Consider the following 230686-nt stretch of genomic DNA (forward strand, 5'->3'; position numbering starts at 1 on the left):
AGATGAAAAACGTAAAGTTTTTTCTAATGAGTTGGCTATGCATACATGTGTGCTTGTTCTTCCCCTTGCAAAGTCAGGCTGAGGAACAAATTGAGTCAGATCAAAAAATAAATGAAGTGAATGTACAAGAAGAAAATAAGGAATCTCAAGAATCGTCAGAACAAGTGGAAACGAAACAAGATGAAGAGAAACAAAAAGAAGAGAAACAAAAAGAGGAGAAACAAAAAGAAGCAGAACAACAAGAAGTAGTAAATAAACAATTGAGTGAAAGAAAGATAGAAACAGAACAGGGAATTATTACAGTAAATAAGCCGGAGCTTAAAGTTGGCGAAGAGGTGCGAATTGCTGTAGAACCAAATGGGAAAAACATTCAAAGTATGGAAGGTATATTGCAGTTACAAAAAAATGGGGAGCAATATGCGCAAGAAAGAATGTTATCTTTTGAGTATGATGAAGAAACGAAGAGCTGGGTTGCTAACTATAAAGCAGGGGATTTTGATTTGCAAGGTGATTGGAATCTTCAGCTCGTTCAAAGTTACAAAGAGAATGAGAAAGAAGAGCTCATAAAAAATGAAGTGAAAGTCCCGCTCATTCGTATTAAAAATGAAACGCCAACTATAGATAAAGAATTGCCAAAGTTACAGAAAGTTACTATTGATGAAGTAAAAGAGAACTTAGTTGAACGAAAACAGGGAGATTCTATACATATACGAGTAAAAGCGTCAGATATAGAATCGGTTGTAAAAGAAGTGCGCGTTACATTAAAAGGGAAAGAAAATAAAGAGCTTTCCTTTTTATTAGACTACAACAAGCATGATATGGATTGGCAAAAAGTATTTGAAATAACAGAAGCATTGCCGGTTGGGCCATACGAATTACTTGTAGAGATAATAGATGCAGCAGGTAATAAACTTGTTGAGGAAAGTGAATATACCATTTCTGTTTTGGTGCCAAAAAACGAAGATGATAAAAAGATAGAAGAGAAAGAAAAAGAAGAAAAATTAGATAATAAACTAGAAAATGAATTAGAAGATAAGAAAGAAAATGAGAAACAAGAAGATTCGAAAGTCAAAAACCCGCTTCCAGAAGAAAATTTGCCAGTTGTTCAAATTCCGACGCAAGATGAGATAGTAAATAAGTTTATAAAAGAACCGTTGAAAGAGAAAGAGGAATTTACTTACGTTATAAAAGAGCCGTTCGAAGACAACAAGGAAGTACATAAGGGGAAGGACCAAAAAGAGAAAAATAACAAACAAGTTGCCTCTAAAAAGAAAGAACAAAAAGAAGAACCGAAAGACAAGAAAGAAGAAAAAGGTGAACAGGGAGTGCAAGCTTCTGATGTGTTTACTATCATGTCAGGTTTATTCGTACTGTTTTTAGTTTTAAAGAGTAATAAAGAATGGGGCTAATTATTTCATAGTAGTGGAGGCGCTTAAATGGAGATTAAACGTACGACAATTGAAGATAAGGCGTTACAACCATTAAAACAGCCTGCAGCTATTTCGGAGCATGAAATCCAGAAAGAACGAAAGCGTAGCAATTTAGTGTTTACTGGACAGTCTAAAATTATTTCGAAAAATAATGAAATAGGTATTTTACTTGCAAGTTTAAGTGATGGAAAGATTATGAAGGAAATGCTTTCTAAAGAGATGGATACAGTGTTACAACTTTTTAAAAAGTTACACATGTTATCTGGAGAAGGTAAGCAAACAGAAAAAATATTTGAACAAGTAATTAGAAGCCTACAAGGGCTTGTTAAGCAGGCGCATATAAAAGAACTTCCTTTGTTAGATGGAACATATGATTTCGCTGAAGTACAACTATCATTTGGTAGAAAAGTACATATTCCGTTACTAGATGTGAGTGCACTTATCTCTAGAGTGGAAAGTGATTCTTCAGAAGGAAATATAAATTTGATGGTAACGGTTATTACTGCTTATATAACGAAACTGTCTAACGAAACAATTTTAATTAGCGTTACAGACCGTATTGCTAAAAATCGGGATGTAAGTGTATGGAGAGCGCTTGCGGAAATGAACATGACACAATTGTCACAGGCGTTGAAACATACGGTGCAAGAACATAAATGGTCTATGACGTTTCTTTTTCTCTTTATATGGATTGTCGGTATTATTTTAATTCGAGTTATGTAAAAAGGTCGTCACTCCATTGTGACGACCTCTTTTATATTTTTTCGTAGAAGAATGTATCAAATCGCTGAAGATTGTAACGTTCGGGTGTTAAAATTTGTTCCGTACTACCAACAAATAGTACACCGCCTTTTCGTAAAGAACGACTAAATTTTTCATAAAGTTTTACTCTTGCTTCTTCTGTAAAATAAATCATTACGTTACGACAAATAATCAAATCATAATTTGTATCGAACGACTGCATTAAAAGGTCGTGCTGTTTGAACGTAACGTTTTGTTTAATGTTTTGATGCAATGAATATATATCATTCTCTTTTGTGAAATGACGTTCTTTCAAATCATTAGGTAATTCCTTCAGAGAACGTTCTGTATATTGACCGCGTTTTGCGGTTTCTAAAATATGAAAATCAAGATCTGTTGCTTGAATTTCAAAACGAAATGGAGCTAGATGCTTTGATAAAATTAAAGAGAGTGTGTACGGTTCTTCACCAGCAGCGCAAGCGGCACTCCATACCTTTAATTTTCCGCTATTTTGTTCGAGTAATTTTGGTAGTGCTTTCGACTCTAAAGTTTGCCAGCGTTCTTTATTTCTAAAAAACTCTGAAACGTTAATTGTAATATAGTCAATAAAATTTAAAAATAAATTTTGATCAGCGCGTAATTTGTTTAAAAAATTAGTGTAGTTTTCGAAGCCTTTTCTCGAAATGAAAGCATCGATTCTACGGCGCATTCTATCTTGTTTATAAGAAGCGATATCCATATTGAATTGTTGTTTAAAACTCGCGATAAAATGATCATAATCTTGTTCAATTATCATATTTACAATGGGCACAATAATGATATTGTGCCTCCCCCTTTACATCATACGAATTTTTTGTTCAAAGCTTTTTTTCATTTGCTTTTCATGTAATCCTGGTAAATCATAAATGACAGCATCAATACCTGCTTCTTTTGCAACATCGACAGGGATAACAGATGTATGTTTGTCCCCATTATAAAAACAGAGAACTAAATCAGTGTCTTCAATAATTTGTTTAACAAAAAACATATAATCTGATCGGTAAATGGAGTCAGAAGGATGATCAAAAGCAACATATTCGGCTCCGTGTTTTTTTAAGTAATCAACGACTTCTTGAAATTCATCTGTTATTGCTTGCAATGGTTGCAGCGTGTAAAGGCATAAATTTTGAGCGAGTCTTTCATTCTCAACGAAAAAACGAAGAACCTCATTTTCAATAGATTTATAACATAATATGTAAATTTTATGTTTGTGAGCATAGTCAGTTAGAAATTTTTTAATTTCTTCTTGATCTAATGCTGTTAATTGATTTGAACCACAAAGGAAAATATTCATAGAATTGTGCCACCTCATGCTAAATTGTAACATATCTTTTATAAAAAATAACTGCAAAATATTACTGTTCAGAGTATAATTATAAATAACTGGATTTTACGATTAAGTTTAGGAAGAAATAAAAAAATAAATAGGTGATATATATGCTACGTTCTATCTCGCATAATCCAATTTTATCGCATATACCGCCTGCTACTCAAATGCCGAAAGAAGCAAATGTCAGGACAGGACTTGCATTTTCGGATAATTTGCATGCAGATCCGAAAAAAGATAAATTACTAGAACAAATGGAAGCGTTTGTCGATAATATTGGAGAAATTAAAGAGAAAATTGAAATGGAATTAACGCTTGATAATGTAATGGAATACAAAAATACAGTAAAATCATTTTTGAATTTTTACGTTGATAATGTATTGCAGTATAAAGATGTCATGTCTCGTCACCCACGTTACGGATATTCACAGAAAATGACGATTGTGAAACAGGCAGAAATGGGATTGAATGAATTAGAAGATGTGATGAATTTAATTAATACGAAAACAGGACATTTAGAAATGTTAAATCAAATTGGAGAAATCCATGGTTTAATTGTGAATTTAGTCTTGTAAAAGGAAGGAAGCTATATGTACATACAATTATATGAAAAACTCGTTATTATTCAAAAAGCGTATGAAAATATTCAAGCGCTTGGAGAGCAAATATATGAGAATTTAAAAAATAAAAATGTAAATGCAGTTCAAAAGTTGCAAGTAGAGCAATTGCAGTACATTGATGGTTTAAAAGGGTTATCAAGCTCATTTGAAGAAATGGTTGTTCAGTTCTGTAAAGAACAAGGAGTTGAATCGTTTCGTGTAAGTGCGTTATTTTCGTATTTTTCTCAAGAAGAAATTGAAAAAATGGAAGAATTACAAAAAAACGTAACTGAATTAGAAGAGAATGTAAAAATGATTCTTTTGAAAAATCAATATTACTTAAACGTACTATTAAAAACTACAGAAAGTATTGTGGATTCTGTTTCTGAATATAACTTAGAGCGAAACAATAATTCGCAAATCTTTATGAACGAACTATTGTAAAGGAGAAGTGAAGCTTTATGAGATTATCTGATTATAATACACCGCTATCGGGCATGTTAGCGGCTCAAATGGGGTTACAAACAACGAAACAAAACTTGTCTAACATTCATACACCGGGTTATGTGCGTCAAATGGTGAATTACGGATCTGTTGGAGCAAGCAATGGTCATACGCCAGAACAGAGAATTGGTTACGGTGTACAAACGCTAGGTGTTGACCGTATTACTGATGAGGTAAAGACGAAGCAGTTTAATGATCAATTATCTCAGCTCTCTTACTATAACTACATGAATTCGACTTTATCACGTGTAGAGTCTATGGTTGGAACGACAGGAAAGAATTCATTATCTAGTTTAATGGACGGTTTCTTTAATGCCTTTCGTGAAGTGGCGAAAAATCCAGAACAACCAAACTACTACGATACATTAATTTCTGAAACTGGGAAGTTCACAAGTCAAGTCAATCGTCTTGCGAAAAACATAGATACAGTGGAAGCACAGACGGCAGAAGATATTGAAGCGCATGTTAATGAATTTAATCGTCTTGCTGCTAGTTTAGCAGAAGCGAATCATAAAATTGGACAAGCAGGTACACAAGTGCCAAATCAACTTTTAGACGAACGAGATCGCATCGTTACAGAGATGTCTAAGTATGCAAATATAGAAGTATCTTATGAATCTATGAATCCTAATATCGCGAGTGTTAGAATGAATGGTATTTTAACAGTAAATGGACAAGATACATATCCACTTCAATTAAATAAAGAAAAAGACCCAATGTCAGTTGAGATTTACGGTTCAGAAATCAATGTAACTAGCGGTGCGATAAAATCAGCGATTGACACGAAAGCGAAGATAGTTGATTATAAAAAAAATCTTGAAGACTTAATGAGTTCGATGAAAAATCAAGTGAATACAGTGATGGGAAAAGATTTCTTCGTTGGAGATCATGCGAAAGATATGAAGTTAAATCCAGAATTCCAAAAAGATATTTCGAAAATGAAAATATCTGCTGAAACAGCAAATAAACTAGCAGCAGTTACAGAGGACGATTATAAAGAAGGTCTTTCTTATAAACAAGCATTAGATCAATTTATAGTTCGTGTTGCATCTGATAAAAGTGCAGTAAATGGTTATCAAAAAATTCATGGCGACTTACTAGAAGGTATTCAACAAGAAAAAATGAGCGTTGAAGGTGTAAATATGGAAGAGGAAATGGTAAATTTAATGGCCTTCCAAAAATATTTCGTCGCAAACTCTAAAGCTATTACTACAATGAATGAAGTGTTTGATAGTCTATTTTCGATTATTCGATAAGTGATAATAATTGATTGGAAATATATAAGGAGGAGATAGAAATGAGAGTATCTACATTTCAAAATGCAAACTGGGCAAAGAATCAGTTAATGGATTTGAATGTGCAACAACAATACCATAGAAACCAAGTAACTTCAGGGAAGAAAAATCTTCTTATGAGTGAAGATCCACTAGCAGCGAGTAAATCATTTGCGATTCAACATTCATTGGCGAATATTGAACAAATGCAGAAAGATTTAGCTGACTCAAAAAATGTATTAACACAAACTGAAAATACTTTACAAGGTATTTTTAAATCTTTAACGAGAGCAGATCAATTAACGGTACAGGCATTAAATGAGCCAAATGGTGAAAAAGAATTGAAAGCCATTGGTGCAGAGATTGATCAAATTTTAAAACAAGTTGTATATTTAGCGAATACGAAAGAGCAAGGTCGTTATATTTTCGGTGGTGATAGTGCAGAAAAGTCACCATTTACAGAAGATGGTACGTACCAGGGCGGAAAAAATGATGTGAACTGGCAATTAAATGATGGTTATGAATTAAAGGCATTTCGTAACGGAGAAGCATTATTATCACCGGTTATAAAAACGTTAAAACAGATGAGCGAAGCGATGCAAAAAGGTGACCAAAAAGCGTTACAACCGTTATTAGGAGAAAATAAGAAAAACTTAGATGGCATCATTAACCGTACAACTGAAGTTGGTTCAACAATGAACACAATGGAGACGTTTAAAACAATTTTAAGTGAGCAAAATTTAGCGCTTCAAGAAAACCGTAAAGAAATTGAGGATGTCGATTTAGCGGTCGCGATTTCTGACTTGGCATATATAAATGCAACGTATGAAGCGACGCTTAAAGCGGTTAGTACGATGAGTAAAACAAGTATTTTAGACTACATGTAATCTATAAGGAGTGAGAAAAATGGCAGGAACAACGATGACAGGTATTGGTGGTAGACAACAAATTTGGAACCTCGGAAATAATATAATCGATACTTCTAATCTAGTAGAATTAGAGATGCAAGCGTTAGATATGAGGAAAACACCGTATGCTACTGAAAAGCAAAAACTTACGCAAGATAAACAAGTATATGCAAGTTTAAAGACACAATTTAATCCTTTTACTCAAGTGTTTAAAGATTTAGCAGCTTTTAAAGGGAATGAGAAAAAAGTAACGACAACACAAGAAGGCTACATTAATGTGAAAGCTGATGGTGGGGCGATTGCAGGAACTTTTAATATGACGATTACACAGCTTGCACAGCGTCATCAAATAGCTTCAAATGACATTAAAGATATAAATGCGAAGCTTCCTAAGGATGAAACATTAAAACTAGGCGGTAAAGAATTAAAAGTAACAACTGATATGACATATAAAGATTTAATTAATAAGATTAATGATGGAGATTATGGCGTATCAGCTTATACACTTGGAAATAAAATTTTCATGACCTCGAAAAAAGAAGGAACAGATGGAGTAATTAAGTTTGAGGGGAACACATCTACACTATTTCAAGATATTGGTTTAGCTAATGCGGATGGCCTAGCGCTTAATACAATCAATGAAGCACAAAATGCTAAATATAGTATTAATGGTATTACAGATGAAAGTTTTACTAATACAATTGAGGCTCTTCCGGGCGTGAAAATTGAATTGTTAAAAGTAACTGAGCCGAAAGTAGAAGGGACACCAGATACCGGTACAACCACAGATCCAAAAACAAAAGGTGTAGAATTAAAATTTACGGTAAGTGATTCCAATGTAACAGACACAGCCAATATTATTAAAAAGATGGTAGCAGAGTATAATAAAGCAGTTTCTACAGTTGACCTTTTTGCTGGGAAAGATGGAGTTTTCCAAGGGCAGGTAATTATGCAAAGCGTACGTCAAGCGATGAACAATGTTGCAACATTTTCTCAAGATGGTAATTATTTATTCACATTTGGTATTCAATTAAAGCAAGATGGAACGATGGAAGTTAATGATGAAAAATTAACACAAGCACTAAAAGAAAAACCCGATGCAGCGAAGCAATTTTTCTTTAGTTCTAACGGTTTAGGAAAAATGATGGAAGAACCACTTGATAAAATATTCGGTGATAAAGGTGTAGTTGGAGAACGTGTAAAAAACATTGATTCGCGTGTAAGTGATTTAGATAAAAAGATTAAAGATATTGAAACGCAAAACTTGCAAAAGCAAGATGAAATTGTGAAGAAGTATCAAAAGCTAGAGAGTACATTAGCAGCGCTTGATAGCCAACTAAAAACAATTAAAGCAATGACAAAACAAAAAAGTGATGATTAATGAAAGTTGAGGAAGTGATCGTATGCAAGCATGGCAACGTTATATGCAAAATGATATTATGACGAGTAATCCGATTAAAAATACAATTTTTATTTATGAAAGATGTATTGTAGAGTTTCGTAATTTAGAAGAACTTTTACATACTTTTAAACTTCAAGAAGGGGACGCACTTCTTGAAAAATTAGAACGTATTTTTGAAGAACTAAAGCTTCAATTAAATCCTGAGATTACGAAAGATTTATATGATAGTCTCTATGGTTTATATGATTGGATTAGCATTCAAATTCAAACGATGAAAGTAACGCGTGAAGCGAAAGATATTGATGCAATTGTGAAAGTGTTACAAGATTTAATAGACGGTTACCGCGGAGCACTTGAAAATGAACAATGATATTTATCGGACGTTTGTCAGCTGTTTTAATGAAATCGGTGAATTGCAAGTGTCAGACAGAGAGTTTGCTGAGAAGAGTGAGATGTTAAATCGCTGGATGATGACATTGGATGAAGAAACGCGTGCACAAGTTGCAGCAGAAGTAAGCCCGTTCATTATTAAGGCAGCACAGCATATTCGGGATAAGCAAAAGATTTTGGAAGAAATGATTATGACAAATGATGGGCGAATGAAGGCTAATTCATTTTACGGTAAATATTAATAATAACGTCTGGAAACAGGTTCCCCTTTTAAAAGGGGGTCTATTCCTTCGTTTACATAAAGAACCCGCTGATTGAGGTTTCATTTTATGACTGTGATGAAATAATAATTGTAATCTAAATAATAGAAAAATGGACTTTAGTTTATATATTGAAATGTTCTATAGATTACTGTGTGTATACAGTTTTTTGCATTCTTTTTTATATTTTTATATTTTTCTAAAGACAACAATGAAAAAATGGAATAAAATATGTAAGGGTACATAATAGTAAATATTTTAATAAATGCATATAAGAAAATAAATAATGAAGTGAAACTTCTATCAGTGGATCATTAAGTTAGAAAAGGAAGGGTGTGGAATATGCCAGATTTAGTGAGTGATGTAAGCCATTATATGAATTATTTAGTGACGAAACGAAATACGGTTTCTAGTAATATTGCAAATGCGAATACACCTGGCTATAAAGCACAAGATGTAACATTTGCTGAGCAGATGAATAAAAGTAGTGCGTTATATAAAAACAATGCGGCTGATTTAAAGAGTAATCCAGATTTATATCAAACGAATGAAATGCACTTGCCGACAGTAAATACGAAAAATACATATGCAAAGATTCAAACAAAATCAATGCAAACAAATAAAGACGGAAATAGTGTGGATGTAACGACAGAAATGCTAGATTTAATGAAAGCAAATCAGTTATACGGTATTTCAATTAACGCAATTAATACACAATATGCAATTAACCAAGCGGCACGCGGACGTTAAAAGTAGAAGGAGAGACAACGGATGTTTCAGGCAATTAATGCAAGTGGCTCAGGACTAACGACAGCGAGAAAGTGGATGGAAGTTACTTCTAACAATATTGTAAATGCAAATACGACGGCGGCTCCGGGGGCAGATTTATATGAGCGTCGTAGTGTGGTGCTAGAATCAAACAATAGTTTTGCAAGTATGCTAGATGGGGCTCCTACTAACGGAGTAAAAATAAAAAGTATTGAAGCAGACAAAACGGAAAATTTAGTGTATGATCCGACGCATCCGCACGCAAATGAAGAAGGATATGTACGTTATCCCAATATTGATGTAACTGCTGAAATGACGAATGTAATGGTTGCTCAAAAAATGTATGAAGCGAATACGAGTGTATTAAATGCGAATAAAAAAATGCTTGATAAAGATTTAGAAATCGGCCGAGGATAAGGGGGAAGATAGTAATATGAAAATTCAACCAATGTTACATACACAACCATTTGGAGCAATTCAGTCAATTGGTGCACCGAAAACTTCTCAAACATCTGTAGTTGAGGGGGAAAAGTTTATTGATTTATTGGAAGATATGAATCAAACGCAAAACAATGCACAAACAGCAGTATATGATTTATTAACTAAAGGGGTAGGAGAAACACATGACGTTTTAATTCAGCAAAAGAAAGCTGAATCTCAAATGAAAACGGCTGCTCTCGTACGTGATAATCTTATTGAAAATTATAAGTCACTAATTAATATGCAAATTTAGGAAAGTGGACGGGTGTGTTTAAATGGAAAAGATGAAAAATGTTATCCAATCGTTAAAAACGTGGCATAAGTTAGTAATCGGTGCTGCGCTTTTAGCGATTGTAACAGGAGCACTTTTATACTTCACCTTGCCAGATAAATATGTTGTTGTATATCAAAATTTAAATGATGCAGATAAACAAGAGATTACAGCAGAATTATCGAAGTTAGGTGTCGATTACCAATTAGCGGCCGATGGTTCAATTCGTGTGCAAAAGAATGATGCTCCATGGGTTCGAAAAGAAATGAATGGGATGGGCTTACCGTTTAATTCGAAAAGCGGTGAAGAAATTTTATTAGAAAGCTCTCTCGGTTCAAGTGAACAAGATAAAAAAATGAAGCAAATTGTCGGTACGAAGAAGCAATTGGAACAAGATATTGTAAGAAACTTTGCGACAGTTGAAACGGCAAATGTTCAAATTACATTGCCTGAAAAAGAGACAATTTTTGATGAAGAAAAAGCGAAAGGAACAGCGGCGATTACGGTTGGAGTGAAACGTGGACAATTGTTAACAGCTGATCAAGTTGCAGGTATACAGCAAATGATTAGTGCAGCGGTTCCTGGTGTGAAAGCAGAAGAAGTAAGTGTTATTGATAGTAAAAAAGGTGTTATTTCAAAAGGAGCAGATGAAGCACATTCTAGTAGTTCCTCTTCTTATGAGCAAGAAGTAGAGATGCAGCACCAACTTGAAGGTAAATTAAAGCAAGATATTGATGCAACGTTAATGACGATGTTTAAACCGAATGAATATAAAGTGAATACGAAAGTATCTGTAAACTACGATGAAGTTACACGTCAGTCAGAGAAATATGGTGATAAAGGTGTACTTCGTAGTAAACAAGAGCAAGAGGAAAGCTCTACTGCGCAAGAAGGGGCAGATACGAAGCAAGGTGCTGGTATTACAGCGAACGGTGAAGTGCCAAACTACGGTACGAACAATAATCAAAATGGTAAAGTTGTCTATGATAATAAAAATGGCAACAAAATCGAAAACTATGAAATAGATAAAACAGTTGAAACAATTAAGAAACACCCAGAATTAACGAAAACCAATGTTGTTGTATGGGTAGATAATGATACGTTAGTAAAACGAAGAATTGATATGACAACTTTCAAAGAAGCAATCGGAACAGCGGCAGGACTTCAAGCTGATCCGAACGGTAACTTTATAAATGGTCAAGTTAACGTTGTAACTGTTCAGTTCGATCAGCCGAAAGCTGAAAAAGAGAAAGAGCCAGAAAAAAGTGGTATGAACTGGTGGTTATTCGGTGGAATTACAGCTGGCTTATTAGCAATCGGTGGTCTAGTATGGTTCTTATTAGCAAGACGTAAGAGAAAGAAAGAAGAAGAGGAATATGAAGAATACTTAGCAGAAGAGGAAGTGGCTGCAAGTAATGAAAGTATCTTGGAAATTCCTGAAGAAAAAATAGTGCCAGAGCCAAAACCTGAACCAGAAGAACCGAAAGAACCAACGTTAGATGAACAAGTGCAGGATGCTACGAAAGAACATGTAGAAGGTACTGCAAAAGTAATTAAAAAATGGTTAAACGGACAGTAAGGGAGGAACAACGATGTTAGATGAAATCTCCTCCAAAGAAAAAGCTGCCATCCTCATTCGTACATTAGACGAAGGGGTGGCAGCAAAAGTCATTGAATATATGACAGCTGAGGAAAAAGAAGTATTACTTCGTGAAATTGCGAAGTTTCGTGTATATAAACCAGAAACGTTAGAGAATGTACTAGGAGAGTTCTTATATGAATTAAATGTAAAAGAATTGAACTTAGTCACTCCAGATAAAGAGTATATTCGTCGCATATTTAAAAACATGCCAGAAGACGAACTGGAAAAATTATTGGAAGACCTTTGGTATAACAAAGATAATCCATTTGAATTCTTAAATTCACTTACAGATTTAGAGCCACTTCTTACAGTGCTTAATGATGAGTCACCACAAACAATTGCAATTATCGCTTCTTATATTAAACCGCAACTTGCGTCTCAATTAATTGAGAGATTGCCAGATCATAAGCGAGTAGAAACGGTAATGGGTATTGCGAAGTTAGAACAAGTTGATGGTGAATTAATTAATCAAATTGGTGAATTGTTAAAAACGAAATTAAATAATATGGCATTTAGTGCAATTAATAAAACTGATGGCTTGAAAACAATCGTAAACATTTTAAATAATGTTTCACGAGGTGTTGAAAAAACAGTCTTTCAAAAGCTGGATGAAGTCGATTATGAGTTATCTGAGAAAATTAAAGAAAATATGTTTGTCTTTGAAGACTTACTTGGTCTTGAAGATCTTGCGCTTCGCCGTGTATTAGAAGAAATTACAGATAACGGCGTTCTTGCGAAAGCACTTAAAATTGCAAAAGAAGAAATTAAAGAGAAATTATTTACATGTATGTCTTCAAACCGTAAAGAGATGATTCTAGAAGAATTAGATGGCTTAGGACCGCTTAAGATGACGGATGCTGAAAAAGCGCAGCAAACGATCACTGGTACAGTGAAAAAGCTAGAGAAAGAAGGAAGAATTATCGTTCAAAGAGGTGAAGAGGATGTCCTTATTTAAAAACAGAATTCCGAAGAATTCTGTTTCTTTTTCTGAAGAAACGTATGAATTACAATTTCCAAAACCAGCTTCAGTCCAAATAGAAGAGGAAGAATTACAAGCTGATCATGCAGAGCTTCGTGCCCAACAAGAATCATTACATATGGAAATGAATCAGCTAAGGCAAGAGCAGCAAATGCTAGAACGAGAGCGTCAGCAGTTATTACAAGATAAAGAACAATTTCAAATGCATATTCATGAACAAATGGAACAGATGGAAGCAGCGCGTGTGCAGTTTCAAAAAGAACAACAAGAAATAGCGTATGAATGGACAGAGTTATTATGGGATCAATCATTTCATTTAGCAGAAAAAATCGTGAATCAAGCGGTAGATTCACGATTGCTTGATGTGTTACCTATTTTAACTGGCATCGTGCAAACATTGCCAACTTCGTTTGAAAAATTAATCATTACAGTACATCCAGAAACGTTTGAACGTATTCAAGAAGAGAAGGAGAATACGAAAGAATATTGGTTACTACAATTAGTAGAATGGAAATATGATTTCTCCCTGCAGTTTGGTGAATTTGTTCTGGAAGAAGAGAAAGAGTTCTTTGAATTTAAATTTGCACCTATATTTGCGAAACTTCGTCAGAAATGGGAAGAAGAGAAGTTATTTGAGGAGCAAAATGTATGAGCCGCCTGTTAATGAATGAGAACGAAAAATGGAATAAGTTCATTGAAACACCGCTGTATACAAAAGTAGGCAAAGTTCATAGTGTACAAGAACAGTTTTTCGTAGCAAAAGGGCCGAAAGCGAAGATTGGTGATGTTTGCTTCGTTGGAGAACATAACGTCTTATGTGAAGTGATTGCCATTGAAAAAGAAAATAATATGCTACTTCCATTTGAACAGACAGAAAAAGTATGTTATGGAGATTCAGTGACATTAGTTTCAGAAGATGTTGTTGTACCACGTGGTAATCACTTGCTCGGAAAAGTGTTAAGTGCAAATGGTGAAGTGTTAAATGAGGAAGCTGAAAACATTCCATTACAGAAAATCAAACTAGATGCACCGCCTATACATGCATTTGAACGTGAAGAGATTACCGATGTATTTGAAACAGGAATAAAATCAATTGATTCTATGCTAACAATTGGTATCGGTCAAAAGATTGGTATTTTTGCTGGGTCAGGTGTTGGTAAATCAACTTTACTTGGAATGATAGCAAAAAATGCAAAAGCTGATATAAATGTTATTAGTTTAGTAGGAGAACGTGGCCGGGAAGTAAAAGACTTTATTCGAAAAGAGTTAGGCGAGGAAGGTATGCGAAAAAGCGTCGTTGTTGTAGCGACTTCAGATGAAAGTCATCTTATGCAACTTCGTGCAGCGAAACTCGCAACGTCTATTGCTGAATACTTCCGTGATCAAGGTAATAACGTATTACTTATGATGGACTCTGTTACTCGTTTTGCCGATGCACGAAGAAGTGTTGATATTGCTGTTAAAGAGTTACCGATTGGTGGTAAAACACTGTTAATGGAAAGTTATATGAAGAAGTTGTTAGAGCGGTCCGGGAAAACACAAAAGGGATCTATAACAGGTATTTATACGGTACTTGTTGATGGGGATGATTTAAATGGCCCTGTACCAGATTTAGCACGTGGTATTTTAGATGGACATATCGTATTAAAGCGTGAGCTTGCAACGCTTAGTCATTATCCTGCAATTTCAGTATTAGATTCAGTAAGTAGGATTATGGAAGAAATTGTTTCACCACATCATTGGCAACTTGCAAATGAAATGAGAAAGATTTTATCAATTTATAAAGAAAATGAATTGTATTTTAAGTTAGGAACGATTCAAGAAAATGAAGAAAATGCTTATATTTTTGAATGTAAAAATAAAGTAGAAGGCATAAATACATTTTTAAAGCAAGGCCGATCGGATAGTTTCCAATTTGATGATATCGTTGAAGCGATACAGCATATAGTATAAGGCCTCTGCCCAAGAGGTCTTATTTTTTTGTTTTTTAATATTTCACAGATTTTTTTGGAAAAAAACTATATAATAGAAAAAGAGAACGTTATAATAGGAAGGGGCTATGAAAACAGGTGGATAAACAGCAGTACGACACAATAAAATTGCAAATAAATCAAGAAAAAGAACATATTTTAAAAGAAGTGTATGAATTAACAGCTGAAAAAAGAAAAATAGAACAAAAAAAAGAATATGATTTATATGTTGTGAAATCGCGTAGTAAAGTCGTACAAACTGGGCAACGTATTATGGCTGGCATGCTTTCTTCACATACGTTTTCACCTGAAAGAATAGAAGAATGGAATCGAAAAATTAAAAAAACGGAAGGTTTTATTCAAAAAAATGAAAGCCTTTTAGAGCAAGTAAAAGAAAAAGAACGTGTCATTGATGAGATGTATCAAGAAGATTGCAAAAAGCTTGCGAAAGCACAAGAAAAGCTGGAAGAAAAAATGCTTCTGGATTTGAAAATGTGTATGAATGGATGAGGTGAATGTAGTGATACAGTCTGTATTACCGGTGCAACAAAGTTTACCTCCGCAAAAAGAAAAAGGGCTAGAAGTACAATCGAAAAATGAAGATTCTTCATTTGATCGTACGATGAGAATGGAAAATAAAAAGCAGCCGAAAACGGAGAAAACGAAACGAGAAGAAGCACCAAAAGAAGAGAAAAAAGAATATAACCTTTCTAAACCATCGGTAACGAAAGAAGAACCAATTGTAAAGAAAGAAGAAAAAAAAGAGACAGAACAGTTGTTATTAGCTGTATCTGAGCAAATGGTTGCAATTGAGCAATTACATGTGCAGCCGGAATTGTTATATCAATACATACAAAAAATACAAGAGCTATATAAAGAATATGGCAATATTAAACTTAATGAATTACCTGCAGCTGAATTACAACAATTACAAGAACTTCTTTCAAATATGAATATCAAAAATGCTATATGTTTAGAAGATACAATGCAAATGGTATTAGACAAAATGAAGATGCCAGAGCAAACGATGCAAGCATTGAAGGTTGTAGAAACAGAAACTTGTAATATTGCAAAGGAACAAGAAGAGTCTAAAGAGGTAGATCTTCCGAAACTTGAGAGCGATGATGCAAAGGTAGAGTTGCCAGAAGTTGATGCATTAAACGATTCGAGCTCTGCAGGTGCAGAATTATTAAATAAAACGACGAGTACCGAACAAATAGGGAAATCAAATAGTGGTGCTGAGAAAGTTTCATTACCTGACTTAGGAAAGAAAATGGAAGCGCAAGTAGAAGCGCTGCAAAAATTTGTAGTGAAACAAGAACGTGTTTTATTCCAGTTAAATCCAGAAAAACTTGGTACATTAACAGTGTTTATGAAAAAACACGGAGATCAAATTGACGTTCACGTAGAAATGGAAAAACACGATGCGAAAAAACGTGTTGAAATCATTTTTGATGAATTGAGATTAAAGTTAAAAGAAAAAGAAATCAATATTCAAATTAGCTATTCAGATAAAGATGAAAATCGCAAAGAACAGCGAGAACAAGAGCAAAGGCAAAAACAGAAATTAGCAAATACAAATCATGAAAAACAACAATCAACAGAATTTGCGGGATTATTGGAGGAATAAAGCGTGCCAACAGTTGGATTAAATACAACGAGTACAAATCATATTCCGTTACAAGCAGGAGCGCAAAAAAGTAATGTACCTATTAATGGAGTACAGTCGCCAGTGCAACAAAGTAATGGAGTTTCAGCAGGAGCGCAAAAGACTCCTGGGGTAATGGGGAAAGATGATTTCTTAAAATTGTTTTTATCAAGTTTCCAACATCAAGATCCATTTAATGCGATGGATATGAATCAAATGATGAATCAGACAGCGCAGTTATCTCTTATGGAACAAGTACAGAATATGACGAAAGCAGTAGATAAGCTGCAATCAACGATGTATTCAACAGCACTTGATGGTGGAATGAAGTTTTTAGGGAAATACGTAAGAGGTGTTGACGGTGACGGAAACAAAGTAACCGGTCAAGTAGAAACGGTTCGTCTTGCGGAAAATAACGATGTACAGCTCGTTATTAATAATAAAGTTGTCTCTCTTCGTTTCGTTGAGAGAGTGTCTGATAAACCGATTGGGGAAACGAATCCAGAAGACGCAAAGAAAGACGATCAAAAAGTAACTGAAGAAGTAAAAACTACAAATTCATAAGGAGTGTCCATACGTTATGATTAAAGCGTTATATACAAGTATTACAGGGATGAATGCAACACAAAATGCATTAAGTGTAACTTCAAATAATATTGCCAATGCACAAACAGTAGGTTATAAAAAACAAAAAGCAATGTTTGATGATTTACTATATAACAATTCGATTGGTGCAAAAGGTGACGGTAAATACGCAGGAACGAATCCGAAAAGTATTGGTAACGGTGTGAAAATGAGTGGTACGGTTACGGATTATAGTGATGGTACAATTACGTTAACAGGTGGCAAAACACAAGCAGCAATGGAAGGTAATGGTTTCTTCGTTGTAGGTGATTCAAAAGGCGGAAATATGGAATTTACTCGTAAAGGTACGTTTGGGATATCTTCAGATTACTATATTACGAATACTGAAGGTCAATACGTGTTTGCATACCCTGCAAATGAGGCAACTGGTGAAGTTGATTTATCTGGAATTCCAGGACCGTTGCAAATTCCAATGGGAACAGCAATTGGTGGTATTCGAACATCGAAAGGGACAATTAAAGGGAATATTCCAACTGGTGAAAAACAAATTACACAAGATTTACCTGTATATGATAATGCGGGGAATACATGGACAATGCGTGTAGAGTTTAAACAAACGAGTGAACATAACTATACATATAAAGTACAAATGCGCAATGACTCGAAAAAAGAAACAGAGTTTAAAGATGTTCCAGGTGCAGGTGGTAATATGACATTTGATGCTGTTGGAAATCCAAATCCGAAAGAGCAAGGAGCCAATATTCCATTTGATGGCGGCTCTATTAAATTAGACTTAAGTCATTTAACAAACCATCCAACAGATAAAACATTATCAGTAACAGACGTAGATGGTAGAGCAGCAGCGACGGTTAAAGATTGCTTCATTGCTGACGGTGGATACGTAATGGTAAAATATTCTGATGGAAGTATGAAATCTGCAGGTCAATTAGCTGTTGCAATGTTCCCGAACGAAGGCGGACTAATGAAAACAGGTAATGGTAACTATACAGCAACGAATACAACAGGTATTTTAGCTCTTGGTACATCTGGTCAAAACGGTGCAGGTAAAGTACGCGGTGGTGCACAAGAAGGTGCTAACGTAGATTTATCTGTAGAATTCGTTGACTTAATGTTATACCAACGCGGATTCCAAGGAAATGCGAAAGTAATTAAAGTTTCAGATGAAGTATTAAATGAAGTTGTAAACTTAATTCGATAATATATCGCATGGAAAAAATGTAATGGAGTAGAAAGGGTTTTTTATTCGTATGACAAGACAAGAGCGAATTTTACAATTGCCTTTTTTCGAAAATAAACGTGAACTTGCCGAGCAAGTATTAAAAATAGAACGAGAAGAGCATGTATATTTACCAGATCAATTTGAAATTAAGCAAGTGCCTCCGTATTCATTTGGTGAAAAACAAGCAATCATTGGCCGTATCCATGAGTTTTATTTCATAAGTGTTGGTAGCGATAGCGTTTGGAAGTATCAACTGTTTAAGGATGAGATGAAGTGTCGTGAGTTTTTTGTTATGTTGCCAAATATTACGGATCAGCAAATAGCGTTTTGGTTTAATAACATAGAGTTATTGAAAGGTTCTTAAAAGCACTTTTTAGGTTTTGAGAGAGGACCTGGCGATGTTTTGGAGCGGTTAGTGCCTAATAGAGTCCCGACCGATGTGTAAGACCAGAGATATGTAGCGTTACTAGAGTAGTATGGTAGTGTAAGAAGTGGTAATATAAAATAGTTTTAAGTTAATTTAAGGTAGTTTTAGTATACAATTAGACTGAATTTCTATAAAAGGAGAGGTGAGGAGGATGGCGCAAAATAAGTATCGCGTTACATTCATTTCGCCGAGTGAGGTTGAGCAGCGGACTGTAATGGCGGCGAATAGTTTGCCAGATTTAATTCGTAAAGTAGAGAGTATTATTGCAGATCCAAACGGTTATTTTGTGAATGATAAAAAAAATAATTGTTATTTTAAAGTGATTAAAGAAAATGTTACGTTTATTCAATATGAGTTACTATTTTCGGATAAGGAAATTCATATTGAAAAATTAAAACATATAGCACCGGTAGTATTAAAACGATTATTCGAAGAAATAAATGACCCGGAATTATATGCACTTGCGCTACTTGATGTTGATATAGCAACGAAAGAATATGTGCTAGCAGAAATGAATTCTGAGCTGAGAATAAGAGTAGAGACGGAGCTTTCGAAAAAATGGGAAGCAATGCCGACGGAAATTGTAGGAGCACAAGAAGTGTTATTAGAGGCACTTGCTTCGTTTATACAAGATTAATTGTTTTTTAATAAAATGAATCGTTCGACTATCTATATTTTTTATATAGGTAGTTGACTTTTTCGCTTTTATAAAGCTTAATAATTAGATATACGGAATTAATGGAAGGGGAGCGACACCTTTATGTCACAAGCACAAAGTATTTTATTAGAAAGCGGAACAAATGAATTAGAGATTGTTACGTACACTGTTGGTGAAAACCTATTTAGTATTAATGTAATGAAAGTACGTGAAATCATTAATCCATTCCCTGTTACAACTGTGCCAGAATCTCATCATGCAGTTGAAGGTGTTGTTCAAGTACGTGGTGAAATTTTACCTGTTATTAACTTGGCAATGGCTCTTAATTTAAAGTCAACAAAGCCACTTGATCAAACGAAATTTATCATCTCAGAATTAAACCAAATGAAAGTTATTTTCCGCGTTGATGAAGTGCATCGTATTCAACGTATTTCGTGGGAACAAATTGATGAACCAGCTTCATTATCTATGGGACTAGAAGAAACGACATCTGGTATTGTAAAACTAGATGGAAAAATCATCTTACTATTAGATTATGAAAAAATTGTATGTGAAATTAGCGGCACTGGTTATGACAATAAATCAATTGCAGGATTAGAACAAAAAACAGATCGAGCTGAAAAAGTAATTTACATTGCAGAAGATTCAGCGATGCTTCGCCAAATATTAGAAGAAACATTATCATCAGCTGGATATACGAAAATGAACTTCTTCAGCAATGGTGCAGAAGCGTTAGCACAAATTGAAAAATTAGCGAAAGAGCAAGGCGAAAAAATGTTTGAACATATTCACTTGCTAATTACGGATATTGAAATGCCAAAAATGGATGGACATCATTTAACGAAAGTGGTTAAGGATAGTGAAGTAATGAATCGTTTACCAGTCATTATTTTCTCTTCATTAATTACAAATGAATTATTCCATAAAGGTGAAGCTGTAGGAGCAAATGCTCAAGTAAGTAAGCCAGATATTCAAGAGCTAATTGGTTTAGTTGATAAGTTAGTACTTTAAAAGTTTCTATTTAGCCGGAATAGAAGCTCTAGCCAAGTGTTGAGCGATCAGCGCTTAATAGAGCCCTATGCGATGTTGAGAACAGAGATATGGAGTGGTTATAGGTAAGTAGAAGAGCTGGTGTATAACATTTTTCTATTTAGTAGGAATAGAGGAACTACTTATGTAAGAAAGTTTTCAGTGCTTAATAGAGTCTCATGCGATGTGAGTTCAGAGGTATGAAGTAGTTTTAGGTAAGAAGAAGTGAGACTTCGATTGAGGATTTGAAGACTGGGTTTATAACTCTATTCTGTTAGAGAGAGGAAGGAATTAGCCATGTGTAGCATTGGCTAGTTCCTTTTTAGTATTCTATACTTTAAGCTGGCAGAAAAATAAAAGGTTTCTGAGGTGTTTGTCGCTGAATGTAAGTAAAATCTTCATTTGAAGATTTTTGATTTGAAAATATAAGAGAACGTATTTTTTGGATTATTTTAGTAATATTTTCGTGGTAACGCAAATTTTTTCGGTGAAAAAACATTTAAAATACCATATAATATAATTAAATGTAATTAATATGCAATTTTACATATTAATTAAAAAATATTTTCCAAATTTTTATACTTTCTATACATTTTTGTATGTTTATTATTTGACAGATAATTTCGAACTGTTATAATATGGATATGTAAAAATTGCTATTTTCTTAAAAGACATGGGAGTCAGATGAGAATTGTGAAAGGATGAGGGGGAGTGGCACAGATTATGTATCACCACACAGCAATTAATGTATTAGGTCTTTTACAAAACATGTCAAATAATAAAATGAACGATATGCAACTAGAGGCGGAATTAAAAAAAATAGAAAAAGAATTCCAAGTAAAGTATGAAGAATTAGTTGATTTACATAATAGAATGGTATTATTCCAAATAGATATAGAAAAAAATGGCGGGATGCGAGCATATGAAAAATCAACAATTACATGGCTGAAGTCTGAACTAGAGCTACTGTATGAAGTGTATCAATTTTGTCAACGTCACGGTTTAAACATTTTAAATATTTCAAAATACGTAAGTAAAAATGAACTAAATCTTTTTCCTAAAACGGAAAGTCAATTGCAAAATACGTATTATAAATTGAAAAAACGTGAAATACCGTTTGAAAATATTGAAAAACAAAAACCGGGACGAAAGCGAAAATATATACCAGTAAAAGAGACAATCGTTGCAAGAAAACAAGAAAACGAGTACGAATTAAAAGAAGAAATCCAGCATAAAGAGGATGAAAAAAATCTTGTAACAGTTATATCTGGTATCGTTGATAACTTTGAAACAATTAATCAATGTAGTGAAAGGAAAGAAGACGAACTACATCAGTTTATGGAAGGTATTTATAAGCTTTCTAGCATGGCGGCAGGGCGTTCTAGAGAAGCAAAGAATACACGTAGCTTAGAAGGTGAATTGCAGTCGTTACAACTAGAAAATGAAAGGCTAAAACGAGAGAAAGAAGAGCTTGTACAAGATATTAAAGGTATGACGCAGCTTTTAATTCATTTCATTACAAGTTCTGATATCGATCAAATTCGTAAATTACCAACTTTCGTACAAGATTGTAAAATGGAATTACATAAACTCGGGCTATATAATGCACAAGACGGAAAAATGAAAATAATGGTTGACCGTAGCGGACAAGTTATGACGGTAACACAGTAATAAAATTTGGGTACAAAATAAAAGGGAGATACATAGTTTATATGTATTTCCCTTTTATTTTGTATGGAATCGTTCCAAAGAAGGAAGATGAATTTTTATGATTGTAGTAGTTTAGAGACTATTTGTGGAATTTGGTTCGCTTGTGAAACCATACTAGTTGCAACTTCAGTCAATAATTTGAACTTTAAAAAATCACTCATCTCCTGCGCCATGTCTGTATCTTCAATTAGAGATGCAGCATCTGTTAACGCCATACTTTGGCTATTTAAATTTTCAATATTAAACTGTAAACGATTTATCATAGAGCCAAGGTCGGCACGATGAAGTGACACACTTTGCAAAGCCTCTTCGATTTTACGAATTGTCGTTCTTGCTTCTTGTTCCGTTGAAATCTTGATGTCATGTTGTGTAGGGGAAGGGGGAATAGATTTTGATATATGTACCGTATGACCGATATCGTCTAATGTAACACGGCGGTTTTGACCGTCAAATACAGATAAATCATTAAACTCAGTCGTCTCGCCAATATAGCCAATTTGTTCTGTTAAAGACTGAAACTCTTTATTCAGCGAATGACGGTTTTTATTTGAATTTGTACCGTTCGCAGATTGAACGGCTAAATCACGCATACGCTGTAAAATATTTGTCACAGTTTGAAGGGCAGCTTCCGCCGTGCGAAGCATCGATATCGCATCTTCATTATTACGAATCGCCACACGCATACCACTTGCTCTCGCATGCATCCGAGTAACAATTGCGATATTTGCGGGATTATCCGAAGCGTTGTTCAACTTCTTACCAGTCGCCAAATGCTCCATTGCAACATTCATATGCTTCTCATTCTCATACAACGACTGCCTAGCATTCATACTCAAAACATTCGTACCAATACGCATAATAGACACTCCTTATAGATTCATATAATCAATATTCAAAAGCTAATAAACGGCTATGAAGAGAAAAAGAGACTTATTCTCACTTTATCTTTTTGTTTTCATACACCGAACGAGAATAAAATAGGCCCTGACCGCTACTAAATATGGCTAGAGCTTCTCTTTAAGTTAAAAAATCTTTCAATCTATCTATATAGAAAAAATAAACCTCTCCGCAAGCAGAGAGGTTTATTCAGGAAACTAACTCAAATGGCTTATTGTAATAATTTAGAAACCATTTGTGGAGTTTGGTTTGCTTGAGAAAGCATGCTGATTCCAGCTTCGTTCAAGATTTTGAACTTAGTCATTTCAGACATTTCTTTCGCCATGTCAGCGTCTTCGATTTGAGAAGCAGCTGAAGCCATAGAAGAAGATTGGCTCTTCAGGTTGTTTACGTTAAAGTCTAGACGGTTTAATGTAGCACCTAGAGTTGCACGGTTAGAAGCAATATTTTTTAATGCTGTATCGATAGATGCGATTGCACCAGAAGCATTAGCTTTAAGATCTGTAGTCTCAAGTTTTGTTAATGTAGCAAATTCTTTACCAAGTGCTTGTGCAGCAGCTTGTGCACCAGCATCATTTGCTTTATTGTAGTCTTCAAGTTTCGTTTCAATTTTCTTTACATCGTCTGCAGACATGAATGGTTTAACCTTATCGAATTCTTTCATAGCAGCAGTTACATCTGCATCAAATGCGGCCTTATCAGCACCTGTTTTTGCTCCAAGATCAGCAAATGCTTTTGTAGTTGCATCATATACTGTTTTTTCTACTTTATCAGTTCCAATAGATAAAGTATCAAGTCCTAATTCTTTAGTAGAAACATTAGATAAGTTGATGTTGATTTGCTTACTTGTATCAGCATTATCTAATGTTTGAACTGCGATAGTTTTATTTGAACCATCTAATAATTTTTTATCATTGAACTCAGTGTTTGTAGAAATATAATCGATTTGTTCTTTTAATGCATCAAACTCTTTGTTTAATGCAGCTTGGTTTTCGTTAGTATTTGTACCATTTGCAGATTGGTTTGCAAGGTCACGCATACGAAGTAAGATGTTAGATACTGAGTTCATTGCTGAATCAGCAGTACGGATTAATGAAATACCGTCTTGCGTGTTATTAGCTGCTACTCCTAATCCACTTTCACGAGCACGCATACGAGTTGCGATTGCAAGACCTGCTGCATCGTCAGAAGCGTTGTTGATACGTTTACCGCTTGATAAACGGTCCATAGCGTTGCTCATTTTAGCTTGGTTTTGGCGCATGTACTCTTGAGTACGCATGCTGTTAATGTTTGTATTAATTCTCATGTTAAGAAACCCCCATTTTTTTATATTGACTTTTCTGCAAATTGAAAAACGATAATATGCGAAAAAATCAATTTCGAGATTTATTGTAATCCCTGTCATAGCGGGTGTCAACTAAAAATTCGAATTAATAAATATAAAAAAATAACAGTTTAACAATATATTCATTTTTTTATTACATAATTATTAAAAGGATTATTGCAAACTTTAAAAAAAAACTCTAATATTAGATTATCTTTGTTTTCCGAAAAGGTGATATTATGATAGTTGGAAATATAGTAAAAGAAGTGCTTGCATATAAGAAAGGGCAAATTCAGCAAAAGCTAAGTAGTCCACAAGCATTTGTTAGTAGTCGTTTTCAAGAGAAGTTGCAGAGTGAGCCTGCGAAGGAGACGAAAGAAACTACGCAGCCGGCAAAAGTAGAGGATATGAGTCAGCCGGTACAATCTACGAAAATAGAAACGGTTGTTAATAAGCCGGAACAATCTATTAATAAAGTAGATGAAGCGAGTAAGCCCGAAGAAAAGGGTGAAACGAAGAAAGCAGATGAAGTGCAAGTTGCGCAAAAAGAGTTTGAACGACGTTTCCCAGAAACGAAAAATGAGGCTGCTGATACGTGGGGATTAACGAAGAAGTATAATATTCAAAAAATACGTTCTTCCAATGAAGGGAAGTATGAGGATATTATTGATCGTGTAAGTCGTACATATGGAATTCCAAAAACGTTAATTCAAAAAATGATTGAAGTAGAGTCTAATTTTAATCCAAAAACGGTGTCACATGCCGGTGCGATGGGTCTTATGCAGCTTATGCCAGCGAATGTGAAGGAGATGGGTGTGAAGAATCCCTTTTCACCAGCTGAAAGTATTGAAGGTGGCGTGAAAGAGTTAAGCGGTTATTTAAAGAAAAATAACGGCGACTTAGTATTGGCGCTTGCTTCTTATAATGCTGGTCCTGGTAATGTGAGAAAGTACGGAGGCGTACCGCCATTTAAAGAAACGCAAGGATATATTAAAAAAATATTAAATATCGACGTTTCAAAATAAGAAGTTTCATATATAGAGAGAACATGAAATTTTCGTGAACATGATATGGGAGTTGGCTAGATTTGAAATTACAAGATGATATTCCGTTAACAATTTATTTTGAAATCGGAAATACGAAAAAGAAAATTGAAGATCTGCTTCATATTACGAAAGGTACATTGTATCGTCTTGAAAATTCAACGAAAAATACGGTGCGTCTTATGCTTGAGAATGAAGAGATTGGAACCGGAAAGATTTTGACGAAGAATGGAAAGATGTACGTTGAAATCGTTGAATTGAAAAGGTAGGGAAGGGGATTGTCATGAGTGGCGAAAAATTAAGCCAAGAGCAAATTGATGCCCTGCTGAAGGCGGTAAATGAAGGCGAGGAAATGCCAGCTTTCGCACAAGAAGCAGGAAAGCAAGAGAAATTTCAAGAGTATGATTTTAATAGACCAGAGAAGTTCGGTGTTGAGCATTTACGTAGTTTGCAAGCGATTGCTTCTACGTTTGGGAAACAGACGTCACAGACGTTATCAGCGCGTATGCGTATTCCAATTGAACTAGAGCCTTCAACGGTTGAGCAAGTTCCATTTACGAGTGAGTATGTGGAGAAAATGCCGAAAGATTATTATTTATATTGTGTAATTGATCTCGGTTTACCAGAGCTTGGAGAAATTGTTATTGAGATTGATTTAGCATTCGTTATTTATATTCATGAATGTTGGCTTGGCGGAGATAGTAAGCGTAACTTTACGATGCGCAGACCGTTAACAGCATTTGAGTTTTTAACGCTTGATAATATATTCTTGCTTCTTTGTAAAAATTTAGAGCAATCATTTGAAAGTGTTGTTGCGATTGAACCGAAATTTGTAACGACAGAAACAGATCCGAATGCACTAAAGATTACGACAGCGAGCGATATCATTTCATTACTTAACGTAAATATGAAAACAGATTTTTGGAATACGACGGTGCGTATCGGGATTCCATTCTTATCTGTTGAAGAAATTATGGATAAGTTAACGTCTGAAAATATTGTCGAACATTCTTCAGACAAGCGTAAAAAGTATACGTCTGAAGTGGAAGTGAAAGTAAATCAAGTGTACAAACCTGTTCACGTTGCAATTGGCGAGCAGAAAATGACAATGAGTGAGATTGAACAAATTGAAGAAGGCGATATCATTCCGCTTCATACGAAAGTTTCGGATGAATTACTTGGTTATGTAGATGGAAAGCATAAATTTAATTGTTTTATTGGAAAAGATGGAACGCGTAAGGCGCTCCTATTTAAAAGTTTTGTAGAGTAGGAGGATCCATATGAAGCATGAAGTATCTCCCGTGTCATTAATGGGATTAGAAGATTTTGCAGGAAAGCGAAATGAAGCAGGCAAAGCACATATTGATACTGTTTCAGATATTTCGATTGAACTTGGTGTAAAGCTTGGAAAGTCATCTATTACACTTGGTGATGTAAAGCAGTTAAAAGTTGGTGATGTTCTTGAAGTAGAGAAAAACTTAGGACATAAAGTAGATGTGTATTTAAGTAATATGAAAGTCGGCATCGGTGAAGCAATCGTAATGGACGAGAAATTCGGTATTATCATTTCTGAAATTGAAGCTGACAAGAAACAAGCGGCGCTTATGAAAGCGCAAAGTCAAATGCAAGATAAAGAGTAGAGGAGGAGTCATATGTCGTATATGACGACCTTATTTCAAGTCGTTTTACTGTTTGGTGCGCTCGGTTACGGTGCATATTATATGACGAAAAAGACGCGCAAACAGCAGTTTTTTAAGCAGGGTGAAAATGGCCATATACAAGTAAAAGACGGCGTTTATTTAAATCATCAAACGAGTGCCTTTTTATTTGAAGTGGACGGCAAGCAAGTGTTCACTGTTATTAGTAATAACGGTGTACAGTCTGTGCAATTAACCGGAACAGGAAATCAGTTTCAACAAGCACTAGAAGACGCGGTGAAGAGTGAAACGAAAAAAGTAGAGGATCCATCATGAGAATAAAGAAACAGTTATCATTATTAGCCGTTATTTTCGTATTTTCTATCGTTTTTTCAATTATTTTTGTAAATCCAGCGTATGCAGCACCGAACGGTTTTATTAATTTCGAAAATGGAAAAGAGTTTACGAGTAATTCAAGTGTACAACTATTTGCGCTCGTTACCCTTTTATCATTATCTTCTTCTATCGTTCTATTATTTACACATTTTACTTATTTTATGATCGTTCTAGGGATTACACGTCAAGGACTTGGGGTAATGAATTTACCACCAAACCAAGTGCTTGTTGGACTTGCATTATTTTTATCACTCTTTACGATGCAGCCTGTACTTGGGCAACTGAAGAGTGATGTGTGGGATCCGATGACGAAAGAGAAAATAACAGTAAGTCAAGCTGCGGAAACGACAGCTCCTATTATGAAAGAATATATGTCAAAGCATACGTATAAGCATGATTTAAAAATGATGTTGAAAGTACGCGGAGAAGAGTTGCCGAAAGATTTAAAGGATCTTTCACTATTTACGCTCGTACCATCCTTTACGTTAACGCAAATTCAAAAAGGTTTACTAACAGGGATGTTCATTTATTTAGCGTTTGTATTTATAGATTTGATTATTAGTACACTTTTAATGTACCTCGGGATGATGATGGTACCGCCGATGATTTTAAGTTTACCGTTTAAAATACTCGTTTTCGTATATTTAGGTGGATATACAAAAATCGTCGACATTATGTTTAAAACGGTCGCCTGAAGCGTTTGATGCTATGTGATAGGAGTCATATAAATGAATACGTCACCAATTATAGATATTTTTCAAACCTTTTTTTATAAAGGGGTTATGATTTTAATGCCGGTTGCCGGCGTAAGTATGATTGTCGTTATTATCATCGCTGTCATTATGGCGATGATGCAAATTCAAGAGCAAACGCTGACGTTTTTACCGAAAATGGCGAGTATTGTCCTCGTTATTATCATTTTAGGTCCGTGGATGTTCCAAGAGTTAACGACGCTTATTTTAGATTTATTTGATAAAATCCCATCGCTATTGCGTTCGTACTAAGATAGGTGAACTGAAATGAATATGGAATTATGGGCGGCAACGTTTTTTGCGTTTTGCCGCATTACTTCATTTTTATATTTTTTACCGTTTTTCTCAGGACGATCCATTCCAGCAATGGCGAAGGTTACAGTTGGACTTGCTCTTTCAATTACAGTGGCTGATCAAGTGGATGTCTCTCACATCAAGACAGTTTGGGACGTTGCAGCTTATGCAGGAACGCAAATTGTAATTGGATTATCACTTTCAAAAATTGTAGAAATGCTGTGGAACATTCCAAAAATGGCCGGGCATATTTTAGACTTTGATATCGGTTTATCACAAGCAAGTTTGTTTGATGTAAATGCGGGCTCACAGTCTACTTTACTATCAACCATTTTTGATATATTTTTTCTCATTATTTTTATTTCACTTGGCGGCATTAATTATTTCGTTGCCACGATTTTAAAGTCGTTTCAATATACAGAGGCGATTTCAAAATTGCTGACGACTAGTTTTTTAGATAGTCTACTCGCAACGCTATTATTTGCGATCACATCAGCGGTTGAAATTGCTCTTCCGCTTATGGGAAGTTTATTCATCATTAACTTTGTTCTAATTTTAATTGCAAAAAACGCTCCGCAATTAAACGTTTTTATGAATGCATACGTAATTAAAATTACGTGCGGTATTTTGTTTATTGCGATGAGTGTACCAATGCTCGGTTATGTGTTTAAAAATATGACGAATGTATTACTTGAAGAGTATACGAAACTATTTAACTTTTTCTTAACGAAGTAGGGGGACGCGCATGGCAAAGGATAATAAAACAGAAAAGGCCACCCCGCAGAAGCGTAAAAAATCGCGTGAAGAAGGGAATATTGCCCGGAGTAAAGATTTAAATAATTTATTTTCCATTCTCGTATTAGCAGTTGTCGTTTATTTCTTCGGAGATTGGCTAGGGTATGAGATTGCAAATTCCGTAGCGGTGCTGTTTGATCAAATTGGAAAAAATACAGATTCAACCGAGTATTTTTATTTAATGGGGATTTTATTACTGAAAGTATCGGCTCCGATATTAATACTCGTATACGCTTTTCATTTATTTAATTATATGATTCAAGTCGGCTTCCTATTTTCTTCTAAAGTCATTAAACCGAAAGCGTCACGTATTAATCCGAAAAACTATTTTACGAGACTGTTTAGTCGTAAAAGTTTAGTAGATATTTTGAAATCACTATTTTATATGGGATTAATCGGTTACGTCGCTTACGTTCTCTTTAAAAAGAATTTAGAGAAAATTGTCAGTATGATTGGATTTAACTGGACTGCATCACTTACTGAAATTATTAGGGAAATTAAATTTATTTTCTTAGCAATTTTAATTATTTTAATCGTTCTTTCTATTATTGATTTCATTTATCAAAAATGGGAGTACGAGCAAGATATTAAGATGAAAAAAGAAGAAGTGAAACAAGAGCATAAAGATAATGAAGGGGACCCGCAAGTTAAAGGAAAACGAAAAAACTTTATGCATGCAATCTTGCAAGGAACAATTGCGAAGAAGATGGATGGCGCAACATTTATTGTAAACAACCCGACTCATATTTCGGTCGTACTTCGTTATAATAAACACGTTGATGCAGCACCAATTGTCGTTGCAAAAGGGGAAGATGAGCTCGCGTTATATATACGAACGCTTGCCCGTGAACAAGAAATACCAATGGTGGAAAACCGTCCGCTTGCTCGTTCTTTATATTATCAAGTCGAGGAAGATGAGACGATTCCAGAAGATTTATATGTAGCTGTAATTGAAGTTATGCGCTATTTAATTCAGACGAATGAACTTGAAGTATAATAGCGCGTTTGGAGGAGATCTCTTTGTTTAAGATAGATTCTGCAAGAACCTATTTTTCTATCTTTTTAGCAGCGTCATTCGTAGTGGCGCTCTTAATTCCACTTCCACCATTTATACTTGATATTATTATCGTTTTTCTACTAAGTATGTCAGTGCTTATTTATATGCGAGCGACAAGTATTAACGAGTGGGATGAATTAAAGTCATTTCCAACGATGCTGTTATTAATCGGGATTTTCCGCGTATCGATTAACGTTTCGACGACGCGAGCGATTTTGACAGATGGAAATGCTGGTCATGTTATTGAAGAGTTCGGTCAGTTCGTAATTGGCGGAAACTTATTAATTGGTATCGTTATTTTTACAGTATTAATCATATTTCAGTTTATCGTTGCAAACGGTGCGTCTCGTACAGCTGAAGTAGCAGCTCGTTTTACACTTGATTCTTTACCAGGGAAACAAATGTCTATCGATGCTGATTTAAACCAGCGTATTATTTCAGAAAAAGATGCACAAGCAAAACGAAAAAAATTAAATATGGAAACAGAGTTTTACGGGGCGATGGATGGTGCCGGAAAGTTCATTAAAGGGGACGTTATTTTCGGGATTGTCATTTTATTCGTAAATATTATTTTCGGTTTAATTGTCGGAATGATGCAGCAAGGGATGAGCTTTGCAGATGCGGCTCTTCATTATACACAGTTAACTGTCGGTGACGGAATCGTAAACCAAATTGGATCGCTAATGCTTGCAATTTCAACAGGTATTATCGTAACGCGTGTATTTGACGGCTCACCGGATACAGTAACAGAAGGTATCTTTAAAGAGTTATTAGCGCATGAAGTCGTTGTATATGCGCTCGGTGGTTTATTTATCGCAATGGGTATTTTTACTCCGCTACCGTTTCTACCATTCGCACTCGTTGGCGGAACAATTATCTTCTTAGGTATTCGTAATAAAAATCGAATAAAGAAAGAAAAAGAAGACGAGCTTCAAAAAGAAATAGAAATGATTCAAGGCGAAGATGAGCAACTGCAACAAGTGGAAGATTCATTCGGAGTATTTACGGATAAATATCCAATTATAGTAGAACTCGGTTTAGATTTAGCAGCACTTGTAAAGCAGAAAATTAACGGGGAAACAGCTCGTGATAAAGTTGTTCTTATGAGGAAGTCGATTATTACTGACCTCGGTATTAATGTTCCTGGAATTAACTTTAAAGATAATACGAGTTTTAGACCACGCGGACGTTACATTATTCGAATTAAAGGTGCGAAGGCGGCTGAGGGTGTTTTAAAATCAGGTTATTTATTAGCATTGAAAACACCAAACGTAATGGCTGATTTAGATGCAGAGCCAGCGAAAGATCCAATTTTCGGTGAAGATGGATATTGGATTTTAGAGCATATGGTGCAAGATGCACAAATGAAAGGCTATCAAGTGTTAGAGCCACTTAGCATATTAATTACACATTTAGATGTTGTCGTTAGACGTAATCTTCACGAATTAATTCAGCGTCAACATGTAAAAGACTTAATTAACTCGCTTGAAAATGATAATGGCGTTCTATTAGAAGAGATTAAGAAGAAAGAAATTGATTTATCACTCGTTCAAAATGTTATTAAACAACTTCTAAAAGAAGGTATTTCTATTCGTGATTTACCAACAATTATTGAAGGTATTATTGACGGCAAAGAAATTTATCAAAACCACGTTGACGGTGTGACATCATTTGTTCGTGAATGTATTTCAAAAGTTATTTGTGAAAATGCGAAAAATCCGGACGGAAAAATATATGCAGCGCTCTTCTCTGATTCAATTGAGTTAGATGCGGATGTTGTGAATAATTCATATCAAGGTTACTTATTAAACTGGGATTTAGATTTAGAAACACGTGTCGTTGAGCAAGTGCAACGCGTCTTTAAACAAGCACGTTTAATGGGAAGAGAACCAGTGTTATTAACACGTAGAAAAGATTTTAGATTTGCGATTGTAAGACTGCTAGAACGTTATCAAGTGGAAGCACAAGTACTTTGTATTAGCGAATTAGCACCAGAAATTGTTGTGGATCAAATTGCCTATATTGAATAGTAGGGGGGTGAAGTAATGGAAAGTACAGAAAAGAAAGAAGCGTTAATGCGAATAAAAGCAGCTTCGAAAAATGAATTGTATCGAAAGTTATTTGACCAATATGGTACAGATTATTATTACGTTGTCGATGAAAGTGTAAAACGAAATATACCGTTTTTTTGGAAAAAGGATTATGAAATGTTAGTTGCTTTTCCAGAAGAAAAACAGGAAGAAGTGAATGAAGGTACAGCTCAATTTCATGAACAGTTAATGGATGTTGTGAATGACCCTTCAGAACAAATTGTGAAGGCAAATGGAATTCAATCAGTACTGCACAATTTAGAAAACGTAACGACTCCTATGTCATACGCGGCGATGCAAACAGGAAATAGTGAAGAATGGGCAAGAAAAAAAGAGAAACTATTAAAGCTGTTTGAAAAAGGAATTGTCGTGGTGAAACAGACGAAAGAAACGGAAGTACAGAAAAAGAAAAAAGTTGTGAAACAAGTCCTTCCGGTAAAGAAAGAAGAAGTAGTTCCAAAGAAAGAAAATCAAGAATCTGTACCGTTTATTATTCAAAAAGTAATTCGGATGCTAGAGCAAAACGATGTGGAACAATATTTCATTTATGCATATGCTGAAAAGTTAAAAATAAAGTTTGAAAATGCAACGATGATTACAGAAGAAGAAGTTATTAGGTACATATTGGAAGATATGAAATCACATTTCAATACGGAAAATGTCTTTGAAAAAGAAGTACAAACAATTGCATTAATCGGTCCAACTGGCGTTGGTAAAACGACGACACTCGCGAAAATGGCATGGCAATTTCACGGTAAGAAAAAAACAGTTGGTTTTATAACGACAGATCATTCTCGCATAGGGACAGTGCAGCAATTGCAAGATAACGTAAAGACAATTGGATCGGAAGTAATTGCTGTGCGTGATGAAGCTGCAATGACAAGAGCGCTTACGTATTTTAAAGAAGAAGCACGCGTCGATTATATTTTAATTGATACAGCTGGAAAAAATTATCGTACGTCAGAAACAGTAGAAGAAATGATTGAAACGATGGGACAAGTAGAACCAGATTATATTTGTTTAACGTTATCAGCTTCAATGAAAAGTAAAGATATGATTGAAATTATTACAAACTTTAAAGATATTCATATAGATGGTATTGTGTTTACGAAATTTGATGAAACAGCAAGTAGTGGCGAATTGTTGAAAATTCCAGCAGTATCATCAGCTCCTATTGTATTAATGACAGATGGCCAAGACATAAAGAAAAATATACATATCGCTACAGCTGAACATTTAGCAAAACAAATGTTACAAACATCGTAGAAAAGAGGTGAAGAATAAGGCGCTTGCCTTATTCAAACGAATATGAACGGTCTTTATATAGGTTCTATGGGCATGATGAATTACATGCAGCGCATTAATGTTCATTCGAATAACGTTGCAAATGCTCAAACGACAGGATTTAAAGCAGAAAATATGACGTCTAAAGTATTTGATGTACAAGACACATATCGCCGCGGAGATGGGGCGGTAACAAATATCGGTTCGGTCGATTACGCTGTAGTACCAGCTGCAACGCATGTGAATTTAGTACAAGGAAATATACAAATGACAAATAGCGCTACAGATTTCTTTTTAGATGACGGCGCGGCCGGCACAACATCATTTTTCGTTACTTCTAAAAATGATGAAACGTTTTTAACGAGAGATGGTAGTTTCACATTAAATAGTGATCGTTATTTACAAACATCTTCAGGTGCTTATGTGATGGATGTTAATAATGAGCGTATTCGTATTCCAGAAGGAGCAAAGGTTGCTGTACAAGCAGACGGTACATTATATGATGAAGTAACACAAAATAATATTGCTCGTTTGCAAACAAAAACAGTAGATGCAGAAACGAATGCACGTCTCGTGCAACGTGAAAACAAAAGCTTTACACTAGCAGAAGGAAACATTGCTAATTTACCGAACGGAACAGGAATAGTAAAAAATCATATGCTAGAAAATTCAAATGTAGATATGACGAAAGAGATGGCAGATCTTATGACAGATCAAAAGATGATTCAAGCATCACAGCGCGTTATGACTTCATTTGATAAAATTTATGAAAAAGAAGCGAATGAAATATTGAGATAGTGGACTCCTAATAAAGGAGTCTTTTATTAATTTTAAATTTCAGAATTATCATTTGACTTTAAGGAGCTTCTTTTTTATATTAGTAGGTATAACTATAACTACTAAAGAGGTGAGAGTATGACAACGGCATTATATTTAGAAGATGCATACAAAACGAGTTGCGAAACAGAAGTGATAAAAGTAGAAGGGAATAAAGTATTTGTAAAGGAAACAGTTTTTTATCCAACTGGTGGAGGGCAAGAATGTGATACGGGTGTCATTGTACAAGATGGGTCTGTATTTGAAGTTGAAAAAGTAAAGAAGGAGCAAGGAGAAATAGTTCACTATATAAAAGATGAAGCTCAAGTAAAATTAGGTCCAGTTAAATTAGAGATAAATTGGGAAAGACGTCATAATTTAATGCGTCATCACTCTTTACTGCATCTTATCGGAGCTGTTGTTTATGAAAAGTATGGAGCTCTATGCACCGGAAATCAAATTTATCCTGATAAAGCACGTATCGATTTTAATGAGTTACAAGAGTTATCGAGCGTGGAAGTAGAAGAAATTGTTGAGGAAGTGAATAAACTTATTAAGCAAAATAAAGAAATTTCCACTCGTTATATGAGCCGCGAAGAAGCAGAAAATGCTGTAGGAATGATTAAAACAGCAATAAATCTCCTGCCAACTACCATCCAAGAAATCCGCATTGTTACAATTGAAAATTTAGACGAACAAGCTTGTGGAGGCACACATGTGAAAAATACGAGTGAAATAGGAACACTTGTTATTGATAAAGTAAAAAGTAAAGGGAAGCAAAATCGTCGTTTTGAAGTAAGGGCGATTTAGATTGTGAGGGGTTACCGATGGATGAAATTATAAAGGAGTTACAAAAGTTAGGATTTTCCCAGTATGAATGTAAAGCGTATATTGGACTACTAAAACATTCCCCAGTAACAGGCTATGAAGTGAGTAAACAAACAGGAGTACCTCGTTCTATGATTTACGAGGTACTCGGTAAGTTAATGGATAAAGGAGCGGTGCACATTGTACCTTCTGAACCAGTGAAATATGTACCAGTACCAGCTACGGAATTAATGAATCGAATGCGAAAAGACTTTGAAAAGTCCTTTGAGTTTTTAGACCAGAAATTAAATCATTTAGAACAAGAAAGACAGATTGATGTAATTTCGCATATTCGTTCAAATGATCGTGTTTTGAAAGAAATATGCAATATAATTAGTAGAGCTAAGGAAGAGTTATGGATTTCTGTATGGGAAGATCAAGTGCATGAAATAGAGCCATACATTCATCAAAAGGAAGAGGAAGGCGTACATATATTTTCAATCTTATTTGGAGCTCCAGAAACAAAAATAGGAGCGACATTTCACCATAATTATATGACGCCCCACGTCGTTGAAAAGAGAATGGGTGGTCATTTAACTGTTATTGCTCGTGATGGAGAGGAAGTATTAATTGCGAACTTCTCAAATGATAGCACTTCATGGGCCGTTACAACGTATGACCCAGCGCTAGTTCTCGTTGCTACAGAGTATGTGCGGCACGATATTATGGTTGAAGAAATCACGAAGGAATTTGGGGCGGATAAGTTAGATACGTTATGGCGTGAAAATATAGATTTAGTTCATGTCGTAACAGGAAAACGAACTTTAGAAGGAATGGAGGATGATAAGGATGAGTAAGGCTCAGGCACATGTAGCTTTGCAGAGCGATGATACATTTCAGCAAGGAGTAAAAGATTGTTTACCAACTGTATTTGGTTACTTGAGCATCGGTATAGCAGCTGGTGTAATTGCAAAAACAGCTGGTTTCTCCATCATTGAAATTGCGTTTATGTCCACTTTAATTTATGCAGGTTCTGCCCAATTTATATTAGCTGGTATGTATGCAGCCGGTGCTCCTGCTTCCGCAATTATTTTTACTGTATTTTTTGTTAATTTGCGCCACCTTCTTATGAGTGCTGCACTTGCACCGTACTTTACGAAAATTCCTCTATTTAAAAACTTAATCATCGGTTCTCAAATTACAGATGAAACGTTCGGTGTTGCAGTGCAGCATGCAGCGCAAAAAGGATATTTAGGCGAAAGATGGATGATTGGGCTAAATGTAACGGCTTATTTAAACTGGATTCTTGCTACCATTATTGGTGGTCTGTTTGGTGAGTGGATACCAGATCCACATACATACGGGATGGATTATGCATTACCAGCGATGTTTATCGGATTATTTGTACTTCAGCTCATAAGTAGTAAACCAAAGCTAGCAATTCATTTAAGTGTTGCAATTGTAGCAATTATTATCGCATACGTTTTACACCTATTTATGCCAGATAGTATAGCGGTTATTATCGCAACATTACTAGCTGCGACGATTGGAGTGGTGATTGAAAAATGGAAATGAGATTAGATGTATTATTACTTTTATTAGCAGCAGGAGCTGTTACACTCGTGCCACGTATTTTACCTCTACTCGTATTTAGTAAACTACAAATTCCAGACTGGGGTTTAAAATGGTTAAATTACATACCAATTGCAATATTAGCAGCACTTTTAGCACAAGTATTATTTATGCATGAGACGGTGCAATGGGATTACCTGATCGCAGCAATTCCAACATTTCTTGTAGCCATATATACTCGTAGTTTATTAGGTACAGTATTAACAGGAGTGGTTGTGATTATTTTGTTACGTTTCTTTTTCTAAAAAGGATTACGCTCATATAATAGCGAAAGGTGTAATAACATGAAAATATAGGGGTGGTGTTATGATACTTTTAACGATAGGAGCAATTTTGTTAACGTTGTTTATTTTCTTTATTATCGGTTTCGTTACGTTTATGATGTTTGTTGATAAGGCGACACCTCAAATATATTATACACCTTGTGAATCAGTGACAGTGAAAACTAAAGGTAAACAGAGAAGGAAGAAAAGTTGAAAGTTGGCTTTTCTTCCTTCTTCTATTACATCCCCAAAAGAACTAACAACAATAACCCAAATAAAAAACTAATAAAGGAAAGAAGAACGATACATATGGAAAATACACGATTATTTCTCCATTCGCGCCAGAAAGTTATAAAACCTAAAATACAAAGGAAAAACCAAATGGGTAGGAATAGGAACTCACTAATTTTCTCGGGAAGTAACGCATAAAAAGTTGATAAATATAAAATCCAATTTGTAAAAAATAAAATGCAAACGATAATAGATTGTAAGTAGGGCCGTTTGGAAAACTCCCCCTTTTTTACGGTTACGAAAATAATAGTTAGCACTGAGAAAAAGGCAATGAATATGAAAATAAGTAAGAGTAATGTAAGTGTCATTTACATCTTCTTTATAAGAGTGTTTTTTACAAGAAATGAATCTATTAAATTGTATGCTTCTTTTGTAGAGTGCCCGTTATATTTTTCAGTGTACGGATTTAGAAATCCATGTTCACCGTGTAGTTGTTTTATTTCTAATAAAGGATTCTTTTGTTGCTGCAATGTGTGAATGAAAGAGGATACTGAAAAACTAGCTTCTTTTTCAGGGAATATAAGTAATGTAGAGCATGTAGGCTTTATGTGAACATAGTCGCGTATACGAGAACCGTAACATCCGATAATAAAATCTATTTTCGGATTGTTACTACATAGCCATGAGATGGTAGCTCCAACACTAAAGCCGATAAGTCCAATATGTGTGTAACGACTAGAAAGATGAGTAATGAATGTTTCAATTTGCTTTTTTCCATCTTCAAATCCAATATGATTCATAAAAAAATGATATGCTTTTTCTTCATCAATATAATGAAATGCAGGTTGCGATTGTAGCAGATTAGGACAGAATACATCTATATGAGATGAAGTAAAGTGCTGGGTAACGTGATGCATATGGTCGTTCACACCATATATTTCATGAACAATAACGAGAGCTAATTTTTCCTTCATAGTTATAAAGTACCTCTATGAAACTTAAATTCTTTCTCAACAAGACAAATACGCAGGTGGAAGTTTTCATACCATTGCTCACGACCTCTTTTTTTCGCTTCTTTATGTAAGGTGTTCTTTTTCCAATTTTCAATCGCATCAAGTGATTCCCAATAAGAAATTGTTATTCCGAGTCCAGAATTACCTCTTGCACTTTCTACACCTAAAAATCCAGGTTGTTGCTTTGCAAGTTTCTCCATTTCTTCGGCAACGGTATTATAGTCTGTTGTATCATTTGATAAATTAGAAGTGAATATAACTGCATAATAAGGCTTGTTTTTTTCTAAAGTAGATGCCATTATTTTTCCTCCTTAATGTATAGTACGAATAATTAATCCATAGTTTGTATTTTAGCAGGTCACAAAAAGAAAAGAAGTAGAAAATTCTTATTTTTTCAGCTCATGTAAAATAAAGGGTTGAAGAAATTTATAATAAGTAATCTGAAAGAAGAAAAATGCCACTTCAAAAGAGAAGTGGCATTTCTTATATTTCCTCTAAGCTATTAACTGGAACAGTTAATTCGCGTCCTGGGTTTTTTACTTCATATATGCGGGCGGTTTCATTGCTTTCATCGACGTGTTGAATCATAACAGGCATGCCTTGAAAGCTAACATTAGCTTGCTCTGCTGACACAGAAAGCTCTTTTGCACGTTGTATATTCATTTATATTCCTCCCATCATTATTATCTTTGCTAAAAAAGAGGAATAATATACCATTTAGAGACATTCTTAAAGTTTTTGTATTATTTGTAATGTTTCTTTAATAAATGAAGAAAAGATGGAATCAGGATAACCATCTATCGTTTGAACTGCTTCTTTTGCTTCTTTCAGAGCAGCTGGTTTATCTTGAAGTTTTATATGACACAGGGCACGATAAGACCCAGCTGTTAATACCCACGATTGATCAAGTGGATGACTCATATAATCTGGTATGGTAGCGTGTTTTAATATTGCCAAAGCTTCCTTATAACGTTTTAAGCCATACAAAGATTTTCCTTTTTCAAGATAATATAATCCATCGTCTTGAAAGATTGGTTCATCTTTTAGTTTTTCTCGGAATTGTTCTAGATGTTCTAATGCGATTGTATATTCATTAGTAATTGTGTTGTAGTAGTAAGCTTTTAAAATATCAATAATCGCAATGGATAGAATATCTTCTGTAAAAATGGCAAATTGCTCCGATTTTTTTATGTAATATAAATACTGTTCTTTATCAGCTGTAATGACTTTTTGGTAAGATAAAATGCGATAAAATTCATCTGTTTTATAATACACTTGATGTTTTTTTGAAAATGCAAGTGCATCTAAAATGACTTTTTCACATTTTTCATAATTGCCGTATGCGAGTAAAATAATGGCTTCTTTTAAGTATAATTGTATATGTGTAATGAGATCCATTTCTAAATTCTTCGCTTTATATTCATCACGAATTGTAGCAATCATCTGTAAACATTCTTTATATTTTTTACGTTTGAAGAGCATATAGTAAAACAGTAGTTTCGTTTCAGTGCTTTCTCGATATAAAGTATATTTTTCAAATATAGAAACAGCAGTTTCAACGTAATATTGAATATGATAATCGTTCATAATAGTTGCTCCTGTTAGGAACTGTTTATATAAGCGAGCTGTATTTAAAGTAGAAGGTAGCTCTGTTTGAACGATAGGTAGTAAAGTCTTGTATACTTCATCGCATTTATTTGCCTTTATTAGTTGCTCCATTTTTTGAATGAGTTCTACAATTTCTCCTTCATCTTCTTCTAATAAAAAGCTCGTTTCACATTCAAGTTTTTCCGCAATATATTGTAATGTTTTCATAGAAGGTGTAGCTTTTCCATTTTCAATTTGACTAAGCATACTTTTTGTCAGTTCCGAACCTGCCAGTGCTGTTTGCGTAAGCTTTTTTTCTTTTCGTAATGCTTTAATTTTTTCGCCGAGAGTTGCCATATTGTTGCTCCTTTATATTTAAAAAGTTTAATTGTATTTAACTTTTTGTTGTGAAAATTGGAAAGTTGATTATATAATAAGTTTAACACAATTTAACTTTTAAGGGGAGAGAGTCAAAAATGGAAGATATAAGTATAGGACAACATGATTCAAGAATGAAGATTGCAACGAGAAATATCATTTTAATGATGATTGGAAAAATGACGTCTTTATTAGGCGCAGGTATTTATACGTTCGCAATGGGGTTATATGTATTAAAGACTACTGGTTCAGGGATGGGGTTTGCAACTACGCTCGTTTGCGGATCACTTCCAAGAATGATCTGTGGCCCAATTGCTGGTGCTGTAGCAGACCGTGTGAATCGAAAATGGCTTGTCATTGGTACTGATTTATTAAGTAGTTTAACGATGCTTAGTATGTTTATTCTTGCTACTATATTTGGACCATCACTTCTTTTTATTTATATTTCAGCAGCATTATTATCAATTTGTGCAAGTTTTTATTCTGTTGCATTAACTTCGTCTATTCCGAGTTTAGTAGATGAAGGACGTATTCAAAAAGCGAGTGCTTTAAATCAAACGGCGGCTTCTTTATCAAATATTTTAGGACCGATTATTGGCGGAGTTGTATATGGTTTCTTTTCAATTAAATCGTTTTTCCTATTAAATAGTATTACGTTCTTTTTAGCGGTTATTTTGCAATTATTTATCGTATTTGATTTATATAAAAAAGAAGTGGCTGAGAGTACAGAGCATTTCTTGACGAGTATAAAAGAAGGTTTTTTATATGTAAAAAGACAACATGAAATATATGGTTTAATGAAAATAGCATTGTGGGTAAACTTTTTTGCGTGTGGTCTAACAGTTGCACTTCCTTACATTATCGTCCATACATTGCATTTATCTTCAAAGCAACTCGGTACTGTAGAAGGAATGTTAGCAGTCGGGATGCTAATGGGAGCGATTGCTTTATCAGTGCGTAAAGAAGTGAATACTCCGTTTCGTTCTATTTATACTGGACTGTTTTTGTTTGCAGGTTTAAGTTTATGTACAGTCTTTCCGTTGTTAGTTATCATTCCAAAAGTAGCAAGTTTTATTTACTATATTGCTTTTATGATGTTAACTGGTATAGCAATTATGATTGTAAACATTCCAATGCAAGTACATATGCAAAAAACGACAGATCCGAGCTACCTAGGGCGTGTGTTTGGCCTACTTGAAACAATTGCGACTGCAATCGCACCGCTTGGTATGATTGTATATGGACTACTATTAGATATGTTGCCAACTAGCATTGTTATGATGACAATAGGTGGAGGGTTATTGTTAGTTGTATTAGTTGGAGTAAAGCAACATATGGCGAAAAAACAAGTAGATGTGTCCGCTTAAAAATAAGAAAATAATAAAAATTTGACTTATCATTATAAAAATGACTAAATTAGTATTTTAGTTTTTGAAACTCTTTTTCATGTATGTTAAAGTAAAGTGAGCTTGCAAAGAAAAGGAGACAACAGCATGAAAAAATTAAGTTTTGTTATGCTTTTTCTATTAGTCGTAATGGCTGGATGTAGCAATTATGACACATATATTGAAACAGGTATGCAATCATTGAAAGATGAAAAGTATAGTGATGCAACAATGTGGTTCGAAAAAGCAAAAAAAGAGAAATCAGGAAACGAAGCGAAATCATATAAAGAAGTTGCTGAGAAAATGGATCACGGAGCAACAGCCTTAAAAGACGGTAAGTATTTAGAAGCGAAAGACATTGCAAATGAAGTGTTACAAAAGAAAAAAGATGATGAACTTGAAAAAGCTGTAACATCAAATGCAGAGAATATGCTTCAAAAAGCAAAAGATGTGGAAGAGAAAGTAAATGAAAGAGTGGCAAAGCGTAGAAAGGTAGAAGAAGAAGGAATCGATAAAATTATTAAAGCTGTCGATAGTATAGATGAAGTGAAAGAAAAAGAGAAGAAAGTATCAGAAGCATTAGATAAGGCTGAAGAGGCGCAAGCAAAAATTGAGGCAAAGAAAAATAAATAGATTTATAGTTTAAAAGGCTGTCGTGCATAACGACAGCCTTTTAATTTTTTGTTGCAAATGAAGTGATGCTCTGTAGTAAAAAAGAAATGATTTTAGAATTCCATCTGTCCTCATGATGAATCGTATAAATATTACGCTGAAATTCAAATTCAGGGATTGGTATATAGCATAGCTCATTTCGTTGTATTTCTTGCTCGATAGCAAGTTTAGAAATAAAGGCAATTCCATTACCATATTTTAAAATTTGTTTCATCGTTTCTAATGAGTCTAATTCAATTTCAGATTGGAATGTAATGTTATGCGCTAACGTCCATTGTGTAAGTAAATCTCTTGTTGTAGATGGGTTACGATGCAATAGTATGCGTTCCTTTTTTATATTTTGTAACGATACATTGTCTTTTTTTGAAAAATGATGTTCTTTGGAAAAGGCAAGAACAAGTGTATCGGGCATTATATTCGTTTGTTTTAAAAGTGGTTCATCAAATGGAGCAGCGGAAATTATCCCAAGATCGATTTCGTGATTTTGTAGCATCATTCGAATTTCAGGGGCTGTTTTCACTAGTAGCGTTATTTTTATATTGGGAAATTCACATTGAAATTGATGAACGACTGCTGGCAAAAGATAAGTCGCTGGTACATAACTAGCGCCGATTGTTATAGCACCTTTATGAAAATCTTTAAACTCTTGCGTGACACGTCTAGCTTCTTTCATAAGTGCATCTATTTTACAAGCATAATGGTGCAAAGCCTCACCAGCCTCTGTTAAGAAATACCTTCCAGAACGTAATTCAAATAAAGACACACCGAGTTCTTCTTCTAAGCTTTTTATATGAAATGTAATAGTTGGTTGTTTAACGCCAAGTTTTTCTGCAACGATTGTAAGCTTTTTGTATTTCTTAATAAGTACTACAATTTCTAATTTTAAGAGATTCATTATGAATTGCCGCCTTTTTTATTTTAAATATAGAAAAAATCTATAGAAATAAATAGTTTATTAGAAGTTTTTTAATTTAATCTTTACAGTACATTAACATTCAGTATAAATCTTCCATATAGAATGAAAGCAGGTTAAGAATGAGGGGAGAGAGGTGAAGCAATGGATATTACAATTAGTGGATTAGAAAAGACATTTGGAAAAATACAGGCGTTAAAGCCGTTGCAGATTGTAATGAAACAAGGGGAATTCACTACACTTTTAGGACCTTCGGGGTGTGGGAAAACGACTTTACTTAGAATGATAGCAGGGCTTGAGGAACCGGATAAGGGAGAAATATATTTTGGAGACCAGTGCATGTATTCTGCTGCAAAAAAGATAAAGACATCTCCTCATGAACGGAATATCGGTATGGTATTTCAAGATTTTGCTTTATGGCCGCACATGACTGTTTTTGAAAATGTTGCATTTGGTTTAAGAGCTACAAAGCAAACGAATCAATTGCGAGAAAAAGTAGAAGATGCGATAAAGCGAGTTCGCCTGCAAGATATGGAGAAAAGGTATCCACACGAACTTTCTGGTGGACAGCAACAACGTGTCGCATTCGCTAGAGCAATTGTAACAAAACCTCATTTTATTTTGTTTGATGAACCGCTAAGTGCACTCGATGCAATTTTGCGAGAAGAAATGAGAATAGAGCTTATGGATATCGTTCATTCCATTGGTTTAACTGCACTGTATGTCACTCACGATCAAACAGAAGCAATGTCAATGTCAGACCAAATTATTGTCATGAAACAAGGAGAAGTATTACAAAAAGGAACACCGGAAGATATTTATGTGAAACCGTCTCATGAATTTGTTGCCAAATTTGTTGGTAAGGCGAATTGGCTTGTAGAGGGTGAAAAAATGATTCGTCCAGAGCATGTGAGTTGGACAAAAAATGATGTGTGCGAAATGTATACAGGTGAAATTCAGCACGTTACATATGTAGGAGAACGTTATGAAGTGAAAGTAAATATGGGGACTTTAGGCATCTGGACAGCCTATCACAATAGTAAGCTAAGCATCGGGAAACCAGTATCGTTATATGTACCCAAAAAATGTATTCATCATATAGGGGGAGAATCGTATGAAGAAATTCAGTTCGCTTAAGTCTTTATTTGTATGTACTTTACTATTTTCTACTGTAGTAACAGGTTGTAGTTCAAAGACAGGTAATGCAGATGCAAAAAGTAAAAATACGAATGAAAAGAAAATTGTTGTATATAGTGCAGGACCAAAAGGGTTAGCAGAAAAAATTCAAAAAGACTTTGAAAAGAAAACTGGTATAAAGGTGGAAATGTTTCAAGGGACAACTGGTAAAATTTTAGCGAGAATGGAAGCTGAAAAGAAAAATCCAGTCGTTGATGTAGTCGTACTTGCATCATTACCAGCGATGGAAGGATTAAAGAAAGAGGGTCAAACGTTAGCTTATAAAGAAGCGAAACAAGCTGATAAGCTGCGTTCTGAATGGTCAGATGATAAAGGACATTATTTCGGGTATAGTGCTTCAGCATTAGGGATTGTGTACAATACAAAAAATGTGAAGACAGCGCCTGAAGATTGGAGCGATATAACGAAAGGAGAATGGAAAGGGAAAGTGAATCTTCCAGATCCAGCACTTTCAGGTTCAGCTTTAGACTTTGTAACAGGATACGTGAAAAAGAATGGACAAGATGGATGGAATTTATTTGAGCAGCTTAAGAAAAATGAAGTTACAGTAGCAGGAGCAAATCAGGAAGCGTTAGACCCAGTTGTAACAGGTGCGAAAGATATGGTCATTGCGGGTGTTGATTATATGACGTATAGCGCAAAAGCAAAGGGTGAACCTGTTGATATTGTATATCCAAAAAGCGGAACAGTTATTAGCCCACGTGCAGCTGGGATTATGAAGGATAGTAAAAATGTTGAAGGTGCAAAAGAGTTTATTGATTATTTATTATCCGATGATGTACAAAAACAAGTTTCTAAAGCGTATTTATTGCCTGGTAGAACAGATATAAAAGCTGAAAATAGACTAAATGTAGAAGAGATTCCAGTATTAAATATTGATTGGAAAACAGTTGAGAAAGAGCAAGATGAAATAGGAAAACAATTTAAGAAAGTATTTCAATAAGATGGTGATTCCATGGTAAATCGATTCGTATCAGTAAGACAAGTTGGAATGACGGTAGCATTATTACTTGTGGCGATGTTAATCGTCATTCCCCTTTTTCTTATTTTATTTTCTAGTGTATATGAAAATAGCAGTTGGAATTTTTTAAAGCCTTTTGAAGTGATACAGAGTGGTGGATTAGCTGAGATTTTTCTAAATTCGATGCTTCTAGGTGTACTCGTTGTAATAGGAGCTACAATATTTGCATTTCCATTGGCATTTATTATGAGCAAAACAGATGTAGGAAAGTATAGTAAGTTAGATATTGTTTTTATGATTCCATTTATGACACCGCCGTATATTGGATCGATGGGCTGGATTTTGTTCATGCAACCTAACGGCTATTTTGAACAATTTTTTCCTATGCTAAAGACAGTTTCATCATCGTTTTTTAGTTTAGGAGGTATGGTCTTAATTATGAGTCTGCATTTATTCCCATTTCTTTATTTCATGCTGAAAAACACGTTACTTCAGATTGGGAGTAGTAAAGAAGAAGCTGCAGCAGTTCATGGCGGAAGTTTTTTCTATCGTTTAAGAAAAATAATATTGCCGTTATTAGTATCAAGCTATGTAATGGGGGCTTTACTCATTTTCGTAAAGACGATTGCTGAATTTGGAACACCGGCTACATTCGGACGTAGAATAGGATTCCACGTGTTAACATCAGAAATCCATAAATTTATTTCGAGTTGGCCAATTGATTTTAGTAGTGCAACAGCATTATCTTCTTTATTACTTAGTGCTTGTATGCTTATTTGGTATATGCAAAATGTATTGAATCGAAAGTATTCATATGCAATAGTTAGTGGAAAAGGTGTGAAATCTAAAAGATATACTTTGTCTATATTTACGCGCGTTGTAGCATGGATGTATGTAATTGGTTTATTAATCGTATCAATTGGAATTCCATACTTTTCTATACTTATTGCTTCTTTGTCAAAATTAAGAGGCGGCGGTTTACATGTAAATAACTTTACAACAAGCCATTATGAGGCATTGTTTACAATGGGATCTCCGGGATTAGGGGCTTTATGGAATAGTTTTCTTTTTTCACTCGTAACAGCAATTATCGCGGTAATGATTGGAGTCTTTTTGGCACTTATGATTCGAAAGGGGAAAAAAACCTCTGAAAAATGGCTTGATATGTGCGGTATGTTACCGAATATGGTACCAGGAATCGTTATGGTTGTAGGTCTTATTCTATTTTGGAATTCACCATATATGCCTATGTCAATTTACAATACACCAGTTATGGTTATCGTAACGTATGTTGTGCTGTTTTTACCTTACACGGTGCAATATGTAAAATCATCACTCGGACAAATTGATGATTCTCTCATGCAGGCAGGAAGTGTTTTTTCTGGAAATTATATTTATATTTTTAGAAAAATAATATTGCCTCTTATTATCCCAGGCATTCTTGCTGGATGGGCGATGACATTTACAATTTCGATAAGAGAGTTAGTAGCATCACTTCTCGTATTACCTCCATCAGTAGAAACGTCAGCAACGTTTATTTTTGCTCAATTTGAACAGGGTGAAGTATCTATAGGCATGGCGATGGCCGTTGTTTCTGTTGGACTTACAACAATATGCTTATTACTGCTACAACATATGGAGCAAAAACGAAAAGGGGTAGTATGATGAGAGTGGAAGTATGGGGAGGAGCAGGAGAATACGGTCGCTCCTGCTATTTTGTAAAAAATAAAGAGACGAAAATATTATTTGATTGTGGTATTAATCGATCTTATGAGGATAGTTATCCAAAAATAGAGAGAGAAGCTGTTCCATTTTTAGATGCGGTATTTTTATCACATATTCATGAAGATCATACGATGGGTTTACCTTTATTAGCGAAGTATGGCTATAAGAAAAAAATTTGGACGACTCGTTATACAAAGGAGCAACTGCCGTTATATTATGAAAAATGGAGAAACTATAATGTGATGCAAGGGTGGAATTTACCTTATAGCGACCAACACATAAAAGATTTAAATTATGTATGTATTGATGAGATTAGCAATCCAAATGAATGGGTACAAATTACTCCTACATTGCGGTTTCAATGGGGATATAGTGGGCATGTATTAGGAGCTGTTTGGTTTTTAGTTGATATGTGTAATACATACGTATTTTATTCAGGCGACTATTCAGCAGAGTCTAATATACTACGAGCTAATTTACCTGAGAAATTGGGCCACAATATAAAAGTTGCAATTGTAGATGCCGCTTATCACACAGAGGATGTTTCGCAAAATGAAAGATTAGACAATCTATGTGCAGAAATTGAACGAGTTATGCAAAATAAAGGAATAGCATTATTACCGCTGCCACAACTTGGTAGGGCACAAGATATAGTATTGTATTTATATGAACGATATAAAGAATTTCCGCTTATAGTAGATAAAGAAATTTTGGCTGGATTTGAAGAGATGTTCGTATATAAAGATTGGATAAAAAATAATGAAGAACTTAAATGGGTTATGGAGAGTTTAAAAAGAAACATAATAGTGATGGATAATGATATTAGTATGCAAAATAGTTACGGAATAGTTGTAATGAGTGATGCGAATATGCAAACGAAACGAGCGCAGTTATATTATGAACAACTTCGGAATGAAAAACGGAATGCTGTTATTTTTACTGGACATATTGCGAAAGGGAGTTTTGCAGAAAAAGTTATGAAAGAGCATGTAAGGAATACATGTAGGGTGAATCGAGTTGCGTATAAAGTTCACCAAAGTATAAGAGACGTTAAAGAGATGTTAAATACATTATTACCAGAACATACGGTGCTAGTGCACGCTTTGAAAGAGGATACGGATCGATTACAACAAAAGCTAAGTACAGCAGGATATGAAAATGTATATTCACTTGCAATGGAACGTATAGAAGTCATTTGAAATGTAAAGGGGATAGGTATATGAAAAAAGTATTTGTATTCGTAAGCATTTTCTTTTGTTGTTTCCTTTATAACGTTAAGGAAGGGTTTGCAGCTAGTCCAATGAAACCTAGTTTTGAAGTGAAGTTATTATTGAAGCCAGAACAAGTATTAGGTGATAACAAAGAGATGAAGCAAGAGGTACTAGAACATTTCCAGGCTGGTACAAAATATGAAAGAATACAAGTGCAATTTTTAGATACTGCGAATAAAAGTTTAAGCGAGGAAGGTTGGTTTGCTAGAATTCGAAAGAAAGAATTTAGTAAAGATTTTGAACTAACATATAAAAAAAGATATCCTATTCCAAATGGTGTAATTCAAGATGCACTAGAAGTAGCTAAAAAAGAAGGATTCGATAGTAATACGGATAGTTATGAGGCGGAAATAGATTGGGGATTTGAGAAGAAAACATTAAGCATTTCAAATAAGAAAAGTTACAGTGCTAAAGGATATGGAATACTTGATTTACCAAATAAACAAGCTGCTCAAAACATGTTAATAGAAAAATTACCAGGGAAAATGAACAAATGGTTGTATACAAATTGGGGAGAAGAGATGTTAAAGAATTCCCGTATTTACGGTCCTGTATTAATGAAACGATATACAGGAGAGTTTGAAAACATAAAAGCAAATATTGAAATTTGGCCATTAAGTAATACAGGAAAATTAGAAGATGACTTCGTAATAGAAGTGTCATTTAAAACAAATGAAGAAAGTATTGCGACAAAACAAAGGGAATTATTAATGGCGAGTTTAGAGAAAAAAGGCTGGTTGTTACCGAAAGATAGTTTGAAGACAGAGCTTATTTTTCAGTAAATAGTAAAAAGGAATCCATATGCCATGGATTCCTTTTTATATATGAGTATTAAGCTAAATCAGCTGACACGAACATATCACTATTTTGAAGGTTTTTAGAGCGTAAACTATAAGCAACTACCTTCTTTTTATATTGTTTTACAACATCAACATGCTCTTCATGACTATAAATATAAAATGTAAAATCTTTTTTACCACGTTTTGCATGGATAATTAAAGGAGTGCCTTCATTATGGGGTGGTGCATAATAGCGATCTAAAAATAAACCTTCGTTAAAATCATGAATAATTTTTGATTTCTGTTCGCCTACTAAGTTATTTCCGTTCATTGTAACAGTCACATTCTCTTCTTCGAGTTGTGGATGTGTTTCAAAGCGACTAATAATGGATTCAATAACAGAGTTAGGAAGGCTAGAAACGATAATTTTAAATGCTCCAAATACAACTAACATTACAATAAACCAAGTCGTCATAGTATATCATCCCCTTTATTCTATTTAATAATATAACTCATATGGTAATAGTACATATGGTGAAGTTTTGTATAATTTGTGAAAAATATGCCATTTTCACGAACGAAATGTTAGAAAAATCAATTTTGTTACAAAAAGTTGAAATCGAAGTATTTTAAAAGAAAAAGGTTTATAATAAAAATATAACTAATAACCACATTACTAATTATAAGGAAGTGTAACTATGAGTACTGTAGCAATCGTATATGGTATTATTCTTTCCACAATTATTGTTTTGTTTTTTGTTGGGGTTTCACGTTATATTCATAAATGGAAAGAAGGCGTTGCGAAATTAAATCACATTGAAGAAGAACTTAGTGATTTAATGTTACATCATGGTAAGTAAACATTTATTTTTTAACTAAAAAATGTGAAGGATATCACAAAGCATGCTTTCCTAATGAAGGCATGTTTTTTTGTTGTTTAAGAAAAGAAGTGTTTTTGTATAAATAATCTAATTATTACTTAAAAAGGGAAATTTATTTAGTATAATATATAATATGTTTATTTTAGGGGGAGTATCATGAGGGGATTAAAAGTTGTTGGAATTATAGCTGGAATTACTATAGTAGGCTGTATAGCTTTCTTTTCAGTGAAGGAATATGTCAATTCCAAAGAAGACTCTAATTATGTGCTAAATTACATAAAAGAACATAAGGATGATAAAACAACTTCTTTAATTGTTAAAAGAAATGGTGAAACATTGACATCAATAAATGAAAAAGAAAAACTACCGCTAGCAAGTATGTCGAAAATCATTATAGCAATTGAATATGCTAAGCAAGTAGCTGAAGGGAAAATAAGAAAAGACGAGCAAATTTCATTGAAAGAATTAGAAAAATACTATGTGAAAAATACTGATGGTGGTGCACACCCTGCATGGCTAGATGATGTAAAAGTTAAAGAGTTAGTGAAGGGTGGTCAAACTTCTTTAGAAGAAGTAGTGAAAGGAATGATCCATTATAGTTCGAATGCGAATGCATCATATTTATTAGACAAGCTTGGAGCAGCGCGGATAAATGAAAGTTTGAAAGAGTTAGGCTTAAATAGTTACGATGAATTTTATCCAACGTATACAGGGGCATTATATATGAGGGGCTATGTTGAAAAAGAACTGCATATTCCTCAAAATAAAGCATTGGACAAGCTACGTAATATGTCTAATGATGAATATGTTAAGCATGTATGACAAATACATGAATGGATGAAAGACGAGAAAGAATGGACAAAACGCGAGATATCTTTAAAAGCCGATATGGACTTTCAGCGTATTTGGTCAGATCGGTTTATAGGTGCAAATGCGAAGGATTACATGAGTTTACTGGAAAAGATAAATAGCAGAAATTATTTTACACCACAAATGCAAGGTGAGATTGAGAATATATTTAAAGGAACCGTAGGAGAGGGTATGTTCGAATTTGCTGGACAGAAAGGTGGTTCTACTGCATTTGTATTAACAAATAGTTTCTATGGTACTGATAAAAAAGGGAATAAGATTGAGATTATCTTTATGATGAACAATTTGAGTGAAAAAGCATTTGAAAAGCTTCTAAGTAATATGGATTACTTTATTCGAGATATTGTCATAAGTGAGGAATTCAGAAATAAATTATAATGAAATAATTTTATTATGTAAACAAAGGGGCACTTATGAAAAGTGCTCTTTTGTAATACAGGATTTTCCAATCTTATTATTGAATATAAATTGAAAATAAGAAAGGAGGTTGAAAAATGACAACAATATATTTCGTTCGCCATGCCCATTCTACATATACAAAAGAAGAACGGGAACGACCTTTATCTGAAAAAGGGCACTGTGATGCAGAGAATGTAACACATTTATTAAAAGATAAACATATTGATGTTGTTATTTCTAGTCCGTACAAAAGAGCAATCCAAACTGTACAAGGAATTGCGAATACATATAAATTATCAATACAAACAGAAGAAGATTTGCGTGAAAGATTATTGAGCACAGAGCCAGTATCAAATTTTAATGATGCTATGCAGAATGTGTGGGAAGATTGGAGTTTTGCATACGAAGGCGGAGAATCGAATGATATCGCACAAAGGCGCGCTGTAATATGTATGCAAAATATATTAAAACAATATGAAGGTAAGAATATTGTAATAGGTACGCATGGAAATATTATGGTATTACTCATGAATTATTTTAATTCGAAATATGATTTTGAGTTTTGGAAAACACTTCATATGCCTGATGTGTATAAATTAAATTTTGATAAAAATCGTTTCATTTCTGCTGAAAGAATAGAGAAAACAGGTCATCGGTTAAATATTTTGTAAAAGTTTATCAAAAAAAGAGGAAAGAGAGAAGTTATTGTAGAAGTATGACTTTGTAACATAAAAAATATATGTTAAAGGAGGCTGTTTACATGTTTGAGAAAGAGAAAGAAGGGCTTATTGAAGTTCAAAACGTATATGAAATTGCACCAGAAGATGGAACAATCATTGGTATGGCAACGGAAGAAGAAATGGAAATTGCTGCTGAACTAGAGTTACAGTACTATGCCCATTCTCGTTTGTTAGAAGCAAATATTCAGTTAGACGGTTCCTCCTACAAAGAGTTACTTCAGGAGTTCCAGGAGTACGAAAGAAAATCAATGAGCTTTTGGCGAGCGATACATAAACGTTTAGCTGTGCCATGGGCGTGGGTACTACGTATTGATGTTGCGAATGGCCCTATATATGTAAGTAATGGAAGTTCATATTACGAAGAAATCGATGATGAAGAAGATTATGAATAGATAAGTAAGGAAGCAGCTTTAGTTGCTTCCTTTTTTTATTTGTAAGAAATGAATCGCCTCAATAATAATATCTGGTCGATCATTTTCTATACCGTGACTAGCATGTTCGGCAAGAATATATTGGCTGTTAGTTGAGAGGTGTAATTGTTCGTGAATTAGTTCTTGCCACATTGCTTCAAGTTGTGTTGCTTCCTCTTTTGGCATGCCACCATTAGTCAATTGAGTAATAGAATATTGAGGATCTCTACCGATAACGATTAATGGTATTTCTAATGTTTTACATAGCTCTTTTAGTGAGAGAGCACAGTTTTTCCACTCCGATAGTTCAGAAGCTGTCGCTTTATATAATGAAGGCGAGGTAGAGAATTCAATTTGCTGTTTTGATTGATCGGTGAGAATAGGTTTTAGTTCGTTATAAAGTGTGTCTACATCCATTTTTGAATACATATTATATTTTTGAAACCAAACATCATCAGAATCAGTTTGATCAGAAATTGGTAAATGAAGTTCATCTAAACGGTGTAAGTTCATCGAAGTAGAATCAACTAAAATAAGTGCTTGCAGCTTATCTTCATGTAACATCGCAAAATGTTGTGCACATAATCCTCCATAGGAATGACCGATTAGAATAAATGGTTCTTGAATAGCTAGTTTGTTTAGTAACATATGTAGCTCTTTTGTAACTTGCCTTATTGTACGCGGCTGATTGCCTAAATCACTTTTTCCGTAACCTGGGCGATGGTATGAAACAACTGTAAAGTGCTCTGAAAGCTTTTCTATAATAGGAAACCAATCATAAAATGAGCAAGTCATTCCGGTTTGAATGACTACAGTTTGTTTACCATCTCCTTTTATATGTACTTCTATATTTTGCCCCATTATTTCTACAAATTTATGAATGTTAATTCCTCCTAAGCTTGAAATAATTTTTGACAAGCAAAAACGATACACCAAACACCTATACCAAGTAGGACAGATGTACTAAGTGTAAATGAATTTTTTAAACCAATATAGACAATAAATAATAGTAGTGCTGATGCGGGGAATCCATATAATACCCCTAAAGCAAATTGACTCAATTCTTGTTTATTTCCGCCTTCGAATGAAATCCAAAATAAACTAAGTAAACTCACGAGAGGAAGGGCAGCAATAAAGCCACCTATCGTACTGTAATGTTTAGCGACTTCAGTGATAACGCCGATAATAAGTGCCGAAACGATTATTTTAACGAGGAAATGCATATTTTGCCTCCTTCGCTAATAAGGAAAATGCTTTTTCAATTAATTGTTGTTCTTCTTTTGATAACTGTGATTCTAATATTTTTATCTTTTCTTTATCTAGTAAAGTATGTTTTTCTAATACTTCAATTCCTTCAATTGTTAATGTAAGGTTTACCACTCTTTCATCTTTTTTATTTCTCTCTTTAACGATGAAACCCTTTTGAATAAGGCGTTTTATATGTTCAGATGCTGTGTTATGAGAAAGGCTAAGCTCAGTAGCGACTTTTCCAATTGTTATATCTTTCTCACGAGAAACGATTTGTAAAATACGAATTGCTTGGTGGGAAAGGTTGTCCTCGTATTCGTATCGTAAGTGATAATAAATGCTCTCCCAATGTTGATTAATGTTGTTCATAATAATAAATCTCCTTTTTATATCGTATAGTAAGATATATTCGTCATTTTAGAAATAAAACCCTTTTATTTGGATAAAAAATGTTGAAAAAGTTTATTTTTATTGAAATATAAGGTAATCTATGTGTAAAGGTATACATTTAGCAAGAGAGAGGATGATAGCTGTGAATACATTCAAATGGATTAGTCATGAACAGATGTATGTAGATGAAATACATGTTGAAAAATGTGGTCCTCTTTCAGTCGGCGTATATGGGGGAAATCAAGAGAGTGATGCATATGAACGAGGAGATGCGGTGCTGGCTTGGTGGGATCCTGAATTACAATTTGAATTTGTTATGATTTTTGATACACATCACAAAACAAAAAATATAGATTATATAATAGAAGCGATTTCGGAAAGAAAAGAAAAACTAAAAGAGTTATTCTCATATCCAATACATTTAGCTTTTCATCATACACATATGTACTTATTAGCGTTATTTACAGATGAGTTATTTATTAAAAGGTGTGATCAAGATGATGAGGAACTCGCTTGCTTAATTTGTTTACGAAAAGGCGAATTTTTATATTGGTTATCAGTTGGTGATTGTTTCGCGTATTTATTCCATTCTGAGAAAACGAAAAATGGAAAAGGACGATTAAATAAACGGAAAAATTACGAATATATTGGCAGGAAAAATATTTTTGCAGCAAATACACCTTGCTTTACGTCAGGTGTAAGAGGATTAGAAAAAGGAATGAATCACATTGTAATGGCAACGGACGGTATTTTAGAGTGTGATAAACGAAGGTTTGATGATGATCAATCTTTAGTAGAAATATTACATGACGGGAATAGCTTGCAGATTGAGCCAGTATTAACAAATGTACTGCAGTGGAAAGGTAGAGATTGTGCCACGATTATTGGGTGGTCTATTGATACTGATAATAAACAATGTGCTAATTAATATAAAAGGAGTTCAAGGCTTTTATCCTTGAACTCCTTTTTGTTAAGCAATATGAATATGATATGTTTTTAACCATTCATTTACTTGTAGCATATACTCCATGGCACTTCTTGCCTCAAAATTGTTAATCTCTTTATTACTTTGATCAGCAATTGAAAGTAAGATGGAATGGTTAATAAGTGAGAAAATAGGATTGTTTTTATTGCTACACATATCAAGTGTTAAATTACGGATTGTTTGTAAGTAGTGTGGATCTTGTGAAGTTGGATAAGCGCTTTTTCTTCTATTACGTACATCGTCAGGTAAAGCTGGTTGTAGTGCTCTACGTAAAATGCCTTTTTCAATATTATCAATACTTTTTATGTTGAAAGGAACATTCCATAAATATTCAACTAATCTATAATCGCAAAACGGTACACGAACTTCAAATCCAACAGCCATACTCATACGATCTTTACGGTCAAGTAAGAAAGGAAGGAATCTTGTTAAAAATAAATAAAACATTTGGCGTTGTTTCGCGGATTTTTTACTTTCCCCTTCAAGAGTAGGTACTTCAAGTATCGCTTCTTGGAATCGTGTATCAATATAGTTTTCTAGATTACATTGGTTACTTACTTCATTTAGTAGAAGAGGAGATGTATTATTCCAATTTGTTAGCCAAGGAAACTTATCTACATATAGTAATTCTTCTTGATGAAACCAAGGGTATCCACCGAATACTTCATCAGCCGATTCACCGGATAAAGCTACGGTCGCATCTTTTTTCATTTCGCAAAATAGTAAATATAGTGAAGTTTCCATTTCACCAGCACTCGGTAAATCTTTCGCATGAAGGGGAACGAATAAGTGATTTGCTAATTCTTCAGCATTCACAATAATATCATGATGCGCTGTCCCTACATGTTCAGAAACGCGTTTTACCCAAGGAGCGTCTAAACCAGTGCGAGCAAATGTCAGCTCGAAATCTTTTGCACTATTTACAAAGTCAACGGAATACGTATGAAGTGTTTTATTTTCCGCAGCAAATTCTTTACCCGCAAGTGCAGTAATACCGCTAGAGTCTAATCCGCCTGATAACATACAAACGAGAGGAACATCGGCAATTAATTGTCTTTTTACTGTATCTTGTAAAATAGATAAAATATGCGAAGATGTATCTTCTATAGAGTCTGTATGGAACTTACTTTCTAAATTCCAATACTTCGTAACTACTTTTTTATGACGTGTAAACGTTATAAAATGTCCAGCACGCACTTCTTGAATATGTTTAAAGACGCCACATCCAGGAGTTCGAAATAAGCCTAATCCAAATATTTCATTTATGCCATCCGCATCAATTTCAGCAGGAACAGATGGATGCGCTAATAACGCTTTTATTTCAGATCCGAAAATAATGCTGTCATTTCTTTCTGTGTAAAAGAGTGGTTTTACACCTAAATGATCACGCGCTAAAAATAATTGTTGCTTCTGATCATCCCATAAGGCGAAAGCGAAAATTCCGTTTAAATGTTGTACGCAGTCTTCTTTCCATTCTAGATAAGCATGTAGTAACACTTCTGTATCTGAATGGGTTTCAAATGCATGCCCACATTTTTGAAGCTGCTCTTTAAGTTCACGGAAATTATAAATTTCTCCATTATAAGTAAGAGCATACGTATAATCACCAGCACGGAATGTCTTCGGCTGTGTACCGCCTTCTGGATCAATTACAATTAAACGCCGGTGTGCAAAGGCCGCATGAGGTGAAAACCAAAATCCTTCAGCATCTGGACCACGATGCTGAATACTATTTGCCATCTTTTTTAAAATAACATGTTGATTTGAAAGGTCTTCCTTCCAATCTACCCAACCTGTAATTCCACACATACACATCTCATCTCCTAAATTAAAATAGTAGATTAACGAAATAAAATGTACACCAAGTTAAAAAATGACTATATAAATAGTGTACTACATGAATTAAATTACAGACTTGAGAAAATTTTCTTTGAACGCATAGTTATGTGAGACAATGGCTAAGGGAAAGTATTCCATTACATACAAAAAATAAAAAAGATGAGAGAAAAAATTTTTTCAGACGTTATATAGGATGTAAAAGCTTTTACAAAACAATAAGGGGAATCGCTACATGAAATCAAATGAGAAAAATTTTATAAAAAGATTACAGCGGCAAAAAGAAGACGCGTTAGAATTTGTTGTCGATACATACTTACCACTCATAAAGGGGATCACGCATAAAGTTCTACTCCCAATTCAAAATGATGGACTCATAGAGGAATGTATAAACGATATATTTCTTTCCATTTGGAATAACGCAAATAAATTTCATGGAGAGCCGAGTGATTTTAAAAAGTGGATTGCAGCGATTGCGAAGTTTAAAGCAATTGATTATTACCGGAAATCGACTAAAACAGTAGAAATCATTTCAGATGAGTTTTATATTAGTACAGAAAAATCAGCAGAAGACGAATTAATCGTTATGGAAGATAGGGAAGAATTATTGAAGCTCATTAATCAATTAGAACCGCTAGATCAAAAGGTGTTCATTATGAAATATTTACTTGGTATGAAGACAGAGGAAATAGGTGACAAGTTAGGATTAACCCGGGCAGCAATCGATAATCGAGTGTACCGGGGAAAAAAGAAACTACAACAAAATGCTACGAATATTAGTTTTGGAGGTAGTGCAATATGAAAGACATTTATGAACTATTAAATGATATTGATATAGATGAAAAAGAGCTTGAGGAAATTGAGGCTTCTGAAATTGAAAAAGAAAAAATAAAGCGTAATGTAAAACAATCGATACGTACGAAGAAAAAGATGAAAAGTTGGAAAAAAGGTGTCGCTGCTGCATCTATTTTAGTAGGATTATCAGTTGCAACTCTTGGTATCGGTTTTCCTACATATGCTGGAGGGTTGCCAATTGTAGGTGACATATTCCGATTTTTAGATAATGGTAGAACGGGGTTATATGAAAATTATAAAGAGTTTTCGACTGAATTGAATATGACGAGAGAGAGTAATGGGGTTAAGGTTACCATTAATGATGTAATTTCTGATGGCAGAACATTATCTATAACGTATTCACTGGAAAGTGAGCAGGACTTAGGGGAGGATCCTATCATATTAGGTGGATTGGATATAATGGACGCTCATGGTAGTTCAGGCAGTGGTAAAATGACTAAAGTTACTGAAAAAAAGTATGTAGGTATGGTAACAACGACGCATCATGATAGCAATAAAAAGGACAAAGTAAACTTTAGATGGAATATAGAGAGAATAGAGATGCCAGATAGGAAAAAATCAATACAAGGTAATTGGAATTTCGCGTTAACTGTAAAATCAGTGGATAGTAAAGAGAGAACAATTGGCGGGAGTTCGGAAAAAGAAGGTATAAAAGCAAATATGGAAAAGGTCGCAATATCGCCAGTTTCATTTATTCTTTATTACAATCAAGAGGTTTCTAAGGGCGCGAGGAAAGAATGGGATAGTGTAGATGTTGAATTGACGGTTAAGGATGATTTAGGGAATATTTATTCGGGTGAAGGAAATGGGGGAAGTGGCAACGATCCTTACAATATCCATTGGAGTGCCACCTTCCAAAAACTAAACGAAAATGCAACAAAGCTTATCGTTACACCTCGTGTACACTTGCGAGTTCATACACCTGAAAATCATGGTGGAGTGGAGTATGTGAATGGAAAAGAGAAGAAAATAGAAGTGCCGAAAAAAGAAGCGAAGAGTAAAGATATTGTATTAGATGATATTGTCATTGATTTAAAGAAATAAAAGAGAGACTGCCTAAAATCATTTAGGCAGTCTTTTTTCGTTAAGAACTAATGACGAGTAGTGCATGCGGATGCTGCGTTTTATATTCATCTTTCCACGGAATGTTTAGTTGTTCCCACGATTCGCCGCTATCATTGGATTGAAAGACGCCATTGTTATTTAACGTGTAGAACGTATGTGGTTCGGCTTCGTTTGTAGCAAACATCGAAATGACTGTACCGATTGCAGATGGTAGTCCTTGTTGTACTTGCTGGAACGGAGTATCTTTCGTTTTTCGATAAATATAAGATTCATAAGGGATACGATGATGAGCGAGATCAGCACTTGGCGCAGCAGAAACGAGAATCGTATCACAATCAGCTGGATCGATAGCCATGCTGTATAAATAATGATGTTCAAGTCCTGCACTACATGAGATCCAACTGTTTCCATTGTTATAACTCTCAAGATAAGCACGATCAGGTCCGCCCATAAATCCGTCACCACATGATGCATAAAGGCGATTTGGTGTTTTAGGGTGCATAAGTAATTGATGAGCATCGATAGGAGCACCGAATTTTTTATCAATCCATGTATGCCCTTTATCGTTACTTTGAATAACAGCACCAGCTTCGATTGAAACGTGTATTGTATTAGGGTTATTTGGGTCAACTGTAATCCAGCGTACGTGATGGGTAAAAGGTCTAGGCGGAAATGCCCACGTATAAGAAGATAATAATGATTTCATATTTTTAAGTTCAGTCCACGTTTCACCACCATTTTCAGAGCGAAATAAAGCGCTCGGTTCTGTGCCGACATAAACGACACCATATCCGTTAACTTGTTCATTTGAGCTTATTGTTATGGAAGTGATAGAGGAGTGCAAAATACCATCTTCTTTAGGGAAATCAAAGTAACGATAAGAATCTCCAATTGGTCTCCATGAATCCCCACTATCGTCACTTAACCATAGACCTCGTCCAAATGTTCCGCAATATACACGATTCTTTTGAAATGGATCAACAGCGATACAGGTAGGTTGCATATTTTGTAAGTGATAAGTCGTTTCATAGTTATCATTGTGTTCTTTCACTACAACAAGTTCACGTTCCATACAGAGAAATAAACGTTTCATTTAAGTAACCTCCTTAAAAATTCTTTCATTAGTAAACAATATGAAAATAAAAAAGAAGTAGTCTTGTTTTATTTGAGAAAAAGGGATTGTTTAAAAAATAGCGAAGTGTGTATACAGAGGAAGCGGGCGTTTACAATCAGTCAATTCGGGATAAAGATGGGGAGTTTGTTTCATACTAACATACAGATATTGTACTTAAAGGAGTATAAGTATGGGACATTCGCATGATCATGGTCATTCAAAAAATAAAAAGGCGTTACTAATTGCCTTCCTACTAACAACAAGTTTTATGATTGCAGAAGTTGTTGGTGGATTTGTAACAAATAGCTTAGCACTACTATCTGACGCGGGGCATATGCTAAGTGATGCAGTATCTTTAGCTTTAAGTTTACTTGCGTTTAAACTCGGAGAAAAAACAGCAACAACTGCGAAAACATACGGGTATAAGCGAGTCGAAATGTTAGCAGCATTATGTAACGGTGTCGTTCTTATTGTCATTTCGGTATACATTTTTATTGAAGCAATCCGTCGTTTTAAAGAACCAGTTGAGATTGCTAGTAATGGGATGCTCATTATTGCAGTCCTTGGTCTGCTTATTAATATTTTATCAGCTTGGATATTAATGAGAGGCGGAGATGTGAAAGGTAATTTGAATTTAAGAAGTGCTTTCCTGCACGTACTAGGCGATCTATTGGGTTCCGTCGGAGCGATTATTGCTGCGTTACTTATTAAATTTTTCGGATGGACTGCTGCAGATGCGATTGCTAGTATTCTTGTGTCTATTTTAGTCATTATTAGTGGATGGCGTGTAACACGTGATACGGTTCATATATTAATGGAAGGTGCACCACAGCACATAAATGTTGAAGAGGTAAAAAGTACGTTATTAAATATTCCGATTGTCAAAGAAGTTCATGATTTGCACATATGGTCTGTCACATCAGATTTTCAAGTATTAACATGTCATCTTATTATTAAAGGGAATGAAACGCAAAGTGTATTAAAAGAGGCTACGTATGTATTAAAGGAGAAATTTCATGTAGAACATGTCACCATTCAAGTAGAAATAGATGGTGAATTTAATCATGATGAGACAACTTGCAAAGTATGAAAGAAAAAGGATAAGAAAAAGTGTCATAACATTTTTCGCACGGCATACATATATATAATGTGGCCACAAGTACTTTGCAAGGTAAATATTTCATGAAATTACTTTACTTATAAAGAGTCATCTTTTATAATCAAAAGTGGTAATTGATAGAGATTATCATTTTCAATGATCGTAGAAAGGAGTTTTTTAAAAGATGAGTAGTCAACTCCGTTTTGCTGTTGAAAATCGTAAGAGGCATTTAATTGATGAGTTAATTGGAGCAGGTGTGTTTAAGATTCGCGACCGACAATTATACGAGCTGTCTTTAGAGGAATTGGAAAAAGAGTATGAAGATATGGAAGATTATGCGAATATTCAGGCGTAGCTATATAGATTAGTAAAAAGAGAGCTGGTTACGATTTTGTGTAACCAGCTCTCTTTTTATTTCGTAGAAATTATTTTTTGTATTTCTTTCATGGGACGGAGCCAGTTTTGGGTCATTATTTGTTCCATTTGTTTTTCGTCCTGCTTCTGTAATGCTTGAATGATAGAGTGATGTTCTTCAATAGATTGACTTGCTGGAACAAAGTTTTGGAAAAACAAATATTCAAGACGTAAAACGTGAAGTTGCATATTTTCTAAAAAGGGTTCAATATATTGGTTTTTAGCAATAGAAGAAATTGTATTGTGGAATTGTATATCTAATTCTAAAGCTTGTTTTGCGTTTTTTTTCTCTATAGAGTGCTGAAAATGATCATTTATTTCAGAAAGTAGTTGAATATCAGCGTCTGTAATGTTTTGAAGAGCTTGCTTTCCTATAATAGAGTGAAGACCAGCCATCGTTTCATAAATGATAGATACGTCGTCTAACTTAATAGGAGCAATTTTTGTTTTTTGCCCTGGTACCATTTCCACTAATCCAGAAAGCTCTAATATTTGAAGTGCTTCTCTTACAGGTGTTCTGCTTACTCCTAGTGCCTCAGCCAATTCCCCATCATTAATTTTTTCATTGGGCTTCAGTACACCTTCAATAATCCAATTTTGTAGTTGATTTAAAACGAGTGATTTTGCTGAAATTCTTCCTGGTTTTTTATAATTTTGAGGGACAGGCATAGTGAATTCAATCCTTTCATTGTATATTTTCCTTTTTTGCATGAACAAGCTTTAATTTTTGTTTCCCTTCATCCGGCTTTTGGCTTAAGATGAGCACCATTACAATGACACAAAAAGCGCCTAATAACTGAAAAGATTGAAATGGCACGTGCAATATAAGTACAGAAGAAATAATAGCTGCGAGTGGTTCTGTGCAACCAAATAATGTTGTTTCTTTCGGAGTCAGGTATCGTATGCTGTCTAAGTATAAATAAAAGGCAATAAGTGTCCCGAAAATGACGACAAATGTGATGAGCGGTAGGGTACTTAGTTTTACATATTTCATAGTTGATAATAAAATGAATTCGTTTGTAGAAATAAAGTGTACAATCGTTACACCAATACCCCCAATAATCATGCCCCATCCAACGATAACGGAGGAAGACCATTTTTCTAACAATTCCTTTGAATATAAACTATAAAAAGCGAGAGATAATCCAGATAAAATACCCCAAATAATAGCTGGTGTAGAAACAGCCAAGTTATGAACAGACCCGTTTGTTAGTAAGAGAAAAGTGCCTACTAATGAAAGGGTAATTGAAATGAAATCAATTTTTGATGGACGAACGTTCCATTTGAAAAGTAAGTATACAGTGATGAATATAGGAGCTAAATATTGTAATAATGTTGCCACGGCAGCATTTCCTTCTTTAATTGAAGCGAAATACGTATACTGTACAGCAAGCATACCGAATAGACCAAACAAAATCATTTTAATAGCATCAGATTTTTGTTTCCAAATGCCAAATATCTCTTTTTTTCTCGTTCCGAATGAGGAAATAATGAGCAAAATAATTCCAGATATAAGTAAACGGATCGTAACTAACCATTCGGTTGAAACATTGTCATATTGAAAAAGTTGTTGTGCAGCTGTACCAGACAAGCCCCATAAACAAGCACCGATTATGACCATTATAATTCCTTTTAATCGATTTGAATCCATATGATCTAAAATTCTCCTTTCTAAAAATACAAATTGAATACAATATGCAATATATCACAGAATGACTCGTTAATAAACTGAAATTTCTAATTTTATTTTTTTTATGTATAGTAAAATATTGTAGAGGAGGGGGAGGATATGTTAGCTGGATTTTTAGTTTGTTTATTTGTTGGGTTACTTATCATTTTTTTAGGGTATCAAATACATGTGAAAAAGAGGTTGTTTTTGTTAGCAGGATATCAAGAAGAAACGTTTGTTGGAGATAAAAATAAATTAGCGAAGCTTTCAGGAGCATTTTCTTATATAGTTGGAGTTGCTACTATAATATTACCGCTTGGCTTAGAAAAAATAGGGGGGGTAGTTGGTATCGTATATGCTATATTAATTGTTTTAGGTACAATTGTATTTATAATTAAAGCAAACCTATTAAATAAGAGTGCTATAAAGTAAAAAGGCTTCATTCTACTGAAGCCTTTTATTAATTATTATGAAGTATAAGTAAAAGCCGGGATAGGATCAATAAATGTATTCCAGTTTTGTTTCATTTCTTTCTCTGTTAATAGACAACTATCTAATGATTGTTCAATTAAAGAACGGTTCATATCAATTCCGATAAATACGAGTTCGGTTATTCGATCTCCATATTGTTTATCCCAGTTTTTCAATACTTCTGGTTCTTCTGTAATCATTTGATTTCTTTCAGTTTCAGGTAATGCCGCTATCCACTCACCGGCTCCTTGAATTGTAATAGAGGAACCTGCTTGAGATAGAAGCCCTATCATATTATTACGAGATGCCAGCCAGAAGAATCCTTTCGCTCTTACAACATCTAAAGGCCATTTTTCTAGCCAATTCATAAGGCGCTTGGGATGGAAAGGATATTTGCGACGGTAAACAAAGGAATTGATACCGTATTCTTCAGTTTCCGGTGTATGATGGTCACTATTTAATTCTTGTATCCAGCCGGCCGATTGACTGGCTTCTTCATAATTAAATAGATTTGTGTTTAAAATTTCTTGTAATGGTACTTTGCTAAACGAAGATTCAAGAACTTTTGCATTAGGATTTAATTTTTTTAGTAAATGATGAAGCTCTATCACATCTTCTTTTTCTAGCAAATCTATCTTATTAAGAATAATTACGTTTGCAAACTCAATTTGATCTATTAATAAATCAATAACTTCCCGGGTATCATTCTCATCGATTGCTTGTTTTCGGTCTAATAAACTTTCTCCATCTGCAAAATCATCCCAAAATCTATTTGCATCTACAACTGTAACCATCGTATCGAGGCGACAATTTTTCGTTAAATCAATGTTAAGAACTTCGTCTGTATAAGTAAACGTTTGAGCAACTGGAATAGGCTCACTTATACCAGAAGATTCAATAATAATATAGTCAATATCACCATTTTCCACAAGACGATTCACTTCTATCATTAAATCTTCTCGTAGTGTACAACAAATACAGCCATTTTGAATTTCTACTAGTTTTTCCTCCGTACGTGAAAAACCACCCTTTTTTATAAGAGATGCATCAATGTTTACTTCGCTCATATCATTAACGATAACAGCTACTTTTAAGTTATTCTTATTAGTCAAAATGTGATGTAGTAAGGTAGTTTTTCCAGATCCTAAAAAACCACTTAATACAGTGATAGGTACTTTTTTCATGAAATGATCTCTCCTTTAAATCGTAATGATTACGTTTTATATTAAACGATGGGAAAAGAAAAATCAATAATAAATCATAATGATTACGATTTAAGAATAGAAATAGACTATAAAATTTGTGCTGTAGTATGAAGCATTTGGACAAGCACATGTTTACATATAAATAAAATGGAGGCGAGAAGCTTGGTCTTTAATAGAGTTTCAAAAGAAGTAGTAGGCATAGCTCTTATCGCTATGTTTCTCTTTTTATTATTTTTTGTAGATTTTACAAGTCTAGTAAATTTGCATAAAAATATGCCGCAGGAATGGTTGAATGTGAATACGGTATTTTTAAGTATCATTTTTGAAGCAATACCTTTTATTTTATTAGGGGTCATTGTTTCTTCATGTATTCAAGTGTTTGTGACGGAAGATATGATTCAAAAAGTAATGCCGAAATCTCCAATTGTTGCAATGATTCCAGCAGTATTTGTGGGAGTTCTTTTTCCAATGTGTGAATGTGTCATTATACCAATTGTAAGAAGGCTCATTCAAAAGGGGTTACCACTTCATGTAGGCATTGTTATTTTAATGAGTGCATCCATTATGAATCCAGTTGTTCTTTTATCTACTGTATATGCGTTTCCAAAAAATGATTACGTTGTATATGCACGCTTTGGGATAACAATTCTAGTTGCTCTATTCATAGGTCTAATTGTGTATTATTGCTATCGCGAAAGAAATGTTTTAAAAGGCGTAGAGGTTTCAGTTCAAACAAGCAAAAAAAAGAGTTGGAAAGATGTTATGAATCACATTGTAGATGAGTTTTTTGATACTGGTAAGTATTTATTGATTGGTGCTTTTTTAGCAAGTGTATTTCAAACGTTTTTTGATCGGAATATACTGGATGCAGTAGCACATAACGAAGTAATTGCCCCCTTTATTATGATGGGATTTGGTTATGTTTTATCAATTTGCTCTGCAGCCGATGCTTTTATAGCGGCATCTTTTGGACATGTTTTCTCGGTAAAGGCACTTCTTGCATTTCTTGTGTTTGGGCCTATGCTTGATATGAAAAATACGTTAATGCTATTTGCGTATTTTCAAAAGAGATTTGTATTCTTTTTGATGGGAATTGTCATTGTATCTGTGTATACCATCCTGCAAATCATAATGTTATAGGAGGTGAGAAAGAATGGGGAACGAAGAGCAGAAGGCATATCATTGCTATATTCGTGGCATTATTTTAATTGGTTTAGCAATGCTCTTATTTAAACTACTTGTAACAGGGAATATTTATAATTTTATTGCTCCAAAAATGATCAAATTTACGTATATAGCTTTTGTAGTAATTTTAATTTTTGGTATTGTACAAGTTTGGGGAGATGGAAGAGAAAAACAGCATGATTGTAATTGTTGTAAACATCATACAACATCAAAATCAGGGATAAAAAGTTTCTTTGTATATGTTTTATTTGTTGTTCCGATAGTTAGTGCTTTTCTCTTTGGAAGTGTAACAATTGATGGAAGTTTAGCAGGAAAAAGGGGTATGAATCAAAGTGTACAGGCGAGAAGTCTGGAAAGGAACGAAAAAGAGGGGAAACAGGTTAAGTTTGATGGGCGAGAAGTATCAGTTGATCCAGAAGAAACATCAAATTTAGCAACGACTTATAAAACGGAAGAGCAAGTAGTAAAAAGTATGTTAGGACAGCGTAAACTACAAGTAAAGGATAAGGATTATGTTCAAACAATGAATGTAATTGGTCAAAATGTCAATTGGTTTAAAGGGAAAGAAATTACATTCTTAGGGTTTATATATAAGGATAAAGATGTGACGGGTAATAAAGCAGTAGTGGCTCGATATGGTATAACTTGTTGTATTGCGGATGCATCAGTCTGGGGGATGATTGTTACCGGGAAAAATGTTGAAAAAATTCCAGAAGAAACATGGGTGAAAATAACAGGATTATTAGATGAAACGACATATAAAGGAACAGTCTTTCCACTTGTAAAAGTAAACAAAATCGAGAAAATTAATAAGCCAACTGACCCATATGTATATGATGCTTTACCTCAATAGAAAAGAATAAATTCTTCATATTTTCATGAAATAGAATCATAATCATGGCAATAAAAAAATAAAGATAAGAGTAATTTGGTTTGTTAAAAATATGTGCAGAAGGAGTTATGCGATGAACTGGGTTACTCATAAACCATCATTTGAATTTGAAACATTTAGTCCTATTATTCGGTCACAATCTGCGTGGAGTGGACATTTAGATTTTGCATATGACTTAGTACGATTTGAAAAACCAGAAACTTTAGTTGAGTTAGGTACACATCTAGGTGCTTCTTTCTTCAGTTTTTGTCAAGGAGTAAAAGATGGAGGGTTATCGACTAAATGCTTTGCAGTAGATACTTGGGCTGGAGATGGGCATACAGGTCCATATGGAGAAGGGGTTTTTCAAATAGTAGAAAAAGTAGTGAGCGATAACTACCTTAATATAGGAAATTTAATTCGATCTACTTTTGATGATGCTGTAGACCGGTTTCAAGATGAAACGATAAATCTGTTGCATATTGATGGCTATCATACGTATGAAGCTGTTTCTCACGATTATAATACATGGCTACCGAAAGTCGCGAAAAACGGTATTGTATTATTTCATGATATTGAAGTTAGAAGTGGTGATTTCGGCGTGTATAAGTTTTGGGATGAGGTAAAAGCGAAGTGCCCTCATTTTCAATTTGCGCATTCATATGGACTGGGAGTGTTATTTCCGAAGGGTTGTAGTGATAAGTTTGAGGAAATACTTAAAAATAAAGAAGAAATACAAAATATGTATAAATAAAGATAGGGCATACATCATTTTAAGGATGTGTGCCCTGTTTTTATGTGGACAATAATGGTGTTAATTAAAAAGTGAAGATAGTTGTAAAAAGTTTTGTTGCAACAAATATTAAAAAAGTTAGTATGGGATTGTACCTTGTAAATAAAGTGAAGCTTTAATATGTTCATATCGATTCGGAATTTTACAGTAGTTAATTTCTTACCCAAGTGCTTTGCACTTACTGAATTTTAAGGCGGAGGTCTTATTGGCCGAAAATATCGGGATAAATAAAAATACAACATTTTTTATATTTTTCATTGCGAAAAACGTAATCTACTTTTACAATAGAAAGGGTTGTGAATATATTATACTGGAAAAATAAATCGAAATAATATGAAAATTTTGTTTTGTCTTCGCTAATTGTATATTACATACATGTAAGACGACATACGTCATGTTATCGACTTGTAAGGAGAGAAAAAAATGAAAAGTGTAAGATTACCATCGATGCTAGAAATCATAGTTCTTTTATTACTATTTCTTGCTGTTGTCTTTTCCTTCCAAACGATTTTTGATCTCCCAATTCAATTAGCGCTATTTATTTCATGGTTTTTAGTAATTGCGCTTGGATTAAGATTAGGATTTCGTTATCAAGAATTGCAAGATGCAATTACGAAAGGGATTTCTAACGGATTAGAAGCGATACTGATTTTAGTTGCAGTAGGTGCTTTAATTGGAACATGGATTGCTGGTGGGGTAGTACCAACATTAATCTATTATGGATTAGAATTTATTCACCCTAGCATATTCCTATTAGCAACATTAATTATTTGTTCTATAACTTCTATCGCAACAGGAACGTCTTGGGGAACAGTGGGAACAGCAGGTATTGCTATGATGGCGATTGGTGAAGGACTTGGTTTACCACTTCCGCTTGTTGCTGGTGCAGTTCTTTCAGGAGCTTATTTCGGCGACAAATTATCACCACTTTCTGATAGCACAGTTCTTGCAGCTTCTATGGCGAAAGTAGATGTTATTGCTCACGTTCGAGCTATGCTCGTATTAGATGTTCCGGCTTATATTATTACTAGTATTATGTTTACTGTAGCTGGTTGGATGTATGGCGGCGATAATGTAGATTTGAATCGAGTAGAATTTTTAAAAGAAGCTTTATTAAAGCAATTTGATATTAAAATATGGATGCTTGTTCCGGCGGTCATTGTTATCGTTCTATTAGCGATGAAGAAACCGTCTATGCCAACAATTGCAATGGGAGCTTTAATTGGTGCAATTTGGGCAACTCTTTTCCAAGGGATGAACTTTGGAGAGGCGATTGGAACAGCTTATAACGGATTCTCAATTCAATCTGGTGTTGAGTTTGTTGACAAGTTATTAAACCGTGGTGGAATTAACGGCATGCTTGGCTCAGTAGCCGTTATTATTTTCGGTTTAGGATTTGGTGGATTACTTGAAAAACTAGGTGTTTTAAAAGTAATCGTATCAAAATTTGAGAAGAAATTAAATTCTGCAGGTAATGTAACATTGTCTACATTAATCGTGGCATTCTTAGCTAATATATTTGGTTGTGCGATGTATGTATCACTAATTTTAACACCAAAAATTATGGAAGATAGCTATGATAAATTAAAAATAGACCGTCGTGTATTAGCGCGTAACTCAGAAGTAGGTGGAACGTTAACTTCAGGTATGGTTCCATGGTCTGATAATGGTATTTTTATGGCTGGTATTTTAGGTGTAGCAACGTTCTCATACGTTCCGTTTATGTGGTTAAGCTTCGTATCGTTAATTTTAGCAGTTATTTACGGATATACAGGCAAATTCATCTGGTATGTAGATGATGCAGATAAAGGAAAGCAAGCATCATAAAATAAAAATCACCTTCTACAATATGTAGAAGGTAATTTTTTTATTTTTTAATAGCATTTGCTAAAGTAATTTCATTCTCATATTTAGCAATTTTTTGTTGTATCTTTTTTAAGTTTTTTTCAGTGTCTTGCATGAGCTGTAAGACATTGGTCTCCTGTTGTTTCATTAATTCTAACCTTTGAAGGATGGTAGATTCTCCTTCCATAGACCAGTCGATAAATTGTTTTATTTTTTGAATTGGCATACTGGTGTTTTTTAAACACAAAATCATTTCTAAATATTTCAGTGCTTCTTCATCAAAAACTCGATCTCCTTTTTCGTTTCTTTGCAGAAAAGGAAACAGTCCTTGTTTATCGTAATAACGTATTTGAGAAATAGTTAAATGTTGCATTTTGGCGACTTGACCAATTGTATAATACATATCATTCATCCTTTTATTACCAAGGTATAATGCCATCTTTGTTAAGTATTTTACCATTATAGTTTGTTTCACTTAATGCATATTTAATAATAATTTTAGCACTTTCAGTGGTTGTATGGCCACCGGGGGAATTTCCATTAAGATCCGTAGTTGTAAAACCAGGAGTTACCCCAAATACTTCTGGACCGTTAGTGGCAAATTCATTACTAAAAGCTAATGTTAAAGCATTAATAGCTGTTTTGGAAGAATTATATCCTAGTGTATTAATTGGATGTGTTTCACCATTAGCAAACATTGTTAGTGAGGCCATGTCAGTTGTTACATTTAGTATTTTACTGTTGCTCGAATTCTTTAATAATGGTAAAAAGGCTTGCATCATTTGGAAAGTTCCAAAAAAATTAACTTCAAATCCTTGGCGTAAAGTTTCAATATTTAATTCACTAGGTAGTATATTGAAGTCTAGCGCTATGCCTGCGTTATTAATTAATAAATGTAAGTGGTCAGTCGTTTCGTAAATTTTCTTTGTTGCTTCTTGAATGGATTGTGAATTTGAAATATCTACTTGAATATAGGAAACGTTTGAAACATTTAAAGATTCTACGGCTTGTTGTCCAAGTTGTTCATTGCGAGCACCTAAAAATACGTGATAATCTTTTTCTGCTAATTGACGAACAAGTTCATATCCAATTCCTTTATTTGCACCTGTTATAAAAGCATATTTTTTCATATTGAATTCCTCCAGTAGTGTTATAGTAGGTTACAATGGAAAGGATACAGCCTAAACTTAAGTTTAGGTCAAGAGGAATTTTTTAAAATAAATATAGAATATCTATATATAAGAGTGAGAATTCTTATCATTTAAGAGAAAGTCTGTTATTATAAGAGATGTAGGTATTATATTTTCAAGGGGATGAAAACATGGAGTACAGAATTGAAAGAGATACATTAGGAGAAATAAAAGTTCCAGCTGATAAATTATGGGCAGCACAAACACAACGTAGTAAAGAAAACTTTCCAATTGGAACAGAGCAAATGCCGCTTGAAATTGTAAAAGCATTTGCAATTTTAAAGAAGAGTGCAGCACTTACCAATCAAAAATTAGGAAAGCTATCAGAAGAAAAAGCAGAAGCAATTGTTGCAGCAGCTGACGAAGTCATTGCAGGGAAATGGAATGAACATTTTCCGCTTGTCGTATGGCAAACAGGTAGTGGTACGCAGTCAAATATGAATGTGAATGAAGTAATTGCAAATCGTGGGAATCACATTTTGAAAGAGAAGGGATGTGAGGTACATATTCATCCGAATGATGATGTGAACATGTCACAAAGTTCAAATGATACATTTCCAACGGCGCTTCATGTAGCTTGTGTAATCGCAGTAGAAAATCACGTATTACCAGCAATTACGAAATTAAAAGAAACTTTAGCAGAAAAAGTAACTGCATTTGAACATATTATAAAAATTGGTCGTACACATTTACAAGATGCAACGCCGTTAACTTTAGGGCAAGAAATTAGCGGATGGCACCGTATGCTTGAAAAAACAGAGCGTATGATTGCAGAGAGTAATACATATATGAAAGAGTTAGCAATTGGTGGAACTGCGGTTGGAACAGGTATCAATGCTCATCCTAAATTTGGTGAGATGGTATCAGAGGAAATTAGTCAATTTACAGGTAAACAATTTGTTTCTGCACCAAATAAGTTCCATGCATTAACGAGCCATGATGAAGTTGTATATACTCACGGTGCATTAAAAGCATTAGCTGCGGATTTAATGAAAATCGCTAACGATGTACGTTGGCTTGCAAGTGGTCCACGTAGTGGTCTTGGAGAAATTATTATTCCAGCAAATGAACCGGGAAGCTCTATTATGCCAGGGAAAGTAAATCCAACGCAAAGTGAAGCATTAACGATGGTTGTAGCGCAAGTGATGGGGAATGATGCAACAATCGGATTTGCTGCGAGCCAAGGTAACTTTGAGTTAAATGTATTTAAACCTGTTATTGCTTATAACTTCTTACAATCAGCTCACTTATTAGCGGATGCAATTGTTTCGTTTAATGACAATTGTGCAGTTGGTATTGAAGCAGATGAAGAAGTAATTAATGAAAATGTGAATCGTTCACTAATGCTTGTAACAGCGCTAAACCCACATATCGGATATGAAAATGCAGCGAAAATTGCGAAGCATGCTCATAAAGAAGGGTTAACTTTAAAAGAAGCAGCATTGCAATCTGGGCTACTAACAGAAGAGCAATTTGATGAAATTGTAGATCCAAAGAAAATGATTGCTCCAAAAGAGTAATAGAGAAAGCCAAGGTTCTTAGTATAGAATCTTGGCTTTTTTGATGTTCATTTTTATGTTTCATCTACTTGCAATACTACAAGCTTCAAAATATATTATTTGTTAGCAGGCGTATTCATTACTTTCATCTGTGGGCAGTTCTCTTTTAAGAGTGAAATGAATTTTTCTTCTTCTAGTGGTACGAAAGTGGTCACTGAGGCAAATAAATTGTAATGGATTTCTAATTGTTGTCTAGTCCATTTTTTTGAATGAAGTTTTTTACCAGAGTATTTAACGTGACGAATATCTTCAAATGGAATTTCAGTATGAAAAATGAAACCGTGTTTTACAACAAGAGATGATTCCGTTATGTTGTAGTGAGAGAAATAGAATGAAGAAAGATTCACGATGTTTAATAGCATCATGAGGGTGAAAAAAATAGAATTTTCATTTTGGAAGAATAGCGAAATGAAAAAAATAATTATAAATAATGTAATGAAAATGACGTGGAATGGATTTTTTTTCGCTTTAAACTTCAAGTTAGTCACCTCAGTATACTTGTCCTTTAACTAAATTAAATCATAACATTGTGATAAAATTTCTTGATGGGATAAATTCAAAAGAAGTTTTGTAATAGTGGAGTGGCATAAAGTGACTTACAAGAATAGAAAGATAGCGTTAGTCATAATTAGTTGTATGATGATTATGAGTAGTTGTGCTAATAAATTTGTTGAAGATAGAAATCGAAAGCATACATTTGTACAAGCAAGTAAGGTTTTAGTAGAGACTGTAAATAGAATATATAAAGTGAAACGTTAATATCAGTGGGAGGCTTACTGCCCGGTAAATAGCGGGATAAAAAGTAAAAGGTGTTTTCTTATACGGAAACATCTTTTTTGTAGTTAAAATTGAATACTGAAGTTTTGGAATGAGTGAATACCGGTTTCATATTCACTAATCGCATATGTATTCTGTGCAATTTACTTAACGGTAAACCATAGGTCTTGAAGAATATTCATGTTCTATTTTACATCCTATAAAATGAATTTGTATAAACATATTCGCTTTTCGTTGTATTAAATCCTTTCGATAGATGTTTTTATAAAAGTTTATAAAATGGGCAAACGAAACGTTGAAATGTTTGTTTGTGTTGTGATAAGATGATGAAGTGATAATAAACGATATAGTGATTTGTTTGGTTTTTAAATAAACATTTTGAAGGAGTGTTTAGTATGAGCGATATTTCAGAGAAGTTTTGGGATGCGTCAATAGAGGAATTAAAGAAAGGGTATGTGTTTGATGAAGAAAAAGAGGGGTACATTTGCTTAGCTTGTGGTGAAACATTTATTAAAGGTGTTATTTATCAAGATAATCAAGTTTTGTATGAAGCAGAGAAGTTCGTCCAATTGCATATTCAAAATGAGCATACGTCTATGTTTGATTATTTGCTAAATATGGATAAGAAATTTACTGGATTAACGGATTTACAAAAGAAAATGGTTCAGTTTTTCTATACGGGACTGAATGATAAAGAAATTGTAAAAGAGTTGGATGGCGGGAGTACATCAACAATTCGTAATCATCGATTTACACTGCGAGAGAAAATGAAGCAAGCAAAAGTATTTTTAGCGCTAATGGAATTATCAGAAGAAAAATCAAAAGTACAAACGAAATTTGTGCCAATTCATAGAACAGCAACGATGGTGGATGATCGATACAATATTACGGAAGAAGAAAATAATGAAGTATTAAAAGCTCATTTTCCAGAAGGATTGGATGGACCTCTCTCTAAATTTCCGAAGAAACAAAAGCGTAAATTAATTATATTGCGCCATTTAGTGAAGAAGTTTGATAGTAATAAAAAGTATACTGAAAAAGAAGTAAATACAGTGATAGAAAATGTATACCCTGATTTTGTAACTTTAAGAAGATATTTAATCGAATATGGATTTTTAGATCGAACAGCCGATGGAAGTCAATATTGGGTGAAGTTATAATCATACGAAAAGAAAATGAATAGAAGCACAGTATTATAACAACTATACAAAGAGATAGAGATTGAAAATAGATTTTTAATAAAAGGAGAAATGACATTTGAAACCACCTGCAGATAACAATAAAGAAGGTGCGGAGTCACATAAGTTGGAAAGTGAGAGTAAACCGATTTGGAAATCGATGTCGATGTTTTTAGTACCGTTATTATTAAGTAATGTACTACAATCGGTTGGACAATTATTTGGTATGGTAGTAGTAGGAAGATGGCTTGGAGTTAATGATTTAGCGGCTATATCAGCATTCTTCCCATTATTTTTCTTGCTCGTTTCATTTATAATTGGTATCGGTTCAGGAAGCTCTATTTTAATTGGTCAGGCGTTTGGTGCTAAAAACGAAGATCGTTTAAAAGCTATCGTTGGTACGACGCTGACATTTACCTTTATTATTGGAGTTGTGTTGGCGATAATAGGCAGTATTTTTGCGATGGATATTATGCGTCTAATGGGAACGCCAGAAAATATCATTGAAATAAGTGTACATTATGCACGGATTTTATTTATATCAATGCCAGTATTATTTTTATATTTCGCATATACAACATTTATGAGAGGTACAGGAGATTCTAAAACGCCATTTTACTTTTTAATTGTAAGTACAGGGCTAAATATGATTTTATTACCAGTTCTTATTTTTGGATGGTTAGGGGCTCCGAAATTAGATGTGTATGGAGCAGCCTATGCCTCTGTTATATCTACAGTTATTACGTTTATTGTCATGCTTGTGTATTTAAAGAAGAAAAATCACCCATTACAACTAGATGGAACGGTTAGAAAATACCTTCGAATGGATGGGGAGTTATTAAAGCTATTACTAAGGCTCGGTATTCCAGCGAGTATTAATATGATATTAGTTTCATTATCTGAAATTGCCGTAATCGCATTTGTAAATCGTTACGGTTCGGATGCAACAGCTGCTTACGGCGTTGTGAATCAAGTTGCAAGTTATGTACAAATGCCAGCAGTTAGCCTTGGTATTACAGTTTCTATTTTTGCGGCACAATCGATTGGTGCGAATCAATTTGATAGATTGCAAAAAGTTGTGAAGGCCGGAATTATTATGAACTACGTCATCGGTGGTGTGTTAATATCTCTTATTTACTTATTCTCAAGAGACATTTTATCACTATTTTTAACGAGTCAAACTACAATTGAAATTGCTCATAGCTTAGTTATGATTACGTTATGGAGTTATTTAATTTTCGGTCATGCACAAATTATTAGTGCGACAATGCGAGCGAGCGGTACAGTACTTTGGCCAACTGTTATTGGAGTTGTTTCAATTTGGCTTGTAGAAGTACCCGTAGCATATTATCTTTCTTACCATACAAGTCTTGGAATAGAAGGCATTTGGATCGGGTATCCAGCAGCATTTATTGTCAGCTTACTATTGCAGTATGCATATTATAAGCTTTCATGGCAAAAGAAACGAATTACACGATTAGTTAGTTAAATAGAAAAATGTCCCTAAGTTATTAGACTTAGGGACATTTTTTCGTAAGTGCAGGTTTACAAATAGCTTTTTAAAGTTATATCAAAATGTTGTCTAATGAGTGTTTTATCACTCATATAAAACTCCCATGCTTTTTCCGATTCACCGATAATCTCAAAGGATTCCTCTGTAATATATAAAGCGCAATTATCCTCCAGTGCAATTCCTTCTATATTCCCTTGATGATTTTGTAAAAAGGAATGGAAGGCGTTCATTCTGTTTAATTGATTATAATGTGGACAGAATCTTTTATTAACAATTCCCCAACCGTTACTCTCTATATAACCAGAACCCTCATAATCTGATCGGATACTAGACGTGAACCAACACATAGCACCAGCGCTATAACCAGCAATAAGTGTTCCTTGTTGCAGAGCCAATAATAATTTTTCATCGAGTCTATGTTCTTTCCATTGCGTAAGCATGTGAATATAGTTCCCGCCACCTAGATAAATTAAATCGGCTGAATGAATCATCTCGTCTATTTCATACTTAGAAGGTGAATCTGTTGTAATGCGTAAAATTTGTACTTCACAATGTAATTGTTTTTCAAACGTGTCTAAAAATAATTTTATATAGCTTTCATCATCATGACTAGCCGTTGGAATAAACAATATTTTTGGGTACTGTTTATTTGTTAATTCTATAAGGCGTTCATTAATAGGCAAGTGATTTGAATCTTGTAAATCACCGCCACCAATGACAGCTAATTTCATAGTAAAGCACCACCTAATTATTTTTGTTATATAAAAATTCGATAGAAGAGAGTTACATTCCTTCCGTAATGTAATCAATAATTAGAAAATGTAGCTTAAGTATATCGGAATAGTAAAGAAACTACTGACTATATATAACAATGCATTAGAAACCGTACATTGATATATAATATTTCATACTAATGTTTCAAAATATGGAAAAAATATGTTTAAATAGATATAATGACGCATGGATTCATATTGAATTTATACTTATATTTTAAAAGGGTATCGGAAATAATAGCGATTTTTTAAAACAGTTTTTACTTTTAATAGGAAGTTGTATTACAATATGTTAAAATTATTTCAATATATTCATTTAATATGAAATACAAAGAAGGAGCGTGAAAAAAGTGGATTTTCGATTTGAATTTACAACGAAGCTGAAAGAATACTTAGACGATGAGAAGGATGAAAAAATAATAAAAGATGGACACAGAGATGTAATTTTTCACTATTTATATGCGTTAGAGACTGAAATTGGCGTTGTTAAAAATCCTAATTTTACTTTTTTTGCATCAGGAAGACGTTCACATATAGTGTTAGAAAACGTTGAATTTAAAACAGAAGTAAATGTAAAAAGTAATATAATTGAAATTACAAAAATAGTGGATAATGTAGCTATTCCGTTAGATACTATCGTAGCGAAAGATCGGGAATTATTTGCACTTGGACGTAATGAGAAGTTTAGTGTACAAATATTAGAGCAGTATCTTTTTGATACATTTGGAGAAAAATTAGGTTTAAAATGAATGGAATAGCCTATGTATTTATGGGTAGTTAATTTTCATATATATCATTTACGTTTGACCTTTCATTTAATTTATACTACAATTCGTAGTGTGAAAGGAGTTGTACAATGTTTACTCAAAACTATAAGTTAAATGAGCACGGGTTAAATCATTTCTTTGGACCGCTTGAAGCGAAAATTATGGAGATTGTTTGGTCTAGCGATGGTATTACTATTAAAGAAGTGCAGCAGAAATTAAGTGAAGAATCACCTGTGAATTTTAACACTGTTATGACAGTTATGAACAGGTTAGTAGAGAAATTACACTTAGAAAAACAGACTGTGAAAAGAAGTGGTATATATCGTGCTGTACAAACAAAAGAAGAATTCTTATCCAATCAAACGAAGAAAATGACACAGGAATTGATGGGGGAATTTGGAGATTTAGTTGTAAATCATATGTTAGATGAGTTAGAGCAGGCTGATCCGACTTTAATAAAAAAGTTAGAAGACAAATTGAGTCAGTTAAAAAGAGAGGATTAATGAAATGAAATGGCAAATGCGTAAAATCGTATTGTTAGCAGTAATTGTTAGTATCCTCTTTTTCAGTATGTTAGTGTATTACGTTACATATCCATTTCTGTTTCAAAATAAGATGTTCCTTCTTTCAAATTTTTGCTTGTTCCAGTTAGAAAAACATATGAAAGAATTATCGCTGATTCGTATTATAATCGCTGGATTATTATTACTTACTGTATTAATCGTGTGCAAAAGAATTTGGCGACAATTTTTCTATAGTAAAAAATTACAAAAAGTACTTATCCCTTTCGTCCGAAAAAGAAAACAAATATATATATTGCCGACTACGGAAGTTGCGGCATTTACAATTGGGCTATTTCGTCCGAAAGTTGTCATGTCGGAAGGGTTGCTTCAAACATTTTCAAATGAAGAAATTGATGCGATTATTTTCCATGAAGAATATCATCAAAAGAATTGGGATCCGCTAAAATTATTTTGTTTTACGCTATTAGCAGAAGGAATGATGTACATACCGATATTAAAAGGGTTGTTACAGCGATATCATACGTATCAGGAGCTAGCTGCTGATAAATATGCGATGCAAAAAATGGAATCTTCATTTGAGTTAGGTAGCGCGTTATTAAAATTAATTAAAATAAAGACAATGGAAAATCGATGTGTTACAGCTTCATTTGCAAAAACAGCAATAAATTTACGAATCGAGCAAGTGTTAAATGAAAAGGTTGTTAAGATTACTATTCCGTTACATACGAATTCGGTATATGTAACAGTAGGTTTATTCTGTATGTCGGTTGTACTTATTGTCGGAGAGTGCATATAGCCTCTTTTTTTAAGAATAAACACTACTCATTGTAGTGTTTTAGGGGGAATAAAATGAATGCAGCAGATTTAACAATTTGGCTTGTGGCTGGGGCGGGAGTATTGTCATTTATATCACCGTGCTCTTTACCGCTATATCCATCTTATTTATCTTATATTACAGGTGTATCTATTCAAGATTTAAAAGAAAATCGTGGGATTATGCAAAAATCAGCGATTATACATACAGTATTTTTTATGATCGGATTTTCGGTTATATTTTACGCGTTAGGTTTATCGGTAAGTTGGATTGGAATAACATTTTCATCTAACCAAAAATTGATTCAACAAATTGGTGGGATTTTTATTGTTTTAATGGGGCTATTTATGACGGGCTTGTTTCAGCCTAAGTGGCTTATGGCAGAGAAAAAGGTGCAGTATAGAAGTAAATCGACTGGATATATTCGCTCGATTTTAGTCGGTATGACATATGCAGCAGGTTGGACGCCATGTGTTGGACCGATATTTTCAGCTGTACTCATGCTTGGCGCGACGAATCCTGAAGGGGCGCTTCTTTATATTACAGCGTATACTCTTGGGTTTGCGGTTCCATTTTTCGTGATGGCATTCTTTATTGGGAAGGTAAAATGGATTGTTACATATGCCAATGTCATGATGAAAATTGGCGGTGGAATGATGATTGTAACAGGTATTTTATTGTATACAAATCAAATGACGAAAATTACAGCATTCTTTATTCGTCTATTCGGTGGATTTACAGGTTTTTAAAAATGAGGAGGAAGAAAAGTGAAGAAACTAATTGCTATTATACTAGTAGGTGCTCTCGCTTGGGCGGGGGTTAACTTTTATAATTCAAAGAAAGAAGAAAAGGAAAGAAAAGCAAAGCAAGCAGAGTTACAAGAGAAAGAAGTATTACCACAAGTAGGTTTTAAAGCACCTGGCATCACATTAAAAGGATTAGACGGAAAGTTGCAGTCGTTAAATGATGCCAAGGGAAAACCATATATTATTAATTTTTGGGCATCATGGTGTGGGCCGTGTGAAATGGAGGCACCTGACTTAGTTCATATGTATGATAAATATAAAAAGGATGTTGAAATTTTTGCGGTGAATGCAACTGTTAGTGACCCAGTACAAGAAGCAAGCGCATTTGCTAATCGCTATGGATTTGAGTTTCCGGTTCTACTAGATATGGACGGAGTAGCTGGACTAGATTATAAAGTATTCTCTTTACCGACGACATTTTTTGTTAATAAGGATGGAATTATAGTAGATCATGTACGAGGTGTATTGCCACCAGATCAATTAGAAAAGAAATTTAAGAAATTGATTGAGAGCTAAAAGGGGATTTCGTGATGATGGAGTGGATCGTGAGATTACAACCCGTATCTCTTATAATTGGAAGTCTATTTGGATTTATGTTGATGAAACGAAAGATGAGGCATCAAAATGTATCATATGAAAAAATGATGGATGCCGTAACAAATGCGTTTCTTATCATCGTATTTGTATGGAAGTTTGCACCAGCAATTTTAAATCCTGTATGGGCTTTTGGATCGCCAGTGCAAGCAATATTAGCTGTTGGAAGTATGCAACATATTGTAGTAGGATGCGTAATTGCTAGTGTATACATTGTTTGGAAAAGTAAAAAGGAAGAATTTTCGCTTCGTATTTTACTTGATGTACTGCCTTTTGGATTGTGTGTGAGCATTATCTTTTATTTTCTATTTCATCATGAAGTAGGTGCACAAACGACACTACCATGGGGAATGAAAATATATGAATCTAAACTATTATATCACCCTATTTTCGTATACGAGATCATCCTTGCTCTTTGTATAATGGGCTTGTTATGGATGAAAAATGAAAGGCTCGGAAATGGAAGGAATATAAGTATTTTTCTAATTGTTGAGGGGTTTGCTCATATTATTATTTCGCTTGTTAGTGAACAAAATTCGGTTCTGTTTGGTCTATCAGCACAGCAAATAATGAGCTTTTGTATTATTAGTTTAGGGATTTTGTTGGTGCCTAAAAAATAAAAAATAGCCATTAACGGATATTCCCCGTACATGGCTATTTTTTTATTACATATATTAAAAAATCGGCGGAGTAACAGAAAATAAGACTACCGCATTTTTCTCAAAATGATTCACCCATTTATGCTTTAAATAAGCAGGTATTTTTACACTGTCACCAGTTTCTAATACGTATTCTTCCTCATTTAAATATAATGTGATTTTCCCTTCTAAGACAAATGCTAATTCTTCTCCTTTATGTTCTAGCACATTTTCTGATGAAGCTGTATTAGGCGGGACGGTCATAATTGCTGTTGCTAAATTTCCAGTGAAATCAGGTGAAAGCATTTCATATGATAAATTATCGATAATCATTTTCTTTCGTTTATGGGAACGTACAATTAAATCGTCTGTATTTGTATCTTCAAGTAAAAAGCTAAATGTTGGCACATCAAGAGCTTTAGCAAGCACTTTTAATGTTTGAATAGAAGGGTTAGCGGACCCACGTTCAATTTGACTTAACATAGATGGTGTAATATTGGCCATCTTTGCTAGTTCTTTATTAGTTAAACCTTTTTCTTTTCTTTGTTTTTCAATTTTTTTACCAATATCTATATTTTCCATAATGAAAATCTCCTTAAGGATTATTAAATTATATTTAAATAAATTAAATTAAAATTAACTAAAGTGAACGATTTGTGTTAAACTATATTAAAATTAATTTAATTATAATTTATTATATGGTGAGCTACAAGGATATAAGGAGGAAACAAAATGAAAGAAATAGGGGCATTACAAGCAGAATACCCATTAGTGAATAAACTTATTGCAACAGAAGAAGTATTTTGGATAAACCCACACATAGAAAAGTATGAAAGGGCAATAGAAGATTCACCACTTAATGAAGAGAATGTAAAAGAGGCGGAAGAGAGATTAAAGCGTTTTGCACCATATATTGCGAAAGTTTTTCCTGAAACGAAAGGGACGAACGGCATAATCGAATCACCTTTAGTAAAAATACCTTCTATGAAAGAAGCTTTAGAGACAAATTACAAGCAACCTATTTCAGGAGAATTATTATTAAAATGTGATAGTCATCTTCCAATATCAGGATCAATTAAAGCTAGGGGTGGCATTTATGAAGTGCTAAAATATGCTGAACAATTAGCTTTGCAGCATGGTATGTTAACAGAAGAAGATGATTATTCCATTTTAGATAGTGATACATGTAGAGAGTTTTTTGCCAAATATTCAATTGCGGTCGGTTCAACAGGAAATTTAGGGCTAAGCATTGGGATTATGAGTGCGAAACTAGGTTTTAACGTAACGGTTCATATGTCAGCAGATGCGAAACAATGGAAAAAAGATTTATTAAGAAGTAAAGGTGTAAACGTTATTGAATATGAAGATGATTATAGTAAAGCAGTAGAAGAAGGAAGAAGACAAGCGGATGCGGATCCTAGCTGTTATTTTGTAGACGATGAAAACTCACATGATTTATTTTTAGGATACGCAGTAGCTGCATCACGATTACAAAAGCAATTAGAAGAGTTAGAGGTTGTAGTAGATAAAGATCATCCTTTATTTGTTTACCTTCCGTGCGGAGTAGGAGGAGGACCGGGTGGAGTAGCATTCGGTTTAAAGTTATTGTATAAGGATAATGTTCATTGTTTCTTTGCAGAGCCTACGCACTCTCCATGTATGTTACTCGGCTTAATGACAGGCCTTCATGACAAAATTGCCGTTCAAGATATCGGAATTGATAATGTAACGGATGCGGATGGACTTGCGGTAGGAAGGCCATCTGGATTTGTCGGGAAAACGATGGAACCATTTTTGAGTGGGAATTACACAGTAAGCGATGAAGAGTTATATAGATTGTTAAAAGAACTAGCTGATACGGAGAATATTTATTTAGAGCCTTCTGCACTAGCAGGTATGATAGGGCCAGTGAAAGTATGTAAAGAAGATGAGTATTTACAAAAGCAACAGTTAACAGAGAAGGTGAAAAAAGGTACTCATATTGTGTGGGGAACGGGTGGAAGTATGGTTCCAAAAGATGTAATGAATGAATATTATAGGAAAGGTTTGGAATTAACGGTATAAGAAAAATGAGGCTAGTTGTAGCCTCATTTTTTCATGTACATAAAAATCTTTGTTATTTTCACAATAGTTCTTTATAGTATATATAAAGGATAACTAATATTGAATAAATATAACAAAAAGCTTTATTTTACATAATAAGAGGATGTGTATACGATGTCATTACAGACTAAATATATAGCGGGTATTTCGCTTGGGGTTATGGGTATAGGCTTTGCGGCTTCTATCCCTTTTCAAGGAACGATAGCTGGAGAGATTATACAAGGGGGATTTGAAGCTGGGTTAGTTGGCGGGCTTGCAGATTGGTTCGCAGTTACAGCATTATTCCGTCACCCGATGGGAATTCCAATTCCGCATACAGCTTTGTTACCTAAAAACCGTAAACGAGTAACGAAAGGGCTCATCAATACGTTAGAAAATGAGTGGCTAACGAAAGAAAGTATTACGAATAAAGTAAAAGAAATGCAGCTAGCACAAATGGTGCTACAAATTGCAGAGAGAGAAATACAGTCTGATGCTGTGAAAAAAGGCATTGTAACGATTGCTGAGAAGGCGATTGTTTCAATCGATACAGAAAAATTAGCGGTTATTATTGAAAAAGAATTAAAGACGTATTTACATACAATTAATACAAGTAACATCTTACAAGTGCTTGTTGATCAATTAGTTGTGCAAGAATATGATGAGAAGACACTTGATTACATTTTAGTAAAAGTGAAAGATTGGACAGCGCAAGATGAAGCACGCTACCAGCTTGGAAGTTTAGGTATGAAGGCGATGGAAAATATAAAAGTAGATGGATTCTTACAGTTTACATTGAAATCGTTTATGAATATTGTAGATGAAGATAAAATTGGCGGCATTTTGCAGAAGTTTATTATTAGCAATATTAACAGCTTACAAGATGCAGATAATAGCACGAGACAACTTATATTAGCGAAAATTCGTCAAGAAATTATAAATGTAAAAGAAAATGAAGCGTTACTACAAGAATTAGAAAATTGGAAAGAAAAATGGATTGCCAATTGGAATGCTACTGACAAAATAAAAGAGATGCTAGAGCAAGTACAGCAAAGAACAGTTGCTTTTGTAAATAATGAAGAATTTGCTGATAAATATGTTATTCCATTTTTACAAAAACAAATGAATAAAATAAAAGAAGATGAACAGACAGTTCAAAAAATAGAAGATTGGTTACAAAAACAAGTTGTAAGTCTTGTTGAGAAGAACCATTCGAAAATTGGTAAGCTTGTACAAGAAAACCTTGATAAGTTAGATGATAAGACGTTAATCGAAATGATTGAAAATAACGTCGGTAAAGATTTACAGTGGATCCGAGTAAACGGGGCTGTTTGCGGATTTATGATTGGATTAGTGTTAGAAGGAATTAAAGCGATTATATGAGAAAAACCTTCCGCAATTGCGGAAGGTTTTTTATTTTTCGAGAACACTCATATTCAAATTATAAGCTTTCTCAATATTTAACTTGTACGTCCCATTTCCAGTTTTAATCGAATTTTTATACCAATGTTCTTGGTTGTTTAATTCTGGATGTTCTTCTGAAGAAGTATTTTCGTTTTTCGTTAAATCTTCTACTTGTTCCCAAGGTGTACTTCCATGTGTTTCTTTTTGATTCGTTACTGCTGTTAAAGATATATCACTTTCTTTTGCAAGATGGACAGACACTCTTGAGCTTTCCTGTACAAACCAATTATTTTGTAATTGACCTGGATAAAGAGATAGTTCGTTATTTGAAGCACGGATTTCCACATTTTTATTTTGCGGAAGAACAAGCGTTGGTTTCACCTGTGGTGCTGAATTAAATAACGTATGCTGAACAGGTAATGATTTTAAAGTGATATACATCGTTTCTCCAGCCGTTTGAACTGAAAGGAAATCATCTCGTTTTAAATTGAGTTTTTCATTTGCTTTCGTTGTCATTTCATAAGTTCCCAAAAGATGAATTTGATTTGTATTATTTCCCTCTATCGTTAGAGGTTGATGGCCTGCATCTACTACGATTTTTTTGATAGATTCAGGTATATCAAATTGTCCGTCTGGAATATTACTCGTTTGCCTCGTTGTGTTAATAGAGTGACGAACTTCTTCTAGTAATCCAGTTGATAATAAACAGTAAAAAGCAATTCCGACGCTTCCTAAAACACCGATAAAGAAAATACTAAAAATATCATATTTAATAAATGATTGTTCCTTCTTAGAAAATAGAAGGTATAGTAAAACTTCAGCTCCAAGTATGATAAGTAAAACTGGCCACCATGCAGTTAGTGTATCTAATACTTGAATTCCTTTTACGACTGAAAATAGTAAAAAGCACCCTAACGATATAATAGAAAGCCCCATTGAGAATGTTCCAACACGCCAAGTCCTCATTCGCTTGTCCCACCTTTGTTTTCTTTATTTCCAAGTAACAATTTAAAGCCGCCGCCAATTAAAAGGAGCGCAACGATAGATGTCTGGAAATAGCGATAATATAGTTCACTAAGATGAATATTAAATATAGTTACAAAATAATCATTCAAAATAGGAAGGACTGTTTGATTTAGTAAATAATAACCACCGAGTGTAATTAATCCGATACCGATCCATCTTTGATGATTTATAAAATAATCGATAATGGGTTCGTCTTGTACTCGTTCTTTTCCGTATTTTGCTGTTTGCTGTAACGCATCAAAAAAGCTATAGAACCAAATGATTGGTACTAAAAATAAAAACGCAGAAAGTCTTAATAAGTCGAGTAAATAAATAGATAGTAAAAAGGCTGCCATAAGCTGAAGACCACGGCGTTGTAAACCTAAATACATATGACCTGCTCCAGGGAACATCGCTAAAATAGAAGCAAATGTTTTACTTTTCTTTCCTTGCTCTCGATGTTCTTCAAAATCTTCGAAAATAGTACGGTCAATTAATTGCTCGTCGCGTTCTTTTTTCTGTAGTTGCTGAACAACGTCAAAGAAATTATAAATCCATAAAACAGGTAACGTAATAAGAAAGATAAGGAAACTTCCTTGAGATGTTAATAATGTTACAAATATAATCATGCTGCCTAAGCCAGCGCAAGCGACTAAAAACGTAAGACCGCGTTGCATAAGTCCTAATTGGAAATGGCCAAGTCCAGGGATGATGGATAGGAGAATGATATAAAATCGTTCGCTCTCTTTAGAGGAATTTATCAATTCTCCAGCTTCTTGTTTTTTCGTTTGTTTTATAATGGTGATAACTAAATCTAGTAAGTTAATTACCCATAGAACAGCTAGTAAAAATAGAGAAAGAAAAGCAATATCACGTTCTCTTACTACTATGGTACAAAATACTGCAAAGGAGAATAGAAATAAAGATCCTCCGCTATATAAAATAAACCGTCCTAGCTTTTTTAAGTATAAATGTCCAAGCCCAGGAATTAGCCCTAATACAAGTGCTAAAAAGGGGTTTTTATTCATGCTTTAAACCTCCGTCCTTTTTTGATGTATCTACCGATTTGTTTACAATTTGTTGTGAGATAGAAGACTCGTTATGTTTTGAAGATTTCTCGAAATTTGATGTCGCTGTAAAAATATATTGGAATAAACCACTTACCATAAAAATAATTGTAGCTGCAGTCGCAATTATGTAGTGAATAATTGTGCGTTTTAGTGAGTTTGTTTTTATATTTTCATTAGGTTGTAGCGTTTCAAAATTAATTTGCGTCATAACTTCGTTCGTAAATGAATCATCATTTATCATTGGAAGGTTTTCATGTTGTTCATCAATACTTTCCATATAAAGTGTTAAACAATGATCACATTCGTAAAGATGTTCTTCCATAGATTCACGTTTATTGTTTTCTATAAAATCTAATGTATAATTGCGCCAATCTTCTTTTGAATAATGCATCATAGAAACTCTTCCTCCTTCCAATGTTTTTTAATCCATTTTCGTGCCCGATACAGTTTCATTTCGACTGTTTTTACTTCGATGTTTTCCTGTAAAGCAATTTCTTGATAACTTTTTTCTTCTAAGTAATGTGCGAGAACGACGTCACGGTAATTTTCGGGAAGTTCTCTCAGTTTTTGAGCAATGAGTAATTTCTGCTCTTTCGTCAATAATAAAGCCTCAATATTATGAGAGGACTTTATATTTTCCTCAGCTTCTTTACATAAGGAGAGTTCTTCACTTTCTCTAGCTTTCTTCCTCTTATAATCAATAGCGTGATTGGTGGCAATACGCGCCATCCACGTTTTTAATCCGCGAAATTGATAATTTGGGAGAGAGGTGTGAATTTTTACGAATACTTCTTGTGTAACATCTTTCGCATCTTCTTCATGTCTTAAAATAGAAAAGATAACTTGAAAAATATAATGACGATATGTTTGTACAAGGATACGAAAAGCATGCTCGCTTCCTTGCTGTGCTTTTTCAATTAATTGTTTTTCCTCAATGGGTCTCTCCCTCCTTTTTGACGCATTCTATTATATAGACGTAAAGAATGATAAGTCACCCTACACATATTGTAAAAAAAGAATAATATATTTTTTGCAGGAGAGCTAGATGAAAAAAGGTGTGAAAAAATGGTAAAGAGAAGTATATAATGAGCAAGTAGGAAATGTTACACGGAGAAAGGATGTGAATGTTAGTAGGGGAAGGGCCATACTAACAAACATGAAAATTAAAATATTAATAGCGGATGATAACTCTTTTATTAGAGAGGGCATGAAAATTATTTTAAATACATACGAAGAGTTCGAAGTAGTAGATACTGTAAATGATGGGGAAGAAGCTGTAGCATATTGTAAAAAGCATGAAGTTGATATTGCTCTTTTAGATGTTCGCATGCCAAATATGAACGGGGTAGAGGCGACGAAGTTCATTTGTGAAGAGACGAAAACAAAACCGCTTATTTTAACGACGTTTGATGATGATGAATATATTTTGGATGCAGTAAAAAACGGAGCGAAAGGTTATTTGTTAAAAAATAACGATCCGGAGCGTATTCGTGATGCGATAAAAGGAGTATATAACGGTCAAACTGTTATGCAAGATGTTGTCCTCGATAAAATTAAGTCTAATTTAATGGAAAGTAAAGAGGAAGAATGTAAAATTGATAAGAGCCTTTTCACAGAAAGGGAGCTTAGTATTATCGCATTAATTGCAAAAGGTTTCTCGAATAAAGAAATTTCGAAACAGCTTTTTATATCTGAAGGAACAATTGCAAATTATATTACGTCAGTTTTAGGGAAAACTGGACTTGAACATCGCACACAAATTGCGATTTATTACTTAACAGGGAAAGTAGATTAGTGATATGGAATTTTGGCTAACTGTAAGTAAATTAATTGTCTTTTTATATATTGTGTTTAGTTATATTTACGCAAATGTAGTAAATTTACCTTGGGTTATATTTACTTTACTTATTTACCTCTCTGTAAACGTAATGATTTCTATATTTAAAAAAGATACGTATAAAAAATTATTAATCTGTATGTCAATTGGCATAATTATGTTATTTACATGGAGGGTTCATCCATTTTTTATTTTGTTTTTACCTTTGAACTTATACGAAATTACATTCCATTACATAGAAAAGAATTGGCCACGCTTTGTTGTTATGATGCTCCCAATTACGATTGCAGATGAAAGTATTCGAATGACTTATGGATTAATTGTTGCATTTTCTTTTCTCGTTTTAACTATAGCAGATCGATATATATCGCGTGTAGTAAAGCTTGAATCGCAAAATGATAAGATGCGAAAAGATATGCAACGACTTACGAAAAGCTTACATGAAAATAAAGAGTACATAAGACAATCTGAATACACATTTAAGCTAGAAGAGAGAAATCGGTTATCGCAAGAAATTCATGATAAAATTGGTCACTCGATGACGGGTGCACTTATTCAAATGGAAGCAGCAAAAAGGTTAATGGAAATAGATAAAGAAAAATCTGCGGAGTTATTACAAAATGCAATTCACATTTCAAAAGATGGAATTGAAAGTATTCGCATTACATTAAAAAATATGAAGCCTCCAACTGAGCAAATTGGCATTCATCGTATGAAATTATTCATAGAGGAATTTGCCGGTAAGAATGATGTGAATATTCCTTTTGTATACAAAGGGAACTTAGATATGATTTCTCCTATTCAGTGGAAAATTATCGGTGAGAATGTTACAGAAGCACTAACAAATGCAATGAAATATGCTGATGCGACAGTTATTTCTATAGATATTCATGTACTTAACAAGATGGTTAAGGTGCAAGTGAAGGATAACGGAAAAGGGGTAGCTCTTGTTAAAAAAGGTCTCGGTATTATGGGGATGGAGGAGCGAACGGCGTCTGTAAACGGAAAAATTATTGTAGATGGGACAAGTGGTTTTTCAGTAACGATGTTGTTGCCAATATAAAGAGAATGGTACGAGGATGAACCATCTCATATGAAAAAAGTGAATATTCTCATGTGAAAAGAATGAACTTCTGCACTGAGCAGGTTCATTCTTTTTGTTTATACTAAAAGCAGAGAAACCGAAATAGGGGTGAAAATGATGAATACATTAGAAATTAAAAATTTAACGAAAAAATTTGGTGATTTCATCGCAGTTGATAATATGTCTTTATCTATTAAAGAAGGAGAAATATTTGGCTTTTTAGGATCAAATGGTGCTGGTAAGAGTACAACGATAAATATGATTGCTGGTTTGTTAAGAAGTAATGAAGGTGAGATTAGCATACTAGGAAAAAATATAAAGAAACATAATCGATTTGCGAAAATGAATATCGGTATTGTTCCGCAAGATATTGCGATTTATGAAGAGTTAACTGCCTATGAAAATGTGAAATTCTTTGCTGGATTGTACGGGTTACGAGGAGCCGAATTAAAAGCTAGGGTAGAGGAAGCTCTTAAATTTGTAGGACTTAGTGATAAACAGAAAAGCTATCCGAAGAACTTTTCTGGTGGGATGAAGCGAAGACTGAATATCGCTTGTGCAATTGCTCATAGACCGAAGTTAATTATTATGGATGAGCCGACAGTTGGAATTGATCCACAGTCAAGAAACTACATTTTGCAGTCAGTACGTAAATTAAATGAAATGGGAAGTACAATTATTTATACGAGTCACTACATGGAAGAGGTAGAAGAGATTTGTACGAAAATAGCGATAGTAGATCACGGTAAAGTAATTGCAGAAGGTACGAAAGAACAGTTAAAAGCAATTATTACTGACACGAAAGATATTTGGATTGAAGTGAAATCGGTAGAGAATTTAGATGTAGAAAAATTAAAAGAGATAAACGGTGTGAAAGCAGTTCAAATTGAAGAAAACGTAATTAAAGTGAATTCTGATGCGGGATTAAATAATTTAAATAAAATCATTCAACACTGTATCAATCATGATATTGAAATTCGTTCATTAGAGGAGCAGGCTCCCAACTTAGAAACAGTATTTCTTACCTTAACCGGAAGAAACTTACGAGATAAATAAAAGGTAAATGAAGAAAAGGTAAAGGGAGGTTCATCAATTGAACATCTTCAATATTGCAATTATGCACATTAAAAGAGAATTTAGAGACGTAAGAACTTTAGTTTTTATGTTAGCATTTCCGATTGTACTTATGCTTGTGTTAGGAACAGCGTTAAGTAATGCATTTAATAGCGATAGTCATACTATTAAAGATATACAAGTGATATACAAAGATGAAGCAAATGGTACGTTTTCTCAATCATTTGAAGCATTTGCAAAAGAAGTAAGTAAATCTGGTATTTACTTTAAGAAAGTTTCTGAAGAGGTAGATGGAAAAGAAAAAGTAAAACAAAACAAATACGCTGCGTATGTAGAATTGAATAAGGACGGGGTAAAGTTTTACGGAAGTGATAGAAGTAGTATTGAAAGTAGCATAGTTGAAGGAATGATGACTACATTTGTTGATAAGTACAATGTAGTAGTTGAGATTGAGAAAGTAGACCCTAGTAAAATTAGCACAATAATTCCGAATGGAGAACGTAATGAGTATATTAAAGAAACGGCATTACAAGCGACTAAAAAACCAGGTTCTATGGATTACTATGCAATTGTAATGACAACGATGGTTGCTTTGTATGGTGCGATGGGAGCAAGTAATTTAATTAGAGGCGAACGAATACGTAAAACAGGAGATCGTCTCATTGCTGCACCTATAACGAAAGCGGAAATTTTTATCGGGAAAATATTGGGTAATATGGTGGCGAATGCACTGTGCATACTACTTGTCGTTTTATTTAGTAAATTTGTTTTTCAAGCTAACTGGGGCGATCATCTTGGAGTTGTCTTACTTATTTTACTAACAGAAGTCCTTTTAGCAACTAGCTTCGGCCTCGGCATCGGATATATTACAAAAACAGGTGAAGCATCTAGAGCAATTATTTTAGTTATCGTACAACTAGCTTCTATTTTTGGCGGGGCATACTTCGTAGTAGAAGAAAATTTCATTACGAATTTATCACCATTAACGTGGGCAAACACTGCCGTTATGAAAATTATTTATGCAAATGATGTAGGGGCGGCACTACCAGTCATCTCTTTAAATATCGGAATCTCAGCACTCTTTTTATTCATATCGATTATCGCATTACGCAGACGGGAGGGGCTATAGTATGAAAGATATTTTATGGCTTATGCAAAAAACATTATCAGTCCTTTTGAAAAATAAAAAAGGGTTACTCATTATTATTAGCTTGCCGATAATAGGAACGTTAATCTCCTTTTCAATATATGGAAATGCGGGGCAAGGGACGTTAAATATCGGAGTTATAAATAAAGAAAATGAGTCGATAGCAAATGATACGGTGAAATTTTTAGAAGAAATCAATCATGTAAAAGTAAGTAAAGTGAAAGAATCTGAAGTAGAAGATAAACTCACTTCAAAAAAACTTGATGGAGTGATTACGTTACAGTCTGGTTTTTCAGAAAGTGTCCGAGAAGGAAAACCAAGCAATATTGAAATTTCATCGATTAAAGGTGATCAAGTAACAGCGTTTATTAAGTCATATTTGTACAATTATATTGATAATGTAGCAGCGATAAGTAAAGTAGCAGGAACAGATCAAAGTGCATTTGATACGATGTACGCAGGATATCAAAAAAGTTCATTTAAAGTGAAGACTGAGACGTTAGAAGATACTTCGAAAAATAAAGATATGACGAACCAAACCATGGGTTATCTTATTATGTTTATGTTATTTTCAGCAGTGAACTTATCAGGCTATATTTTAAAAGAAAAAGAGAATAGAACGTACTTTAGATTATTATCCACGCCGATAGATGGAAAGAAATTTATATTATCTAACGTCGGGGTAAATATGATTATATTAACAGTACAAATTATGATTACAATCCTATTCTTAACGAATGTTTTTCATACGAATATCAATATGCCCTTCATCGTTATGGTTGGTGTACTGATGATATTTGCTTTAATAGCGATTGGAATGTCGTTAGTAATTGTTGCTTTTTCAAAAAACTCATCATCGGCAAATGCGATGCAAAACATGGTCATTGTACCAACATGCTTACTAGCGGGTTGTTATTTCCCATATGACATTATGCCAAGTGCAGTACAAAAAGTAGCTAATTTTCTTCCACAGCGCTGGTTGTTAGACACAGTATCGAAACTACAACAAGGAATACCATTCTCGGAGTTGTATTTAAACATTTTAATTTTATTCGCTTTCGCAATTGCATTCTTCTTAATTGCGATTTATAAGTTTGGAAGAAATAATGATGCGAGAAATTTTGTTTAATGTGAAAAGGATGTGACGTTAAGTCACATCCTTTTTTGTATGAAGCATGAAATCTAAATTTGAATGACAAAATAGAAAGGTGGAAAGAAAATGATCGGAAGGAAATCAAAATGATTAAAAAAATATTGCGAGTTACTTCTATTGCTATTTTCGTTTTTATTTTAATTTGGGTTCATATTGACGTTACACTCGGAAGAAAAATGGAAGCCGGGAAAAACATGCCGACAGAGTATGCGCCTCATTATAGTGACTTTCAATTATATGTAGAAGGGAAGTCTTTTTATAAACAATTATTTACTGATATAAGAGAAGCGAAAAGCTCCATTTACACGTATTTCTTCATTTTGTCGGATGATAAAAGTAGCCATACTTTTTTAAACTTATTAAAAGAGAAGGCAAAAGAAGGGGTAAACGTCTATTTATCCGTTGATCGCATTAATGATTTATCATTTGAAAGAAAGATGAAAAATGAATTGCAGGAAAATGGTGTGCATTTTACATATAGTAGAAAACCTGAATTACCATTCGGCTTTTATTCTCTTCATCATCGTAATCATCGCCGTATTACGACGATTGATGGGGAGATTGGCTATACAGGCGGATTTAATATAGGAGATGAGTACTTAGGGAAAGATAAGCGATTTGGATATTGGCGTGATTATCATGTACGACTTAAAGGAGAAGGAGCAAAAGATTTAGAACAGCAATTCGCTTTAGACTGGAAACGAGATACGAAAGAAGAGATAAAGAGAAGTACGAATAAAGCTAGTAAAGGGAATACATTACATACTATGACTAGTTACAATGGGCATTACGTTGCTGAAAAATATATAGAGCTCATAAAACAAGCTCAGCACTCTATTGTAATTGCAACACCGTATTTTATAGCGAAAAATAAAGAATCTATGAATGCTTTAATCGCGGCGCAAAAGCGTGGTGTTACAGTAAAAATACTTTGGTCATATAAACCGGATCTACCTCTTATAAAAGAAGCGGCGTATCCATACATACGTCAAGCTGTTAATAATGGGATTACTGTATATGGTTATAAAAAAGGAATGTTCCATGGTAAATTAATGCTTATTGATAATGAATTAACCGTTATTGGTACAACAAACTTTACTTCGCGTAGCTTCAATATAAATGATGAAATGAATTTTTATATTTATGGTGGTCCTATTGTAGGACAAGTTAATAAGGCGTTAACAGAGGATTTTCATGATTCGAAAGAAATGACGAAAGAGTTTTTTGAAAAGTTATCTTTTTGGGAGCGTTGTAAGGAGAAAGTGGCGGGATTGGTTGACTTCTATTTGTGATGATGAATTAGGAAAGGGTGCCTACAAAAGGCACCCTTTTTTGGTGGGAAATCATTATTTTTCATGCACCAGCATCGTAACATCATCATTAATCAACGTCCCCACATGTTCGCCTAAACATATTTTCTTCATGACACCAGGCTCATCAAAGTTAAAGACGTGTGCTGGTAAATTGTAGTCCCGGGCAAGCAGTAATGCCGCTTGATCCATGACTTGTATATTTTGTCTAACGACATCATTATAGTTTAGTTTGCTGTACATTTTTGCTGATTTATTATGCTTTGGATCACTTGTAAAGACGCCATCGACCCCTTGTTTTGCGACTAATATGGCATCACTATTCATCTCGATGGCTCTTTGTACACTTGGATAATCTGTCGTCACGAACGGTTGGCCGTTTCCGCCTCCAAAGATAACGATATAACCGTTATCTAAATGGTGGACTGCACGCAAGCGAATGTATGGTTCAGCTACTGCATTAAATGGAATGGAAGTCATAACGCGTACTTCTCTATTTGTTTTACTTGTTAAAACACCGCGAAGCATTAAGCTGTTAATGATTGTACCTAACGTACCGATATTATCAGCTTCTACTCGATCGATTCCCCATTCTTCAGCTAGATGCCCCCTAAAAATGTTACCGCCACCGATGACGATGGATACTTCTATACCTAAATCAACAATGGATAAAATTTCGTTTGCGATATGTTCTAATCGTTTGGAGTTAAAGCTATTTCCAGTTTGATCGGCAAGTGCACCGCCGCTTAATTTAATTAAAACACGTTTATATGGTCTCATAACAATTCCCCCTATATAGATCGCAATAAAAAAGGAACAAAGGCGAATGCCTTTGTTCCTTTTTAAGAAAATGAAAAAGAAAAGAAGAAGATAGAACGAATTGCTTTGTATAGTTTTTCATAACATCCACTCCTTTTCATTTTGATTTGTTGTAAGTATATATCTTTTTGATTATACGCAATAATCTGATTTCTTATCGAGTTTATTTTATCGTTTTTTAACAAAATGGTGTCAATGAAAAAAAGAAGAAAAATATTTGAATTTTTTGTGACGAACTTGTAGGTTTTTGTATGATTTTGTAGGTTCGCTTATAAGATGTGTGAGTAGCTTTTATAAATTCAAATTGAAAGCGTTCGCATGAAGGGGATGAACATAAATGAAAAAATTCGGATTGGCAACACAAATTTTTGTCGCGCTTGTTTTAGGGATTGTAGTAGGGGCAGTCTTTTATGGCAATAAAACGGCGATTTCTTATATCACACCAATTGGGGATATATTTATTCACTTAATTAAGATGATTGTAGTACCAATTGTTATTTCAGCATTAATTGTTGCAGTAGCTGGTGTAGGAGATATGAAAAAGCTTGGGAAACTAGGCGGTAAGACAATTCTTTATTTCGAAATTATTACGACGATTGCTATTTTAATGGGATTACTTGCAGCGAATATATTCCAACCAGGTACTGGCGTTGATATGAGTAATTTACAGCAAAGTGATATTTCTTCTTATAAACAAACTGCAGATGCAACAGAGAAGAAAGGTTTTGCTGAGACAATTGTTCACATTGTACCGAAAAACGTATTTGAATCGATTGCACAAGGTGACCTATTACCGATTATATTCTTCTCAGTATTGTTCGGCTTAGGAGTTGCGGCAATTGGGGAAAAAGGAAAGCCTGTTTTTAACTTTTTTGAAGGCGTACTCGAAGCCATGTTTTGGGTTACAAATCAAGTTATGAAATTTGCACCATTTGGTGTATTCGCATTAATTGCCGTTACGGTTGCAAAATTTGGTGTAGCGACATTACTTCCGCTAGGAAAACTAGTGCTAGCTGTATACGTAACTGTTATACTATTCGTTGTGATTGTATTAGGTATTAATGCACGAATGGTTGGAGTAAACATTTTTACATTAATGAAAATTTTAAAAGAAGAATTGATTCTTTCGTTTACGACAGCAAGTTCAGAAGCTGTTTTACCTAATATAATGAGAAAAATGGAAGAGTTCGGTTGTCCAAAGGCAGTTGCCTCTTTCGTAATTCCGACAGGTTATACATTTAACTTGACTGGATCGGCTATTTATCAAGCGTTAGCGGCATTGTTTGTTGCACAAATGTACGGTGTGCACATGTCACTAACGGAGCAAATAACGTTATTATTCGTTCTCATGTTAACATCCAAAGGTATGGCGGGAGTTCCAGGTGCATCGTTCGTTGTTGTATTAGCAACGTTAGGTTCGATGGGGTTACCACTAGAAGGTATCGCGTTAATTGCGGGAATTGACCGCATTTTAGATATGATTCGCTCATCTGTCAATGTATTAGGAAATGCATTAGCGGCCATTGTTATGTCGAAGTGGGAAGGCGAATTCGATAATGAGAAAGCAAAACAATATGTAGAAACAGTCAAAGAAACAAAAGCAGCATAAGAAATCGTTAAGGAGTGAATAATCATGGCAACATTAACTGAAGTTAAAAATGGTGTTCGAATTGAAAAAGATTTTTTAGGTGAAAAAGAAGTACCAAACCATGCATACTACGGCGTACAAACAATGCGTGCAGTTGAAAACTTCCCGATTACAGGATACAAAATCCATGAAGGCTTAATTAGAGCGTTCGCAATTGTAAAAAAAGCAGCAGCGCTTGCTAATACAGATGTAGGAAGATTGGAATTGAACAAGGGTGGTGCGATCGCAGAGGCTGCTCAAGAAATTCTTGATGGAAAATGGCATGATCATTTCATCGTAGATCCAATTCAGGGCGGAGCAGGTACTTCAATGAACATGAATGCAAATGAAGTCATTGCCAATCGTGCTCTTGAATTATTAGGAATGGAAAAGGGAGACTATCACTATATTAGTCCAAATAGTCATGTAAACATGGCGCAATCCACAAACGATGCATTCCCAACGGCGATTCATATCGCTACATTAAACGCATTAGAAGGTTTATTACAAACGATGGGCTATATGCACGATGTATTTGAATTAAAAGCAGAACAGTTCGATCATGTAATTAAAATGGGTCGTACACATTTACAAGACGCTGTGCCAATTCGTCTTGGGCAAGAATTTAAAGCATACTCTCGTGTGCTTGAACGTGATATGAAACGAATTCAGCAATCACGTCAACACTTATATGAAGTGAACATGGGAGCAACTGCAGTTGGTACAGGCTTAAATGCAGATCCAGAATATATTGAAGCGGTTGTAAAACATTTAGCTGCAATTAGTGAACTGCCACTTGTTGGTGCAGAAGACTTAGTAGATGCAACGCAAAATACAGATGCATACACAGAAGTATCTGCAGCACTGAAAGTATGTATGATGAATATGTCTAAAATTGCGAATGACCTTCGCTTAATGGCATCAGGTCCACGCGTTGGTTTAGCGGAAATTATGCTACCAGCTCGTCAACCAGGTTCATCTATTATGCCAGGGAAAGTAAATCCTGTTATGCCAGAAGTAATTAATCAAATTGCGTTCCAAGTCATTGGTAACGACCATACAATTTGCCTTGCTTCAGAAGCAGGACAATTAGAATTAAACGTTATGGAACCAGTACTTGTTTTCAACTTACTTCAATCAATTAGCATTATGAATAACGGTTTCCGTGCCTTTACAGATAATTGCTTAAAAGGAATTGAAGCGAATGAAGATCGCTTAAAAGAGTATGTTGAGAAGAGTGTAGGAATTATTACAGCCGTGAACCCTCATATCGGTTATGAAGCAGCAGCTCGCGTTGCGAAAGAAGCAATCGCGACAGGGCAATCCGTTCGAGAACTTTGTGTGAAAAATGGTGTACTGTCACAAGAAGACTTAGAATTAATTCTAGATCCATTCGAAATGACACACCCAGGGATTGCAGGAGCAACTCTTTTAAAGAAAAATTAAAAGAAGAGGGGGGACAAGCCCCTCTTTTTTGTTTACAATATAGAAATGCTATATATGAATAGAGGTAGGGATGTTATGAGCAAGTTTACAGTAGCTTCTAATGGTGCATTAGAAACAACATTAAGAGGAGCAGAAGTATTATCAACACCACTTTTAAATAAAGGGGTAGCTTTCACACAAAATGAAAGAGAAGAGTTAGGTTTAAAAGGGTTATTACCGCCAGCGGTTTTAACGTTAGAAGAACAGGCACGCCGAGCATACGAACAATTTAGTTCTCAGCCGGATGATTTATTAAAGAATGTATACTTAACTGCGTTACATGATCGAAATGAAGTATTATTTTATCGTATATTAACAGATCATTTACGTGAAATGTTACCGATTGTATATACACCAACTGTCGGTGTAGCAATTCAAAGATATAGTCATGAATATCGTAAACCACGTGGCGTTTATTTATCAATTAACGATTCATCAGGTATCGAAGAAGCATTTACCAATATCGGTGCAACAGCTGAGAACATTGATTTAGTCGTTGTAACAGATGGAGAAGGCATATTAGGAATTGGTGACTGGGGCGTTGGTGGTATTAACATCGCAATCGGAAAATTAGCTGTTTACACTGCTGCAGTTGGAATCGATCCTAGTCGCGTATTACCGGTAATTTTAGATGTAGGTACAAACCGTGAGGAACTATTAAACAATCCATTTTATATTGGAAATCGTCACCCTCGTATAACAGGTGAAGCTTACGATGAATTTATTGATACGTTTGTACAAGCGGTAAATAAACAATTCCCGAAAGCACTTTTACATTGGGAAGACTTTAGCTCTCGTAACGCACGAAAAATTTTAGATAAATACCGTCATGACGTTTGTACGTTTAATGATGATATTCAAGGTACAGGTGCAGTTTCACTTGCGGCAGTATTATCGGCAGTGAAAGCTTCTGGTGTACCGCTAAGTGAACACCGCGTTGTTGTATTTGGTGCTGGTACGGCTGGAATCGGTATCGCAGATCAAGTTAGAGATGCGATGGTCCGCGTAGGCGTATCTGAAGAAGAATCATATAAGCGTTTCTGGTGTATTGATCGTAACGGGTTAGTTACAGATAATATGGAAGATCTTCTTGATTTCCAAATTCCGTACGCAAGAAAAGAAGCAGAAGTAAGTGAGTGGAAGCAAAATGATGTGATCGGACTTGCTGAAGTTGTGAAACATGTAAAACCGACAATTTTAATTGGTACATCAACTGTTGCAGGTGCATTTAAAGAAGAGATTATTAAAGAAATGGCTTCTCACATAGAAAGACCAATCATTTTACCAATGTCGAATCCGACGCCACTTGCTGAAGCAAAACCAGCAGATTTAATCGAGTGGACAGAAGGAAGAGCGTTAGTTGCAACAGGAAGTCCATTTGAACCAGTTACATATAACGGTGTAACGTATGTGATTGGACAATCAAATAATGCACTTATTTTCCCAGGGCTTGGTCTTGGAACAATTGTAGTACGAGCAAGCGTCATGACGGATGGAATGTTCGCAGCGGCTGCTGAAGCAGTTGCAAGTATGGTAGATACAAGTCAGCCAGGAGCACCTATTTTACCAGAGGTCGAAGAATTACGTAATATCTCAGAAATGGTTGCAATTGAAGTAGCGAAAGTTGCAGTTGCAGAAGGTGTTGCAAGAGTGAACTTAAGTGATAACGATATCAAGATGGCAGTGCAAGAAGCAATGTGGAAGCCAGAGTATCGCCAAATAAAAGCGGTAGAAAAGGTTAGAATATAGAAAAAAAGCCCGTTTATAACAATAAGCGGGCTTTCACTTTTACTACTGAAAAAAAGTATAGGAAGTGTCACCTTTGAATTGGAATCAATTATGGAAGAAAGATATGTCCCTTTTAATTATATTAATGGTCGTTGTTCCGATTGCTGGGGAGCTGAACTTTCATCCCTTTAATGATACGTTTCGAGTTAGCTTCGGTACACCGCTATTCTTCTTTTTATTATTATTTTTAAGAAGAGTACCAGCAGGAGTTGCAGGTATTCTTGTTGGTATATCTGTAGTCTTATTCCGAGTATGTCTTGACTGGATCATGCAAGGTTCATTTCATATGACAGAATCATTTTATTTGCGTTATCCTGTGTTCTTCTATTATTTTATTTATGGCAGTTTTTTTTCGCTTTGTAGGGTAAATAAGTTCCATCAGAAACCAATCATTATTGGATGCCTTGGAATTTCAATTGAAATTGTTGCAAGTATGTCAGAACTTGCGTTTTATCACATGTTAGTACTAGGTACAACAATAACGATTTCTGAAGTGAATAAACTTATTATTATTGCTATTTTTCGTAGTTTCTTTGCACTTGGTTTTTTAAATATGATGAATTTATATGAAACGAAATTAAAAGAATCGCAAGTTCGAAAAGAAAATGAAAATATGTTAATGCATCTTTCTAATTTATATGTGGAATCTGTTCATTTGAAAAAGACGTTACAAAATGCGGAGTTAATTACACAAGAAGCATATCAACTATATCGAAATTTACAAGTAAGCACTGATTCAAGTAGTAAAACAGCATTGAAAATAGCGGGGGAAGTGCATGAAATAAAAAAGGATAATCAAAGGATATTTGCAGGATTATCTAAACTGTTATTAGATAAAAATGTGGCTGAATATGTAGAAGGACATGAGTTAGCAGAGATGATTGTTAGAATAAACGAGAAGTATGCTGAAATGCTAGAAAAGGATATACGTTTTTCTAAACATATAGAAGGTGAGCATGCTGCATACCACGTGTATACAGTGCTATCAATTTTTAATAACTTAGTTGCAAATGCAGTTGAAGCAATTGAAGATAAAGGTTTCGTTATTATTAAGCTATATAAAAGAAATCAGTATATATTTTTTGAAGTAATTGACGATGGGCCTGGTATTACACAAAAGTATAAGAAATTAGTATTTAAGCCAGGATTTACTTCCAAGTATGATCAAACGGGAACACCGTCAACTGGTATTGGGCTTTCTTACATAAATGAAATGGTAACAGAGCTAGGCGGAGAAGTGAAATTAGAAGACCGAGAAAATAAAAGAGGATGTAAGTTTATCGTTTGTTTACCAGAGGATAGTTTAAAGCAGGAAGGGGAATAGATTTGTTTTATTATATCGTAGACGATGATGAAGTTTTCCGTTCGATGCTTTCGCAAATTATTGAAGATGGAGATCTTGGAGAAGTAATTGGTGAGGCGGATGACGGAGCTTTTATTGAAGCGGATCAACTAAATTTTAAAAAAGTAGATATTTTATTTATTGATTTGTTGATGCCGATGAGGGACGGAATTGAAACAGTTCGTCACATTGCGTCAACTTTCACGGGGAAAATCATTATGATTTCTCAAGTGGAATCGAAGCAGCTTATAGGTGAGGCATATACACTTGGTGTAGAATATTATATTACAAAACCATTAAATAAAATCGAAGTTGTATCTGTTGTACGCAAAGTGATGGAGCGTATTAGATTGGAGCGTTCTATACACGATATTCAAAAATCATTGAATAACGTGTTTCAGTGGGAAAAACCGCAATTGCGTACTGAACCAGTGCAAGAAGGAAAAAAGATAGGGGATTTAGGGCGCTTTTTACTATCAGAACTCGGTATTGCGGGAGAGAATGGAAGTAAAGATTTACTTAGTATGCTGGAATATTTATATGGTCAAGAAAAGGCACAGACATTTGAGTTTGGCTTTCCTGCGTTAAAAGAAATTTTCCATCATATTACGATAAGAAAATTAGGGGATTTAGCTTTAGAGGCGGATATTGATAAAGAGAAAAAAGCGTCTGAACAAAGAGTACGTCGAGCTATTTATCAGTCGTTAAATCATTTGGCTTCTTTAGGATTAACAGACTTTTCAAATCCAAAATTTGAAAGCTATGCTCCAAAATTTTTCGATTTTACCGTAGTTAGAAAACGGATGACAGAAATGACGAAAGATGAACTCGCATCTTCTGGTCATACGCGAATTAATACAAAAAAGTTTATTCAAGTGTTGTATTTTGAGGCGAAGAGGTTGATGGAGATAGAGTGAAGAAGATGCTTATAAATAAGCATCTTCTTTTGTTAAATCAACATTTTATATTTTCTCGTGGAGCATGTAAAATGTTAAGTAAGAGAAAATGGTTTTATATTAAGGAAGTGTCAAAGCGATGAGTTTCACATTGAATAAATCGATTATTAAAGAAGTGTGCGGAGAGACCTCATATAAAAGAGGTGAAGCCTATTATAAATCAAATAAAGTGATAATAGATCATTACGATGAAAATAAAGAAATTTGTGAGGCGACAGTAAAAGGGAACGAGGATTTCCATGTTACAGTAGCAAAAGCCAAAAAGGGTGATGTTGTTGCAAAATGTAGTTGTCCTTCATTAGCGTCTTTTCAAACGTACTGTCAACATGTTGCAGCAGTATTAATACAAATAAACTATAATCAACAAACAGGTAGAATGAGCTCCACTAGTAGCAGAAATGATCAATTGACAAGTGGTATGTTTCAGCTGTTTGCAGACAAACCACTGAGGCCAAAAAGTAAACAACACCGTTTTGATACACGTGAAATATTAGATATTGAGTTTATATGTACACCAGTTGCTACGAGAAGTGGTGGGGCTCTTCTTGGAATTCAATTGAAACTTGCCAAAGTGTATTTCATAAATCATATTAGAGAATTTCTTTCTAAGGTGGAGAAAAGAGAGTCTTTTCATTGTTCAAATGAATTTACATATACACCAGATGTACATAGTTTTAAACAAGAAACGGATGCAATTATTCAGCAGCTCATTAAAATGTATCATAACGAAAAAATGTATGAAAATACGCTAGAAGTACATGCGAAACAAGATGAAAGTATGATATTTATACCACCAGCTTCATGGAAAGATATGCTCTTTTCACTTTCTAAAGCTGAATATGTACAGCTGAAACAAAATGAACAACTGTTTCAGGGATTACAAGTTTCAAAAGGGTTGTTGCCGTTACACTTTGAATTTACGAAGGGAAATAATGGCGGATTTACACTTCATATAGAGGGTTTAAATCGTGTACAAGTTATGGATATGTATAACAATGCACTTTATAGTGGGAAATTATATCACTTACACATTGAAGATTGTATGCGACTTATTGAATTACAAAAGATGATGAGTCGCTCAAATAGTAATCAGTTTTATATTCCAGAAAGTAAGATGGAACATTTCGTCGCGAAAGTTGTACCAGGATTAATGAAGCTCGGAACTGTACACATTGATGAAGTAATATCGGATCGTGTTGAAACACCTTCGCTAAAAGCGAAATTGTATTTAGACCGCGTGAAAAATCGCTTATTAGCAGGTCTTGAATTTCACTATGGGAACGTCATGATTAATCCGCTAGAAGAGGATGGACAGCCGTCTGTTTTTAATCGTGATGAGAAAAAGGAAAAAGAGATTTTAGACATTATGAGTGAAAGTGCTTTTGCAAAAACAGAAGGCGGTTACTTTATGCATAATGAAGAAGCTGAGTATAACTTTTTATATCACGTTGTGCCAACATTAAAAGGTTTAGTTGATATTTATGCGACAACAGCAATCAAATTGCGAATTAGTAAAGGGGATGCAGTTCCTCTTATTAGAGTGAGAAGAAAAGAAAGAATTGATTGGTTGTCATTTCGTTTTGATATAAAAGGAATACCAGAAGCAGAAATTAAAGGTGTATTAGCGGCCCTTGAAGAGAAACGTAAATATTATCGATTGGCGAATGGTTCGTTTTTATCGCTAGAGAGTAAAGAGTTTAATGAAATTAATCAGTTTATAAAAGAATCAGGTATTCGGAAAGAATTTTTACATGGAGAAGAGGTAAATGTTCCGCTTATTCGAAGTGTAAAATGGATGAACGGACTTCATGAAGGCAATGTTTTAAGTTTGGATGATTCTGTTCAAGAGTTAGTAGAAAACATTCAAAACCCGAAAAAATTAAAGTTTGCTGTGCCAAATACTTTAAATGCAGAAATGAGAAAGTATCAAGTATATGGGTTCGAATGGATGAAAACACTTGCTCATTACCGTTTTGGCGGTATTTTAGCAGATGATATGGGACTTGGAAAAACGTTGCAAAGCATTGCTTTTATAGATTCTGTTTTGACTGAGATTCGAGAAAAGAAACTGCCAATATTAGTCGTTTCACCATCATCTCTTGTTTATAATTGGTTTAGTGAATTGAAAAAATTCGCCCCGCATATTAGAGCAGTTATTGCAGATGGAATTCAAGCAGAGCGCCGGAAAATTTTGAAAGATATAACGGAATTTGATGTTGTAATTACGTCATATCCATTACTGAGAAGAGATATAAGATTGTATGCAAGACCATTTCATACACTATTCCTTGATGAAGCGCAGGCGTTTAAAAACCCTACAACGCAAACGGCAAGAGCTGTGAAAACAATTCAAGCTGAATACCGTTTTGGGCTAACGGGTACACCTGTAGAAAATTCATTAGAAGAGCTATGGTCTATCTTCCATGTCGTCTTCCCAGAATTATTACCAGGAAGAAAAGAGTTCGGTGATTTAAGGCGTGAAGATATAGCGAAGCGAGTGAAACCATTCGTATTAAGACGATTAAAAGGGGACGTATTAAATGAGTTGCCAGAGAAAATAGAGCACTTACAATCATCGGAGTTATTACCCGATCAAAAGAGTCTTTATGCTGCTTATTTAGCGAAGTTAAGGGAAGAAACGTTAAAGCATTTAGACAAAGATACGTTACGTAAAAATAAAATTAGAATTTTAGCTGGTTTAACGAGATTGCGACAAATTTGTTGCCATCCTGCTTTATTTGTTGATGATTACAAAGGAAGTTCAGCTAAATTTGAACAACTGTTAGAGATTTTAGAGGAATGTAGAAGTACAGGAAAGAGAATATTAATTTTTTCTCAATTTACGAAGATGCTTTCCATTATTGGTCGTGAGTTAAATCGCCAAGCAATTCCATACTTTTATTTAGACGGGAGTACACCAGCACAGGAACGTGTAGAGCTGTGCAATCGGTTTAACGAAGGAGAAGGGGATCTATTTCTCATTTCTTTAAAAGCTGGTGGTACCGGACTTAATTTAACTGGTGCAGATACAGTAATATTATACGATTTATGGTGGAATCCAGCTGTTGAACAACAAGCGGCTGATAGAGCGTATCGAATGGGGCAAAAAAATACAGTACAAGTTATAAAGCTAGTAGCCCACGGAACAATTGAGGAGAAAATGCATGAACTGCAAGAAAGTAAGAAAAATTTAATTGCTGAAGTGATTGAGCCAGGAGAAGAAAAATTAGCATCCATTACGGAGGAAGAAATAAGAGATATTTTAATGATTTAATATGAAAAAGCTATGCTTTCACATGTGAAAGCATAGCTTTTTGTTGTAATAATTATATTTTGTTTTGTGCAAAGTAAAGAAATCAAATGTTATTTAAATTAGTTCTTTGTACCTTTACTTTTGTAGGGTTTGGCAGCTGCCTTTTTCTTTGCACTTGATTGCCAACGGTTCCATCCTTTACTTCCTGTACCTTGTCCTACACCTTTTTTCGGTTTTGCTTTCGTTTTACTCATATGATCACTCCGTTATATAAAAAATCTTATTTAATAATAGCCAATGTTTTAGAAAAATATTCTGGATAAATGACTATGTTTGTTTTAAGTAAAAACAAACTGCTTGAATGCTATAGTATATCATGAAATTGCAAGTAAACTGAAAGGAATTATAAAGAAAATGAAAATAATAAGAAATACTGCGGATTCTATATTCCGAACGATCACATTAATTATTGTGTATACGTTAGTTTCGGTCAGTGAAACATTTTTTGGATTGACGAGGCAGAAAAAGTAAAGATGTTAAATTAACAACAATCAATAAAGCCGTAAAATAAAGAATTGAAAAATATTTTAAAACTTTTTGTTGACTTTCTTTATTTTTTGTATAGAATAATCATTAATAAAATGTTTCAGAGATGTGACAACAAAACGACTATGAAAGGACGAGTAGTAGTAGGACGTAGTTTAAGCGAGTCAGGGGTGGTGTGAGCCTGATACGAAGCCTATTATGAAGAACCTCCTGGAGTTGCTAACCGAAATCCTTTATAGGAAAGTAGACTTAGCCGGGAACTTCGCCGTTACAAGAAGAACAGTATCGAGATATTTCATCTCCGTATTGTATAAGTGAGCAACCTCTGTTGCTAATTTGGGTGGTACCGCGGAACCAAAGCCTTTCGTCCCAGTTTTTTGGGAAAGAAGGGCTTTTTTTGTTGGCTTCTTTTCACAACATCCAAACATTTTAGGAGGAAACCACCATGTATCAATCATTAATGACAGTAAGAGAGACTCAAATTGCAATTAAGGAAGTTAAAACATTTTTCGAGGACCAATTAGCAAAACGCCTTGAACTATTCCGCGTATCTGCACCATTATTCGTAACGAAAAAATCAGGATTAAACGATCACCTAAACGGTGTAGAACGTCCAATTGAATTTGATATGTTACATTCAGGAGAAGAATTAGAAATTGTTCATTCACTAGCGAAATGGAAACGATTTGCATTACATGAATACGGATATGAAGCTGGTGAAGGTTTATATACAAACATGAACGCGATTCGTCGTGATGAAGAACTTGATGCAACGCATTCCATTTATGTTGACCAATGGGATTGGGAAAAAATCGTTCAAAAAGAATGGCGTACTGTTGAATACTTACAAAAAACAGTACAAACAATTTATGGAATATTCAAAGATTTAGAAGATCACTTATTTGAAAAATATCCGTTCCTTGGAAAGTATTTACCGGAAGAAATTGTTTTCGTTACTTCTCAAGAATTAGAAGATAAATATCCAGAATTAACACCGAAAGATCGTGAACATGCAATTGCAAAAGAACACGGTGCAGTCTTCATTATCGGAATTGGTGATGCACTTCGTTCAGGTGAAAAGCATGACGGACGCGCAGCTGATTATGACGATTGGAAATTAAACGGTGACATTTTATTCTGGCACCCAGTACTACAATCTTCATTTGAGTTATCATCAATGGGAATTCGTGTTGATAGTAAATCACTTGATGAGCAGTTAACGAAAACTGGTGAAGACTTCAAACGTGAGTATGATTTCCATAAAGGTATACTAGAAGACGTACTACCATTAACAATCGGCGGTGGCATTGGACAATCAAGAATGTGCATGTACTTCTTACGTAAAGCACATATCGGTGAAGTTCAATCTTCTGTATGGCCTGACGATTTACGTGAAGCTTGCAAGAAAGAAAACATTCATCTGTTTTAATAGAAGTAAGAGAGGGTAGCTCAAAGAGTTATCCTCTCTTTTTATTGTGTAAACGAATGGTTTACAGTGAATTTTACTAATGGTTTCTTTCTTTTACATCTCTTTTTATGTAATAATTTGTTAAAGGAGGGGACGTTATGGACTTAGGAGAACAGTTAAAAAAACTACGAGAGTCAAAGGGATTTTCACAAGAGGATGTTGCTAAAAAGATTGGTGTAACGAGGCAAGCGGTATATAAATGGGAAAATGATAAAAGTTATCCTGATATTGATAATTTAATTTTACTGAGCGAAATGTATAATGTTACGCTAGATGAGTTGATAAAAGGGAATCAAGATTTCAAAAAGAAAATACATAGTGATGCAGAAGATGAGGATTTTGAGAAAGGAAATGAATTTGGTTTTTATATTGGATGTGGTTTGCTAATTTTAAGTGCTTTCGTTGATTATGAAGGAATGCAAGAAATCATATTAGGAATAGCACTATTCATGATAGTTTTTTACTCTGACGTGAAGAAAGTTATTTTGAATGAGTTCAGATCGTTTTTTAAAAGAAAAGATATATATGATAAGAGGTGAGAAGAATCAGTTATATTTCCTAGGAAAGAGTATAAGAAGTAATTGAATTGTTTCATAATGATTTTAGGATATTGATAGTGTGTTAAAAAGTTCAAACAAGCATAACCCCGTTCTAAAGCTAGGACGGGGTTCAAAATCTAAGTTTTATGAAGCGAGAATTTTTTCAAATATTTTTACTTTAGTAAAGACTTCTTATAAAACATTACTTATTTATTACCGAGTTCTTCTGCTAAACCGATTAAAATTCCTTCGACTCCACGAATGTAGCAGAGACGATACGAGTTCTCGTACTGAACTACTTCGCCAACGAGCTCTGCACCATGCTTAGTGAGTCTCGATACCATTTCGTCAATATCCTCGACAGTGAACATGACGCGTAGATAACCGAGGGCGTTTACAGGAGCTGTTCGGTGATCTGCTATAGTAGGAGGGGTGAGAAATCGCGAAAGTTCAATTCGGCTGTGGCCATCTGGAGTGACCATCATAGCAATCTCTACGCACTGAGAACCGAGTCCAGTTACGCGACCAGCCCATTCACCTTCGACATTTGCTCGACCTTCGAGATTCAAGCCAATCTCCTCAAAGAAAGAGATTGCGTTATCAAGGGATTCTACAACGATGCTGACATTGTCCATTCGTAGTAATTTGTTTTTTGCCATAGTCTTATCTCCTTATGTATAAAAGTTTATTATTTAATTATCCTCATAATTATACTACTAAGTAGTTACAAATTCCTTTCAGTCAAAAACACCTTGTCACAGTATAGGAAAATGTGACAAGGTGTTTTTTAATATATCATATAGCATCTTGTTAACGAATAGCTTTTTATTTAATAGGAAGGAAGTAGATTAATATGTTTTTTTTATAAGCGTTACTAAACATATCAAATTAGCTCATTTGCACGAAAGGCTCAATTTTCGCCATAAATGATTGATGCAGCGCCTCAACGCCTGTTACTAAATGAAGGCGGTCAATAACGACAGACACTTTAATTTCTGATGTACTTACCATTTTAATATGAATATCTTCTTCTTTTAAAGTAGTGAACATATTTGCAGCGACACCTGGGTTAGATACCATGCCAGATCCTACGATTGATACTTTTGCTAAGTGATTTTCATGTTCTACAGATTCGTAGTGAAGAGTTTCTTGATTTTGTTCCAATACTTCTAATGTTTCTCTTAAATCATTCGAGTGAATGGAGAAGGAGAGATGAACAGTTCCTTCATTTGTAATACTTTGAATGATGATATCTACATTAATATGTGCCGCTGCTAATGTAGAGAAAACAGTTGAAAGTGAACCTTGTTCTAATCCTTTCACTGTGATGCGTGTAATATTATCTTCAAATGCAATACCTTTAACGATTGATTGTTGTTCCATGTTACATTCTCCTTTTACAATTGTTCCGTTTTCTTGTTCCATACTTGAGCGAACTTCTAAAACTACGTTATGATTTTTAGCAAACTCAACAGCACGCGGGTGTAATACGCCAGCACCGAGGTTTGCAAGTTCTAACATTTCGTCATAAGAAATTTCATCTAATTTATAAGCATCTTTTACAACTCGTGGATCCGTCGTATATACGCCGGTCACATCTGTGTAAATATCACATTTTTTTGCGTTTAGTGCAGCAGCTAATGCGACAGCAGTTGTATCAGAACCGCCTCGTCCAAGCGTTGTAATTTCAAAATCTTCACTGACTCCTTGGAAACCAGCCACAATAACAATCGTACCTTCAGCAAGATAAGATTGAATACGATCTGTATGAATGTCAGTAATCCGTGCACTACTATGTACAGATTCTGTCGTAATACCAGCTTGCCACCCTGTTAATGAAATTGCATGATAGCCTTTTGCTTGCAGTGCCATTGTTAATAATGAAATAGTTACTTGTTCTCCTGTAGATAGAAGCATATCCATTTCACGTTTACTTGGATTTTCTGTGATAGCGTTAGCGAGTGCGACAAGTTCATCTGTGCTTTTTCCCATTGCTGAAACGACAGAGACAATGCTATGACCTCGTTCATATTCTTCAATAATTAAATTTGCTACATGTTGAATGCGTTCGACGCTTCCGACAGAAGTGCCACCGAATTTTTGAACAATTGTTTCCATTACAGATTCCTTCTTTCGTCTATTTTTAAGAATAGATTAGGAAATATATAAATCCCAATACTCCTGTAGTTACCAGAAAGACAAACAAAAAACACCATCTCAAATAAGTGAGGATGGTGCTGTTACAGGAAAAGGGAAACAGAAAACGGAGCTAATAAAAAAACCGCCAAAAAAGGAATATCATAAAAAATGATATCTCTTTTTTGTAGATAGCTCTTCATACGTACACGTCTGTACATATGACAGTTCTGTTTCTATTCGAAAACAGCCCCAATTGATAAATGCAGAGAAACTTATCAATTTCGGCAATACTTCCTTTCATCTAAGTTCATAGACATCTCTGTGTCTCCATTAGAATACTCATAAGTATCGCAACCTCTATCTCACGTTTTAGGCGAGAGTGTTTGATTTATGAAGTTGTTGGTAACATTTGTTTTATAATAATTTAAATTTTTCGGGGAATCAAGTGTTTTATATATATTTTAAAAATTCTTTCTTTTTTCTGAGGAAGTTTGTGAAAAATGTAGCAAAATAAATTCATTGCATGTACATTAAACTTATAGTGCATAGGAGGTGGGAGAATGAAAAGGAAACAGCCTATTTATGTTGCGACAAAAATGAACACGACGATGGGAAAATTATGGGAATATACGCAAGAACCAGCTATACATACAGAGTGGGATGCTCGCTTTACTGAAATTTCGTATTTAGAGAAAAAAGAAGGAGAACCACAGAAGTTTTTGTATAAAACAAAGATTGGATTTGGGTTTGAAATAGCTGGAGAAGGGGAATCAATAGGTGAAATAAGAAAAGATATTTTAATGCAGTTATGCAATTGGATGGAAACGAAAATGAAATTGTAGATTATTTTGGCGAACCACATTTACTCGTTTCTACACTGCATTTTCATATCGATGAGTTAGGGGCAATGCATATTTCTTCAAAGAAACAATGGTTTTATATGTTTGGAAGAAAAATGCCGTTACCAAAATTTTTGTATGGTGAAGCAAAAATTGTTGAAAGTTATGATGCAACACTACAGTGTTTTCGAATTCATGTACAAGTACGAAACCCGTTAATTGGCTCGCTTTTTTCATATAAGGGAACATTTGTGGAAAGGAAATAAACGATATGAAAAATATAATATTTGGGCTTGCTTGTTATGTTGTTTTTCTAATATATGAGTGGTCGAATATAAATCCTGTTGAAGCAATTATATTATTGTCTGTTTTATTATTTATACCAATGTCACTTTGTATTATTGATAAAAGAAAAAGAGATGGATCGTATTTATTATTTTATAAATTCGTATCGTTTTTATATCCAATCGCAGCAATTTGTGCAATGCTAGCTTTCGTCACAAATTACAATGTATTTGCGCTAGTTTGGTTTGTATATACAGGAATTGTTGCGTTATTTGGTGTAAGTAGATTGCTAGAAAGAGGATGGAAGCCGTTAGAAGAAATCGTCATAGATAGTGCGTTTATTTATTTGTTTTTAGGTGGTTTTTGGTTTTTTGCTTCAGTAGCAAAACTTTCAATTATGCATTTTAGCTCTGACATTGTTTTACTCACAGCAGCGCATTTTCATTATTCGGCGTTTCTATTGCCATTATCAGCTGGTTTAATAGGGAGAAAAAGAGAAAAGAGAAGTAAAGTATATGATGCTATTATGTTTATCATCATGATTTCACCTATGACAGTTGCAATAGGAATTACATACTCGAGAATATTTGAATTTTTTGCAGTGCTCCTATATTTATGTGCCATTTATGGATATGGATTTTACGTTTGGAGAGCAAAATTTAATGCTATCAGTGCAAAGATTCTTTTAATCGTTTCGTCTAGTACACTCATGGTTACAATTATGTTCTCACTTATATATTCATACGGAAATTTGAAGCATGTAATGACGATTACAATTGCTCAAATGGTTTGGATTCACGGTGTTGTCAACGGAATTGGAGTAGCGTTACCGGCATTTGTCGGCTGGATGATCGAAAAGAGTGTTCCGAATTATAAATACTATGGGAAACCAATGAGTAAATTAAGAGGAAGTGTGGCAATTGGTGAGGCTTTTTTATATAGCGGCAATTTAGTAGGCAGTAAGGAATACAACGGTTTAGTTGATCAAATAACTGATTTTCATAGTGAGTCATTTGACGTGACGAAGGTACCTTTAAGTATTATTCGTTTTTATGAAAATACAACAGAGTATGAGTTGCAATCAAATATTAAATGGGCTCGTTGGTTCCGCCTATTTGCATTTTGTTATGAGAAAATGAGCAAGCATGTAGGACAAATACATTTAGGGATGGGCGGCAATTGGGAAACGATGCATGGCTCTATCATTAGTGTAATAGATGAGAAAGATGGAAGAGAGAATGTAAGGGCTTGGATAAGGAAAAATGAAGCAGGTGAATCTATTTTTGTAGCTCTTTATTCAAAGCATACAAATAAGAATGAGACATATATGAATATCGCCTTACCTTTACCTTATTCGAATATGACTGGTATTTTGAAACTATATAATGATAATCATGATTTAATCATTACTAGTAAGTTAAGAGAAAATGGCCAGGGAGATGAGGGGATTTATTTACATACTCGGTTCTTAACAATCCGTTTACCGTTAGCAGAGACTTTCATCATTACAGAGGGTAAGGATAAAATGTTAACAGCTCATCATAGCATGTGGCTATTTGGACTTGAATTTTTACATATTCATTATAAGATTGAAAAAATTGCACAGAAGTAAGAAAGGCTTGGATGGGTTTCCAAGCTTTTTTATGTATGGGTAATTGTCATAGAAATTTGTTTATTTAGCTCATTATCCCAAACACGTTGAATTTCAAAAGTGCCTGTTTCAAAAAATAATGGGAATCTTTCTTTAAACCAAGTTTGCATAGGTAGCTTTAGTGCTGTATTGATTGGTATCCATAATAATTCACCCTCAGGAGGATTCAAAAGAAGTTCACCTTCAAATGAGTCTGTCCAATAGTTAAATACCATATATCGAACATTACCTTTCGGATTGACATATTCATCTAATCCTTTAAAAGTTAAATTGGAAACAAGTAATCCAGTTTCTTCTTTTACTTCTCTTATAGCGGCTTGAACGATACTTTCGGGGAAATCTACTTTGCCGCCAGGAGCGATGTAGCCAGGGAAACCTCGATGGCTGGGGCGTTTTATGAGTAAAATTTCATTGTTACGTTGGATCATACACATTGTATAGATCTGATGTTCGATGTTATGTGAATTTGGAGGCATAATGATGTATTCTCCTTTATATTTTTTTGATAATTTTACCATAACATAATTGTTTCTTATATAATTAGAAATGGAATGTTATAAATTTTCAGTTATATATTATAAATTCTATAGTCATTCGAAAAGAGGGGAGAGACATGCAAGGAGAAATACAAAAGGAGAAAAGTTTAGGTTATATTGGAAAATTATTATTACCAGTTAAAGTATCAACGCACTTTAAGTTTTTATGGATTGGACAATTACTCTCGGCCTTAGGTAGTTCGATAACTATGGTCATACTTCCAGTTGTTGTGTATTCATTAACTGGTTCAACAGTTGTAATGGGGATGACGATGGCAATGTACATGCTACCTAATATTCTTGCTTTACCGTTTGCGGGTTTAATTGTAGACCGAATTGATCGGGTTAGGTTAATGTTATTTACGGATATAATCCGCTGTATATTAATGCTATTACTTGCATCGCTTATATTTATGGATTTATTAACAATTACGATTTTATATATTCTCGTTGCCATATACGGACTTATGGAAGGGATATTCCAACCAGCATATTCTGCTGTAAGGGCGAAAGTATTCGTCCCTGAAATTCGTAATGCAGCTAACGCACTCACTCAAATGAGTAATCAAGGTATACGATTAATTGGGCCAGCACTTGGTGGGTTAATCGTATCGGTTGCATCTGCAGGGATAGGTTTCGGACTAGATGCAGCAACGTACTTATTATCATTTTTATGTTTATTATTTTTAAAAGAAATTAAGTTTAAAAAAGTAAAACCCATTGAAAAGAGTAAGCTTAATTACAAACAAGAGTTTATGGAAGGTGTTTTAGTTTTAAAAAGTCATCCGTGGCTGTGGATTACAATTTTAGTTTTTTCTTTTATAAATATTTGTTATGCCGGCATTATCGTCGTATTAATTCCATGGTTATTTAATGTTCATCATCATTTTGAAGCTTACGTATATGGACTTGGCATGGCCTTTTCTGGTGGTGGGGCTGTAATTGCCGCATTAATATTTGGTGGGAAAGAGCTGTGGCATAAGAGAGGATTACTGGCTTATGGAGGTGTTTTAATGAGTGGCATTGCTTTATTAATTATGCCATTCATTTCTTGGGCACCCGCTTTAATATTCCTAATGGCAATTGAAGGATTTGGCATGATGATATTTGGACTCATTTGGGAAACGAGTTTACAGGAGCTTGTACCAGAAGAAGCATTCGGAAGAGTGGCAAGCCTTGATATGTTGGGTTCTTTTGCTTTATTGCCATTAGGATACGTAGTTGTAGGCTGGTTAGCTACTGTCATAGGTGGCGAGATAACTATTATAACACTAGCTAGTTTAGTAATTTTAACAATTGGAATAGCATTGTCTGTACCGAGTATTCGTCGATTTAATTGATTATATGGGAGAAGAGGGCTAGACCTATATAGAAAATAACTTAGCATATAATCAACTAGTATTAATAAAACATCTTTGTAATGAAAAGCCTTCCATACACATTTGGCACAAAAAAATTAGTATGGAAGCAACAAAAATAGAAATCACAAAAGAAGTGACGGAAGCGATACAAGTAGGTTTCAAAAAAGAAGAATAAGCCCTAAAGAAATTAGGACTTATTCTTCATTAAATACAAATGTTTGTTTCATTTTTTTACCTTCATTTACCGGATGGCCGTTATAAGAGAAATTCTTTTCTTCCCAAGTGATCACAACTTTAAAATTATGACTATTAAAGTCTAATGGGAATACCATGTAGTCAAAGCTTGTATGACTTTTAGAAATGTTTTCATTAGGTGTAGAAGGTTTAAAGGTAGCTTTAGAGGTAGGATTGTTATCAAGTATTTCCACAGATACATTTGATACATCATGACCGATGTTTTTTACGAGTAAACTATACGTATCAAATACACCTTGTTTTGGCTGGATTGCTTGCTTGTTTGGATTATGGGATTTATCAATTTCGACATACCATTGTTTAGACTTTGACGCAATCGGCAGTGACTGAAATGTGTAAGCACTAGCTTGCATTGGTAGTGCTAAACATATAAGCGTAAAGAGAGTTAATATTTTTCGTTTCATTTTTTTTAGAGCTCCCATTCTTTAATGGATTTACTTGTTATTATCTTCTTTTTACGAGTTAATATACCATATAATGTAAAGTGGTTATTGTGAGTAGTGAATCAATATCTTATTCACTACTCTTATAGCTAACATAATTACGTATGAAGTAAGAAAGAATAAATTTGTTTTTTCTATACTTAGATTACTGCCCTTTTTAAAAGGGCTATTTTTACGTTTTAATAAAAAGAATATACTAAGAATTCCGTATAAATTATTTATTTTAATGTAGTTAAATGTGCTTGTATATGTGAAATTAGAGAGGGAAGCTGTGTAGAGATGTTTCTACACAGCTATTTAGGATATGAAAAAATTACCAAAAATATGTTAAAATAACATTGTCATACAACAAGGGGGATTTGTTTTATGGAAAATGGACATCTTGCTAAAGTAGACTTAACGAAAAAAATTGAATCAAAATCTAAGTACAATAAGAAATTAGAAAAATATCAAAGGCGCTTATTAGCATTACAACAAATTTTGAAAGAAGAAAAAATCGCGGTTATGCTTGTTATGGAAGGATGGGATGCGGCTGGTAAAGGTGGGGCAATTAAGCGGGTGACGGAACATCTTGACCCACGTGGGTTCCAAGTAGATCCAATTGGAGCGCCTGCACCTCATGAAAAACGTTACCATTATTTGCAACGTTTCTGGCGCAAAATTCCACAGTACGGGCAAATTACCATTTTTGATCGCTCATGGTACGGTCGTGTGTTAGTTGAGCGTGTTGAAGGTTTTGCTACAAAGGAAGAGTGGATGAGAGCATATGATGAGATTAATGATTTTGAAAAACTACTAACAGATGACCATTACATAATGGGGAAGTTCTTCTACCATATAAGTAAAGAGGAACAGTTAAAGAGATTTAAAGATAGAGAGAAAAATCCTTTGAAAAGATGGAAAATTACAGACGAAGATTGGCGTAATCGTGAAAAATGGGATGAATATGTTGAAGCGATGGAAGACATGTTTGAAAAAACAAGTAAGCCAAATGCGAAGTGGCATATTATTGAAAGTAACGATAAATTGTATGCTCGTGTGAAAACGTTAAAAATTATTATTTCATTCATTGAGGATTATTTCTTAGAACATGGTATAGAATTGCCTTCTTATTATTATGAAATGAAAGAGGATATTGAAGTTTTGCAAGATGTAGGTGTGAAAGAGTAAAAAAGAAAATGGCCCTGTGAATTGGTGAAACCAAATTATGGGGCTTTTTTATTTAGAAACATTTTACAATTAACAGAATAAGGTATATAATCAATAATCATATTAACATTGTTAATATGATTATTGATTATATAATGTGTGGGGGTTTTACTTTGAAGGGAAGAGATGTTGTTTTAGGTTTATTAATGGAAAAGGAATTGTCTGGTTACGATATTAAAATTGTGTTTGAAGACGTATTTACTCATTTTTTTGATGGAAGTTTTGGAATGATTTATCCAACGTTACGACAATTGGAGAATGAAGGGAAAATAAAAAAAGAGGTTGTCATGCAAGAGGGGAAACCGAATAAGAAAATGTACTTTATTACAGATGAAGGACGTAAAGAGTTTTATCAATACATGCAGACGCCTGTAGAGAAGGATGTTTTACGTTCGGATTTTTTAATGAGAATGTATTTTGGTAACTATAGTGATGATGTAACAATAAAAAAATGGATTAAAGATGAAATTGAAAGAAAAGAAGCGTACATTGCAGATCTTCGATTGAAATATGAAAAGTGGAGAGTAGGTATTACTTTCGTCGAAGAAATTTCACTAGATGTAGGTATTGCATCGTATAGTGCACAAGTGGAGACTTTGAAGAAAAAATTAGAAGAGTTAGAGGCGAAAGAAAACAATAAAACAGAAGAATGAAAAACGCGTTCACAATAAATAAAGGGGTATATAAAGATGGAGCAATCAAAGGGTATTAAGATTGTCTTTTTAATGTGTCTAGGTATCTTTCTTTGTATGATTGATACGACAATTATGAATATAGCTTTACCGGCAATACAATCGAGTGTAAATACTTCGTTAGAAAAGATGTCTTGGGTATTAAATGTTTATACAATGACGATTGCAGTACTTGCCATTCCGTTAGGGCGGATAGCTGATATCTTTGGAAAAGCAAAGATGTATATTCTGGGTCTGGTGATTTTTGGTGGTGGATCGGTACTTTGCGCTTTTGCTAATACAGGTGATTTTCTTATTTTTTCTCGTTTTATACAAAGTATTGGGGCAGCGATTTTATTTCCAACAAGTATGGTAATTGGTGTATCAGCTATGTCATTAGCTAAGAGGCATGTTGCGCTTGCGATTTTAGGAGTAACACAAGGATTGTCAGCTGCTATGGGACCAGTAATAGGTGGAATTATTACGCAAAATTTAGGATGGAGATGGGTGTTCTTCGTTAATGTTCCGGTTTGTATAATAGGAATCGTGTTATGTTGCATCATGCTACAAATAAAAAATGAAGAACGTATTATCTCAAAAATAGATTGGATAGGACTACTATTAAGTAGCACAGCAATTTTTTCATTTACTCTCATATTAGTAAAAGGTAATACATGGGGATGGCAAAGTAATATTGCTTTGTCTTGTTATGCAATTAGCACTATTTCTCTTATTCTATTTATTTTAGTAGAACGAAAGATTCATAACCCAATGGTGAATTTAAAGTTATTTCAAGATCGAATGTTTGTCGGAGCGTCGATCGTTGTTATATTGAGTAATTTATTTTTAATTGGAGTTACTGTATTGCTTCCAACGTTCTTGACGAAACTACAGGGTCGAACGGAAATTGAAGCGGCTTTTTTAGTGACACCTATTTCAGCAATGATATTTTTTGTCTCACCAGTTGCAGCAACTTTAATTAAAAAACTCGGAAAAGTAACTATTATTTTGTCAGGATTTCTTGTTATGGGGCTTTCCTACTATTGGTTGCAAATGATTGATGTTCATTCAACAAATATAGAAATTATTATTCCATGTATGATATTAGGTGTTGGATATGGTTTAGTAGTGGGGCCAATTACAGTTTTAAGTGCGTCTTCGTTTGAAGGAGAATTGTTAACTGCTTCTCAAAGTGTTGTATCAATGTTACGACAAGTTGGAATTGTATTGGCAGTCGCAATATTTGTCTCTAACTTAACTCACAATTTAACTGTAAATAAAGAAAAAGTATATCGTTATGCAGAAGAAAAGGTGCGTACTATTCATGTGAATAGTACTGAGCAAACTGAAATTTTACAAATGACTAAAGAGAAAATAGAGAATCAAAGTTTAGAGTCGAATATAAATAAGAAACAAAATGCAATGACAATGGGATTAAGTAAAGAGAAAAAGGAAGAATTGATTCGCGACAAGACGGATGAAATATTAAGAAAAGTTCCAGTAGAATATAGAGATGTAAAAAGAGAAGAAGTTATGAGGAAAGTGACAAAAGAAGTTGAAAAACAAGAGGAAAGTATAAAGAAAGAGGTACTCACATTTTCAAATGATGTGAATCATTATGCCAAGAATCAGATGGCTATGAGTTTTACAGATTTATATAAAGCAAGTGTGCCAATTATTTTAATTTGTGCTTTCGTAAGTTTGTTGTTTTGGGAAGGGCAAGCTTTGAGTAAAAAGAGAAGGGGAAGATTAGTAGAAGAAGCGTAAAGAAAAACAGGCTATAGCAGCCTGTTTTTTTTCATTGTTTTCTCCTTGCATATTGTGAATGGTAGTATTTTTAATATAGCATGGGATAAGTCGAGTATGATTAGAAAGTTTTTTAGAATGAAAGGAAGGAATGGAAAATGCCATTGAATATGTAACGTTATACATAGTACATTAACAAGAGGGATTAATTTTAAAAGGAGGATGGGGAATTGCTAGATAAGGCAGGGGCTTTAATAGATAATCATGTGTACACAGAAGAAGAGCAACAAAAACTATACAAACGAACGTTAATAATCGTCAGCATTTCACAAATGTTTGGCGGTGCAGGACTAGCTGCTGGTATTACAGTGGGAGCACTTCTTGCGCAGCAAATGCTTGGAACAGATGCGTTTGCAGGATTACCAACTGCTATGTTTACATTAGGATCGGCATTAGCAGCTTTCATAGTAGGGAAGCTTTCGCAACGATATGGACGCCGAATAGGTCTTGCAACAGGGTTTATAGTAGGAGGATTTGGAGCAGTTGGTGTTGTAATGGCAGCTTTAACAAATAGTATTATTCTTTTACTTATTTCTTTACTCATATATGGTGCCGGTACAGCCACGAATCTACAAGCTCGTTATGCAGGTACAGATTTAGCAGATAAGAAGCAGAGAGCAACGGCTGTTAGTATTACGATGGTAATGACGACTTTCGGTGCAGTTGCAGGACCAAATTTAGTAGGGGTAATGGGAAGTTTTGCTCATTCAATTGGAGTTCCTAAACTTGCAGGTCCGTTCATACTATCGGCAGCAGCATTTATACTGGCGGGTCTAGTTCTTTTTGTTATGCTTCGTCCAGATCCTTTGATTATTGCTAACATAATAGAAAGATATAAACAGGAACATACATATAAAGGACAACCAATAACAGAAGAAGCGAAAGAAAATAAACGAGGTATTACAGTTGGAGCAATCGTAATGATACTTACGCAAATAGTGATGGTTGCGATTATGACGATGACGCCAGTTCATATGGGACACCACGGTCACGGTTTAAGTGCAGTAGGACTTGTGATAGGTTTTCATGTAGGTGCAATGTATCTTCCATCTCTCGTTACAGGAATGTTAATTGATAAAATTGGCCGAACTACAATGAGCATAGCTGGTGGAGTGATTTTACTTGCAGCGGGTGTCATAGCTGCGATAGCGCCAAGTGATTCTTTATTATTATTAATCGTTGCTCTGTCTTTACTTGGGCTAGGATGGAACCTCGGATTGATAAGTGGTACAGCACAAATCGTTGATTCCACAAAACCGTCTACACGTGCTAAAACACAAGGGAAAATAGATGTTTTTATTGCGCTAGCTGGAGCTTCTGGTGGAGCAATGTCAGGTATGGTAGTAGCGAATTCAAGTTATGCGGCATTGTCATTGGCTGGAGGCGTGTTAGCGTTATTACTTATTCCTGTTGTGATATGGTCTCGAAAAGGGGCAAGAAATTAAATGAAAAAGAGGTTCTAGTTACTGGCTAGAGCCTCTTTTTATACACTTAAATTAAATTCCACTCTACAATAAGCCCTAAATGCGTAAGTCCGCCACCAAATCCGTATAGTAAAAGTGTGTCTCCGTTATTTAATTTCCCTTCTTTTATAGCTAAATTTAAAGCGAGTGGAATGGTGACTGAAGAGGTATTCCCCATATATTCCACGCTCGTTAATGTTTTTTGTATTGGAATTTGAGACTTTTCGCAAATAGATTCGATCATTCGTAAGTTAGCGCTGTGGGGTATGAACCAGTCTATATCATCTACTTGCATATTTACGGTATGTAATAAATTTTTTATGCCTTTTGGTACTGTGCGTGTTGCCCATTTATATACTTCTCTTCCATTTTGAACGATTTTTTCATTTGTTTGCAGTGGTGTGCCATTCATAGTAGTAGATAAGTTTGTTCTATATAGATGAATGCCGCCATCACCGTTTGTTCCCATGTGAGCAGCGATAAAGCTTGGGGTGTTTTCATCTCTTTCTAATAAAATAGCTCCAGCACCATCACCGAATAAAATACAGGTCGTTCTATCGGTATAATCAGTAACTTTAGATAATGTCTCTGTCGCTACGACAAGTACTTTTTCATGTGATCCAGAAGTGATTAAGCTATTACCGACGTGTAGTCCATATGTAAAACCAGCACAAGTTGCATTTAAATCAAAAGCTAGTGTATGAGGTATGTTGAAGTATTGTTGTATTTGGCAAGCAACACTAGGGAAAACGTAATCAGCAGTAGTAGTAGCGACAATGATACAGTCGACATCTTCTAAGTTTTTCTTATATGTTGTACATAAATTTTCAATTGCTTTAATGGCTAAGTTTGAGGAGTATTCTTCTTCGCTAGCGATTCTTCTTTCCCTCATTCCTGTTCTTTGTACAATCCATTCATCATTCGTATGGACCATTTTTTCTAAATCGTTATTAGACAATATTTGATCTGGAACATAAGTACCAATTGCGGTAATACGAGATTTAGAATGCATAGGAACATCTCCTAACTTTTATTTTTATAACCTGATACTAATATTAGGTTATAAAAATGTCAATAAAGATTTTTGTTGTATTAAAACGATAATACTTAACTTACTATGAAGGAATTTGGTGAGTGCTGTAAAAATAATATACGAGAAGTTTCTAAAATTGATAATTGCTTTTGTTATTTTTATTGTGAGAAAAATTCGCAAAAAATGACGATTAAAGTAAAAATATAAAGATTTTCTTTAGTGTGATATAGGTTGTTAAACCTTGTGAAAGCGAATTACTTATGCTACACTTTATGTAACTTAAAATGAACGGAGGGGCTTCCTTTGATCTTAATCAGATTACGTCTCAATACTTTGTGCCAATAATTGAATAGCGCTCAAAGGCTCTGTCTGTGTACAGAGTGAACGGGATTGGTCTGCCTATTTTAAAGGAACCCTTTATTAAGCTTATATGTGAAAAAGAGGGAGGGACGAATACGCCCTCTTTTTGTTTTGCCTTTATAAATAGAATGGGATTGTATAAGTGAACACTTACTGTGGATACGTATACAATCTTGGGACTTTTTGACTATAAAATAGGATGAAAGCATAGCTTTCTTCTATTTCTTTGGTGAACCCTTATCCGTTTACGAAAACACAGGCAGCGACCTGTGTTTTTTATTTTACGTAATCGAAATGGAGGAATAAATATATGGAAGAAGTATTACAAAGAGCAGTTTTAGTTGGAGTAAATGTAGGTAATGAAGATGATTTTGCATATTCGATGGAAGAGTTAACAAATCTTGCGGAAGCTTGTGATGTAGAGGTAATTGGGCAAGTAACGCAAAATTTACAACGAGTAAATCCATCGCATTATATCGGAAAAGGAAAGATTGAAGAAGTTGCAGCGTATGTACAAGAAATAGATGCGAATATGGTCATCTTTAATGATGAAGTATCTCCTTCACAAATTCGAAATTTAGAAGAGGATTTAGATTGTAAGGTAATTGATCGTACCATTTTAATTTTAGATATTTTTGCGCAACGTGCGAAAACGAAAGAAGCACAGCTACAAGTAGAAGTAGCACACCTTCAGTATATGATGCCTCGTTTAATCGGTCTTCGTGAATCGTTAGGGAGACAGAGCGGCGGCGTTGGTACGAAAAATAAAGGTGTCGGTGAAAAGAAGTTAGAGTTAGACCGTCGTAAAATTGAAGAACAAATTTCAGTTTTGAATAAAGATTTAGAAGCGCTCGTTGCCCAGCGTCAAACGCAGCGAAAGCAGCGTAAGAAAAATGAAATACCTGTTGTAGCATTAGTAGGTTATACGAATGCAGGAAAGTCAACGACGATGAATGCAATGCTTGAAATTTATAATGGTACAGAAGAAAAACAAGTATTTGAAAAAGATATGTTATTCGCGACGTTAGAAACATCTGTACGAAATATTGATTTGCCAGATAATAAATCATTTTTATTAACAGATACAGTTGGATTTGTAAGTAAATTACCACATCATCTTGTGAAGGCGTTCCGTTCAACGTTAGAAGAAGTAGCGGAAGCAGACCTACTTATTCACGTTGTAGATTACGCAAATCCAAATTATGAACAATTAATTGATATTACAAATGAAACGTTAAAGAAAATTGGAGTAGAAAATATTCCAACGATCTATGCTTATAATAAATCAGATATGGTAGATGTTGAAATTCCGAAAGTGCAAGAAAATCGCGTTTATTTATCAGCGAAGAAACATGTTGGAATTGAAGAACTTGTAGAAATGATTCGCTCACACATCTATAAAGAATATACGAAGTGTGAAATGTTAATTCCATATGATCAAGGACAGGTAGTTTCGTATTTCAATAATCATGCACACGTTTTATCTACGAGTTACGAAAACGAAGGTACCAAATTACAAATAGAATGTAAAACGAGTGATTACGAGAAGTATAAGCATTTTGCAATTTAATGTAAGAGGCAACCCAGTATGTGATTGGGTTGTCTTTTTTTTTGTACTGTTTTACCGCTGAAAGTTACAAGGATGCAAGCCAATGACGGGAGTTAAGTTATATTTCTGGAAAAAGAAATGAAAGCAGTATAGAATAGAAATGTTTCAAAAGTCAGAATTTATTACACCTACTGTAATAAATATATATTTTGTACAGAAAGGGGAGATTCACATATGCAGGCAGTTTCACACAAAAAAACTGTAGAAACACCGACAATATATCGAATTTTATTTGCGATTAGCTTTGGGCATTTTTTAAATGATTCGATGCAAGCAGTTGTGCCGGCGTTGTTTCCTATTTTGGAAAAAACGATGAATTTATCCTATATGCAAGTAGGGTGGATTGCGTTTGCATTAAATATGACGTCATCGATTATGCAACCGGTGTTTGGTATGTATTCAGATAAGAAGCCGTCACCATTTTTATTACCACTCGGCATGTTTTCAAGTATGCTTGGAATGATTGGACTCGCGTTTGCACCAAACTTTATTATTGTTATTATTTCTGTTTTATTTATTGGTTTAGGTTCCGCAGTCTTTCATCCAGAAGGCGCTCGTGTTGCGTATATGGCGGCAGGTGCAAAACGAGGGTTAGCGCAAGCAATTTATCAAGTTGGGGGAAACACGGGGAATTCTCTAGCTCCTATTTTTACAGCGCTAATTTTCGTTCCACTCGGTCAAATTGGTTCATTAGGTTTTACAGCATTTGCAGCAGTAGGAATTGCATTATTAATTTTCGTATCGAATTGGTACAAAAATGAATTAGCAACCGGTGCTGTAAGAAGGAAGAAGAGGGCTGCACTTGAGGCGGAAAATGCAATTGTAAGTACACACATTAAATTCGTTATTATACTTCTTGTTTTTCTTACTTTTGTACGCTCTTGGTACGGTGCTGGTATCGGGAATTTCTATCAATTTTACTTAATAGAGCATTACGGTTTATCTATAAAAAATGCCCAGTATTTCGTATTCGCATTTATGATTGCTGGTGTGTTAGGAACTTTCTTCGGAGGACCATTAGCAGATAGATTTGGTAAGAAAAATATCATCGTATTTTCAATGTTAGGTTCAGCGCCACTTGCACTGTTATTACCACATGTCTCACTTGTGTGGGTCGTACCGTTATTTTTATGTATCGGTTTTATTAGTTCAAGTAGTTTTAGTGTAATTGTTGTATATGCACAAGAGCTTGTGCCTGGAAAAGTGGGAATGGTGTCAGGATTAATCGTAGGTCTTGCGTTTGGACTTGGAGCATTAGGTGCTGTAGTTCTTGGGAAATTAGCAGATATATATAGCCTGCAATTTATTATGCTATTATGTAGTTGTCTACCATTAATTGGACTCACTTCATGGTTACTGCCAAGTGATAAGAAAACGATAGAATAGGGGATGCGCTATGAAATTGTGTGAAAACGTTACGGAATTAATAGGAGATACACCTGTCGTCCGATTATCTAAATTTATTCCGGAAGACGCAGCAGATGTGTATGTGAAACTAGAAATGTTTAATCCATCGCGCAGTGTGAAAGACCGTGCTGCTTATAATTTACTTCACGTTGCAGAAGAAAATGGTCTCATCAAACCAGGAGATACAATTATTGAACCGACAAGCGGGAATACAGGGATTGGTTTAGCGATGAATGCAGCAGCTAAAGGGTATAAAGCGATTTTAATTATGCCAGATAATATGTCAAAAGAGCGTATTAATTTATTGAAAGCATACGGAGCAGAAGTAGTTTTAACACCAGCAGAACAAAGAATGCCAGGAGCAATTGCGAAGGCGTTAGAACTGCAAAAACAAATACCTAATAGTTTTATCCCGCAACAATTTGAAAATCCAGCTAATCCGAATATTCACCGTTATACGACTGCACTTGAAATTTACGAACAAATGGATGGAGAGCTTGATGCTTTTGTTGCAACGGCAGGAACAGGCGGAACGATTACAGGGACTGGTGAAACGTTAAAAGAGAAATTGCCAAACTTATATATTGCAGTAGTGGAACCGAAAGGATCTCCCGTTTTATCCGGTGGTGTACCAGGTCCTCATAAACTAGTAGGAACAAGCCCAGGATTTATTCCGAAAAACTTAAATACAGAAGTGTATAACGAAATTATTCAAATTGCAGATGAAGAGGCTTTAACGACAATGAGAAACTTAGCTAGACAAGAAGGATTATTAGTTGGGCCATCTTCTGGAGCATCTGTTTACGCTGCAATCATGATAGCGAAACGCCTAGGCGTTGGTAAAAAAGTTTTATGTATTGCGCCTGATACAGGTGAACGTTATTTAAGCATGGGGTTATTTGAATAAAAAGGATAGAAACACCTTAATAGTGAGTAGCTGCTATTAAGGTGTTTGTTTTATGGAATGAAGAGGGGGAGAAGAACAATGAAACTATTAAAACCAATCCATGAATATAGTGAGCATATTACGGCGTATAGACAAGCGTTTTTACACTCAGGGGAACAACCACATGGAAGTAGTTCTTTACAAAACTTTGATTCTCTTGATGAATGGTTTGAAAAAGTGAGTAAACAAGAACTAGGAGAAAATTTACTAGCTAATCGAGTGCCGTCTAGTCAGTTTTTAAGTTTTGAAAAAGGGGAACTTATAGGTTTTGTGAATATTAGACATAGATTAAATCCAGAATTATTACGGGAAAGCGGTCATATTGGATATAGTGTCCATCCGAATAAACGTCGCCACGGTTACGCTACGAAACAACTACAACTTGCATTAGCTGAAGCGCAAAAATTAGGATTGCAGAAAGTATTAATAACTTGCGATAAATCCAATATCGGTTCTGCTAAAACGATTCAAAAGGTTGGAGGTGTGTTAGAAAATGAAGTAGTTTCTTCTCGTACTGGTGAAGTTATTCAGCGCTATTGGATACAAATATGATTAAGTAGGAATTTGAAAAGGTAATGCAAGCTGTAATATCGAAATAGATAAATGAAATATAGGGGATTACTGCAATTTTAGGGGGAAATGAAATGGGATTAAAAGAGAAAGCGATAGAGATGTCAGAGATTTATAGGAAAAATCCGAAAGTAGAAGCTATTATTTTAGCGGGTTCAGTAGCTAGAAAGCTTGAAGATGAACATTCAGATATAGAATTACATATTTTATGGTCAACACCGCCAGAAGATGAGGATCGTAGGGCCCCTATTCATCATATTGATGGGACAATATTATCGTATCATCCGTATGAGGAAGAAGAATGGTCGGAAACGTATTTAACGAAAGAGGGAATTAAATTAGAGATTAGTAACTTTTTAACAGAGACAGTAGAGAAAGTGATTTCGGATGTGGTGGATCAATATGATATAAGTTATGAAAAACAATGTATTGTATCATCCATTCATGATGGTGTTAGTTTGTATGGAGAAGGGAAAGTGAATGAATTAAAAGAAAAAGTAGCGGCATATTCAGATGAACTAGCAAAACGGATGATTTCAGAAAATCTATGGTTAAGTAATCGTTGGCACAATCGAAAGGCGCTTTTAAAACGGAAAGATTGGCTTATGCTTTATGACGTTATTTGCGAAGTACAAAGGAACATATTCGGTGTTTTATTTGGTTTGAATAAAATGTACGTACATCATCCAGCGTTTAAATGGATGCCTAATAATGTGGAACGAATGACTATTAAACCTGAAAAATTATATGAACGTATGGCGGACACATTAATAGGGAATCCAGAAAAAAGTGTGCAGGAGTTAGAGTTGCTAATAGAAGAAGTGTTGCAACAAGTTCATACATACGCGCCAGGAGTAAATGTGGATGAGCAAGAAAAATCTATTTTTTATTTTGTGAAATAGAAAATAGTAATAAGGGGGAAGTTATGGGGTTTTTTAATAGGTTTTTTAAAAAAGTTGAAAAAGTAAATGAGCAAGAAGCTACTCTTCATGAATTAAGTGAAGAATTGTATGTTGAATCACCGGTAGAGGAAGCGACTAGTTACTGGGTATCAATGGCACAAAATATAATTGTTAATGCTGTAAAAGCGGCTGACAATGATGTGGAACGTGCCTTCGTGTTATTGAATTTGAAGAAAGGTGAGGCTTCATTTGATATTTTTTATCAAATAAATGGGCAATTGTATTTCTGGGATCAGCTAGAAAATGAGACGATAAGAAATAGAATTCAGAACGAGTTGTTACCGCAAGCTCCAGAAGTTTCAAATGCAGTAAATGAGCAATTTCGTGGAGCTGATCACCCTATAATTTCGTTCGCACAATTGCAGTTTGAATGGGAAACGAAAGCCTGGTTCTCACATATAATTTGGGAAGATAGCCTTGCTGCTCAATTGCCCAAAAATCAAATTCTAAATGAATGGTTTCGTGTAATTAAAGAAGAAACGAAAAATAGACCACTGGATAGTGATGCGAAATTTTCTTGGTATCCATCAAACTCTTAAAAAATGAATACAGAGAGACAGGTTATGTTTCTAGATGATTTGTATTATTGAATAAGTATCAATAATACGTAATTCTTTTTCTATTGCCTGTTAGAATTCGTTATGTACTAAGCTACTTGTTTTCTAAACTAAAACTTATATTTCGAATTTTTAAATAGATTGTAATACATAAAAATTCGAAATATAAGTTGACACTATTTTTAATGTGTGATAAAAATGATAGTAATCAATTCGGAAAATAATATTTGGGCAATGAAAGGGTATAGTAGTGAATATCTCCCTATTTCAGAGAGCTGATGGTTGGTGTGAATCAGTATATAGATTATTCATGAAGTTCGTCCTGGAGCATCTTTCATAAATCTCATATTTTGAGGAAATGAAAGACGGTAGTTTATACCGTTATCAAATAAAGTGGTGAAGATTTTTTCACAACTAGGGTGGTACCGCGATATTTATCGTCCCTACGTATTTACGTAGGGACGTTTTTTATTTAGGTCCTAACTTTGGTGTGGCTTCATAACTAGGGTGGTACCGCGATATTTTATCGTCCCTACGTTTTTGCGTAGGGGCGTTTTTATTTAGGTGGTTTCTTAGTGTTCTTCACAACTAGGGTGGTACCGCGATAATTTTGTCGTCCCTACGTATTTACGTAGGGGCGTTTTTTTATTATTAGGGAGGAAGTGAACGTATTAGAAAAGAGTATTGATAGAACAATATAAATACCGAATTGTAACAAAGAAAAAGAGATAGAGAGGAGATTAACAAATGAATTCACAGCAATGGACATCGAAATTAGGTTTCGTATTAGCTGCAGCAGGTTCGGCAATTGGTCTTGGGGCGATTTGGAAATTCCCATATATGGCCGGCATTGGAGGAGGCGGAGCGTTCTTCCTAATTTTCATCGGTTTCACATTATTAATTGGTTTACCGCTATTATTAGCTGAATTTGTTATTGGAAGAAGTACACAAAAAGAGGCTGTCGATGCATATAGAGAGATTGCTCCTAAAACGTTATGGCCTTGGTTAGGTAAATTAGGAATTGTAACATGTTTCATATTACTTTCTTTCTACAGTGTTGTAGGAGGCTGGATTTTATTATATTTATGGAATGCAATTACAGGTAGACTATGGGAAGGAAATGGAGCATACGAAGCTACGTTTGGTGAAATCATTTCCAATCCATATTTAGCAGTTGGATCACAGCTATTATTCATCCTTATTACTATTTTCATCGTAAGTAAAGGTGTACAAAATGGTGTTGAAAAAGTAAATAAATATTTCATGCCAGCACTATTCGTTTTATTCTTTGTATTAATCGTTCGTGCACTTACGTTAGATGGTGCTGGAGAAGGCGTTCGTTTCTTCTTACAACCTGATTTCTCACATGTAACATCAGAAGTTATTTTATACGCAATGGGGCAATCGTTCTTCTCATTATCTGTTGGGGTAGCCGTTATGGTAACGTATAGCTCATACTTACCGAAAGAAGAAAGCTTACCACGTTCAGCATTTTCTATCGTAGCCTTAACTCTTGTTATTACATTACTTGCAGGACTTGCAATTTTCCCAGTTGTGTTCGCATTTGGGATGGAACCATCTCAAGGACCAGGACTATTATTTATCGTATTGCCAGCTATTTTCAGTAAAATGGCATTCGGAAAATTATTCTTCATCGTTTTCTTATTACTATTCTTCTTCGCTACGATTACATCAGCAATTTCGATGTTAGAAATTAGTGTTGCATCGTTAACATCAAAAGGTAAAGGGAAACGTGAAAAAATGGCCTTAATCGTAGGGTTATTAATCTTCGTTGTTGGGGTACCATCAGCATTATCATTCGGTATATTAAGTGATCTGAAGATTTTCGGGAAGACAGTCTTTGATTTAGCGGACTATGCAGTAAGTAACGTATTAATGCCACTTGGTGTATTATTAGTTTCTATCTTTGTTCCTTTAAAAATGAAGAAAGATGTATTAATGAAAGAGCTAGGTGTAAGTAAAAATAAAGGTTATAAACTATTCGTATTATGGTTATTCTTACTTCGTTATATCGCACCAATTGCGATTATTATCGTATTCTTAAATGTACTTGGCATTATATAAAAAGAAAGGTAGCGTATCATACAAAGATACGCTACCTTTTTATTTTGCTCTTTTTTGCAATTCATTTACTGTTACGAACTGATAGCCCTTCTTAGATAAAGAATCTAAAATACCTTCAATCGTTTGTAAATTTTCATTTGACTCATCATACATAGAGTGCAGTAAAATGATAGAACCTGGTTTTACATTTTTATTAACGTATTTAATTTTATCAGCCGCAGATTTATAAAAAGTATCGGGCTCAAGATCCCATGTGATTGTTTCGATATTGTTTTTATTTAAATAATATGGCAGCCCTATTAACTTCTTACCGTTAGGGGGCCTAAAATCAATTTCGTCTGTAAATCCTGTTTGGCGGATTAATGAATTCGTTTTTTCTATTTCATCTTTAATAAAAGAAGGTGTTTTGAAAACCATTCTATTATGAGAATATGTATGGTTTCCGAGTTGGTGCCCAGATTGCGCGATAGCTTCTCCTAACGATAAATTTTGCTCTAATTCATTTCCAATTAAAAAGAAAGTAGCTTTAGCGTTGTATTTATCTAGTAGCGGTAATATTTGTTTTACATTGTTAGTAGGGCCATCATCAAAAGTTAAAGCAATCACTTTTTCATTTGTTTCTACGCGTTGTGTTAAATCTCCAAATAATTGAAAGCTTCTTGCGTTCATAAATTTGTATGTTCCGAATAATGCCGTGATAATAAAGAATAGTGTAACGATTGTAATGATAATTTTTTTCTTCATAATGTAACCTCACAATGATTTTTAATTCAGTTAAAAAGTATTATATCAAACTAAGTAATTTCGTGCTTTAAGAAGGGTGTGGATGCAAGGAGAAGGAATTTATCATATAATAAAATGCAAAAGGTATATTAGGAGGTGTTTATATGGCGATTATAATTCAATTGCCAGACACTGCAACGTCTCATGCAAAGCCAAGTATGGAAATGGCGATACTTTGCGTGAGGTAGACAAGTAATATACAATCGCCTATATGAGCTCGTATCATTTTTTATATTTGGCTTTGCACCTTATTGAAATGAACCATAAAAAATAAGGGGCGAGCAGAAATGAAATACGTAAAAGCTAATGCTGTTTTACCAGAGAGTTTAATTACTGAAATTCAAAAGTATATACAAGGTGAAACAATTTACATTCCGAAACAAGAAACGAAACATTATAAATGGGGTACACGATCTGGCGGAAGAAAACAACTAGATGAAAGAAATAAAGCAATTAAAGAAGCGTTTAAAAGTGGGATTGCTATTCATCAACTTGCAGAAGAATATTTTCTTTCTGGGGAAACGATTAAAAAGATTGTGTATTCTAAATAAGAGGAAAAGAGTCTGATTCATATATTACTTTGAATCAGACTCTTTTTGTTTTATGTGTATTGGATATATGAGGTGTGAACGGGCATGATAATAGAAAAAATGTGCCGTTTTTTTATTAAATGGTATACAGAGCACTTGAAAAGTAGAAAGGTGAACATATATGAATCATATTGGACAAATAACGATAGAGCTTTTAGTTGGTTTTTTTGTTCTATTAATTGCTACAAAAATATTAGGGAAAACACAAATATCTCAGCTAACGCCATTTGATTTTATTTCTGCAATCGTCCTAGGTGAGCTCGTTGGAAATTCAATATATGATCCTAAAATTAAAGTATGGTCTATTTTATATTCAGTATTTGTTTGGGTAATTTTAATTTATACTATAGAAGTGATAACACAAAAAGTAAGAGGAACAAGAAGGTTTTTTGAAGGGTATCCTTCAATTATTATTCGTAACGGAAAGATTGATCGTGAACAATTAAGCGTAAATCATTTGGATATAAACCAATTACAACAAATGCTTAGGCAACAAAAAGATATATTTTCAATCCGAGAAGTTGAATATATGATATTGGAACCGAACGGAAACATAAGCGTTCTGAAAAAAAGTAAATACGAATCTCCTACTATAAATGATTTAAGTTTAAAACATAAGCCTGTATACTTACCAATTTCATTAATTAGTGATGGAAAAGTAGTTAAGGATAATTTGAGGGAAGCGGGATTTGATGAAGGATGGCTTTATAAACAAATAAAGCAAAAAGGAATTACTAAATTTGAAGACGTATTATATGCGGAATGGAAAACAGATGATGGCTTCTTTTGTCAGGAAATGCAGCGGTAGAGAATAAGTGATATATGTAATGTTTGTTTCTAAGTTATCTTTTACATATCAAAAAATGTAATCATTGTATACAATAAAACTAGATCAACAATTTGTATGGAGTGATAAAGATGGAAGCGTTTATTAGAAGTGATCAATATAATTTTATAAAATCACAAGCTTATATTTTAGCAAACGGGCATGCAACGGCAAATGATAGAGGTGTAATTCAAGCGTTAAAATCGCTTGCGATTGAAAAGATAATACATGTATTTGAGAATTTAACGGATGAACAGAAAGAGTTAATTGATACGGTATTAACAGTTCAAAATAGAGAAGATGCAGAATCATTTTTAATGAAAATAAATCCGTATGTAATTCCGTTTCAAGAAGTTACAGCACAAACATTAAAAAAATTATTTCCTAAAGCGAAAAAGTTAAAACTTCCTGATATGGAAGAAATGGATATGAAAGAAATATCTTATTTAAGCTGGATTGATAAGGGGTCAAGCAGGAAATTTATTATAGCGAAAAATGATAAAAATAAATTTGTTGGTCTGCAAGGAACGTTCCAAAGTTTAAATAAAAAAAGCATTTGTTCGTTATGTCATGGACATGAAGAAGTAGGAATGTTTTTAGTTGAAATTAAAGGCGATGTACCAGGAACTTTCATTAAAAAGGGAAACTACATTTGCAAAGATGGTGTAGCTTGCAATCAGAATATGAAGTCACTTGATAAATTACATGATTTTATTGAGCGATTGAAGAAATAACGAGAAAACCTCTAGTATTTAAACTGGAGGTTTTTATTTTTTGAAGAAGTAAAATAAGCGTTCTTTGTAAATGTAGATTTATAATGAAATTTGATAAAAATATCTATTATGATACAGTTGCTTATATGCAAGGAGGTAAAACATGGATTACCTTTTATCGAAAGAAAAAGTGAAGCGATGGCCCAAAGATATGATAGCGGCGGGGCGTTGTCATACAGTTGGCCTGAAATCGGATGGCACGGTAGTAGCGGTGGGCCGGAATAAAGAAGGGGAATGTAATGTAAGTGGCTGGCGAGATATTGAAGCAGTCGCAGTGGGCAATGTTCATATGGCAACGAACACGGGTAATGCTCATACAATCGGTCTTACATGTGACAGTACTGCGGTAGCACTGGGTTGGAATAAGCATGAACAATGTGATGTAAACGATTGGCATAATATTGTAGCGGTTGCGGCAGGGTGGCGTCGTACTATTGGCCTGAAATCGGATGGCACGGTAGTAGCGGTGGGCCGAAATAAAGAAGGAGAATGCAATGTAAGCAGTTGGCAAGGTATTGTGGCAGTCACAGCGGGTGACTGGCATACAGTCGGTCTTAAATTGGACGGCACATTGACGACTGTGGGGAATAATCGATATGGTCAATGCAATGTAAGTAGCTGGCGAGGTATTGTAGCGGTCAAGGCTGGGTATCTTCATACTGTTGGTCTTAAACGAGACGGTACGGTGACAGCAGTGGGGAATGATAAACATAACCAGTGTGATGTAAGTGGCTGGCGAGATATTGTAGCAATAGTGGCTGGTACGAATCATACAATCGGACTTAAATCAAACGGTACCGTGGTGGCAGTGGGTTGGAATGAGTATGGTCAATGTAACGTAAGTGATTGGAGAGATATTGTAGCGATAGCGGCTGGTTGTGCACATACAGTCGGACTAAAATCAGACGGCACGGTGATCGCGGTAGGTAATAATGAATTTGGCCAATGCGATGTAGTTAGCTGGCGCGACATTCGGTTACCTGGCAAATAGTCAATTTACAATAAATCATTAGTAATATTATTCTATTTTAGGAGTAATTATGGAATAGGATATGTAGAAAATAATTAAACTTAAATCTGCTGAATAAGAATCTCTTTTGAAAAGGGATTCTTATTATTTTTCATAAAATGAGGGTGTAAATGGAATTTTTGAACAAATTTTATTTCAAAATTACAGTAGAAGATATAAATTAAAAAGTATAGAGGAGATAAAGGAATGCTTAAAAGGTTTTTACTTTCTTTACCGGATGTTTTACTTATATGTATCGTTCTCTACATAATGTACACAAATTCTTTTAGTTTTGGACAGATGCTAGTAATTTCCATTGCAATCGGAATTATTGGTGGTCTTGCTATTAGAATTTGTAAGGATGTATTCACGTATATAAGATGGACAATTAAACAAAGAAAAAATTGAATATGTTTAATAGTTATTAGGAGGGAATGAAATGACTAAGAAAAAGAATAGAGTGAAAAACGAGATAGTACTTTGGTCACTAACAGCAATTGTTCTGTTAATTGTATGGTACTTTTATCAAAAATAAAAACGCAACGTACTAAAAAAGCACGATGCGTTTTTATTATTTTTTTTGCCAATTTTCTTTTATAAAGTCTTCACGCCCAGATTCTTTTTGCTCAGTAGCATATTTCTCTGGATTCTTTTTATAGAAATGTTGGTGGTATTCCTCTGCTTCGTAAAAAGGTGCAGCAGGACGAATTTCAGTCACGATTGGATCTTTAAACATACCGCTTTCTGCAAGAGCTTGTTTTGATTTTTCAGCAAGCCCTTTTTGTGTTTCGTTATGATAAAAAATAGCGGTACGATAAGATGGACCACGGTCAAAAAATTGTCCGCCATCATCAGTTGGATCGATTTGTGGCCAATATAAGTCTAGTAATTTCTGATAAGGAAAAATAGAAGGATCGAATGTAATTTGAACAACTTCTAAATGTCCAGATGTTCCAGCTTTTACTTGTTCATATGTTGGGTTTTCTACATGACCTCCTGCATAGCCAGAAAGTACTTTATGAATACCAGGAAGTTCATCAAATGGTTTTACCATGCACCAAAAGCAACCGCCTGCGAAGGTTGCGAGTTCGTATGTTTTTTCGGACATTGCTGTAATCCTCCTAAATGTATATGTTTTATATAGTATTATATAAATTGTTTTATTGCGCAATAAAAAAGATTTGAAAATATATGTTTTTTACAAACAAGATCCTCCGCTCACATCAATTAATTGTCCAGTAACCCAGCGGCTGTCTGGAGAAGCAAGGAATGCAGCAGTATCGGCAATGTCTTCTACTTCACCTAAGCGATTGAAAGCGGAAATAGTAGTAGCGTACTGCTTCATCATCGGGTCGCTCAAGAGTTCTGCATTCATATCTGTTTTAATAAATCCTGGAAGTATTGCATTCACCGTTATTCCTCGTGCTCCAAGCTGTTTTGCTAGCGTAAAAGTCATTGTATTAATAGCGCCTTTCGTCATACTATATGCAACAAAATCAGGTAAAGAAATGCGGGTGGCAGCGGATGAAATATTAATAATTCGGCTATTGTCACGTAAACGTGGCAGTGCTTGTTGAATGATAAAGAATGGTGCTTTTGCATTTACTGAAAACATTCTATCAAAAAATTGTTCAGTCGTTTCTTCAATAAAAGCACCAGGACCAATGCCAGCATTGTTTATTAAAATATCAAATTGTGTTTCACCAGTGCGCTTTTGTAATTCAGTATCTAAAGCTTTATAAAGGTTTTCTACACCGTGTAAGGATTCTAAATTTGCGCCGATAGAAAAAGCTTGGCCACCATTTGATTGAATTTCATGAACAGTTTCTTCAGCGTCATCTTTTCGATTACCGTAATGAACAGCAACCAATGCACCGTCATTTGCTAAACGTTTAGCGATTGCTCGTCCAATTCCTCGGCTTGCTCCTGTAACTAACGCTACTTTCCCTTTTAACATAGTTTCCTCATCTCCTCATAAACTTTATAAGTTTTTCTTTATGTAGTAATGCAAACATACTTAAGTAATATATGAGTGTATGTAAGTAATGCATTCCAATTTTGATTTGAGAAAAAATAAATAGAATGAATTTTGATTTTTTTGAAAAAACATGTTGACAACGAAAAGAACAACGTCCTATAATACGTGTAACAAATAAAAGTTAATTAAGAATTTTCTAATTTTATATGTTGTATATGCAAAGAAGAGGAAAGTAGATGATTATGATCGTTTCAGAGAGCTACTCCAAGGCTGTGAGGGTAGTAACAATCGAATCATTGAAGATCACCTCGGAGCATCGCTTGCGAAAGGGAAACTGAGTAGAGGGCGGCGGCATCGTCTCCGGTAAAAGGACGGAGGTCTGATTGGACCTACAAAGCTTATATTTCGTGAGAAGTATAAGGAAGCTGAGTGGTAACGCGAAACTCTCGCCTCAGCAATCAAAGCTACTAAATTGTAGTAGTTGATTGCTGAGGCGAGAGTTTTTATTTTTAAAAATAGAAGAAGAGAATGCGTAGAAGAGGAGAGTAAATGATAAAGATTGTTTCAGAGAGCTGCCCCGAGGCTGTGAGGGTGGTAACAATTCACTCATTGAAAATCACCTTGGAGCACTACTTTTGAAAACTAGTAAAAAGTAGCGGGGTTGTTCCCGATAGAAAAACAAAAGTCTAATTGGACTTGCAGAGCTTATATTTCGTGAGAAGTATAAGGAAGCTGAGTGGTACCACGATTCCCTCGTCTCAGCAATGGATTGCTACAAGTATGTAAGTAATCGATTGTTGAGACGAGTATATTTTTAAGGTTTATATACTGAATATTCTGTTAAAAATACTCATCTCAGCAATCGATGTAGAAATAGGTTGCAAAAAATAGAGAAAAAAAGAGGAGCGATGTGAGATGGGAAACCAGTACATTTACATGAATGGGGAATTTGTAGAAAAAGAAAAGGCAGTTGTTTCAGTATATGATCACGGTTTTTTATACGGAGACGGTGTATTTGAAGGGATTCGTAGTTACGGAGGAAATGTATTTTGTTTAAAAGAACATGTGAAACGATTGTATGAATCAGCGAAATCTATTTTACTAACAATTCCAATGACGGTAGAAGAAATGGAAGAAGCAGTTTTACATACACTCCAAAAAAACGAATATACTGATGCTTACATTCGCTTAATTGTCTCAAGAGGAAAAGGTGACTTAGGGCTCGATCCGAGAAGTTGTGTGAAGCCGAGCGTAATTATCATTGCAGAACAATTAAAGTTATTCCCACAAGAATTTTATGATAATGGGCTAAGCGTTGTATCTGTTGCATCAAGACGTAATACGCCAGATGCGTTAGATCCACGTATTAAGTCAATGAATTATTTAAATAACGTACTTGTGATAATTGAAGCAGCACAAGCAGGAGTGTTAGAGGCTCTTATGTTAAATCAACAAGGATATGTTTGTGAAGGTTCTGGTGATAATGTTTTCGTTGTGAAAGATAGAAAAGTATTAACCCCGCCATCCTATTTAGGAGCATTAGAAGGTATTACGAGAAATAGTGTTATCGAGCTATGTGAGCGACTGAGTATTCCGTGTGAGGAAAGACCGTTCACTCGCCATGATGTATATGTAGCGGATGAAGTATTTTTAACAGGAACAGCAGCGGAGTTAATTCCAGTTGTAAAAGTTGATTCGAGAGAAATTGGAGATGGGAAACCAGGAAGTGTAACGAAACAATTGACCGAAGAATTTAAAAAATTAACGAGAGAAAGAGGAGTACGTGTTCCCGGGCTGACGGAAAGCTTAGCATAAATAAGGAGAGGAGTTAATGGAAATGAAGCAGCAGTATACAGCGTATGAGAAGTTACAGTATGAAGAAATGACAGGCGCTGGGCACGTGATTCAATGTTTGAAGAAATTGGGTGTAACGACCGTTTTCGGCTATCCAGGCGGAGCGATTTTACCAGTATACAATGCGTTATACGAAAGTGGTTTGAAACATGTTTTAACTCGTCATGAGCAAGCTGCCATTCATGCGGCTGAAGGATATGCGAGAGTTTCTGGAAAGGTCGGGGTAGTCTTTGCTACCTCTGGCCCAGGGGCGACAAATTTAGTTACGGGCTTAGCAGACGCTTATATGGATTCGATTCCTTTAGTTGTCATTACCGGTCAAGTTGCGACGCCTTTAATTGGTAAAGATGGATTTCAAGAAGCGGATGTTGTCGGAATTACAGTACCTGTTACGAAGCATAATTACCAAGTTCGTGATGTAAATCATGCATCACAAGTTGTGCAAGAAGCTTTTTACATCGCCAAAAGCGGACGACCGGGACCAGTATTAATCGATATTCCAAAAGATGTTCAAAATGCAAAAGTCACCAGTTTCTTTAATGAAGAAGTTGATATTCCGGGGTACAAACCAGAACTTGTACCAGACAGCATGAAACTTAGAGAGGTGGCTAAAGCAATTTCAAAATCAAAGCGTCCACTTCTTTATATTGGAGGAGGTGTCATTCATTCAGGTGGATCCGATGAACTCTTCGAATTCGCAAGGGAGAACCGTATTCCAGTCGTTTCAACTTTAATGGGACTTGGTGCATATCCACCGGGAGATCCATTGTTTCTAGGGATGCTTGGTATGCATGGGACATACGCTGCTAATATGGCGGTAACAGAATGTGATTTACTACTTGCATTAGGTGTTCGCTTCGATGATCGTGTAACAGGAAAATTAGAACTTTTTTCTCCGAACTCGAAAAAAGTACATATTGATATTGATCCTTCTGAGTTTCATAAAAATGTAACTGTAGAGCATCCGATTGTTGGTGATGTGAAAAAAGCGTTACACATGTTGTTACATATGTCTATTTATACACAAACAGACGAATGGCTTCAGAAAGTAAAGGCATGGAAAGAAGAATATCCACTTTCTTATAAGCAAAAAGAATCTGAGTTAAAACCACAGCATGTGATCAACTTAGTAAGTGAATTAACGAATGGTGAAGCGATTGTCACAACAGAAGTAGGACAGCATCAAATGTGGGCTGCTCACTTCTATAAAGCAAGAAAACCTCGGACGTTCCTTACTTCTGGAGGATTAGGAACGATGGGGTTTGGTTTTCCAGCAGCAATCGGTGCTCAGCTAGCTAAAAAAGAAGAACTTGTCATTTGTATTGCAGGTGACGCTTCTTTTCAAATGAACATTCAAGAACTACAAACAATTGCTGAAAATAATATCCCTGTAAAAGTATTTATCATAAATAACAAATTTTTAGGGATGGTAAGGCAATGGCAAGAAATGTTTTATGAAAATCGTTTATCAGAATCAAAAATTGGATCACCAGATTTTGTGAAAGTAGCAGAAGCTTATGGAGTAAAGGGATTAAGAGCAACAAATTCAACCGAGGCAAAACAAGTGATGTTAGAAGCATTTGCTTATGAAGGTCCTGTCGTAGTTGATTTTTGTGTAGAAGAAGGTGAAAACGTATTTCCGATGGTTCCGCCAAACAAAGGGAATAACGAAATGATTATGAAGAGGTGGGAAGAATGAGTCATACTTTTTCACTCGTTATTCATAACGAGCCAAGCGTCTTATTACGTATAAGTGGGATTTTTGCTCGGCGTGGTTATTATATTTCTTCTTTACATTTAAAAGAAAGAGATACTAGTGGTGTTTCTGAAATGAAACTCACAGCAGTTTGTACTGAAAATGAAGCGACATTACTTGTTAGTCAGTTGAAAAAATTAATTGATGTTCTGCAAGTAAATAAATTATAAGGAGTGTATGGAATATGAAAACATATTATGAAAAAGATGCAAATGTAGAGTTATTACAAGGAAAAACTGTTGCAGTAGTTGGTTATGGATCACAAGGTCATGCGCAAGCACAAAATTTACGTGATTCTGGTGTAGAGGTTGTAGTTGGTGTTCGTCCTGGTAAGTCGTATGAAGTAGCGAAAGCGGATGGATTTGAAGTAATGTCTGTTTCAGAAGCGGTTCGAACCGCACAAGTTGTACAAATGTTATTGCCAGATGAACAGCAAGCTCATGTGTATAAAGCAGAGGTAGAAGAGAATCTTCGTGAAGGACAAATGTTACTTTTCTCACATGGATTTAACATTCACTTCGGACAAATTAATCCGCCAAGTTACGTAGATGTAGCGATGGTCGCGCCAAAAAGTCCAGGTCATCTCGTTCGCCGTGTATTTCAAGAAGGAAATGGTGTTCCAGCATTAGTCGCAGTGCATCAAGATGCGACGGGAACAGCGCTACATGTAGCACTGGCGTATGCAAAAGGTGTAGGGTGTACACGTGCGGGGGTAATTGAAACGACATTCCAAGAAGAAACCGAAACGGATTTATTTGGTGAGCAAGCTGTACTTTGCGGCGGGGTAACTGCACTTGTGAAGGCCGGGTTCGAAACGTTAACGGAAGGTGGATATCGTCCTGAAATTGCATACTTTGAATGTTTGCATGAATTAAAGCTAATTGTTGACTTAATGTACGAAGGTGGATTAACGACTATGCGCCATTCTATTTCAGATACGGCAGAGTTTGGAGATTATGTAACAGGATCGAGAATTGTTACAGATGAAACGAAGAAGGAAATGAAGCGTGTTCTGACAGAAATTCAGCAAGGTGAATTTGCGAAGAAATGGATTTTAGAAAATCAAGCAGGGCGTCCGACGTATAACGCAATGAAAAAAGCAGAACAAAATCATCAATTAGAAAAAGTGGGAGCAGAGCTTCGTGAAATGATGAGCTGGATTCATGCACCGAAAGAATTAGTAAAGAAATAGAGTAAGAGAGTATAAATGAAAAATATGTAAGAGGGGATTTGACAAGATGAGAAGTGACATGATTAAAAAAGGTTTTGATAAAGCACCGCACCGTAGTTTATTAAAAGCAACTGGTTTGAAAGATGAAGATTTTGATAAACCTTTCATAGCGATTTGTAATTCTTTTATTGAAATTATTCCAGGGCATAAACACTTGAACGAGTTTGGGAAACTTGTAAAAGAGGCAGTTCGCGCGGCAGGTATGGTACCATTCGAATTCAATACAATTGGAGTTGACGATGGTATTGCGATGGGACATATCGGTATGCGTTATTCTCTTCCGAGTCGTGAAATTATTGCAGATTCAGTAGAAACGGTTGTAAATGCACACTGGTTTGACGGCATGATTTGTATCCCAAACTGTGACAAAATTACACCAGGTATGATGATGGCTGCACTACGTATTAATATTCCGACTGTGTTTGTTTCAGGCGGCCCGATGGCGGCTGGAAAAACGTCAAAAGGAGAAGTTGTTGATTTAAGCTCTGTTTTTGAAGGGGTAGGAGCTTATCAATCTGGGAAAATTTCAGAAGAAGAATTAAAAGATATTGAAGATCATGGCTGTCCATCTTGTGGCTCTTGTTCGGGTATGTTTACCGCGAACTCTATGAATTGTTTATGTGAAGTATTAGGTTTAGCTCTTCCTGGTAACGGGAGTATTTTAGCAATTGATCCAAGACGTGAAGAGTTAATTAAACAAGCAGCAGAGAAATTGAAAATTTTAATTGAAAGAGATATTAAGCCGCGTGATATTGTAACAGAAGAAGCAATTGACGATGCTTTTGCACTTGATATGGCGATGGGTGGATCAACGAATACAGTATTACATACGCTAGCACTCGCACAAGAGGCAGGACTAGATTATGATATGAACCGTATTGATGCAGTTTCAAGACGTGTACCTCATTTATGTAAAGTAAGTCCAGCCTCAAATTGGCATATGGAAGATATTGATCGTGCGGGCGGGATTAGTGCAATTTTGAAAGAGATGAGCCGGAAAGAAGGAGTACTTCATCTTGATCGAATAACTGCTACTGGGCAAACATTAAGAGAAAATATCGCTGAGGCAGAGATTAAAGATAAGGAGGTTATTCACTCTCTCGAAAACCCTCATAGTGAAGAGGGGGGCTTACGTATATTAAAAGGAAATCTTGCTAAAGATGGAGCGGTTATTAAAAGCGGTGCAACAGAGGTAAAGCGTTTTGAAGGGCCTTGCGTTATTTTTAATTCACAAGATGAGGCACTTGCGGGTATTATGCTTGGGAAAGTGAAAAAAGGAGATGTAGTTGTCATTCGTTATGAAGGACCAAGAGGTGGCCCTGGTATGCCAGAAATGTTAGCCCCAACATCAGCAATTGCTGGAATGGGATTAGGTGCTGAGGTTGCATTATTAACAGATGGACGTTTTTCTGGAGCTTCACGTGGAATTTCAGTAGGACATATTTCACCAGAAGCAGCAGCGGGCGGGATGATTGCACTTCTTGAACAAGGGGATATTGTATGTATTGATGTTGAAGAACGCTTGCTAGAAGTAAGGGTGAGTGATGAGGAATTAGAAAAGCGTAAAAAAGAATGGAAACGACCAGAACCAAAAGTGAAAACTGGCTGGCTTGGACGTTATGCACAAATGGTAACATCGGCGAATACAGGGGCTGTTCTGAAAATCCCACATTTTGATTGAGCCAATTTAAAAGAGATAAGGATGATATATAATGGTGCAAAAGGTAAAGGAGAGAGTGAAAATTGAAGATATCTTAATGGCCCATAATTGCATGAAAGATATCGTTATTAAAACACCGTTACAACGTGATACAGTTTTATCTGAGAAATATGATTGTGACGTTTATGTAAAACGAGAAGACTTACAATTAATTCGCTCTTTCAAAATTCGTGGTGCATACAATTTGATTCAAAGTTTACCGAAAGAAAAGTTACAAAACGGTGTTGTTTGTGCAAGTGCTGGTAATCATGCGCAAGGAGTTGCTTATACGTGTAATTTATTGAAGATTCCGTCAAAAATATTTATGCCCACAACAACACCGAAACAAAAAGTATCACAAGTACAATTTTTCGGTGGTGATTTCGCAGAGATTGTATTAGTTGGTGATACATTCGATAGCTCTTTCCAAGAAGCACAGTGTTATTGTGAAGAAAATAGAATGACATTTGTTCATCCGTTTGATGATCCGTATGTAGTTGCTGGTCAAGGGACAGTGGCAGTTGAAATTATGCATGATATGGAGAAACCGGTTGATTATATCTTTACAGCAATCGGTGGTGGTGGATTAGCATCAGGAGTTGGTACATATGTAAAAGGTGTTAGTCCTACTACAAAGGTTATTGGTGTAGAGCCAATGGGAGCTGCATCTATGAAAGAGGCTTTTCTTCAAAATGAAAATGTAGCATTGGAGAAAATAGATAGCTTTGTTGATGGGGCAGCTGTTAAAAAAGTAGGAAAGTTAACATTTGAAACTTGTAAAGATGTAATTGACGATATTATTTTAGTACCAGAGGGGAAAGTTTGTACGACGATTTTAGAACTGTATAAGAAAAATGCGATTGTAGCTGAACCGGCTGGTGCACTCTCTATTGCAGCGCTTGATTTATATAGAGATGAAATAAAAGGTAAAACAGTTGTATGTACGCTAAGTGGTGGAAATAATGATATTGATAGAATGCAAGAAATGAAAGAGCGTTCGCTCATTTATGAAGGACTGAAACATTACTTTATCATTGAATTTCCGCAACGTTCAGGTGCGCTAAGAGAATTTCTTGATAAAGGATTAGGACCAGAAGATGACATTACGCGCTTTGAGTATATTAAGAAACATAATAAAGAAAATGGTCCAGCATTAGTCGGAGTAGAATTAAAACATAAAGGAGATTATGAGCAATTAATTACTCGCTTTAAAGAAAATAATATTCAATTTATGGAGCTTAATAAAAACCCTGTTTTGTTTGATTTGCTTATTTAATAGAAGGGAAGAGTTAGCATCTAAATAAAAAAGATAGATACAAGCGATTGAATATAGTGCTTGTTCTATCTTTTTTATAGTTAAACTAGGTACTCATTAAATTCAAGAAGAATAAAGCTAGCTAACCAAAAGAGTATCGCAATACGAATGATTACATACATTGTAAATTCAAAAGGAGTAAGATTTCTCTCTCGCTTTATTTTTTAAATAGTCTCACAGAATAAAAGGAACATAAAAGTAGAACTGCTATAGACATTTTATAAACGTTTTCTAACAAACTTACATTTTCTAATAAGTCTTTCAGCATGTTTATCACCTATTCTGTAAAGTATATTACAGAGAAATAGATCTTGAGCTGTCTAGTTTCGTTTGTTTTTTATTTTCCCTGTATCATCAATTTCTACATCAGTTGAAATTGTTTGTAAATATTGAAGAGCTTTTTTCTTTTCTCCCTCATTTACAGGGGAAACTTGGTTGTTGCGAATGGTATAAGGATTGAATGACATTTGGACATCCTTTCCTTTAAAAGTTAAAGTTAATACGCCAGTTTCAGCGCTTTTCCCATTCACATAACTCGGGAATAAAAAGTTACCTAATGAGTAAGCGATAGGAACTTTATTATAATACTCAAACCCTTGTAACCAATGTGGATGGCTTCCGACAATTGCGTTAGCTCCTGCTTCAACCATTTTAGGTACATATTGCTTTTGGTATTCTACCGGACGATTTGATTTTTCAACGCCCCAATGCATATAGACGATTAAATAGTCTGCATCTTGTTTTTGTTCTTTAATTGTTTTTGTTACAAGATTTAAATCATAGCCATTCGCAACGCCAGGTTTATTCTCACCAGCTACCCAATTAGAATCAGGCATAAATCGAACGAAGGAAAGAAATTTAAACTTTTTCCCTTTTACGGTCATTTCTCGTGCTGTATATGCATCTTTCGCATTTTTTCCGGCTCCAATGTAAGGGAACTTTAATTTTTCTACGTGAGAAATCGTATCTAATAATCCATCTTGCCCATAATCAAGTGTGTGGTTATTCCCAATATTTACGATGTCATATCCAGTGTTTTTAATAGCTTGTAGTGTAGATGGATCACTTTTAATCCAAAACAGTTGCCCAGGTGCTTTCTTTTCTTTCGTTGTAAATGCCGACTCTAAATTCACAAAAGAAATATCAGCTTTTTTTATTTCTTCTTTCACATGTTGGAATGGGTAATCAGCCCCATTCTTTTCGATTATAGGACGTAATTGCCAATCAAACATTGTATCACCAGAGAAGGTGAGTGTGATTTCTTGGTCTTCTATTTTCTTTTCGCTTTTTGAAGCGGTTTTACTAGATTTGTTTTGCAAATCGGGTTTGTCTTTTGCTTTTGAAATAAAAGAGTAATTGATTAATAAAACAATCGGTGTAATGAAAAAGGCTATTAACAAAAATCGTTTTAGTAAAGTTTTCATATATACCTTCCCTTTTAATATTATCCCGCAATTAAATTAACACTGAATCTATTAAAGGTAATTAAAGTTACAAAAAATAGCGGGTTATGTAGTGGAAAACATTTGTTAATATTCTCAATATTAAGTTAACATATAGATAACCTGTAAATCAATGTATAAACCAAAATATAGAAATAAAGAATTCGAAGGGTGAAGAATGAGAAATGGTTATATTAGGAGCAGTTGTAAATGGAATTTGTATTATATTTGGTACTTTACTTGGTAAATTATTTAGCAGGATTCCAGAAAGTATGAAAGGGACGATAATGCACGCAATCGGTTTAGCGGTTACTGTGCTTGGGCTTCAAATGGCATTAAAAAGTGAAAACTTTCTTGTTGTCATACTGAGTTTAGTGATTGGTACGGTAATTGGAGAATGGTTACAATTAGAAGAAAAGTTAAAACATTTAGGGGATTGGCTAGAAAATAAAGTTGGATCGAAAGGGAAAGGTAGCATATCAGAAGGTTTTGTAACAGCTACTTTAATTTTTGCAATTGGCGCGATGGGGATACTTGGTGCACTTGACAGTGGGATTCGCGGAAATCATGATATTTTATTTACAAAGGCGATTATCGATGGATTTATTTCTATTATATTAACGACAACTCTAGGAATTGGCGTAGTATTTTCGGCGATTCCAGTTGTTTTATATGAAGGTGGTATTGCAGTTTTTGCAACACAAATTAATAGTTTTGTCTCGAAAGAATTAATGAACAAATTTATAGTGGAGATGACGGCTACGGGCGGCATTATGATATCTGCTATTGGATTGAACTTGCTTAGTATTATTAAAATCAAGGTGGCAAATTTACTTCCAGGTATATTGGTAGTGGGTGTAATTGTTTCAATTATTTATGGTTACGGTTTGTTAGTAAATTAGTAGAGGATGGAAACACATATGGAGGAATTTCAATTTACAAAACGTGTGCATAAAATATTGGAGATTGCAGCAAAAGAGAGTGAGTATAACATAATTCACCCAGTCCATCTGTTTATAGGTATGTGTAAAGAAGGTACAGGAGTTTGCGCTGAGTTATTTATGTATTTGTTTCACAAAGTCGGTCCAGATTTTTTAGAAAAACTTTCGTTACGAAAACAATTCGATTTACATAATCAAGAGTATAAAAAAATAGGGCAATATAAACTATCTTATAAGGCGATAGAAATTTTACAAATAGCGAAGAAACGTATGGAACGCTTTCAGCAAGTAGTAGTAAATGAAGGACATGTTATGTATGCATTATTTCGTGTAGATACAAATATTGGTGGATTTATACATACACAAATGCAAAAAGATATATTACGTATTACAGCTGCACCGAGAGACTTAGCGGTTGATTTAAATAGTTTTAAATCTATTTATAATACATTATTTTGTCATGTAAGAAGAGTTAGTCCTTCTGATTTTGATAAGTTATCACGATTTGTAGTGGATGAATTTGGTGAACGGTGGTTACAGTCGGTTGATTATGGATTTCGGACATATAACGAAAAGTTACCTATCTATATTGCACAGCAGGAGGAAGTAATAGTTGGTTTCGCCTGTTACGATGTAGTGAGAGGAAAGAAAGGCTTGTTTGGTCCAATGGGCATAGCGAAACAAAATCGTGTGAAAGGTGTAGGAAAAGAATTATTGCATCATTGTTTATATAATATGAAGCAAGATGGATATGAATATGCGATTATTGGACAAGCAGGTCCCATTGAGTTTTACGAGAGAAATTGTAATGCTCGTTTAATACCGATAGATAATAAGTAACCAACTTCATATAGAGGAGTTGGTTTTATTATGAAAATGATGTAGAGATGTAGTGTTTTTTACTAGAAAATAGCGGGTTTTGTAGTAAATCTTGCATATAAAGCAAATTACTAAACTTTTTACAAGAAAGGGTGTAGAATGGGTATCTAAAGAAAGAAGGTGTGAAAATGGCCAGCTGGAAACGGAATTTAATGATTTGTTGGCTAGGTTGTTTTACCACTGCAGCCGGTATGAGTTTAGTAATTCCTTTCTTATCTTTTTATATTGAGGAATTAGGAGTAACTGGCACTTCAAGCATTGCACAGTGGTCGGGACTTGCATTTGGTGTAACATTTTTAATGGGTGCGATCGTATCGCCAATATGGGGAAAGCTTGGTGATATACATGGACGGAAATTGATGCTTATTCGTGCTAGCCTCGGTATGGCGATTATTATGACGCTTATGGGGTTTGTAACGGATGTGTATCAACTAGTCGCACTAAGATTTTTAATGGGAGCAGTATCTGGTTTCCTTTCAACAGCGATGACATTTATTGCAGCAGAAACTCCGAAAGAACATTCAGGTTGGGCGATTTCCACAATTTCAACTGGTGGTGTGAGCGGTTCGTTACTTGGCCCGTTACTTGGCGGTTATTTGTCTGAGTTAATTGGAATGCGTCATGTCTTTCTTGTTACGGGAGCTTTTTTATTCCTTTCCTTTCTCATCGTTTTTTTCTTCCTGCATGAAGAAAATCACTCTGCTCAAGCAAAAAAAACACAGCCGAAAAAAGTATGGACGATGGTCCCAGCGAAGCATTTAATTATTAGTTTATTTGTAACAACATTTATTATTCAACTTGCTAATATGTCAGTTCAACCAATTGTTACATTGTACGTGAAAAATTTAGTAGGTCCTCATACTACACATATTGAAACAATTGCGGGTGCAGTTATGTCAGCGACAGGATTAGCAGTTATTTTGGCAGCACCAAGACTAGGAAGATTATCAGATCATATCGGTCCTCAAAAAACGTTAGTTGTAGCGTTATTTGCTGCAGGAATTATTTTTATCCCGCAAGCATTTGTAACGTCAGCTTGGCAACTATTAATTCTTCGATTTTTATTAGGTATCGCACAAGCAGGATTATTACCTTCCGTACAAACTCTACTAAAACAACATACACCAACCCATGTTACGGGACGAATATTTGGATATAATCAATCATTTCAGTTTTTAGGAAATATGATTGGTCCAGTGCTCGGGGGACAAATTGCAGCGCATGCAGGTTTCCAATATGTTTTCCTCTCTACATCTTCACTATTATTTATTGCGTGTATTTGGGTTTATTTTCATAATAAGAACGAAGAGGTATCAGAGAAACGACATTTGGAAGTTAGTTAACTAAGTGAATGAAAAAGAAAAAGGATGAAGCAGCATGTGCTTCATCCTTTTCTTTAAAATCGAAGACAAAGATAACTTAATGTACCAAGCTCGTAACTACGGTGAATGACTTCACCGCTATTTTCACCACTTCCCATAGCGATAAATAAAGGAACAAAATGTTCTGCTCTTGGTACTGCTAATTGTGCATGAGGAGCATTTTTCTCCCAATTAAACAATGCATCTTTATCGTTATTCTGCATATGTTTAATAATCCAATCATCAAATTCAATTGCCCATTTTTCAGGTGTAGTTTGATTCCATTTCAGTGCTCGTAAATTATGAACGGTAACGCCACTCCCGATTACTAAAATATCTTCTTGTCCGAGTCCTTTAAGTGCTTCTCCAATTTCAAATTGTTCTTTTGCAGAAAGGAATGGATTGACTGATATTTGCACGACAGGAATATTTGCTTCTGGATACATGCGGTGCAGGAGTGTCCATGAACCATGATCTAAACCTCTCGTCATATTATGATGGACTGAAATACCTTTGTTCTTAAATTTTGTTTCTAAAATAGATGCAATATGAGAAGAGCCTTTCGCACGATATTTGATTTCGTATAACTCAGGGGGAAAACCTCCAAAATCATAAATTGTTTCATACTCGTTATCTGATGAGGAAATCGTTAATACTTCACTTTCCCAATGAGCAGTGAAAATAACAATTGCTTTCGGTTTATATGTTTCTCCAAGTGTTTTTAAAAATCGTGTATAGTCTGTATCTTGAATAGCGAGCATAGGCGAACCATGTGCTAAAAATAATGATGGCATCATAATAGTAGGAACCTCCTAAAAATTATATAGTTACTTTATGTAAGTAACTATATAATTTTATTTTGAATTCGTCAAGAAATTAGTTTAAAAGCAAGTCTGAAAAATACATCATTTGTCATAATGAAAGCAATTACATATAATATAAAATAAGAAAAGTGAATGGATATTCATTTTCTTAAAGCTATACATAATAGAGTTGGGGGCTGACGAAATGAATGTACAGGAAAGTTTCGTTACGGCATTGGATGGATCGGAAATTTATTTGCGTAAGTGGTTACCAGAAGGAGATCCGAGAGGAATTATTCAAATTGCACATGGCATGACAGAGCATGCAGGGGTGTATACAGAATTTGTAGATGCTTTATTGGAAGCGGGGTATGGTGTTTATGCGCATGATCATAAAGGACATGGGAAAACAGTAAAAAAAGAAGAAGATTATGGTCATTTTGAACCAAATATAGGGTGGAATCAAGTTGTATCGGATGTTATCTTTGTTTCAGAAAAGATAAAAGAAGAGCAGTCAAGTCCTTTGTTTTTACTTGGACATAGTATGGGTTCTTTTTTATCAAGACGTGCTGTACAACTTAGAGGCGAATTATATGATGGATTTCTGATTTCAGGAACAGGTGGAAATCCAGGGCTTTTAGGAGCTATTGGTCATAAAGTAGCAACAATCGAAATGAAATTGCGTGGGGCAAAAACGAAAAGTCCAATGTTAAACTTTTTATCTTTCGGAAACTTCAATTCGAACTTTAAGCCAAATCGTACAAAATTTGATTGGTTATCTTCAGATAATAATCAAGTTGATAAATATATTGCGGATCCGTTATGTGGTTTCATTTGTACGACGAGTTTTTACCGAGAATTATTTTCTGGTGTATTAGAAGTAAATAAACTAGAAGAATACAAGAAGACGCCAAAGAATCTTCCAATACATATATTCTCTGGTGATCGTGATCCTGTTGGCGATATGGGGAAAGGTGTAAAAGAAGTATATGAAAACTATAAAAAATGTGGTGTGAAAGACGTGACACTACGTTTATATGAAAATGGTAGACATGAAATGTTTCATGAAGTAAATAAGGATGAAGTATTTAAAGATTTAATTTCGTGGTTAGATGCGCACAATAAATGAGAAAGATAATCCCAAACTGTTTGTAGTTTGGGATTATTTATTATACAGAAATAGGGGCAATAAATTCTTAAATTCACTTTACTTAATAAAAAATAAAAAAATATTGTATGAGAGGAAACCTCACTTTTCTGAAGTGAGGTTTTTTGTAGTAACGAAGTAATAGTGAATAAAACTAATTTTAAAAGTAATTTAAAATTAAACTTTTTATAAAGCAACAGATGCTCGTTCATAATAGTAGTATAATAGTGAATGAGGTGTTAATAGAATGGAAGATAGAACGTTAGGTTTATTACTAGATGTTGTTGGGGAACTATTTTCAGATGAAATTTCAATTGCTGTTTCGAATACGAAAGAATATATTTACTATCGGCCAAGTAAACGAATTGATTTAAAGATTAGTGTCGGGGATCCTATAAAGGAAGGAACGATTGCTCATAAAGCGATGGTGATGAATCAAAAAACCTCTGAGTTTATTAATCGGGATGTTTTTGGTATTCCTTATCATGGAATGGCTGTACCATTTTCAAACAATGGAAAGCTTGAAGGGTGCGTGACGGCAATTTATCCAGCTTTAACGGATGGAAAGTCAGTTGTTACTTTAAAAACAACAGACGGCTGGATTCCGGTTCCTTTTTCAAAGGTTATGTATTTAGAGGCTAAAGATAAAAAGACGTATGTGAATTCAGAAGAGTTATCAGGAACACATAAATACTCTCTGCAAGAATTCGAATACTTGCTTCCGAAAGATTCATTTATTAGATGTCACCGTTCGTTTATTGTAAATGTTAATCATATTAAAGCGATTTATCCTGATACCCATTCTACTTTTGTACTTTCGATGGATAATGGTGAGAGAGTACCAGTTAGTCAATCATACGCTAGTTATTTCCGTAAACTTCTAGGATTCTAAATTTTTCTGCTTTAGAACCTAGATTTGCTGTTCTGTCTGAATTTTCGGCATTGTATACTAAAATCCCTATTTTGATAGTGTTAATGTGTAAAATAATTACGAATATTCAATGAGAGAGGGATTACATATGGAGAACAATTTAGATAGAATCAGAGATCAACGTCTAAAAGATCGGGTAGTTACACCTGAAGAAGCAGCTTCCTGGATTCAAAGTGGAATGACTTTAGGTTTAAGTGGGTTTACACGTGCAGGTGATGTAAAAGCAGTCCCATTTGCGCTTGTAAACCGAGTTAAGAATGATGAATCTTTTAAAGTAAATGTTTATACTGGGGCTTCTTTAGGATCGGATGTAGACAAATTATTTGCTGAGGCAGGAATTTTAGGGAAAAGATTACCTTTCCAAGCTGACGCTACTATGCGAAAAGGAATTAATAACGGAGACTTTTTATTTGTGGATCAACACTTGTCTCATACAGCAGAGTTACTCCGTGCTGACGTTCTGGATATAGATTTCGCTATTTTGGAAGCGGTTGCGATTACAGAGGACGGAATGATTATTCCAACCACTTCAATTGGAAATTCCTTAGCGTTTTCCTTAAATGCTAAGTCTATTATTATTGAAATGAATATGGCTCAATCCGCGCAATTAGAGGGGCTACATGATCTATATGAACCAGGTAAACAAGGGGAGAGGCTTCCAATTCCGCTTGTGAAAACAGATGACCGAATTGGAACAATCGGTATTCCAATTGATCCTGAAAAAGTAAAGGGAATTGTGTTTACGAATCAATTGGATTCGCCATCGACAATTGTTCCTCCGGATGAAGAAACTGTTATTATGGCACAGCATTTAATAGAATTCCTTCGAGAAGAAGTCAAAGTAGGCCGATTAACAAATCGTTTAGCGCCGTTACAATCAGGAATTGGTTCAGTGGCTAACGCCGTATTGCATGGAATGTTAGATTCAGAATTTGAAGATTTAGAAGTATATTCCGAGGTTTTACAAGATGCAGTTTTTGATCTTATGGATGCTGGAAAAGTCTATTTTGCTTCTTGTTGTTCTATCACGCTTTCTGAAGAGAAAATGCAACAAGTATTTTCTAACTTTGAAAAATATCGTGACAAATTAATGATGCGTCCACAAGAGATTTCCAATCATCCTGAAATCATTCGTCGCCTTGGATTAATCTCAATTAATACTGCATTAGAATTAGATATATACGGAAATGTTAACTCTACTCACGTTTTAGGTACAAAAATGATGAATGGTATTGGTGGGTCTGGTGATTTTGCAAGAAATGCTCGCCTAGCTATCTTTGTTACTAAATCAATTGCGAAAGGTGGTAACATTTCAAGTATCGTTCCTTTCGTTTCTCATGTAGACCATACTGAACATGATGTAGATGTTATCGTCACTGAACAAGGGTATGCCGACTTAAGGGGACTTGCGCCAAGAGAAAGAGTGGAACTTATTATTGAGAATTGCGCACATCCAATGTATCGTGATCAACTACGTGCTTATTACGAAGAAGCAAAAACAAGAGGTGGACAAACTCCTCATATTTTAGAAAAAGCTTTTTCTTGGCATACGAACTATGCTAAAAATGGAACAATGCTTGAAGCGGTAGTAGAAACTGTATAGGTTTGTATCGTACGAAATAGTAAAACGAATGAGTGAGCTTGAAGATTAAATTTTAGAAAAAGAGAACGCCAACTTTTAGGGATGGCGTTCTTTTTCTTTAAAAAAATTGTTGAAAATCGTACTGATTATAATAAAGATTTATAAAATTAATTTCTAATTTATGGAAATTAAAGGTTTTTTTGAAGTGCTTTCCGAATCAATTTAGTAGTGTACATATTGAAAGTGAGGAAAAAGAATCATGAAGATAAGAGAAGTATTATTAAGTGAAGCAAATGAATTAAGTGAACTCGCACTACATTCAAAAGCAACGTGGAATTATAGTGAAGAATTCATACTTGCTTGTAAGGAAGATTTAACAATTACGGAAGAGTACATAAAAAATAATTTTGTATATGTTTTAGTAAACGATAATGCGAAGATTGGTTTTTTCTCATTTTTACGTAATGATAAAGCTCTCGATTTCTTGTACATTCATCCTCATTACAAAGGAAAAGGTTACGGGAAAATACTTTGGGAGTATGTAATAGAAAAAGCCAATGAACTAGGATTAAAAAGTTTTACAATTGATAGTGATCCGAATGCAAAAGGATATTACTTGAAAATGGGAGCACAGTTAATAGGAGAGACACCATCAACTGTCTTTAAGGGTCGTTTACTGCCTCTTTTGAAATATGATGTGTAAAACTATTAATAGTAGGGGAAGATTAGAATGGATGATGTAAAGAAAAAGCAAATATATGAGGCGTTAATAAGATCTTGGTCAATAGAAACAAGTTCAAAGTGGACAATTGAAAATCCAGCAAAGGGACAGTGTGGTGTAACGGCTCTAGTCGTTCAAGATATATGTGGAGGGAAAATTAAAAAGACAAAAATAGGGTGCGTGTGGCATTTTTATAACTTTATAGATGGGCAGAGATTTGATTTTACAGAGACTCAATTCAATGGGAAATTGAATTATATGGATGAAAAGTCAAATTGGGAAGAAGCATTTGCAGATACAAATGAAAAACAATATAGCATTTTGAAGGGAAAAATAACGAAAGAATTAAAATTATCTTTTGACTCTTAATCTTTAATAAGTTACTATAATGGTGGTAACTTATTAAAGGGAACTTCATAGAGTTGAAAGGGGAAATACTTTTGAAAACAACTTATGTAAACGCTACAATTGTAACGATGAATGAACAAAACGAAGTGATAGAAAATGGATATATCATTGTAGAAAATGATCAAATTATAGATGTAAAGAGCGGAGAATTCGCTAATGAATTTGAAGTAGATGAAGTAATTGACATGAAAGGAAAGTGGGTTTTACCAGGGCTTGTAAATACACATACACACGTTGTAATGAGTCTCCTAAGAGGTATTGGAGATGATATGTTATTACAGCCATGGCTTGAGACGAGAATTTGGCCACTGGAAAGTCAATTTACTCCCCAAATTGCGGTCGCTAGTACGGAATTAGGATTACTTGAGATGGTGAAAAGTGGTACAACATCATTCTCTGACATGTTTAATCCAATTGGAGTAGATCAAGACGCAATTATGGAAACGGTATCAAGGAGCGGGATGCGAGCTGCTGTTTCAAGGACTTTATTTAGCTTCGGAACGAAAGACGATGAAAAGAAAGCGATTGAAGAAGCTGAGAAATATGTGAAGCGTTACTATAACGAAAGTGACATGTTAACTACGATGGTTGCACCACATAGTCCATATACATGTAGTACAGAATTGTTAGAAGAGTGCGCACGGATTGCAGTAGAGAATCAAACGATGGTTCATATCCATCTTTCTGAAACAGAGCGTGAAGTACGTGATATTGAAGCACAATATGGAAAACGTCCAGTAGAATATGCAGCGAGCTGCGGATTGTTTAAACGCCCAACAGTTATTGCACACGGTGTAGTATTAAATGACGATGAGCGTGCATTTTTAGCAGAACATGACGTTCGAGTAGCTCATAATCCGAATAGTAATTTAAAACTAGGTTCTGGTATAGCGAATGTAAAAGCGATGCTAGAAGCAGGAATAAAAGTAGGAATTGCAACAGATAGTGTTGCGTCTAACAATAATTTAGACATGTTTGAAGAAATGCGCATAGCGACTTTACTACAAAAAGGTATTCACCAAGATGCAACAGCATTACCAGTTGAAACAGCTCTTACACTTGCGACTAAAGGGGCTGCTGAAGTAATCGGGATGAAACAAACAGGGTCACTAGAAGCTGGTAAGTGTGCTGATTTTATTACGATTGACCCGTCTAATAAGCCGCATTTACAACCAGCGGATGAAGTGTTATCACACCTTGTATATGCTGCGAGTGGTAAAGATATAAGCGATGTAATTATTAACGGAAAACGTGTCGTTTGGAATGGTGAATGTAAAACGTTAGATGAAGAGCGTATTATATTTGAAGCAAGTCGTTATAAACGAGGTTTGCAAAGATAGATAATTATGCGGCAGTTGAAAAAGCTATCCTTTTAAAAGGATAGCTTTTTTCTTGAACGAATAAATATTCAAAAGAATGTCGCATCTTTCTGTTAGTATTTCTGCTATAATATATTACGCTTTATAATATTTTATATTTAAGGAGAACAACTCATGAAGCGAAAAAAGAGCCATTTAATGGTAATGGCACTTGTTACATCTTTATTATTAACAGCTTGTAATAATAAAGCGAATAAAAGTGATACAGAGGTTAAAAAACAAGTGTTAAATGTAACAGTATCAGAAGAAATTCCTTCTCTGGACACTGCGAAAACAATGGATGGTACATCAGCCCACGTTATGCAGAATATATTTGAGGGGTTATATGTATTAAATGATCAAGATCAGCCTATTCCAGCAGTAGCAAGATCGTTTAAAAGAAGTGAAGATGGTAAGAAATATACATTTGATTTGCGTAAAGATGCAAAATGGTCAAATGGAGACAGTGTGACAGCAAATGATTTTATATTTGCATGGAAACGTGCAATTAATCCTGAAACGGCATCTCAATATGCATACATGCTCTTTTATGTGAAAAATGCGAAAGAGATTAATAAGGGAACAATGCCTCTTGATGCACTTGGGGTTAAAGCAATAAATAATTATACGTTAGAAGTTGAACTCGAACAGCCAGTTCCGTATTTTTTACAGTTGTTAGCACTACCTATATACTTACCACAGCATGAATCATTTTTGAACGAACAAGGAAACAATTATGCATTGGAACCTAGTAATCTCATATATAACGGTCCATTTGTATTAGAAAAATGGAAGCATGAACAAGAGTTTCAATTAAAGAAGAATGCTACATATTGGGATCGAAAGAAAGTGAAATTAGACGAAATAAACTTTCATATCGTAAAGGATACAATGACAGCTGTAAATTTATATGAAGCCGGAGATTTAGATCGAGTACCTATTAATTCGCAAGTTGTAGACAAGTATAAAGGGAATAAGGAATTACATATGTCGAGTGATCCTGGAATTGCTATGCTTCGTTTTAATGAAAAAAATAACGCGTTAGCAAATAAAAAGGTGCGTCAATCTATTTCATTAGCGTTAAATAAAGATGATTTCGTTGCTCACTTTATTAATAACGGAGCAAAACCTGCAAGTGGACTTGTACCAGTTGGTCATGTAAATGAAGTGACTGGTAAAGATTTTAGAAAAGAAAATGGAGATATTTCCTCATATGATTTGCAAAATGCGAAAAAACTTTGGGAAGAAGCGAAAAAAGAGCTTGGGGTAGAACAAGTAAACCTAGAGTTCTTAACGTTCGAACAAGATAACGCAATACGTATGGCAGAATATATAAAAGGTGATTTAGAGAAGAATTTGCAAGGGTTAACGATACAAATTAAACAACAGCCATTTAAGCAAAAATTACAGTTAGAACAAATAGGTGATTACGATATAACTATGGCAAATTGGGGACCTGACTATAAAGACCCAATTAGTTATTTAGAGTTATTTACGACAGGGAATCCGAATAATAAAATGAATTATTCTAATGTTCGTTACGATGAATTAATAAAGAAAGCGAAAACGGATTTTGTACTAGATACGGAAAATCGATGGAAAGCGTTGCGAGAAGCCGAGCAGGTATTATTAGAAGATGCTGCGGTGGCGCCGCTTTATCATATTGGCTCAGCATATGTACAAAAGGATTATGTAAAAGGAATTGAAAAGCATCAATTTGGTGGTATTTATACTTATAAGAATGCTTATATTGCTAATGAATAAATACAAAAAACCTTACTTTTTAAAAGTAAGGTTTTTTACACAGGAATTCTATTAAACCGATTTTAATAAAGCGTAAAAATTCGTATCATATGGGATATCATCTTGATACATATAATTTTTTAGAACTCCTTCTTTTTCAAAACCTAGTTTTAATAGCACTTTATTGGAAGCTTCATTTTCAAGAAATACAATTGCCCCAATCCGCTTTAAATGAATCGTATGGAAACCGTATGATATAACCTCAGAAACAGCTTCAGTCGCATATCCTTTTCCCCAGTGTTCAGGCAAAAAGGCATAACTTATATTGGCTCGTTTATGCTCAGAAGACCAATCGTGAAAACCAATGGTACCGATGAGTTCTTTCTTGTCTTTTAATTCGATTCCCCATTTTATACCGTTTCTTGCATTGTAACTCAACTTAAAGTTATGAATGATTTGTTTCACTTGATCAACATCTTGTAACGGTTTTTGGCCATAATAGCGCAGTACATTAGTATTAGAAAAGCATTGTAGTATACGCGGTGCATCTTCTTCGGTAAGTTCTCTTAAAATAAGTCTTTCAGTTTTTAATAAAGGAAACATATTTTCGCTCCTTTTCACATGAAAATAGAATGTATTTGTTATTATATAATTTAATCTGAAAATAAAGATTATTCAAGGTGTAAGGAAGTTATTGGCTGGAAATAGATTGTAAAATTTATTTTAAAAAGACTTTATAGGATTAATACAAATAATGAAAAAAAGGGTACTCCAAATTAAAATTGGAATACCCTTTTTTCATTACCCTACAAATGTTTGATACAGTAAGAAGATATTTAAAACGATAACGAGTGCTGCAATTATCCAAGCGATAAATGTTGTTATACGGTGGTTAACGAGTGCACCCATAATCTTTTTGTTACTTGTAAACATAATAAGTGGCACTAGTGCAAATGCAATACCGAATGATAAGACGACTTGGCTCATGACTAGAGCGTAAGTTGGATTTACACCTAAAGCGATAATAACTAATGGTGGAATCATTGTAATAAATCGGCGTAAGTATAACGGAATATGCATGCGAATGAAACCTTGCATAATAATATCACCCGACATTGTACCGACAGAAGAGCTAGATAGTCCTGCTGATAAGAGCCCAATTCCAAACAAAGCAGCTGATACAGGACCTACTAAGTTGGTAAATTGAGTGTAAGCAACATCTAAATCTTCAACGTGCAAGCCGTTTTTAAAGAATAGTGCAGCAGCAACAATTAACATACTTGCATTAATTGCTCCAGCAATAACCATTGCAATAATAATATCGATAAATTCGAAACGAAAAATCTTTTTCTTTTGTTCGTCAGTTGTTCCGACCACACGGCGTTGTGTTAATGCAGAATGCAAGTATATTGCATGCGGCATAACTGTCGCACCTAAAATCCCTGCTGCAAGTAATATACTGTCTACACCTTGGAATTTTGGAATAAATAGTCCTGAAAGAAGGGGACTTAATTCTGGTTTTGCATAAAAAACTTGAATCCCAAAAGCAATTACTACAATGAAAATCATTCCTGTAATAATAGCTTCTAGTGGACGAAATCCTCTACGTTGAAATTCAAGGATAATAAATGATCCGGCTGCTGTAATTAAAGCGGCAGGTAGCATCGGGATTCCAAATAGTAAGTAAAGCCCCAATGCAGCTCCAATAAATTCCGCTAAATCTGTAGCCATAATAACTAGTTCACCTTGTATCCATAAACCGATAGACACAGGCTTTGGAAAGTTTTCACGAGCTATTTCGGGTAAATTGTTTCCTGTAGCAATTCCTAATTTAGCTGATAAAGTTTGGATTAATACAGCCATTAAGTTAGAGGCGAGTATAACCCATAATAGTAAATATCCATATTGTGAACCAGCTGCGATATTTGTAGCAAAGTTGCCAGGATCAATATAAGCAACGGACGCTATAAAAGCGGGTCCTAAAAATGGTAACAGTCTTTTCCAGCCTTTTGTTTCTCCACTTAAAGCTAAGTGAGCTGATTGTACGGTTGTACTTTCAGAAGGGAGATGTTCATCTTTTGTTATATCTTTATTCATAGTAGTTTTCCCCTTTAAAATGTTAACTTGATGAAATTATTGTATTTATTCTTACTCATTATTTCAATACATTTAGATATGTTATATGATAATTTCATTTGAACACGAAAGTTTCCTTAATGCAAATTATATGCCTTTATGCAATGGATGGTGTGATAACGTAAAATAAATTGGGAGTTTATGGTGTGATGACGTGGGGAAACATAATAAATTAAAGGGTCAATTTTGAAATTTATGTGAACATAAAGCCGATAATCCAGCATATTAATTGATGGAATTGCATTTGTATGATATATAATATATTGGGATTACAACATAACCATAGTGTTTTGATGTGTAATCTTGTTTTTTATTTTTGTTAACTGATAGAAAATAGTATAAAGAAAAGAAAATGGGATTCATTTTCTTATTATATATGTTTTGATATGAACGTTAACTTATACATGATTTTAAAAATTAGATAGGTGGTAGAAATACATTGGCAACTACAAAACCATACAGAGTATTACTATATTACATGTACACAACAATTGAAAACCCAGAAGAATTCGCGGCAGAGCATTTAGAATTTTGTAATTCACTTGAATTAAAAGGAAGAATTCTTGTAGCGAAAGAAGGTATTAACGGAACTTGTTCTGGAACTGTAGAACAAACAGAGAAATACATGGAAGCAATGAACAATGATCCACGTTTTGACGGTATCGTATTTAAAATAGATGAAGCTGATGGTCATGCATTCAAGAAAATGCACGTGCGTCCTCGTCCAGAGTTAGTTACACTTCGTCTAGAAGATGACATTAACCCACACGAAATAACTGGGAAGTATTTAGAGCCAAAAGATTTTTATGAAGCAATGAAACAAGAAGATACAGTTATCATTGATGCACGAAATGATTATGAGTTTGATTTAGGTCACTTCAAAGGTGCGATTAAACCTGATATCGAATCATTCCGTGAATTACCAGATTGGATTCGTGAAAATAAAGAAGTACTTGAAGGTAAAAAGATTTTAACTTATTGTACAGGCGGAATTCGTTGTGAGAAGTTTTCTGGTTGGTTAGTTCGTGAAGGCTATGAAGATGTAAGTCAGCTTCACGGCGGAATTGTAACGTACGGAAAAGACCCAGAGGTACAAGGTGAGCTTTGGGATGGACAATGTTACGTGTTCGATGAGCGTATTGCTGTACCAGTAAACCAAAAAGAACATGTTATCGTTGGTAAAGACCACTTTACAGGTGAACCTTGTGAGCGCTATGTAAACTGTTCAAATCCAGAATGTAATAAGAAAATTTTATGTTCTGAAGAAAACGAAGCGAAATATTTACGTGCATGTTCTCATGAATGTCGTGTAAGTCCACGTAACCGCTACGTAATACAACATGAATTAACGGAAGAGCAAGTAGCTGCTGCATTAGAGCAAATCGAAGCAGGGAAGTAAACTGAATTCGTATAATAAAAGGGGTACTCCAAGTTTTATTTTGGAGCACCCTTTTTTTATTATCCGGTCCTGTCATTTGTCGGTAAGTCGATATATTAAAAAAATCGCTGATATATTTCGAGTTGCGCCGATATAATCGGAAAATCGCTCATAAAAATTTCACTTAATGCAGCGCGCCAAGAATTTGAAAATAACCTTTTTTAATTTTTATCTTCTTTCTCTTTAACGGCAGAAAGTACAGTTTGTTTTACCCAAGCTTTTCTTCGTTTATGCTGTAGACCCCATTGGTATAAACTTTGGGCTCCTAAAATAAGTGAAATGACAATGCCGCTAATCGCAATTAATAGAGCGAAAAATTCAAGAGGTGACGATATTTTGTTTGAATCGGTGTTTCTGAAAAGGTCAATCATAGTAAACCCTAACATTTGGCCCACTACAGAGTAGAGCGTTAAAATTAATAATAAGAGGCTATCTTTTTTAGAGGCGACATTTTCTTGATATTTAAACAAACTATCAAGATTTTGTTTCGCGTTCGAGTATAGAACCTCAATATTAAAAAGTTTTCTTAAACGAAAGAAAATATCTTCACTTTGTGATTGGGATACTAATTCTAAAGAAAAATAATTAGCAGTGAACGAATTGATCGAATAAATTAATTTCTCTATTTCATTAGTATCTTGTTCAATGTTTAGCTCAGCATAGGCGTTAGCCATTTTTAATAAAACAATTTTATGGAATAGGTTTAATAATAAAGCGTAATAAAATTCTCCGTACATTTGACTAGCAAGTTTAGCGATTTTACGTTCTCCTTCATTTGTTACACATGTAAAAATATGTTCTTCCATTATGAAATAACGATTTGGAGTCCATCTCTGGTAAGCGTGTTTTTTTAAATAGTCATGAATGTAAGGAAGGTTATTTGCGCTCACATATGGCTTACCATCACTTGTTAATCCGGAAAGACTAGAAGTACGATAAACATCCACTTCATTAAGCTCCATACCTTCTTTTAGTGACAATAAAGTTTGGACGTACATTCTTTGGTCTTCGAAGAAAGGGAAGGTTTGAAAGTATGAACTTCTTAATCTCTTCTTTTCAAAGAAATCAGTTACACCATGAAATAAATAACCAAAAATGAATTTTTCAACTTGGGAATACTTTTTTCCGTTACATTCAATACAAATAGTCTCATTTGTATCATTTTTAGTTTCAAGTACACGGAAGCGAGCAGCGAATTCGATTGCTTCAGATAAAGTCATGTTTGGAGCAGTGTTTACTTCTGTTCGAATTGTTAAGAAGCCAAGTTCATAAGGACAAAGTGTGACATCAATAGAGTGTATCTTGAATGGAATTGAAATAAGGTTTGTTGTTAAATGTCCAGTTAAGTTAAGGTCCTTTGAATAACGTTGCAAGCCCTTTTGATGCTCTGAGTGAGGAAAGAGAATTTTATTTGTAAATGAAAGATAGTATGCTTCCATATTTTGATGTGAAACTTTAAACTCCCCATAATATGTATTTTCATCATCGAGATGATCGAGCCGAAAAGGACGAAAATCGTTTTTTTGTAAGAAAGGGAACATCTCTTGTTCATATCCAGCTTTAAACGAAAACGGGAATATAAATTGAAATATAGCTGTTGCTACACCTTTTTCCTCAATTGATTGTATTGCCTCCATCTACATTGTGTCCTTTCCATATATGCTATAGAAACAACATGCCCAAATTTATTTGAAAATAACCACTCTTTTATACTCAATTGAGAGTGAAAATTCAGCTTATTTAGCAGGGAACATGTATAATGTTATGTATACTAAAAGTTATAAAATTGTATTTTGAAAAGGGGGATGCTGTATGCGGATTTTAGTATTAGGCGCTGGTGGAGTCGGAGGATTTTTTGGTGGCAGATTAGTCGAGAAGGGAGAAGATGTCACGTTTCTTGTTCGTAGTAAACGGAAAAAACAATTAGAGGAAAGAGGACTTGTAATCCGAAGTGTTAACGGGGATTTTTCCTTCCGACCGAAATTAATAACGAAAGAAGAGCGAACTTCTCCATTTGATGTTATTTTATTTTCAACAAAAGCGTATCACTTAAACGAGGCAATTCAAGATTTGAAGCCGTTTGTTGGCGAAAATACTGTAATCATTCCATTGTTAAATGGTATCGCTCATTTATCGCTATTACAAAAAGAATTCGGCGAAGAAAAAGTAATTGGTGGTTTATGCTTTATCGAGACGACGTTAAACGATCAAGGAGAAATTGTACAAACCAGCGCTGCCAACAGACTTGTGTTTGGAGAAATTAAGTCTCAAAATTCAGAGAGAGTAAAGCATATTTCTAAAGCATTTTCAGGTACGAAATCTAGTTTTGTTTTAAGTGAAAATATTACGCAAGATATGTGGCATAAATATTTATTTATTACTGTAATGTCAGGTGTGACAACGTTAATGCGTGCACCAATTGGACCAATCCGTGAAAGTGAAGGCGGCCGTGATTTTATCCGTAATGTGTTTGAGGAATCTGTACAAATCATGAGAGTATTAGGAGCTCCAGTAAAGGCTAATATTGCCCAGGAACATATGAAAACGATTGATAAAATTTCGTATGATATGAAGTCATCAATGCAACGTGATATGGAAAAGGGTTCGTTTATTGAAGGGAAGCACTTGCAAGGATATTTACTGGATGTAGCAGAGAAATTTTCTATAGCGGCACCATTATTAGAATCTATATATCAAAATTTAAAGGTGTATGAAGAGATGACCTTTAACAAATCTGTAATAGAATTAGATGTATGAAAAAATAAAAAAGATAGCAATATATAAGTGTATTGCTATCTTTTTTATTTTTTTGTATGACAAATTATTTATTTCTTTTCGTTCTATCTGTCAAATTTATTTCCTGTTCACGTTTACCATATAACTGATTAATTTCATTTGCTACTGCATCTAAATATGAATCGGAAAAAATAGGCTTCTTTTCTTTAGACATATGGGTCTCCTTTGCGGATTTTTAATATTCATTATGTATATTTCTCAGCGGATTATGCGCAATCATTTTAATTTTTTTCTTATTAAAAATTTTTGTTTACTTTTTGAAAATAAAGGAGTATTATAATCCACAGTTTCAATTTTCTAAATCGCTGAAACCGCATGGTACGGGGGACCCGTTTTTACGGATTAGTACATAATCCGATGGGGTGAATCCTTGAAAAAGGTAGGGCTACTCATAGGCCCGAATCCGACAGCTAACCTCGTAAGCGTTATATTGAGAAGGAAGGTGGAGCTTGTGCGACAAAAAAAATAATGTCTACAAGTCTATTTCGCTATGGCTTGTAGACATTTTTTGTTTTCTGAAGAAATCGTTTACTGGCTGTAACAAGCAGAAAAGTTCGTACAAAATTATTGGAGAGTGGACAGCATTGGTTTCATCTATTAAAAGATTTTTAATTGGAAGACCGTTAAAATCAACAGAGCTTGGAGAACAAAAGCTTAATAAAACGAAAGCTTTAGCTATTTTATCTTCTGACGCATTGTCATCAGTTGCTTACGGTCCAGAACAAATTTTAATTGCTTTAGCAGGTGTGGGAGCGATCGCTTATTGGTATTCCATTCCGATCGCTGTTGGGGTATTAGTATTATTGACAGCCCTTATTTTATCTTATCGTCAAATTATTTTTGCTTATCCGCATGGCGGGGGAGCGTATGTTGTATCAAAAGAAAATTTAGGGATGAATCCAGGCTTAATTGCTGGAGGATCTTTATTAGTCGACTATATTTTAACTGTTGCGGTAAGTGTATCTGCGGGTACAGATGCGCTAACATCTGCTTTTCCTAGTTTACATGCACATAATGTAATCATTGCGATTATATTTGTTATATTTATTACGATCTTAAATTTAAGAGGAGTAACGGAATCAGCTTCTGTTTTAGCATATCCTGTTTATTTATTTGTTTTAGCCCTATTTATATTAATTGGTGTAGGCATATATAATATTTTGACTGGTCACGTTTCACCAACTTTACACACGCCGATCGGAACGCCGGTTGCGGGTATTAGTTTGTTTTTACTGTTAAGAGCATTTGCATCAGGTAGTTCTGCTTTAACAGGTGTTGAAGCAATTTCAAACGCAATTCCGAACTTTAAAGATCCTGCGCCAAACAATGCTGCAAAAACATTGCTTGCAATGGGTGCATTACTTGCTGTGTTATTTTCAGGAATTGTATTTTTAGCTTATTATTACGGAGTGACGCCGAGTAAAGAAGTAACAGTTGTTTCTCAAATTGCTGAACAAACATTTGGACGTAATTTCATGTACTATTTCATACAAGGTACAACAGCTTTAATATTAATTCTCGCAGCTAATACAGGCTATTCTGCATTTCCTTTATTAGCGGTTAACCTCGCAAAAGATAAATTCATACCGAGAATGTTTACGATTAGAGGAGACCGTCTAGGTTACTCAAACGGTATTATAATACTTGGAGTTGCTTCGATTATTTTAATTGTAGCTTTCCAAGGACAAACAGAACATTTAATTCCGTTATATGCAGTAGGGGTATTTATTCCATTTACACTTTCTCAAACAGGGATGGTATTAAAGTGGCTTCGCGAAAAACCTGAAGGATGGGTTTTAAAATTAACGGTTAATTTAATTGGTGCAGTTATTAGTTTTATCGTAATGAGCATGTTCTTTTTAACTAAATTTGCACAAGTTTGGTCGATTCTTATTTTCTTACCTGCTATTATCTTCTTGTTTCATCGAATTAAGAAGCATTATGATGCAGTGGGTGATCAATTAAGTTTAAAAACTTGTGAACCTCTTATTCCAATTGAGGGGAATGTAATTGTCGTTCCTGTAGCAGGTATGACGCATGTAGTAGAAAATTCATTGAACTATGCGAAATCTCTTTCTGCAGATCAAGTTATCGCTGTATATGTTGCTTTTGACAGAGAAGAGGAAAAGAAATTTGAAGAGAAATGGAAGGTGTGGCAACCTGAAGTAAGGCTTGTTACATTACATTCTCATTATAGAAGTATTATTCAGCCGTTAACGAAGTTCATTGATACAGTGCAATATAAGGCAAGTGAATCGAATTACCGCGTTACGGTCGTTATACCACAGTTCATTCCGAAAAAAGGTTGGCATAACATTCTTCATAATCAATCCAGTTTACTCATACGTGCGTATTTACTTTATAAAAGAAATGTTGTTATTACGACAGTTCCATATCATTTGAAAAAATAAGAAGATTTTTTAAGGATAGTTTCGTGAAAATGAAGCTATCCTTTTTGTGTATATGCTATGCATAATTGCATACGGGGTTAAAAATTATATCAATATAATTTTACCGGTTGTTTGCAAGTAGTGTTTTCTGTTGTGATATGTAGATATTTCAATCGATAAAGTGAATCGGATTATATTTTGAAATAAGGACATGAAAGCTTGAAAATAAAGGGAATGAAAATACTTCTTTACGTTATATAAACAGCTGTGTTTAAATGACCTTACAGTACAAAACTTATATGAAAACAAAACGAAATTTCATATTTACGTATGTTGTTTAGTTTAAAATGAATAATATTTTTATGTAATATATTCACTGTGTGAATGTGGGAATTTCGATGAAATAGAAAATTTATACAATATTATTCATACTAAACACATATGAAAAGTTTTATAACAATAAGTAAGTACTGTAGCAATAACAGTTGGGAGAGATGGTTCATACATAGATCACGGTGAGAACGTTCTCTATTTTAACCATCTCAAATTATGGGCAAGAAAATAGAATAATAAAATGCGATAGTAATAGTTGCTAATACATAGGAGGAGTTAAAGTGAAAAAGACTTTAATTACAGGGTTATTGGTTACAGCAGTATCTACGAGTTGCTTCATTCCTGTAAGCGCTTACGCTAAGGAGGGGCAAACGGAAGTGAAAACAGTATATGCGCAAAATGTAATTGCTCCAAATACATTATCCAATTCAATTAGAATGTTAGGATCACAATCACCGCTTATTCAAGCATACGGATTAATTATTTTGCAACAGCCAGACATTAAGGTAAATGCGATGAGTAGCTTAACGAATCATCAAAAGTTTGCAAAGGCGAATGTACGAGAGTGGATTGATGAATATAATCCGAAGCTAATTGACTTAAATCAAGAGATGATGAGATACAGCACTAGATTTAATAGCTATTATAGTAAGCTCTATGAACTAGCAGGAAACGTAAATGAAGATCAGCAAGCAAAAGCAGATTTTATGAGTGCATATGGAAAATTACAATTGCAAGTACAGAGCATCCAAGAGAGTATGGAGCAAGATTTATTAGAGTTAAATCGATTTAAAACAGTATTAGACAAAGATAGTAACAACTTATCAATTAAAGCCGATGAAGCAATAAAAACACTACAAGGATCAAGTGGAGATATTGTGAAATTAAGAGAAGATATTAAAAGAATTCAAGGAGAAATTCAAGCTGAACTAACTACTATTTTGAATAGACCTCAAGAAATCATTAAAGGTTCTATTAATATCGGTAAACAAGTATTTACAATCACAAATCAAACTGCACAAACGAAAACAATTGATTTTGTTTCTATCGGTACTTTAAGTAATGAAATTGTAAATGCTGCAGATAGTCAAACGAGAGAAGCAGCTCTTCGCATTCAACAAAAGCAAAAAGAGTTATTACCACTTATTCAAAAGTTATCACAAACTGAAGCAGAGGCGACTCAAATTACATTCGTTGAAGATCAAGTAAATAGCTTTACAGAATTAATTGATCGTCAAATTACAACTTTAGAAACGTTATTAACGGATTGGAAAGTTTTAAATAATAATATGATCCAAATTCAAACGAATGTTGAAGAAGGCACGTATACAGACAGTAGTTTACTTCAAAAACATTTCAATCAAATTAAAAAAGTAAGTGATGAAATGAATAAGCAAACAAATCAATTTGAAGATTACGTTACAAACGTTGAAGTACATTAAACAGAAAAATAATTAGCGATATAGGGAGAGAAGAAAAATGACAAAAAAACCTTATAAAGTAATGGCTCTATCAGCACTGATGGCAGTATTTGCAGCAGGAAATATTATGCCGGCTCATACGTATGCAGCTGAAAGTACAGTGAAACAAGCTCCAGTTCATGCGGTAGCAAAAGCTTATAATGACTATGAAGAATATTCATTAGGACCAGAAGGCTTGAAAGATGCAATGGAAAGAACAGGTTCAAATGCTTTAGTAATGGATCTGTATGCTTTAACAATTATTAAACAAGGTAATGTTAACTTTGGAAATGTATCGACTGTTGATGCAGCTTTAAAAGGAAAGGTGATTCAGCATCAAGATACAGCTAGAGGAAATGCGAAGCAATGGTTAGATGTATTAAAGCCACAGCTTATTTCAACGAATCAAAACATCATTAACTACAATACGAAATTCCAAAACTATTATGATACTTTAGTTGCTGCAGTTGATGCAAAGGATAAAGCGACTCTTACGAAAGGCTTAACTAGATTATCAAGTAGTATTAATGAAAATAAAGCGCAAGTGGATCAGTTAGTAGAAGACTTGAAGAAATTCCGAAATAAAATGACTTCGGATACGCAAAACTTCAAGGGTGATGCAAATCAAATTACATCTATATTAGCTAGTCAAGATGCAGGAATTCCGCTTCTGCAAAATCAAATTACAACGTACAATGAAGCGATTAGTAAATATAATGCAATTATTATCGGTTCATCTGTTGCGACAGCTCTAGGACCAATTGCAATTATCGGTGGTGCAGTAGTTATTGCTACGGGTGCAGGAACACCGCTAGGAGTAGCATTAATTGCAGGTGGTGCAGCAGCTGTAGGCGGTGGTACAGCTGGAATCGTATTAGCGAAGAAAGAGCTTGATAATGCACAAGCAGAAATTCAAAAGATAACAGGACAAGTTACAACTGCGCAATTAGAAGTAGCAGGATTAACGAACATTAAAACACAAACAGAGTATTTAACAAATACAATTGATACTGCAATTACAGCGTTACAAAATATTTCAAACCAATGGTACACAATGGGATCAAAATACAATTCTTTACTTCAAAATGTGGATTCAATTAGTCCAAACGATCTTGTTTTCATTAAAGAAGATTTAAACATTGCGAAAGATAGCTGGAAAAACATTCAAGACTATGCAGAAAAGATTTATGCTGAAGATATTAAAGTAGTAGATACGAAAAAAGCATAATCGAATACGAATCGTTAGGGCGTTAAGTGTTGATGAATGATTTGAAGCTCCTGTTCAGTTGTGAGCAGGAGCTTTTGATATCCTTATAAAGAGAATAGGTGAAAAATATGCAGAAACGATTTTATAAAAAATGTCTTTTAGCGGTAATGATTGCTGGGGTGGCAACGAGTAACGCATTTCCTTTACATCCTTTTGCAGCAGAACAAAATGTAACGGTGCTACAAGAAAATGTGAAAAACTATTCTCTTGGACCAGCAGGATTCCAAGATGTAATGGCACAAACGACATCAAGCATATTTGCAATGGATTCATATGCAAAATTAATTCAAAATCAACAAGAGACGGATTTAAGTAAAATAAGTTCGATTAATAGTGAATTTAAAGGAAATATGATTCAGCATCAAAGAGATGCAAAAATTAATGCAGCATATTGGTTAAATGATATGAAGCCTCAAATTATGAAAACAGATCAAAATATTATAAATTACAATAATACTTTTCAATCGTATTATAATGACATGTTAATAGCGATTGATCAAAAGGATAGCGGAAAATTAAAAGCGGATTTAGAAAAGTTGTATGCAGATATTGTAAAGAATCAAAATGAGGTAGATGGATTATTAGGAAATTTGAAAGCTTTTCGCAATAGAATGGCGAAAGATACAAATAGTTTCAAAGAAGATACAAATCAGTTAACAGCGATATTGGCAAGTACGAATGCTGGTATTCCAGCTCTAGAGCAACAAATAAATACATATAACGATTCGATTAAAAAGAGTAATGATATGGTCATTGCTGGTGGCGTACTTTGTGTAGCATTAATAACATGTCTTGCTGGCGGGCCAATGATCGCGGTTGCGAAAAAAGATATCGCAAATGCAGAAAGAGAAATCGCTAATTTAAAAGATAGAATTTCAGGAGCGCAAGCAGAAGTCTTAATTTTGACTGATGTAAAAAATAAAACAACAAACATGACAGAAACAATTGATGCAGCAATTACAGCACTACAAAACATATCAAATCAATGGTATACAGTAGGTGCAAAATATAATAATTTACTACAAAACGTAAAAGGAATTAGTCCGGAAGAGTTTACGTTTATAAAAGAAGATTTACATACAGCGAAAGATAGCTGGAAAGATGTAAAAGATTATACAGAAAAATTACATGAAGGCGTGGCGAAGTAAACAGTGGACTAGTTCTGCTGTTTATTTTTTTATCTTGTTTTTTTGTAAGGGTTGAACTTGCAATTATATATAAGTTTGTCATGTATTTTTATATTTTTTATAAATTCTAAAAGGACATTCCCTATTGTTGGTATGATAGACAGAAACTGTTTTTTTAGAACAGGAGACAATAAATAGGGAAAATAACATTAGGATTATTAGTTATATTTCTACTTATATTTATGTACATGTCTTTAGTAGGAGATGAGAATATGGGTTCCTTAACTCCTAATCTGATTTCAAAGGAAAAATATTTAGAAATTGATTCTGTTGCTGGAGGTACATTTAGAGATTATGGTCAAGAAGCAGAAGCAGTGTTTGAAAAACTAAGTAGTCAGAAAAATGTTGAAACAAAAAAGATTTTTTGAGGAAGAAATTTTTGAAGAATCATTATAGACTTTTACTTTATTAGTATTAACTGAAACTTATTCACTTAATTTCCTATCAGAAATTATAAAGTGAAAACAGAACATGAAATACGCAAAAAATATCACAGGGCAGATCCTCAAAATATTTCAAAATCCACCCTGTGATCATATACTCATTTACAAGTGAAAATAATTAATACCCTAAAATATCTACTTCAGCTGCTGAAGCAAATCCATTCTGTCCTTTCGTTACTTCCACTTTTACATACTTTGCAGTAACTGGGGTAAATGTTGCCGTTTTCTTATCACTATTATTTTCCCATGTTCCTGATGATATTTTGTCATACGTAATGCCATCTACACTCGTATAAATATTGTAAGTTAAAATACGGCCATTTTCTGACCAATCTTGCCTTGGAAGATATGCCAATTGTGAAATGGTACGTGTATCACCAAGTTCTAGTGTCAAATTGTAAGGATATTGATTTGGTGTCCAAGTACTATGCCAAAATGTATCTGTTTTTCCATCTATCGCCTTACTAGCTGAGCCCGTTGATTCCTCACTATTTGCACTTGCCTTCATTATTTTTTTTGACAATACAGCAAGTGGTTTAACAGGTTTAGCATCCGTCGCTTCCCATATAGGTGCAATTAATGTTGGATTGTTTAAAGCTTCTACTTTTTGTCTCGTTTCTTGTGTTGCTTTCAATCCCCATTTATCAAAGAATGGCAGTACATTTTGTTTTGCTATTTTCGATGTATTGTAAATAAATGCCTGTATTTTATCCTCGTCTGTTTTGGGAAGTTGATCCTCTGGTATCTCACGATATAATTTGTGGAGATTTGGATAAAAATCATCCCCATATGCCAAATGAAGTTGCCAAAGCATAACAAGTTTTACAAACAGGTCGTCAATATTTTTATATTCCTTATTTGTTTGTTTTAAATACGCAAAAGCTCTATTATAATCTCCCTCTGTATCTAAACGTGTTGGTATATTTGGGTATATTTTCTTGAATGCAGCTAAAGAATATAGATTATTAGTTACTTCACCCATACCTCTTAAATCATTCCACGTCCATGGATATTGTTGTCGTGCATGTCCCGCTTCATGCATTTGTCCCCACCCAAACTCATTGACATTTAAAGTACTTTTGATAGCTTCACCAGCAGTCGTAAAGACGGCTCCATCCCAACTTGCATACATGCCCCAACTTTGTGCGTTAGGATTTTCTACAAAGGCCCAAATACGACGAGTTGAACGATGTAAAGGATTAGGATCTGTTTCAGATAGCCCTGCTAACTTGTCTTGCGCTCGAATCATTTCATCATATTTATTTAATAGGGGCACAGGATCTTGATTTACAATATATTTATTGGCACTATCACGAGTTACAGTTAGCACCGCTCGTTCTGATTTCAATTGTACTGCATGTGCATTTGGATAGTTGTTCATCATGGCAATCCAGTCTGCTTTTGTGTGTTTCCCTAATACAAAGAAAGGAATAGGGCTACCGCCTTGCGTTACTTGCACCTTAACTGTTCCTGTGCTTTGAAAATTATCTAACCCTAATACGCCGCCGTTTGGTGAAGAGATGGTATTAGAGCCAGGTGAAAGATCAATTTCTTTTCCCCATTCTTTATCATATTGATGTGTCCCAATAATGGCTCTAATCTTTTGCGTTCCTGATACTGTAATTGTAACCTGTTCATTAGGTTTCACATATATGCCTGTTGGCATATAATTTTTTTGCTCACTTCTTTTTTCTCTTTTTGCTTCATCCCAAAAACTTCCTGTACCTGGAAGGTCAAACTCTCTTTGTTCAAATTGAGTTGCAGTTTGTGCAGTTTCAGCATGTACATCTAAATTGTTTGACATAATAGGTGTAAATAACGTGGTTGCTAAAATAGCAGATGTTGCAAACACCTTTATAGTTTTTTGTAATCTACAATTCTTTCTTCTGTTCATATAGATCAGTCCCTTCGTTAAAATTCATTATTACTTACATACGAAATATCAGTTTTTTCACTAATGCCGAAAGTGGATTTTTTAAATTCACACTTATAAAAAAATGTTGATGATATTTTTAGATGAGTAAAAAAAAGCATAGTAACACTTCAAGTTCCCTTCCTGATTAATTTAGAAACACATTACCTTCATTGATTTCTTAAATCACTCCTCTAAGTAAACAATTAAGATAAATGTCCTATCTCAAAGCTCCTTTCCTAATTTTGGGATTACGAATTAAGTATAGTTCAAAAATAAAGTTATACAATTGAGAAAAATTAAAATATTAAAAAATTACATTCTCGTAAAATTTTTAACATTTACTAAAAAATATTTGTTATAGAGAGGAGATTCACATACCCATCAAGCTAAACTTTTGAAATATCTCCAAAACGAAAATTCTATCTCTTCATAATTATTCATACAATCCGATTCAGTTTTCCTTTCTATGGGGGCAATTTAACTCTTAACTTGATGGGCATGTGGCGTTACCTCTAGGAGATAGCTTCATCTAGATAGGATAATGTAAACATGAAAAAATAGGTAAAGTGGAAATACGTTTGTTTATTTGCAAAATGAATAAAAAGAAAACCCCCTTGCAGATAAATGTAAGAGGGTATTTTTGAGCAGTAATTTCGTATCCATGTGTGCGTAAAAATTTTTCCGTTATCGCTCCCTTTGATAGAATCTATTTTTATATGGTTTTTTACCGAATTTTTTAAAAATTAAATTTTATGGCTTGATAATTCATTTAAAATGATTTAATCTTATGTCAAATGATATGTTTATCTATCAAAAATGCTTTTGTAAAGATAAAGGAGTGATTGAGAATGTTAAACGCCCCATTGATGGTAAGTCTTTAGGTACAGCAGCATTGAAAAGATTGGGAAGAACTGAGTGAGCTTTCACAATAAAGAACTCTATAACTTTATGTAGTGTTTGATACCCTTCGATTAGATTTTTTGAAAAACAAATCAATATTAATTGAATCAAAGTTTAGAAATTAAATATATGAGTAGTAGAAAAAATCCATTAGTTGTTATCATGTTCTAATAAAAAATGGGAAATGGAAATTCTGAGAAAACCTGTTCAGAAAGTAAGTTAGTGAGGGGAATTCAAAACCAATTTAATAAAAGCGAGGTAAATAATATGACTTTTGAAGAAAAATTACAAGCATATGCAGAACTTACGGTGAAAATCGGTGTCAATATTCAACCAGGGCAATACTTATTAGTCAATACATCAGTGGATGCATTGGATTTCGCCCGTATAGTTGTGAAAGAGGCTTATAAGGCTGGGGCAGGGCTTGTTCATGTTAATTTTTCGGATGAAGAAATGGAACGTGCTTACTTTGATTATGCCTCAGATGAAGAATTTAATCGCTTCCCAGAGTGGATAGTCAAAATGAATGATGAGCTGATCGAACGTAAAGGAGCACTATTAATGATAGATGCTACAGATCCTGATAAATTTACAGGTATTTCATCTGATCGTCTAGCTACCTATCAAAAGGTAGCAGGAGCTGCTCTGAGAAACAATCGCAACGCCGTAATGAAGGATTCAATAGCTTGGTCGATGGTAGCAGTTCCTTCACCAAAGTGGGCATCGAAGGTGTTCCCAGGTTTAGCAACTGAGGATCAAGTACCAGCATTATGGGAGGCTATTTTTAAAGCTGTTCGTATTGGTGACGGCAGTGCTATTGAAAAATGGCGTGAACATGTAACAAATTTAGAATCTCGTGCGGTCCTACTGAACGATAAAAAATATATGAAGCTTCACTATACAGCGCCAGGTACTGATTTAACAATTGCATTAGCACCACAGCATAAATGGGTTACTGGAGGTGGTAAAACTCCTGATGATACTATCTTTATGGCTAATATGCCGACAGAAGAGGTTTATACGTTACCGATGAAACAAGGTGTAAATGGCTATGTAAGCAATACAAAACCATTAGTTTATCAAGGGAATATTATCGATGGCTTTAAACTGACATTTGAAGAAGGAAAAATTGTTAAAGCTGAAGCACAGGTAGGACATGATTTATTACAAGAGCTTATTAATGTGGATGAAGGCTCTTGCTATTTAGGTGAAGTAGCACTTGTACCACATGAATCACCAATTTCAGCATCGGGAATTTTATATTTTAATACATTGTTTGATGAAAATGCATCGAACCATTTAGCGATTGGTAAAGCTTATCCAACTTGCTTAGAGGGTGGAAGAGATTTAGAAAACGATCAGCTTGAAACGTTAGGGGCAAATATTTCAGTAACACATGAGGACTTTATGATTGGCAGCAGTGAGATGGACATTGACGGTATTCTACCAGATGGAACTGTAGAACCAATTTTTCGTAAAGGTAGCTGGGCATTTTAAGTTTTTAATTTGAATAAAGGAGTAGAGTGGATGAAACGGTTACTAAGCATAATTGGTGCAACTATATAGGTGTTTCATCTGCTTTTGCTTAGGCTGAAAACTACCTCTTTAATTAGAAGTAAAATGCATGCAAAGGAGATAGGCCAATGAATTTCTGGGAAGTTGTTTTGATAGTAGTGAATTTTAGTCTATTGAGTTGGATACTGTTAATAGGCAGAGAAACGAAAAAGTGGTCTAAATTAGCTACTTTGATTGCCGTTGTAATGGTTACAGTTCAGTTATTGGCAGAAGGTTTTAGGTGGCAGATGATTCCGGCATATGTATCCCCAGTTATCTTAATTTTATGCTATTTATTAGCTGGGCGGAAAAAGGGCTTTAGAAGTTCGGGTATATTCATAGTTAAGACTTCGTTACTATGTATCTATTTGTCTGTAGCAGTTGCGCTACCCTTACTTATGCCAGTATTTTCATTTGAAGAACCAACTGGTCCACATAGGGTCGGTACGAAGCTATATCATTGGGTTGATCATCAGAGAAATGAACCATATTCAAAAAATCCAAACGATCGGCGCGAACTGATGGTGCAAATTTGGTATCCTGCAGCTGAAAAAAGCAAGGGGGATCCAGAACCTTATATTCGTAACATAAATGAGCTCTCCAAGGGATTGGAAAAAACATTGTCTATTCCTGCATTTGCATTCAGCCACATGGAATTGGTAAAGTCTCATTCGTTTATGGATTTACAACTCTCAGACTCAGAGAATCACTATCCCATATTACTCTTCTCTCATGGTTTTAATGGTTTTCGTAATCAAAACACGTTTCAAGTTGAGGAGTTGGCTAGTCAAGGATATATTGTTCTAAGTATCGATCATACCTTTGATGCTGCAGCTACCGTCTTTCCAGGTGGTCGAACTGCTTACGTACAGCCCATCAATTTAACTGATGAAGGAGATAGTCACATAAAATTATGGGAGGAAGATGTCAGCTTTGTCCTTAATCAGATAGAGAAACTTAACGAAAACGATGAGACCGGTTTCTTTACAGGAAGACTGGATACCTCGCGAATTGGAATGTTTGGCCACTCTTACGGTGGAGCTACCGCAGCACAAATACTTGCAAAAGATTCTCGTGTCAAAGCAGCTATCAATATGGATGGTACATTGTATGGTGAAATCTTGCCTGAAAGTGGCATTGGAAAACCATTTCTGCTCATGAATGCAGAAGAGCCTGATGAAGCAGATCCCTTTGAAGTGAGGGAGCGATACGGACGCGGGTTAGCTGGCGGTGGTATGTCAATAGTCATTCCTCATACGGATCATACAAGCTTTACCGATTTACATTTGTTCTCACCTCTGTTGCAGAGCCCAGGTGAAAATCCAAAGGAAGTTCATCGTATTATTAACGAATTCAGCCTGGCATTTTTTGACCAGTATGTAAAACAGAAGGATGACGGCTCAACCCTTAAAAGGCTGATAACCAAATACCCGGAAGTGAATTTTAAAATAAACCGATAACTTTATGCAGAAAGTAACTCGTACCATTTCCTTTGGCTCTTGTATTTATTACATTAAAGAATTTAATTTCTTCATCGTTATCTAAATAATGAAATGCTAAAAATGAAACATTCAAAGTACTATCAGTTTCAGGAATATAATTCTTTTTGAAAAGCTACATTCAGCAGCTGGACACTTTATTTGAGATTGTTTATTATAATATCAAATGATATATTTATCTATCAAAAATGACGACTTTATACAGAAAAAGGGAGAGATTGACGATGAAGAAAGACTTGTCAGCGTTGAAGGAAGCGAGATTTAATGCAATTCTTGATTCAGCTACTATATTGCTTGTTGAAAATCCTACTGCTTCGATGAATGAAATTGCGGAATATGCGGGAATTGGAATTGCTACACTCCATCGCTACGTCGAAAGCAGGGAGAAATTGATGCTGTTCTTGGGCCATCGGGCTATACAACTGGTAAGTGATACTGTAAACCAGATTCCACTGGATGAGGAAAGAAGCGAAAACTATATCCCGGAACTCATTGAAGCGTTAATCCCTTTAGGTGACAAAATCTATTTTCTAGGTCATGATGCATCTGTATTTAACAACAAAGAATTAGGTGAAGCAGAAGAGAAGCTGAGGGAACCCTTAAGACGCGTTATTGAATTGCTACAACAAAGAGGTTACTTTCAGCAAACAGTTAGCAGTGAATGGATTTTGAATACGCTTTATGCTCTGCTTTTCCATACCTGGGAACAGGTACATGAAGGAAATGTGGCTAAAAAATCTGCTGCAGAGCTTGTTTTAAATACATTTTATTATGGTTTCAAAGCTAAGGATGAATTGAGAGGGAAGTGAACTGATTCAAATCCATGATAATTAATATTAATAATATAGAAAGTGAAAAGGAGCAATAGGATAATGAATAAAATCTCTATTGTAAAGGCTGTTCATCAATCCATGGTCGGCGCCCAGCTAAATGTAATGGCATTGGAATACATGGCGTTTCCACTTGCAGGATCTGAGGAGAAGAACACAGTCGATTGGACATTTTGTAAGCTATGGCGGCAGGAGAACAACCGTTTTAGTCATCAATACGCCTATGAAGCTCAAATGGACGGGAAAACTTTAGGGATGATTACTTGCTATCCCATACCCGTTTTAAATCGTCTTGCCTGGCCCACTTTTAAACAGCTGCTTTCGTTCCGAAAGCTGGGTTTTGTTGTTTATAACATTCTGAATATCAAAATGCTTTATTCCATGTTTACCTTGAAGGAGGGAGAAGATGACGAGTTTCACATCGGAACAATTGCCTTACTGCCCGAAAGTCGAGGACTAGGGATAGGTACCAGATTAATTGAGTTTGCTGAGGAACAAGCTTCGCTGCAAGGCTTTGCCAAATGCTCTCTGACGGTAAAGAAAGAGAACCAACTTGCCATTAAATTGTATCAGAGGATAGGCTACCAGATTACAGGTGAAATCAATAAACCAAAGTTATCGTTGTACAGAATGGTCAAAAACGTAGAACCTTACAACCATTTATAAAAAATTTGTACAGTATTAGAGGCTACCAGCACATGCCCATAAGCTTAAGGATTCAAAATTACCCCAAAGTAAAAAATGTACATTTTTTACAAGTTAACACAAAATTTTAGCTTGATAGTGATGGGATGAGGCTTCTATATAAAAAAACACAGTTTACACTCAAACTGTGTTTTTTCGACGTATAATGCTTTATCAACATCTCTTTTTATTCTTTAAAATCTGCAACAGAACCAGGCCCCTCCTCAAAGTATAAATTCCAAGGGAGGAACCGTTTTTTTATTTACTTATATACGTACAGCTGTACCACTGACAGCAACCATTAACATTCCATCACGTACAACTTCGTAATCTACGTCAATACCAACGATAGCGTTCGCACCTTTTTGTTTTGCAAGTTCTTTCATTTCGTCCATTGCAATATCACGAGCGTCTTTTAGCTTACTTTCATAAGCACCAGCACGGCCACCGACAACATCACGAACTGAAGCGAATAAATCGCGGACAATGTTTGCACCCATAATAGCTTCACCATTTACAATATCAATATACTCAATAATTTCTTTACCTTGAATTCCAGACGTTGTTGTTACAATCATAACCGACACTCTCCTAATAAGTTGTAGTTTTGATAAGATTTCTTATGCTTTAGAAAAAGTGGTTCTGGTACCAAAAATACTCGATAGAAACATAGAGTATTTTTGCATCAAAACCTTCAATTACATATGTCTTGTTATGACATATGCAATTAAATAAAAGGAATAAAATTGTTTAACATATGTATCGCTATAACATATGCAAGGGATCTATTAGAAATAAGATAAGCCGCAGTAAGCATCACCGTACCAGGTAAATATATAGCAAGATCCGAAAGTTGATTTGAATGAAGACCTGCAAAAATTATAATCGAAACGATGGATGCAATAGCAGTACCAACATATTCTGAAAAACGATTCACTAATATATGACGAAATATGATTTCTTCAATTATTGGCCCTATAATCCCAAATAGAAGTAATGTGAATATAATAGGCACCTCTGCGCCCCTTGTAAGGACCTGTTCTTGGTTCTCTGGCTGACCTATGTTTAGAAAATGCATAATAGAATTTTCCACAATTACCATAAGTAAAACCACCATAGGAATGCTTACTATTTTCAAAATTGTTTTCTCTTTAAAATAAGTAAAACTTTCAATAATTTCTTTCCTAAAGAAAATTATTCCTACAATAGCAGGTACAGTCAAACCGATGGCACTAAGAGCAAATTCTGATTCAACTAAATTACTGTTAGTTAAAAGTGATAGGCCAAATAATATGAACAAGCCAATTTGGAGTAGTGCAAACATTGTATAAACTATTAACATAATAATTTCTTTTTTATTCATTTTTATAAAGTTCACTTTATTGCCCCCGTAATTAAATTACCTATAATCTTTGATTTTTCTTTCTGCATAACGTTCTCCTTCTAAATATATTTATATTAAAAACCGGACGGTTCGGTCTGAATCGAAATCTAATGATACTACAAGTTTCTAGTTTTTTAAACCCTTTTAACGAAATCAAAATGGTAAAAAGCAAATATATTTATATCTCAGTTGCTTATTTACAAGCAAATTTCAGTACTCATTAATTTTTGACAATTAGCTTTTTATAGAATGAAGTGATAAGGCTTTTAACTGCAAGGACTGCGGGAGATATCCTAATATACGAAGTGAAAGTGGGAGTAGTTCAAACACTTTAGCTAAACATATTAATAAAAATTATATATAATAATCATAGTCTATACGTTAAAATTAACTATATATTTTTACACCTTCTACAATTGTAGGTGAAATTAGTTGTATAACAGGACTGAATTAAATAATTGGACATGTTAATTTTGACAGAAAATTTATTTGAATGATATAGATAATACAATTTGATTACCTCTTTTCAAACTGTATTGTTTGAGGTTCACATAATATAGGGATGGATAATATATTTTTGTTCCAAACTTATTTATACTTACAAAAAAAGTCAAGAAAATAGATGGTAAATATCACCTGGAATATTAAGCTCGTTTTTATTAGGAGGATTACAAAGTATGACTAAAGTTGATAAGATTAAAGAAAAAATTATTGAAACATCTTTATATTTATTTAATACTAATGGGATAACTCGCACATCCATACAGGATATAATGACAGCTACTGAACTACCTAAAGGATCTATTTATCGTAGATTCAAAAGTAAAGAAGAAATTGTCCTTGCTGCCTATGACAAAAGTGGTGAGATTATGTGGAGTCATTTTCATAAAGCAATGGAAAATAAAAAGACAGCAATCGATAAAATCCTTGCAATTTTCCTTGTATATCAAGATGCAGCTAATAATCCTCCTATTGCTGGAGGCTGTCCATTACTTAATAGCGCAATTGAAAGTACTGGAGTATTTCCAGAATTACAAAAAGCAGCAGCAAAAGGTTATGATGATACAGTAATGTTAATGGCTTCTCTCATAAAAGAAGGAATAGAGAAACAAGAACTTAAAGAAGATATAGATATTATATCGCTCGCTTCTTTTCTTGCATCTTCAATGGAGGGAGCTATTATGGCAAGTCGCGTATCTAACGATAATATACACCATCATTATTTTATTGAACAAATAAAACATCATCTTTTCACTTATTCTAAATAAGTGAGAACTTGCAGTGTTTCCATCCGATTTTTATAAACTTAAATTGAATACATACCCCTTATGAACAGTATCTTTTGTTTATGAGGGGTATTTGAATAGCTTTTTAGACGATATTCATGTTTCTTGTTGAACGGCTTTGTTATCGTTACTACAGAAAAAGCAATAAAGAATTACATATAAACCGATTTATATGTTTTAAGTGTTTCTATATTGGGTTTGTAAATCTACACAATAAGGTTTCATTGTATATAATAAGTGGAATAGAAGTTTAGTTAGATAAAATTCGGTAGTCGAATTTTTTTGCATAAAGCTGTATAATGCTTGTAACGAAAGGGAAATACAGGAAGGGATTTGTAATGAGTTACTATGGAAAAAGATAAACAACAATTAAGCGTTGAAGTTGCAAGATTATATTATCAATCAGATTATAGTCAGCAAGAAATTGCTAACAAATTAAATATTTCAAGACCGACGATTTCTAGATTGTTAAAGTACGCGAAAGAAAAAGGGTTTGTTCAAATTAGCATCGCCGATCCATTTGCGGATTTAGATAACGTTGGGAATTTACTGAAAGAAAAGTACAACTTGTTAGAGGCACATGTTGTATTTTCTCCAGTACCGGAATATGCAACGATTACAGAGTATATAAGTAAATATGCTGCTGAGTATATGGAAAAGACGGTTAAAAACGGTGATATTGTTGGTGTAAGCTGGGGAATGACGATGTATGAAATCGCTAGAAAAATCGTACCGCAACATGTAAAAGGGGTAGAGGTTGTCCAGCTAAAAGGTGGTATTAGTCATTCAAGTGTAAATACATATGCGAATGAGACGATAGCTTTATTTGCAGATGCTTTTCAAACGACGCCAAGAAATCTACCTCTTCCAGTTATATTTGATAATGCAGTGACAAAAGAATTAGTGGAGCAGGATCGACATATTCATCACATTATCGAAATGGGAAAACAAGCGAATATTGCAATTTTTACTGTAGGAACAGTGCGAGACGAAGCGTTATTATTCCGATTAGGTTATTTCGATAAGGATGAAACAAATTTACTCAAAAAACAATCGGTCGGTGACATTTGTTCACGTTTCTTTGATGGAGACGGAAATATTAGTAGCGAAGAAATCAATAAGCGTACCATTGGAATTGAGTTAGAGGAACTGAAATTAAAGAAACGCTCTATTTTAGTTGCAGGTGGTAATAGAAAAATAAAAGCAATTGATGGTGCGTTACGTGGCGGGTATGCAAATGTATTAATTATCGATCAGCATACAGCAAAAGAACTGTTACATTATCAAAAAGGTTAGAAATAAAAGGAGTTCTCAAAATTAACATATTGAGAACTCCTTTTATTTTGTTATGTATGAATGATAGGAGTCTTTTTTGAACACAAATTGCCTTTTTAAAAATAATTATGGATATGGAGATACATACTACCATTGTTAACATAGAAAATTTGATTATATAGGAAGTGTTCTTTGTTAGAATGCGCTTTATTTACTACAAGAAAATTCCTTTTAAAAAAGAATGAACAAAATTTCAAAAGTGTATTTACATTTGTTCAACTAAGAGTTAGAATGAAGTTGTTAAAAGATATGAGGAGTGAAGATAATGAACATTGCAAAGTTAATTGACCATACAATTTTAAAAGCTAATACTACTAAAGAAGATGTTATGAAAGTAATCGAAGAAGCAAAGGAATATAAATTCGCTTCTGTTTGTATTAACCCAACATGGGTAAAATTAGCGGCTGATGAACTAGCTGGACATGATGTAGACGTTTGTACTGTAATCGGTTTCCCATTAGGAGCAAGCACTACTGAAACAAAAGCATTTGAAACAAAAGATGCTATTGCAAAAGGTGCAACTGAAGTTGATATGGTAATCAACGTAGGCGCTTTGAAAGATGGCGACAACGAACTTGTTGAAAAAGACATTTATGAAGTAGTACAAGCAGCAAAAGGAAAAGCTCTTGTAAAAGTAATCATTGAAACTTGCCTATTAACAGATGAAGAGAAAGTACGTGCTTGTGAATTATCAGTAAAAGCTGGTGCTGATTTCGTAAAAACTTCAACTGGATTCTCAACTGGCGGAGCAACTGCTGAAGATATCGCATTAATGCGTAAAACAGTAGGACCAAACGTTGGTGTAAAAGCATCTGGCGGTGTTCGTACACGTGAAGATGCAGACAAAATGGTAGCTGCTGGAGCTTCTCGCGTTGGAGCAAGTGCTAGTGTTGCAATCGTATTAAATGATGCAAAAGGTGCTACAGATAACTACTAATCGATAAAAGCTTAAAGCAATAGATATACGTTTAAAGTATATCTATTGCTTTAATAATTGAAAAAAATGTAAGCGGATACGAATGGGAGGAAACGGCTTATGAAATACTTAATCGGTGTTTTTGGCCTCGTATTGATTTTAGGTATCGCTTGGCTTGCTAGTAATGATAGAAAGAAAGTCAAATATCGTCCAATCATAACGATGGTTATATTACAATTCATTTTGGGGTTTCTATTATTAAATACAAGTGTAGGGAATATATTAATTAGCGGAATAGCAGATGGTTTTGGAGAGCTATTAAAATATGCCGCTGACGGTGTGAATTTCGTATTTGGTGGATTAGTAAATCAAAAAGAGTTTTCGTTCTTTTTAAGTGTATTAATGCCAATCGTATTTATATCAGCCTTAATAGGTATTTTGCAACATATTAAAGTATTACCTATTATTGTGAAATCTATCGGTCTAGCATTAAGTAAAGTAAATGGAATGGGGAAACTAGAATCATATAACGCTGTTGCATCTGCGATTTTAGGACAATCTGAAGTATTTATTTCAGTTAAGAAACAACTAGGGTTATTGCCAGAGAAAAGAATGTATACATTATGTGCATCAGCAATGTCTACAGTTTCTATGTCTATCGTTGGATCATATATGGTGTTATTAAAACCACAATATGTTGTAACCGCTTTAGTGCTTAACTTATTCGGTGGTTTCATCATTGCTTCTATCATTAACCCATATGAAGTTACTGAGGAAGAAGATATGTTAGAAGTACAAGAAGAAGAGAAGAAGACCTTCTTTGAAGTATTAGGGGAATACATTATTGATGGATTTAAAGTTGCGATTACAGTAGCAGCTATGTTAGTCGGTTTCGTTGCTCTTATCGCATTCATTAATGCAGTATTTAAAGGTGTAATCGGTATTTCATTCCAAGAAATTCTTGGTTATGCATTTGCACCATTTGCATTTATTATGGGTGTACCTTGGCATGAAGCAGTTAATGCCGGAAATATTATGGCAACAAAATTAGTATCAAATGAATTTGTCGCTATGACAGATTTAGCACAAGGAAACTTTAATTTCTCAGATAGAACGACAGCGATTATCTCTGTATTCTTAGTTTCATTTGCAAACTTCTCTTCAATTGGGATTATTGCAGGGGCAGTTAAGAGCTTAAATGAAAAGCAAGGGAATGTAGTCGCAAGATTTGGTTTGAAATTACTATTCGGTGCAACATTAGTAAGTTTCTTATCAGCAACAATCGTTGGCTTATTATTTTAATAGATTTATATAATATAAAAAGGAATGGTGATTGTAATGAGAATGGTAGATATTATTGCAAAAAAACGTGACGGCAAAGAATTAACGACTGAAGAAATCAAATTCTTTATTAATGGATATACAGACGGAAGTATTCCTGATTATCAAGTGAGTGCGCTTGCAATGGCAATCTTCTTTAAAGATATGACAGATCGCGAACGTGCAGATTTAACGATGGCGATGGTTGAGTCTGGAGAAACGATCGACTTATCAGCAATTGAAGGAATTAAAGTAGACAAACATTCAACTGGCGGTGTTGGTGATACAACAACATTAGTATTAGGACCGTTAGTAGCTGCTTTAGATGTACCAGTAGCAAAAATGTCTGGTCGTGGTTTAGGACATACAGGCGGAACAATTGATAAATTAGAAGCGGTAGAAGGATTCCACGTTGAAATTACGAAAGAACAATTCATTGATATTGTAAACCGTGACAAAGTAGCTGTTATTGGACAAACAGGAAACTTAACACCTGCAGATAAAAAGATTTATGCATTACGCGACGTAACAGGAACTGTTAACTCAATTCCTTTAATCGCAAGTTCAATTATGAGTAAAAAAATTGCAGCTGGTGCTGACGCAATCGTACTTGATGTAAAAACAGGTGCTGGTGCATTTATGAAAACAGAAGAAGATGCAAAAGAATTAGCACATGCAATGGTACGTATCGGAAATAACGTAGGACGTCAAACAATGGCAGTTATTTCAGATATGTCACAACCTCTTGGATTTGCGATTGGTAATGCTCTAGAAGTGAAAGAAGCGATTGATACGTTAAAAGGTGAAGGTCCAGAAGATTTAACAGAATTAGTACTTGTATTAGGAAGTCAAATGGTCGTACTTGCGAAAAAAGCAAATACGTTAGAAGAAGCTCGTGAAATGCTAATTGAAGTGATGAAAAACGGAAAAGCAACTGCGAAATTTAAAGAGTTCTTAAGCAATCAAGGCGGAGATAGCTCAATTGTAGACAATCCAGAAAAAATGCCACAAGCAAAGTATGTAATTGATGTACCTGCAAAAACTTCAGGTGTTATTTCTAACATTGTTGCAGATGAGATTGGTATTGCAGCTATGTTACTTGGTGCAGGTCGTGCAACGAAGGAAGATGAAATCGATTTAGCAGTAGGATTAATGTTACGTAAAAAAGTTGGCGATGCAGTAAAAGAAGGCGAGCCTTTCGTAACAATCTACGCAAACCGTGAAAATGTAGAAGATGTAAAAGCAAAAATTTATGAGAATATTTCTATAGCTGAAACAGCAGTGGCTCCTAAATTAGTTCATACAGTTATTACTGACTAATCATCATTTCATTTACTTTGAGGGGGAAATAATATGGATAAGAAAAAATATATTGAAGAAGCAAACAAGATGTTATCGAAAGCGTATATTCCGTATTCTAAATTTCCTGTTGGCGCAGCGTTAGTTACGAAAGAAGGGAAAATCTATACTGGTTGTAATATAGAAAATGCTTCTTATGGTTTATGTAACTGTGCAGAAAGAACAGCAATATTTAAAGCGGTATCAGAAGGGGAGCGCGATTTTAGTTACTTAGTTATTACAGGAGAAACTGATGAACCGATTTCACCATGTGGTGCGTGTAGACAAGTAATTGCTGAATTCTGTGATCCGAAAATGCCTGTATTACTAACGAATGTAAAAGGTGATGAAAAAGAAGTGACTGTTGAGCAATTACTTCCAGGTGCTTTCTCAATAGAAGATTTAAAATAAGTTGAAAAGTGAACTGCACCTCCAGTTGTTAGACACGCATAACAATTGGAGGTGCAGTTTTTTTACTTTATATTGCGGTGAATTATTTACTGATATTTTGTCCCCTTTTTCATCAATTTATTATTTTACCACATGTGAAATTTTAAAAATTAAATATTAATGTAGTGTAAGTACAATATAAATTCCCAATTAATATTAAAAGATGATAGGCTATTTTTATAATTGAATTACCTTTCGTACTCTAAAAAACACCCTACCAACAAAGGTTCTCTATCAATATAAAAATCTATACTAATATGGTATAAATTTCATGCTCTATTAAGTATAGAAGGGGTTTATACGATGGGACAATTTCAAAGTAATTTTCAAAGCGCTACACAAATCGCAACGCAAATGAGGGCAGCTTCAGATACAATCCAAAGCGCAACAAATCGTTCTATAAAAAAGGCGACACGTACTACGCTTTCAGTTAATTCAAAAGCACAAGAAGTGAACCAACAAGTTTTAGATTTGACGAAACAATTTTCCACCGCCTTTCAACAAGCGGTCGATAACATTCATTCGGTAGCCAAAGAGTTTGAGAGAATGGATCACGAGCTTCACAATACTTTCCGCTAATATGACCACCTTCGTAAAGATAAAACGGTAGGAGGAAAAAAATGGATTGAGATATCAAAAACCAAATTAAACAGTTAAATCAAAAATTACGAAGTGTATTTGAAGAACAGGACCGAAATTAATCCGCGCTTCGAACTCAGGAACAAGCGGAAGCTGATTTTCACGAATTGAAAAATCGAAGCAACCGCTTATTTAACCGTATTTTAGAAACTTGGCACAACGATAAAGAGTTATCTCATTTCTTTATAAATATCCGTCACGAAGCACAACACATTGAGCGAAAACTTACATTGAATGCAAAAGATTGGAGTACATGGCCGGGGCACCCTAAATACAGTAAGGTTCCGGAAATTATAAGACTAGAAATGTTAGAACGTGAAGCAGTGGCTAGAGAAGCTTTGAAAAAATCAATAAAAGAGAGGTTACAATCCATTGAAAACAATAGTTAAAAATATAGGTGGTAAAAAGATAATAGCTACAGCAGAAGAACATTTAGGCCCTCAGATAGAAAAGTTATTGTATTTGCTAACTAAAGTAGAAGATAACAAATTAGTTGATAGATTTTCTATGCAAGTTGGTTGGTCTATTTTTGTTCTATCCAAACGTGAAGATGGGTATCATATTATTGCCCCAGATTATACAAAAAATCCATTTAAGGATACTACAGATGATCTAACAATTGCTTTATGGGTGCAATTAGAACAAGTACATTGTTTACGTCAGTTAAATATTGACGGTGAAACAATAAAGTTTAGCGATAAAATAGTGACTTCAAAAAATGTGTTACAACTAGATGAGGTTTATTTACAAAGAGCTAGGGATTGTGACAAAGGTGATTCTGGTTGGTATATCGGTCCTGTCGATGAAACAGAAGAAACTGACGGTGAATTAGAAGCATATTACGCATATCAGCTACTAAAAATTAGACCTTCAATTATTCAAGTTTTAGCCTTACCTTATGAATATCTGGTAGTTTTTGAGAAAGATAAAATCAAAGCCATTTTAGATGATAATGATGTCGATGTTTGGAATGGAGTTACAAACTAAGATTAGTTAAGTTCTAAAATAATTGAGAGGGCTTAACCGCATGAACTCAAAAATCCCGGAAATTCTAGGAATATTAGACGGTTATGAGAAAAGGGTAATTTTAGTAATTATAGAAACTGAAGCAATGGTTTAAATTAAGCTAGAAACTTACAGGATGGAAAATAATCAATAATGAATAAATTATAAAAGAGCATCCCACCATTAAAAACTGAACTGCACCCCAATTGTTAGACACAGTCTAACAATTGGAGGTGCAGTTTTTCTATGGTTAAATTCACAACTGATGAAAAAATATACATCGTTCAACGTTATTTGAACGGAAATGAAAGTTACCGAGAAATTAGTAAAGCTATTGGTATAAGAGACACCGTAATTTTGAAATGGGTAAACCAATATAAACAAAATGGCTTTTTATTTGAAAATAGGATGTAATATTTTATTCATATTCCGTTCATAAACTTTCCGTAAAATGATTGCAGCGAATATAGAAAGTTTACAACAGGAGGAATAGAATGAAGAAATTATATAATGCGGCATTTATTTACTTAATTATTGGTTTATTATCAGGTGTATTCGCAAGAGAGTATACGAAAGCACAAGGAATTAAAGGATCCACAATGTTGCAATTAGTGCATACACATGTATTAGTGCTCGGTTTTGTATTCTTTTTAATTGCTTTAGCTTTATGTAAAGTGTTTCATGTACAAGAAACAAAGAGCTTTTGTGCATGGTTTGTTGTTTATAATGTAGGAGTAATCTTTACTATTGCTACAATGCTATGGAGAGGTCTTCTACAAGTAAATGGAACTGACTTTTACGGTTTAAGCCATATGGCTGGATTAGGTCATGTTATTATAAGTATCGGGCTCGTTTGGTTTATGATTTTGCTCAAAAAGTCTTTTAAATAGATAGGAGTGGGAAGAGTATGATAGCACTTTTATCAAGTATTTTAGCGGTTTGTATGGCTGTTGGTGTCATGTTTCTGCGCTTTAAAGCAGCGAAAAAACCGGTAACGAAAAAGAAAATTATATTGCCGCCAATTTTTATGAGTACTGGAGCAATGATGTACTTTTTACCGGAATTCCGATTAACGTCGTTAGAAATAATAGAAGCAATTATTGCAGGGCTTATTTTCTCTGTATTTCTTATAAAAACAACGAAGTTTGAAATAAGAGACGAACAAATATATATGAAACCGTCAAAAGCATTTATATTTATTTTAGTCGGATTATTAGCTGTACGAGTAGCGTTGAAATCATATTTAAGTCAATCGATTGATTTAGCGGAGTTAAGTGGAATGTTTTTCTTACTTGCATTTGCGATGATTGTGTCGTGGAGAATTGCGATGTATCGCTCGTTTACTAAATTAAAAAAGACAATAAAAAGAGCTGGAATTTCTATATAGGAAATCCAGCTCTTTTTATGTTTTATTAGAATTCTTTAGCTCGGAACTCATTTGCTTAATTTTAAACGTATTTGAGCATCTTGTAATGCAGCAGGTGTAACGTTAAGACCATTTTGATCAACAATTTTTGTGTTTAATAAAATGGAATCTAAGCTTCCACGAAATGTTTGTGTATAGTTTTGGCGCAACATTTGTTGTTCTTGTTTTTCATCAACTGTTAATCCATTCGCTTTTTCTTTTTTTGACAATTCGTTAATACGGAATAAAATGTTTTTCATTTGTTTCACCTCTAGTTAAATTTAATTACATTAGCTACTTACTAATGTATAGTTATTGTAACCTATCTTTTAATAAGTGTCAATGTCTATAAAATGCTTTGTTTTGTATGTGTATGGATGAGAGAGGATGTAAATGAATACTAATACTTGAAATAGAAAAGATGCCAATATACAATACTGCGGTAGGGTATAAAGAGTTGTTGTTTTACATTATGAAAGTAATAAGTAAAAAGGAGTATGCAATAATGAATGCAGTAATTTCAAAGAAAGAAACAATCATCTCATATACGATTGCTATTTTATTTATTTTAGCTATGGTAACAGCTGGTGTGTTATTAAATGATCCGGAAGTCATTTTGCCGGAAATAGCAGCGATGGCAATTGCTTTATGGGCGTATCGTGAACCAGGATGGTTAAGACAACCAGAAAAAATCTTTATTGCACCGTCAATAACAGCTGTTATTGGTTTTGCAGTGAATCAAATGGATATTTTCTATATAGGAAAAGTTAGCTTAACACTTATATTAATGATGTTGTTTTTATGTGTTATTCAATCCAATTTAGCACCATCCATTGCGACAGGTTTATTACCGTTAGTAACAAATGCGACGGAATGGTCATTTGTTATCGCGGTATTTGCTTTAACATTTATTTTAATGATAGGTGTTCTTATATTTAAATTGAACAACGGTATTGAGCGAAAAGTGCAAATACAGTATAAATATATGACTGTATTTCTAATACTAAATTTCGTATGGATTAGTTTATGCTGGATAACTGGTTATGAACAATTAGTAGTTATTCCACCAATATTAGTTGTCGTGTATGAATCACTTCAAAAGCCGATGTACAATGAAAAAATGGCTTTTAAACAAATAGTCGTATTAACTGCATCTGCAACTGTTGGAACAATATTGTACTTTGCGATTGATTCATGGATTGTAGTCACTTTATTAAATATGATATTAATGCTTATTTTATTAAAAATTGTTGGTGTACGTATTCCAGCAGTGTATGCATTTCCATTATTGCCGCTCGTATTTCCAGATGGAATGATAAAGATGTTACCAGTAGCTTCATTTGTTGCGGGAGTATTTTTATTTGGTGCAGTACTACTGTATAAAAAGTGGAAGATGAAGCAAAAGGGCATGGCAATGTAGATAGAGTAAAGATAGCTTTTAATTAGTAAAATAAATAGACACCTGTGAGTGTCTATTTATTTTATGAAAAATTTAGTTTAATTCATTTAAGTAATGAACAAGTTCCGATGCTTTAGAGAAAAATGGAGAATGATCAGCTTCTAAAGTAATAATTTTCTTGCAAGGTGTTTCTGTATTCATTAGGCGTTGAAAATCAATTGGAATCGCTCTATCTAGAGTCGTTTCAATATAAATGCGATCTATGGCTCCAAAGTTTTCTTCAGATATTTTCAGCTCTTGTTGGAAGGGTCCTAGTGGTTGAGGACGCATTTGATTAAAAGATGCTTCTTTAATAGAACCGTCTTCTGTAGCATTTAAAAATGTTTGTTCAATTAGATTAGGTATAAGTTCAGCAGTCAAGTCATTTTCATTTATAGTGAATTGCGGGCCATCTTCTCCGTCTAATTTACTACCAAGACTTTCTCCATTTCGTGGTAAGAAAGCACAAAGATATACTAATTTATCGATTTTATTTGGTATAAGTTCAGCAGTTTGAGTAATAACGATTCCACCCATACTATGTCCAACAAGAATAACCTTTTCATTTTGTTGATTTATATTAGCTGTTACTGCATCAACATAGGAATCTAACGTTATATTTTGTGAAGGAGTTGTATCTTTCCCACTTCCAGGTAAGTCTAGTGTAATAACAGTGTGACCTAAAGCCTCTAGTTGAGGTTTTACTAATTCCCATGCCCATTCACCTTGCCATGCTCCATGTACTAAAATGTAAGTACTCATTTAATCAACACTCCTCTAGGGTATATAAGTTTCATCTATTTGTAATATTGATGATGTATACTCAGTGTAAATGAAGTGGTTTCATAAATATAATGAAGGTTATTTATAGATGATATAAATATATTTTATATAAGGAGAACAGAATGAATGTTTTTGATTTTAAAGTCTTTACATATGTGGCTCGTTTAAATAGTATTAGTCTGGCAGCAAAGGAATTACATATGACACAGCCAGCAATAACCCATATTATTAACAAATTAGAGAAACGATATGCTATAACGTTATTTGATCGCTCTAGACAAGGAACGATTCTAACTGAAAATGGCAAAGAATTTTTAGTTGGTGTGAATCGACTTCTAATGGAGTATGAAAAACTTGAGGAAACAGCTTTCCAGTTGAAGAATAAAAGCTTGTATAAAATTGTACTAGCTACGTATCCTTCCGTTACTGTATATTGTTTGGCGGAGTGTATTCAACTAGGGAATATTGATCATAGTCAATATGTACTTGCAGTTCGAGAAGGAAGCTATCAAGAAGTGTTAGATTGGCTATCATCAGGTAGTGCAGATTTTTCTATTTCTATAAAAGAAAATTTAATACAAGGATTTCATTATGATGTCATTGGTGAAGATCCGTATGTTATGGTTTCTTCAAAAAAAGTTCCGCCTAACCTTACTATTAATGATATAAAAAATTATTCTTTTATTATGCCGCTTTCTGGTTGCAAAGAAGTGCTCGAACCGTATTTGATGAAAAATGAAATAACAGTTAATAAAGTGATGGAGTCAGAATCAATTAGTTCAGCATTAGCACTTACTATACAAGTTAATGGCATAACAATCGTTCCGTTATCAGGACTACATAAGCAAATTATTCATGACTTCATTGTACAGCCGATAGAAATTACAATTCCACGACAACTTATTATGCAATGGTCACCTAAAAAAGAGAATGACCCGCTGTTTCTCGCGTTTGTTAAGAATTTATTAGCTCAACTACAGCAAAAGAAAAAATGAATATAATATTACAAAAGATAAGCTCATTTCACTAGAGCTTATCTTTTGTATGTATTACCAATAAAGAGCAGTATCATAAAATCCGATTAAAATAAGGAGAAAACCAGCTATACGCTGAATGCTATTTCCTATTTTCCTGCTCTTCTTTAGTAATGCCCCGTTTAATCCCAGATAGGAGATGAAGGACATTAATACGACGATAGGAAGAGCAGTTCCTATCGAAAAGAACGTTGGAAACAAGTACCCGTAATTAAATGATAAAGATAAAGGGATTAACGTTCCAAAAAATAGAACGAACATAGTCGGACAAAAAGCTAAGGAAAAGAAGAATCCGAGTAAAAATGAACCAACTTCATTTTGATTTCGTATAAATTTAATCGAGAAGAAATATCTTCTTTTTATAATACCTGACAACAGTAGCCCCATTAAAATTAATAAGGGTCCCATCATTTTTCGTAACCATGGAAAATACAAAGTCAATATTTGCTGAATCTCTTTTCCTAAAAACCATACTAATAGTCCAAGCGTCGTAAAAGCCATTATTTTTCCTAAAATGAATAAAAGTATATGTTTCCATACATGTTCCTTTTGTAAAGATTGGTTGCTATAAAGTGTAATAGCACTAATGTTTCCTGTTAATTGGCAAGGAGCAAGGGTACCTACTATGCCTAATAAAAACGAAAATAAAAGAGGTACAGATTTCGTAGCATTCGCGGCATCCATTAAAGGAGACATGAGTTGATAGCTCCATTCACTAATTGTTGAAAACACGTTATATTCACCCTTCTACTTAAATTGGAATGTTCCTTCATTAGCAATCTGCTTCCACGTATTACCCTCATCTGTAGAGAGGAATACATTTGATTTCATTGTAGCAAATACGATTTCGGCTGAATTTTGAGGGTTTTGTGAAATATACATAATTGCATCTTTAGAATCTAAAGGTGGAATTTGTATGTTTGTTTCTTCATTTGTAGCAATGGATTTCTTCGTTACGATTTGCTTATTGATAGGCGCATAAATAACATCTTCATTACTTAATGTAATTGCGGTCGATTCAAGTGATTTAGCGAATATTTCAAACGTATTTCCGTAATCTGTAGATAAGTAAACACCATCTTTAGTACTTACCGCGACTACACTAGATTGATCTGGATGTACTGAAAAGGAGTGGATTGCACTTGAAAGCCCCTTCAATTTACTAGTTTTCCATTCTTGTCCATTGTTCGTACTGAAGTAAAAACCTTGTTGCAATTTAGAATTTGGACGTTCATTGTATAAATAAATTGTTTCCGTATTATATCCGACAGCAAGGTTATGAAAATCAGATTCTCCATAAAAAGCTAGCTTTTCGAGAGTATTACCACCATCAGAACTTTTCATTAATCCTAAAGGATTTTTTAAATTTGCTCCTGGTTCAGGATGACCGCTGGCAAAGAACCCGTTCTTCGTTGCCTGAAAGCCCATATAATCATGTAGTCCAGTTTTAGCTTCAAGCCATTTGCCATTTTGATAAACTTTTATCCCGCTATGAGTGGCGATAGAAACCCCAGACATATTTCCTGCATAGCCAATTCCGTGAATGTGCTCGATTTTTCCAGATGTAATTTCTTTATAGAAGTCTTGCGGACTCGTATTTGCTGTTTCTATATTTTTTGGTTGAGATTGCGCCGTTTCTTTTTTCACTGGTGCTGTTTCGACGTTGCTAGAACATCCTGAAATTATTAATAAAGAAGTAATTGCTAACCCTGTTACTACATAATGTTTCAAAGTTATGGCTCCTTTCCTATATATGAGATTTTAAGTATATGGAATAAATATCAAGAAATTGTGGAGTGGTATGCATAATTTAGCGTGGAAGAGGCCCGAGTAATGAAAATTCTCCTTTCGCTATGAGTATAATTAATTGACGAAAAATTATAACAATAATAGAATAAATTGTATTGATGATTAGTTTCACAAGCATACATAGAACACTAGGGGGATTATTATGAAATCAACATTTTTTGCTCAAAATAGAGAAAGACTAACGAAAACATTACCTGATGAATCCGTTACGATTTTATTTGCGGGACAAGCACCGCATATGTCAGCTGATGCACATTATAAATTTGTACCGAATCGTAATTTTTACTACTTAACGGGAATCGATGAACCAAATGTTATTTTTATGCTGAAAAAGTTTGGGAATAGTGTAGAAGAGACACTTTTCATTGAAAAATCAGATCCAGTAATGGAAAAATGGGTTGGGAAGACAGTTTCTAGCGAAGAAGCAGAGGGAATTTCAGGTATAAAGAAAGTTGTATATTTAGATAGCTTTGAAAAGACAATGTCAAATATACTTTTTACAGAAAATGCGAAGCATCTATATTTAGATATAGAACGTCGTGATTGGAATGGTACGGAGACAAAAACATTAGCATTTGCTAAACATGTAAGAGAAAAATACCCACACGTAACAATTGGTAATGTATATCCGAACATTTGTGAATTACGAGTATTTAAAACAGAGGAAGAAATTGAAATTATTAAAGAAGCGATTGCTGTAACGAAAGATGGTATTTACAATGTGTTAAAAAATGCAAAAGCAGGCATGATGGAGTATGAATTAGAAGCTCAATTTGATTTTACACTGAAATCATCTGGCATTAAGCACCATGCGTTCAATACAATTTTGGCGAGTGGGAAAAATGCTACAGTTCTTCATTATGAAGATAATGATGCACAAATTCAAAATGGTGACTTAGTATTACTAGATTTAGGTGCTCAAAAAGACTACTATAACGCTGATATTAGTTATACATTCCCGGCAAATGGAACATTCTCTAGTCGTCAAAAACAAATTTATAATATTGTATTAAAAGCATTAAAAGAAACAACAGCGCTTATTAAGCCAGGATTAAAGTTCGCTGCATTAAATGAGCATACAAAAAAGGTACTGGCAGAAGAGTGTAAAGCAATTGGTTTAATTCAAGAAGATGAAGAGTTATCAAAATACTATTATCATGGTGTCAGCCATTTCCTTGGTTTAGATACACATGATGTAGGAACATATAAAGATAGAGTGTTAGAAGAAGGTATGGTTATAACAATTGAACCTGGTCTTTATATTGAAGGAGAATCAATTGGAATTCGTATTGAAGATGACATTCTTGTAACGAAAGACGGGTATGAAAACTTGTCAAAAGATATCATTAGGGAAGTTGAAGAAATTGAAGAATTTATGAGTGTAAATAATGAACATGTAAAAGGAAACCAAGCTGTAGTTAAATAATAAAAGAGTCATCACTAATTTATTTGAACTTTATCTCGAACCGTGGACAATTAAAAAATCCATGATTCGGGATAGGGTTCTTTTCTTCGAAATACTAATCTTTAATTATTAATCCTAATAAAGTAGCAAACTGAACAGCTTGATATGTTGATACTTTACATCCTCTTAAATCGTTCACTGAAACTGTAAGTGTATCAAAGGTAGAAGAACTAATATCTATCCCCTTCAGTGATGTCTGATCAAAATTAGCTTCATCAAGACTACATAATTGGAATTCAACTTTTTTAAGTTTACAGTCAAAAAAATCTGCATTATTTAATGAAGTTTCATTGAAGATGATTTTTTCTAGTTTGGAATTTCCAAATGCTGCTAAATTCAAAATTGAATTCTCAAATTTAACATTTCCTAAGCTAGATTCTGTGAAATTTACTCCGATTAATTTACTGTTTTTAAATTCGACTCTGTGAACAGAAGAATTGCTTAAATTAACATTTGATAAATCACAGTTTTCAAAACAAACATCTGTAATATCAATATTGCTAAAGTCTGTATTAGTAAACTTACAGTTTTTTATCACCGCATCATATAATCGCACTCTATCTACACATTCATTTTCGAAAGTGGAGTCTATAATTTCACACACTTCCAATGTTGGATCTTCTTCATAAAAAATATCTTGAAAATTCTTTGAAGATAACTCTGGTGAAATTTTTGGTCTATCAATTTTCATCGTATATCAATCCTCTTCTATTTGATATATTTGTGTAATTTGAGTCTATTGTCTTCTTGTAAGGAACATTAGTTCTTATTATACAAAAATGTAAGTTCTTTTGTGAAGAGCATTTTAGCTACATTTTTCTTATTTAATAATAGCAGTGTTATTGTTTCTTAAGAAATAACGTCAAAACAAATACGAGAACGGCTAGTATAGTCGCTACAAGGAAAATATTTTGTATTTCTAAAATATTCGCCTCTTGTAATGTCTCCGCTTTTAGTAATCTTCCAATTAGCTTACGTAAGATCTAATTACATCTCCTTATTTTCTTGAAAATCAACTTCTATAATGATTTTGAAAAAGAAAAAGGAGGGATTTTCCATGAAGCGATTTGTATTAACAGCCGTTACAGTCTCTGTAATATTTTTAATTGCTGCCTGTTCTGTGACGACAAATATAACAAATGATCATAAAAATATGAATGATAAAAAAACACTACAGACTGAAACAGCTACAACACCATTGAAAGTTGAAAACGGACCAGAAGTTACTTTAATAGCGAAAGAAGAAAAGCAAAAATTAAGTAACGGTGTTATTGTTCCAGTCTGGACATTTAATGGCTCATCTCCTGGTTCAGAAATTCGGGTGAAAAAAGGTGAAAAGGTGAAAGTGACATTAAAAAATGAATTATCTGCACCAGTATCTATTCATTGGCATGGATATCCTGTCCCAAATAACATGGATGGAATTCCAGGCGTGACACAAGATGCAGTTGAACCAGGAAAAAGTTTCACTTACGAATTTGAAGCGAACGTACCAGGAACGTACTGGTATCACTCGCATCAAGATTCTGTAAATCAATTAGATAGAGGTTTGTATGGAGCGCTCATTGTAGAAGATACAAAGGAAAAATATGATAAAGATTACACATTAATGTTGGATGAATGGGTTACAGATAAAGAAGAAATGAATAAGCAGTTAAAAGAAATGACAAAAGGGCAAATAGGTAATAAATCTAAAGGTAATGAAAATGGGGAAAAGAATGATGATAAGAACGGCATGGATCATTCTGATATGAACATGGGCAGTGATAAAAAAGACTCTAGTAATATGGAAGGAATGGACCATGGAAATATGAAGATGGAAGGTCATGATATGAGTATGTACGATTTATTCACAATCAATGGAAAAAGCGGTGATTTAGTAGCGCCATTAAAAGTGAATAAGGGAGATAACGTTCGTCTTAGACTCGTCAATGCTGGTTATCTATCACATGATATACATGTTCATGGCCATGATATAAAAGTAATTGCGACAGATGGTCAACCAATAAACGATCCAAAAGTTATAAAGGATAAAGTAATTTCAATCGCACCGGGTGAACGTTATGATATTGAATTTACTGCTAATAATCCTGGGAAATGGTATGTTGAAGACCATTCGAAAAATAAAGGTGCAAAAGGAATGAAAGCTGTTATTGAGTATGATGGCAGCAAAGAGATGAAAGATAAAACAGACGAAAAAGAAAAATTACCGAAAGTAGATATAATGAAATATGGTACTAAAAAATTAGGTAGTTTCACGTTAAATCAAGAGTATACTGCCACATATAATATGGACTTAAATACGCAAATGAATGGAAATGAAATGGTATATACAATTAACGGAAAGGTATTTCCGGATATTGACCCAATTCAAGTGAAAAAGGGTGATTTAGTAAAAGTGAGATTGGTAAATCGTTCTAAAATGGATGATCACCCAATGCATTTACACGGACACTTTTTCCAGGTGTTGAGTAAAGATGGAAAACCGATAGAAGGTTCTCCAATTGTAAAAGATACATTGAACTTAAAACCGGGTGAAGAATATGAAGTAGCCTTTGTAGCAGATAATCCGGGCGATTGGATGTTCCACTGTCATGATTTACACCATGCTTCAGCTGGGATGGTAACAGAAGTAAAATATACAGATTACAAATCGGATTATGTTCCAAACCGAAACATTCCTAATAAGCCAGAGTAATATTAAGCAGTTATCCTATGGATAGCTGCTTATTCATTTTTGTTGCAAGTACTAATGTATATGTTGGTTATGCCCAGGTGAAGGTGCAGGAGTATGATCTGGGAATGTCGTAAATACGGCAACGATAATTACTACACTAATTGAAAGTAATAACAAAAAACGCTGTTGGATAAAAGTAGAAAAGTTCTCCGATAACAATTGAATCACACAGGACATAGTAATCGTTATAGTAAGTAAAAGGCTAATGAACAATATACTATGAGCTTGTTGAGCGTTTAACATTTCTGTAATCATTGCTCCCATCATACTTGCCATTAATCCAGAGAACATTCCTTCTAAAGCAGTATATAGGTGAAAACGTAGACCGATTAAGAAACCGATAAAACCACTAATTAAAATAGCAAGCAAAGTAGAATATAGTAATTCCCCCTTAAAGAGAATGCCTAAGTAAAAACCAATACTTAAACCAATACTCATACTAAAAGACATAATAAATACCATATACTCCATTAGGGTACCCTTACGTTTAGAAATATAGGATGTAATAAGAATCGAAGTACAGCAAAGTGTTAAGGTAGTTAACGTATAAGCAAACATTATGATACCTCCTTGTCCTATCGTTCATTTCATCATATGTTTATATGGAGGGTACTTATGCTTATTAATATCTGCATATTATCTGCACAATTTCATAGATGTAAGCAAAGGAACGCTTGATTTTTTAGGGCGTCTTTTTTAATTATAAGCATGTGAAAGAAATTGTTATATTATGAGTTTCTATTGTGAAGCCATAAAGAATAAGCGTATAATATTATAGGTCTCACATTTGCGAGACAAACCGCGAATGATAAATAAGATTGTTGTTTTATCATCGCTTCTAAACATATAGACAATGAAAGTAACACTGGAATACAGATAGGGAGTTATAAAATGAAATTAATTATTGCCGAGAAACCAGATCAAGGGTTGGCTCTTGTTTCACAGTTTAAATATCGCCGGAAAGATGGATATTTAGAAGTAGAAGCGAATGAGTTATTTCCAAATGGAGCGTACTGTACATGGGCAATTGGTCATTTGACGCAGTTATGTAATCCAGAGCATTATCACGCAGAGTGGAAAAAATGGTCACTTAATACGTTACCGATGATTCCAGAGCGTTTTCAATTTGAAGTAACAAAGTCGAAGTATAAACAGTTTAACGTTGTGAAACAGCTGTTACATAATCCACAGGTAACAGAAATTATTCACGCAGGCGATGCTGGGCGTGAAGGGGAACTGATCGTACGAAATATTATTAATCTTTGTAACGTGCAAAAGCCGATGAAGCGTCTATGGATTTCGTCTTTAACGAAGCAAGCTATTTACCAAGGGTTTAAAAATCTACTTGATGAAGCAGATACAATTAATACGTATTATGAGGCGTATACAAGGTCATGTGCGGACTGGGTCGTTGGTATGAATGCATCACGTGTTTTTAGTATTTTGCTAAAGAAAAAAGGAATGAATGATGTATTTTCTGCTGGTCGTGTCCAGACACCAACGTTAGCATTGATTGTAAAGCGAGAGAAAGAAATTGAAAACTTTAAGTCAGAGCCTTTCTGGGAAGTGTTTGCAACCTTTAATATAGAAGGAAAGAAATATGACGGAAAATGGGAAAAGGATAATGAATCCCGCTTAAAAGACCCTGATATGGCGAATAAAATTGCGGCATTTTGCCAAGGGAAACCGGCAGTTGTGAAGGAAATGAAAACGGAGCGTAAAGAGTTTCAGCCGCCGCTTTTATTTAACTTATCATCACTGCAAGCAACGGCAAATAAAGCCTTTAAGTTTTCACCGAAAAAGACGCTTGATATAACGCAAGCACTATATCAAAAAGGGATTGTTTCTTATCCACGTTCAGATTCTAACTATGTTACACAAGGAGAAGCAGCGACGTTCCCTGATATTTTACAGAAGTTAAGTCAGTTTGATGAATATAAAGGCTTATTACCGGCTCCGGTTGAATCCATTATGAATAACAAGCGTTATGTAAATGAAAAGAAAGTAACAGATCACTACGCAATTATTCCGACAGAGCAAGTTACAAACCCAAGCAGACTCTCAGGTGATGAAAAGAAAATATACGATATGATCGTAAGAAGGCTTATTGCAGCTCATTATGAAGTTGCAATCTTTGACTATACAACGATTGTAACGCTTGTAGATGAACGTGCTGAATTCATTTCAAAAGGAAAACAGCAAATTCAAGAAGGTTGGCGTAAAGTTATTTTCCAAGACGATAAAGATGACGAAACCATTCTTCCAATTGTAGCTGAAGGCGAAGAAGGAAAAGTTGTAAAGGTGAAAGTGAAAGAAGGAAAAACACAGCCACCGAAGCGCTATACAGAAGGACAACTTATTACGTTAATGAAAACAGCTGGTAAGTATTTAGAGAATGAAGAGCTGGAGAAAGTATTAAAGAAAACAGAAGGTTTAGGTACGGAAGCGACTCGCGCAGGTATTATTACGATGCTGAAAGACCGTAAGTATATAGATGTAAAGAAAAACCAAGTGTATGCGACTGATAAAGGAAAAGTATTAATTACCGCAATTGGTGATAAAATACTAGCTTCACCAGAAATGACTGCGAAATGGGAACAACGTCTTGCGGAAATTGGTGAAGGTACAGCTTCACCAGCTACATTTATGGAACAGACGAAAAAGCTATCAGCTAAAATTATTGAAGATGCAGTGGAAATGTCTGAGAAGTGGGATTTCACTGGACTACATGTTGAATCGATTGAACGAAAAGGATCGAAATTTACAACGGGTAAAAAGGTTGGTAGCTGTAAAAAATGTGATGGCGATGTAATTGATAAGTCAACGTTTTACGGTTGTTCTAACTATAATACAACGCAATGTGATTTCACCATTTCAAAGAAGATATTAAGTAAAACAATTTCGCAAAAGAATATGACAAAGCTCTTAAAAGGTGAAAAGACTGACTTAATTAAAGGCTTTAAAAAGGGCGAGAAAACGTTTGATGCGAAATTAGAGTGGAAAGATAATAAGATTAATTTTGTATTTGAGAATTAATTTGTTAAAAGAGCATGACATAAAACTGTCATGCTCTTTTGTTTTTCTTTTATATAAAATTTAACGATAAAAAAAATCCTTTAAATAATAATTTTTTATTGTAAAACGATAAAACTTGTATTAAAATCAAAATCATAATAAATGAGTGAGGTGCTTTTGTTAAAAGGTAACAACCTTATTTTTTAAATTAGAGGAGGTATAACTATGAACATTAACAATTTGATTGTTAAAAATATGGATAACCCCCATGAGTTGGAGAAGATGTATAGAAAAGATCCGAAAGCTTTTAAAAAAGCATTCTCACAAGCATGGGACCAAAATCCTGATTCCCAGGTTCTAGCTGCTTGGTATGAAAGGTTGCATTTCAAGGAGAAAGTAAATAAAGAAAAAACATCTTTGTTTCAAAAAGGTTTCTTATTCATGGGCCTTTTAGCTATTCTGGCCGGCATAAGCACCAGGATCATTTTCCACTTTGTTGAGCAGGAAGCAATTGCTCCAATTAACTTGGCTTTTGGTGTAATTCCCTTTATTGCTGCTTATTTTGTTTACAATAATACTCCGAAAAAAAGTATTATTTATTCCCTTGCAGCGTTGTTCCTAATTTCCGGGTATTATCTTAATACGCTGCCAGTAAATTATAAAGACAGTACCATACTTGCGTATTTACATCTTCCTATATTTTTATGGGTCTTAGTAGGGCTTGCATTTACAGGAAATGAATATTCAAAAGGCAGTACAAGATTAGCCTATATTAAATTTAATTTAGAATATTGTCTTCTCTACGGGAGCATGGCAGTGAGCGGAATGATACTTGCGGTATTCACCATGCGTTTATTTAGCTTTGTTGACTTAGATATAGGAGAATTCTATTTTAGTAATGTTGTTTTATTTGGAGCAGCGGCTCTCGCTATTGTGACTGCATACTTAGTATCAATGAATCTTAAGCTTGCTAAAAATATTACACCATACATATCTAAAATTTTTAGTCCTCTCGTCCTGATTACGTTGCTTATCTATCTTATAACGGTAATTTGGGTCGGGAAAAATCCATTCTTGGATCGCAATTTCCTAATGGCCTTCAACGGAATATTGCTTGGCGTATTGGCTGTTACTATATTTTCTATCGTTGAGAGTGACTCGGACGAGAAAAAGAACATTTCAGATTATATAAATTTTTCCTTAATTGTTCTGGCGCTTATTATTGACACTGTCGCATTGTCAGCCATAGTATTCAGACTTTCTTCTTACGGGATTACACCTAATAGACTTGCTGTTTTAGGAGTAAACATACTGATTTGGGCAAATCTCATTTGGATTATGTTTGCCTATATGCGTTTCTTGCAAAATAAATCAGGACTAAAAGCTATCCAAGATGCCGTTACGAAGTATTTGCCAATATACGGACTTTGGGCAGCTTTCGTTATATTTACGTTTCCTATCATTTTTAATTAGAAAGGATCTGTTAATGCGGGAGTGGTGAGGGCTAATAATCATTGGGGGATTAACAAAACCCCCAATGATTAAAGTTTCACTTTATTACAATTGGTATTATTACGTTTGTAGTTTCGGTAATTTCATTTGTATTGATAAATAAGAAGCAAGTGTTGTATGTAATCTTTCCATAATAAAAACCGTCCCAAAATGGGACGGTTTTTATTATGCGTATTGCCGTTTTTTCTTAATAAGCAACAAAACTTGTGAAACAAAAGCTAGTACCGGTAACTCAATCAACGGTCCAATAACGAGTGCAAGTGCGATAAGAGGCTCGTCTGGAAAAGCTGTTACAGCGATAGCGAGTGCAACAGGTGAGTTTCTTGCTAACGTTGTTAAGCTTAGACTTACTGTATCTTTGTAAGATAAATGCATGATGCGCCCGATAAATTGTCCTAGTAAAAAATTAATGATGAAGAACAATAGAACAGGAACGAGTAATAATAAAACGACATTCATATTTTGCAGTAAATATTTACCTTGTGATGCAAACATCGCTATTATTGCTAAACTTAAAAATACAATTTGAGCAGAGCTGAAAAACGGAATGAGTTTATTCTCGAGAGTTTCAGCTTTTTTCATTTTATTCATAATGAATTTTGTAGCGTGTGCAAGTATAAATGGTAAGACGATTACGATAACAATACTTTCTACTAAAACAGAAACCGCTACAGTTTTCATGACACCAGCAAATAAAAATAAATAAATTGGAAGGAGTAGTACTTGCAAAATTAAATTTACAGGTAAAATTGCAGTAGAAAGTGCTACATTTCCTTTCGCTATTTCAGTAAAGATTAAGTACCAATCTGTGCATGGAGTAACCATTAACATTATAAATCCAACCCAAAGTGCTGGATGATCTGAAAGAAATAGTGCTCCTAATCCCCAAGCGAGTAAAGGTGTCCATAAGAAGTTAATAGTAAGACTTGTTCCAGCAAATTTTAAATTACGAAATCCGTTTTTTATTTCTTTTAATGGGATGCTGAGGAATAATCCATATAGCATGAAAAATAAGAAGGGGACAATAAACTGGTCTGAATACGTATGTATCATATTAAATTGTCCGAGTACGATGCCGCATGTAACAGCAAAAAGAATAATAAAAGTTTGAATCTTTTCTATAGTGCTCATGAATAAATCCTTTCTATATATGAATTTTCCTCTCTAAGTTTATTATACAAGTAATAAAGATGTATTTGGTGTTCAATTGTATTTTAGTTAATATTTTTGAATTGAGATTTTATTTTTTATTAAAAGTTACTTGACTAAAGTAAGTGACTATATTACAATCACTTACATAAGGTAATTAAATAACAAAAAGTTTTGATAGCTTAACTTAAGGTATCTATTGGAACTTTTTCTTAGAATAAGAATTTTTATGATGATGAATAATGAATATGAAAAGAAAGATTAGGTGAAGAAAATGGGACTATTTAGCTCATTATTTGGTAAAAAAGAAGAAAATACGAATGTAGAGGGGAATAAAAAAATGTCAAAAGTATTATTTGTAAAAGCAAACGATCGTCCAGCGGAGCAAGCAGTTAGTTCAAAAATGTATGAAACATTTGTAAGTACTTATAAAGAAGCAAATCCAAATACAGAAATTACGGAATTAGATTTATTTGCATTAGATCTTCCTTATTACGGAAATATCGCGATTTCAGGTGGATATAAACGTAGCCAAGGCATGGAGTTAACTGCTGAAGAAGAGAAGGCAGTTGCTACAGTAGATCAATATTTAAATCAGTTTTTAGAAGCTGATAAGGTTGTATTTGCATTCCCATTATGGAACTTTACAGTACCAGCGCCATTAATCACATATATTTCATACTTATCTCAAGCTGGAAAAACGTTTAAATATACAGCAAATGGCCCAGAAGGTTTAGTTGGTGGTAAAAAAGTAGTTGTGTTAGGTGCTCGTGGTTCAGATTACTCTTCAGAGCAAATGGCTCCTATGGAAATGGCAGTTAATTACGTAACAACGGTACTTGGATTCTGGGGAATTACAAATCCAGAGACAGTTGTAATTGAAGGACACAATCAATATCCAGATCGTTCACAACAAATTGTTGAAGAAGGTCTAGAAAACGTTAAAAAAGTAGCAGCAAAATTTTAATTCATGATAGTAAATGGAAAAACCAACATGGATGACCATGTTGGTTTTTTAGTCTATTTTTCATGTTAAAAAATGTATATTTATAAAATAAAAGAAAAGTTCGAAAATAGTATTGCAAAATATTATATAGCAAACTATAATGAGTTCAAGAATAGTTGATACTTAAATTAAATATTCAGAAAATTCAATTAGTTAAAATTGGAAAATGAGATAAGGAAACTTGAATGGGGGTTATATTATGGCGAATAAAGTACCGTTTTCGTTCATAGTAGTTATTGGATTAATGTTATTTGCACTATTTTTTGGAGCGGGAAATTTAATTTTCCCAGCGATGCTTGGTCAATCAGCAGGAGAGAATGTATGGATTGCTAACGCTGGATTTTTAGTAACTGGTGTTGGATTACCATTACTAGGTGTGCTAGCATTTGGTTTTTCAGGTAAAGATGATTTGCAGTCGTTAGCTAGTCGTGCTCACCCAGTGTTTGGGATTGTGTTTACAACAGTTTTATACTTAGCGATTGGTCCGTTATTTGCAATACCGAGAACAGGAAATGTTTCTTATGAAATTGGTCTTAAACCGTTTATGCCAGAAGGAGTAGGTTCTACACCTTTAATTCTTTTCACAATTATATTCTTTAGTATCACTTGTTTTTTTTCGCTAAATCCCGCGAGAATTGTCGATATTGTTGGAAAAATCTTAACACCAATTAAGTTGACTTTCATCGGTATTTTAGTAATCGTTGCTTTTATACATCCGATTGGAGATATGCAAGCACCAGTGGAAGCTTATACATCACATGCATTCTTTAAAGGATTCCAAGAAGGATACTTAACGATGGATACGCTTGCATCATTCGTATTCGGGATTATCATTATCAATGCTATTAAAGAAAAAGGTGCGAAAACGAAAACACAAATTATGGTCGTTTGTGCAAAAGCGACAATTATTGCAGCATCTATTTTAGCAATTATCTATACAGCACTTTCTTATATGGGTGCTTCAAGTGTTGCAAAGCTTGGACATTTAGAGAACGGCGGAGAAGTATTAGCGAAAGTTTCTAACTACTATTTCGGATCATATGGCGGAGTATTATTAGGATTAATGATTACAGTAGCTTGTTTAACAACTAGTGTGGGACTTGTATCAGCATGTTCTTCATTCTTCCATAAGTTATTCCCAAATGTTCCTTACAAAGCAATTGCAATCACGCTATGTGTATTTAGTGCAATTGTTGCAAATGTAGGATTAACACAGTTAATCGCAGTTTCTGTTCCAGTATTAACAGCAATTTATCCACTAGCAATCGTATTGATTTTCTTAACATTCTTCCATTCATTATTCAAAGGAAGAGCTGAAGTTTATCAAGTGAGCTTAATCGTAACATTTATCATCAGCTTATTCGATGGATTAAGTGCAGCTGGAGTTAACATTGAAGTAGTAAGCCAAGTGTTCACTAAATTCCTTCCGATGCAGGAAGTAGGATTAGGCTGGATCTTCCCAGCGATTATCGGTGGATTTATCGGATATGGACTTAGCATTTTAAAAGTGAAAAACCAAGTTCAACCAGAAACTAGAGCGGATAAGAAAATAGGTTAAATAAAAAAGTTATAGAACTTGTTTCTATAGCTTTTTTTGTTACTATTAATAATGAGAAAAAATAAAGTAGTAGGGGAAATAAAATGAAAAAAACAATTGATCATATCGGAATCGCAGTTCGTGATATAGATAGTACGATACGTTTTTATGAACAGGTTCTATCAGGAGAATTAATAGATCGTTACGTAAGTGAGGCAACAGGTGTAGAAAGTGAAGTAGCCATTCTTGAAGTGGATGGAGATAGAATTGAATTACTTGCACCGACAAATAACACCACTTCACCAATTGCCCGATTTATAAAACAAAAAGGTAAAGGTGTACATCACGTTGCGTATCGTGTCGATGATTTAGATGTGGCTCTAGAAGAGTTAAAAGAACAAGGTATTCGGACATTAGAGCATACACTACGCATTAATAAGCACGGTAGAAGGTTAATTTATCTTAACCCAGCGGATACTGAAGGAACGATTATCGAGTATTGTGATTATCCGGAAGAGAAATAGAAGAGGGATATTTTTTTAAAGGTGTTACGTAATAACGTAATACCTTTTTATTTATGTATTTCACATTTTCTTCACAAATGATTCACGATAACTTTTCTTCTTTGATAACTTACATAAATATATTTTATGATATAATAACAATCGGCTTTAAAAATGTAAGTTGTATCTATCATAATAGTTACTATTATATTGGAAGCTTAGAGGTGGAAGAGAAATAAAGAGTTATACTTTATAGAAATTTATATTTAATCAGGTTAATATTTTGCCCAAGAATCAAACTTTGGAAGTTAAAATAATGAAAATAGAGCAATGAGGAAGAAAGAAGTGAAATGAGTGTGAAAGTAATGAGAAGATTAGGGACATGGCTATTACTTGTGTGTGTGCTTATCATATTGATCCCGCAAAGTGCATCTGCTCATGCGTACGTTGTGAAATCAAACCCTACTGAAAATGAAACATTGAAGAAAGCACCATCTGTTGTAAAAATCGAATTCGATGAGGACATACAAATCTCAAGTTTTAATACATTGTACGTGAGAGATACATCAGGTAAAAGGGTCGATTTAAAAGATGCTCATATTGATAAAAAAAATAAAAAGCTATTAGAAGCTGGATTGAAAGAGAATCTTAAAAATGGTCTCTACTCTATTCAGTGGAAAGCTATTTCAGCTGATGGACATCCCATTCAAGGAGTTATTCCATTCCGTATTGGATTAGCGGAAGCTGGAGCAGATGATATACAAGTAGAAGAGATGGGATATGTTCCGCAAATTGATATGATCATTGAACGTGGAATTTTATATACAAGTTTCTCACTATTTATAGGAGTGCTATTCTTTAATCTTATTATGTATAAAGGGAATGCAACCTCGGTTCGATCAAGGAGTAAGAACATAATATGGATTTCCTTATTAGGGATATTTACTAGCTTGTTATTCAATCTACCACTGCAAGCGAAAATAAATGCTGATGTTTCATGGCTAGAAGCATTCAATCCTTTACTATTAAAAGAAACGTTACAGCTTTCTGTTTTTAGTTATGTTTGGATTACTCAAATGGTTCTCGTTAGTTCGCTTATAATCGTTACGTATTTTGCGATGAGGCGTGAGAAGCTATCGTCTTTTAAAGTATGGAGTATTCCAATAGTGCTGTTTATTGGAATACTTGTTATGAAAGCATTTAATAGTCACGCATATGGTTTAAAGTTTAAAGATATTGCTGTTGTTATGGATTTTTTACATTTATTCGCAGCTTCATTATGGATTGGTGGTTTATCGTCTATTATTCTTCTGTTACGTAAAGAGGATAACAAATGGAATATGTATTGGGATATGATTAAGCGTTTTTCACCGTGGGCAACATGCGCTGTCATTGTGATTTTAATAACAGGTCTTTTTAACAGTACATTTTTTATTCCAACAATCCACTCGTTATTTGATACGAAGTATGGATTAGCTTTACTAGCAAAGCTACTTTTATTCGTTTTCATGGGGATATTGGGAATTATTCATTATGTGAAAGGGAAAATGAGAGCGGAGCAAGGATTAGGTGCTACGGTGAAAGTAGAGTTTATCATTGGAATTATCATTTTCGTCATCGGAGCTTTTATGACAAACGTACAAACACCACCGATGCCTCCTACTGGACCTTTTACAGAGAGTAAACAATTAGATAATGGATATGAAATGACGCTAAATGTAAGTCCTAATAGAGTAGGACAAAATATATTCCATATTACTTTAAAGGATGAGAACGGACAACCCGTTACTGATATGGAACAAATTATATTAACGACTCAATCGTTAGATATGAATATGGGAAAAGGATCATTTAAAGTTTCGGCAGTTTCACCGGGAGAATATGAAGCAGAAGGTATGTATATTAACATGACAGGAAACTGGAATATACAAGTACATGGATTAACGAAATCGCTTGATAGCTTCGATACGGATTATAAATTTATTGTAGGTGGCAGATAAAGTGAAACTTTAAGCAGCCCTCATCAATTGGGCTACCCGGCGAATAGCGGGATAAAGAGTAGGTATAGATAAAAAGGAGCTAATTGAAAATGGAACGTATAAAAAAATTAGGAACAACAATGATCGCAACAGCAATTACAATGGGAATGTTTTCGTTACCTGTTAGTGCGCACGTTACTGTGAAGCCAGCAACTTCTGACATCGGTTCTTGGGAGACTTACACGATAAAAGTACCAGTTGAAAAGAATATAGCAACAACAAAAGTTACACTGAAAATACCGTCTGGTGTGGAATTCCAACAGTATGAACCAGTGCCAGGGTGGAAAATGGAAGAGCAGAAAGATAATGCCGGAAAAGTGAAAACTGTAGTATGGGAAGCAATAGGAGAAGGGATTTTACCCGGTCAGTTCCAGCGATTTACTTTCGTCGCTAAAAATCCGGATAAAGAACAAAAAATAGCTTGGGATGCATATCAACAATATAAAGACGGAGAAATTGTTGAATGGACAGGCGATGAGAAAGCTGAAAAACCGCATTCACTTACTACAATTGCAAAAGGTACGTCATTAACAGGAGAACATGGTGAAGTATCTAATGTAGAAAAGAATGAAGGTACTAGTAATATGCAGTTGATAGCAATTGTTTTATCTATTTTGGCAATTGTATCTTCGGTAGGTGCGTGTGTTTTTGTAGTGCGTCGTAAAAAATAAGATATAAAAAAGAGCCTACAAATAGTAGGCTCTTTCTCATATTTATTTCACTTCAACCTGCTGCCTTACAGCAAGTGTTTTCGGCTTTATATTTACAAAACAAATGCTCACAACAATAAATAATAGGCCAATAAATAAGCTCATTGTAATGGCTTCATGTAAGAAGATTGAACTTACAATAATAGCGATAAGGGGAATAAGGAATGTATAAGCCCCTACTTTACTCGCTTCACCAGCTCCAACGAGTGTGAAGTATGCAAGCCACCCCATTGCAATAACAAAGAATGAAATAAAGAGTAGTACACTAACAAATGGCATACTCCAAGCAATACTAGACCAACTTTCAAATTCTGAGCCAAATCCGATTAAACAAAGACCACCGATAAGAAGCTGAATTGTTACCATCCAAATGGCATTCACACGGTGACCAGTCTTCTTAATGAATACTGTGCCAAGTGCCCAGCCAATAGCGCATCCTAACGCGAGAAGGATTCCAATAACAGAAATATGTCCTGTTAAACTGCTTGAGCTAATAACACCTACACCAATAAATCCGAGAACAAGCCCGAAAATTTTCAAGCCGTACATTGATTCTTCAAGCCATATCCACGAGAAAATACCGAGTAAAACTGGTTGTAGAAATACAATGGCGGAAAATAACCCAGCAGGCATATATTGAAGACCAACAGTTTGTAACCCGTAAAATATAATGATGTTAAGTAAAGAAGAAATAACGTATAAATGCCACGTTTCTTTTAAATGTAATTCTTTATATTTGGGTAGAGCGAAAAGGAGTAAAATGAATCCTCCAATTAAAGTTCGAACGCCTGCAAATAAAACGGGTGGTGTATAATGCAGGGCAAATTTAGATAAAGGCCAATTGATTCCCCACATGAAAACGAGAAAGGTAAGGATTATGGCCGTCTTAGTTCGAGAAAGCTGTGTCACGGTAAGACCTCCTTGTTGTTATTCATTTCACTATGATATGATATCGAATGTAATAAATAAAATGAATCTTTTTTATAAGGAGTATAAGTGATTAGTTATGACTATTACACAACTGCAAGTATTAATAAAAACTATTGAGTTAGGTAGTTTTACGAAGGCTGCCAGGGTGTTAAATATGACGCAGCCAGCTGTAAGTCATGCAATTTCAAGTATTGAGTCAGAGTTAGGAGTTACGATTCTTATACGTGATAAACGACAAGGATTACTCGTTACGGATGTAGGAAACAGAATTCTTGTACATATTAGAGAGATTTTGAACGGTGTAGAGAAGATTGAACAAGAAGTTGCGATGGAGAAAGGACACGAAGTGGGGACGATTCGAATTGGGAGTTTTCCGAGTGCTTCTGCACATTTCTTACCGAAAATGATAAACCATTTTAAGGAGAAGTATCCGAGCTTAGAGGTCGTTCTTTGTGAAGGAACAATTAAAGAAGTTGAAGATTGGTTAATATCGAGGGTTGTTGATATAGGAATTGTTATTTTGCCTAATAAAGAGATGGAGATTGTCCCGTTAACGAAGGGAAAAATGGTTGCTATCTTAAGAGAGGATCATCCTCTTTGTAAGAAGGACTCTATTACAATTCGTGATTTGGAGAATGAACCGATCATATTATGTAAGGGCGGATACGAACCACCCATCATTGATATGTTTAAACAAGCCAACGTACCACTTCGGGCTGAGTATGTAATTTCTACCGTTACTACAGCTTTAAATATGATTCAAGAAGGATTAGGCATTGCAATATTAGCTGAATTATCTTTAACGAATTTACCACAGAATGTGCAAACGAGAGAATTGGAGCCGCAAGTATGGAGAGAAATTGCTTTAGCTGTTCCTTCATTAAAGGATTCTTCAATCGCTGTACAGCTATTTATTGAAGAATTTCAAGCGCTATTTGCAGAATAAAAAGGGGTGTCTCATATATCATAATGGGGCACTTTTTAATTTGCTTATAAAAAATCTATGAAAAGGATTGACTTATTTTTTAGTTGTAACTATAATGATTACATCGAGGTGGTGATTACGATGAAAATTAGTAGCCGCTTTTCCATAGCTGTTCATATTTTATCTATTTTGAAAAACAATCCATCTTCACTTTGTACTTCAGACTATATGGCTGAGAGTGTCAATACAAATCCAGTAGTCATTCGTAAAATCATGTCGTACTTGAAACAAGCTGGCTTTGTTTACGTAAATCGTGGACCGGGTGGCGCGGGATTACTAAAGGATTTACATGAAATCACATTGTTAGATGTGTATCATGCAGTGAACGTAGTCGAAGAAGACAAGCTATTTCATATTCACGAGCAACCGAATCCAGATTGTCCAATTGGGGCGAATATTCAAGCGGTGTTAGAAATTATTTTAATTCAAGCACAATCCGCGATGGAAGAAGTTTTGAGAAATATTACGATGGGGCAGTTGTTTGAAACTTTGCAAGAAAAAATGAATGCTTAAATAATATTTATATTTTTTTATCATCAATGTAACTGATTTGATTACAACGATAAGGTAAGGTGTAAAAGTTATGACTGTAAAAATGAAAGTATACTCAGATTTTATATGTCCGTTTTGTTTTTTAGCAAAAGGTCCATTAGATGAGGTAGCGAAAGAGAAAGATGTAGAGATTGAATGGATGCCATTTGAATTACGTCCAAGTCCATATTCAAAAATAGATCCATGGAATGAACCAGAAAAATTAGGTTCATGGGATGCTTTCATTCTTCCGACAGCGAAGAAGTTAGGAATTGATATGCGCTTGCCACGTGTTTCACCACATCCATATACACATTTAGCTTTCGAAGGATGTCAATTTGCGAAAGAACGTGGACTAGGTAATGAGTATCATCACCGCGTATTCACAGCATTTTTCCAAGAAGAGCAAAACATTGAAGATATTGATGTGTTAACAAAATTAGCGGTAGAAGTAGGACTTCCTGAGGCGGAATTTAAAGATGCTTTAGTAACTCGTAAATATAAAGAAAAGCATCAAGAAGCAATTCAACACGCATATGATGAAGCGAATATTATGGCTGTTCCAACTGTCATGATTGGAGATGAAGTCATTCAAGGGCTTGCTAGTAAAGAAACACTAGAAAGGGTCATTGATAAAGAAATTGAAAAGGATAAAACAAATTCATTTGAAGGTATGCAATGTAATACCGATGGATATTGCTAATTCGCTTGTTATGAAATAACAAAATAAATGATAAAACAAACATTTGGAGGAATTAAAATGTCAGCAACTACAACAAACTTAAAAGAAGCAATCGTGAACCGCCATTCAATTCGTAAAGTAACAAAAAACGATGCAATTACGAAAGAAAAAATTGAAGAAGTGTTAAAAACAGCTTTACACGCACCAACATCTTTCAATATGCAAAGTGGTCGTATGGTTGTATTAATGGATGGAGAGCATGAAAAGTTTTGGGATATCGTTAAAGAAACACTAAGAGCACGCGTACCAGCAGAAAACTTTGAAGCGACTGTAGAAAGACTAAAAGGCTTCCATGCAGGTGTAGGAACAGTTCTATTCTTTGAAGATCAAGCAACTGTAGAAAAAATGCAAGAAAATGCCCCATTATACAAAGATCAGTTTCCATTCTGGTCTCATCAAGGAAATGCGATGTTACAACTTACTGTGTGGATGCTATTATCTGCTGAAGGAATTGGGGCGTCATTACAACATTACAACCCAATCGTAGATGCTGAAGTGAAAGAAACTTGGAACATTCCGGCAGAGTGGAGCTTAGTAGGTCAAATGCCATTTGGTGAACCAAACGAACAACCAGCAGAAAGAACGTTCTTGCCTACTGAAGATGTAGTGAAATTTTATTAAGAAATACAATATGTAACGAGAAGGAAGCTGTGCTTAAAAACAGCTTCCTTTTTTGTAGTGGTGTTAATTTATGCGCATTTAGGGAAGAAATATAAGAAATAATACGGTGAGAAGGGAATTAGAAAAATGAATGATGAGAAAAAATATACAGTGGTAGGTACTGATGTTGAGGAAGTAAAGCGTTTAAATAAAAATTCAGGGTTAACGTATAATCAAGTGAAAGAAATGTTAGCAAAGCAAATGCAAAAAAAGAAGTAATTAGATTGAAATCTTTCATTTTTTCATTTAGCATTTTGATTGGAGAGAGTTAAGTAAAAGGTAACTCTCTTTTTTGTATAGCTAAGCATCTTATAGAGTGGAGGAAGCAACATGAAGAAATGGGTAAAGGTAACGCTGTCTATCACTGGAGGCATTGTCTTATTAGCGTGTGCCGGCGGATATTACGTGTATAAAAATTATTTTCCAAAGGAACCTGAGCGTATTGTATATGATAAAGAAAGAGTGCTACAACCGATACATAATCAGCTTAAAGGAATCAATATAGAAAATGTAAAGATAAAAGAAAGAGAAGTCGTAAATGCGACTGTAGATGAGCTTCAAAAAATGATTGATGATGGAAAGTTGTCATATGAAGAATTAACGAGTATTTATCTCTTTAGAATACAAGAACATGATCAAAATGGAATAACATTAAATTCTGTTACAGAGATAAATCCTAATGCGATGGAAGAAGCAAGAAAGTTAGATCAAGAGCGGGGTAGAAACAAAAATTCGAATTTATATGGTATTCCTGTCGTTGTAAAAGATAATGTACAGACGGAAAAAGTGATGCCGACTAGTGCAGGAACTTATGTATTAAAAGATTGGATTGCAGATCAAGACGCAACAATTGTGAAGCAGTTGAAAGAAGAAGGAGCATTTGTTTTAGGAAAAGCGAATATGTCTGAGTGGGCGAACTATTTATCTTTTACAATGCCAAGCGGGTATAGCGGGAAGAAAGGACAAAATTTAAACCCGTACGGTCCGATTACATTCGATACTTCAGGATCAAGTTCAGGATCTGCTACAGTAGTTGCAGCAGATTTTGCGCCGCTTGCAATTGGAACAGAAACGACGGGATCGATTGTTGCACCAGCGGCGCAGCAATCAGTAGTTGGGTTACGTCCATCTTTAGGTATGGTAAGTAGAACAGGAATTATTCCATTAGCTGAAACTCTTGATACAGCAGGACCTATGGCAAGAACAGTAAAAGATGTAGCAACGTTATTTAATGCAATGATAGGTTATGACGAAAAAGATGTTATGACAGAAAAAATGAAAGATAAAGAAAGAATTGATTATACAAAGGATTTATCAATAGATGGATTAAAAGGGAAAAAGATAGGGCTTCTTTTTTCTGTAGACCAACAAGATGAAAATAGAAAAGTAGTAGTAGAAAAAATTAGAAAAGACCTTCAAGATGCAGGTGCGATATTAACTGATAATATCCAGTTAAGTGCTGAGGGTGTAGATAATTTGCAAACATTAGAATATGAGTTCAAGCATAATGTAAACGACTATCTTTCACAGCAAAAGAATGTACCGGTAAAATCGTTAGAAGAGATTATAGCGTTTAATAAAAAGGATAGTAAAAGACGAATAAAATACGGACAAACATTAATTGAAGGGTCTGAAAAATCTGCTATAACGAAAGAAGAGTTTGAAAACGTAGTGCAAACGAGTCAAGAAAATGCAAGAAAAGAGCTAGATAGGTATTTAGTAGAAAAAGGTTTGGATGCTCTAGTTATGATTAATAACGATGAAGTCCTTCTATCAGCTGTAGCTGGTTATCCGGAATTAGCGGTTCCTGCTGGATATGATAAAAATGGAGAACCAATCGGTGTAGTGTTTGTAGGGAAACAGTTTGGTGAAAAAGAGCTTTTCAATATTGGATATGCGTATGAACAGCAGTCTAAAAATAGAAAATCACCTAGTTTATAAAAGATTATATGAAAAATAACTGCCACCGAAATTATGTTGGTGGATTCCAGTTAAACGAATCTAACAATATGAAAAGAAAAAAAGGATTCTTCTCAATTAGTAAGAAAGATTGTCTATAGGAGTTCATAAAATGTAATATATTCAATTTCCATCCATTGAAGGGGGGTTAATTCTTAATGAATGAAGTAAAGAGTTTTTTTCGAAGTAGAGGGTTTCAACGGTTTCTCGTTTTAATAATAGTAGCGCTTGTATTATACGCATTAAAAAGTATGATTAATTTAATATTAATTACGTTTATACTGACGTTTTTAATGGATCGATTTCAACGTTTTATTTCAAGAAAATTGAAAGTAAACCGGAAAATTGTTATTGCATGTTTATATATAATACTAGTTTCCTTTATAGGCACAACATTATATAAATATTTACCTGTGCTGACGATACAAATTTCACAATTAATTTATCAATTTAAACTGTTTTTTCAAAATCCACCTGATAATGAAATCGTTAAATATGCACTTTCGACAATTAATGGGATGGAAGTATCAAAATATATAGAACAAGGTGTAGACGTCATATATCAATCAATAGCAAATATAGGAAAGGTAAGTTTACAAATATTATTATCTCTAATTTTAAGCTTATTTTTCTTATTAGAAAAAGAGCGTATTATTACATTTACATCAAAGTTTAAAGATAGTAAGTTAAAAATCTTTTATGGAGAAATTGCATATTTTGGTGAAAGATTTGCAAGATCGTTCGGCAAAGTAATTGAGGCTCAGTTTTTAATTGCCGTTGTAAATTGTATTCTTACTGTCATTGCATTAATCGTTTTAGGATTTCCACAGCTACTTGTATTAGCTGTTATGATTTTCTTACTAGGGTTGATTCCTGTTGCAGGTGTGATTATTTCTTTGTTTCCACTTTGTATCATTGCTTACAACGTAGGCGGAGTTATGTACGTAGTATACATACTCGTATTCATAACAGTAATCCATGCTCTTGAAAGTTATTTTTTAAATCCGAAGTTTATGTCTGCAAAAACAAATTTACCAATATTCTACACATTTATGATTCTTATCTTCTCAGAGCATTTCCTTGGAATATGGGGGCTTATTATCGGGATACCAATCTTTATCTTTTTATTAGATGTACTTGATATAAATAATGAGGATGCGACTAAAAAATAAGAAATGATAGAAAATCACTAAAAAGTCATAGGAGATAATGAAAATAAAAAGCAATCCAAAATAAATTGGATTGCTTTTTATCTTAATTAAAGAACCGGAGCCATTGTTTCTTTCAATACTTGAACAGAGTGGTCGAATTTTAATTCTTCATCTTCACTTAATTCAACCTCTAAAATTTCACGAACACCGCCGCGATTTAAAACAGCAGGTACCCCGATATAAACATCTTTTTGACCGTATTGACCTTCTAAGTAAGCTGATACAGTTAATACACTATTTTCGTCGTTTAAAATTGCTTTTGTAACACGTAGAAGTGACATACCGATACCATAATAAGTTGCGCCTTTACGCTCAATAATATGGTAAGCTGCATCACGGACGTTTATGAAAATTTTGTCTAAATCTTCTTGATTATACGTGTTGTCTTTTTCAAGCAGTGTTTGTAGTTTTTGGATACCAACGGAAACATGGCTCCAAACTGGAAGTTCAGTATCGCCGTGTTCTCCGATAATATAAGCGTGAATGTTGTGTGGACCAATATCGAAGTACTCACCTAACATATAGCGGAAACGAGCAGAATCAAGCGTTGTACCAGAACCGATTACACGTTCTTTCGGTAAACCAGATTCTTTCCAAGTTACGTAAGTTAAAATATCTACAGGGTTTGTTGCGATTAAGAAGATGCCATCAAATCCGCTATCCATAATACTGCGAACGATTTGTTTGAAGATTTTAGCGTTTTTCTCAACTAAATCTAAACGTGTTTCGCCTGGTTTTTGTGGTAATCCAGCTGTAATAACTACAAGGTCAGCATCTTTACAATCTTCGTAGCTGCCTTTCCATACTCTAGTTGGAGCTGGTGCGAATGGAACAGCATGACTTAAGTCCATTGCTTCCCCTTCAGCTTTTGCCTCATTTACATCGACTAAAACAAATTCTTCAGCTACAGCCTGGTTAATCATGCAGTAAGCATAACTACATCCAACTGCTCCTGTTCCTACTAATACAACACGGTTAATACCTTTTTTCATTTCAAAATTCCTCGCAATTTCATTGATTTTATTATGTAAGATAATACGTCTTACTTCTATAGAGTCATATCTAGTTTATTACATTTTATAAAAGATATTCAAGTATTTGAAAATGTATCCGTGCAAATCCGCGAACAAAACATAGGAATTCAGTGAACCGAATATAATTCAGTAAAATCCTTTGTAAAAGGGGAAATGGCATGGGGAATCCATTAGCAATGGAAGAAATGCTTCATATTATTCATGCAGGGCTTGTTAAAAAGAATAACCCAAAACGGATTACGATTGCAGGTGCAGGGATTTCTGGATTAGTTGCAAGTTCTTTATTAAAAGAGGCTGGGCACGAAGTAACGATTATAGAAGCAAATAACAGAGTAGGTGGCAGAGTGTATACGATTCGGGAACCATTTAGTGTGGGTTTATATTTTAATGCGGGACCGATGAGAATCCCTGACACCCATAAGTTAACCTTAGCGTATATTCATAAATTTAAACTACCTTTAAACCTTTTTATAAATAAAACTTTTGCAGATATCATTTATACGAATAACATTCAAACGAGATTGAATGTGTTTGAAAATGATCCAAGTGTACTTGAATATCCGGTTTTGGATAAAGAAAGAGGAAAAACGGCAGAAGAGCTAATGATTGAAGTATTAGAACCAATACTAAATTACATTAAGAAGGATCCTGATAAAAACTGGCTTATCGTTGAAAAAAAGTATAAAACGTATTCGCTTGGTTCATTTTTAATGGAGTATTATTCAGATGGTGCGATAGATATGATTGGGGTACTTCTTGATATGGAAGCTTATATGGGAATGTCCTTAATTGAAGTATTACGTGAAATGATTTTCTTTACTTCAACAACGAAATATTATGAAATAACTGGTGGAATGGATAAGTTATCGAATGCATTCTTACCACAATTAAGGGAACATATTTTAATGCCGTATAAGGTTGATAAAATTATACAAGAAGATAATAAAGTAATGTTACAAGGAAATCATGAACAAACGTTAGAGCAATTTACAATAACAAGTGATTTTGCTATTATTACAATTCCATTTTCAGCGTTAAGATTTGTAGAAGTTCAGCCATACTATTTATTCTCTTATTTTAAAAAAAGAGCAATTCGTGAATTAAATTATATTGCTGCAACTAAAATTGCAATAGAGTTTAAAAGTAGATTTTGGGAGAAAGCGGGACAGTGTGGCGGTAAATCTATTACTGATTTACCGATACGGTTTACATACTATCCGAGTTATGGCATTCATACTCCAGGACCAGCTATCGTTATAGCAAGTTATACGTGGGCAGATGAGGCGCTAACATGGGATAGTCTCCCGCAAAGAGATCGTATTCGGTACGCATTAAAAAATTTAGCGGAAATATACGGGGACATCGTCTATAGTGAGTTTGTCACTGGAACATCTTTTAGCTGGAGTAAAAATCCGTATTCTTGCGGTGCATTTACAGCTTTCGAACCAGGCCAAGAGCTCGAGTTATTTCCGTATATTACACCACCATCTGGAAAAGTACATTTTGCAGGAGAGCATACGACATTAACACATGGATGGATGCAAGGGGCAATTGAGTCTGGAGTTAGAGTTGCATATGAAGTAAATGAACAGTGAATCTCTTATATTTACAAATGGTCATTCTTTTAATAAAATGATAAATATAAATCGTAATTATTACGCTTTGAATACATTTGAAGTAAAGAAATGGATGGTCGGTTGAATGAATAAAGTGGAGATTCATATATTAGGTGGTTTTTTAGGTAGTGGAAAATCAACATTATTACAAAATTTATTGTTAGCAGAGAAAAAGAAGAATAGAAAAGTTGCAGTATTAATGAATGAAATTGGTGAATACTCAGTAGATACAGATATTATTGGAAAAGAGAATGTTTTAAGAGAACTTCTTAAAGGATGTATTTGTTGTACGTTAAAAGAAGAGCTTGAAATACAATTACATTCGTTATACCAACAAGAAAGACCAGATGTAATTTATATAGAAACGACAGGTGTTGCGCATCCAATTGAAGTGTTAGACGCGTGTGTCTCGCCAATTTTAGCTCCTTTTCTGGAAGTGAAATCAATTGTAGTCGTTTTAGATGCAGTAAGGTGGTTAAATCGAAGTATATTAAGTGCAAATGTACAACAGCTATTGCATGAGCAACTGAAATTTGGTAGTCACATTCTTGTTAATAAAGCAGATTTACTAACAGATGAAGATAAGAATACAGTATTTGAAGAAGTAAAGGCAATAAATGATCATGCGAAAATGTATGAGACAAAGTATTGTAATATATCTTTAAAAGATATAGAAGAAGCAGAATTTCCAAATGATGAGGAACACGAGACACTACATGTCAAACAGCATTTACATATACAAACAATGACATATCAATTTACGAAACCGATTGATCAAGACAAATTATATGAATGGCTTTCGAATTTACCAGATAGTATTTATCGAGTGAAAGGTTTTGTGAAATTCCATGGAGATAAATACCCTCACCTATTCCAATATTCGTTCGGAGTACCAACTTTATTAGAACAAGACTTCGGTTTCCCGACAAACTTAGTAGTAATAGGAGAAGGACTAGATAAGAAACAATTGGCTGAAGGGTTAGAGAAAGTAGAACTTAACTCTAATTAAGGGGAAAAGACTAACTTAAAAATAAGTTAGTCTTTTTGTATGGTCATTACTGAAATGAAACAGTATTTTCAATTGGATTGCAGAATATATATTGATTGTATGTCCGTTTCCATTACATAGGAAGGTGATTATATATTTGTGCCGAATGTAGAGGGTACTACAAGAGTTTTCCATTATCTATCGAATTAGTTAGTCATGATTACGGACAGGGGATTTTGGCGTGTTTGATTCTATCAGAAAGTAAAGTATGGGGAGGATCACAATGTCGATGAAAAAACGTAAGTGGCTAAAAACAATGTTTACTGGTTGTGTTTTAGGTTCGTTATTAATAACGGCAGCTTGTTCAGGAAAGAAAACAAGTACAGAGGATGAAAAAACGATTAAGGTAGGAGTCCTTGCTTCTTTAACAGGACCGCTAGAATCGTATGGAAAACAAACAGTGAACGGATTTGAATTAGGGTTAGATTATGCAACTGGTGGAACTGGGAAAGTAGATGGGAAAAAGATTAAGTTTGTTGTAGAAGATACAGAAACGAAAGCGGATGTAGCAGTTAAAAAAGCTACGAAGTTATTAGAAGAAGAGAAAGTTGATTTTTTAGTTGGATCGTCTAGTTCAAGTGATACGTTAGCGGTTTTACCACTGGCTGAAGAATATGAAAAGATTATGGTTGTAGAACCGGCAGTTGCGGATAGTATTACCGGGAAGAACTGGAATAAATATATTTTTAGAACTGGAAGAAGTTCCTCACAAGATGCGATTGCAGGAGCAGCAGCAATTGCGAAAAAAGATGTAAAGATTGCAACATTTGCCCCAGATAACGCTTTTGGTCGTGAAGGGATTGCTGCATTTAAAGCGGGTGCGAAAAAATTAGGTGCGAACATTGTGAATGAGCAATACGCGGATACAAATTCAACAGATTTTACAGCGAATATTCAAAATATCATTAGTTCAAAACCAGATTATTTATTTATCGTTTGGGCAGGGGCAAATTCACCTTGGAAACAGTTGAAAGATATGAATGTGGAAGCGCAAGGTATTAAAATTTCTACAGGTGCGCCAGATATACCAGCATTAAAAACAATGGATGCATTAGTAGGTATGCAAGGTTTTTCTGTATATTATCACACACTTCCAAAAAATAAAGTGAATGATTGGCTAGTTGAAGAGCATAAAAAACGTTTTAATGGTGCAGTGCCAGATTTGTTTACAGCAGGAGGAATGTCAGCAGCAATTTCTATTGTAGAAGCCTTAAAGAAAACAAAAGGTGATACAGATGTAGATACCTTGATTAAGAAAATGGAAGGAATGGAATTTGATACACCGAAAGGAAAGATGAAGTTTAGAGAGAAGGACCACCAAGCGATGCAGACACTGTATTCTATCACATTGAAAAAGCAAGACGGTGTTGATTATCCGGTGCCAGTGTTAGAGCGAGAATTAACGATGAAAGAAACAGAACCACCAGTTCAAAATAAATAGACTGAATTTTCTGTTGTTTTTGTATAAAGAGGGGGGACCCTCTTTATACATATTTCTTTCATACTCACGGCTTTAAAGGGAGGGATTTCGTGACACATTTGCTAGAGACGAAAAATCTTAGTGTATCTTTTGGTGAACATCAAGTTATTAAAGATGTAAATTTAACTGTCCAAAAAGGAAAGCTCATTTCTATTATTGGGCCAAATGGTGCGGGGAAGACAACGTTATTTAATTTACTAAGTGGACAGATTTCACCCACAACAGGTGAAGTGTATTTTAAAGGGCAAGATATTACAAAACTATCGATTTCAGATCGAACACGCTTAGGAATCGGTCGCTCTTTTCAGCTTACAAACATATTCCCAGAATTAACGGTACTTGAAAATGTCCGTTTAAGTGTTCAATCATTCGTACAAGATTACTATAGTTTTTTCCCGAGTTCAGCAAAATTAAAGCAACAAGTTGGAGAGGCGAGACGTTTCTTAAAAACAGTATTACTTCATGAAAAAGAGAACGTATTAGCGAAAGATTTGGCACATGGAGAGAAAAGGAAGCTAGAACTTGCGATGTTATTAGCTTTAAAAACGGATGTGTTATTACTTGATGAGCCGACGGCAGGTATTTCGGTTGAGGAAGTCCCTGCTATATTACAAGTGATTGAAAATATTAAGAAACATCCAGAGAGCACAATTGTACTTATCGAACACAAAATGGATATGATACTAGGTTTGTCAGATCATCTTATCGTTTTATTTCATGGAGAGTTATTGGCTGAAGGATTGCCAGAAGAAATTATGAAAGATGAGCGTGTACAAAGTGCTTATTTAGGGGGATTATATAGTGGCACTATTACAAGTGAATAATATAGAAACGTATTTAGATCAGTTTCATATTTTGCAAGGAGTATCTCTTGCTGTTGAGAAAGGGACGATTACTGTACTGTTTGGTAGAAATGGGGCAGGGAAAACAACGACATTACGTTCAGTGATGGGGTTTCACCGCATTGCAGATGGTGAAATTTATTATGATAGTGCAAAAGTGAGTGGATTACCTACACACTTAATTTCAAGGAAAGGAATAGGGTATGTACCAGAAAATCAAGGTATTTTTCATGATTTGACAGTAGAAGAAACTTTCGCTCTTGCTAGGGGAAAAGGTGAGGAAGTAGAAGGGAAAATAGAGTGGATGCTGGAACTATTTCCGGATTTAAAGCAGTTTTGGAATAAGAAAAGTGGGCTCTTGAGCGGAGGGCAAAAGCAAATGTTGGCTATTTCAAGAGCGTTTATTAATAGTGATGGATTATTACTTATTGATGAACCGAGCAAAGGGCTATCCCCGATAATGGTGGAGAAATTAATGGTAGCTATTTTGAAGATGAAAGAGAAAACAACAGTTTTACTTGTTGAGCAAAATTTTATGATGGCCAGTCAAATTGGCGATTATTTTTACATTATGGATAACGGACGAATTGTTCATAACGGTTTTATGAATGAATTAAAAAAGGATAAGGAAATGTGTCATAAATATTTAGGAATCTCTTAACATGAATCCGAGGTGAAAAGGATGGATGTGTTAATCAATTTATTTGTAAATGGGATTTCAACAGGGATGCTCATTTTTTTGTTAGCATCAGGTCTTTCACTTATTTTCGGTTTAATGAGCGTTTTAAACTTTGCACACGGTGGTTTATTTGCATGGGGAGCATTTACAGGTGTTTGGTTATTTAATGTGACAGGAAGTTATATATTAGCTTTAGTTGGAGCAGTAGCCATGGGAATGTTCCTAGGATTTATTTTAGAAAGGTTTCTTATTAGGCCGGTATATGGAAATCATGTTCGACAGCTGCTCGTTACGCTTGGAGGAATGCTCGTTCTTAGTGAGTGTATTAAAATATTTTGGGGGCCAAACCCTATTAGTGCAAAATTACCGTTATGGTTACAAGGAAGTTTTACATTCGGAGGTATTATATTAATTAAATATCGTCTATTTGTTATTTTGATTGGGATAATTATTTACATTGCACTACTACTATTACTCAAAAAGACGAAGATAGGTCTTATGATCCGTGCAGGTGTAATGGATAAAGAAATGGTTCAAGCGCTTGGTATTAATGTAAAAGCGATATTTTCTTTCGTCTTTTTATTAGGGGCAGGGATGGCAGCTTTGGGAGGATTCTTATTAGCACCGTATTCGGGCGTTATTTTCGCCGAGATGGGCATGCAGTATGCAATTTTAGCTTTTATAGTAGTAATTATCGGTGGATTAGGAAGCGTTCAAGGTTCAGCTATTGCTTCTTTAATTGTCGGATTAGCTGGTGCTTTTACAGCGTATTTTATACCAGATTTATCACTTGCAATTAATATGTTAATGTTACTATTTTTCTTAATAGTGAAGCCAACTGGACTTGTTGGTGAAAAGGGGTGAAATGGTGAACAACACATCGGACCGAATTAAAGTATACTTCGGAGTATGTATGCTCATTTGTTTAAGTGTATTTCCGTTCGTAAATGATTCACGGAGCCTGTTAATTTTGTTCACTCAAATCTTCATCTTTGCTATTTTTGCAATGAGTTTTGATGTATTGCTTGGGTATACAGGAATTGTATCGTTCGGTCATTGTATGTTCTTTGGGATAGGAGCATATGGGGTAGCGCTTTTATTTGATCGACAAGGCGTATCAATAACGAACTTTTTAATTGGAATAGTAGCTGCAATTATCGTTTCAGCAATCGTTAGTTATATAATTGGTTTGCTTTCTTTACGATTGAAAAGTCATTTTTATGCAATGTTAACACTTGCTATTTCACAGTTATTTTTTGTACTTGCTGAAAAATGGCGTGGGCTTACTCACGGAGGAGATGGTTTTACATTTGGTGTACCAGACGTATTCCGTGATCGTTTTACGTTTTATTATGTAACACTTATATGTTTACTTATCATTTTTTTTCTGTTACGTCTTTTCACCAAATCTTCTATTGGAAAAGTATTAAAGGCAATTTCCCAAAATGAGCAACGTGTTGAAGTACTAGGATATAAAGTGCTTCATTATAAAATTATTGCTAGCATTGTTGCAGGAGTAGTAGCTGCGATTAGCGGTGGTTTATTTGTTATCACATTGCGTTTTGTTAATACGACTGTATTTTCAATTGAAATGACATTAAATGCATTATTGATGACGATGATTGGTGGGGTTGGAACGTTAATAGGAGCAATTGCAGGAGCTGGAATTATTGAATCTCTAAAATATTATTTATCAGAACTAGCTACAGAGTATCCGATCTTTGAACGATGGACGATTATTCTTGGTTTATTGTACATTATCGTATTGCTAGTTTTCCCGAAAGGATTAGTTGGCACGGTTAAGGGACTGAAGAATATGAAACGGAATAAGAAGGAGAAAAGTGCAGAAGTGGAGCAAAATGTGTGAAAAATCAATTGTATAGAATATGAAAATCCCTCTTTTAGATTCATAAAGGAGGGATTTTTTATTAACCAAATAGTTCATCAGGGATTTGTTTGAAAGAGTTTTGATTTGTAAAAAAATGAACAGCTAATTTCTCAACTGGAAAATCTTCAATTGGTACCAATTTATCATTTTTAATCGGCAAAAAGGCTATCCCTTTTCCGTCCTGAATAAACTCTTCCATAAGCGAATAAGAATCTAATTGTTGAAGTTGACGCTGAGATAAATTATTTTCTTTTAGAAATTGTATCGTCTTATTTCTAAAAGGGCACTTTTTGTCATTACTAACGAAGAAGAGTTCCTTTGAATAGTCAAGGATACATTTTTCTTGATCTTTTAGTAAGCCTATAGAAATTGAAGTAGTAAATACTTTTTTAAAACCTGCACCAAAATCATCCTCATAAGTGATGACCATATCAACTTTTTGTTGCTGCAGTAATTTTGGCAAATGACTACTATTTTCTACATATATTTGATAATTCATGAAATTTTCTTTAATACGCTTACTTAAATAATTAGTCAAAATCGATTGTGACGTCGCGATTATATAAGAAGACCCACTTGTTTTAATTTTATCTTTCGCTTCTTCTAATAGAGTTAATATTTGATTCGTGTAATCTAATAAAATGTCACCAGAAGGTAATAAGGAAACGCCTTTGTTATCTCTATGTAGTAAGGGTGTTTCTAATTCTTGTTCTAATTTTTTGATTCTTTCAGTTACGTTCGGTTGAACATAACCTAACTCTTTAGCAGCTTTACTAATAGAACCCTCACTGGCTACAGTTTTGAATATAATAAGATCATTTATTTCCATATATCTCAGCCCCTTATGCACTATCATTATAAATGATACCAAACATAATTTATACCTATTTTACGTTAGCTACTTATCGATTTATCATAATGTATATAAGATTGAAAGCGAGTGATAAACATGATTGGAATGCAATATAAGGTCATTTTGCCAAAGGATTATGACATGGAAATTATTAAGAAAAGGGTAAAGGATAATGGTTATAAAACTGATGGTTTCCAAGCACTAAATTTTAAAGCTTATTTAATTACGGAAACGGAGAAAGACGGGAATTTTTATAACTGCTATGCACCTTTATATATTTGGAATGGGCATGAAGGGATGAATAAATTTATCTTTGAAGGGTATTACGATAATATTTTACAATCGTTTGGTTGGCAACAAATACATATAGGTGTTCCATTAGTTGTTAATCTAAGTGATGGATTTAAGAAAAGTAGATATGTTGTTGAATATGCAGGAAGTATTGCTCAAAGTAAAACGCTGATTGGGACTCAATTAAACATGATGAATGAAAATGTACAAAACAATGAAAAGTGTTTAGGGAATGTAATCGTTTATAATCCGGATAAATGGGGATATAGTAGGTTTGAGTTTTATGAAGAGAAGCCTGATATTATAGTAAATAAAGGTGCTACAGTATATGAGATTTTACACATTTCACGATGAAATTTTGTTGTATATTAAAAATAAGAAAAGGAATGAAAGTCTATGCCTTTTGTGAAGATTTATTATCCTGAAAACATATTAAATGAAGAAGAGTTGGAAAAAATGGGGGAATGTATCCATCTTTCGTTAATTGAACATTTTAACATCCCTGAAAATGATTATTTTCAAATGTTCTTACCTTACCAACAAAATAAATTTTTATATAATCCATATTATTTGTTGGAAAGAGGAGAAAAGAGAACAGAGAATATGATATATGTTTCTATTACATGTGGACCGGGAAGAACGGTGCAACAGAAAAAAGATTTGTATCAATCGGTATCTTTAAAAATTACGGAATATTCCGACGTTAAAACTTCGGATATTTTTATTACACTAAATGAGACAGCTGCTGAAAACTGGTCATTTGGTCAAGGAATAGCACAAATGGTGAAAATAAAGGGAGAAAAAAATGAAAAATGAACTTATTGAAGTACATATTAAAAAGAAAATGAGAGAAATGGCACCTGCATTTGCTCATTATAGTGAAAAGATATTATTTGAGGAAGTGTGGCGGGATGCCACTTTAACATTAAGGGAAAGAAGTTTGTGTACTGTGTCAGCACTAATCAGTCTCGGTAATACAGAACAATTACAATTTCATCTGAAGCTAGCTAAACAAAATGGGATTAAGGAGAATGAATTGGTTGCATTAATAACACATATGGCTTTTTACGTTGGTTGGCCAAAAGCTATGTCAGCTTTAAATATAGTAATGAATGAAATGAAAAGCTAAGAATAATGATAAGTAAGAATTCATGTTTATATGAATTCTTACTTATCATTATTTATGCAATACTCTATCGTTATATTTATTACATTTTCTCTTGCTTTTTTATCACTTGCGTAGTAAAGTGATAGTAAGATTAACGCTAGGAAGTGACAAAACATGCGTGATAATACGATAGGATCATTAATATGGTTACGTTTAATACGATTTACGAACCAAAGTAATCAAATGTCAAATGAGTTTTTAAAACGTTTTGATTTAACGACAGCTCAATTTGATGTGCTTTTGCAAATACGTACGTATCAACCACTAACACAAATGGAGTTAGCTGAAAAGGTAACTGTTACACAAGGTGGCATTTCTCGAATGTTAACTCGTCTTGAAAAAGAAGGATATATTGTACGAAAACAAGATTGGAAAACGAAAACAATTAGTCTTACAGAGCAAGGAGAAGCGGCTTTAGAGAGAGCATTGCCAGAGCAACTTGCATTTCAATCTTCGTTTTTTGATGATGTATTAAATGAAGAAGAGCAGAAAATATTATATGAGCTGATGACGAAAGTTCATAAGCATAGTGAAAAAAAAGAATTACCGCAAGAGTAATTTTTTTTACACCATCAATTGACTAATCAAGTGATGGTGTAGGTAATACGGAGATAAACTTGACTTACCAACGTTTTTAGAAAAAAACTAATACTACTTTATTAAAGGGGAGAGTAACTATGGAAAAATACCGTATAGATACAAGAAAAGGAATTGAGTTTGGATTATATTCAATTGGTGATCATGTTTTAAATCCACATAATGGGGACAAAATTACGCCAGAAAAAAGAATTCACGAACTAATTGAAACAGCTAAGTTAGCAGATGAGGCAGGACTTGATGTGTTTGCTGTCGGCGAAAGTCACCAAACACATTTTACAACGCAAGCTCATACAGTTATTTTAGGTGCGGTCGCGCAAGCTACGAAAAATATAAAAATTGCAAGTTCCGCAACGATATTAAGTACATCTGATCCAGTTCGAGTATATGAGGATTTCGCTACCATTGACTTGATTTCTAATGGACGTGCAGAAATTGTGGCTGGTCGTGGATCTCGTATTGGAGGATATAGTTTACTTGGTTATGACGTGAATGATTATGAAGAATTATTTGAAGAGAAGATGGATCTTTTATTAAAAATTAATAACGAGGAACATGTAACATGGAATGGACAGTTCAGAGCACCGCTCGCACATGCATCGGTTATTCCAAGAGCGAAAAATAATAACTTACCAATTTGGCGTGCAGTTGGAGGTCCACCAGCTAGTGCAATTAAAGCAGGACGTGCAGGTGTGCCAATGATGATAACAACACTTGGTGGTCCAGCAATTAACTTTAAAGTGTCAGTAGATGCTTACCGCGAGGCTGCTCAGCAAAGCGGATTTGATCCAGCTAGTTTACCAGTTGCGACAACGAGTTTATTTTATACGGCAAAAAATTCACAAGATGCACTTAGTGAATATTACCCTCACATTAATGCTGGTATGCTTACACTGCGCGGTGATGGGTATCCGAAACAGCAATTTACAAATGCAATAGATTACCGTGATGCTTTAATGGTTGGTAGCCCACAACAAATCATTGAGAAAATGCTTTACCAATATGAATTGTTTGGCCAACAACGCTTTATGGCACAAATTGATTTTGGCGGTGTACCATTTGATAAAATTGAGAAAAATATTGAATTAATTGCTACTGAAATTTTACCAGCCGTTAGAAAACATACAGCAAAATAAATAAAAAAACTGAGAGTTTAATCGACTCTCAGTTTTTTTATTTGTTCTGGAAAAATGACAAAAAAATGAACTTTTAGTCGAGGAAGAGGGAAGTTGTTTTCTATTTTTGAATAACATTATTTCGAGTTTGAATTTTGAAAATACATTTTTCTCTTGACAAAAAATAAGCATTTATCGTGGGTGCTTTCGAGGACATTTTTCCGAGTAAAAGTCAAGCGTATGAAGAAAAAACGATTGTTTTATAGATATAAAAGTAAGAAGTATATTGAAAAAACACATTTTGCTAATGAGAAAAATCTGATTCAAAAAAATGACAAAAGACATATTTCAGACAAAATGATGTCAATAATACGTCAAAAATAACCTGAATTTACTATGCAGGTATATTATACAATTCGATTAACGAATAAAACACTACAGAAATAGTGAAAAGGTAAAAAATAGCATTACAATAGTTTGAAAAACTGAAACTTCATATTTTTCGACAATACATACAAAATGTTTTTGTCTTTTCGTATTTCTTAATAATTGAGTTTGATAAGATTGCTCAATTAACTTTTATTATAAAAACTATGAAGGAAGTGATTTTAGTATGGAAACGCTCGAATTGGCACGAATACAGTTCGCATCAACAACGATTTTTCATTACTTTTTTGTTCCGCTGTCAATTGGTTTAGCTTTTATTATTGCGATCATGCAAACGTTGTATGTGGTAAAAGGGCAAGAAGTATATAAGAAGATGGCAAAGTTTTGGACGCAATTATTCCTTATTAACTTTGCAGTAGGTGTAGTAACAGGTATTTTACAAGAATTCCAGTTTGGTATGAACTGGTCAACGTATTCACGTTTTGTAGGTGATGTATTTGGTCCATCACTTGCGATTGAAGGATTACTGGCATTTTTCATTGAGTCTACATTCCTGGGTTTATGGGTATTCGGTGAGGATAAATTACCGAAGCGAATTCACTTAATGTGTATTTGGCTCCTTTCAATTGGAACGATGTTATCAGCATTCTGGATTTTAACTGCAAGTGCATTTATGCAGTCACCTGTCGGGTATGAAATGGCAGCTGATGGTCGTGCACAAATGAATGATTTCTTAGCCATTATTCAAAACCCACAACT

Annotated in this window: 231 protein-coding genes, 6 pseudogenes, 2 riboswitches and 4 other annotated features (1 of these 243 only partly in view); of the genes and pseudogenes, 179 read left to right on the top strand and 58 right to left on the bottom strand. The window is 34.4% G+C overall.

Annotated features, from left to right (window positions below; all coding sequences use genetic code 11):
* Nucleotides 1-2: 2 nt before the first annotated feature.
* Complete coding sequence (locus V7S45_RS08040) at nucleotides 3-1409, top strand: hypothetical protein (RefSeq protein ID WP_025687637.1); 1407 nt, start codon at nucleotides 3-5, stop codon at nucleotides 1407-1409.
* A 27-nt stretch (nucleotides 1410-1436) separates the two neighbouring features.
* Nucleotides 1437-2153 (top strand): hypothetical protein, encoded by a 717-nt coding sequence (locus V7S45_RS08045; RefSeq protein WP_025687638.1) that lies wholly within the window; start codon nucleotides 1437-1439, stop codon nucleotides 2151-2153.
* A 31-nt stretch (nucleotides 2154-2184) separates the two neighbouring features.
* Here the strand turns inward: V7S45_RS08045 and cheR are convergent, their stop codons facing one another.
* A complete protein-coding gene (gene cheR, locus V7S45_RS08050) occupies nucleotides 2185-2967 on the bottom strand; it encodes a protein-glutamate O-methyltransferase CheR (protein ID WP_000582875.1) in 783 nt (260 codons plus the stop codon).
* Between the two features lie 39 nt (nucleotides 2968-3006).
* Nucleotides 3007-3504, bottom strand: coding sequence for a flagellar motor switch protein FliG (locus V7S45_RS08055; protein ID WP_001020110.1), 498 nt, complete (start codon nucleotides 3502-3504; stop codon nucleotides 3007-3009).
* 143 nt (nucleotides 3505-3647) lie between these two features.
* Between V7S45_RS08055 and V7S45_RS08060 the strand changes: the two genes are divergently transcribed.
* The 22 genes from V7S45_RS08060 (at nucleotide 3648) to V7S45_RS08165 (ending at nucleotide 22242) form a co-directional block, all read left to right on the top strand.
* Nucleotides 3648-4112: a YaaR family protein gene (locus V7S45_RS08060; RefSeq protein ID WP_000946323.1), complete on the top strand. Its 465-nt coding sequence runs from the start codon at nucleotides 3648-3650 to the stop codon at nucleotides 4110-4112.
* Between the two features lie 15 nt (nucleotides 4113-4127).
* Nucleotides 4128-4580, top strand: a complete 453-nt coding sequence (locus V7S45_RS08065; protein ID WP_000275878.1) for a hypothetical protein — start codon at nucleotides 4128-4130, stop codon at nucleotides 4578-4580.
* Nucleotides 4581-4597: 17 nt separating this feature from the next.
* Nucleotides 4598-5896: a flagellar hook-associated protein FlgK gene (gene flgK / locus V7S45_RS08070; RefSeq protein ID WP_025687639.1), complete on the top strand. Its 1299-nt coding sequence runs from the start codon at nucleotides 4598-4600 to the stop codon at nucleotides 5894-5896.
* Nucleotides 5897-5937: 41 nt separating this feature from the next.
* Nucleotides 5938-6801, top strand: coding sequence for a flagellar hook-associated protein 3 (locus V7S45_RS08075; RefSeq protein WP_001266403.1), 864 nt, complete (start codon nucleotides 5938-5940; stop codon nucleotides 6799-6801).
* Between the two features lie 19 nt (nucleotides 6802-6820).
* Nucleotides 6821-8203 carry a flagellar hook-associated protein 2 gene (locus tag V7S45_RS08080; protein ID WP_025687640.1) on the top strand — a complete coding sequence of 461 codons (1383 nt, stop codon included), beginning with the start codon at nucleotides 6821-6823 and terminating at the stop codon, nucleotides 8201-8203.
* 22 nt (nucleotides 8204-8225) lie between these two features.
* Nucleotides 8226-8594 (top strand): flagellar protein FliS, encoded by a 369-nt coding sequence (locus tag V7S45_RS08085; protein ID WP_001149516.1) that lies wholly within the window; start codon nucleotides 8226-8228, stop codon nucleotides 8592-8594.
* Nucleotides 8584-8856: a hypothetical protein gene (locus V7S45_RS08090; protein WP_001058088.1), complete on the top strand. Its 273-nt coding sequence runs from the start codon at nucleotides 8584-8586 to the stop codon at nucleotides 8854-8856. The genes V7S45_RS08085 and V7S45_RS08090 overlap by 11 nt, the downstream gene beginning before the upstream one ends.
* Before the next feature lie 360 nt (nucleotides 8857-9216).
* Nucleotides 9217-9624: a flagellar basal body rod protein FlgB gene (gene flgB / locus V7S45_RS08095; RefSeq protein ID WP_001113108.1), complete on the top strand. Its 408-nt coding sequence runs from the start codon at nucleotides 9217-9219 to the stop codon at nucleotides 9622-9624.
* A 21-nt stretch (nucleotides 9625-9645) separates the two neighbouring features.
* Entirely contained in the window at nucleotides 9646-10059 is a 414-nt protein-coding gene (flgC, locus tag V7S45_RS08100; RefSeq protein ID WP_000484680.1) for a flagellar basal body rod protein FlgC, read from the top strand.
* 16 nt (nucleotides 10060-10075) lie between these two features.
* Complete coding sequence (gene fliE / locus V7S45_RS08105) at nucleotides 10076-10375, top strand: flagellar hook-basal body complex protein FliE (RefSeq protein ID WP_025687641.1); 300 nt, start codon at nucleotides 10076-10078, stop codon at nucleotides 10373-10375.
* 22 nt (nucleotides 10376-10397) lie between these two features.
* The gene (locus V7S45_RS08110; protein WP_025687642.1) at nucleotides 10398-11972 is read left to right on the top strand and encodes a flagellar M-ring protein FliF C-terminal domain-containing protein; all 1575 of its coding nucleotides are present in this window, start codon (nucleotides 10398-10400) and stop codon (nucleotides 11970-11972) included.
* A 13-nt stretch (nucleotides 11973-11985) separates the two neighbouring features.
* Complete coding sequence (gene fliG / locus V7S45_RS08115) at nucleotides 11986-12990, top strand: flagellar motor switch protein FliG (protein ID WP_000883356.1); 1005 nt, start codon at nucleotides 11986-11988, stop codon at nucleotides 12988-12990.
* On the top strand, nucleotides 12977-13666 hold the full coding sequence (locus V7S45_RS08120; protein ID WP_000051695.1) for a FliH/SctL family protein: 690 nt from the start codon (nucleotides 12977-12979) through the stop codon (nucleotides 13664-13666). Before fliG ends, V7S45_RS08120 begins: the two co-directional genes overlap by 14 nt.
* Nucleotides 13663-14967, top strand: coding sequence for a flagellar protein export ATPase FliI (gene fliI, locus V7S45_RS08125; protein ID WP_000088693.1), 1305 nt, complete (start codon nucleotides 13663-13665; stop codon nucleotides 14965-14967). Before V7S45_RS08120 ends, fliI begins: the two co-directional genes overlap by 4 nt.
* A gap of 116 nt (nucleotides 14968-15083) precedes the next feature.
* Complete coding sequence (locus tag V7S45_RS08130; RefSeq protein WP_000360855.1) at nucleotides 15084-15494, top strand: hypothetical protein; 411 nt, start codon at nucleotides 15084-15086, stop codon at nucleotides 15492-15494.
* 10 nt (nucleotides 15495-15504) lie between these two features.
* The gene (locus tag V7S45_RS08135; protein WP_142292916.1) at nucleotides 15505-16614 is read left to right on the top strand and encodes a flagellar hook-length control protein FliK; all 1110 of its coding nucleotides are present in this window, start codon (nucleotides 15505-15507) and stop codon (nucleotides 16612-16614) included.
* Between the two features lie 3 nt (nucleotides 16615-16617).
* Nucleotides 16618-17196, top strand: coding sequence for a flagellar hook assembly protein FlgD (locus V7S45_RS08140; RefSeq protein WP_025687644.1), 579 nt, complete (start codon nucleotides 16618-16620; stop codon nucleotides 17194-17196).
* A gap of 16 nt (nucleotides 17197-17212) precedes the next feature.
* Entirely contained in the window at nucleotides 17213-18436 is a 1224-nt protein-coding gene (locus V7S45_RS08145) for a flagellar hook protein FlgE (protein ID WP_000588321.1), read from the top strand.
* 49 nt (nucleotides 18437-18485) lie between these two features.
* Entirely contained in the window at nucleotides 18486-18821 is a 336-nt protein-coding gene (locus V7S45_RS08150; RefSeq protein WP_000198166.1) for a DUF3964 family protein, read from the top strand.
* A 214-nt stretch (nucleotides 18822-19035) separates the two neighbouring features.
* Nucleotides 19036-19521 carry a hypothetical protein gene (locus V7S45_RS08155; RefSeq protein WP_000068298.1) on the top strand — a complete coding sequence of 162 codons (486 nt, stop codon included), beginning with the start codon at nucleotides 19036-19038 and terminating at the stop codon, nucleotides 19519-19521.
* A 123-nt stretch (nucleotides 19522-19644) separates the two neighbouring features.
* Nucleotides 19645-20553, top strand: coding sequence for a chemotaxis protein (locus V7S45_RS08160; RefSeq protein ID WP_000075943.1), 909 nt, complete (start codon nucleotides 19645-19647; stop codon nucleotides 20551-20553).
* Between the two features lie 741 nt (nucleotides 20554-21294).
* Nucleotides 21295-22242 (top strand): DNA-binding domain-containing protein, encoded by a 948-nt coding sequence (locus V7S45_RS08165; protein WP_000274677.1) that lies wholly within the window; start codon nucleotides 21295-21297, stop codon nucleotides 22240-22242.
* A gap of 95 nt (nucleotides 22243-22337) precedes the next feature.
* Here V7S45_RS08165 and V7S45_RS08170 read toward each other — a convergent pair whose 3' ends face one another.
* Together V7S45_RS08170 and V7S45_RS08175 are read right to left on the bottom strand one after the other, a co-directional pair.
* Nucleotides 22338-23138: a flagellin gene (locus V7S45_RS08170; protein ID WP_025689628.1), complete on the bottom strand. Its 801-nt coding sequence runs from the start codon at nucleotides 23136-23138 to the stop codon at nucleotides 22338-22340.
* A gap of 251 nt (nucleotides 23139-23389) precedes the next feature.
* Entirely contained in the window at nucleotides 23390-24484 is a 1095-nt protein-coding gene (locus V7S45_RS08175; RefSeq protein WP_001222338.1) for a flagellin, read from the bottom strand.
* A gap of 257 nt (nucleotides 24485-24741) precedes the next feature.
* Between V7S45_RS08175 and V7S45_RS08180 the strand changes: the two genes are divergently transcribed.
* The 17 genes from V7S45_RS08180 to V7S45_RS08260 all read left to right on the top strand — a co-directional run bounded on the left by V7S45_RS08180 (nucleotide 24742) and on the right by V7S45_RS08260 (nucleotide 37582).
* Nucleotides 24742-25527: a lytic transglycosylase domain-containing protein gene (locus V7S45_RS08180; protein ID WP_025687743.1), complete on the top strand. Its 786-nt coding sequence runs from the start codon at nucleotides 24742-24744 to the stop codon at nucleotides 25525-25527.
* Between the two features lie 62 nt (nucleotides 25528-25589).
* A complete protein-coding gene (locus tag V7S45_RS08185; RefSeq protein ID WP_000775712.1) occupies nucleotides 25590-25814 on the top strand; it encodes a flagellar motor switch protein FliN in 225 nt (74 codons plus the stop codon).
* A gap of 14 nt (nucleotides 25815-25828) precedes the next feature.
* The gene (gene fliM / locus V7S45_RS08190) at nucleotides 25829-26815 is read left to right on the top strand and encodes a flagellar motor switch protein FliM (RefSeq protein ID WP_000012360.1); all 987 of its coding nucleotides are present in this window, start codon (nucleotides 25829-25831) and stop codon (nucleotides 26813-26815) included.
* Nucleotides 26816-26825: 10 nt separating this feature from the next.
* Entirely contained in the window at nucleotides 26826-27185 is a 360-nt protein-coding gene (gene fliN / locus V7S45_RS08195; protein ID WP_000680010.1) for a flagellar motor switch protein FliN, read from the top strand.
* 12 nt (nucleotides 27186-27197) lie between these two features.
* Nucleotides 27198-27518, top strand: coding sequence for a hypothetical protein (locus V7S45_RS08200; protein ID WP_000121176.1), 321 nt, complete (start codon nucleotides 27198-27200; stop codon nucleotides 27516-27518).
* Nucleotides 27515-28273, top strand: a complete 759-nt coding sequence (locus V7S45_RS08205) for a flagellar type III secretion system pore protein FliP (protein WP_001220582.1) — start codon at nucleotides 27515-27517, stop codon at nucleotides 28271-28273. The genes V7S45_RS08200 and V7S45_RS08205 overlap by 4 nt, the downstream gene beginning before the upstream one ends.
* A gap of 33 nt (nucleotides 28274-28306) precedes the next feature.
* Nucleotides 28307-28582, top strand: coding sequence for a flagellar biosynthetic protein FliQ (locus V7S45_RS08210; RefSeq protein WP_001098085.1), 276 nt, complete (start codon nucleotides 28307-28309; stop codon nucleotides 28580-28582).
* Between the two features lie 15 nt (nucleotides 28583-28597).
* Nucleotides 28598-29359: a flagellar biosynthetic protein FliR gene (locus V7S45_RS08215; protein WP_025687744.1), complete on the top strand. Its 762-nt coding sequence runs from the start codon at nucleotides 28598-28600 to the stop codon at nucleotides 29357-29359.
* 10 nt (nucleotides 29360-29369) lie between these two features.
* Entirely contained in the window at nucleotides 29370-30416 is a 1047-nt protein-coding gene (locus tag V7S45_RS08220) for a flagellar type III secretion system protein FlhB (RefSeq protein ID WP_001030111.1), read from the top strand.
* Between the two features lie 23 nt (nucleotides 30417-30439).
* Nucleotides 30440-32506: a flagellar biosynthesis protein FlhA gene (gene flhA / locus V7S45_RS08225; RefSeq protein ID WP_000472534.1), complete on the top strand. Its 2067-nt coding sequence runs from the start codon at nucleotides 30440-30442 to the stop codon at nucleotides 32504-32506.
* 15 nt (nucleotides 32507-32521) lie between these two features.
* Nucleotides 32522-33832 (top strand): flagellar biosynthesis protein FlhF, encoded by a 1311-nt coding sequence (flhF, locus tag V7S45_RS08230; RefSeq protein WP_025687745.1) that lies wholly within the window; start codon nucleotides 32522-32524, stop codon nucleotides 33830-33832.
* Between the two features lie 42 nt (nucleotides 33833-33874).
* Nucleotides 33875-34648, top strand: a complete 774-nt coding sequence (locus V7S45_RS08235) for a flagellar basal-body rod protein FlgG (protein ID WP_001013938.1) — start codon at nucleotides 33875-33877, stop codon at nucleotides 34646-34648.
* 117 nt (nucleotides 34649-34765) lie between these two features.
* A complete protein-coding gene (locus tag V7S45_RS08240; protein ID WP_000205380.1) occupies nucleotides 34766-35476 on the top strand; it encodes an alanyl-tRNA editing protein in 711 nt (236 codons plus the stop codon).
* A 17-nt stretch (nucleotides 35477-35493) separates the two neighbouring features.
* Complete coding sequence (locus tag V7S45_RS08245) at nucleotides 35494-36330, top strand: helix-turn-helix domain-containing protein (RefSeq protein WP_025687746.1); 837 nt, start codon at nucleotides 35494-35496, stop codon at nucleotides 36328-36330.
* Nucleotides 36323-37048, top strand: a complete 726-nt coding sequence (locus V7S45_RS08250; protein ID WP_025687747.1) for an AzlC family ABC transporter permease — start codon at nucleotides 36323-36325, stop codon at nucleotides 37046-37048. The genes V7S45_RS08245 and V7S45_RS08250 overlap by 8 nt, the downstream gene beginning before the upstream one ends.
* On the top strand, nucleotides 37039-37350 hold the full coding sequence (locus V7S45_RS08255) for an AzlD domain-containing protein (protein ID WP_000425946.1): 312 nt from the start codon (nucleotides 37039-37041) through the stop codon (nucleotides 37348-37350). The genes V7S45_RS08250 and V7S45_RS08255 overlap by 10 nt, the downstream gene beginning before the upstream one ends.
* A 61-nt stretch (nucleotides 37351-37411) precedes the next feature.
* The gene (locus V7S45_RS08260) at nucleotides 37412-37582 is read left to right on the top strand and encodes a DUF3951 domain-containing protein (RefSeq protein ID WP_086384950.1); all 171 of its coding nucleotides are present in this window, start codon (nucleotides 37412-37414) and stop codon (nucleotides 37580-37582) included.
* A 25-nt stretch (nucleotides 37583-37607) separates the two neighbouring features.
* Here the strand turns inward: V7S45_RS08260 and V7S45_RS08265 are convergent, their stop codons facing one another.
* The 5 genes from V7S45_RS08265 to V7S45_RS08285 form a co-directional block, all read right to left on the bottom strand.
* Nucleotides 37608-37967: a hypothetical protein gene (locus V7S45_RS08265; protein ID WP_000176485.1), complete on the bottom strand. Its 360-nt coding sequence runs from the start codon at nucleotides 37965-37967 to the stop codon at nucleotides 37608-37610.
* Entirely contained in the window at nucleotides 37968-38573 is a 606-nt protein-coding gene (locus tag V7S45_RS08270) for a dienelactone hydrolase family protein (protein WP_086389333.1), read from the bottom strand.
* Nucleotides 38574-38575: 2 nt separating this feature from the next.
* Complete coding sequence (locus tag V7S45_RS08275; protein ID WP_000168851.1) at nucleotides 38576-38911, bottom strand: antibiotic biosynthesis monooxygenase; 336 nt, start codon at nucleotides 38909-38911, stop codon at nucleotides 38576-38578.
* A gap of 184 nt (nucleotides 38912-39095) precedes the next feature.
* Nucleotides 39096-39275 (bottom strand): H-type small acid-soluble spore protein, encoded by a 180-nt coding sequence (locus V7S45_RS08280; protein WP_001025740.1) that lies wholly within the window; start codon nucleotides 39273-39275, stop codon nucleotides 39096-39098.
* A gap of 66 nt (nucleotides 39276-39341) precedes the next feature.
* Nucleotides 39342-40556, bottom strand: a complete 1215-nt coding sequence (locus tag V7S45_RS08285; RefSeq protein ID WP_000212353.1) for a helix-turn-helix transcriptional regulator — start codon at nucleotides 40554-40556, stop codon at nucleotides 39342-39344.
* Nucleotides 40557-40675: 119 nt separating this feature from the next.
* Here V7S45_RS08285 and V7S45_RS08290 point away from each other — a divergent pair, with 119 nt between their 5' ends.
* Entirely contained in the window at nucleotides 40676-41944 is a 1269-nt protein-coding gene (locus tag V7S45_RS08290; protein WP_000389503.1) for an MFS transporter, read from the top strand.
* A 126-nt stretch (nucleotides 41945-42070) separates the two neighbouring features.
* Complete coding sequence (locus V7S45_RS08295) at nucleotides 42071-42595, top strand: DUF4398 domain-containing protein (RefSeq protein ID WP_086389334.1); 525 nt, start codon at nucleotides 42071-42073, stop codon at nucleotides 42593-42595.
* Between the two features lie 40 nt (nucleotides 42596-42635).
* Here V7S45_RS08295 and V7S45_RS08300 read toward each other — a convergent pair whose 3' ends face one another.
* Nucleotides 42636-43529 (bottom strand): LysR family transcriptional regulator, encoded by an 894-nt coding sequence (locus V7S45_RS08300; protein ID WP_025687751.1) that lies wholly within the window; start codon nucleotides 43527-43529, stop codon nucleotides 42636-42638.
* 162 nt (nucleotides 43530-43691) lie between these two features.
* Between V7S45_RS08300 and V7S45_RS08305 the strand changes: the two genes are divergently transcribed.
* Genes V7S45_RS08305 through V7S45_RS08325 form a run of 5 tightly spaced genes read left to right on the top strand, consistent with a single transcriptional unit; the run spans nucleotide 43692 to nucleotide 49483 of the window.
* A complete protein-coding gene (locus V7S45_RS08305; RefSeq protein WP_025690033.1) occupies nucleotides 43692-44684 on the top strand; it encodes an ABC transporter ATP-binding protein in 993 nt (330 codons plus the stop codon).
* A complete protein-coding gene (locus V7S45_RS08310) occupies nucleotides 44662-45687 on the top strand; it encodes an ABC transporter substrate-binding protein (RefSeq protein ID WP_025690034.1) in 1026 nt (341 codons plus the stop codon). The genes V7S45_RS08305 and V7S45_RS08310 overlap by 23 nt, the downstream gene beginning before the upstream one ends.
* Nucleotides 45688-45699: 12 nt before the next feature.
* Entirely contained in the window at nucleotides 45700-47370 is a 1671-nt protein-coding gene (locus V7S45_RS08315; protein ID WP_342761730.1) for an iron ABC transporter permease, read from the top strand.
* Entirely contained in the window at nucleotides 47367-48629 is a 1263-nt protein-coding gene (locus V7S45_RS08320) for an MBL fold metallo-hydrolase (RefSeq protein WP_179206941.1), read from the top strand. Before V7S45_RS08315 ends, V7S45_RS08320 begins: the two co-directional genes overlap by 4 nt.
* A gap of 20 nt (nucleotides 48630-48649) precedes the next feature.
* Nucleotides 48650-49483, top strand: coding sequence for a hypothetical protein (locus V7S45_RS08325; protein WP_000755315.1), 834 nt, complete (start codon nucleotides 48650-48652; stop codon nucleotides 49481-49483).
* A 49-nt stretch (nucleotides 49484-49532) separates the two neighbouring features.
* Here V7S45_RS08325 and V7S45_RS08330 read toward each other — a convergent pair whose 3' ends face one another.
* A complete protein-coding gene (locus tag V7S45_RS08330) occupies nucleotides 49533-49955 on the bottom strand; it encodes a YfmQ family protein (protein WP_000214580.1) in 423 nt (140 codons plus the stop codon).
* A 41-nt stretch (nucleotides 49956-49996) separates the two neighbouring features.
* Between V7S45_RS08330 and V7S45_RS08335 the strand changes: the two genes are divergently transcribed.
* The 5 genes and pseudogenes from V7S45_RS08335 (at nucleotide 49997) to V7S45_RS08355 (ending at nucleotide 52762) form a co-directional block, all read left to right on the top strand.
* Complete coding sequence (locus V7S45_RS08335; RefSeq protein ID WP_001987133.1) at nucleotides 49997-50113, top strand: hypothetical protein; 117 nt, start codon at nucleotides 49997-49999, stop codon at nucleotides 50111-50113.
* A 65-nt stretch (nucleotides 50114-50178) separates the two neighbouring features.
* On the top strand, nucleotides 50179-50340 hold the full coding sequence (locus V7S45_RS08340; protein ID WP_000108701.1) for a hypothetical protein: 162 nt from the start codon (nucleotides 50179-50181) through the stop codon (nucleotides 50338-50340).
* A 177-nt stretch (nucleotides 50341-50517) separates the two neighbouring features.
* Nucleotides 50518-51609, top strand: a pseudogene (locus V7S45_RS08345) (serine hydrolase).
* A 116-nt stretch (nucleotides 51610-51725) separates the two neighbouring features.
* On the top strand, nucleotides 51726-52301 hold the full coding sequence (locus V7S45_RS08350; RefSeq protein WP_000208265.1) for a histidine phosphatase family protein: 576 nt from the start codon (nucleotides 51726-51728) through the stop codon (nucleotides 52299-52301).
* A gap of 89 nt (nucleotides 52302-52390) precedes the next feature.
* Entirely contained in the window at nucleotides 52391-52762 is a 372-nt protein-coding gene (locus V7S45_RS08355) for a hypothetical protein (protein WP_000461779.1), read from the top strand.
* Nucleotides 52763-52780: 18 nt separating this feature from the next.
* Here the strand turns inward: V7S45_RS08355 and V7S45_RS08360 are convergent, their stop codons facing one another.
* Genes V7S45_RS08360 through V7S45_RS08370 form a run of 3 tightly spaced genes read right to left on the bottom strand, consistent with a single transcriptional unit; the run spans nucleotide 52781 to nucleotide 54397 of the window.
* A complete protein-coding gene (locus V7S45_RS08360) occupies nucleotides 52781-53713 on the bottom strand; it encodes an alpha/beta hydrolase (protein ID WP_002179077.1) in 933 nt (310 codons plus the stop codon).
* The gene (locus tag V7S45_RS08365; protein ID WP_000545608.1) at nucleotides 53674-54003 is read right to left on the bottom strand and encodes a DUF3147 family protein; all 330 of its coding nucleotides are present in this window, start codon (nucleotides 54001-54003) and stop codon (nucleotides 53674-53676) included. The genes V7S45_RS08360 and V7S45_RS08365 overlap by 40 nt, the downstream gene beginning before the upstream one ends.
* Nucleotides 53987-54397: a MarR family transcriptional regulator gene (locus tag V7S45_RS08370; protein WP_001059785.1), complete on the bottom strand. Its 411-nt coding sequence runs from the start codon at nucleotides 54395-54397 to the stop codon at nucleotides 53987-53989. The genes V7S45_RS08365 and V7S45_RS08370 overlap by 17 nt, the downstream gene beginning before the upstream one ends.
* A gap of 121 nt (nucleotides 54398-54518) precedes the next feature.
* Here V7S45_RS08370 and V7S45_RS08375 point away from each other — a divergent pair, with 121 nt between their 5' ends.
* Complete coding sequence (locus tag V7S45_RS08375) at nucleotides 54519-55346, top strand: protein phosphatase 2C domain-containing protein (RefSeq protein WP_342761731.1); 828 nt, start codon at nucleotides 54519-54521, stop codon at nucleotides 55344-55346.
* A gap of 42 nt (nucleotides 55347-55388) precedes the next feature.
* Here the strand turns inward: V7S45_RS08375 and asnB are convergent, their stop codons facing one another.
* A complete protein-coding gene (gene asnB / locus V7S45_RS08380; protein ID WP_088344828.1) occupies nucleotides 55389-57212 on the bottom strand; it encodes an asparagine synthase (glutamine-hydrolyzing) in 1824 nt (607 codons plus the stop codon).
* A gap of 262 nt (nucleotides 57213-57474) precedes the next feature.
* Between asnB and V7S45_RS08385 the strand changes: the two genes are divergently transcribed.
* Both V7S45_RS08385 and V7S45_RS08390 read left to right on the top strand, forming a co-directional pair.
* Nucleotides 57475-58041, top strand: a complete 567-nt coding sequence (locus V7S45_RS08385; protein WP_016122244.1) for a sigma-70 family RNA polymerase sigma factor — start codon at nucleotides 57475-57477, stop codon at nucleotides 58039-58041.
* The gene (locus tag V7S45_RS08390) at nucleotides 58038-59138 is read left to right on the top strand and encodes a DUF4179 domain-containing protein (protein ID WP_088363385.1); all 1101 of its coding nucleotides are present in this window, start codon (nucleotides 58038-58040) and stop codon (nucleotides 59136-59138) included. The genes V7S45_RS08385 and V7S45_RS08390 overlap by 4 nt, the downstream gene beginning before the upstream one ends.
* A 40-nt stretch (nucleotides 59139-59178) precedes the next feature.
* Here the strand turns inward: V7S45_RS08390 and V7S45_RS08395 are convergent, their stop codons facing one another.
* The gene (locus V7S45_RS08395; RefSeq protein ID WP_088344824.1) at nucleotides 59179-60252 is read right to left on the bottom strand and encodes a glycosyl hydrolase; all 1074 of its coding nucleotides are present in this window, start codon (nucleotides 60250-60252) and stop codon (nucleotides 59179-59181) included.
* 211 nt (nucleotides 60253-60463) lie between these two features.
* On the opposite strand from V7S45_RS08395, the gene V7S45_RS08400 reads away from it, so the two are divergent.
* On the top strand, nucleotides 60464-61363 hold the full coding sequence (locus V7S45_RS08400; RefSeq protein WP_000510035.1) for a cation diffusion facilitator family transporter: 900 nt from the start codon (nucleotides 60464-60466) through the stop codon (nucleotides 61361-61363).
* Nucleotides 61364-61556: 193 nt separating this feature from the next.
* A complete protein-coding gene (gene fbpA / locus V7S45_RS08405; RefSeq protein ID WP_000098302.1) occupies nucleotides 61557-61727 on the top strand; it encodes a Fur-regulated basic protein FbpA in 171 nt (56 codons plus the stop codon).
* Between the two features lie 56 nt (nucleotides 61728-61783).
* Here the strand turns inward: fbpA and V7S45_RS08410 are convergent, their stop codons facing one another.
* Nucleotides 61784-62455, bottom strand: a complete 672-nt coding sequence (locus V7S45_RS08410; RefSeq protein WP_002023787.1) for a GntR family transcriptional regulator — start codon at nucleotides 62453-62455, stop codon at nucleotides 61784-61786.
* Between the two features lie 16 nt (nucleotides 62456-62471).
* Nucleotides 62472-63437, bottom strand: a complete 966-nt coding sequence (locus V7S45_RS08415; RefSeq protein ID WP_000378080.1) for a DMT family transporter — start codon at nucleotides 63435-63437, stop codon at nucleotides 62472-62474.
* A 138-nt stretch (nucleotides 63438-63575) separates the two neighbouring features.
* Here V7S45_RS08415 and V7S45_RS08420 point away from each other — a divergent pair, with 138 nt between their 5' ends.
* Entirely contained in the window at nucleotides 63576-63887 is a 312-nt protein-coding gene (locus V7S45_RS08420) for a DUF3784 domain-containing protein (protein ID WP_006923259.1), read from the top strand.
* A 35-nt stretch (nucleotides 63888-63922) separates the two neighbouring features.
* Here the strand turns inward: V7S45_RS08420 and V7S45_RS08425 are convergent, their stop codons facing one another.
* Nucleotides 63923-65110, bottom strand: a complete 1188-nt coding sequence (locus V7S45_RS08425) for a GTP-binding protein (protein WP_006923257.1) — start codon at nucleotides 65108-65110, stop codon at nucleotides 63923-63925.
* A 168-nt stretch (nucleotides 65111-65278) separates the two neighbouring features.
* Here V7S45_RS08425 and V7S45_RS08430 point away from each other — a divergent pair, with 168 nt between their 5' ends.
* The 4 genes from V7S45_RS08430 (at nucleotide 65279) to nhaC (ending at nucleotide 69807) form a co-directional block, all read left to right on the top strand.
* Nucleotides 65279-66271, top strand: coding sequence for a permease (locus V7S45_RS08430; protein ID WP_176397868.1), 993 nt, complete (start codon nucleotides 65279-65281; stop codon nucleotides 66269-66271).
* 13 nt (nucleotides 66272-66284) lie between these two features.
* Nucleotides 66285-67169, top strand: coding sequence for a TIGR03943 family protein (locus V7S45_RS08435; protein ID WP_025686973.1), 885 nt, complete (start codon nucleotides 66285-66287; stop codon nucleotides 67167-67169).
* Nucleotides 67170-67281: 112 nt separating this feature from the next.
* Nucleotides 67282-67941, top strand: coding sequence for a class I SAM-dependent methyltransferase (locus V7S45_RS08440; protein WP_001104669.1), 660 nt, complete (start codon nucleotides 67282-67284; stop codon nucleotides 67939-67941).
* Nucleotides 67942-68403: 462 nt separating this feature from the next.
* Nucleotides 68404-69807 carry a Na+/H+ antiporter NhaC gene (gene nhaC, locus V7S45_RS08445; RefSeq protein WP_000843992.1) on the top strand — a complete coding sequence of 468 codons (1404 nt, stop codon included), beginning with the start codon at nucleotides 68404-68406 and terminating at the stop codon, nucleotides 69805-69807.
* Nucleotides 69808-69847: 40 nt separating this feature from the next.
* Here the strand turns inward: nhaC and V7S45_RS08450 are convergent, their stop codons facing one another.
* Nucleotides 69848-70228, bottom strand: a complete 381-nt coding sequence (locus V7S45_RS08450; protein ID WP_016122254.1) for a MerR family transcriptional regulator — start codon at nucleotides 70226-70228, stop codon at nucleotides 69848-69850.
* A 16-nt stretch (nucleotides 70229-70244) separates the two neighbouring features.
* A complete protein-coding gene (locus V7S45_RS08455) occupies nucleotides 70245-70955 on the bottom strand; it encodes an SDR family NAD(P)-dependent oxidoreductase (RefSeq protein WP_342761732.1) in 711 nt (236 codons plus the stop codon).
* Between the two features lie 191 nt (nucleotides 70956-71146).
* Here V7S45_RS08455 and fumC point away from each other — a divergent pair, with 191 nt between their 5' ends.
* Nucleotides 71147-72535, top strand: a complete 1389-nt coding sequence (gene fumC / locus V7S45_RS08460) for a class II fumarate hydratase (protein WP_342761733.1) — start codon at nucleotides 71147-71149, stop codon at nucleotides 72533-72535.
* Between the two features lie 95 nt (nucleotides 72536-72630).
* Here the strand turns inward: fumC and V7S45_RS08465 are convergent, their stop codons facing one another.
* Nucleotides 72631-73053, bottom strand: a complete 423-nt coding sequence (locus tag V7S45_RS08465; RefSeq protein ID WP_025687715.1) for a PH domain-containing protein — start codon at nucleotides 73051-73053, stop codon at nucleotides 72631-72633.
* A gap of 112 nt (nucleotides 73054-73165) precedes the next feature.
* On the opposite strand from V7S45_RS08465, the gene V7S45_RS08470 reads away from it, so the two are divergent.
* The 3 genes from V7S45_RS08470 to V7S45_RS08480 all read left to right on the top strand — a co-directional run bounded on the left by V7S45_RS08470 (nucleotide 73166) and on the right by V7S45_RS08480 (nucleotide 76018).
* On the top strand, nucleotides 73166-73333 hold the full coding sequence (locus V7S45_RS08470) for a hypothetical protein (RefSeq protein ID WP_000221433.1): 168 nt from the start codon (nucleotides 73166-73168) through the stop codon (nucleotides 73331-73333).
* A gap of 413 nt (nucleotides 73334-73746) precedes the next feature.
* Nucleotides 73747-74511, top strand: a complete 765-nt coding sequence (locus V7S45_RS08475) for a DUF2087 domain-containing protein (protein ID WP_001280279.1) — start codon at nucleotides 73747-73749, stop codon at nucleotides 74509-74511.
* Between the two features lie 97 nt (nucleotides 74512-74608).
* A complete protein-coding gene (locus V7S45_RS08480) occupies nucleotides 74609-76018 on the top strand; it encodes an MATE family efflux transporter (protein WP_025687717.1) in 1410 nt (469 codons plus the stop codon).
* A 56-nt stretch (nucleotides 76019-76074) separates the two neighbouring features.
* Here V7S45_RS08480 and V7S45_RS08485 read toward each other — a convergent pair whose 3' ends face one another.
* Complete coding sequence (locus V7S45_RS08485) at nucleotides 76075-76773, bottom strand: peptidase E (RefSeq protein WP_000762111.1); 699 nt, start codon at nucleotides 76771-76773, stop codon at nucleotides 76075-76077.
* Nucleotides 76774-77165: 392 nt separating this feature from the next.
* On the opposite strand from V7S45_RS08485, the gene V7S45_RS08490 reads away from it, so the two are divergent.
* The 6 genes from V7S45_RS08490 to V7S45_RS08515 all read left to right on the top strand — a co-directional run bounded on the left by V7S45_RS08490 (nucleotide 77166) and on the right by V7S45_RS08515 (nucleotide 80940).
* Entirely contained in the window at nucleotides 77166-77564 is a 399-nt protein-coding gene (locus V7S45_RS08490; protein ID WP_000347525.1) for a DUF3942 family protein, read from the top strand.
* 107 nt (nucleotides 77565-77671) lie between these two features.
* Nucleotides 77672-78085, top strand: a complete 414-nt coding sequence (locus V7S45_RS08495) for a BlaI/MecI/CopY family transcriptional regulator (protein WP_000495053.1) — start codon at nucleotides 77672-77674, stop codon at nucleotides 78083-78085.
* Between the two features lie 4 nt (nucleotides 78086-78089).
* A complete protein-coding gene (locus V7S45_RS08500) occupies nucleotides 78090-78902 on the top strand; it encodes a M56 family metallopeptidase (RefSeq protein WP_025689553.1) in 813 nt (270 codons plus the stop codon).
* Nucleotides 78903-78955: 53 nt separating this feature from the next.
* Nucleotides 78956-79669 (top strand): cytochrome c-type biogenesis protein CcdA, encoded by a 714-nt coding sequence (ccdA, locus tag V7S45_RS08505; protein ID WP_000990443.1) that lies wholly within the window; start codon nucleotides 78956-78958, stop codon nucleotides 79667-79669.
* Nucleotides 79670-79687: 18 nt separating this feature from the next.
* On the top strand, nucleotides 79688-80242 hold the full coding sequence (locus V7S45_RS08510; protein ID WP_000733174.1) for a TlpA disulfide reductase family protein: 555 nt from the start codon (nucleotides 79688-79690) through the stop codon (nucleotides 80240-80242).
* A 17-nt stretch (nucleotides 80243-80259) separates the two neighbouring features.
* Nucleotides 80260-80940, top strand: coding sequence for a prolipoprotein diacylglyceryl transferase family protein (locus V7S45_RS08515; RefSeq protein WP_025689552.1), 681 nt, complete (start codon nucleotides 80260-80262; stop codon nucleotides 80938-80940).
* 54 nt (nucleotides 80941-80994) lie between these two features.
* Here V7S45_RS08515 and V7S45_RS08520 read toward each other — a convergent pair whose 3' ends face one another.
* Nucleotides 80995-81540 carry an XRE family transcriptional regulator gene (locus tag V7S45_RS08520; RefSeq protein WP_342761734.1) on the bottom strand — a complete coding sequence of 182 codons (546 nt, stop codon included), beginning with the start codon at nucleotides 81538-81540 and terminating at the stop codon, nucleotides 80995-80997.
* Nucleotides 81541-81690: 150 nt separating this feature from the next.
* On the opposite strand from V7S45_RS08520, the gene V7S45_RS08525 reads away from it, so the two are divergent.
* Both V7S45_RS08525 and V7S45_RS08530 read left to right on the top strand, forming a co-directional pair.
* Complete coding sequence (locus V7S45_RS08525; protein ID WP_025687253.1) at nucleotides 81691-83022, top strand: D-serine ammonia-lyase; 1332 nt, start codon at nucleotides 81691-81693, stop codon at nucleotides 83020-83022.
* 153 nt (nucleotides 83023-83175) lie between these two features.
* Complete coding sequence (locus V7S45_RS08530) at nucleotides 83176-84423, top strand: DUF445 domain-containing protein (RefSeq protein ID WP_025687252.1); 1248 nt, start codon at nucleotides 83176-83178, stop codon at nucleotides 84421-84423.
* Between the two features lie 30 nt (nucleotides 84424-84453).
* Here V7S45_RS08530 and exsE read toward each other — a convergent pair whose 3' ends face one another.
* The 4 genes from exsE to V7S45_RS08550 are packed head-to-tail and all read right to left on the bottom strand — an operon-like array spanning nucleotide 84454 to nucleotide 87455.
* On the bottom strand, nucleotides 84454-85410 hold the full coding sequence (gene exsE / locus V7S45_RS08535; protein WP_001261426.1) for an exosporium protein ExsE: 957 nt from the start codon (nucleotides 85408-85410) through the stop codon (nucleotides 84454-84456).
* A complete protein-coding gene (locus tag V7S45_RS08540; RefSeq protein ID WP_001039115.1) occupies nucleotides 85407-86477 on the bottom strand; it encodes a hypothetical protein in 1071 nt (356 codons plus the stop codon). Before V7S45_RS08540 ends, exsE begins: the two co-directional genes overlap by 4 nt.
* Nucleotides 86470-86913, bottom strand: coding sequence for a hypothetical protein (locus tag V7S45_RS08545; protein ID WP_000972341.1), 444 nt, complete (start codon nucleotides 86911-86913; stop codon nucleotides 86470-86472). The genes V7S45_RS08540 and V7S45_RS08545 overlap by 8 nt, the downstream gene beginning before the upstream one ends.
* Complete coding sequence (locus V7S45_RS08550; protein ID WP_256737415.1) at nucleotides 86910-87455, bottom strand: RNA polymerase sigma factor; 546 nt, start codon at nucleotides 87453-87455, stop codon at nucleotides 86910-86912. The genes V7S45_RS08545 and V7S45_RS08550 overlap by 4 nt, the downstream gene beginning before the upstream one ends.
* Nucleotides 87456-87675: 220 nt before the next feature.
* On the opposite strand from V7S45_RS08550, the gene V7S45_RS08555 reads away from it, so the two are divergent.
* The 6 genes from V7S45_RS08555 (at nucleotide 87676) to cls (ending at nucleotide 94106) form a co-directional block, all read left to right on the top strand.
* Complete coding sequence (locus tag V7S45_RS08555; RefSeq protein WP_000694093.1) at nucleotides 87676-88314, top strand: response regulator transcription factor; 639 nt, start codon at nucleotides 87676-87678, stop codon at nucleotides 88312-88314.
* A 4-nt stretch (nucleotides 88315-88318) separates the two neighbouring features.
* Entirely contained in the window at nucleotides 88319-89419 is a 1101-nt protein-coding gene (locus V7S45_RS08560; RefSeq protein WP_000397690.1) for a sensor histidine kinase, read from the top strand.
* Between the two features lie 138 nt (nucleotides 89420-89557).
* Nucleotides 89558-90496 (top strand): ATP-binding cassette domain-containing protein, encoded by a 939-nt coding sequence (locus V7S45_RS08565; protein ID WP_001093804.1) that lies wholly within the window; start codon nucleotides 89558-89560, stop codon nucleotides 90494-90496.
* A 37-nt stretch (nucleotides 90497-90533) separates the two neighbouring features.
* Nucleotides 90534-91643 (top strand): ABC transporter permease, encoded by a 1110-nt coding sequence (locus V7S45_RS08570; RefSeq protein ID WP_001020163.1) that lies wholly within the window; start codon nucleotides 90534-90536, stop codon nucleotides 91641-91643.
* Between the two features lies 1 nt (nucleotide 91644).
* Nucleotides 91645-92790, top strand: a complete 1146-nt coding sequence (locus tag V7S45_RS08575; RefSeq protein WP_000651904.1) for an ABC transporter permease — start codon at nucleotides 91645-91647, stop codon at nucleotides 92788-92790.
* Between the two features lie 110 nt (nucleotides 92791-92900).
* Nucleotides 92901-94106, top strand: a complete 1206-nt coding sequence (cls, locus tag V7S45_RS08580; RefSeq protein ID WP_322211114.1) for a cardiolipin synthase — start codon at nucleotides 92901-92903, stop codon at nucleotides 94104-94106.
* Nucleotides 94107-94160: 54 nt separating this feature from the next.
* Here cls and pyrH read toward each other — a convergent pair whose 3' ends face one another.
* Nucleotides 94161-94904 carry a UMP kinase gene (gene pyrH, locus V7S45_RS08585; protein WP_001248059.1) on the bottom strand — a complete coding sequence of 248 codons (744 nt, stop codon included), beginning with the start codon at nucleotides 94902-94904 and terminating at the stop codon, nucleotides 94161-94163.
* A 376-nt stretch (nucleotides 94905-95280) separates the two neighbouring features.
* On the opposite strand from pyrH, the gene V7S45_RS08590 reads away from it, so the two are divergent.
* The 6 genes from V7S45_RS08590 to V7S45_RS08615 all read left to right on the top strand — a co-directional run bounded on the left by V7S45_RS08590 (nucleotide 95281) and on the right by V7S45_RS08615 (nucleotide 105415).
* Nucleotides 95281-96552, top strand: a complete 1272-nt coding sequence (locus V7S45_RS08590; RefSeq protein WP_000713293.1) for a cation:dicarboxylase symporter family transporter — start codon at nucleotides 95281-95283, stop codon at nucleotides 96550-96552.
* A 24-nt stretch (nucleotides 96553-96576) separates the two neighbouring features.
* Nucleotides 96577-98016 (top strand): aspartate ammonia-lyase, encoded by a 1440-nt coding sequence (gene aspA / locus V7S45_RS08595; protein WP_342761735.1) that lies wholly within the window; start codon nucleotides 96577-96579, stop codon nucleotides 98014-98016.
* A 75-nt stretch (nucleotides 98017-98091) separates the two neighbouring features.
* Complete coding sequence (gene malS, locus V7S45_RS08600) at nucleotides 98092-99804, top strand: oxaloacetate-decarboxylating malate dehydrogenase (protein WP_025687250.1); 1713 nt, start codon at nucleotides 98092-98094, stop codon at nucleotides 99802-99804.
* A 64-nt stretch (nucleotides 99805-99868) separates the two neighbouring features.
* Nucleotides 99869-101167, top strand: a complete 1299-nt coding sequence (locus V7S45_RS08605) for a sensor histidine kinase (RefSeq protein WP_342761736.1) — start codon at nucleotides 99869-99871, stop codon at nucleotides 101165-101167.
* Nucleotides 101168-101169: 2 nt separating this feature from the next.
* Entirely contained in the window at nucleotides 101170-102102 is a 933-nt protein-coding gene (locus V7S45_RS08610) for a response regulator (RefSeq protein WP_000500302.1), read from the top strand.
* 118 nt (nucleotides 102103-102220) lie between these two features.
* Nucleotides 102221-105415, top strand: coding sequence for a DEAD/DEAH box helicase (locus tag V7S45_RS08615; RefSeq protein WP_000011045.1), 3195 nt, complete (start codon nucleotides 102221-102223; stop codon nucleotides 105413-105415).
* Nucleotides 105416-105513: 98 nt separating this feature from the next.
* On the opposite strand, the gene V7S45_RS08620 is transcribed toward V7S45_RS08615, so the two are convergent.
* On the bottom strand, nucleotides 105514-105648 hold the full coding sequence (locus V7S45_RS08620) for a DUF3934 domain-containing protein (protein ID WP_342761737.1): 135 nt from the start codon (nucleotides 105646-105648) through the stop codon (nucleotides 105514-105516).
* Nucleotides 105649-106056: 408 nt separating this feature from the next.
* Nucleotides 106057-106315: a binding site (T-box leader), on the top strand.
* A gap of 70 nt (nucleotides 106316-106385) precedes the next feature.
* On the opposite strand from V7S45_RS08620, the gene asnA reads away from it, so the two are divergent.
* Together asnA and V7S45_RS08630 are read left to right on the top strand one after the other, a co-directional pair.
* Entirely contained in the window at nucleotides 106386-107369 is a 984-nt protein-coding gene (asnA, locus tag V7S45_RS08625) for an aspartate--ammonia ligase (RefSeq protein ID WP_000284917.1), read from the top strand.
* A gap of 137 nt (nucleotides 107370-107506) precedes the next feature.
* A complete protein-coding gene (locus V7S45_RS08630) occupies nucleotides 107507-107947 on the top strand; it encodes a helix-turn-helix transcriptional regulator (protein ID WP_342761738.1) in 441 nt (146 codons plus the stop codon).
* Nucleotides 107948-108153: 206 nt separating this feature from the next.
* On the opposite strand, the gene V7S45_RS08635 is transcribed toward V7S45_RS08630, so the two are convergent.
* Nucleotides 108154-108606 carry a VOC family protein gene (locus V7S45_RS08635; protein ID WP_001107259.1) on the bottom strand — a complete coding sequence of 151 codons (453 nt, stop codon included), beginning with the start codon at nucleotides 108604-108606 and terminating at the stop codon, nucleotides 108154-108156.
* Nucleotides 108607-108835: 229 nt separating this feature from the next.
* Entirely contained in the window at nucleotides 108836-110065 is a 1230-nt protein-coding gene (locus V7S45_RS08640; protein ID WP_000448039.1) for an aspartate kinase, read from the bottom strand.
* Nucleotides 110066-110267: 202 nt separating this feature from the next.
* Nucleotides 110268-110454, bottom strand: a riboswitch (Lysine riboswitch).
* Between the two features lie 192 nt (nucleotides 110455-110646).
* On the opposite strand from V7S45_RS08640, the pseudogene V7S45_RS08645 reads away from it, so the two are divergent.
* The 3 genes and pseudogenes from V7S45_RS08645 to V7S45_RS08655 form a co-directional block, all read left to right on the top strand.
* A pseudogene (locus V7S45_RS08645) lies at nucleotides 110647-110880 on the top strand (hypothetical protein); the annotation flags it as partial.
* Nucleotides 110868-111191 (top strand): annotated as a pseudogene (locus V7S45_RS08650) (DUF4166 domain-containing protein); the annotation flags it as partial. The pseudogenes V7S45_RS08645 and V7S45_RS08650, both read left to right, overlap by 13 nt.
* A 5-nt stretch (nucleotides 111192-111196) precedes the next feature.
* Nucleotides 111197-112822 carry a YndJ family protein gene (locus V7S45_RS08655; RefSeq protein WP_025687247.1) on the top strand — a complete coding sequence of 542 codons (1626 nt, stop codon included), beginning with the start codon at nucleotides 111197-111199 and terminating at the stop codon, nucleotides 112820-112822.
* 29 nt (nucleotides 112823-112851) lie between these two features.
* On the opposite strand, the gene V7S45_RS08660 is transcribed toward V7S45_RS08655, so the two are convergent.
* Entirely contained in the window at nucleotides 112852-113337 is a 486-nt protein-coding gene (locus tag V7S45_RS08660; RefSeq protein WP_001134945.1) for an 8-oxo-dGTP diphosphatase, read from the bottom strand.
* Between the two features lie 137 nt (nucleotides 113338-113474).
* Here V7S45_RS08660 and V7S45_RS08665 point away from each other — a divergent pair, with 137 nt between their 5' ends.
* Nucleotides 113475-114737 (top strand): MFS transporter, encoded by a 1263-nt coding sequence (locus V7S45_RS08665; protein ID WP_001161164.1) that lies wholly within the window; start codon nucleotides 113475-113477, stop codon nucleotides 114735-114737.
* Nucleotides 114738-114952: 215 nt separating this feature from the next.
* Here the strand turns inward: V7S45_RS08665 and V7S45_RS08670 are convergent, their stop codons facing one another.
* Nucleotides 114953-115417 (bottom strand): hypothetical protein, encoded by a 465-nt coding sequence (locus tag V7S45_RS08670; RefSeq protein ID WP_000823331.1) that lies wholly within the window; start codon nucleotides 115415-115417, stop codon nucleotides 114953-114955.
* Between the two features lie 405 nt (nucleotides 115418-115822).
* Here V7S45_RS08670 and V7S45_RS08675 point away from each other — a divergent pair, with 405 nt between their 5' ends.
* The 4 genes from V7S45_RS08675 to V7S45_RS08690 all read left to right on the top strand — a co-directional run bounded on the left by V7S45_RS08675 (nucleotide 115823) and on the right by V7S45_RS08690 (nucleotide 120587).
* Entirely contained in the window at nucleotides 115823-116626 is an 804-nt protein-coding gene (locus V7S45_RS08675; protein WP_000427315.1) for a UDP-galactose-lipid carrier transferase, read from the top strand.
* Between the two features lie 152 nt (nucleotides 116627-116778).
* The gene (locus V7S45_RS08680) at nucleotides 116779-117318 is read left to right on the top strand and encodes a PadR family transcriptional regulator (protein WP_025687243.1); all 540 of its coding nucleotides are present in this window, start codon (nucleotides 116779-116781) and stop codon (nucleotides 117316-117318) included.
* Nucleotides 117319-117354: 36 nt separating this feature from the next.
* Nucleotides 117355-119103 carry an MFS transporter gene (locus V7S45_RS08685; RefSeq protein WP_342761739.1) on the top strand — a complete coding sequence of 583 codons (1749 nt, stop codon included), beginning with the start codon at nucleotides 117355-117357 and terminating at the stop codon, nucleotides 119101-119103.
* A 209-nt stretch (nucleotides 119104-119312) separates the two neighbouring features.
* A complete protein-coding gene (locus V7S45_RS08690; RefSeq protein ID WP_342761740.1) occupies nucleotides 119313-120587 on the top strand; it encodes an MFS transporter in 1275 nt (424 codons plus the stop codon).
* Between the two features lie 46 nt (nucleotides 120588-120633).
* Here V7S45_RS08690 and V7S45_RS08695 read toward each other — a convergent pair whose 3' ends face one another.
* On the bottom strand, nucleotides 120634-121617 hold the full coding sequence (locus V7S45_RS08695) for a ketoacyl-ACP synthase III (RefSeq protein ID WP_016124385.1): 984 nt from the start codon (nucleotides 121615-121617) through the stop codon (nucleotides 120634-120636).
* 691 nt (nucleotides 121618-122308) lie between these two features.
* Between V7S45_RS08695 and hflX the strand changes: the two genes are divergently transcribed.
* From hflX to V7S45_RS08730, 7 genes are all read left to right on the top strand, one after another.
* A complete protein-coding gene (gene hflX, locus V7S45_RS08700; RefSeq protein ID WP_342761741.1) occupies nucleotides 122309-123568 on the top strand; it encodes a GTPase HflX in 1260 nt (419 codons plus the stop codon).
* A gap of 213 nt (nucleotides 123569-123781) precedes the next feature.
* Nucleotides 123782-124993, top strand: coding sequence for an MFS transporter (locus tag V7S45_RS08705; protein WP_001149398.1), 1212 nt, complete (start codon nucleotides 123782-123784; stop codon nucleotides 124991-124993).
* Between the two features lie 10 nt (nucleotides 124994-125003).
* A complete protein-coding gene (gene cysK / locus V7S45_RS08710) occupies nucleotides 125004-125921 on the top strand; it encodes a cysteine synthase A (protein ID WP_000762273.1) in 918 nt (305 codons plus the stop codon).
* A gap of 78 nt (nucleotides 125922-125999) precedes the next feature.
* Nucleotides 126000-126512 (top strand): GNAT family N-acetyltransferase, encoded by a 513-nt coding sequence (locus V7S45_RS08715; protein ID WP_000771271.1) that lies wholly within the window; start codon nucleotides 126000-126002, stop codon nucleotides 126510-126512.
* Nucleotides 126513-126604: 92 nt separating this feature from the next.
* A complete protein-coding gene (locus V7S45_RS08720; RefSeq protein ID WP_000523174.1) occupies nucleotides 126605-127432 on the top strand; it encodes a DUF4037 domain-containing protein in 828 nt (275 codons plus the stop codon).
* Between the two features lie 23 nt (nucleotides 127433-127455).
* Nucleotides 127456-128031, top strand: a complete 576-nt coding sequence (locus V7S45_RS08725) for a hypothetical protein (RefSeq protein ID WP_000505543.1) — start codon at nucleotides 127456-127458, stop codon at nucleotides 128029-128031.
* A gap of 243 nt (nucleotides 128032-128274) precedes the next feature.
* Nucleotides 128275-128497, top strand: a binding site (T-box leader).
* A 299-nt stretch (nucleotides 128498-128796) separates the two neighbouring features.
* Complete coding sequence (locus V7S45_RS08730) at nucleotides 128797-130134, top strand: sodium-dependent transporter (RefSeq protein ID WP_001088187.1); 1338 nt, start codon at nucleotides 128797-128799, stop codon at nucleotides 130132-130134.
* Nucleotides 130135-130173: 39 nt separating this feature from the next.
* Here the strand turns inward: V7S45_RS08730 and V7S45_RS08735 are convergent, their stop codons facing one another.
* On the bottom strand, nucleotides 130174-130878 hold the full coding sequence (locus V7S45_RS08735) for a polysaccharide deacetylase family protein (RefSeq protein ID WP_000726853.1): 705 nt from the start codon (nucleotides 130876-130878) through the stop codon (nucleotides 130174-130176).
* Nucleotides 130879-131204: 326 nt separating this feature from the next.
* Here V7S45_RS08735 and V7S45_RS08740 point away from each other — a divergent pair, with 326 nt between their 5' ends.
* The 5 genes from V7S45_RS08740 (at nucleotide 131205) to V7S45_RS08760 (ending at nucleotide 134523) form a co-directional block, all read left to right on the top strand.
* Nucleotides 131205-131468 (top strand): CD3324 family protein, encoded by a 264-nt coding sequence (locus V7S45_RS08740; protein WP_000878325.1) that lies wholly within the window; start codon nucleotides 131205-131207, stop codon nucleotides 131466-131468.
* 160 nt (nucleotides 131469-131628) lie between these two features.
* The gene (locus V7S45_RS08745) at nucleotides 131629-132315 is read left to right on the top strand and encodes a DUF421 domain-containing protein (protein ID WP_001015543.1); all 687 of its coding nucleotides are present in this window, start codon (nucleotides 131629-131631) and stop codon (nucleotides 132313-132315) included.
* A gap of 110 nt (nucleotides 132316-132425) precedes the next feature.
* Entirely contained in the window at nucleotides 132426-133067 is a 642-nt protein-coding gene (locus tag V7S45_RS08750; protein ID WP_025687239.1) for an elongation factor G-binding protein, read from the top strand.
* Nucleotides 133068-133209: 142 nt separating this feature from the next.
* Nucleotides 133210-134097, top strand: coding sequence for a hypothetical protein (locus V7S45_RS08755; RefSeq protein WP_025687238.1), 888 nt, complete (start codon nucleotides 133210-133212; stop codon nucleotides 134095-134097).
* A 225-nt stretch (nucleotides 134098-134322) separates the two neighbouring features.
* Nucleotides 134323-134523: a hypothetical protein gene (locus tag V7S45_RS08760; protein ID WP_000919314.1), complete on the top strand. Its 201-nt coding sequence runs from the start codon at nucleotides 134323-134325 to the stop codon at nucleotides 134521-134523.
* Between the two features lie 163 nt (nucleotides 134524-134686).
* Here V7S45_RS08760 and msrA read toward each other — a convergent pair whose 3' ends face one another.
* Both msrA and V7S45_RS08770 read right to left on the bottom strand, forming a co-directional pair.
* Nucleotides 134687-135223, bottom strand: a complete 537-nt coding sequence (gene msrA, locus V7S45_RS08765) for a peptide-methionine (S)-S-oxide reductase MsrA (protein WP_001291883.1) — start codon at nucleotides 135221-135223, stop codon at nucleotides 134687-134689.
* A 90-nt stretch (nucleotides 135224-135313) separates the two neighbouring features.
* Nucleotides 135314-136072, bottom strand: a complete 759-nt coding sequence (locus V7S45_RS08770; RefSeq protein ID WP_000911802.1) for an SDR family oxidoreductase — start codon at nucleotides 136070-136072, stop codon at nucleotides 135314-135316.
* A gap of 232 nt (nucleotides 136073-136304) precedes the next feature.
* Nucleotides 136305-136550: a binding site (T-box leader), on the top strand.
* A gap of 67 nt (nucleotides 136551-136617) precedes the next feature.
* Nucleotides 136618-136857: a binding site (T-box leader), on the top strand.
* 151 nt (nucleotides 136858-137008) lie between these two features.
* Here V7S45_RS08770 and ilvE point away from each other — a divergent pair.
* The 6 genes from ilvE to ilvA are packed head-to-tail and all read left to right on the top strand — an operon-like array spanning nucleotide 137009 to nucleotide 143909.
* Entirely contained in the window at nucleotides 137009-137908 is a 900-nt protein-coding gene (gene ilvE / locus V7S45_RS08775) for a branched-chain-amino-acid transaminase (protein WP_342761742.1), read from the top strand.
* 22 nt (nucleotides 137909-137930) lie between these two features.
* Complete coding sequence (ilvB, locus tag V7S45_RS08780) at nucleotides 137931-139646, top strand: acetolactate synthase large subunit (RefSeq protein WP_025687237.1); 1716 nt, start codon at nucleotides 137931-137933, stop codon at nucleotides 139644-139646.
* Complete coding sequence (locus V7S45_RS08785; RefSeq protein WP_000019909.1) at nucleotides 139643-139873, top strand: ACT domain-containing protein; 231 nt, start codon at nucleotides 139643-139645, stop codon at nucleotides 139871-139873. Before ilvB ends, V7S45_RS08785 begins: the two co-directional genes overlap by 4 nt.
* Nucleotides 139874-139887: 14 nt before the next feature.
* Nucleotides 139888-140895 (top strand): ketol-acid reductoisomerase, encoded by a 1008-nt coding sequence (gene ilvC / locus V7S45_RS08790; protein ID WP_000861143.1) that lies wholly within the window; start codon nucleotides 139888-139890, stop codon nucleotides 140893-140895.
* 46 nt (nucleotides 140896-140941) lie between these two features.
* Entirely contained in the window at nucleotides 140942-142615 is a 1674-nt protein-coding gene (gene ilvD, locus V7S45_RS08795) for a dihydroxy-acid dehydratase (RefSeq protein ID WP_001255814.1), read from the top strand.
* 31 nt (nucleotides 142616-142646) lie between these two features.
* Complete coding sequence (gene ilvA / locus V7S45_RS08800; RefSeq protein ID WP_000250328.1) at nucleotides 142647-143909, top strand: threonine ammonia-lyase IlvA; 1263 nt, start codon at nucleotides 142647-142649, stop codon at nucleotides 143907-143909.
* 80 nt (nucleotides 143910-143989) lie between these two features.
* Here the strand turns inward: ilvA and V7S45_RS08805 are convergent.
* Nucleotides 143990-144216, bottom strand: a pseudogene (locus V7S45_RS08805) (hypothetical protein).
* 52 nt (nucleotides 144217-144268) lie between these two features.
* The gene (locus V7S45_RS08810) at nucleotides 144269-145372 is read right to left on the bottom strand and encodes a CapA family protein (RefSeq protein ID WP_000854540.1); all 1104 of its coding nucleotides are present in this window, start codon (nucleotides 145370-145372) and stop codon (nucleotides 144269-144271) included.
* Nucleotides 145373-145575: 203 nt separating this feature from the next.
* Between V7S45_RS08810 and V7S45_RS08815 the strand changes: the two genes are divergently transcribed.
* From V7S45_RS08815 to V7S45_RS08825, 3 genes are all read left to right on the top strand, one after another.
* Complete coding sequence (locus V7S45_RS08815; protein WP_025687235.1) at nucleotides 145576-146292, top strand: DUF554 family protein; 717 nt, start codon at nucleotides 145576-145578, stop codon at nucleotides 146290-146292.
* An 18-nt stretch (nucleotides 146293-146310) separates the two neighbouring features.
* Complete coding sequence (locus tag V7S45_RS08820; RefSeq protein WP_000390857.1) at nucleotides 146311-147171, top strand: GNAT family N-acetyltransferase; 861 nt, start codon at nucleotides 146311-146313, stop codon at nucleotides 147169-147171.
* Between the two features lie 167 nt (nucleotides 147172-147338).
* Entirely contained in the window at nucleotides 147339-148553 is a 1215-nt protein-coding gene (locus V7S45_RS08825; protein WP_342761743.1) for a multidrug efflux MFS transporter, read from the top strand.
* A 53-nt stretch (nucleotides 148554-148606) separates the two neighbouring features.
* On the opposite strand, the gene V7S45_RS08830 is transcribed toward V7S45_RS08825, so the two are convergent.
* Nucleotides 148607-149368, bottom strand: a complete 762-nt coding sequence (locus V7S45_RS08830) for a class III extradiol ring-cleavage dioxygenase (RefSeq protein ID WP_000982899.1) — start codon at nucleotides 149366-149368, stop codon at nucleotides 148607-148609.
* 211 nt (nucleotides 149369-149579) lie between these two features.
* Here V7S45_RS08830 and V7S45_RS08835 point away from each other — a divergent pair, with 211 nt between their 5' ends.
* The 7 genes from V7S45_RS08835 to V7S45_RS08865 all read left to right on the top strand — a co-directional run bounded on the left by V7S45_RS08835 (nucleotide 149580) and on the right by V7S45_RS08865 (nucleotide 157285).
* A complete protein-coding gene (locus V7S45_RS08835) occupies nucleotides 149580-150503 on the top strand; it encodes an alpha/beta hydrolase (RefSeq protein ID WP_001102581.1) in 924 nt (307 codons plus the stop codon).
* Nucleotides 150504-150768: 265 nt separating this feature from the next.
* The gene (locus V7S45_RS08840; protein WP_000390209.1) at nucleotides 150769-151413 is read left to right on the top strand and encodes a LytTR family DNA-binding domain-containing protein; all 645 of its coding nucleotides are present in this window, start codon (nucleotides 150769-150771) and stop codon (nucleotides 151411-151413) included.
* A 127-nt stretch (nucleotides 151414-151540) separates the two neighbouring features.
* Nucleotides 151541-153055 carry an acetyl-CoA hydrolase/transferase family protein gene (locus V7S45_RS08845; RefSeq protein WP_342761744.1) on the top strand — a complete coding sequence of 505 codons (1515 nt, stop codon included), beginning with the start codon at nucleotides 151541-151543 and terminating at the stop codon, nucleotides 153053-153055.
* 238 nt (nucleotides 153056-153293) lie between these two features.
* On the top strand, nucleotides 153294-153737 hold the full coding sequence (locus V7S45_RS08850) for a GNAT family N-acetyltransferase (RefSeq protein WP_000701928.1): 444 nt from the start codon (nucleotides 153294-153296) through the stop codon (nucleotides 153735-153737).
* 27 nt (nucleotides 153738-153764) lie between these two features.
* Nucleotides 153765-154124: a hypothetical protein gene (locus V7S45_RS08855; RefSeq protein WP_017657317.1), complete on the top strand. Its 360-nt coding sequence runs from the start codon at nucleotides 153765-153767 to the stop codon at nucleotides 154122-154124.
* A 53-nt stretch (nucleotides 154125-154177) separates the two neighbouring features.
* Entirely contained in the window at nucleotides 154178-155503 is a 1326-nt protein-coding gene (locus tag V7S45_RS08860; protein WP_025687230.1) for a bifunctional S-methyl-5'-thioadenosine deaminase/S-adenosylhomocysteine deaminase, read from the top strand.
* 153 nt (nucleotides 155504-155656) lie between these two features.
* The gene (locus V7S45_RS08865) at nucleotides 155657-157285 is read left to right on the top strand and encodes a peptide ABC transporter substrate-binding protein (protein WP_000823515.1); all 1629 of its coding nucleotides are present in this window, start codon (nucleotides 155657-155659) and stop codon (nucleotides 157283-157285) included.
* Nucleotides 157286-157336: 51 nt separating this feature from the next.
* On the opposite strand, the gene V7S45_RS08870 is transcribed toward V7S45_RS08865, so the two are convergent.
* Together V7S45_RS08870 and V7S45_RS08875 are read right to left on the bottom strand one after the other, a co-directional pair.
* Nucleotides 157337-157867 (bottom strand): GNAT family N-acetyltransferase, encoded by a 531-nt coding sequence (locus V7S45_RS08870; protein WP_000484220.1) that lies wholly within the window; start codon nucleotides 157865-157867, stop codon nucleotides 157337-157339.
* Between the two features lie 198 nt (nucleotides 157868-158065).
* On the bottom strand, nucleotides 158066-159361 hold the full coding sequence (locus V7S45_RS08875) for an Nramp family divalent metal transporter (RefSeq protein WP_001030679.1): 1296 nt from the start codon (nucleotides 159359-159361) through the stop codon (nucleotides 158066-158068).
* 478 nt (nucleotides 159362-159839) lie between these two features.
* Here V7S45_RS08875 and V7S45_RS08880 point away from each other — a divergent pair, with 478 nt between their 5' ends.
* Nucleotides 159840-160799 carry a rhodanese-related sulfurtransferase gene (locus tag V7S45_RS08880; RefSeq protein ID WP_000246231.1) on the top strand — a complete coding sequence of 320 codons (960 nt, stop codon included), beginning with the start codon at nucleotides 159840-159842 and terminating at the stop codon, nucleotides 160797-160799.
* A gap of 200 nt (nucleotides 160800-160999) precedes the next feature.
* Here V7S45_RS08880 and V7S45_RS08885 read toward each other — a convergent pair whose 3' ends face one another.
* The gene (locus V7S45_RS08885) at nucleotides 161000-162475 is read right to left on the bottom strand and encodes a hypothetical protein (RefSeq protein WP_342761745.1); all 1476 of its coding nucleotides are present in this window, start codon (nucleotides 162473-162475) and stop codon (nucleotides 161000-161002) included.
* A 175-nt stretch (nucleotides 162476-162650) separates the two neighbouring features.
* Here V7S45_RS08885 and panE point away from each other — a divergent pair, with 175 nt between their 5' ends.
* On the top strand, nucleotides 162651-163595 hold the full coding sequence (panE, locus tag V7S45_RS08890; RefSeq protein WP_001221912.1) for a 2-dehydropantoate 2-reductase: 945 nt from the start codon (nucleotides 162651-162653) through the stop codon (nucleotides 163593-163595).
* Between the two features lie 64 nt (nucleotides 163596-163659).
* Here panE and V7S45_RS08895 read toward each other — a convergent pair whose 3' ends face one another.
* Complete coding sequence (locus tag V7S45_RS08895; RefSeq protein WP_000031873.1) at nucleotides 163660-163788, bottom strand: hypothetical protein; 129 nt, start codon at nucleotides 163786-163788, stop codon at nucleotides 163660-163662.
* A 139-nt stretch (nucleotides 163789-163927) separates the two neighbouring features.
* A riboswitch (cyclic di-AMP (ydaO/yuaA leader) is annotated at nucleotides 163928-164074 on the top strand.
* A gap of 144 nt (nucleotides 164075-164218) precedes the next feature.
* On the opposite strand from V7S45_RS08895, the gene V7S45_RS08900 reads away from it, so the two are divergent.
* The 5 genes from V7S45_RS08900 (at nucleotide 164219) to V7S45_RS08920 (ending at nucleotide 170639) form a co-directional block, all read left to right on the top strand.
* Nucleotides 164219-166045, top strand: coding sequence for an APC family permease (locus V7S45_RS08900; protein WP_000254901.1), 1827 nt, complete (start codon nucleotides 164219-164221; stop codon nucleotides 166043-166045).
* A 593-nt stretch (nucleotides 166046-166638) separates the two neighbouring features.
* Nucleotides 166639-167799 carry a non-hemolytic enterotoxin NHE subunit A gene (nheA, locus tag V7S45_RS08905; RefSeq protein ID WP_000751828.1) on the top strand — a complete coding sequence of 387 codons (1161 nt, stop codon included), beginning with the start codon at nucleotides 166639-166641 and terminating at the stop codon, nucleotides 167797-167799.
* A gap of 37 nt (nucleotides 167800-167836) precedes the next feature.
* Complete coding sequence (nheB, locus tag V7S45_RS08910) at nucleotides 167837-169045, top strand: non-hemolytic enterotoxin NHE subunit B (protein WP_025687227.1); 1209 nt, start codon at nucleotides 167837-167839, stop codon at nucleotides 169043-169045.
* Between the two features lie 107 nt (nucleotides 169046-169152).
* Nucleotides 169153-170232 carry a non-hemolytic enterotoxin NHE subunit C gene (nheC, locus tag V7S45_RS08915; protein ID WP_342761746.1) on the top strand — a complete coding sequence of 360 codons (1080 nt, stop codon included), beginning with the start codon at nucleotides 169153-169155 and terminating at the stop codon, nucleotides 170230-170232.
* Nucleotides 170233-170459: 227 nt separating this feature from the next.
* A complete protein-coding gene (locus V7S45_RS08920; protein WP_025687226.1) occupies nucleotides 170460-170639 on the top strand; it encodes a hypothetical protein in 180 nt (59 codons plus the stop codon).
* Nucleotides 170640-170832: 193 nt separating this feature from the next.
* Here V7S45_RS08920 and V7S45_RS08925 read toward each other — a convergent pair whose 3' ends face one another.
* Entirely contained in the window at nucleotides 170833-172608 is a 1776-nt protein-coding gene (locus V7S45_RS08925) for a M60 family metallopeptidase (protein WP_001081793.1), read from the bottom strand.
* Between the two features lie 1188 nt (nucleotides 172609-173796).
* On the opposite strand from V7S45_RS08925, the gene V7S45_RS08930 reads away from it, so the two are divergent.
* The 4 genes from V7S45_RS08930 (at nucleotide 173797) to V7S45_RS08945 (ending at nucleotide 178078) form a co-directional block, all read left to right on the top strand.
* Nucleotides 173797-175026, top strand: coding sequence for an aminopeptidase (locus V7S45_RS08930; RefSeq protein WP_000141967.1), 1230 nt, complete (start codon nucleotides 173797-173799; stop codon nucleotides 175024-175026).
* A gap of 146 nt (nucleotides 175027-175172) precedes the next feature.
* Complete coding sequence (locus V7S45_RS08935; protein WP_017657309.1) at nucleotides 175173-176543, top strand: carboxylic ester hydrolase; 1371 nt, start codon at nucleotides 175173-175175, stop codon at nucleotides 176541-176543.
* A gap of 263 nt (nucleotides 176544-176806) precedes the next feature.
* The gene (locus V7S45_RS08940; protein WP_000710981.1) at nucleotides 176807-177391 is read left to right on the top strand and encodes a TetR/AcrR family transcriptional regulator; all 585 of its coding nucleotides are present in this window, start codon (nucleotides 176807-176809) and stop codon (nucleotides 177389-177391) included.
* Between the two features lie 63 nt (nucleotides 177392-177454).
* Nucleotides 177455-178078, top strand: a complete 624-nt coding sequence (locus tag V7S45_RS08945; protein WP_001033856.1) for an N-acetyltransferase — start codon at nucleotides 177455-177457, stop codon at nucleotides 178076-178078.
* 284 nt (nucleotides 178079-178362) lie between these two features.
* On the opposite strand, the gene V7S45_RS08950 is transcribed toward V7S45_RS08945, so the two are convergent.
* Both V7S45_RS08950 and V7S45_RS08955 read right to left on the bottom strand, forming a co-directional pair.
* Nucleotides 178363-178674, bottom strand: coding sequence for a heavy metal-binding domain-containing protein (locus V7S45_RS08950; RefSeq protein WP_000637505.1), 312 nt, complete (start codon nucleotides 178672-178674; stop codon nucleotides 178363-178365).
* A gap of 149 nt (nucleotides 178675-178823) precedes the next feature.
* Nucleotides 178824-179474 carry a CPBP family glutamic-type intramembrane protease gene (locus tag V7S45_RS08955; protein WP_001009308.1) on the bottom strand — a complete coding sequence of 217 codons (651 nt, stop codon included), beginning with the start codon at nucleotides 179472-179474 and terminating at the stop codon, nucleotides 178824-178826.
* A 683-nt stretch (nucleotides 179475-180157) separates the two neighbouring features.
* Here V7S45_RS08955 and V7S45_RS08960 point away from each other — a divergent pair.
* The 12 genes and pseudogenes from V7S45_RS08960 (at nucleotide 180158) to V7S45_RS09015 (ending at nucleotide 189156) form a co-directional block, all read left to right on the top strand.
* Nucleotides 180158-180748: a TetR/AcrR family transcriptional regulator gene (locus V7S45_RS08960; protein ID WP_025687223.1), complete on the top strand. Its 591-nt coding sequence runs from the start codon at nucleotides 180158-180160 to the stop codon at nucleotides 180746-180748.
* Nucleotides 180749-181114: 366 nt separating this feature from the next.
* Complete coding sequence (locus tag V7S45_RS08965) at nucleotides 181115-182062, top strand: sugar-binding transcriptional regulator (protein WP_000409781.1); 948 nt, start codon at nucleotides 181115-181117, stop codon at nucleotides 182060-182062.
* 304 nt (nucleotides 182063-182366) lie between these two features.
* Nucleotides 182367-183038, top strand: coding sequence for a deoxyribose-phosphate aldolase (gene deoC, locus V7S45_RS08970; protein WP_001017441.1), 672 nt, complete (start codon nucleotides 182367-182369; stop codon nucleotides 183036-183038).
* Nucleotides 183039-183137: 99 nt separating this feature from the next.
* Nucleotides 183138-184319 (top strand): NupC/NupG family nucleoside CNT transporter, encoded by a 1182-nt coding sequence (locus tag V7S45_RS08975; protein WP_000876188.1) that lies wholly within the window; start codon nucleotides 183138-183140, stop codon nucleotides 184317-184319.
* A 36-nt stretch (nucleotides 184320-184355) separates the two neighbouring features.
* Nucleotides 184356-185657: a pyrimidine-nucleoside phosphorylase gene (locus V7S45_RS08980; RefSeq protein WP_002093946.1), complete on the top strand. Its 1302-nt coding sequence runs from the start codon at nucleotides 184356-184358 to the stop codon at nucleotides 185655-185657.
* Nucleotides 185658-185690: 33 nt separating this feature from the next.
* Nucleotides 185691-186086 (top strand): cytidine deaminase, encoded by a 396-nt coding sequence (locus V7S45_RS08985; protein ID WP_025687222.1) that lies wholly within the window; start codon nucleotides 185691-185693, stop codon nucleotides 186084-186086.
* A 342-nt stretch (nucleotides 186087-186428) separates the two neighbouring features.
* Nucleotides 186429-186704 (top strand): TIGR04197 family type VII secretion effector, encoded by a 276-nt coding sequence (locus tag V7S45_RS08990; protein ID WP_025687221.1) that lies wholly within the window; start codon nucleotides 186429-186431, stop codon nucleotides 186702-186704.
* Nucleotides 186705-186757: 53 nt separating this feature from the next.
* Nucleotides 186758-186994, top strand: a pseudogene (locus tag V7S45_RS08995) (DUF3958 family protein); the annotation flags it as partial.
* Between the two features lie 142 nt (nucleotides 186995-187136).
* Nucleotides 187137-187751 carry a hypothetical protein gene (locus tag V7S45_RS09000; RefSeq protein WP_000849724.1) on the top strand — a complete coding sequence of 205 codons (615 nt, stop codon included), beginning with the start codon at nucleotides 187137-187139 and terminating at the stop codon, nucleotides 187749-187751.
* A gap of 264 nt (nucleotides 187752-188015) precedes the next feature.
* A pseudogene (locus tag V7S45_RS09005) lies at nucleotides 188016-188159 on the top strand (transposase); the annotation flags it as partial.
* A gap of 104 nt (nucleotides 188160-188263) precedes the next feature.
* Nucleotides 188264-188659 (top strand): DUF2871 domain-containing protein, encoded by a 396-nt coding sequence (locus V7S45_RS09010; protein ID WP_000737876.1) that lies wholly within the window; start codon nucleotides 188264-188266, stop codon nucleotides 188657-188659.
* 17 nt (nucleotides 188660-188676) lie between these two features.
* Nucleotides 188677-189156: a cytochrome c biogenesis protein CcdC gene (locus tag V7S45_RS09015; RefSeq protein WP_000561044.1), complete on the top strand. Its 480-nt coding sequence runs from the start codon at nucleotides 188677-188679 to the stop codon at nucleotides 189154-189156.
* A 47-nt stretch (nucleotides 189157-189203) separates the two neighbouring features.
* Here the strand turns inward: V7S45_RS09015 and V7S45_RS09020 are convergent, their stop codons facing one another.
* On the bottom strand, nucleotides 189204-189434 hold the full coding sequence (locus V7S45_RS09020) for a DUF896 domain-containing protein (protein WP_000789773.1): 231 nt from the start codon (nucleotides 189432-189434) through the stop codon (nucleotides 189204-189206).
* 245 nt (nucleotides 189435-189679) lie between these two features.
* Here V7S45_RS09020 and V7S45_RS09025 point away from each other — a divergent pair, with 245 nt between their 5' ends.
* Nucleotides 189680-190594 carry a hypothetical protein gene (locus V7S45_RS09025; protein ID WP_322367415.1) on the top strand — a complete coding sequence of 305 codons (915 nt, stop codon included), beginning with the start codon at nucleotides 189680-189682 and terminating at the stop codon, nucleotides 190592-190594.
* A gap of 72 nt (nucleotides 190595-190666) precedes the next feature.
* On the opposite strand, the gene V7S45_RS09030 is transcribed toward V7S45_RS09025, so the two are convergent.
* Complete coding sequence (locus V7S45_RS09030; RefSeq protein ID WP_025687218.1) at nucleotides 190667-191374, bottom strand: alpha/beta fold hydrolase; 708 nt, start codon at nucleotides 191372-191374, stop codon at nucleotides 190667-190669.
* A gap of 143 nt (nucleotides 191375-191517) precedes the next feature.
* Here V7S45_RS09030 and V7S45_RS09035 point away from each other — a divergent pair, with 143 nt between their 5' ends.
* Entirely contained in the window at nucleotides 191518-192390 is an 873-nt protein-coding gene (locus tag V7S45_RS09035) for a LysR substrate-binding domain-containing protein (protein WP_025687217.1), read from the top strand.
* A gap of 54 nt (nucleotides 192391-192444) precedes the next feature.
* Here V7S45_RS09035 and V7S45_RS09040 read toward each other — a convergent pair whose 3' ends face one another.
* Nucleotides 192445-193161 (bottom strand): sulfite exporter TauE/SafE family protein, encoded by a 717-nt coding sequence (locus V7S45_RS09040; RefSeq protein WP_000493100.1) that lies wholly within the window; start codon nucleotides 193159-193161, stop codon nucleotides 192445-192447.
* A gap of 15 nt (nucleotides 193162-193176) precedes the next feature.
* Entirely contained in the window at nucleotides 193177-194160 is a 984-nt protein-coding gene (locus V7S45_RS09045; RefSeq protein ID WP_342761747.1) for a F510_1955 family glycosylhydrolase, read from the bottom strand.
* A gap of 220 nt (nucleotides 194161-194380) precedes the next feature.
* Here V7S45_RS09045 and V7S45_RS09050 point away from each other — a divergent pair, with 220 nt between their 5' ends.
* Entirely contained in the window at nucleotides 194381-195664 is a 1284-nt protein-coding gene (locus V7S45_RS09050; protein WP_000842981.1) for an aminopeptidase P family protein, read from the top strand.
* Nucleotides 195665-195758: 94 nt separating this feature from the next.
* Here the strand turns inward: V7S45_RS09050 and V7S45_RS09055 are convergent, their stop codons facing one another.
* On the bottom strand, nucleotides 195759-196394 hold the full coding sequence (locus tag V7S45_RS09055) for a pentapeptide repeat-containing protein (RefSeq protein ID WP_000687265.1): 636 nt from the start codon (nucleotides 196392-196394) through the stop codon (nucleotides 195759-195761).
* A gap of 366 nt (nucleotides 196395-196760) precedes the next feature.
* Between V7S45_RS09055 and V7S45_RS09060 the strand changes: the two genes are divergently transcribed.
* Nucleotides 196761-198401 (top strand): multicopper oxidase family protein, encoded by a 1641-nt coding sequence (locus V7S45_RS09060; protein WP_342761748.1) that lies wholly within the window; start codon nucleotides 196761-196763, stop codon nucleotides 198399-198401.
* 51 nt (nucleotides 198402-198452) lie between these two features.
* On the opposite strand, the gene V7S45_RS09065 is transcribed toward V7S45_RS09060, so the two are convergent.
* Nucleotides 198453-198998 carry a hypothetical protein gene (locus tag V7S45_RS09065; RefSeq protein ID WP_000458541.1) on the bottom strand — a complete coding sequence of 182 codons (546 nt, stop codon included), beginning with the start codon at nucleotides 198996-198998 and terminating at the stop codon, nucleotides 198453-198455.
* Nucleotides 198999-199331: 333 nt separating this feature from the next.
* Here V7S45_RS09065 and topB point away from each other — a divergent pair, with 333 nt between their 5' ends.
* Nucleotides 199332-201476: a DNA topoisomerase III gene (gene topB, locus V7S45_RS09070; RefSeq protein ID WP_000766755.1), complete on the top strand. Its 2145-nt coding sequence runs from the start codon at nucleotides 199332-199334 to the stop codon at nucleotides 201474-201476.
* 204 nt (nucleotides 201477-201680) lie between these two features.
* Nucleotides 201681-202928, top strand: a complete 1248-nt coding sequence (locus V7S45_RS09075) for a DUF4153 domain-containing protein (RefSeq protein ID WP_025687213.1) — start codon at nucleotides 201681-201683, stop codon at nucleotides 202926-202928.
* Between the two features lie 204 nt (nucleotides 202929-203132).
* On the opposite strand, the gene V7S45_RS09080 is transcribed toward V7S45_RS09075, so the two are convergent.
* Complete coding sequence (locus V7S45_RS09080; protein ID WP_025687212.1) at nucleotides 203133-204098, bottom strand: bile acid:sodium symporter; 966 nt, start codon at nucleotides 204096-204098, stop codon at nucleotides 203133-203135.
* A 292-nt stretch (nucleotides 204099-204390) separates the two neighbouring features.
* Between V7S45_RS09080 and V7S45_RS09085 the strand changes: the two genes are divergently transcribed.
* The 5 genes from V7S45_RS09085 (at nucleotide 204391) to V7S45_RS09105 (ending at nucleotide 209872) form a co-directional block, all read left to right on the top strand.
* Nucleotides 204391-205083: an FMN-dependent NADH-azoreductase gene (locus tag V7S45_RS09085; RefSeq protein WP_000522528.1), complete on the top strand. Its 693-nt coding sequence runs from the start codon at nucleotides 204391-204393 to the stop codon at nucleotides 205081-205083.
* 238 nt (nucleotides 205084-205321) lie between these two features.
* Entirely contained in the window at nucleotides 205322-206680 is a 1359-nt protein-coding gene (brnQ, locus tag V7S45_RS09090; RefSeq protein ID WP_342761749.1) for a branched-chain amino acid transport system II carrier protein, read from the top strand.
* Nucleotides 206681-206763: 83 nt separating this feature from the next.
* Nucleotides 206764-207183, top strand: a complete 420-nt coding sequence (locus tag V7S45_RS09095) for a VOC family protein (RefSeq protein ID WP_000750856.1) — start codon at nucleotides 206764-206766, stop codon at nucleotides 207181-207183.
* 329 nt (nucleotides 207184-207512) lie between these two features.
* Nucleotides 207513-209162, top strand: coding sequence for a copper resistance CopC/CopD family protein (locus V7S45_RS09100; protein WP_342761750.1), 1650 nt, complete (start codon nucleotides 207513-207515; stop codon nucleotides 209160-209162).
* Nucleotides 209163-209251: 89 nt separating this feature from the next.
* Nucleotides 209252-209872 carry a DUF1775 domain-containing protein gene (locus tag V7S45_RS09105; RefSeq protein ID WP_000439685.1) on the top strand — a complete coding sequence of 207 codons (621 nt, stop codon included), beginning with the start codon at nucleotides 209252-209254 and terminating at the stop codon, nucleotides 209870-209872.
* A gap of 42 nt (nucleotides 209873-209914) precedes the next feature.
* On the opposite strand, the gene V7S45_RS09110 is transcribed toward V7S45_RS09105, so the two are convergent.
* The gene (locus V7S45_RS09110; protein ID WP_000192812.1) at nucleotides 209915-210820 is read right to left on the bottom strand and encodes an EamA family transporter; all 906 of its coding nucleotides are present in this window, start codon (nucleotides 210818-210820) and stop codon (nucleotides 209915-209917) included.
* Nucleotides 210821-210917: 97 nt separating this feature from the next.
* On the opposite strand from V7S45_RS09110, the gene V7S45_RS09115 reads away from it, so the two are divergent.
* The 7 genes from V7S45_RS09115 (at nucleotide 210918) to V7S45_RS09145 (ending at nucleotide 216890) form a co-directional block, all read left to right on the top strand.
* Entirely contained in the window at nucleotides 210918-211787 is an 870-nt protein-coding gene (locus V7S45_RS09115) for a LysR family transcriptional regulator (protein WP_000156743.1), read from the top strand.
* A gap of 120 nt (nucleotides 211788-211907) precedes the next feature.
* Nucleotides 211908-212339 carry an Rrf2 family transcriptional regulator gene (locus tag V7S45_RS09120; protein ID WP_000704073.1) on the top strand — a complete coding sequence of 144 codons (432 nt, stop codon included), beginning with the start codon at nucleotides 211908-211910 and terminating at the stop codon, nucleotides 212337-212339.
* Nucleotides 212340-212409: 70 nt separating this feature from the next.
* Nucleotides 212410-213060 carry a DsbA family oxidoreductase gene (locus tag V7S45_RS09125; RefSeq protein WP_000216673.1) on the top strand — a complete coding sequence of 217 codons (651 nt, stop codon included), beginning with the start codon at nucleotides 212410-212412 and terminating at the stop codon, nucleotides 213058-213060.
* Between the two features lie 57 nt (nucleotides 213061-213117).
* Nucleotides 213118-213720: a nitroreductase family protein gene (locus V7S45_RS09130; RefSeq protein WP_342761751.1), complete on the top strand. Its 603-nt coding sequence runs from the start codon at nucleotides 213118-213120 to the stop codon at nucleotides 213718-213720.
* A gap of 126 nt (nucleotides 213721-213846) precedes the next feature.
* Nucleotides 213847-213978, top strand: a complete 132-nt coding sequence (locus tag V7S45_RS09135) for a hypothetical protein (protein ID WP_000997344.1) — start codon at nucleotides 213847-213849, stop codon at nucleotides 213976-213978.
* Between the two features lie 111 nt (nucleotides 213979-214089).
* Complete coding sequence (locus V7S45_RS09140; RefSeq protein ID WP_000759479.1) at nucleotides 214090-215700, top strand: amidase family protein; 1611 nt, start codon at nucleotides 214090-214092, stop codon at nucleotides 215698-215700.
* Between the two features lie 176 nt (nucleotides 215701-215876).
* Nucleotides 215877-216890, top strand: coding sequence for an AI-2E family transporter (locus V7S45_RS09145; protein WP_048518828.1), 1014 nt, complete (start codon nucleotides 215877-215879; stop codon nucleotides 216888-216890).
* Between the two features lie 86 nt (nucleotides 216891-216976).
* Here the strand turns inward: V7S45_RS09145 and V7S45_RS09150 are convergent, their stop codons facing one another.
* On the bottom strand, nucleotides 216977-217921 hold the full coding sequence (locus V7S45_RS09150; RefSeq protein ID WP_000715321.1) for an L-lactate dehydrogenase: 945 nt from the start codon (nucleotides 217919-217921) through the stop codon (nucleotides 216977-216979).
* 200 nt (nucleotides 217922-218121) lie between these two features.
* Here V7S45_RS09150 and V7S45_RS09155 point away from each other — a divergent pair, with 200 nt between their 5' ends.
* From V7S45_RS09155 to V7S45_RS09185, 7 genes are all read left to right on the top strand, one after another.
* Complete coding sequence (locus V7S45_RS09155) at nucleotides 218122-219558, top strand: flavin monoamine oxidase family protein (RefSeq protein WP_342761752.1); 1437 nt, start codon at nucleotides 218122-218124, stop codon at nucleotides 219556-219558.
* Nucleotides 219559-219664: 106 nt separating this feature from the next.
* Nucleotides 219665-220588: a GTP-binding protein gene (locus V7S45_RS09160; RefSeq protein ID WP_001044939.1), complete on the top strand. Its 924-nt coding sequence runs from the start codon at nucleotides 219665-219667 to the stop codon at nucleotides 220586-220588.
* A 262-nt stretch (nucleotides 220589-220850) separates the two neighbouring features.
* Nucleotides 220851-222068 (top strand): substrate-binding domain-containing protein, encoded by a 1218-nt coding sequence (locus V7S45_RS09165; RefSeq protein WP_000061996.1) that lies wholly within the window; start codon nucleotides 220851-220853, stop codon nucleotides 222066-222068.
* A gap of 89 nt (nucleotides 222069-222157) precedes the next feature.
* On the top strand, nucleotides 222158-222931 hold the full coding sequence (locus V7S45_RS09170) for an ABC transporter ATP-binding protein (RefSeq protein ID WP_000149338.1): 774 nt from the start codon (nucleotides 222158-222160) through the stop codon (nucleotides 222929-222931).
* Entirely contained in the window at nucleotides 222909-223610 is a 702-nt protein-coding gene (locus V7S45_RS09175) for an ABC transporter ATP-binding protein (protein WP_001196696.1), read from the top strand. The genes V7S45_RS09170 and V7S45_RS09175 overlap by 23 nt, the downstream gene beginning before the upstream one ends.
* A gap of 21 nt (nucleotides 223611-223631) precedes the next feature.
* Entirely contained in the window at nucleotides 223632-224492 is an 861-nt protein-coding gene (locus V7S45_RS09180) for a branched-chain amino acid ABC transporter permease (protein ID WP_000382805.1), read from the top strand.
* A gap of 49 nt (nucleotides 224493-224541) precedes the next feature.
* Complete coding sequence (locus V7S45_RS09185; RefSeq protein ID WP_342761911.1) at nucleotides 224542-225495, top strand: branched-chain amino acid ABC transporter permease; 954 nt, start codon at nucleotides 224542-224544, stop codon at nucleotides 225493-225495.
* Between the two features lie 61 nt (nucleotides 225496-225556).
* On the opposite strand, the gene V7S45_RS09190 is transcribed toward V7S45_RS09185, so the two are convergent.
* The gene (locus V7S45_RS09190; RefSeq protein ID WP_000405003.1) at nucleotides 225557-226345 is read right to left on the bottom strand and encodes a LysR family transcriptional regulator; all 789 of its coding nucleotides are present in this window, start codon (nucleotides 226343-226345) and stop codon (nucleotides 225557-225559) included.
* Nucleotides 226346-226465: 120 nt separating this feature from the next.
* On the opposite strand from V7S45_RS09190, the gene V7S45_RS09195 reads away from it, so the two are divergent.
* The 6 genes from V7S45_RS09195 to cydA form a co-directional block, all read left to right on the top strand.
* Nucleotides 226466-227014, top strand: coding sequence for a DUF4865 family protein (locus V7S45_RS09195; RefSeq protein WP_000579893.1), 549 nt, complete (start codon nucleotides 226466-226468; stop codon nucleotides 227012-227014).
* A gap of 42 nt (nucleotides 227015-227056) precedes the next feature.
* Entirely contained in the window at nucleotides 227057-227476 is a 420-nt protein-coding gene (locus tag V7S45_RS09200) for a tautomerase family protein (RefSeq protein ID WP_227900849.1), read from the top strand.
* On the top strand, nucleotides 227466-227789 hold the full coding sequence (locus tag V7S45_RS09205; protein WP_000787196.1) for a carboxymuconolactone decarboxylase family protein: 324 nt from the start codon (nucleotides 227466-227468) through the stop codon (nucleotides 227787-227789). Before V7S45_RS09200 ends, V7S45_RS09205 begins: the two co-directional genes overlap by 11 nt.
* A 153-nt stretch (nucleotides 227790-227942) precedes the next feature.
* A complete protein-coding gene (locus V7S45_RS09210; protein WP_001205523.1) occupies nucleotides 227943-228386 on the top strand; it encodes a MarR family transcriptional regulator in 444 nt (147 codons plus the stop codon).
* Between the two features lie 119 nt (nucleotides 228387-228505).
* Nucleotides 228506-229561, top strand: a complete 1056-nt coding sequence (locus V7S45_RS09215) for an LLM class flavin-dependent oxidoreductase (protein ID WP_000417543.1) — start codon at nucleotides 228506-228508, stop codon at nucleotides 229559-229561.
* A gap of 592 nt (nucleotides 229562-230153) precedes the next feature.
* Nucleotides 230154-230686, top strand: the start of a protein-coding gene (gene cydA / locus V7S45_RS09220) for a cytochrome ubiquinol oxidase subunit I (RefSeq protein WP_000448870.1). 871 nt of this gene lie beyond the right edge of the window; only the first 533 of its 1404 coding nucleotides appear in the window; it begins with the start codon at nucleotides 230154-230156; its stop codon lies off the right edge, out of view.

This window comes from Bacillus sp. BR3(2024) (assembly GCF_039134555.1).
Classification (GTDB): domain Bacteria; phylum Bacillota; class Bacilli; order Bacillales; family Bacillaceae_G; genus Bacillus_A; species Bacillus_A cereus.

Excerpts from the sequence above, each read along its gene's own strand:
- V7S45_RS08040 (WP_025687637.1), top strand. The coding sequence starts at position 3 with ATGAAAAACGTAAAGTTTTTTCTAATGAGTTGGCTATGCATACATGTG.
- V7S45_RS08045 (WP_025687638.1), top strand. The coding sequence starts at position 1,437 with ATGGAGATTAAACGTACGACAATTGAAGATAAGGCGTTACAACCATTA.
- cheR (WP_000582875.1), bottom strand. The coding sequence starts at position 2,967 with ATGATAATTGAACAAGATTATGATCATTTTATCGCGAGTTTTAAACAA.
- V7S45_RS08055 (WP_001020110.1), bottom strand. The coding sequence starts at position 3,504 with ATGAATATTTTCCTTTGTGGTTCAAATCAATTAACAGCATTAGATCAA.
- V7S45_RS08060 (WP_000946323.1), top strand. The coding sequence starts at position 3,648 with ATGCTACGTTCTATCTCGCATAATCCAATTTTATCGCATATACCGCCT.
- V7S45_RS08065 (WP_000275878.1), top strand. The coding sequence starts at position 4,128 with ATGTACATACAATTATATGAAAAACTCGTTATTATTCAAAAAGCGTAT.
- flgK (WP_025687639.1), top strand. The coding sequence starts at position 4,598 with ATGAGATTATCTGATTATAATACACCGCTATCGGGCATGTTAGCGGCT.
- V7S45_RS08075 (WP_001266403.1), top strand. The coding sequence starts at position 5,938 with ATGAGAGTATCTACATTTCAAAATGCAAACTGGGCAAAGAATCAGTTA.
- V7S45_RS08080 (WP_025687640.1), top strand. The coding sequence starts at position 6,821 with ATGGCAGGAACAACGATGACAGGTATTGGTGGTAGACAACAAATTTGG.
- V7S45_RS08085 (WP_001149516.1), top strand. The coding sequence starts at position 8,226 with ATGCAAGCATGGCAACGTTATATGCAAAATGATATTATGACGAGTAAT.
- V7S45_RS08090 (WP_001058088.1), top strand. The coding sequence starts at position 8,584 with ATGAACAATGATATTTATCGGACGTTTGTCAGCTGTTTTAATGAAATC.
- flgB (WP_001113108.1), top strand. The coding sequence starts at position 9,217 with ATGCCAGATTTAGTGAGTGATGTAAGCCATTATATGAATTATTTAGTG.
- flgC (WP_000484680.1), top strand. The coding sequence starts at position 9,646 with ATGTTTCAGGCAATTAATGCAAGTGGCTCAGGACTAACGACAGCGAGA.
- fliE (WP_025687641.1), top strand. The coding sequence starts at position 10,076 with ATGAAAATTCAACCAATGTTACATACACAACCATTTGGAGCAATTCAG.
- V7S45_RS08110 (WP_025687642.1), top strand. The coding sequence starts at position 10,398 with ATGGAAAAGATGAAAAATGTTATCCAATCGTTAAAAACGTGGCATAAG.
- fliG (WP_000883356.1), top strand. The coding sequence starts at position 11,986 with ATGTTAGATGAAATCTCCTCCAAAGAAAAAGCTGCCATCCTCATTCGT.
- V7S45_RS08120 (WP_000051695.1), top strand. The coding sequence starts at position 12,977 with ATGTCCTTATTTAAAAACAGAATTCCGAAGAATTCTGTTTCTTTTTCT.
- fliI (WP_000088693.1), top strand. The coding sequence starts at position 13,663 with ATGAGCCGCCTGTTAATGAATGAGAACGAAAAATGGAATAAGTTCATT.
- V7S45_RS08145 (WP_000588321.1), top strand. The coding sequence starts at position 17,213 with ATGATTAAAGCGTTATATACAAGTATTACAGGGATGAATGCAACACAA.
- V7S45_RS08150 (WP_000198166.1), top strand. The coding sequence starts at position 18,486 with ATGACAAGACAAGAGCGAATTTTACAATTGCCTTTTTTCGAAAATAAA.
- V7S45_RS08155 (WP_000068298.1), top strand. The coding sequence starts at position 19,036 with ATGGCGCAAAATAAGTATCGCGTTACATTCATTTCGCCGAGTGAGGTT.
- V7S45_RS08160 (WP_000075943.1), top strand. The coding sequence starts at position 19,645 with ATGTCACAAGCACAAAGTATTTTATTAGAAAGCGGAACAAATGAATTA.
- V7S45_RS08165 (WP_000274677.1), top strand. The coding sequence starts at position 21,295 with ATGTATCACCACACAGCAATTAATGTATTAGGTCTTTTACAAAACATG.
- V7S45_RS08170 (WP_025689628.1), bottom strand. The coding sequence starts at position 23,138 with ATGCGTATTGGTACGAATGTTTTGAGTATGAATGCTAGGCAGTCGTTG.
- V7S45_RS08175 (WP_001222338.1), bottom strand. The coding sequence starts at position 24,484 with ATGAGAATTAATACAAACATTAACAGCATGCGTACTCAAGAGTACATG.
- V7S45_RS08180 (WP_025687743.1), top strand. The coding sequence starts at position 24,742 with ATGATAGTTGGAAATATAGTAAAAGAAGTGCTTGCATATAAGAAAGGG.
- fliM (WP_000012360.1), top strand. The coding sequence starts at position 25,829 with ATGAGTGGCGAAAAATTAAGCCAAGAGCAAATTGATGCCCTGCTGAAG.
- fliN (WP_000680010.1), top strand. The coding sequence starts at position 26,826 with ATGAAGCATGAAGTATCTCCCGTGTCATTAATGGGATTAGAAGATTTT.
- V7S45_RS08200 (WP_000121176.1), top strand. The coding sequence starts at position 27,198 with ATGTCGTATATGACGACCTTATTTCAAGTCGTTTTACTGTTTGGTGCG.
- V7S45_RS08205 (WP_001220582.1), top strand. The coding sequence starts at position 27,515 with ATGAGAATAAAGAAACAGTTATCATTATTAGCCGTTATTTTCGTATTT.
- V7S45_RS08210 (WP_001098085.1), top strand. The coding sequence starts at position 28,307 with ATGAATACGTCACCAATTATAGATATTTTTCAAACCTTTTTTTATAAA.
- V7S45_RS08215 (WP_025687744.1), top strand. The coding sequence starts at position 28,598 with ATGAATATGGAATTATGGGCGGCAACGTTTTTTGCGTTTTGCCGCATT.
- V7S45_RS08220 (WP_001030111.1), top strand. The coding sequence starts at position 29,370 with ATGGCAAAGGATAATAAAACAGAAAAGGCCACCCCGCAGAAGCGTAAA.
- flhF (WP_025687745.1), top strand. The coding sequence starts at position 32,522 with ATGGAAAGTACAGAAAAGAAAGAAGCGTTAATGCGAATAAAAGCAGCT.
- V7S45_RS08235 (WP_001013938.1), top strand. The coding sequence starts at position 33,875 with ATGAACGGTCTTTATATAGGTTCTATGGGCATGATGAATTACATGCAG.
- V7S45_RS08240 (WP_000205380.1), top strand. The coding sequence starts at position 34,766 with ATGACAACGGCATTATATTTAGAAGATGCATACAAAACGAGTTGCGAA.
- V7S45_RS08245 (WP_025687746.1), top strand. The coding sequence starts at position 35,494 with ATGGATGAAATTATAAAGGAGTTACAAAAGTTAGGATTTTCCCAGTAT.
- V7S45_RS08250 (WP_025687747.1), top strand. The coding sequence starts at position 36,323 with ATGAGTAAGGCTCAGGCACATGTAGCTTTGCAGAGCGATGATACATTT.
- V7S45_RS08255 (WP_000425946.1), top strand. The coding sequence starts at position 37,039 with ATGGAAATGAGATTAGATGTATTATTACTTTTATTAGCAGCAGGAGCT.
- V7S45_RS08260 (WP_086384950.1), top strand. The coding sequence starts at position 37,412 with ATGATACTTTTAACGATAGGAGCAATTTTGTTAACGTTGTTTATTTTC.
- V7S45_RS08265 (WP_000176485.1), bottom strand. The coding sequence starts at position 37,967 with ATGACACTTACATTACTCTTACTTATTTTCATATTCATTGCCTTTTTC.
- V7S45_RS08270 (WP_086389333.1), bottom strand. The coding sequence starts at position 38,573 with ATGAAGGAAAAATTAGCTCTCGTTATTGTTCATGAAATATATGGTGTG.
- V7S45_RS08275 (WP_000168851.1), bottom strand. The coding sequence starts at position 38,911 with ATGGCATCTACTTTAGAAAAAAACAAGCCTTATTATGCAGTTATATTC.
- V7S45_RS08280 (WP_001025740.1), bottom strand. The coding sequence starts at position 39,275 with ATGAATATACAACGTGCAAAAGAGCTTTCTGTGTCAGCAGAGCAAGCT.
- V7S45_RS08285 (WP_000212353.1), bottom strand. The coding sequence starts at position 40,556 with ATGGCAACTCTCGGCGAAAAAATTAAAGCATTACGAAAAGAAAAAAAG.
- V7S45_RS08290 (WP_000389503.1), top strand. The coding sequence starts at position 40,676 with ATGGAAGATATAAGTATAGGACAACATGATTCAAGAATGAAGATTGCA.
- V7S45_RS08295 (WP_086389334.1), top strand. The coding sequence starts at position 42,071 with ATGAAAAAATTAAGTTTTGTTATGCTTTTTCTATTAGTCGTAATGGCT.
- V7S45_RS08300 (WP_025687751.1), bottom strand. The coding sequence starts at position 43,529 with ATGAATCTCTTAAAATTAGAAATTGTAGTACTTATTAAGAAATACAAA.
- V7S45_RS08305 (WP_025690033.1), top strand. The coding sequence starts at position 43,692 with ATGGATATTACAATTAGTGGATTAGAAAAGACATTTGGAAAAATACAG.
- V7S45_RS08310 (WP_025690034.1), top strand. The coding sequence starts at position 44,662 with ATGAAGAAATTCAGTTCGCTTAAGTCTTTATTTGTATGTACTTTACTA.
- V7S45_RS08315 (WP_342761730.1), top strand. The coding sequence starts at position 45,700 with ATGGTAAATCGATTCGTATCAGTAAGACAAGTTGGAATGACGGTAGCA.
- V7S45_RS08320 (WP_179206941.1), top strand. The coding sequence starts at position 47,367 with ATGATGAGAGTGGAAGTATGGGGAGGAGCAGGAGAATACGGTCGCTCC.
- V7S45_RS08325 (WP_000755315.1), top strand. The coding sequence starts at position 48,650 with ATGAAAAAAGTATTTGTATTCGTAAGCATTTTCTTTTGTTGTTTCCTT.
- V7S45_RS08330 (WP_000214580.1), bottom strand. The coding sequence starts at position 49,955 with ATGACGACTTGGTTTATTGTAATGTTAGTTGTATTTGGAGCATTTAAA.
- V7S45_RS08335 (WP_001987133.1), top strand. The coding sequence starts at position 49,997 with ATGGTAATAGTACATATGGTGAAGTTTTGTATAATTTGTGAAAAATAT.
- V7S45_RS08340 (WP_000108701.1), top strand. The coding sequence starts at position 50,179 with ATGAGTACTGTAGCAATCGTATATGGTATTATTCTTTCCACAATTATT.
- V7S45_RS08350 (WP_000208265.1), top strand. The coding sequence starts at position 51,726 with ATGACAACAATATATTTCGTTCGCCATGCCCATTCTACATATACAAAA.
- V7S45_RS08355 (WP_000461779.1), top strand. The coding sequence starts at position 52,391 with ATGTTTGAGAAAGAGAAAGAAGGGCTTATTGAAGTTCAAAACGTATAT.
- V7S45_RS08365 (WP_000545608.1), bottom strand. The coding sequence starts at position 54,003 with ATGCATTTCCTCGTTAAAATAATCGTTTCGGCACTTATTATCGGCGTT.
- V7S45_RS08370 (WP_001059785.1), bottom strand. The coding sequence starts at position 54,397 with ATGAACAACATTAATCAACATTGGGAGAGCATTTATTATCACTTACGA.
- V7S45_RS08375 (WP_342761731.1), top strand. The coding sequence starts at position 54,519 with ATGTGTAAAGGTATACATTTAGCAAGAGAGAGGATGATAGCTGTGAAT.
- asnB (WP_088344828.1), bottom strand. The coding sequence starts at position 57,212 with ATGTGTGGAATTACAGGTTGGGTAGATTGGAAGGAAGACCTTTCAAAT.
- V7S45_RS08385 (WP_016122244.1), top strand. The coding sequence starts at position 57,475 with ATGAAATCAAATGAGAAAAATTTTATAAAAAGATTACAGCGGCAAAAA.
- V7S45_RS08390 (WP_088363385.1), top strand. The coding sequence starts at position 58,038 with ATGAAAGACATTTATGAACTATTAAATGATATTGATATAGATGAAAAA.
- V7S45_RS08395 (WP_088344824.1), bottom strand. The coding sequence starts at position 60,252 with ATGAAACGTTTATTTCTCTGTATGGAACGTGAACTTGTTGTAGTGAAA.
- V7S45_RS08400 (WP_000510035.1), top strand. The coding sequence starts at position 60,464 with ATGGGACATTCGCATGATCATGGTCATTCAAAAAATAAAAAGGCGTTA.
- fbpA (WP_000098302.1), top strand. The coding sequence starts at position 61,557 with ATGAGTAGTCAACTCCGTTTTGCTGTTGAAAATCGTAAGAGGCATTTA.
- V7S45_RS08410 (WP_002023787.1), bottom strand. The coding sequence starts at position 62,455 with ATGCCTGTCCCTCAAAATTATAAAAAACCAGGAAGAATTTCAGCAAAA.
- V7S45_RS08415 (WP_000378080.1), bottom strand. The coding sequence starts at position 63,437 with ATGGATTCAAATCGATTAAAAGGAATTATAATGGTCATAATCGGTGCT.
- V7S45_RS08420 (WP_006923259.1), top strand. The coding sequence starts at position 63,576 with ATGTTAGCTGGATTTTTAGTTTGTTTATTTGTTGGGTTACTTATCATT.
- V7S45_RS08425 (WP_006923257.1), bottom strand. The coding sequence starts at position 65,110 with ATGAAAAAAGTACCTATCACTGTATTAAGTGGTTTTTTAGGATCTGGA.
- V7S45_RS08430 (WP_176397868.1), top strand. The coding sequence starts at position 65,279 with ATGGAGGCGAGAAGCTTGGTCTTTAATAGAGTTTCAAAAGAAGTAGTA.
- V7S45_RS08435 (WP_025686973.1), top strand. The coding sequence starts at position 66,285 with ATGGGGAACGAAGAGCAGAAGGCATATCATTGCTATATTCGTGGCATT.
- V7S45_RS08440 (WP_001104669.1), top strand. The coding sequence starts at position 67,282 with ATGAACTGGGTTACTCATAAACCATCATTTGAATTTGAAACATTTAGT.
- nhaC (WP_000843992.1), top strand. The coding sequence starts at position 68,404 with ATGAAAAGTGTAAGATTACCATCGATGCTAGAAATCATAGTTCTTTTA.
- V7S45_RS08450 (WP_016122254.1), bottom strand. The coding sequence starts at position 70,228 with ATGTATTATACAATTGGTCAAGTCGCCAAAATGCAACATTTAACTATT.
- V7S45_RS08455 (WP_342761732.1), bottom strand. The coding sequence starts at position 70,955 with ATGAAAAAATATGCTTTTATAACAGGTGCAAATAAAGGAATTGGATAT.
- fumC (WP_342761733.1), top strand. The coding sequence starts at position 71,147 with ATGGAGTACAGAATTGAAAGAGATACATTAGGAGAAATAAAAGTTCCA.
- V7S45_RS08475 (WP_001280279.1), top strand. The coding sequence starts at position 73,747 with ATGAGCGATATTTCAGAGAAGTTTTGGGATGCGTCAATAGAGGAATTA.
- V7S45_RS08485 (WP_000762111.1), bottom strand. The coding sequence starts at position 76,773 with ATGAAATTAGCTGTCATTGGTGGCGGTGATTTACAAGATTCAAATCAC.
- V7S45_RS08495 (WP_000495053.1), top strand. The coding sequence starts at position 77,672 with ATGTTTACTCAAAACTATAAGTTAAATGAGCACGGGTTAAATCATTTC.
- V7S45_RS08500 (WP_025689553.1), top strand. The coding sequence starts at position 78,090 with ATGAAATGGCAAATGCGTAAAATCGTATTGTTAGCAGTAATTGTTAGT.
- ccdA (WP_000990443.1), top strand. The coding sequence starts at position 78,956 with ATGAATGCAGCAGATTTAACAATTTGGCTTGTGGCTGGGGCGGGAGTA.
- V7S45_RS08515 (WP_025689552.1), top strand. The coding sequence starts at position 80,260 with ATGGAGTGGATCGTGAGATTACAACCCGTATCTCTTATAATTGGAAGT.
- V7S45_RS08520 (WP_342761734.1), bottom strand. The coding sequence starts at position 81,540 with ATGGAAAATATAGATATTGGTAAAAAAATTGAAAAACAAAGAAAAGAA.
- V7S45_RS08525 (WP_025687253.1), top strand. The coding sequence starts at position 81,691 with ATGAAAGAAATAGGGGCATTACAAGCAGAATACCCATTAGTGAATAAA.
- V7S45_RS08530 (WP_025687252.1), top strand. The coding sequence starts at position 83,176 with ATGTCATTACAGACTAAATATATAGCGGGTATTTCGCTTGGGGTTATG.
- exsE (WP_001261426.1), bottom strand. The coding sequence starts at position 85,410 with ATGAGGACTTGGCGTGTTGGAACATTCTCAATGGGGCTTTCTATTATA.
- V7S45_RS08540 (WP_001039115.1), bottom strand. The coding sequence starts at position 86,477 with ATGAATAAAAACCCCTTTTTAGCACTTGTATTAGGGCTAATTCCTGGG.
- V7S45_RS08545 (WP_000972341.1), bottom strand. The coding sequence starts at position 86,913 with ATGATGCATTATTCAAAAGAAGATTGGCGCAATTATACATTAGATTTT.
- V7S45_RS08555 (WP_000694093.1), top strand. The coding sequence starts at position 87,676 with ATGAAAATTAAAATATTAATAGCGGATGATAACTCTTTTATTAGAGAG.
- V7S45_RS08560 (WP_000397690.1), top strand. The coding sequence starts at position 88,319 with ATGGAATTTTGGCTAACTGTAAGTAAATTAATTGTCTTTTTATATATT.
- V7S45_RS08565 (WP_001093804.1), top strand. The coding sequence starts at position 89,558 with ATGAATACATTAGAAATTAAAAATTTAACGAAAAAATTTGGTGATTTC.
- V7S45_RS08575 (WP_000651904.1), top strand. The coding sequence starts at position 91,645 with ATGAAAGATATTTTATGGCTTATGCAAAAAACATTATCAGTCCTTTTG.
- cls (WP_322211114.1), top strand. The coding sequence starts at position 92,901 with ATGATTAAAAAAATATTGCGAGTTACTTCTATTGCTATTTTCGTTTTT.
- pyrH (WP_001248059.1), bottom strand. The coding sequence starts at position 94,904 with ATGAGACCATATAAACGTGTTTTAATTAAATTAAGCGGCGGTGCACTT.
- V7S45_RS08590 (WP_000713293.1), top strand. The coding sequence starts at position 95,281 with ATGAAAAAATTCGGATTGGCAACACAAATTTTTGTCGCGCTTGTTTTA.
- aspA (WP_342761735.1), top strand. The coding sequence starts at position 96,577 with ATGGCAACATTAACTGAAGTTAAAAATGGTGTTCGAATTGAAAAAGAT.
- malS (WP_025687250.1), top strand. The coding sequence starts at position 98,092 with ATGAGCAAGTTTACAGTAGCTTCTAATGGTGCATTAGAAACAACATTA.
- V7S45_RS08615 (WP_000011045.1), top strand. The coding sequence starts at position 102,221 with ATGAGTTTCACATTGAATAAATCGATTATTAAAGAAGTGTGCGGAGAG.
- V7S45_RS08620 (WP_342761737.1), bottom strand. The coding sequence starts at position 105,648 with ATGAGTAAAACGAAAGCAAAACCGAAAAAAGGTGTAGGACAAGGTACA.
- asnA (WP_000284917.1), top strand. The coding sequence starts at position 106,386 with ATGTATCAATCATTAATGACAGTAAGAGAGACTCAAATTGCAATTAAG.
- V7S45_RS08630 (WP_342761738.1), top strand. The coding sequence starts at position 107,507 with ATGGACTTAGGAGAACAGTTAAAAAAACTACGAGAGTCAAAGGGATTT.
- V7S45_RS08635 (WP_001107259.1), bottom strand. The coding sequence starts at position 108,606 with ATGGCAAAAAACAAATTACTACGAATGGACAATGTCAGCATCGTTGTA.
- V7S45_RS08640 (WP_000448039.1), bottom strand. The coding sequence starts at position 110,065 with ATGGAAACAATTGTTCAAAAATTCGGTGGCACTTCTGTCGGAAGCGTC.
- V7S45_RS08655 (WP_025687247.1), top strand. The coding sequence starts at position 111,197 with ATGAAAAATATAATATTTGGGCTTGCTTGTTATGTTGTTTTTCTAATA.
- V7S45_RS08660 (WP_001134945.1), bottom strand. The coding sequence starts at position 113,337 with ATGCCTCCAAATTCACATAACATCGAACATCAGATCTATACAATGTGT.
- V7S45_RS08665 (WP_001161164.1), top strand. The coding sequence starts at position 113,475 with ATGCAAGGAGAAATACAAAAGGAGAAAAGTTTAGGTTATATTGGAAAA.
- V7S45_RS08670 (WP_000823331.1), bottom strand. The coding sequence starts at position 115,417 with ATGAAACGAAAAATATTAACTCTCTTTACGCTTATATGTTTAGCACTA.
- V7S45_RS08675 (WP_000427315.1), top strand. The coding sequence starts at position 115,823 with ATGGAAAATGGACATCTTGCTAAAGTAGACTTAACGAAAAAAATTGAA.
- V7S45_RS08685 (WP_342761739.1), top strand. The coding sequence starts at position 117,355 with ATGGAGCAATCAAAGGGTATTAAGATTGTCTTTTTAATGTGTCTAGGT.
- V7S45_RS08695 (WP_016124385.1), bottom strand. The coding sequence starts at position 121,617 with ATGCATTCTAAATCTCGTATTACCGCAATTGGTACTTATGTTCCAGAT.
- hflX (WP_342761741.1), top strand. The coding sequence starts at position 122,309 with ATGGAAGAAGTATTACAAAGAGCAGTTTTAGTTGGAGTAAATGTAGGT.
- V7S45_RS08705 (WP_001149398.1), top strand. The coding sequence starts at position 123,782 with ATGCAGGCAGTTTCACACAAAAAAACTGTAGAAACACCGACAATATAT.
- cysK (WP_000762273.1), top strand. The coding sequence starts at position 125,004 with ATGAAATTGTGTGAAAACGTTACGGAATTAATAGGAGATACACCTGTC.
- V7S45_RS08715 (WP_000771271.1), top strand. The coding sequence starts at position 126,000 with ATGAAACTATTAAAACCAATCCATGAATATAGTGAGCATATTACGGCG.
- V7S45_RS08720 (WP_000523174.1), top strand. The coding sequence starts at position 126,605 with ATGGGATTAAAAGAGAAAGCGATAGAGATGTCAGAGATTTATAGGAAA.
- V7S45_RS08725 (WP_000505543.1), top strand. The coding sequence starts at position 127,456 with ATGGGGTTTTTTAATAGGTTTTTTAAAAAAGTTGAAAAAGTAAATGAG.
- V7S45_RS08730 (WP_001088187.1), top strand. The coding sequence starts at position 128,797 with ATGAATTCACAGCAATGGACATCGAAATTAGGTTTCGTATTAGCTGCA.
- V7S45_RS08735 (WP_000726853.1), bottom strand. The coding sequence starts at position 130,878 with ATGAAGAAAAAAATTATCATTACAATCGTTACACTATTCTTTATTATC.
- V7S45_RS08740 (WP_000878325.1), top strand. The coding sequence starts at position 131,205 with ATGAAATACGTAAAAGCTAATGCTGTTTTACCAGAGAGTTTAATTACT.
- V7S45_RS08745 (WP_001015543.1), top strand. The coding sequence starts at position 131,629 with ATGAATCATATTGGACAAATAACGATAGAGCTTTTAGTTGGTTTTTTT.
- V7S45_RS08750 (WP_025687239.1), top strand. The coding sequence starts at position 132,426 with ATGGAAGCGTTTATTAGAAGTGATCAATATAATTTTATAAAATCACAA.
- V7S45_RS08755 (WP_025687238.1), top strand. The coding sequence starts at position 133,210 with ATGGATTACCTTTTATCGAAAGAAAAAGTGAAGCGATGGCCCAAAGAT.
- V7S45_RS08760 (WP_000919314.1), top strand. The coding sequence starts at position 134,323 with ATGCTTAAAAGGTTTTTACTTTCTTTACCGGATGTTTTACTTATATGT.
- msrA (WP_001291883.1), bottom strand. The coding sequence starts at position 135,223 with ATGTCCGAAAAAACATACGAACTCGCAACCTTCGCAGGCGGTTGCTTT.
- V7S45_RS08770 (WP_000911802.1), bottom strand. The coding sequence starts at position 136,072 with ATGTTAAAAGGGAAAGTAGCGTTAGTTACAGGAGCAAGCCGAGGAATT.
- ilvE (WP_342761742.1), top strand. The coding sequence starts at position 137,009 with ATGGGAAACCAGTACATTTACATGAATGGGGAATTTGTAGAAAAAGAA.
- ilvB (WP_025687237.1), top strand. The coding sequence starts at position 137,931 with ATGAAGCAGCAGTATACAGCGTATGAGAAGTTACAGTATGAAGAAATG.
- V7S45_RS08785 (WP_000019909.1), top strand. The coding sequence starts at position 139,643 with ATGAGTCATACTTTTTCACTCGTTATTCATAACGAGCCAAGCGTCTTA.
- ilvC (WP_000861143.1), top strand. The coding sequence starts at position 139,888 with ATGAAAACATATTATGAAAAAGATGCAAATGTAGAGTTATTACAAGGA.
- ilvD (WP_001255814.1), top strand. The coding sequence starts at position 140,942 with ATGAGAAGTGACATGATTAAAAAAGGTTTTGATAAAGCACCGCACCGT.
- ilvA (WP_000250328.1), top strand. The coding sequence starts at position 142,647 with ATGGTGCAAAAGGTAAAGGAGAGAGTGAAAATTGAAGATATCTTAATG.
- V7S45_RS08810 (WP_000854540.1), bottom strand. The coding sequence starts at position 145,372 with ATGAAAACTTTACTAAAACGATTTTTGTTAATAGCCTTTTTCATTACA.
- V7S45_RS08815 (WP_025687235.1), top strand. The coding sequence starts at position 145,576 with ATGGTTATATTAGGAGCAGTTGTAAATGGAATTTGTATTATATTTGGT.
- V7S45_RS08820 (WP_000390857.1), top strand. The coding sequence starts at position 146,311 with ATGGAGGAATTTCAATTTACAAAACGTGTGCATAAAATATTGGAGATT.
- V7S45_RS08825 (WP_342761743.1), top strand. The coding sequence starts at position 147,339 with ATGGCCAGCTGGAAACGGAATTTAATGATTTGTTGGCTAGGTTGTTTT.
- V7S45_RS08830 (WP_000982899.1), bottom strand. The coding sequence starts at position 149,368 with ATGATGCCATCATTATTTTTAGCACATGGTTCGCCTATGCTCGCTATT.
- V7S45_RS08835 (WP_001102581.1), top strand. The coding sequence starts at position 149,580 with ATGAATGTACAGGAAAGTTTCGTTACGGCATTGGATGGATCGGAAATT.
- V7S45_RS08840 (WP_000390209.1), top strand. The coding sequence starts at position 150,769 with ATGGAAGATAGAACGTTAGGTTTATTACTAGATGTTGTTGGGGAACTA.
- V7S45_RS08845 (WP_342761744.1), top strand. The coding sequence starts at position 151,541 with ATGGAGAACAATTTAGATAGAATCAGAGATCAACGTCTAAAAGATCGG.
- V7S45_RS08850 (WP_000701928.1), top strand. The coding sequence starts at position 153,294 with ATGAAGATAAGAGAAGTATTATTAAGTGAAGCAAATGAATTAAGTGAA.
- V7S45_RS08855 (WP_017657317.1), top strand. The coding sequence starts at position 153,765 with ATGGATGATGTAAAGAAAAAGCAAATATATGAGGCGTTAATAAGATCT.
- V7S45_RS08865 (WP_000823515.1), top strand. The coding sequence starts at position 155,657 with ATGAAGCGAAAAAAGAGCCATTTAATGGTAATGGCACTTGTTACATCT.
- V7S45_RS08870 (WP_000484220.1), bottom strand. The coding sequence starts at position 157,867 with ATGTTTCCTTTATTAAAAACTGAAAGACTTATTTTAAGAGAACTTACC.
- V7S45_RS08875 (WP_001030679.1), bottom strand. The coding sequence starts at position 159,361 with ATGAATAAAGATATAACAAAAGATGAACATCTCCCTTCTGAAAGTACA.
- V7S45_RS08885 (WP_342761745.1), bottom strand. The coding sequence starts at position 162,475 with ATGGAGGCAATACAATCAATTGAGGAAAAAGGTGTAGCAACAGCTATA.
- panE (WP_001221912.1), top strand. The coding sequence starts at position 162,651 with ATGCGGATTTTAGTATTAGGCGCTGGTGGAGTCGGAGGATTTTTTGGT.
- V7S45_RS08895 (WP_000031873.1), bottom strand. The coding sequence starts at position 163,788 with ATGTCTAAAGAAAAGAAGCCTATTTTTTCCGATTCATATTTAGATGCA.
- nheB (WP_025687227.1), top strand. The coding sequence starts at position 167,837 with ATGACAAAAAAACCTTATAAAGTAATGGCTCTATCAGCACTGATGGCA.
- nheC (WP_342761746.1), top strand. The coding sequence starts at position 169,153 with ATGCAGAAACGATTTTATAAAAAATGTCTTTTAGCGGTAATGATTGCT.
- V7S45_RS08920 (WP_025687226.1), top strand. The coding sequence starts at position 170,460 with ATGTCTTTAGTAGGAGATGAGAATATGGGTTCCTTAACTCCTAATCTG.
- V7S45_RS08925 (WP_001081793.1), bottom strand. The coding sequence starts at position 172,608 with ATGAACAGAAGAAAGAATTGTAGATTACAAAAAACTATAAAGGTGTTT.
- V7S45_RS08930 (WP_000141967.1), top strand. The coding sequence starts at position 173,797 with ATGACTTTTGAAGAAAAATTACAAGCATATGCAGAACTTACGGTGAAA.
- V7S45_RS08935 (WP_017657309.1), top strand. The coding sequence starts at position 175,173 with ATGAATTTCTGGGAAGTTGTTTTGATAGTAGTGAATTTTAGTCTATTG.
- V7S45_RS08940 (WP_000710981.1), top strand. The coding sequence starts at position 176,807 with ATGAAGAAAGACTTGTCAGCGTTGAAGGAAGCGAGATTTAATGCAATT.
- V7S45_RS08945 (WP_001033856.1), top strand. The coding sequence starts at position 177,455 with ATGAATAAAATCTCTATTGTAAAGGCTGTTCATCAATCCATGGTCGGC.
- V7S45_RS08950 (WP_000637505.1), bottom strand. The coding sequence starts at position 178,674 with ATGATTGTAACAACAACGTCTGGAATTCAAGGTAAAGAAATTATTGAG.
- V7S45_RS08960 (WP_025687223.1), top strand. The coding sequence starts at position 180,158 with ATGACTAAAGTTGATAAGATTAAAGAAAAAATTATTGAAACATCTTTA.
- V7S45_RS08965 (WP_000409781.1), top strand. The coding sequence starts at position 181,115 with ATGGAAAAAGATAAACAACAATTAAGCGTTGAAGTTGCAAGATTATAT.
- deoC (WP_001017441.1), top strand. The coding sequence starts at position 182,367 with ATGAACATTGCAAAGTTAATTGACCATACAATTTTAAAAGCTAATACT.
- V7S45_RS08975 (WP_000876188.1), top strand. The coding sequence starts at position 183,138 with ATGAAATACTTAATCGGTGTTTTTGGCCTCGTATTGATTTTAGGTATC.
- V7S45_RS08980 (WP_002093946.1), top strand. The coding sequence starts at position 184,356 with ATGAGAATGGTAGATATTATTGCAAAAAAACGTGACGGCAAAGAATTA.
- V7S45_RS08985 (WP_025687222.1), top strand. The coding sequence starts at position 185,691 with ATGGATAAGAAAAAATATATTGAAGAAGCAAACAAGATGTTATCGAAA.
- V7S45_RS08990 (WP_025687221.1), top strand. The coding sequence starts at position 186,429 with ATGGGACAATTTCAAAGTAATTTTCAAAGCGCTACACAAATCGCAACG.
- V7S45_RS09010 (WP_000737876.1), top strand. The coding sequence starts at position 188,264 with ATGAAGAAATTATATAATGCGGCATTTATTTACTTAATTATTGGTTTA.
- V7S45_RS09015 (WP_000561044.1), top strand. The coding sequence starts at position 188,677 with ATGATAGCACTTTTATCAAGTATTTTAGCGGTTTGTATGGCTGTTGGT.
- V7S45_RS09020 (WP_000789773.1), bottom strand. The coding sequence starts at position 189,434 with ATGAAAAACATTTTATTCCGTATTAACGAATTGTCAAAAAAAGAAAAA.
- V7S45_RS09025 (WP_322367415.1), top strand. The coding sequence starts at position 189,680 with ATGAATGCAGTAATTTCAAAGAAAGAAACAATCATCTCATATACGATT.
- V7S45_RS09030 (WP_025687218.1), bottom strand. The coding sequence starts at position 191,374 with ATGAGTACTTACATTTTAGTACATGGAGCATGGCAAGGTGAATGGGCA.
- V7S45_RS09035 (WP_025687217.1), top strand. The coding sequence starts at position 191,518 with ATGAATGTTTTTGATTTTAAAGTCTTTACATATGTGGCTCGTTTAAAT.
- V7S45_RS09050 (WP_000842981.1), top strand. The coding sequence starts at position 194,381 with ATGAAATCAACATTTTTTGCTCAAAATAGAGAAAGACTAACGAAAACA.
- V7S45_RS09055 (WP_000687265.1), bottom strand. The coding sequence starts at position 196,394 with ATGAAAATTGATAGACCAAAAATTTCACCAGAGTTATCTTCAAAGAAT.
- V7S45_RS09060 (WP_342761748.1), top strand. The coding sequence starts at position 196,761 with ATGAAGCGATTTGTATTAACAGCCGTTACAGTCTCTGTAATATTTTTA.
- V7S45_RS09065 (WP_000458541.1), bottom strand. The coding sequence starts at position 198,998 with ATGTTTGCTTATACGTTAACTACCTTAACACTTTGCTGTACTTCGATT.
- topB (WP_000766755.1), top strand. The coding sequence starts at position 199,332 with ATGAAATTAATTATTGCCGAGAAACCAGATCAAGGGTTGGCTCTTGTT.
- V7S45_RS09075 (WP_025687213.1), top strand. The coding sequence starts at position 201,681 with ATGAACATTAACAATTTGATTGTTAAAAATATGGATAACCCCCATGAG.
- V7S45_RS09080 (WP_025687212.1), bottom strand. The coding sequence starts at position 204,098 with ATGAGCACTATAGAAAAGATTCAAACTTTTATTATTCTTTTTGCTGTT.
- V7S45_RS09085 (WP_000522528.1), top strand. The coding sequence starts at position 204,391 with ATGGGACTATTTAGCTCATTATTTGGTAAAAAAGAAGAAAATACGAAT.
- brnQ (WP_342761749.1), top strand. The coding sequence starts at position 205,322 with ATGGCGAATAAAGTACCGTTTTCGTTCATAGTAGTTATTGGATTAATG.
- V7S45_RS09095 (WP_000750856.1), top strand. The coding sequence starts at position 206,764 with ATGAAAAAAACAATTGATCATATCGGAATCGCAGTTCGTGATATAGAT.
- V7S45_RS09100 (WP_342761750.1), top strand. The coding sequence starts at position 207,513 with ATGAGTGTGAAAGTAATGAGAAGATTAGGGACATGGCTATTACTTGTG.
- V7S45_RS09105 (WP_000439685.1), top strand. The coding sequence starts at position 209,252 with ATGGAACGTATAAAAAAATTAGGAACAACAATGATCGCAACAGCAATT.
- V7S45_RS09115 (WP_000156743.1), top strand. The coding sequence starts at position 210,918 with ATGACTATTACACAACTGCAAGTATTAATAAAAACTATTGAGTTAGGT.
- V7S45_RS09120 (WP_000704073.1), top strand. The coding sequence starts at position 211,908 with ATGAAAATTAGTAGCCGCTTTTCCATAGCTGTTCATATTTTATCTATT.
- V7S45_RS09125 (WP_000216673.1), top strand. The coding sequence starts at position 212,410 with ATGACTGTAAAAATGAAAGTATACTCAGATTTTATATGTCCGTTTTGT.
- V7S45_RS09130 (WP_342761751.1), top strand. The coding sequence starts at position 213,118 with ATGTCAGCAACTACAACAAACTTAAAAGAAGCAATCGTGAACCGCCAT.
- V7S45_RS09135 (WP_000997344.1), top strand. The coding sequence starts at position 213,847 with ATGAATGATGAGAAAAAATATACAGTGGTAGGTACTGATGTTGAGGAA.
- V7S45_RS09140 (WP_000759479.1), top strand. The coding sequence starts at position 214,090 with ATGAAGAAATGGGTAAAGGTAACGCTGTCTATCACTGGAGGCATTGTC.
- V7S45_RS09145 (WP_048518828.1), top strand. The coding sequence starts at position 215,877 with ATGAATGAAGTAAAGAGTTTTTTTCGAAGTAGAGGGTTTCAACGGTTT.
- V7S45_RS09150 (WP_000715321.1), bottom strand. The coding sequence starts at position 217,921 with ATGAAAAAAGGTATTAACCGTGTTGTATTAGTAGGAACAGGAGCAGTT.
- V7S45_RS09155 (WP_342761752.1), top strand. The coding sequence starts at position 218,122 with ATGGGGAATCCATTAGCAATGGAAGAAATGCTTCATATTATTCATGCA.
- V7S45_RS09160 (WP_001044939.1), top strand. The coding sequence starts at position 219,665 with ATGAATAAAGTGGAGATTCATATATTAGGTGGTTTTTTAGGTAGTGGA.
- V7S45_RS09165 (WP_000061996.1), top strand. The coding sequence starts at position 220,851 with ATGTCGATGAAAAAACGTAAGTGGCTAAAAACAATGTTTACTGGTTGT.
- V7S45_RS09180 (WP_000382805.1), top strand. The coding sequence starts at position 223,632 with ATGGATGTGTTAATCAATTTATTTGTAAATGGGATTTCAACAGGGATG.
- V7S45_RS09185 (WP_342761911.1), top strand. The coding sequence starts at position 224,542 with ATGCTCATTTGTTTAAGTGTATTTCCGTTCGTAAATGATTCACGGAGC.
- V7S45_RS09190 (WP_000405003.1), bottom strand. The coding sequence starts at position 226,345 with ATGGAAATAAATGATCTTATTATATTCAAAACTGTAGCCAGTGAGGGT.
- V7S45_RS09195 (WP_000579893.1), top strand. The coding sequence starts at position 226,466 with ATGATTGGAATGCAATATAAGGTCATTTTGCCAAAGGATTATGACATG.
- V7S45_RS09200 (WP_227900849.1), top strand. The coding sequence starts at position 227,057 with ATGCCTTTTGTGAAGATTTATTATCCTGAAAACATATTAAATGAAGAA.
- V7S45_RS09205 (WP_000787196.1), top strand. The coding sequence starts at position 227,466 with ATGAAAAATGAACTTATTGAAGTACATATTAAAAAGAAAATGAGAGAA.
- V7S45_RS09210 (WP_001205523.1), top strand. The coding sequence starts at position 227,943 with ATGCGTGATAATACGATAGGATCATTAATATGGTTACGTTTAATACGA.
- V7S45_RS09215 (WP_000417543.1), top strand. The coding sequence starts at position 228,506 with ATGGAAAAATACCGTATAGATACAAGAAAAGGAATTGAGTTTGGATTA.